The following is a 230686-nucleotide window of genomic DNA, read 5'->3' as shown; positions in this document are numbered from 1 at the left end:
ATCAGGTCGATGACCCAGCGGTGTCCGCCTGGCTGCACTGGGATTCACTTGACCGCGTGCAGTCGCTGGAGGCGGAATACCAATTCTCCAAATCCCTAATCGATCCCGCCCTGCTGCCCAACCTCTACTGGGGGGAACTGATGCGGGACCTGCTGGATCAATATCCCCGTCTGCTTGGCACATACTCCACGATCCAGGGAGATTTGGAGCTGCGCAGTTCTTTGGCAAGCCATCTGACGACGAGGGAACGTTTTTATCTCTCGGCCGATGAAGTTCTCATCACTTCTGGTGCGCAGCAGGCCATTGATGTAATCTCCCGGAGTCTCGTCAGACCTGGAGACCGTGTGCTTATGGAAAGGCCAACATACGGTCCTGCGATGGAGATTTTCCGTAAACAGGGGGCCAGGTTGATTTTTACCGACATTCACCCGGAGGGTTATGATCTGGAACAGATCGAGCATCTGATGAAGACAGAGAAACCGCGTGTTTTCTACATGACACCCACATTCCAGAATCCAACCGGAATCAACATACCGACAGAACAACGCAAACAGTTGCCCGAACTGGCAGAACAGTACGGATGTTTCCTGGTAGAAGACGACAGCACCTATGATATCTATTTCAAAGAAAAACCTCCCGCGCCGATCTTTACGTACGACACTACAGGGCACACACTCTACATTCGCAGCTATAGCAAATATGTGGTGCCGGGTCTGCGGATTGCTGCCATCATGTGCCGCCCCCGGTTCATGCCGGGATTACAGGCCGTAAAGGCTCTGACAGATAACGGGTCACCTCTGTTGAATCAGAAGCTCTTCCTCCTTTATTTCCAGTCTCCACGCATGCTCCAGCACCTGTCCAAGCTGCGGACCGCCATTCAACTACGGATGGAAGTCATGGAACAATGTCTGCTGGAAACAGACTGGACGTGGACCCGGCCCGAGGGTGGACTTAACTTTTGGGCGGAGCTTCCGGAGGGCGTGGATACGGGAAGACTGCTTCACCGATGCATGGAGCAATCCGTTGCATTTGTCCCCGGAACGGTATTCGACCCTTCCGATGCAGGCGCCAGCCGCAAGCTGCGCCTCTCCTTCTCCTATGCTCACGAGCAGCAAATCCGGGAAGGTATGAGCAGGCTGATTGCGCTGGCGAAACATTGATAATGTTCCTTTTTCAAAATCCGCATTTGCAAATTAACGACTAGCCTATCTGGCCGGTTGCGAAGATGTTACATCTTCCTTAATACACAAAGAGTCGCCACATGGCAACTCTTTGTACTGCTACTATCTCGATTGAAAGACTAACCAGACAGCTGATGTTTTTTATTTTTTATTGAAATCCTTATTCATACATCCTATAAATCCTTCCTTGCAAACAGGCGAACCGTTACAAGATAGGAGACAATGAACAACAGTAAAATACAAACGGAAACCAAGACATAAACCGACTCACTACCCATTCCGTTCTCTCCTGCCATACTCATGAGCGAGGCAACAGGTTGCGCCAGAATAATGAGAACGACCATAAATACGGTATTAATAATTCCCGCTCCCTTTTTACTAAGTGCGTAAAAAAGAGGCATATAGATCGAAATTAAAACCAGCATCATTCCAACTGAAATCAGGATGTCCCTTACCAAAAAGTCGGGCTTGTTCAGTTCGGGGAAATTTAAGCTAACCAGCCCGTGAGCTCCGAATGAAGCGAAGACTCCAAAAAGCGTATAGAGAATGGCAGACAGGTACTTGGCCTGCACTATAGTTTTGCGGGTAACTGGGAGCGTAACGAGAAATTTATGGTTATTGTTTTTAATATCGTTCATGGTTGCAAGCATAATCGAACCAAAAGCGGTATAGATTCCTACAAAATACATCGACATTTCCACTGTGGGGATAAAAGCGACACTGAATACAAAAAAATAAAAAAGAATCACCCATAGCGAGCTTTTTAAAGCGATATAATCTTTGCGTAGCAAGTTAAGCATGATGCCGTTCCCCCTTGGCCGTAAAATAAATAAGGTCTTCGAGGGAGGGTCTATGTAAAAGAGCATCATTACCAAATAATCGTTCTGTCTCCTCCCTGTGATCTGCCAAGCCTTCAAAACCAACCGCTGTCTCACGGATTCCGATGAATTGCCTACGGGTGTCCGCATCAAGCAGCTTCATGTCCCCCTTTACAATCGTATACCTTTCAAGCACATCATCCTTTGCTTCATTAAACACAATCCTTCCTTTATTGATAAACGTAATATAGTCTGCGATACGCTCCAAATCAGTGGTGATATGAGTGGAGAAAATAATAGATTTGGTTTCGTCCTGTATCATATCTGCAAGCAGGTCAAGCAGTTCTCTCCGAAACACAGGATCAAGCCCGGATGTCGGCTCATCCATGATAAGTAGCTCAGCTTCGTGAGATAACGCAACAGCCAGTGAGAATTTGATTTTCATCCCTTTGGACAGATCTTGAATCTTCTTTTTGGGGGACAATTCGAATTGCTCCAGGTAGCTGTTAAATTGCTTTTCATCCCATTTCTTGTAAAAGGGAGCGATCATGCTTTTCAATTCACGTATCGTAAGATGCTCATAATAGAAACATTCATCTGAAACAATACCAATGCGCTCCTTAATATTAACTTCCTGAGCAGGCATCGCGTTTCCCAATGTTCTGATGCTCCCGGAGTCAGGACGAATCAATCCGGTAATCAAGCTGATGAGTGTGCTTTTCCCCGCCCCGTTTGGGCCAATAAGCCCGGTAATATAACCTTGTTTTACATCCAAAGATATCTGATCCAGCTTGAATAAGGGATACGTTTTGGATAGGTTGCGCAATTCAATTGCGTTCATCATGTGTGTTCCTCCTCCACTAACAACGTAAAATGCTTGATTACATCCTGAGCACTCATGCCCAGTTCCTTGCTTTCACGAAGTATATCGAGCATTTTCTCTTCGATTTTTTTCAGCCGCTGTTCTCGAATAAAATCCTGATTGGCCCCGGAGACAAAACAGCCTTTGCCTACGACAGAGTCAATCAGTTTCTCTTTCTCCAGCTCTTCATAGACACGTTTGGTTGTAATTACACTGACCTGCAGATCCTTCGCAAGTTGCCGTATGGAGGGAAGACTCTCCCCTGCAACCAGTTCCCCGCTTAAAATGCTCTGTCTAATCTGGGTCAGGATCTGTATGTAGATCGGATCGCTTGATGCATTGGATATTAGAATTCTAATGTTACCTCACCTCATGGTCATATTCTGTGACTTCATGTGCATAGTGTATATATTTAATATATACACTATGCACAACTAAGGTCAATGATTATTTCTCTCGTTTCCAATACCATCACAAACACTGCTCCTAAAAATATCTCGTTCTCCCGGCTCCCCCCATCGTAAATTGACCATAAAAAAAAGGCTAACCAGCAATTACTGGTTAACCTGATCATACGAAAGGATGGATACCATTTTTCATCCAACAAAGGGCCCTTAAAGGGGGTCAAAGGGGCGGCTGTCATGAAGGGGATTTCCCCTCGCTCCAAGCGCTAACGAACCTACCGCATCTTAAGAGGTCGATGATTAAGGAATACCAATTTTAACGAACCTCAGTAACGCTATTCCATCATAAAATGGCGTCAGATCCTGAAAATCGACGAAATAACGTCTCTGTGATTCGTTACACCTCAGAATTGTGCAAATAGGAGCGAATAACGTGTACTATAATAGATTCATTAGAACAATTTCCCTTGTGTCCCCTATGTGCTGGATATCACCTTATCCACCAATCCATACTCCACCGCTTCCGCCGCAGTCAGGAAATAGTCTCGATCCGTATCCTTCTCAATCCGCTCCATCGATTGGCCTGTGTGGTCAGCCAGTAATTGGTTAAGCCGATGACGGTGTTGAATAATCCGGTTGGCGTGAATTAGCATGTCCGATGCTTGCCCCCGTGTTCCGCCGAGCGGTTGGTGAATCATAATCTCGCTGTTTGGCAACGCGAGTCTTTTCCCTTTGGTCCCGCCAACCAGCAGGATCGTTCCGAAGCTGGCCGCCATGCCTGTGCAGATCGTCGAAATGTCCGGCTTCACAAATTGCATGGTGTCATAGATCGAGAATCCCGCGGTCACGGACCCACCAGGACTGTTAATGTACATCTGGATATCCTTCTCCGGGTCCTCTGCGGTCAGAAATAATAACTGGGCCACGATCGCATTGGCCATCTGATCCTCAATTTCCCCGGATACCATAATGATCCGATCTTTCAGCAAACGGGAATAAATATCATAGCTCCGCTCTCCTCGGGCTGTCTGTTCTACTACGTAAGGTACTACGTTCATACGCGTCTCCTCCTCGGTTTACGCAACCATGCTGACCGTGTATCCTCCCCCATACGATATGGAATTCGTACCGGAGCTGGAATAACTGTACATCAGCGGCTGCATTGATGGAGACGACAGAGTCTGCTGCAAAATCGTTCCTGCCACAGCCATCGGATCATCGGTCTGATTCAGGCATAGATCAATTAACCGGGCAGTATCCCCGCTGCGGAACGCCAGTAAATAGCTGCGCAGCTCCTCCCGATGTTGTCCATCCTTACCAGCTTCAATCTCCTCATCAAATTCTGACTCTTCCAGACTTTTCCTCACTTTGGCTATGGCAGTACGGGCACGACTCAGTGCGGCTTTGACCGCTCCTTCCGTCGTCTCCAGCAGTTCAGCAGTCTCTGCCGTCGTGTAACCCATTAAATCACGTAACATATATATCGCTCTCTGCCACGGTGGCAGTTCATGCACAAGGATCTGAACAGCGGCTTCGATCTCCTCGAATCGCTCTTCTTCCTCAAACTCCTGCATCAATGGCTTCATGCTTTCTAATTTGCTTACCCATTTCTCGCGCTTCCGTATGGCATCAATCCAGGTATTGCGTGCAACACGAATCAGATAAGCTTCCCAGTTCATATCCTCTGTCATTCCCGTTCTTCGGGTAGATGAAAAGGATAATGCTTTCACACATGTATCCTGAACCAGATCCTCTGTCTCCCAGACTGAACCCGTCAATGACATGCAGTAGGCGTACAACGAACCAAGCAGGTTCGGCAGCGCAGCTTCAATCGTTTGCTCCAGCTTATATCCAGCATAAACACCGGATTGGATATATGGTTTAACCTGTTTATCATCATGTGGTCTGTTGATTCTGTAATCTACGGACTTCACAAAGGCCATGTTGGGGGCCCCCCTTTGTTGGTTCCTGATTGATCTTGCATCGCTTATTAACTTCTGTAATTGGCTTACACTATGTAAACGAAGAACTTCCTGCAAAGGATACGCTCTTCCATTTTATTTTTCCGCTTGCTCGGCACTCTCCGTTATCGTGTGGATCCTACTTTCATTTTATATGTTCTCAAGCGGTACCTGCATACCAGTAAGGGCAATTGTAATCCCCTGGTCCAGTTCATAATTCTGACGTACATCCACGTCGTGAGACATATGTGTAATATAGGTATGACCCGGCTTCAATTCCCGCAGAAGCTCCTGTGCTTCAAGCATATCATACACCGAACGTGTGGAGAATTCCGCAAGCTCATGGACAAAGCTCGTTCCGAGGATCAACAGATCCAGCCCGTACAGCGGCTCTTTCTCTGCTGCCTTCAGATCAATCGCATCTGAACAGTACGCCCAGCCAAAGCCCTCCCGTTCCAGTCGATACGCATACGAATAGCCATTATGACCGTGGCAAACTTTCCAGGCGTGTACCTTCCATCCACCAATCTCGACATCTGCATCCGTTTCCAGAAAATCCATATGACGCCCCAACCATGGAAATTGGCCCTGAATCGTAGCAATCACTTCACGTGGTGCGTACAAGCGCCCCTTCACACCGAGCCAGCGGCACGCATCCGCCCATTCCGGCAATCCTCCAATATGATCAAAATGCGCATGAGTAACGAGCAGCGTCTGTACCATCCGCAAGCCCAAGTCTTCCATCTGTGATCTCCAGTCTGGTCCGCAGTCAATCATGAACGGTTCGCCCTCACCATCTCCATGGATCAGAACAGAAGAACGTTTACGTCGATTCAATCCGGTAAAGCGGGCCTCTGTGCAGACAGTGCAATCACAATACACACGCGGAACGCCCATCGCGTCTCCGGTTCCCAGAAATGTTAGCTGATTCAATTCACAATCCCCTCTCTGTCTCTGAAGAAATTCATCCCACATTCAAGCATTTCGATCTATATCTTGCTGCTTAAAAAGCGCTCTTTGGATTTATGCAAAATACTCATATAAATTGTAATCCCCCACATCTTTTTTTGAAAAAAAAGAACCTCCCGCCACAGCTAATCACTGTAATACGGGAAAGTCTGTTATCTGACGTTGAAGCGTCAGATTTTATTAGCCTCGATTCGCTTCATAGGAAGAATGCTCTCATGAACATCCGTACCGATCTCCTTATTCCGATCGTTACCTCAGGACGCGCAAGCATTTCAATTCATTTCATTTGTAATTTGCCGTCAATTACACCAGTGCCCGCAGCTTCAGCGTCAGTTCCTGCCCGGCAGGCACGTCCTGCGAGTCCGTAATGACCCAATTCAACGCAAGCCGTTTCACCAACACTTCTGCCTGCTCCGGTTTCAATTTCAATCCGGTTATAACGCCCTCACCGACCGTGAAATCTATCACCGGCTGTACTCCGAAAGCCTTCTCAAGGTAGATCCCCAGACCACCACGAGTGTTAAAGGTAATTCGGTAGCCGTCCTTAACTGCCCCTTCCAGATTCTCGCCATGCTCGTCTGCATAGGAAAAGAACTCATCATATCTGTAGTGTTCTTCAGACACAGCATCAAAAGCAGTAACGTCTTTGGACTGAATAGCCTTCAATATCTCTGTATCAGACATACCCTTGCCACGGGCCTGCTCCAGCCGAATGGCTGTATTTTGGGACAATTTGATTTCTGAATTCATCGACTTCACACCTTCCTCAAAATCCAACTGTACTTCATTCTCAGCTATTTCATTATATCCTGTCCCGATAGCCAGAGACAAAGTGTCCCGGTGACACTTCCATCCACTCCGGTTCTTCTTCCCGTCCACGGATGGCTGGATCGGTATCTCCACTGTAGATCGGCGGCATCTCGTTACGCACACTAGGATCGGGTATGGGGATTGCAGCGAGTAATGCCTGCGTGTACGGATGTACCGGATTGCGGTATAGTTCTTCCGTCGGTGCGACTTCAACCAGTTTGCCGCGATACATTACACCGATCCGATTTGAGATATGACGTACCATCGAGAGATCATGAGCGATGAACAAATAGGTCAGTCCCATCTCTGCCTGCAAATCCTCCAACATGTTGACCACCTGTGCCTGCACAGATACATCCAGTGCGGACAGTGGCTCGTCACACAATATAAACTCCGGATTCACCGATAATGCCCGGGCAATACTGATCCGCTGACGCTGCCCCCCACTGAACTCATGTGGATAACGTTCTGCATGTTCCGGCTTCAACCCCACCCGATTCATCAAATCAAGCGCCCGGCCCTTGATCTCTGCCTTGGACGCATATTGATGGATCTCCATCGGCTCGCTAATGATCTGCAAGACGTTCATGCCTGGATTCAGTGAAGAATAGGGGTCCTGAAAAATGGTCTGCATTCGCTTGCGGAATGGCTTCAGCTGGCGTTCATTCATCTTGGCAACGTCCTGTCCGCCAAACATAATGCTCCCGTCCGTCACATCGTAAAGTCTAACGATGCTGCGCCCCGTGGTTGATTTGCCACAGCCGGACTCACCCACCAGTCCAAACGTCTCTCCCTTATGAATATGGAAACTGACATTATCCACGGCCTTTAGTACCTCTTTGCCTTTACCAGCTCCGCGCACCGGAAAATACTTTTTCAATCCCCGCACATCGAGCAATACTTCACGCTGATCTGTTCCAGTACTCATTTCTCCACCCCCTCTGACGATGCTCCTGGTTGTACTTGATACTGTTCGCGAGCTTTGTCATCCAACAACCAGCATAGCGCCCTATGACCTGGTGCAGTCTCGGTATACGCAGGCATCTGTTTGCATACCTCCATGGCATGGGGGCAACGCTCCATAAACGGGCAACCGGATGGAGGATGAAGCAGATTTGGCGGCGTGCCTTCAATCGTAGCCAGTCGCTGGCGTCCACCTTCTTCACCTGGTTTCGGAATGGAACGGAGCAGTCCTTGTGTATAGGGATGCTGTGGATGAGCGAAAATGCGTTCAACTGGCCCCTCTTCCATAATCAAACCACCATACATCACGATGACACGAGTGCAGACCTGCGCAACGACACCCAGGTCATGCGTAATCATCAAAATGGATGTCTGTGTAGACTCCTTCAGCTCCTGCATCAACTGCAAAATCTGTGCCTGGATGGTCACATCCAGCGCTGTTGTCGGTTCATCGGCGATTAGAAGCTCTGGCTTGCAAGACAGAGCTATCGCGATCATCACCCGTTGTCTCATTCCTCCACTGAACTCATGTGGATATTGATCAATCCGCTCTTCCGGCGAAGGAATGCCCACTTGGCGCAGCAACTCAATCGCTTCCTTACGCGCAGCTGTCTTGTCCATTTTCCGGTGACGGCGAATCACTTCTGTCATCTGTTTGCCTACCCGCACTACCGGATTGAGGGATGTCATCGGGTCCTGAAAAATCATGGAGATCCGGTTCCCCCGGATTTTGCGCAGCTCTTTATCTGACTTGGTCAGCAGGTCTTCGCCGCGAAACAAAATCTGTCCATCCGTAATCTGTCCCGGCGGCTGGATCAGTCGGATCAGCGAACGGGCCGTTACACTTTTGCCGCTGCCAGATTCTCCGACCAGTCCAACTACTTCACCTTCATTTAAAGTAAAACTCACACCCCGGACGGACTGTACCTCACCTTCCCGGGTTGCAAAGGACGTTTTCAGTTGTTTGACCGATAATAAATCTGTCATTGTTGTATTCACCCCGCTGTTTACATGATATGGGTTGTCGACTATATAAGTTAAAAGATTAATTTTACACTGGATCACTACGCGATCAGAACACCCTTCCAATCGCTGTTATCCCCAGATTTTTTTGATCCCCCTATTGAGGGGGAAATCCGGTGATAAAGGCGAAGCGTATGCTTCCGATGTAGCTTTCTTTCAGAAAGCTTTAGCTTCACTTCTTCAGGTTATTTCTGCTCTTCTCCGTTCTTGTGTAACAAGTTTAGTTGAACTTATATTTAGTCAAAAATTATTTATCGCTTATTCGCTTTTGGTTCGAAGGCTACGCGGAAGACATCTCCCAAGAAGTTAAACGACAGTACTGTCAGCAAAATAAACAATCCCGGGAAGATCGCCATATACGGCGCTTCACTGATAAAGCCCTGTGCATCATTCAACATGCTGCCCCAGGAGGAGTTCGGCTGTTTCACACCCAGTCCGAGGAAGCTTAGCGACGATTCCATCAGAATCGCACTTGCAATATTGATCGTAGCCGCCACAATAATGGTCGGCATAATGTTGGGAATGATGTGTTTCATAATGATCCGACTCGGTTTCTGTCCTGACACACGAGCATACAGAACATATTCCCGCTGCTTGACCGACATCGCCTCCGCCCTGACAATCCGGGCAATATTCATCCAGCTCAGCACCCCGATGATCACGATAATCGTGCCGATTCCGGGCTTGAGATACGCGTTCAGGATCAGCATCAGGAAGAAGGATGGAATCGACATCAGGACGTCAACAATACGCATCAACGTATTATCCACCCAGCCACCAAAATATCCACTAACTGTTCCGACAAGTGTTCCGACAATTACCGCAATCGCCATCGACAGAAAACCTACAGCGAGAGATACCCGCCCTCCATACAAAGCCCGAGCCAGATAATCCCGTCCGTAGTCGTCCGTACCAAACCAGTGATCTGCACTGGGCTGCTGAAGCCGCTCCATCACCACAATTTGGTTCGGATCATGCGGGGACAGAAACGCAAACAGGGATGCAAGCACAAAGATGCCCAATATGATAACAGCCGCAAGGCCCAGTTTCTGCTGCCGGAACTGTGTCCGTAAATTACGCCAGCGCATTGAATTCATTTTTGTCTCACCCCGTTGTCTTGATTCGTGGATCTACCACGCCATATAAGATATCAGCTACCAGGTTGCCGACAACCAGCAGCACCGAGGACATCATCGTTATGCCCATAATAATCGGGTAATCCAGGCCATGAACGGCCGAAATCCCGAGCGAGCCCATTCCAGGCCATGAGAAAACGGACTCTGTAATAAATGCTCCCGCAATCAGCTCTGGCAATGACATGCCGAGAATCGTGATGACAGGCAGCAGTACATTTTTGAGCACATGGCGAAGCAATACCGTTCCTTTCGTTGCGCCGTAGGCATATTGAATTTGAACATAGTCCTCTTCCAGCTGACTGATGGTATTCGATCGAATATACCGCATGTACACGGACACGTTCATAAAGGTCAATACCGTACATGGCAGAATACCGTGTTTAATAATATCCCACGCCGAGTCCATACCTACGGTCCTCATGCCCATGCTGGGCAGCCAATGCAGCTCTACGGCAAAGAAATAGATCAGCATCATGCCGAACCAGAAGCTCGGAATCGAAATGCCGATGTAGGTGATCAGGCTAAGTCCCCGGTCAAATAGGCTGTTCTGGCGCGAACCTGCAAACATACTGAGCGGAATGGAAATTAGCAAAGATAATAATAGCGATGCGCCCATTAATCCAAACGTCGCAGGCAGACGTTCAACAATCATCTGTGCGACCGGACGATGGTTCACCAAAGAGTAGCCCAAGTCACCTGATAATACGTTTTTGAGCCAAACGAAATATTGCACATACATCGGCTGATCGAGTCCAAGGCTTTGCCGAATGCGTTCTACATCCTCTGCCCCCATATTCGGGGTTACAAAAGAAAGCACCGGATCACCCGGCGCCAGCTTGATCAAGGTGAACGACACGATGGAGATTACAAACAGAAGAGGGATCGCTTGTGCGATCCTCCGGATAATATAGTTGTTCACACGGGCACCTCCGAATCAACGCCGGCCTCGCGGCCGGCGTTATTGGCTTATTATATAGAATAAACACATATGGATTGAACCAGCAATTCACAGTGCCACTCCGATGGCAGAACCATCTTCCGATCGCTGTTATCCCCGGATTTCTTGATTTCCTATTCTAATAGGAAGAAATCCTTTGATAGCGTATGCTTCCGAAGTGGCTTTCTTTCAGAAAGGTTTTAGCGAACACTACGTTTTTCCAGATGGTTTCTGCCCTCTGCGTTCCTTGTGTATTTCAGTGAGTTCAAACAATATGTTTATTCTATATGATTATTTTTTGAAAAGTTTGGACAGGTCTTCCAGCATTACAACTGGTTTCGGATTTGCATCCTCAACACCGCCGTATGTGTTATCCACAGCTACTACTGCTTTCGTGTAGGCAATTGGATATACCGTCATTTCGTTTGCTACCGTTTGTTGGATTTGTTTGTACAAATCGCCACGTTTGGTTTCGTCAATTTGAACGGCTGCTTCATTCCACAGCTTGTCAAAATCAGCATTTTTGTAATGAGAGTAGTTGTATGCCGCATCACTCAGGAAGAGGGATTTGTAGGCATCCGGCTCGTAACCCATAATGTATCCACCAAAGGACAGTTCGAAGTCTGTATTGTTCATATCCAATGTACGGTTACCATAAGCTGTTCCATCCATCGGCAGCAATTCAACTTCAATACCAACATCTTTCAGCTTTTGCTGAATGTACAGTGCTTGGCTGGTTTGTGGTTTGTTCGTGTTCGTGTAAGCCAGACGCAATTTCAGGTTACTTACCCCTGCATCAGCCAGCAATTGCTTGGCTTTCTCCAGGTTGTAGTCGTATTTCTCGACATCATCGGATTGGTACAACGTATCCGGTGTCAGGATCGACGGAGCCGGTTCAGCAAAATCGGCCGAGGAATACGAAGCGGTAATCAGTTCATTTTTATCCAAAGCATATGCGATGGCTTGACGAACTTCTTTCTTTTGCATCGAAGGCACGTTCAGGTTGAACACCATGTATTGCAGGCGACCTTCCGGGTAAGTGAGCATGTTGAATTTGCCTGTGTCGTTCAATTTATTGTAGTCTTGCGTGTCGACCATACGCATTTGAATTTCACCATTTTGCAGAGCCAGGTTCGCTGCATTTGGATCTTTCGCTACACGATACGTCACGCTATCCAGATGTGCTTTGCCTGCAAAGTAATCATCAAAACGCTCCAGGGTTACATATTCGCCTGGGCGATATTCTTTGAACTTGAACGGACCAGAACCGATCGGGCTGTTGTTTTTGTCGCTTTTCTCAATATCGGCTTCACCTTCGAAAATGTGTTTTGGAATTGGATAGAAGGAAACGAGCGCGCCTTCAAAGGCAGCCGATACTTCCGGCAATTCAAATTTCACCGTCAGGTCATCAACCTTGGTCACTTTCACCGGTTTGCCATTAAACAGATACTGACTGCGGAAGGAGCTATGCTGCTTCTCATCCAGGATGCTATTCATCGTGAACACGATATCATCTGCTGTCAGAGGTTGTCCGTCATGCCATTTCAGGCCGTCTTTCAACTTCAGTGTATACGTCAGGTGATCATCAGAGAAGCTGTCGCTATCTGCGAGCACATATGTTTTTTTGCCATCGTTCACATTAAACAGTGGAGCATATAAGGATTGATCAATCGTCAACGTTACACGGTCCCCCGCATAAATCGGATTCATCACTTTAGGATCATCCTGAACGGCAATAATGATGCTACCGCCATCTTTTGGCTGACCATTATCTGTAGAAGCTGTATTTCCTCCTGTATTAGACGAAGAATTTGCTCCCTCACCGCTGCTGCCACATGCACTCATGATGGCAACAACCAGAACCAGCATCAATGACAGCCACATTTTTTTAGATTTCATTATGATATTTCCCCTCACTATAATTTAACGTTCTGTTAGCTAGTATAGCAAGGATTCGACAAAAAGCAACGCTTTTTTCCAACTTAACCTATCGGCTTTAAATGAAATCGCATTATTGTCCAGTTATGAAAAAAACCTCCAACTTCACTCGGTTTCAGTGAACTGAAGGTTTTCCATATTGATAAACGAATGAATTTAACGTTCGAGTGCTGCTCGTTGTGCCGTCTATAATCCTGCCAATACCTGATACCACACACCGCGTTTGGAATACAGCGTGCTCCGCACCTCGTCCCATCCACCCAGATAGTTGATATCGAACAGCCCTGCTGGCGTTGGGAATGTAGACTTGGTCTCGGCAAAAACATCAGGATCTACTGCACGGAATCCATGTTTAGCAAAAATGCGCTGTGCTTCTGGTGTGCGCAGATAAGCTACAAAGGCTTCAGCCAATCCTCGATTCCCATGTTTATCAGCGTATTTATCCACTACCACCGCAGGATTCTCAATCAGAATCGTATTTTTGGGAACGACGATGTCATACTTTACACCTTTGGCGATCCGGGCGAGCAATTCATTCTCATACGTGACGATCACATCACCAACACCATATTCGAATGCCGCCATCGAAGATCGACCGCTTTTGTCCAGCGACTCAACGTTGTGATGCACCTTTTCCAGAAAAGCTTTGGCTGCAGCAGGATCTTTCTTGCCCTGCTCTTCCGACAACTTAAGCCCTGCACCGTAGATGGCATTAATATCCCACTGTGCACCGCCAGATGTCTTCGGATTAGGATAAAGCACCTTCACTCCCGGTTTGGTCAAATCTTCAAAATCGCGAATACCAAGCGGATTGCCCGCTCTTGTGCCAAGAACGACAATCGAACGGGTAATCATGCCATCATTCGGAGTCTGCTTCCAATCGGAGGTCACCAGGTCAGCCTTCACCAGCTTATCGATGTCACTCTCCATCGCAAGCAGTGCGACATCAGCCTCGAATCCACCAACAATGGCTCTTGCTTGTGTACCGGAAGCTTCATAGGATTCCTGAAAGTTAACCGTCTGTCCGGTCTTCGCTTTCCACTCCTCCTGGAACTTGGGTAACAGCTCGCCTACAGCATCTTTGGCTACACTATAAGCACCAATGACCAGCGTATTGGATGCATCTGCTGAGGCTCCATTCTGTTCGCCTGCCGCTTCCTGCTTACTACATCCGACGGTCATGCAGACGAGCAGAAGCATGAGGACAACGTATAAAGGTATGATTTTCTTCTTCCTCGTCTGCATGAGCAGCACCTCTCTCCAAAAGTCTACATCGATGCTTTAACAGGACATGTTCTGATTTAAATCATTACTGGCATTGGATCTTCCTTCAACCGATTCTCAACCACCCAACTGTTGAAATCGTTGAACAGATATGCACGGTGTACAAGGACTCTAATCTGTTGACCGATCTCCAATGTCGTTTTCTCCAGCGAACGATACGTGATTAACTTGTGACCTTGCACTTCTACCTCGACCATCCACTCACTTCCGCGGAAATGTAGATGCCTTACTGTACCCTTTTCTGTAGCCGATAGCATGGTGAACTCGTTTTTCAAGCCAATCTCGATATATTCCGGCCTGATCAGGGCCCGTGTATGTTCACCCTCGACTGCATGTTCGAAACCTTTCAGCTGTGAGGCATCCTCGACAACCGTCGACTCTCCGATAAATGTGGCGACAAAAGGCGTCTGTGGGTTTTTGTAAATATCCCATGGCGTCCCCTTCTGTTCCAGACGACCTTGACTGATAATCATGATTTCGTCTGCCACTTCAATCGCTTCATCCTGGTCATGTGTCACAAAAATCGAAGTGATGCCGACTCGCTCAATTAGCTCTCTCAGCCATGAACGCAGCTCCTGGCGGATCTTGGCATCAATGGCCGCGAAGGGTTCATCCAGCAGCAACAGTTGCGGCTCTGGGGCCAATGCTCTGGCAAAAGCAACACGCTGTCGCTGTCCACCCGATAATTGATGCGGATACCGCTGTTCGAATCCTTTCAGCCCCGTCAGTTCAACCAGTTCCATCACCCGATCCCGGATCTGGGCTTTAGGTGTCTTTTTGACCTTGAGTCCAAAGGAGATATTCTCAAATACCGTCATGTGTTTGAACAATGCATAGTTCTGAAATACAAATCCGATGCCCCGCTCCTGCGGAGGCAGATGGTTTACGACCTGACCGTGAAAGCGAATCTCTCCGGAACCCGGATTCTCAAGACCGGCAAGCATCCGCAGAATGGACGTTTTCCCGCCTCCGCTGGGTCCCAGCAGACCGATCAGATGGCCTTTGGCAATATCGAACGAGACATCTTTTACCGCATGAAAATCACCGAAATGTTTGTTCAGATCACGAACTTCAACATGCATATCAATGCACTTCCTTTCGCTTCTTGGCCCATTCCATCATAAGCAGCAGCAGGGCGGAGAAGGTGACCAGCACCAATGCCACACCATTTGCTGCAGCAACGTTAAAATTCTCAACATCCTGATATACCAATGTTGTTGCCGTCTGCGTTTTGTTCATAATGTTGCCCGATACAACCAGTACCGCACCGAATTCCCCAAGTGAGCGCGCAACCGTCAGCACAAGACCGTATACGACCGCCCAGCGGATCGAAGGCCAGGTGACACTCCAGAACGTTCTCCAGCCGTAGGCACCAAGTGTAGATGCTGCTTCCTCTTGCTGTGAACCGAGTTCCTGCAGTACAGGCATGACCTCTCTCACCATCAGTGGAAATGTAACAAATAACGTTGCGATCACCATTCCTGGAAAAGCATAGACCACATTGAATCCGATGCCTTCAAAGAAAGCACCCATAATGCTGTTGGGACCGAGCAGCAATACAATCATTAAGCCGCCAATAACAGGCGATACGGCATAGGGAAGATCCACAATGCTGTTAAGCAGCCCTTTTATCCGATTACTGAGCCACCCGGCACGAACCAGATACAGGGCCATCATGATGCCAAACAATGTATTTAACAAGGTGACTACCAGGACAACCAGTCCGGTCATCATCAAGGCGTGTAACGCCTCAGGACGCATCAGTCCCTTCAGGAATCCGCCAGCCCCGTCTTCAAATGCTCCAATAAAAATACGTCCGAGCGGGATGATCAGCAGTACAATAAATACCGCAAACGTCAGTCCGATTAACAGCCGTCTCATCGTCTTCTCCCCCGCATCTGCACCAGATTAATCAGCCAGAGGATCAGAAAGGAGAGCGTCAGGAGCATCACGGATACTGCAGCAGCTCCCGTTGGATTATCACTTTCAATCTCCCCGTAGATAAATACGGAAGCGGTCAGTGTTCTTCCCGGAATGTTGCCAGCCACCAGTACGACGGCCCCGAATTCAGCCAATCCTCTGGAGAATGCCAGCATACCTCCACTGATCATGCCAGGAGCCATGGATGGCAGAATAACCTGCATGAACGTGCGGGCCTTGGATGCCCCCATCGTGTACGATGCCTCTTCCTCGGAAGGATCAATTTCTTCGAGCAAAGGCTGCACCGCACGGATAACAAATGGGAACGTAACAAAGGTCATCGCTATCACAATCGCGGGCTGGTGAAATACAATCTCGAAGCCCATGGATTCCGCCAATCTCCCAATGGCACTGCCCGGACCCAAAAGCAGCATGATCATCAAGCCACCCACCGCTGTGGGCAGTGCAAACGGGAGATCAACCAGACTGTTGAGCAACGATCTGCCGACAAAGCGGTATCGTGTCAGCACCCAAGCAACCATCGTGCCCACAATTACGTTGATCACCGTGGCAATCACGGCCAGTCGAATCGTCAACAGTACGGCTTTCCACGCAATCGGGTCCATGATGCTCTGCGCAAAGTTGCTCCATCCTTCGGAGAAGGAATTGACGTACACACCGATGATTGGAAGTACAATGAGTACGATAAAATATAACAATACTGTACTGCGAAATCCCCAAGTCCATCCCTTATGACGAAGAACGGTATTCATTGCTGCGTTCCCTCCCAGCCTCCGGCTCTAGTTCCGGTCGGCAGTCTCCCTGCTTTGGTACGACATTTTTCCTAAGTTGGATTATATTACTTTAATATTATTCCCATTAGTCTACTTGGTATTTACTTATCTGATACTTTACCAGTTTGCAGTGCTAATCGTCAATGCTTTTATTGAATATTATTGGAGCACATATGAGATGGATTAATAAAAATTACACTGCCCACTACGCGGCCAGAACAACCTTCCGATCGCTGTTATCCCCAGATTTCTTTGATCCCCATTTTTTAAGGGGAAATCCGGGAATAAAGGCGAAGCGTATGCTTCCGAAGCAGCTTTCTTACAGAAAGCTTTTAACTTTCGCTTCTTCAGGTTATTTCTGTCCTCTTCGTTATCGTGTAATTCACATATTCATCTTCATATGTGGTTTGTTTGGATGGTAGTGGTTAAGGTACAATTTAGGGGACACAATTTACAGCAAAAGGAGTGATGTACTATGTTGCTTACGAAAAGTTTATCGACATCCAGACGGGATGAAGTGAAGGATATTACGCGGGAAGTGGAACAGGCTGTCCGGAGTAGTGGTGTGCAGAACGGAACCGTATTGATATACTGCCCACATACGACCGCAGGTATTGCCATTAACGAAAATGCAGACCCGGATGTCAAACATGACGTTTTGCTGCGTCTGGATGAAGTATACCCCTGGGAGCATCCTGAGTATCGACATGCGGAAGGCAATACCGCCTCTCACCTCAAGTCGATTACAACCGGACCATCCCAAACAGTCATTATTCATGAAGGCAGATTACTGCTTGGCCGATGGCAGGGGATCTATTTTTGCGAATTCGATGGTCCTCGCCAAAGAGAATACTTTCTCAAAATTATGGAAGGTTAGTTTCGGCCTAATAAGCTTGCCGTCCATTCATTTGTGCAAACACAAACAGGCGGTCCACCCTATATCCGGGTACGGAGCCGCCTGGCTTGGTCTTCCTCGCGCAAAAACTTTCGCGAGACAACGTTATAAAGAATTAAAGTTATGACAAATCACCGCCCTGAAGTGTAAGTGCAACAAAAGCGTCATTATTGGACGCCAGGCTGCTGCCCCAGATTGCGACACAACACTTTGACATGCGAGAGCGCAGCCGATTCAATCTCCACAAACGTTACACGATCCTGAATGTAATAAGAAATGAATCCGTGCATAGCCAAAAATAGCGTACGCGGTACACTCTGAGTATCCTCTTCCGTACAACCTTCTTCATTCATGTACTGCCGAATAATTGAAGCAAACAATTCGAAGCAGCGTCCCTGTTCGGTACGACAATAAGACAATAACTCTTCGTCCCGAATCATGAACATGATTTCATACTGATACGGATTTTCCAAACCAAATCGAATAAACTCCATCATGATATGTTCCACCTTGCTCACGCCATCACGAACTGGCCTGACCATGGCTTGCAGCAGCAGATGCCCCAGATGATTGAAATCTTGAACCACGATAGCGTAGAACAGCTCTGCCTTTTCCTTGAAATGATAATACAGCGACCCATGACTATAGCCCAGATGCTGGCCGATGCTTCGCATCGAAATGGCGCGGTATCCTTTGGTAATAAAAAGATGCCTCGCCGCCTCCAGTATCCGCTCCCTCGACAACTCCTGTTCGACTGCTCTTCTAGCCATATATTTTATTCCCCTTCAATAAAATAAAGCCGCTGTCCCTCCGTGATCCGGGATTGCCCTTGCGTCAAATCCGTGATCCAGGCTACGAATGCCTCGGTTTCACTATCCGGCGGAAGACAAGTCAACGTAACCTTATCGGTGAATCCAGTTTCACCAGTACGGACTTCCCGGCTCCTTAATTCATTTTCCACTTTGCCAAGCCATGTGTAATCCAGTTCAACAAATACTTCACGATGTAGCACTTTGGTGATGACTTCTCCTGCTTCACTGGCCGCTACAGCTCCGTCGGTATAAGCACGAATTAACCCACCAGCTCCAAGCATAATCCCCCCGAAATAACGTGTAACTACAATCGCAACATTTTTCAATTGCTGATTTCGAATGACCTCCAGAATCGGTTTCCCGGCAGTTCCGCTCGGTTCCCCATCATCGGATTGCTTCTGGATCTCATCCCGCTCGCCAATCATGTATGCAGAGCAGTTATGAGTCGCATTCCAATGTTTTTTCTTGATTTCATCGATAAAAGCAACCGCTTCCTCTTCCGTCGTGACTGGCATAATATGACCGATAAATCGCGACTTCTTGATTACAATTTCCAGATTGCCCGGTCCTCGAACCGTGCGATAACGTTCAATCATTCCTATCCAACTTTCCATTTTGATCCATTTTACAAGAAAGCAGTTCCCCGCGCGGACGCGGACGAACTGCCTTTGGTTAACATTTGAGAAGCTTTGCATCATTACTAACACCATGATTCCCCAATGAAATTACAATACCTTATTTAACTATATGAGCAGAGCGATGAATTATTCGGAAAGTCTCGCTTCAAGCGCTGCTTTCTCTTCTTCAAAGCCTGGTTTGCCCAACAATGCGAACATATTTTTCTTGTAAGCTTCCACGCCTGGTTGGTCAAAAGGATTGACGCCCAGCAGGTAGCCGCTAATGCCACAAGCTTTTTCAAAGAAGTATACCAGATATCCGAAAGAATATGGAGACATATCTGGAATGTTCACAATCAGGTTTGGTACTTGACCATCTGTATGTGCAAGCAATGTTCCCTGGAACGCTTTTTTGTTAACAAAGTCCATTGTTTTGCCTTCAAGGAAGTTCAATCCATCCAGATCATCCGGATCGGATTTAATCGAGATATGCTCCGCAACTTCAGTAACCTGAATGACTGTTTCGAAGATGTTTCGGCTACCTTCCTGGATGAACTGACCCATGGAGTGCAAGTCTGTAGAGAAATCAACGGATGCAGGATAGATCCCTTTATAGTCTTTACCTTCACTCTCTCCGAATAGCTGTTTCCACCACTCGGACACGAAGTGCAAGGAAGGTTCATAGTTCACAAGAATTTCAGTGCCTTTGCCTTTGCGATACAAAGCGTTACGAACAGCCGCATATTGATAAGCCTCATTCTCAGCTACGTTCGGGTTGCTGTATTCCTTGGATGCGTCAGCCGCACCTTCCATCATTTCTTCGATACTGATACCGGCTGCTGCGATTGGCAGCAAACCTACAGCCGTCAGAACAGAGTAACGTCCACCTACATCATCCGGGATAATGAAGGATTCATAGCCTTCTGCATTGGCCAGTTCTTTCAGTGCACCGCGCGCTTTGTCTGTTGTAGCATAGATGCGTTTGCGGGCCTCTTCCTTACCGTATTTCTCCTCCAGTGCTGCACGGAAAATGCGGAATGCAATTGCCGGCTCGGTTGTTGTACCCGATTTGGAAATTACGTTGACGGAGAAGTCTTTGCCTTCAACCAGATCCAGCAAATGAGTGACATATGTGGAACTGATATTGTTTCCTGCAAAATAGATTTCAGGCGTTTTGCGTTTGTCTTTTGGCAGGTTGTTATAGAAAGAGTGTGTCAGCATTTCAATCGCTGCACGTGCACCCAGGTAAGATCCACCAATACCGATAACGATCAGTACTTCGGAGTCGCTTTGGATTTTGGCAGCTGCTTTTTGAATGCGGGAGAACTCTTCTTTGTCATATGCGGTCGGCAGGTCAATCCAGCCCAGATAATCGGAGCCTGTTCCTGTTCCGTTGTGGAGCTGCTCGTGAGCCAGACGAATCGGTTCAGCGAAATAGTCCACTTCGTGCTGATTTACAAATTGCAATGCCGTGCTATAGTCAAATGTCACTTTTTTTGCCATGATCTCAAAAACCTCCTGATTTCGGTTATATTGCGTGTTCAAAAAGATCGGTTTTCAGTACCGAGAAGATGGGATGAAGCTAGAAATGGAGTAGCGGAGCGTAGGAAAACTACGTGAGCAACGGACATTTCGGCTGAATTCCATATTCGATGCTGATGATGCCACCAGGCATCCTTTGTAATCAAAAGCGGACTTTTTGAACAACCTCTTATATTATTTCCGTATTCCATTCTAAACAACTTAGCCTAAGGATACTTCAAATCCACGGGGCTGACAAGCTTGAAGCTCGAACTTTGTCGTTAGAATTGAAGAAGCAAAAAGGGTAAACCGAATCCGCACGTCGCGGTTCTGCTTACCCTTCTTATGTTATTCCGCCGGGTACGAGCAGACGTAGTCGGTAACGCTGCGTATCTCCAGTTTGAATTTGGATTCGGCAGGCACGTGAAACGTAGCTTGACCTTGAATCTCTTGCCACTCTTCTTCTCCGGGAAGTAATACTTTCAGATCTCCGGACAGAATCTCCATGATTTCACGGGAATCCGTACCGAACTCATAACTGCCTGGAAGCATGATGCCCAAAGTCACTTTGCTGCCATCCCCCAAAATAACCGTTCTGCTGGTTACCTGACCATCATAATAAATGTTGGCCTCTTTCACTACACTGACTTGATCGAATTGTGACATGCGTACCCGCTCCCCTGAAGTTAGTGAAAACAAAAGGCAAAACAGATCAGGGTGATAACACCCATACTCTGCGGAAATAACTTACTGCTATGGTTCAGGACAGCGTGGAGCTCTCCCGACCATAGCATCACTTATGAAGCTATTACAGCAATGCTTTCACGCGGCTAACCACGTTGTCCACTGTAAAGCCATACTCTTGGATGACACGGTCGCCAGGCGCGGATGCACCAAATGTGCTGATTCCGAGAATGTCACCTTGATCGCCAACATATTTCTCCCAGCCCATTGGATAAGCCATTTCAATCGCAAGACGAGCTTTAACATCCGGAAGAAGAACGGACTCTTTGTAAGCTTTGTCTTGTTTCTCGAACAGATCCCAGCTTGGCATGCTGATTACGCGAACCTGGATGCCTTGTTCAGCCAGTGCTGCTTGAGCTTTAACAGCCAATTGCACTTCGGAACCTGTTGCGATGATTTGTGCTACCGCTTTGCCGTCTTTTGCATCAGAGACAACATAAGCACCACGTTTCACGTTCTCACGTGAACCTTCAACCGTACCTTCCAGGATCGGCAGGTTTTGACGCGTGAGTACGAGTGCAACCGGGTTGCTCTTGTTCTCAAGCGCGTAAGCCCAAGCAGCCGAAGTTTCATTACCGTCAGCCGGACGAATGACCGTCAGGTTCGGAATGATACGCAGGGATGCCAGTTGCTCGATTGGTTCGTGCGTAGGACCGTCTTCACCAACAGCGATACTGTCGTGAGTCAGGACATACGTTACAGGCAATCCCATCAGGGCAGCCAGACGAACAGCCGGACGCAGGTAATCGGTGAATACAAAGAACGTACCTCCGAATACTTTCACACCACTGTGCAGCGCCATACCGTTCATTGCTCCAGCCATACCGAATTCACGGATACCGAAGTAGATGTTACGGCCGGAGTAATCTTCAGGTGTGAAGTTCTCCAGGTTGTTCAGGTGAGTCATTGTGGAGCTTTCCAAGTCAGCAGATCCGCCTGTCAGTTGTGGCACGTTGTGCGCCAGACCGTTCAGAGCGTTACCGGATGCTACACGAGTGGAAAGAGCTTTGTCTGTTGCTGCATATTTAGGAAGATCACGGTCCCATCCTTCTGGAAGGTCGCCGTTAATCGCTGTTTCGAATTGAGCTGCCAGCTCAGGGAATGCTTTTTTGTACTCGGCAAATTTCTCGTCCCAAGCTTTGTTAGCAGAGATACCACGATCTTTTACTTGTGCAAAGTGATCGCGAACTTCAGCGGGTACGTGGAAGTTTTCTTCATAAACCCATTTGTAATACTCTTTAGTCAATTTGGCTTCGTCTGCACCCAGTGGAGATCCGTGAGTACCGCCGTGGCCGCCTTTACCTTGTTTGTTCGGGCTACCATAACCAATAACCGTTTTAACTTCGATCAGTGTAGGACGCAGTGTATCTGCTTGACCTTCCTGAATTGCTTTTTCGATTGCAGGCAGATCGTTACCATCTTCAACACGCAGCACCTGCCAGCCATAAGCTTCAAAACGCTTTGCAATGCTTTCGGAAGAAGACAGATCCAATTTACCATCCAATGTGATGTCATTGGAGTCGAACAACATGATCAGTTTGCCCAGGTGCAAACGTCCAGCCAGGGAAGCTGATTCATGAGATACGCCTTCCATCAAGTCACCATCACCACAGATTGCGTAAGTGTAGTGGTCAACTACGTTGAATTTGTCTTTATTGTATGTTGCGCCCAATTGAGCTTCAGCCATCGCCATACCTACAGCCATTGCAATACCTTGACCCAGAGGGCCGGTTGTTGCATCAACACCTGCAGTATGTCCGAATTCCGGGTGACCCGGTGTTTTGCTTCCCCATTGACGGAACTGTTTCAGTTCTTCCATCGGAAGATCATATCCGCTCAGGTGCAACAAGCTGTACAGCAACATGGAGCCGTGTCCTGCAGACAGGACAAAACGGTCCCGGTTAACCCAAGTTGGGTGGTCCGGGTTATGAGTCATCGTTTTTGCAAAAAGTTGGTACCCCATTGGAGCGGAGCCCATAGGCATACCCGGGTGTCCGGAATTTGCCTTCTCAATTGCATCAATCGCCAAAGTACGTACGGTAGTAATCGACAGGTTGTCGATCGTGTTGTTCTCGTCCTTTTGAATCGCTTCGTTCTTGTCAGTCATGGTTTGTCCTCCTCATGTCTTTAGATAAGTCGGGTGCGCAAGCGAATCCCTCTCATCATACAAGCAAACCGAATTTCACAATAAGTGAATCCGCTTGAGTGTTTCATTTTGACTTATTCACTTTTGTATTGTATCACTTGGCGTGAAGCTTTTCCATAACCTTCTTTTAGAAGTTCGTGAAAAATCAGCTGTTGGTGATGAGTATTCGCTTGCCTATGAAGCAAAAATCGCACTATACAAGGCACTTGAGCATATGGGCATAGTTAACGAGCCTTGCAAATCCATCGCATGAAGTATAACCTTTAACACAAAAACCATGCACTTTTTAGAATTAAAGCTCATTCTACACAGTATATCCTGAATATGGATTCGAAAGCCGGGCTGTAGTTTACTTTTCAAAGTAAGTGCGTCAATCATAGGAGGTCGCAATCATGTCAGACCCTGTTGTACACCCATCCAGATCGTCAAACACATCATTACCCTGGATATCGGGCATTTTAACGGGTATTCTCTCCGGAATTGTCCTAGGATTTTTCCTCAAAATGATTCAGGAATACAGCGGTGAAAAAGTATATACCCTGCTTCTAAATATCGATTTTGTGCCTGGGCTCCCGCCAACCTTACCCGAATTCATTGAGTTTACTTTGCATCTACTCGTGTCCGTTGTCATCGGCATCTTCTATATGTGGTGGGTCCGGCATTCAGGCCGCCCCATGTTCAAAGGAGTCTTGCTCGGTGCCGTCTCATCCCTGCTCTACATCCCACTTTCTCAATTGTCTTCACGTGTGCCAGACTTGTACGATGTGACAGCCATTCTCTACTGGGTAGTCGGACATCTTATATTCGGTATTGTTCTTGGCTTGTGCGGTAAGTATATGAACGCAAAAAAAGCGACTCCCGTTTCGTAAACGAATGGGGTCGCCTTTTTTTGTTGATCTATTATGTGGTTCCGAATCAACCTTGCACAGTATTAAAGCATAAGCTTAAAATACAACCGTTTTATTTTCATGAACAAGAACACGGTCTTCAACATGCCATTTCACGGCACGTGCGAGCACAACACGCTCAATGGTACGTCCAATCCGTTTCAGCTCGGTTACGTCATCCCCATGGCTTACACGCTGCACATCCTGTTCAATAATCGGTCCGCCATCCAGTTCTTCTGTAACATAGTGCGCTGTCGCGCCAATAATTTTGACACCACGGTTGTACGCTTGAGCATACGGTTTGCCGCCTACGAAGGCTGGCAGGAACGAGTGATGGATGTTGATGATCCGATTGCGATAATGTTCAATGAACATCGGAGAGATGATCTGCATATAACGCGCAAGGATAATAACGTCAATATCATCGCCTATCACGTCCAGCTGACGTTGTTCCGCTTCTTTCTTTGTATCTGCTGTAACCGGAATATGATGATATGGAATACCAAATGATTCTACATAATCCTTCATATCCAGGTGGTTGCTGACTACAAGAGAAATTTCAGCATCCAGGTCACCAGCCTGCCATTGCCACAACAATTCAACCAGACAGTGATCCTCTTTGGATACAAAGATGGCCAGTTTCTTCTTGCGGCTGACCGCAGAAAGCGTCCATTCCATTTGGAAACGACTTGCCACTTCTGCAAAATCGGCTTCAAGTTTCGGCAGATTGATCAACAACTGTGGAAGATCGAACTCAATTCGCATAAAGAACATGCCGCCAGCAGGGTCCATCGTGTACTGGTCGGACTGCACAATGTTTGCACCATGCTGGTGCAGGAAATGAGATACGGCAGCAACAATTCCTGGACCATCCGGACAGGAAATGAGCATGCGCGCCCGATCGGCGCGGTTTTTAGAATCAGGGCGTACTTGTTTAGCGTGGATCTCCATCGGGTTATTCTTCCTCCTTCAATTAGGCCATGACCTGCGGGGGTTAACCCGCAAGCCAGGCAATCAAGCGATGATTCAGTTGTTCTTCATTCAAATGTGGGAACAGTGCGGCTTCAGCCACCATGTCATACAGACGCTCCAATGGTTCGCGCGGATCTGCCTTTTTGGCTTTGGCATCATTTTTGAGCAACGTCCACACATCCAGAACATACGAACGGGACTCAATCTCTTTACCTTTGAAAAAGTGATGCAGCTGTTCCACTTCCGTCAGGAATTCCGGACCGAATCGACCGGCAACATCCCCACGAAGCAATGCAATCTCCACCTCATACATTGGACGCTGTGTCTTGGCCTCTTTGCCAATCCAAGGTGTCTCCAGGATGAATGGACGTCCTTGAAGCTTCTCATGGTTCACAATGCGGTTAATCGCCTCAAATCCGATCCAGCCAGAGCCAATCGGTGTATGACGGTCCTTGTGCGCTCCCACGGCATTCTTACTATCATTAATATGCATGACGGCAATGCGGTCAAGTCCTACCGTCCGGTCGAATTGTTCCAGTACACCGTCCAAATCATTAACGATATCGTAGCCGGCATCATGAATATGGCATGTATCCATGCATACGGTGAGGCGTTCGTTATACGTCACTTTCTCGATAATCTGGGCGATTTCTTCGAAACTGCGCCCCATCTCCGTTCCTTTACCAGCCATGGTTTCCAGAGCGATGTTAACATCCGTCTCTTTCACACCCTCCAGCACTTCATTCAACCCTTCTGCGATCCGTCCGATCCCATAGTGGGCATCCTTGTCTGTAAAAGCACCGGGATGCAATACAATGTTTTTGACACCAATGGCATGTGTACGGCGAATCTCTTCCTGAAGGAAATCTACAGCCAGTCTGTACGTGTTATCTTTGTAAGAGCCAAGATTAATAATATATGGTGCATGGACAACGATATCTTCCATACCATTCTCTTGCATGGCAAGCTTGCCTTCCTCAATATACATGGACTCAATTGGCTTGCGACGCGTATTCTGTGGTGCACCCGTATATATCATAAACGAACTGGAACCGTACGAGGACGCTTCCTTCGTTGCACTCAATAATCCCTTGTCCGAAAAGGACACGTGGGAGCCGATTTTCAGCATCATTGATCCCCCTTTTTCTGAATTATCCCTTATTCTAACGCGATTATCGAAATAAATCTAGAAATGCGCTATAATTCGGGTTAGAGGCTATTTTTGACAGTTAAAATGTGGAACATGGGTGGGCGGAATCCGTCTTTCCGTGAAAATCAATGAACCGAGGTGACTCCGCAATGATTTTCGACTCCTACGCTAGGATACTGACCAGCAGTTCCCCAAGCAATTGGTTTATGAATACGATTGCATTCTGGACTTTTTTATTGCTGGGCAGCATGTGTATCGGTGGATTTTTTATGATGCGCAAGTTTTTGAAAGTGCTACCCAAAGCAGACGGAAAGTCCAAACTCGATTGGCAAAATTATTGGGTTGAAGCCAGCCGTCACTTATGGACAGATGAAGCCAAAGCTTTTTTGGATCAACTTGTGGAGCCTGTACCTGGGCCGTTTCGTGACATCGCCAAACATTCCATTGCTGCAGAGATCGGTAAAATTGCAGTCGAAGACAACGCAACGGAAGTATCGAGAGATCATTGCATCAAAGGATACATTATAGCCACACCGAAGCGGGATAATAAGTTTTTGGTGAAATTTCTGGAGAAAAACAAAATCGATTATTCCCCTTATCAACACTTGATTAAATAAAATAAAAAGATGAGTTAAGCCGTATATGGATTTGGTTAATTAGATACATCAGCATTTCGATTTTGCATCATTCGCTTCAGACTTGTTGATTGAAAGACGCTCTTTGGATTTATGCGCAAATTGCTCACATATATGCTCCGTCAGGTAAGTCGTTCCCAACAGGCACTGCTTACCGTCCGGGGCTGTTTGTTGATTCGCGGATATATGTCAGCGCAGTGAAAATTACAGAGAGGATGTTTGATATGAAAATTGTCATTTGTGGAGGTACCGGGTTTGTGGGAGGAGCACTTGTGGATTACTGGCTGCAAGCCGGACACCATGTGAAAGTCATTACACGCAAACTGCCTGACTTGCATAATCCAAGTAAGAATCTTACATATATATCGTGGGAACAAGTTGAAGAGCAACCTCACTTGCTAGAAGGCGTGGATGCTCTCGTTAACCTTGCCGGAGAAACGTTGAATCAACGATGGACAACCAAAGCGAAGCTGAAGATTGTTGAATCCAGAGTAATGACTGTCGCCCGGGTAGCGCGATTGGTGGAATCACTGGAGCACAAACCCGAAGTTGTCGTTCAGGCTTCTGCCATGGCAATCTATGGCACCTCCCCTACCGAAACCTTCGATGAGAGCAGTCCGCAAAAATCCATAAATTTCCCCTCACGCGTCTCTGAGCAATGGGAAGTTGCTGCAGATGCGATCCAGAATGTGAGACTTGTGAAAATCCGGGTTAGCTTGGTACTCGGCCATAAAAAAGGTGCCTTTCCATTGATGAAACTTCCTTATATGCTAGGTGTCGGCGGCAAAATTGGGAGTGGAAAACAGTGGACCAGCTGGATTCACATCATGGATATCGTTCGACTAATTGATTTCACGATTCAAAATAAAGAAATTTTCGGTCCGGTGAATGCCTCCTCTCCCAACCCGGTTACCAACGATGAATTCGGGCGCACGGTAGGTAAAGTATATCATCGTCCACACTGGTTTCCCGTACCCGGTATTCTGATCAAAACACTGGTCGGAGAGCTCTCCGTAGTGCTGCTTCAAGGACAGCGAGTTATCCCGCAGAAATCGTTGGATCACGGCTTCCAGTTCACCTTTCCTACATTAACCCAGGCCCTTGAAGATCTGAAGCACCGCGGTCTATCCGACTGATCGATACGTGTAGACAGACTCCGCAAGAGAGAATGTATATCCATCTTCCAGCGGATATTCCTTGTACGGAGCAAGAACATTACCTTGAAGAATAGTTCCGTTGACGGAACCCAAATCCTTAATCACATAGCCCGATTTGTTCCGGCTCAATTCCACATGAGCACGGGACACACCGGTAGCTGTATCCACCCACTGAACCATGTCTGCCGATCTGCCAATCACAAATGATGCCCCGCGTACATCCATTCGCTCATGTGTGTCACTGGTTGCCGATCTTCGTTCCAGATAAAATGACGGTACCACCGGGCCCACTCCTGTTACGCCGCCTCCAGCAAGGCCTTGCAAGTTTACTGTCGCATCTGCAGCCACATCAGGACGGGCTAACTCCGATGTTACAGCCCCAGCTTCAGCTGAATGCTGGACAAACGGTGCTTCAGATACTTCGGATGGTATATGTAGATTTTGAAAGCGAGAACTTTCCTCTCCAGCTGATCTGGATTCAAAAGAATGCCTCATCTCTGATTGAGCACTTTGCATATCAGCAGAGCTCTGCTGACTGGTGTAACCCTGCGCATAAGAGTCACTTTCTGCCGACATTTCAGACGCATTCCAACGCCAGCTCTCCTGAAACATCTCTTCCTTATTCTCCTTCTGTTTGTCTCTACTTTTGCCCAATCCCAAAAAACCTTTATTCGCCCCATCTATACCTTGCGAATTAAACTTCGAATGACTCAGTTTACCTTTGCTTACCCATACCCAAACAGCTACCCCAAGCAATGCAAGACTCAAAACGGAAGAGAGGATCATCTGTGTCTGACCCGGTTGTTTCATATATATGAATCTCCATACTAATGCCATTGCCACCATACATCCCAGAATAATATAAGTCACTTTGGAAGATCCCGGTTTCTCCTCTACTTCCATAACATCACTCTGAAATGAATCCAACGTTTGAGGATGTCCCGGAACAGAACGATCTCGGGGCTGTAATGAGGACTCTCTCTGTGAGCCTTTGCCTGAAAAGCCTGATAAAGATTTGTTCATTGCTTCCTCTTGCTTGGCAGGGGGTATCTTCAGTTGGTGATCTGACTTCAACTGCTGCTGAGCACCATTCTGATTCGACTCACTGTAGTGGTATTGTCCCGATCTAATAAAAGGCTGCGCACTGGTATGATCTGCGGAATGTGGAGTAGTACCCAACATACCGTCAGTTGATTCAAACGTTCGTGAAGACAGAAATGCTGCACTCCCTGAGCCACTCTGCTCGTCAGCGTATAACCCTAGCAAGAGTTCACGAAGTTGTCTGGTATCCCAATACTCACTATCACATAACTGCAGGACACGCTGAATCCCTTCTCCCTGAAGTTCCTGTGCATGGGCCATGAGCCTGATAACCAGTTCGCGGAATTGCTGAGGAGTTGGATCAACCTCTACCGAATCGATAATCGGTACATATACCATTCCGAGTTCTCCCTGTTCTAGTGAACCATGGATAAATATGTACTCTTCCTGAATCATTAACTTCCGTGGGTCCAACATATATTGTCGGCATTCCGTGAAAGTATCTGCCAGCTGAAACAACAGGCCGTATAATACACGCAACTGGATTTTCCCAGATTTCAACAACTGGGATAACATTTTGTACCCTGAAATGTCATACTGCAAAGTTACATTCCGATCCAATTCCCGAATATGGACTGGTAGAAGTCGAGGAATTTCATTAGAAGACAACATCCCCATCTGTACACGACTCAGTTCGTCCATCCGTAATCCTTCCGGTTTCTCCAAAACCATAAACGCTCCACCGTTTCGAATAAAATCTCTCGTTAATCCATACATGCCAATCCTCTCTTTCCGTTAATAACTGATATTTTGTATTAACTCATGTAGATATAGGCGCTGATGAACCCGGGCAATACGGCTAGCATAAATGGAAACTTTAGTGTCTTTTCCTTGCTGACCAGTTTGAGCGAGCCCAGCATAAAGAACCCCGCAAGATTTCCTGCCATGCCGCGAATTCGATTAGCTGAGTCCTTACGGAACAACAGAATAACCAGTCCAATTGCCCCGGCATACAAAACAGAGTAGATCATAACGTGAATACCAAAGGCTAACCCCGTCCAAGCCCCAATGCCACCAAACAATTTAACATCTCCCGCACCTACCGCCCCGATTACATACATTAGGAACAATACACTGAAACAAGCTGCAAACCCGGCTGCCGAGAACAAGAACCCCTCCCAACCTCTCCAGATGATATGGGCCAGTATTCCCGAGACGGTCACTGGTAAAGTCAGCCGATTTGGAATTTTCATCGAACGAACATCTGTGATAAAAGCTGCAATGACGTACATGCTACATGCAATGTAAAACCACTCCATTTCCATCACCTCCTTCATTATGTTCTGGAAGCCACATTAAACTCGGTTTCCGTTTTGACACCATCTGCTGTCTCCACTACAAACGTCCATGTGCCCTCCGTTGTGCGTGTACCGACAAACCAGTTCCACTCAATCACACCATTCTCATCCGCGGTGGCCCAGCCGATGTGCTTGGCCGAGCTTTCGCCTGACTTGTAAAAAATCGTTAAATTAGCCGTAGCTCCAGGCTCTACCTTAACCTTAATTGTTGCATGGTTGCCTATGTATGCTGGTTCTGGCTTGGACAACACAATTGCTGCACCTGCAGAATCGGCGTCTCCACCACTACTACTTGAGCCCTCTCCTGTATCACCGATCCACACTCTTTCTGCTGCTGCAGCTTGAATACGTAAAGGTTTGCTGAGAAAGGGTACTTTAATCGGCAATTCATAACTCAATTCAAGCCTGAAATAAGGATTCGTTTTATTTTTGAGATCAGGTACAGAAATACCATTAACATGTACACGCTCAACATCCAGCAGAGTCGTCTCTATGAAAGGTTTAAGCAAGGGTTTTACTGCGGGATCAAGCACGGTTTCAATGACGGATGTCTTAATCTCCTGTAACGGTTGCTCACCTCTGGCCGCTGCTGTACGAACCCAATCACTTAATGGCTCGGGTAGTGAAGAGGCATACTCTTCGGCCCATTCCGTTAGGGATAACTCCGGTATTTTCCATCCACCTTCTGAGCCTCCACCGCCAGCTGAATCCGATGGCGTGAATACAAGAGAAACAGGATATATTTGAGTGGATAACTGCTTAACTGCCTCTCCTGCCGTGCTCTGCAACGCTGTTGAGACCAGAGTCATCTGCACAATGTAGATGAGAAACATGACGAAAAACAGAAAGACAGGCAGAACCAGTGAGGCTTCCAAAACGATGCTGCCCTGTTCTTTTTTTGAAAAAAGCACCTTTTGGGGAGAACGAATCTGCTCAGTTAAAGATTTCATTCTTTCCAGTCTGCGTACTCGTTTTAGCAGATTCAATACACGTGCCCATATTTTTCCCTGCTGATGTTGCTTATTCATAGTCCCTCCACCGAAACCGCTCGACTTATTCAATAGGAATAATCAGTCTTCCGATCAATGAAAAATCGTCCTTCTTCTACCTGGTCCGCACTACCCATAACAGCACCTATAGTTCTTGTGACTCCTGGCAAAAACCAAAGCTTGATACTGCTGCGCATATTTCCCGAAGCATATGTCTGTTTCTCATCCGGATTCACGCCGGTATTCAATCGGATCAGAGCCAACATTCTGGACATTTTTCGTTCATTGTTGCTATGCATCAATAGGAACAATCGGAGATGGTCCCTGTACGTAAGTTTGACTTTGATATACTTGGACAACTCGACACTGCCCTCTTTTGCCAATTTCACCATATCGGCTATCGCGTTTGTGATTCCATATAAGATCGCCGCAGATAATACCAGAAGAGGATTACCCAATTTGCTGTTCTCAATTAACCCCTCTGAGGTTCTAATAGCCAAGCGCATACCGAAGATTTCTGCATAGGCAGCGGCTATGTTGCCAGAAGGATTATGGAAACCATATACGATGTACTCCAGTTCCTGGTTCTCCAGTTTGAAGACTTCACTTGCATCTCCGCCACCTTCAGTCCAACTCAGCAATTGTCCAAAATCCATCGAATTAAAATAAGCAAGAGCATACTCATTTTGGAATAATTCATCACCAAGGCTATCCAGCAGACCAGACATTCCGCCAAACAAACTGTCCATTCCGTTCATGGCATCACCACTCGAGTCATACGGATCACCAGCAATTTCTGCTTTTTTGGCTTCCTCACGACTCGCCTCGTTAAAGGCTATATTAGCGTTGTAATACTCCTCCAGTTGCTTGAAAGCTGCCTTTGATCCAGAGCTTCCTTTTTCAATCTGCGATAATATGCGTTTGACATCCTTCAATTTCCCTTTGGACTCTTTGTCATTCGCTTTGCGCTGGGCGTCTGATCCGCGACCACTCTCCAACTGTTGTTTACTCTGAAGAATGACATTGGAAGGACCGTTTCGCACGTAAGTATCCATGTATCGTTCCGTGACCTGACTGGCCTTTCTAACTGCTGGCTTAATCGGAACACCACTCATGCCTGTAACATTGCGAAGCTGCGTGTTCAAATCCATACTGTCGTTTCTGACATTGGTGAAATCTGAAGTCTGTGAACGAACTCGTTCATTCAACTGGTCATACAATGTGTCCGCTCTTACCAGTTCCGAGGCAAGGGAGCGTGTACTTTTGGCCTCACTGCCCGATCCTGAAGCCAGAGGACTCGTTCCAGGCAGCGTTGAGTTACCTACTTTTTCATAGCTCGCATTCTGTGAACGATTCTCCCCCTCAGCGATCACACGCTTCATTTCCTCATTGATCTTGCGTGCTTCTTCGATCTTGGCCTGTGCTTCCTCCAATTTCGTCTGGTGAGCTTGTAAGGCAGGTTGCATGAGCATACTTATGCCTGTTGTCACATTTCCAACGCCTGTCCGATAACGAGCCAACTCCAATATATATTGTTGCTGGGTAAATGGCAGGCCCTCATCCGCTTGTTTTTTGCTCAGATAATCGGTATAACGCGCCGCTACCTCAGCTGCCGTCTCTGGCGTCTCTTCGAGCATCTCATCATAAATGGCAGTTGAAGGCGGGTCCATAATGAGAGCGGGCAGATCCTTCAGCTTTTTCGCTGATTCTGTCTGATTGTCAAGCGCTTCATCTAGCAATTCCTCACGTTTGTCATAAAGCTTTTGTAATTTTTTGAGCAAATCCACAGTATGCGCGGCTTCTTTCATGTCCTCCGACATCGGTTTAAAGCGATTGACCACTTCAAGGGTAAAATCGACCGGTGCCCGATATTTCATATCCTCCTGAATCTGACGATTAAACATATCGTATCTGCCCAGTTCCCGTTCCATACTCAATGAAGTGGTATCCCACTGGATATCCAAAATCGGAAATCCATCTTTGACCGCTGAGGGCTTTACACTATCATTCAGGACCTTGGCCATAATGGCCTCTCCGCTGCTGTCCCCATAGCCGAACAGACCGTACTCCCGCAGTGCTGGGTCGTATGCCGACATTACGGATCTCATCGCAGCATGTGTCATTCTTTCCGCCTGTACCTTGAATGCTGCTATGCGTGCATAATCAATAAATATGGCCACAAACATATAGACCCCAGCCAGAATTAATATAAAAAAGAGGGTTACGGCCCCCGATTCACCGTCTTTTTTTCTAAACAGCTCCGCCCTCCTCCTTCTCTCACTTTTTGCTTTTGCCAAAATGCTGCACAACCTGTCCCGCTTCCGCAGCGCTACTGGCGGCTGCTCCGCCTTTGCCTTTAAACTTGGCGGCATAATAACGGACCAAATCCACCGTTCGAATGAATTCTACCGGTTCAACAACTGCAGACGAACCTTGCGTCAGAACACGGTTACCCGAATCAAATAAAAAAGATGGCAGCGGTAAAGAAATAACCTGTTCCAGCTTGGTCGTTACTTTTCGTTGAATCAGCGAGTTCTGATATTCAATCGTTCCTTTCATTGCTGAGGGCATATGTTGAACCGCTTGCGATAATTTCTTTTCGGAGAGACTTCCTCCTTCACCACCAGGTATAGAGACGATTACCTGCTTGTCCGCTCCCGCCCAACCAAACAGTGTCCCGAGCAAACGATCGTCCGTGAGCCTCCAATACAGATTGTCATATTGCCCAGCTACAACTTCACCGGTCATCGCCTGCTTTTGGCTATTGTCCCAGCTGTAGGCGGCGCGTTCAGAAGCAGCGTACGCATGCTGGTTCAAAAACGTCTTTTGATACATGTACATCGAGAAAAAAAGTAGCAGCACGAGAATAAACAACACAATAGGGAAGACCAGGGAAGCTTCAATGGTGAAGCTCCCTTCTTCCTTCTTCAGCCTGTTAACCCGGGAAAAATTCATTACTTTTGGTGTCCACTTTACCAAGAAGACTCGTAATTAATTTCGTTATTTGATCCTTGAATATCAATGCAATAATGATAATAACGCCGATAATCAGAATCAGCTCCAACGTACCGAGCCCGTCTTCTTCCTTGCAAAAAGCGTTTACCTTGTTTTTCAACACTTCCATCATCCCAATTCCTCCTACATATTCATCATCATAAAAGCAGGTGCCCCGATCATTACCACGATCGTAAAAAAGATCAGTACCATCGGAAACACCAGTTTGGAAGAAGCCTGTTCTCCCTTAGCCCGACTGACAGCCTTGCGTTTCTCCCACAACACATGCGACAGATCCCGCAGCGCCAATACAAAGTCACCTCCCCCACGCCGGAAATTCAGCAGCACCGTTGTTGTAAAAATGGTCACTTCCTGCACCCCACAACGTCGGCTGAACTGTTCAAACGATTGTTGAAACGAATACCCGTTATTCCAATCCCCCACCGTTTTTCTCAGCTCGTTGTATAGTGGGTGATCCCGTTCTCCCTGACTTGCTACACAGTGAACGATAGCGCGTTGCACGGTCTCCCCTGCACCCACCAACAAGACAATTCGGTTCAATAGCTCGGGAAGCTCCATAAGAATATCCTGATCTCTTCGCTGCACCTTGGTATTGAGATCTTTGTACAGCGCAAAAGGTAACGCTATCCCCAATGCGATTCCACCCACCATACCTCCAAGTCCCATATCCCCAACAAGTGACAATAGACATCCTACGAGTAACATCAGCCACGCATAGGTTAACATCTCAGCACTATAGAGCATGGTTTTCTCTCCACTGTGCTGTATGCCATACATTTTCTGAATGGCGTGCTGCATCCTGAACATCAGTACAGGCAATCTGCGGCCCACCTCGAACTTGTCCAGCAAGAACAGAAAAGGGCCATGCAGTTTGTTCAGACGTAATCCTTCCATATCCAGTTTGCGCAAATGCCGGTAAGCCTGCCCACGGGTCCGATCCAGCACCAGCCACCCCGCTCCGAGCATCCCTCCGAATATAACGGGAAGCAGCATCGTGTCAGCTCCTTATACTTTGATATCCATAATGCGTGTAATCCACAGATAACAGCAGGCAAGCAAGGCCAGTGCCCCGCTGGAGATCAGATAACCCACCCCGCTGTATAATGGCTCCATAAAATCCTTGGCCGTAAAGTTGAGAAATATCAGAAAAATAAACGGAGCGGCAAACATCACCTTGGACTCAAACTTTTTTTGTGATACAGAGACCATAATGTCCTGTTGTATGTCCAGCTTCTCTCCAATGACCGCAGAGGTACGCCGCACAACCTCAACCAGATCCCCACCGGTTCGCTTACAAGTGATAAATACGTCGGCAAAATTCGTGATATCCTCGATATCTGCCCGATCCGAGAAATCTTGCAGCGCCTCCTCAATCGGCTGTCCATACTCCATCCGTGTCCGCAGTATCGTGAACTCACGAATCAGGTCGGTATCCGATTCTGGATTCAACATCCGCAAATCTTCCACAGATTCCTTGAACCCATTTTCCACCGATTTACCCGCCGCCAGTGCGGAAGACAATGCATATAACGCCTGTTTAAAATGCAAACTGAGCGTCATCCTTCTACGTTCAAGCAACACCTTGGTCCAGTGTTTGGGTACCCATATACACCCCACAGCCAGAATCACGCCAGCCAACCAGTGATGATAAAACAAAATACCGATGCCGAAAAACAGCAGACCACTGAACAGCATACAGACCATCCGTTGCCTCCGGGATAGCGTATATACGGTATAATCCGTCAACGCCTGTCTTGCTTCGCCCAATATCAATCACCTCACCCTCCAAAGAATTTAATACGGATTGTTATCCGATGACTTCAATTATCGTTGTTATCCGATGTATCTAATTCAATGTTATTTCGTTCTATGTACTCATTCAGCCATTCTCCCAGCCCGGCCATCTGAATTTTGTCCACTTGGCTCAGCGTCCCTACTTGCACTAACCCGCCAATGATCTTACCGTCCCGTTCTTCCCGTTCCTGAAAACGAAACAATGGATTTAGTTGAACTTCCCCGTTCTGCATACCAATCACTTCGCTAATCTCTGTCACCCGTCGTGAACGATCCCGCAGCCTGGAGAGATGCACAAAGATATCAATTGCCGAGCTGATCTGCTGCCTGACCACCGCAATGGGAAGATCCGCACCGCTAAGCACCATCGTTTCCAATCTGCTGATCATGTCCGAGATCGTATTCGCATGCCCCGTGGATAAGCTTCCATCATGTCCAGTGTTCATGGCCTGTAACATATCCAGTGCTTCCGCACCTCGCACCTCACCAATCACAATTCGGTTCGGACGCATCCGTAAGGATGATTTGATCAGATCCCGAATCGATATCTGCCCCTTACCCTCGGTATTGGCATTCCGTGTCTCCAGCGATACCAGGTTCGGTACAGTGACAATCTGCAATTCAGCAGAGTCCTCAATCGTGATAATCCGTTCATCGGCGGGGATAAATTGAGATAGCGCATTGAGAAAAGTTGTTTTTCCCGACCCGGTCCCACCTCCGATAAAAATATTGTATTTGCTCCGCACCAATTGCTGCAGCAGCTCTGCTGCTTCCTCATGCAGCGCCCCCTTGTCAATCAGATCGGACATCTTCATCGGTTCACTCGGAAATTTACGAATCGTCATGGTGGGACCTTTCAATGCAATCGGTGGCAACACGATATTGACCCGTGAACCGTCTTTCAACCGCGCATCTACAATCGGAGAAGACTCATTCACGATCCGGTTCACCCCGGACACAATCATCTGGATTATATCTTCAAGCCGTTCTCTGGACTCAAACTCAAGCGTGATCTGGCTGACTTCACCCTCTTGCTCTACAAAGATCTCCCGGTGGCTATTGATCATAATCTCTGTGATATCGGGATGATCTACCAGCGGCTGCAGGATATCCAACCCCCGAAAGGAGTCAAATAACCGTTGCACCAACGTATGCCGCTCCCCGGAGGTCAGATCATCCAGGTTTGGATCAGAAAGCACCTTGCGTTCAATTCCCTGCCATAGTTCATCGTCCCCGGCAGAGGACGTTAAATCCAGACCAGCCCTGACTTCCCTGCGCATGAACTGGAATTGTTCTTCACGTTCCATCGCCACTTTGGATGAATCAATCATAACGCCCACCTATCATCCTGCTGGATTCGTCCTGTCTGCTTCAACTCTTCTTCCCCGTCCTGTACAAGCATGGCGCAGATTCTCTTCACTTCACGCTGAAAGATCGGTGAACTGAGCATCACTTCCTCCTGACTAAGCTGCTTCCAGGAAGGGATATATGGCAAAACGGCATCCAGATGAAGCTCGGGGCGTGGCAGGGCATTAACAATACTATCCCGATATTTATTGACGACAAAGCAGGCCCGGTTCAACACACTTTCATACAGTTCCGGCCTTGTACGCTCGGTATGCTGCATCCATTGACCCAACCTGTGCATGGCAGAAATATCATCTTCCACCAGCCAGACCAATGTATCCGCCGCATTCAGAACCCCTTCACTCCGTCCATCCCAAGCTGAATCTCCATCAAGGATGATCACATCATACTGCCCACAATCGATCAAATATTGGAGCAGACCGGACGTATCCTCACGAGACATTTGCAGCAATTCCTTGCGATTCGATAACGGCCAGAACACATCCGATTTCAATGCTTCCTGACGAAGTACATATCCGTCAACACCCTTGGACGAAGACTGAACTTGCCCTTGCTTGCTTGATTCCTTCCTACCCACCTTCAAGTCATAAAGCAGACGTGACAGTCCCGTTTCCGCATCCGGAATGCGCTGTGCACTTCGAGACAATCCCTTCTCCAGAAAAGGCAGCGTACTATCCAGCGTCTCCAGATTGAGATAAAGAACAGCATAACCTGCAAGCCCCAACTGCTTCGCCATATGCATCGCCACAGCGGTCTTGCCACTTCCACCCGAAGCGGATACGACACCAATGGAAAGGGTCCCCTGTCCTGGACGATGGGCCTTCTTCCGTCGAGGTTGCTGACAAGCATTTAGAACAGCATCCAACAATGAAGGTAAGGGTTGATACTTCATTAGCTGTTTATCCTCTTGTACCTCATCCATTCCTTCACTAAGCATCAGCCACGGGATACCCGATTCCTCACCACCGTTACTGAGCCAATGGTTTAGAAACTCCTGTTCCGCAATGACCAGATCAGGCAGTTCCTTCCCTTCCTGTTCGTTCATATGATCCCTGAATGGTTCCCATTGTGAAAAGGCGGCGAAACGTATACTGGTCCCGAGCGAATTCCCCTGTACAAAATCAAGCCAAGCACTGATGTACTCTCTGTCTTTTGAAGCGAGCACTGCCTTCAGAACACTCAATTCCTCTTCCCTCCCCTGCAAAAAAAGCACAAAAAAGCACCGTCCAATAACCGCAAAATATGCAGTATATGGACGGTGCTTCCGTCACGTGCTATGAATGTATGGATAATATAGCATACAATTTTTGGGGTAGCAAGGGATTTTTTCAAACGAGGATTTGCCAACAATCCCGAAAACGCCTTTTATGAAAGCACTTGGAGCACTCAAGAATGATAAGGCGCATCAAACTCAATAATATTGCGATCCGGATCAAGCACAAAAATCTGTGAAAACCCGGCAACGCTATCTGGCCTTGCTTCATACTCGATTCCCTGTTGCTCCAGCCAGGCTATGGTTTCTTTATAACTGGTCACCCAAATCGCAAAATGTCCATCCGTTGTATCGATCCCTGCCTCGCGCAGTGTGTGACCCTGCGGATGCTGCAGCAGATGAAGCTGCTGACTGCCAATCGCATACCATATACCTGTAGAACGGAAAGGAGGACGCTCGATCTCCTGCATACGCAGCAAACCGGAATAAAACGCCTTCGCTACTTCCAGATCACGCACAGCCAGACTCACATGATGTATATGAGCATACTTAATCATCTCTTCAACCCCCTTTCAGAAAGAACTTCCAGCTAACAAGTGTACAATGAATCGCTTACCCGACTATACTACAACAGCCTAAACCCTAACCATACTCGAAGCAAAAAAAGAGAAAAGCACCCCTGATTAAAATCCGGTAAGCCTGCCGGCTCACACAAATTTTAGTTCAAGGGTGCCCATGCAACAGTATTTAAAAGTTGCAATGATTCCACGTTAGATTGTGCTCATTATGAAATTTGGCATAGCCACTTCATTATTTTGCGCTGTCCAAGGCTTCTTGTGGAACCTTGATCTCGGCCACTTTGTCATGGTTGGAGAAGGTGCTGGTCATTTTCATGTCCATCGTAATTTTCTGTCCCTCCTGTTCCATATCCATGACCATGTTTACATCCGTACCTGCAGGCAGATAGGTTTCCTTGTTAATCATATATTTCATCTTCATGCTTGTAATGTTCATTTGTTCAAGCATCGCTTGGGTCTGGGCATTCGATCCGTTTTGCTCCATCACGGCTTTGGCCAGTTCCTTCACGTTGTCACCGGATACGTTAGCGTTAATGACATAATTGTCGCCATCTTCTGTAACTTCGGTGTCTTCCTCAATCTTTTTGAACTGATCCAATTCACCTTCTGGATTCATGCTTGCTTTCATCTGCTCCACCAATTCTTTGGTTTGAGCTTCAGGAATTTTAACCCATTGGTCTCCCACTTGTGAATAGATCGTATCTGAAGTGATGTATTGCTTCACATTCTGTGCTTCCTGCCCAGACATTTCCATTTTCATCTCTTGGTAGATCATCATCGGATCTTTGATGATATCCATCTTGAGCGATGTTTTAACCTGTTGATCCTGTGACTGTTCACCAGCCTCCATTTTCAAGTTCTGGTCAATCTTCGCTTCGGTAGTGAAACTTTTCATTTCTTTAGTAGCTGCATTTGTTTTGGTTATCAACTCATCCAGGGTAGGGATCTTTGTCTCCTGCTTCGCAGGTGTAGTGCCCTCGTTAGACGTTTCGTTACCAGCTGGCGGCGTAGCCGTGTTGTCTGTGTCGTTTCCGCATGCTGCCAAGCTTACTGCTAATAATGCCCCGATAATTAATGTAGTCCACTTCTTCAAGTTGTTTTCCTCCCAAAATAGATATGATCTGTAGTCATTACCCAATTATTTCCGTTATTAAACATCCATTTTTTGATACAATATGTTGCACGAGGCTTTTTCACAAAAAACGATCCTTAATCTCAGGTGTAGGAAGCATGCATGCTTCATCCTTGCCAAACCAGCGATAACGGTTGCGTGCCACCATGTTATAGAACGCATTACGAATGAATTTCGGTACAATAATGAATATATATAATAATGGAAAAGGAAACTTTAGTCCTTTGGCCAATCGCAACGCTGCGGTTGAGCGAGTATAATATTTGCCATCTTCAATCAATACGAAGGTATCCATGCGATCTGTTGAAAGATTGCCCTTCTCCAATAACGCCTTGGCTACATCCGATTGCAGCGAAGCAAAATGGTATATCCCTTCCGGGTCACGCTTAATAATCCACTTGGTTAGACCTTGGCAGAAGTGGCAGACTCCGTCCACAAGTACGATCGGGTGTCCCTGATGCACGTCCTTTTGATTTACCGTCATGTGGAGACCTCCTTAGTTGCTATTAGAGTAACTTACCCATTTAGAGCGATCTCGTTCGTTATTTCCCGATTTATTGGTATGGTAAAAGAGAATAGAAAAAGAGCGCAGGCTCTGTGCCTACGCTCGTATCTGCCTGGCAATTACTTTGCAATTGCCTTTTCCATCCACTGGTCATCGATCATTTGTTGATGCAGGTCACTTGCCCACCGATCCATACATTTGCAAATGAAATCTTTGCGACATACGGGACAAGGCGTTTTCTGCAAACGGCTGATATGGGTCATTTTCCATTCTGGAGAATGGGTGTAGAATACACGGCACTGTGTACCGTCTACCAATTTCATTTTAAACTCATACAATTCGTCTTTCTCGTTACCACTGGCTAATTCTACATTTGCAATACGCGGTTTATAAGACATGGATATCACCTGTTAATTCAAATTTGGTTCATGCAATGACACTTCTCAGTACTAAGTCATATTAAAGAAATTTTAGTTCGATGTCAACTCGGGCGCATCTACCCACCAAACAGAATATCCAGAATGGTACCCACCTGCCCCTGTTTTTTCCCCTTCAGCACATCCGGATCGAACACCTCAACATATCCACAAGAAGAACAGGCCACAAAAAGATAATGATTATGCTGAATATCAAACATCTTGCTAAGACCCGCCCCTGACATGGACACTTCCTTGATATTGCAATCCGTGCCTCTGCACTTGGTGCATACAAATCGTCGCTCGATCATCTCTTCAATACTCATTATTGTTCCCCCTTTTATCGAATCTATGACATCAAGCAAGAGTAATTATGTAAAATAGTACGCTGTCTGTTATGCTATCTCCTGCATCGCATCTGTATTACACAAAAATAACAAAACCCTGCCGATTGCCAGCAGGGCCTTGTACTTGAACGTCAGGTATTGAGAATACCCTGTTCTATATGTTCCCCGTTATTCCTTTGGGAGTCGAATCATTACACAACGTTTAATACCACATCAATATTACCACGTGTCGCTTTGGAGTATGGACAGAAATCATGTGCTTTGCGAGCAAGGTCTTCCGCTTGACTATGATCCACACCAGGCATACTAACATCCAGACGTACGGACAGTTGGAAACCATCATCCGCAGGATCTTTACCGATAGATACATTGCTTGTTACGACCACATTTTCCAATTTCACACCCGCTTTGCGCGCTACATTGGCAAGAGCACTTTCATAACATGCGCCATATCCTGCTGCAAAAAGCTGCTCAGGGTTGGTTCCTTCACCACCGGAGCCTCCCAGTTCCTTCGGCATTTTCAGATCATGCTTGAGCACACCATCTGAAGAAGCCACCGAACCTGTACGTCCACCTTTAACTGTCGCTGTTGCTGTATATAAAGCTTCCATTAAGAATCTCTCCTTCACCTTCAAGTTTTTTGCTGCCTACAATTCAATTTAAACTTCTGGCTCATTTTGAAACGTATTTTGATTCTTTATTCAGCTTTTACATCTTTATCGTTTTCATGCATGTGGAATGAATATCGGTAATTTATGCAAGGTTGGGTAATATACGAAGACACGAATCCCTCTTTGAACTAATCTTGTCCTTCTACACAAAAGTTGCACTAGACAAAAATAATTGAGGGAGTACAATGTAAGTATCGACATAAACATTTAGACATGAGCATTTTGCATAAATCCAAATAGCGTGGTTAAAAAATTTCAATTTCACTTTCCAGATTTAATTCAAGGAGCGACACCGTTCCTCTTCCTACAGAATATCAAATCTTCAAAGACAGGTGATTATATAATGAGTAAAAAGAATCCCTTCAGCGCGCCTTCAAATGAACCAGTGGCGGCTACAGGGTTGACCCCTTCTCTGGGAGAAGCCCATAGCTCCATGAAAGTGCCACAGAACGCCGCCTGGTGGAAAAAATTCCTTGCCTTTGTTGGTCCAGGGTACCTCGTTGCCGTTGGTTATATGGACCCAGGGAACTGGGCAACCGACATTGCGGGTGGTTCTCAGTTCGGTTATACCTTATTGTCCGTTATTCTAATCTCGAACCTGATGGCTGTTGTATTACAGTCACTCGCTGGAAAGCTCGGGATCGTTACAGGACGGGATCTGGCTCAAGCCTGCCGCGAACGGTTCAGTATGCCTGTAGTCATCATGTTATGGATTTTGTGTGAGCTTGCGATTGCAGCCACCGACCTTGCCGAGGTGATTGGTTCCGCCATCGCACTGAAGCTGCTATTTAACATCCCCATGTTATACGGCGTCATTATTACCGCAGTCGATGTACTGATCATCCTGTTGTTACAAAATAAAGGCTTCCGCGCACTGGAATCACTAGTCATTGTGCTGATGGCTACCATCGCCCTCTGCTTCGGGATTGACCTATTTCTTGCCAAACCGGATATGGGTGGGGTACTCCATGGTTTTGTACCGAATGTCGAGATTTTACAAAATCCAGCCATGCTCTACATCGCCATAGGGATTATCGGAGCTACGGTTATGCCACATAATCTTTATCTGCATTCTTCCATTGTGCAGACACGTCAGATTGAACAAACACCTAAAGGTAAAAAAGAAGCGATTCTGTATTCCACCATGGATTCAACTATCGCATTAACGCTGGCCCTGTTCATCAATGCAGCCATCCTGATTGTGTCCGCCGCTGTATTTCATAGCGCAGGCATGACCCAGGTTGCTGAGATCACAGATGCTTATCATTTGCTGACACCCCTGCTGGGCACAACCATTGCAAGCATCCTGTTCGGTGTTGCTCTGCTCGCTTCAGGTCAGAACTCAACTCTCACCGGTACGCTATCCGGGCAGATTGTAATGGAAGGCTTCCTGAACATTCGCATTCCGGCATGGCTGCGTCGTCTCGTGACACGTCTAATTGCCATCATTCCGGCAGTTATTGTAACAGCCATTGCTGGAGAACACGGCACAGAGGAACTGCTGATTCTGAGCCAAGTCGTGCTATCACTGCAATTACCTTTTGCCGTCATTCCACTGGTGATGTTTACGAGTGACAAAAAAAGCATGGGTGCATTTGCCAACAAATTGTGGCTCAAAATCATCTCCTGGATCATCGCTGGAGTTATTGTTGTTCTAAATGTATACCTGATTATCCAAACCATCCTCTTGTTCTAATAACATTCTAATAGCAGCAACCCGAGCACAAAGCAAATAACTCAAAAAGGCTGATCGTCTCAAGTCACGTATCTCTTGAGACGATCAGCCTTTTATACTGCTGTGCAGCAACTTTACCATGATAGAATAATTGCTACTATATATTTTCAGTTTCCTAATCCCGATCTATGACCAACAGAGGCAGAAGCTGCTCCAGTGATTCAATCGTCCAGTCTGGACGCTCCTCATCATCACGCTCTGGCTGGAATCTGCCATACCCCTGTAAAATCCGTATCGTGTGCATCCCCAGCTTCTTCGCAGGCATGATGTCATTATCAATCCGGTCGCCGATCATTACCGCTTCCTCGGGTTTACATCCTGCCTGTTTCAGCGCTACAGCATACAGCTCAGGATCAGGCTTGGACACTCCTTCTTCAGCCGAACAGGCGAGCACATCCACATATCTGCGCAACCCGTAGCTCTCCAGCCGATCTTCTGTCCCCGGACTCTGATTGGCAATGATGCCAATCTTATAATGCTCCGACAAGGTCTGGAGAACAACGTCGGCAGACGCAAAGGGACGTTCAAGTTCCTTGCGAAACTTCAATCTTTCCTGAATCCGCTCCCGATGTTCGGCATCACTGATCCATGTGCGAATGGCTACTTTCATCGGCCACTGCTCATAATTTCGGTAACACAAAGCAAACAGCTCTCGTACCGTCTCTATTTTCACCGAATATCCTAACGCACAAGCCTCGCGAACAAACTGCCCGATAATATCATCCACTGGCTCCCATTCATCCACCAGCGTATCCCCTACATCAAAGAACAACCACTTTAACCCATGTACATCCGGCACGCCTATTCCTCCTTGTGAGCCACAGGAAAACGATCTCTTCCATTGCCTGAATCATAAAAAAGAAGACTCACCATCATGCATGAGTCTCCTCAGAATTCCGTTTATTTATAATTACAATTATAACAGGCAGCTGACACCGGATCAATCACAAGCGAGCGCATTAACCATTAAGCAAGAACCCAACCTCACCATTTAAAGAATAAACAATTCGGTCTGCTCCCATACCTCGGTAGATTCCTTTAGGATGGCTTTGCTCTGTAATAACACATAGAGACTTGGAAGTCCATGAGCGACAGATCTGTAAATACCGACAGGTCAGGTTTAGACTGTTCTCAAAAATAAAAACGTTGCCGACGCTGCCCTGCGGCAGAAACCATTTCTGAGCTGCAGCCGTATTCATGCGAATGACATGCTCCACTCCAATTCTCCGAAGCCTCCGTTCTTCCCCTGCACTGTTGGTCAGAACGGCAAACGGCATTTTTTTGTACATCAGCAGCTTGATAAATTTACGGCCTGCCTCATTTGGAGCAGTCACTAAGATCATCTCTTTATCCATCATTCGTTCCTCCCTTAGCGTGAAAAGACAACAAAAAAGAAGCGTGGGGGACCAAGGCCTCCCGGACGCTTCTTAAATAATTCATAGCGAAAAACGCCATGAACCAGCGTACGGCTTGTTGCCTCTCCCTTTAACGCTTACGAGGTTAGCTGACGGATTCGGGCGCGAGAGTCGCCCTATTTCCGGCTGTCACCGGAAAATTCACCCCATGGATGCCTACTGTCGTGAACAGCGCATCCTGTTGGTTCCCCCGTTTCCCACCCATGAAATGAATGGAAACTCAGCGATTAAAACATCGTTCCTTATTATGATTAATCAGAGCGATATTATCGTTTGTTTCGTTTTTCATGTAAAAAATTTAATTTAAATTGAAATTACGATATGAATCATACACCCGCGCCCAATCGGTGTAAAGTCTTCACAGATCACCGAATCGGCGGATTTTCACCATTCCATGCCAATAATAACGCTTACATCGTATTTATACTACATGCAAGTCTTCAAATCTCTCTAATTCTCTTTTTTTCAAAAATCATGAGGAATATCATTCACAGTTTATACAATACATGCCCTAAATGAGCATAAAAGACGATATTAATTTTGCATTATTTAATTGCAATCAATATAATAGGTAATAGAAGAACACATAATAGGAGGCGATTCTCATGTCAGTCTATGAATACAAAGTAAACACCCTTCGCGGTCAGGAAGTTGAAATGTCTGAATATCGTGACAAAGTACTGCTTATCGTGAATACAGCAAGCCAATGCGGCCTCACACCCCAATTCAAAGGTCTGCAAGAGCTGCAAGACAAGTTTAAGGACTCCCCTTTTGAAGTTCTCGGTTTTCCAAGCAATCAGTTTGCACAGGAAAAAGGCTCTTCCGACGATATTGCTGAGTTCTGCCAGATGAACTATGGTGTTAGCTTCCCGATGTTTGAGAAAATCGATGTGAATGGTTCGAGCGCGCACCCTCTCTTCCAGCATCTCAGCAAAGAGGCTCCTGGTGTGCTCGGCTCCAAAGCAATTAAGTGGAATTTCACCAAATTCCTTGTCGATCAGAACGGACGTGTTCTGAAACGTTATGCACCCAAAACAACACCTGACAAGATTGAGGCGGACATTAAGGATTTGCTTAAATAAGCCATTGGCATAAATGCAATAAATAACATAATAAGGTCATCCGAACCCGTGGAGAACAACAATTCAACCTGGGCAAACGGATGACCTTTTTCGTTTGCGGATCTGCCTATCCGTACAATAAAAAAAAGAAGCCACCCAATATGGGAAGCTTCTTCTTATCATTCATTATGATGCGGGCGAGAGGACTCGAACCTCCACGGGCATACGCCCACTACCCCCTCAAGGTAGCGTGTCTGCCATTCCACCACGACCGCATGTCGTAAATAATCGGCAACAGAATTGATTATACCCGGTTCATATTTAAAAGTAAAGTATTTTTTCAAATGTCATTTTAACGTTCGTTTTTTCTTCATAAAACGGATATTCTCGTCATTTTATCCTATCAAATGCATATCATTACATTGGATCTCATTTCACCTTTAAAAACTACTCATCAAGTCATATATAATAACACAAAAACTATTTTACTTTAAATACCAGAGAACTATTGACAAAAATCAGATATTTGTGTGATTATATATAACATATAATTCGGATTTACACACATAAAACAAACTAAACAGGAGTACAAATGTTATTTAACATAACATTTAACGAATGTAGGAGGCGAAAGATTGTGAACCGTGGGAATAAGCTGCTCGATTATGTCAAACTGCTTGATTCCTCTATCCAGGTCGGAGGGTTTACTCATTCCTTCGGTATGGATGCCCATATCGCTGAAGGTACCATTCGTAATGCTGAAGATCTGGAATCGTTCATGCGTTGTCAGTTGCACCCCAGTATCGTTCGTCTTGAAGGTATGGCGATTAAAGGTATTTACACAGCTACAGATCATAATGATACATGGCGTACAGCCCTGATCGACAAGCTTGTTCACGTCCAGCGAACTCCTGTGGATCTCAGAGAACATGCCTCCACTATGGGTAAACGACTGATCAAGCTCGCCCGCGCACTCCATCCCTGGATTGATTTTAGCCAACTCGAACAGATCCTGGCCAAGTATGAATCCGTCGGCTGCCTCTCCACTGTTCATGCCTGGATTAACCACCACCTCGATATCCCTGTCGAGGATGCGGTCCTTGGTTATCTGCACTCAGCCATGAGTGCCTGCATAGCCGAAGCCTCCAAAGTCATTCCTCTTAACACAGATACAACTCAGGAACTGTTGGTTCGCCTGGCCGCAGACCTGGAGCATGAATGGCATACCGTCAGCGCCTCTGCTGCGGATGGGCTGGCACAGCCAGCCTCAGTGTCCATAAAATCGTTGTTCCCCAGCTTCCATATGCTCGGAGCCGGTCTTCACGCCTATAAGGCGTGACCCCCTCTCCTCCACACTACCTGCCTCCCCATACAGTAGGATATAAAAAACACGCCGCAAACTCCTTGCTGGTGTGTTTTTTTATGTCATTTTCTCTGTCTATTTAACGCATTTACGCCATTTTAAAACCAAAAATACACTTTTTTCCGTCTTTTTTAATTGTTAGATAACGTAATTACGTATATAATTGAATTTACAGCTCGCATCTCTATATATTTTACACAAAGAAAGGCCAGCTGAATACTACATTCCAACTGAGGGGTGAACCCTTTTGAACAAAAAGAAACCTGTCACTTCGTTCGGATGGGCCATTAAACGACGGCTTACCGAACTCCAGGTCGACCAGAAAACATTTTGTGAACAGCACGGCATTCCGCCTTACCGTCTATCTAATCTTATTCACGGCACACGCAAAGCAACCCGGTTCAGGAACCTGGTCGCAGACATTCTGGATATTCCAGATGATTTAAGATAAGATTTCTGCCAAGGAGGACCTCATCCCATGAGCTACTTAACCCCCGATTTGGAGAGACTGTCGTTCCATTCCATGCATCACCAGCTTATCATCGTTGATCACAACTGGACGATCCGCAGCTGCAACACAGCATGGCAAGAAGGACTCGGGCAACAGCTTCCCAACCGGAATGAAACGGGTAACTACAGATCTACGTCTGAACCATCTCAGTATCTTCATCTTATCGAGACATGCACATCACGCGAGGAGAAAGCAAAGAACACGAAAATGCTTCAAGAGCTGAAAAATATCAGCATGCCTTTTTCCGACAGTTATACATACGACATTTTCATCCAAACTGTCCATAGGGAGCCACGGTGGTTTCGCGCAGAACTCACCCCGTTACCCCAAGCTGATCCACACCTGCGCACCGATCTTGCCCTGATTGCACACACCGATATTACCGAACAGAAAGAAACCGAACATCAATTGAAGAAGGCTCTGTCTGAAGTGCGCACCCTACGCGGGCTACTTCCCATTTGCGCAGTCTGTAAACAGATCAAGGATGAGCAAGACAGCTGGAACTCTGTAGAGAGTTATCTGGAGAAACATACCCATGCTGAATTCACACATGATATCTGCCCAGAGTGTATCCGGCGGCTATATCCGAAGTATTCCAATATTCTGGATAAGCGCTTCTGAATCTGCCCAAGTCCATCCACTTCAACTATACAGACAGATGATGCTCAAACTGCGACATATCCAGTTCTCCTGGCGCTCCATGCAGAGCGATTACACCTTTGTCCATAACATAGATATAGTCTGCGGCACCACGGACAAAATCAATGCTCTGCTCCACCAATAATACCGAAATATCGCCCTTCGCCTTAATTTGCAGAATGACTTGCCGGATATCCTCCACAATGGAAGGCTGAATGCCTTCCGTTGGCTCATCCAGGAGTAACAATCCGGGCCGGGAAGCCAACGCCCGAGCGAACGCCAACTGCTGCTGCTGTCCACCACTGAGATCCCCGCCTTGCCGTCCATACATCGTGGCAAGCACCGGGAACATGCCCAGTACGTCTTCCGGGAACATCTTCACACCTGGAGCACTTGTCTCCAGGCCCAGCAACAGATTTTCTTTAACCGTAAGCTGAGGGAATATTTCCCGACCTTGCGGCACATATCCGATCCCCGCCCTGGCCCGCTTGGCCGGGTCATAGGCGGATAGTTCCTGCCCCCTCCATTGGATGTTGCCCTTCCTCGTCTGGAGCAGACCCATTAATGTCTTCATCAGGGTTGTTTTACCCACACCGTTACGCCCCATCAGACATACCACCTGACCCGGCTGGATGTCCAGATTCACTCCGCGCAGCACATTGCTTTCCCCATAGCCGGATTCAATTCGTTGCAGCGACAGCATGGTCATCTCTCCTTTTGCCCAGATACACTTCAGCCACCCTTGGGTCTTCCTGCACTTCAGCCATCGAACCTTCCTTCAGCAACTTCCCTTCATGCATCACAGTCACTTTAGCCGCAAACTCTCGAACAAACTCCATATCATGCTCCACCACCACAACCGAGCGTTCACTCGCAATCTCCTGCAGAAGCCGGCCTGTCTTATGTGTTTCCTCATCCGTCATACCAGCCGCCGGTTCGTCCAGCAACAACACACGCGGCTCCTGTAGAAGCAACATGCCGATCTCAAGCCACTGCTTCTCCCCATGCGATAACGCTCCCGCTCGCGCATCTATACGGTCCTGCAGACCAATCTGGAGCGTTATTCGCTCCATTGCCGCGCTCATTTTCCCATATCGGCGAATCCCAAGAGCCTGAAATGGAGAACGATGAGTCTCCGCGGCCAGCATCAGATTCTCCTGCACCGTCAGACCACCGAAGATCGATGGAGCCTGAAATTTACGCCCCACACCTTTGCGGACAATCTGGTGCTCCCTCAGTCGCGTCAAGTCCGTGCCATCTGCCATCTTCACCGAGCCGGACAATGGTTTTGTTTTGCCGCAAATCACATCCAGCATCGTCGTTTTCCCCGCACCATTGGGACCAATCAGAAAATGCAGGTCATGTTCATGCAGCTCCAGATTCATACCTTTGACAGCAACAAACCCACCGAAGGCCACAGTCACATCCTCAGCTACCAACACAGCTGTAGGCTCAATAGACTTTAGGTTTTTCCGGACTGACTGGAACATGTATACCCTCTCCTCTCCGTTTCAGCAAGCGAACGACATGACGATACACACCAACCAGCCCGTTCGGCATGAACAAGACCACCGTTACAAACAGTCCTCCCATCACAAATAACCAACCTTCTGGATATGCCTCGCTTATGCCCGTTTTGGCTGCATTCAGCACCACTGCCCCGATGACCGCTCCGATAAGTGTTCCGCGTCCACCCAGAGCAACCCATAACACCATTTCAATGGAGGGCACAATTCCCATCATGGATGGCGAGATAATACCAACCTGAAGAACAAACAACATGCCTGCGATGCCTGCAAGCGCACCGGAAAAAGCAAAAGCCAGCGTTTTATATCCTGCCGGATCATATCCGAGAAAGCGAACCCGATTTTCCCCGTCACGCGAAGCTTCAAGCACCTGACCGAACCGGCTGTTTACCATTCGACGACAGAGAACATAAGCGATTACCAGAACAGCAAGGGTTATATAGTAGAGAGCAATCGTTGTCCCGGCAGAATGAAGAGTAAAACCAAAGATCGAATTATACCCGGTAATGCCGTTCGTGCCTCCAGTCCATTCCTGTTTACCAACAAATAACGTCACCGTAATGAGAACCAATGCTTGGGTTAGGATGGTAAAATAAACGCCGGTAATCCGGTTACGGAACGTGAACCACCCCAGAGCAAAGGCCAGCAATGCCGGCAAGGCGATGCCCAGAAACAGCGCCATAGGGAAAGAGCGGAAGGGTTCCCAGAACCACGGCAGACCACTCAGACCACTCCACCCCATGAAGTCAGGAAGGGTTGCCCCACTGGCCTGGAGCTTCAGATACATCGCCATCGCGTAACCACCCAGTCCAAAGAACACGCCATGTCCCAGACTCAGTACGCCTCCATACCCCCAGATTAGATCGAGACCAATCGCCAGGATAGCGAGCGCCAGAAATTTGGCTAACAGACTAAGCCGAAATTCTGTAGAAATGAGTGGAGCAAGACACATCATGATCAGTACAACCGCCCAGATGATTCTCATTTTCAGACTGCCTGTCTTCAGAAGTGCCGACATGAGCTAACCCCCTTCTTCGTGTTAATCAAGACTCCGCGTCCGCATGGCAACCAGCCCGCGCGGCTTCCATTGCAGAAAAGCTACGATACAGACAAATACCAGCACCTTGCCGATCGAGGCAGAGGTATATGTTTCGAATAATGTATTGAACATGCCAATACCGAGTGCACCACACACCGTTCCCACCAGTTTACCCACACCACCCAGCACAACCACCATGAACGCATCCACGATATAATACGTACCCAGCGAGGGGCCAATCGGGCCAATGAGCGTCAACGCATATCCCGCAATTCCGGCGATTCCCGAACCAATGGCAAAGGTCATGCCATCCACTCGTCTGGTGGAAATCCCAAGACAGCCTGCCATACTCCGATTCTGCATTACGGCTCTCATGCGTCTGCCCGAAGACGTTCGATAGATATACAGATACATGCACAACAGCACAACCGCGACCAATGCAATAATGAAAATCCGTTTATACGGAAAAATAATCCCTTCTGAGATGACCAGACCCCCATTAAGCCAGGCTGGACTGGACACCCCCACATTCGGCGCTCCGAATATCGTACGGGCCAATTGTTGCAGCATCATACCCACGCCCCATGTAGCCAATAGGCTATCGAGAGGCCTTCCATATAGATGCCTTATCAGCACTACTTCGAGCAACCATCCTATAAGAGCGGCTACACCGAACGCTACAGGCAGAGCTACAATAAAGTAAATTTCGAACCATGCTGGCGGAGCATATGAAATGAACAGATTTTGCGTCACATACGTGGCATAGGCACCAATCATGATCAGTTCACCATGAGCCATGTTAATGACATTCATCAGTCCAAATGTAACCGCCAGCCCCAATGCAATCAGCAGGAGGATTGAACTGATGCTCAAACCATTGAACATTTGCAGGACAAACATATCCATCGTTATTTCCCTCCTTCATACGGGACTCTCGATATGGCATATGACATCAATTAGCGTGATTCCCACACTTCTCATCACAGTAACGCTTTACCGCAATAATGTTGGAGGATGTGTTGTCACACCCTCGTCTATGATTCGGCTGCTTTGAAGCGAGTTACCTGTGTTATTTGCGAGGTTCCTATGTTATTTGGTACTGAGAGAAGCTCCCCATTCATACGTTTTCAGATACGGGTCCGGCTTGACAGGCTCACCAGAGTTCCACAATTCCTTGAACTGTCCATCTGCCTGCACTTCTCCAATACGTACCGTTTTGTAAATATGCTGGTTTTCTCCATCCACCGTCACTTTTCCTTCGGGGGCGTCAAACTCCAGGCCTTTGGCAGCCGCTTTCACTTTTTCCACATCCGTAGATCCAGCTTTTTCGACCGCCGCTTTCCATAGATAGACTGCCACATATCCCGCTTCAATCGGATCGGCCGTCACCCGGTCAGCACCGTATTTTTCTTTATACTTTTCAACAAATGTTTTATTTTCAGGTGTGTCTGTTGTCTGATAATAGTTCCACGAAGCCAGATGCCCTTTCAGTACATCCGCACCAATTCCCCGGATTTCCTCCTCTGCCACACTTACCGACAGGGTTGTCATCTGATCCGAAGTAATTCCGGCATCCTTCAATTGTTTGAAAAAGGCGACATTACTGTCTCCGTTGAGTGTGTTGTATACGATATCCGGCTTGGCAGCCTTGATTTTGCTAATAATTGTACTGTAATCCGTGTGCCCTAGCGGTGTATATTCCTCACCCACCACTTCACCGCCTTCAGCTGCGAGCTGAGCCTTGATGACCTGATTGGCCGTTTTTGGGAAAACATAGTCTGAACCAAGGAGATAAAACTTCTTGCCCCTGTTCTCCAGCAACCAGGTTACGGATGGAACGATCTGCTGATTGGTTGTTGCTCCTGTATAAAAAATGTTAGGTGATGATTCCAGTCCTTCATACTGCACCGGATAAAATAAAAGGCCCTTGTTCTGTTCAAACACCGGAAGCATGGCCTTGCGACTCGCAGAGGTCCAACCGCCGAATACAGCCGCCACCTTATCCTGTTGCAGCAATTTTCCAGCCTTCTCCGCAAAAGTCGGCCAATCTGAAGCGCCATCCTCAACAACAGGCTCGATCTGTTTGCCCAATACACCACCTGCTGCGTTGATCTCTTCAATAGCGAGCATCTCGGCATCCTTAACCGACACCTCACTGATCGCCATCGTTCCACTTAGGGAGTGAAGAATACCTACTTTGATTGTTTCTCCAGATGCAGGAGCCTCTCCCGTTTCACCAGAACTCGATGTTTCAGGTGGTGTCCCACCCTCTACACAACCCGTCAATGCAATGACTGCACCGAGCAAAATACTCCATAACATGACCGACCTCTTCTTCAATAGCCTACACTCCCTTTTTTTAGTCTATTGACGAACATTAAGGTCATAACTATCCGAAATGTTCGTTGATCCAAATTATGGAGGGTTGCATTCCTCATGTCAATATAGCTCACATAATTTTATTTTATGCCTACTCATTTCATGCATATTGCTAATAATATTTGAAGGTTATTGACACAAGGCTCACCCTGTGTGATTATATTTGACATACAATATAATCCAAAAGATATAGACTACATAAGGGAAAGGTCGGATTACTTTGCACTGGACTGAGCAGGAAAAAGAAAAGCTCCTGATTACCGTAGCCGCTAATCTCGCCCGTGAACGCAGAGGACGGGGACTCAAGCTAAATGTCCCGGAAGCCATCGCTTGGTTAACCTCTGAACTCATGGAACGCGCACGCGATGGAATGAGTGTAGCGGAGTTGATGAGATACGGGGGCACCATCCTGACACGTGAAGACTGTATGAGCGGTGTCGCCGATATGATCCCAGAAGTTCAAGTGGAAGCAACCTTCCCTGATGGAACAAAGCTGGTTACCGTACATGAACCTATACGCTGAGAAAGGCAGGAGAACGCCATGATTCCTGGTGAATATCGCTTAAAGCAGGACGACGATATTGTATGTCATCCTGATCGCCTAACGTTGCGCCTGATCGTACTGAACCGTGGCGACCGTCCCGTTCAGGTCGGTTCTCACGTTCACTTCTATGAGGTCAACGCTGCGCTGGATTTCGATCGTCCGTCGGCCTTCGGGCACCGGCTGCATATTCCAGCAGGCACCGCAGTACGCTTCGAACCCGGGGAAGAAAAGCCGGTCGAGCTCACTACCTTTGGAGGCAAACGCCAGATCCATGGATTTAACGGATTAACTGAGGGATCTGCGGATCAACCACCCGATCCGCAGAAATTGGCAGCATTCCTGAAGACATTTGCGCCTCACGCGCAGGATGGTGGTGAGCCTTCATGAAACGAATGAGTCGCGAACAATACGCGTCGATGTTTGGACCCACGACCGGGGATGCCGTGAGATTGGCGGATACGGAACTATGGGCAGAGATTGAACACGATTATGCCGTTTATGGAGATGAAAGCAAATTCGGCGGCGGCAAGGTCATTCGTGACGGGATGGGGCAGTCCACATCTGCCCTTCGCAGCGAAGGCACGCCTGACACCGTCATCACCAATGCTATCATCATTGATCATTGGGGCATTGTAAAAGCAGATATCGGCATACGCGATGGCCTCATCTGCGCAATCGGCAAATCTGGCAACCCGGATACGATGGATGGCGTTGATCCCGCGCTGGTTATCGGCGCTTCCACCGAAATCATTGCCGGCGAAGGCATGATCACAACTGCTGGCGGCATCGATTCCCATATTCATTTTATCTGTCCACAACAGATTCAAACGGCAATATCTTCAGGAGTGACCACCATGATTGGCGGCGGCACAGGACCTGCAACAGGCACAAAAGCCACCACCTGTACACCAGGAGCTTGGCACATCCACCGCATGCTGGAGTCCGCAGAAGCATTTCCCATGAATATCGGTTTTTTAGGCAAAGGCAACAGTTCCAGTACCGCACCGTTAATTGAACAGATTGAAGCCGGTGTGATCGGACTGAAGCTGCATGAGGATTGGGGCACTACCCCAAGCGCGATCGATGCCTGTCTGACCGCCGCCGGAGAACATGATATTCAGGTGGCTATTCACACCGATACGCTAAACGAGACTGGATTTCTGGAAAATACACTGGCAGCTATCAACGGTCGTACCATTCATACCTATCATACGGAAGGTGCTGGCGGTGGACATGCGCCGGACATTATCCGTGCCGCAGGGGAGTCCTACGTCATCCCCTCTTCAACCAACCCCACACGTCCTTACACACGCAACACGGTGGAAGAGCATCTGGATATGTTGATGGTTTGTCATCATTTGGACCCATCCATCCCTGAAGATGTCGCCTTTGCCGATTCACGGATTCGTCCCGAGACCATAGCAGCCGAAGATATTTTGCATGATCTCGGTGTATTCAGCATCATCAGTTCCGACTCCCAGGCGATGGGTCGGGTTGGCGAGGTCGTTATTCGTACCTGGCAAACAGCTGACAAAATGAAAAAACAACGGGGCAAACTTGAATTAACATCTGGTTCCCCATCCGATAATGATCGAATCAAAAGGTATGTCGCCAAATACACAATTAACCCGGCTATCGCTCACGGGATCGGTCACCTTGTCGGTTCAGTAGAAGTTGGAAAGCTCGCAGATTTGATTGTCTGGAATCCAGCCTATTTTGGCGTCAAACCCGAGATGGTTATCAAGGGCGGCATAATAACTTTTGCCCAGATGGGTGATCCCAACGCTTCCATCCCGACACCGCAGCCTGTGTTTGGCAGACCCATGTTCGGCGCCTATGGCGGCGCGATTGCCAAAGGATCGATCACCTTTGTCTCCCAAGCCGCAGCGGATGCGGGAATCAAAGAAACATTGGGGCTGAACAAACAGGTTGAACCCGTTAAAGGCTGCCGCTCGGTAAGCAAAAAAGACATGATTCATAACGACGTGACCCCCATCATTGAAGTCGATCCCGAAACCTACGAAGTACGCGCTGATGGCGAGCTTCTCACCTGTGAGCCTGCGGACGAATTGCCGATGGCACAACGCTATTTCATGTTTTGACAAAGGGGGAAACGCATGATTCACAGCGGCACAAAGTTGCTTCGTTATGTTCAACTGCTGGATTCAGCGCTGCCCATTGGCGGGTTCTCCCACTCGTTCGGTCTGGAGGCTTACACGCATGATGGCACGGTGCGAAACACCGCCCAGTTGGAACAGTTTATTCGCAGCCAACTCCATTCCAGCCTCGTGCGGTTAGATGGGCTTGCCATTAAAGGGGTCTATCAGGCGACAAAACAACAAGATGCCTCTTTACTCGCCCTATATGATAAACGTGTCCATGTCCAGCGTACCCCCCGGGAACTTAGGGAGAGTGGGCACAAGATGGGAAAACGGCTACTCAAGCTCGCCCGTTCACTCTACCCATGGATGGACTTTTCTCTAATCGATGAAGCGGTGCGGGAACACGGCGCCTTTTGTGGCATCACTACCATTCACGGCTTTATCAACTATCAGTTGGAGATTGGATTGGACGAAGCCGTCACCGGACATCTGTACACCTCTGTTAACGCCTATGTAAACAGTGCTCTGCGTCTTCTGCCCATCGGGCAAACCGAGGCACAGATGCTTATTCAGAAACTATTAAATGATATTGAATCCGAATGGGATCGAATCCGGGAGAATAACCCGGATGACATGCACAGCTTTGGTATTGCTCAAGAAATCTATGCCATGCGCCATGAGAGCCTGCCCGCCCGTCTGTTCATGTCCTAATTATATTAATTAAATTCAAGGAGGAATTAGTTATGTGTGGAGGAGCTAATCATACGCATCATGCAGGATGGGAACGTAAGGCATTTGATCGCAGTCGTCCGATGCGAATCGGAATCGGAGGACCGGTAGGTTCAGGAAAAACAGCCCTCGTGGAAAAGCTATCCAAGGCACTGCGTACACGCTACAGTCTGGCCGTTATTACCAATGATATTTACACGAAGGAAGATGCCGAGATTTTGCTGCGTCAGAACGCCCTTGCACCGGAACGCATTATCGGAGTAGAAACAGGCGGTTGCCCACATACCGCGATTCGCGAGGATGCTTCCATGAATTTTGAAGCTGTCGATGAGTTAGTTGAGCGCTTCCCCGATCTACAGCTGATCTTTATCGAGAGCGGAGGTGACAACCTCTCTGCTGCTTTTAGTCCAGAGCTGGCAGATGTATTCATCTACATCATCGACGTTGCCCAAGGAGAAAAGCTTCCTCGCAAAGGAGGCCCAGGCATTACACGTTCAGACCTGTTGCTGATTAACAAAACTGACTTGGCTCCTTACGTCGGAGCAAGTCTGCAAGTCATGAAGGATGATACGGAGCGGGTACGCGAAGGACGCCCTTATGTGATGTCTAATCTAATGAGCGGTGAAGGGGTATCCGAGATCGTACACTGGCTTGAACATCAATATATGGATGACGATGCTTCCGCTGGGCATCTGCACACGCATAGCCATGAGCACGGCACGACCCATACCCATTAATCCAACTTCCACTTTAAACGGAGCGGAGACTGAAACGATTGGACGTATCGGAGATACAGTGACACGCCACAGCGAGCTTCGAGCCACCTTTGTCCTCCAGGGTGAGCGCACCGTTATGACAGATCGTTATTATAGTGCTCCTCTCCGGTTCAGCCGCTCCTTTCGACCTCCGGGCGGCGGTGGAAATGAATTATGTGTGTACACTTCAGACGTTTCTCCCGGTGTGCTGAACGGGGATCATTATTGTTCCGAATGGCATTTGGGTCAGGGCACCCATGTAATGTTGAGCAGTACGTCAGCCACCAGGCTACACCCTACACCTTCTGTTCCATCATCCGTGAACCATCACTTTCGGCTGGAACAAGGAGCGATACTAGAATACTTTCCCGAATGCGTCATTCCATTCAAAGGCAGCTCTTCTTCACTCACCACCACCTTTGAACTGGGAGAACAAGCCATCCTTGCCTATGCGGATATCTGGTCGGCAGGACGAATTCACCGTGGAGAAGCCTTTCAATTCAAGCGTTACCGCAGTCTGACGGAAATATGGCAAGGTGAGCAACTGGCGGTTTGGGATCGTTTCGGAATCGAGCCAGAATACGATGACCCGAAACAACTTGCTGCGCTCTTGGGCTACACACATAACGCAGCTTTGTGGATGATCGGCCCGGGACTCGGTGCTGCGGAGCTGGAACATGTCAGGTCTGCGCTTCCCCCAGATGGCCGCATGCTCGCAGGTGCCAGCCTGCTTGCCACGGGAGGCATCGGGGTTCGGATACTTGGAATGGCAGCTTGGGAACTTCAGGAGCAGTGCCTTCAGATCTGGAATACACTTCGTCCTGCACTTTTGGGCAAAGCAAGCCTTGCATTTCGCAAATAAGGTTGGTGTGTTCTTCCAGTGAACGAATGGATTATTTGTATGCATAACATAAGACAAATCAAAAAACCTCTAAACAGTGCTCCGATAACATTCGGATCTGTTCAGAGGTTTTTCGCACGCCCAGCTATATAAGTTGAACAAATGATTTTACACTGGACCACTGCGGGTCAGAACAATCTTCTGATCGCTGTTATCCCCAAATTTTTCGAATCCGCTACTACTCCCACTTTACAATGTTTCGTCTTCCCCGGGCTTGTCTTCTCCCTTGTAACGAAATTCGCCTGGAGCTTTGCTTTCCTTGGATTTGCGGTAACGGGTAAATTCGATGTATTCACTGATAAAAGACTGCTCCACAGGCGATAATTCACTTTCTTGGCAATTCAATTGCCGCAAAACGCCAAAAAAATAATCCTCCCGTTTTTCCCGCACCATCGCCTCCTTGGATGGACGTCCAATCATGAGCCAGTCCAGGCTCACATCAAAAAACGAAGCAATCTCAATTAGTTTATTCGTACTCGGAATAGACTTGCCGCGTTTCCAGTCACCCAGATTACCCGTGCTGATCTTCAGCTGTTGGCAGAAAGCCTTCTTGGTCATTCCTCGTTCGGCAATGAGGTGTTCAATTCGCTCATAGATCGACTGCATACAGAACCGCCTTCCAACCGTAATAATCAAACCCATTACTTGTCCCCAATGCATCCCCGGAAGACAACAATATACATAATTATACCACAATCTACCTCAATGCTCAGCGTTTTCATCACCAAGTCCCCACGTTCACCATACAGGACTCCACTTCCGCATGCATACGAAAATTTCAGATCTTGTTGTTGTCCTACCAGTTGTTTGGTGAAGAACCAGCCACATTCACACTGACTCATCCACTTCCGGTTTATGATGTTCTGTATATCGAAACTCGTCGGATTTTCTGCTTTCCTTAGCCTTGCGATAGCGGGTAAATTCAATGAATTCACTAATAAAAGACTGCTCCGCAGTCGACAACTCACTTTGTTGGCAATTCAATTGCCGCAACACGTCAAAAAAATAATCCTCTCGTTTTTCCCGTACCATCGCTTCCTTCGATGGCCGTCCAATCGCGAGCCAATCCAGGCTCACATCAAAAAACGAAGCGATTTCAATCAGTTTATTCGTACTCGGAATAGACTTGCCACGTTTCCAGTCACCCAGATTACCCGTGCTAATCTTCAACTGCTGACAGAACGCTTTCTTGGTCATTTCCCGTTCACCAATCAGATGCTCAATTCGCTCATAGATCGACTCCATACAGGACCGCCTCCCAACCGTAATCATCATTATAAATTATTGCTATATCTTGTTGTTCAACCTCTTCCTAGAAACACCATATCCATAATTATACCATAACCTGTCTAGATGCTCAGCCTTTTAACCCCAGCAATGCATCCAATCTATCTCTTGACAAAAAGAAATACTCCCATGGATAACCATGGGAGTCAATCTACTAACGATGTTACTGTGATGCGGGCGAGAGGACTCGAACCTCCACGGGCGTACGCCCACTACCCCCTCAAGGTAGCGTGTCTGCCATTCCACCACGACCGCATATTAAATTGTAAAATGGTGAGCCATGAAGGGCTCGAACCTTCGACACCCTGATTAAAAGTCAGGTGCTCTACCAACTGAGCTAATGGCTCTTGCTGTAACTTTACCTGATGTGCCACGCTTATCTCTTATGTGTAAGAGCAATGACTATTGAGGAAACCTTAGCAGGAATAAATATCCCTGAGGTGGTGAAGATATGACCCGTAGGGGATTCGAACCCCTGTTACCTCCGTGAAAGGGAGGTGTCTTAACCCCTTGACCAACGGGCCTTATGAAAAAGTTGTCTTCTTGGCGACAAGAATGAGTATACCATAACGAATCTAATCAGTGCAACATTTTTTTATAAACTTTTTTCGCCCCTACTTTCATCCCCTTTCTGTAAGATTTTCGGTGTACATGATGTGGCTTTGATCTCTTTCATATAATTGTCACCGTGGTCATGGAGAATTGTAAAATAAACATTAAAAAACTTACATTCACTTAAATTTACTTATAATATTGCAAATCACATTACAAATACTTATAATTAAAGTATCAGTTATAAACACGGTCATACACGCACAAGGGGGCGGCATGTTTGTTTCAAGAAGAACGGATGCAGCTGATTATTCAACATCTACACAAACACAATCGCATTTCTGCTGATGAGATCGTAACCCTGTTTGATGTCTCACGGGACACCGCACGCAGGGATCTGATTAAGCTTGAGGATCAGGATGCTATCATTCGAACACGCGGTGGTGCAATCCTCCCTCCACCTCCTCAAGAGTCCAAGTCCTACAAAGACCGTCTGCTCTATGTTTCTGAGGAAAAAAGAGCGATCGGCAAACTCGCTGCTGCCATTGTCCGCCAAGGCGAGAACATCATTCTTGATTCTTCCACTACAGTGCAGGCCTGTGCCGAGAACCTTAACGGTAAATCCTGTACCGTCATTACCAATTCCATTCATTCCGCTGACCTTCTCTCCAATCACACTGCTGTCCAGATTCGTTTGCTCGGCGGTAAAGTGGATAAGGAGCAACGCTATGTTTACGGCGCTCCCGTTCTTGAAACTCTTTCCCACTATTATGTAGATAAAGCCTTTATCGGGATTGGCGGTATGACGATGGATGGCTTCAGTGCCTCTGAAGAAGAGGGGAAAATTAAACACAAGATGATGCAGGCAGCCAAACAAGTTATTGTGCTTGCTGACCATTCCAAGTTTGATAAACGTTATGGTTATCGTTTTGCCGACTGGTCCCTGGTTGATGTGTTGATTACAGATCAATGGCCATCCAAGGAATGGCTTGCTTTTCTGACCGAACTACAAGTTGAGATTCTCATTCCTGAACCTACAGAAGATAAGGAGTTGTAAGTATATGAAATTATTTGCTACGGATTTAGATGGAACTTTATTGAACTTAGACAGTCAGATCAGCCCGGAAAATGCAGCCGCAATCGCTCGGGCGCAACAAGAAGGGTTAAAGGTTACGATTGCTACAGGACGGGTCTATTCCGACGTTGTCGCTATAAGCCGCGAAGGGGGGATTAGTACACCGGTTATCGGTTCCAACGGTGCTACCATCCATGATGCCAATGGTGAACGTCTATTCCACCTCCCGCTTGATCGCGAAACGGCTGCCTCCGTGATGCAGTGGCTGGAAGATCATCATTGCTACTACGAAGCCTCGACCCAGCAGGGCATATATGCTCCGATTAGCAGCCATGAGACCATGCTGGCCGAGATGGATCGCATTCTGGGAACAAGTCCAGGTGAGGACGTTGAGCGCCTGATTCGGGCTGTTAAGAAGCATTATGACAAAAAAGACTACCACCGCGTTATTTCCCATCAGGATATTCCTGCCGAAGCTTACATTTACAATATTATGGCTTTCTCAATGAATCCCGAGCAGCTGCGCGAAGGACGCGAATACTTTGGTTCACGCTCCGATGTAGCCATGGTTGTATCCTCCGAACACAACTTCGAAATGCAGCATCCTGAGGTTTCCAAAGGTAACGCCTTAACCAAACTGGCTGCACATATGAACATTGATATGGAAGATACCGTAGCCATTGGGGATAATTTCAATGATGTATCCATGTTGAAAATGGCAGGACTCGGTATTGCTATGGGCAACGCCGTAGCAGAGATTCAGGGGCTTGCAAAGGCTGTGACTTTAACCAACGTTGAACATGGTGTCGCATATGCCATTCAGTGCGTACTGGAAGGCAAGCCTGTGTCCCGTCCGGAAACGGTCAATAAAGGCGGTCAATAAACGCTCGTTCTTCAATGAATCACTGTTCTTTTTCGGTAAGATGCCTCATGTCATCTCATCTCATCTCAACGGATCGAACGTAAGGTACATCCTGTAATAAAATAATCAGTTGCTCGCCTCGGTATGAACCAGGCATCTGCAGCGTGAATTCGAGCACAGTCTCCTTATCGGAGTCTGTGCTTGTTTGCTGTTCTGTCTTAAATCCAACGACCGAAATCTTTTCCTGTCCTAGCAGCGACAGAACAGACTTCACGGCCTCACCTTCCCGCTCCAGACGAATGGTCAAGGTCTCCGTACGTGCTGACACAAGCCAGCGTGTGGGCCTATGCAGCAACATCTGCGCGAGTACAATTAATAGCTCACACCTGCCCCTGTCCAATACAGACCCGAGCCTACAGCCAGTCCCATGCCTGCAGTCGCCCAGATTCCCGCAGCTGTCGTTAATCCCCGAACGGTATGACGCTGTGTGAAGATCATCCCGGCTCCTATGAAGCCGACACCACTGACCACCTGTGCGGCAATCCTGGACGGGTCAAGAGACAGATTAGCCCAGCCTGCCTGCCTGCCTGATCCTGAAATCCATACTTGGATACAATCATCATTAACGCTGCACCCACCGCGACGACAAAGTGCGTTCGTATCCCCGCTTCCTTCATTCGGTTCTTGCGCTCATATCCGATTAACACGCCGCATATTCCGGCTATGAGTACACGCATCAAGTATTCCATTTCCATGCTCATCACCTCTCTTATGTATATGCTTACATGTGTCTTGTTTTACTATTTACCCATTCTCTGACCAATTAAATAATCATTTCTAGCATTCTTGTATCCATTTCAAAAAATACAAAAAAAAAGTGACGACCTGTATGGTCCCCACTTCACCACTATCATTATTCAGCGCGAAAATTCTCGCCTTGTTTCTCCCCCAATCCATAATAATGACGAAAATTATAGATGAGTGGATGCCACTTCGCCGGATCAATTTTGTTTAGTCCGGATATAAGCGCCCTATGCGCATGTACCTTTAGTGCTTTCACCTCAACAATAGCCATAAAGGGCGTATGCTCCGGCGTACGAATATGCTGCACAGAAGCCTCGATCTGAAGCGGGCACTCTGCTATTTTCTTAGGTTGAACCCGAACAGAGACTTGAGCTGTTAATCCAGCTACTTCAAATTTTTCGGAACAAAATTCATAGCCCATCTGTCTTTTCTCTTCAGGAACCGGATATGCACCCGTGTAACGCCCCAAAGATTCCACCTGTCTCCACATGGAAGCGTCCGGTAAATTAATAACACATTCAGGATGTCGATTCAAATTCTCATAAGCCTTACCCTTAGTTCCCACCCCAAGCACAAGACAATCTCCGAGCGCCCACGATGAGGACAATGGAGACAAGTTCGTCGATCCGTCTTCATTTAGCGTGCTAAGCAGCAATACAGGTGTACCGTAATATAAAATACTTGGCTGTATCGTCTCATGTTGAAATCTTTCTGACTCGTTATTCACTTGCTCGTTCAAATGTTTCGTACTCATTGTTTCCCCATCTCCAGTTTCCCATTTATTCGACTGTCCAGCTTCAAACTCTCCCATTCGGAACTGCCTGATTGGATTGTAATACACCAATAGTTCAGGTATCATCGAAGTATGAATGCATATCCGAATATTTCCGTTGTAGCATCGTTAATCGCTGATCCCAGTCGTGCTGTTTTTCTGGAAGCTCTGCTCGATGGACGAGCGCTGCCTGCAGGTGAACTTGCCTTTATGGCTCGTATCAGTCCCCAAACGGCAAGCAGCCATCTTGCCAAATTGGTTGATGGTGGGCTGCTTGTGGTGGAACAACAAGGCAGGCATCGGTACTATCGTTTGGCAGGCAAGGACATTGCCTTTTTGATCGAAACGATGGGCAGTATTGCTCCCCCTATACAGGTTCGATCTCTCAAACAGTCTGAACAGCTTCAACACTTGAGCTTTGCACGGACCTGTTATGGCCATCTGGCTGGAAAATTGGGAATTTCGTTGTGTGATGCCTTCTTGCGGGAGGGATATCTCATAGATCCAGAAGAGGAGCAGACCAAAGACTATCACATTACAGCGAAAGGAGAACAATGGTTCAATTCCTTCGGGCTTGAACTCCAGGTCAAGCCCGGATCTCGCCGGGCCATCGCTCGTAAATGTCTGGACTGGAGCGAACGTCGTCACCATATCTCCGGTATACTCGGAGACGAACTTGGACGCCGATTGTCTGAGCTGGATTGGACCCGTCAGAAATCGGGGAGCCGATCGGTTGAAGTCACGGAAGCGGGCAAGAAGGGTCTATATGAGGTATTGGGCATTTCATTATAGGGCCTTAATCGGGCAATCGTGTACGTGGGGGGCCAAAAGACGGTACATCAAAAAATCCTCATCTTCATGAACCGAATACGGTTGATGAAGATGAGGATTTTTTTGGGTTTGTTCAGAACGGAGAGAGAGGGATTCGAACCCTCGCACCGCTTACGCAGTCTAACCCCTTAGCAGAGGGTCCCCTTATAGCCACTTGGGTATCTCTCCAAGAAATGGCTCCCCGAACAGGGCTCGAACCTGTGACAACTCGATTAACAGTCGAGTGCTCTACCAACTGAGCTATCAGGGAAAATGGATCTTGAATAACCTAAATTTATCATGATTAATAATCCAAGTCAACAGACCTGTCAAGATTTCCTAATTGTATTGCTTTCTTCCTCTCAGAAGGAAGAGGTCATCGCCAGTTGGGTATTATTTTTGATCATGTCCCTGTCTGCTCGTGGAAGGCAAACACTCACTTTGAATACGTCTCCATCCACTTGAATTCCCATAGAACCTTCATGCAATTCAACAATGCTTCTGGCGATGGACAAGCCTAGACCTGAACCTTCAGTTGAACGGGAACGGTCCCCCCGCTTAAAACGTTCAAAAATCTCATCCGATGAGAACTCCATCTCGTATGCGGATACATTTTTGATCGTAAACTCCAGTTGATTTTCTTGTTCGATCAGTTCAATATAAACCCTAGATTGGGACAGACCATATTTCAAAACGTTTCCCAACATATTCTCCATTACGCGCCACATCCGGCTGCCGTCCACCATTGCGTATACAGGCTCAGACTCCTCTCGCATTCTTACATGTAACTTTGCCTGCTCGAACGAGTCACTATATTCTGCCACAGCCTGCCGTAGTAACTCCCCCATGTCTATCTGCTTTAAATTAAGCTCCACATCTCCGCTCGCCATTTTCGCTGCTTCAAATAAGTCCTCCACCAACAAACACAGACGCTGCGTTTTTCGTTCCAGAACTTGAATGTATCCAGCCTTCTCCTCCTCTGTGCCCTCCTCTCGCTTAAGCAGATCGATATAACTGACCAAAGAGGTTACAGGTGTTTTCAGATCATGAGAAACGTTAGTTATCAACTCGGATTTCATCCGTTGGCTCGTAACCTGTTCTTTCATTGCATTCTGGAGCCCTTGTCTCATTCCGCTCATCTGTGTTACCAATGGTTGCATTACGCCTGTTACATGCTCTGGGAACTGTACATCGAACCGGCCTTCCCCCATTTCCTTAGCCGCTTGCGTAAGTTGCTGCACCACATGAATCAGTTGAAACATGTTATACACCAAGAAAACACTGATCAGAACTGTCAAAAACACAAATGGAGTGACCATTGAAGAATGAGTGGACGCGAGAGAAATAACAGCAAATTGCATAAGACATTGCACAACGCATAATAAGATTAAACGATGGATTCTTTTTTTGTCGGCTGCCTCGCCTTGTTCCACAATCTTTTTCACCAAACTGTACAATTTCCATACCCATATCTCGTTCCGTACTGGCCTATGGCTGGAGATATTCCCGATATACCGGACAGCCCCCCTTACGTGCACACCAACAAACCATACTCCCAGACTAGCGATAAACATGCCTATAAAATAAAAAACGATATCATTTATCCATCGACGAGTGAAAAAGTGGGGCGTTATTCCATAATCTGAAGTCACCCAGTTTAGTAATTTCAACAGCAGAAAGGACCCGATCCAGAAAGCAATAAATTGTGCATCCAAAGACAGTTTTTCACTCCACCAGATTGTGATATCCCGATATTTGCTGTTCTCAGGCAAAGCAATACGATTCGCGGCTACAAGTAACGCCGTACCAATGACTAAGAGTAGGATTAAAGGTATAACACCCGATACATTCCAATCTTCATAAATGAACTTCATCTCATACTTCAATGAAGCAAGCTTCATAAACACCAGTGTACAACAAACCATCGCTGCGATCCGAACTCCGTACGCCAGCATACTATTCTTCCAGTTTGTAACCAATGCCCCACACCACCTTTATATATTTGGGCTCTCTGGGATTGAATTCAATCTTCTCACGGATTCTGCGAATGTGAACAGCGACTGTATTTTCCGGCTGAAAGGCAGGCTCTTTCCATACGCGTTCATAGATTTCATCGATAGCAAAAATTCGACCCTTATTCTCCATAAAAAGCTTAAGAATGTGAAATTCGGTTGCTGTCAACCGAACATCTTCTCCTTCCAGGGTCATTGTTTTCTTCTGTTTGTTATATACCAGTCCGCGAACCTGAATCACCTGTTCTGCGTCCTCGGAACTTTGATGTATCTGCGCACCCAGGCCGGTGAAGCGTCGTAACTGGGACCTCACCCTTGCCATAAGTTCCAATGGGTTGAACGGCTTGGCTATGTAATCATCCGCACCGATGTTTAACCCTACAATTTTGTCATAATCCTCTGTTCTAGCAGACAACATAATAATGGGTACATTCCAGGTTTCACGTATTTCCATTGTTGTCTGTAGTCCATCCAATCCAGGCATCATAATATCCATAATAATAAGCTGAACAGAATGGGCTTGGAGCATTTGCAATGCCTCTTCCCCATTCGCCGCCTTGTAGACCCCGATTCCTTCACTACGCAAAAAAATTTCGATCGCATTGCTGATATCGGGATCATCATCAACAACCAATACACTGTGGGCCTTCAAAGGGTCTCTCCTCCTTTTCGTTCAAACTGGATTATGTGGACTGATGACTAGTTTACATCAGATAAATGACAGGAAACCCAACAAAAGATTTACAAATTTCTTAAGATCCAGCCGCTCTATACTCCAAAACAAAAAACTATATGTCGTGCAGCCCCAGCTTGCCTGCACAACGACCGCAGCGATATCGTTTTGGGTCTATTTTGCGTTTGCGTAAATATTCCGTACCACAACTCTTGCACACCAGCTTATAGCGGTATGGCAACGGCTTTCTGCCCTTTCCATCTGGAAGGGACTGGCAAAACCGTGACCCGCCTACCTTTTGCAGAAGAGCCTTAAATTCCGGGTCCCGATGGCGATAACCCCGACCGCGAATATGCAGATGATAGTGACACAGTTCATGCTTAATAATCTTCTCGACCTCGTCCCGCCCATACACTTCAAGCTGATGAGGATTAATCTCAATCCGGTGGCTCTTGAGCATGTAGCGTCCACCTGTAGTCGTCAGACGACGGTTAAACAACGCCTCGTGGGTGAATGGAACCCCGAAGTGATCCAGAGATATTTGTTCAATCCATTGCTGCAATTCATCATTTTCCAACGGTATTCCCTCCTTTCACTCCCCTTGGACCATTGGTTTTTCCGACATAACTACTTGAATTTTAACCGTTTCGTGGGCTACACTGTCAAGTAGAATGTATGAGGGGAGATACTACTCGTTATGCCTACAATGCGCTACGTCATCCTGCAACAGGAACAACAATTGCAGTTTGTGGAAATGCCTGCGGACTACGCTTATCAACTCAGTGCGCTCAATCTGCGCCTGCACAAGGAGATTGACAAACTGACCGCAGCAGATGTACCTGTTCTGCCCTGGGCGATTGCCGAATGTGACAATCTCGATCTCCTGAACGAGAAGCTTACCATCATCGGGGGACTCGATTATATTAATGCTCTTGAGCAAAGCTTCGCAGAGATTCGTGAAAGCAGTTACCCCCTGATCTCCCTGCTCACCGAGATCCGGGCCCTCCAAGCCCAACTGGAGCAATGGTACGAAGAGGAAATGGAATCACTCTGATCCAGCCTTCAGATCTTGTCCCGTTCAGCGGGAGTATAAAGCGCATTGCCCATTCCGGGTATTGCGCTTTTTGCTTATATGGATGAATTGAATCCGCACAGTCCAGGCCATTGCCACATATGCTAACGTACAGATGAATTATGCAAGAGGAGGAGATACCTTTGCCTCAATGGCTCTGCAATCAACTAATGCGTGCATTTCACAAAAAGGACAGCAGACAGATCAAGCTGCTGAACGAATGCTGGTTCTTTTACCGGAACAAACCGGCAAGTAGCGCCCCGCGCAGCGCGGACAGTGAACTTTAACAATCTGGTTCCGCTCCCTCCGTCCATTTGAAGATCTCTCTTCTTTCATAAAACTCCTTCAAAGAATACAGAACGGGCAGAAGCACTACTACAGTCGACAACAAACAGCCTCCCCGATTACTGGGAAGGCTGTTTCCAATCATGTGCATTGGATTAGGAAGACTGCTGAGAAGAAGCAGGCTTCTTCATCGTAAGGCCAACACGGCCTTTTTTGGTATCCACATTCATGACCCAGACCGTTACATTATCACCGACAGATACGACATCCATCGGATGTTTAACATAACCATTGCTTAGTTGTGAAATATGGACAAGCCCATCACTCTTGATACCGATGTCAACAAAGGCACCAAAGTCAATCACGTTACGCACGGTTCCTTGTAGTTCCATTCCCTCTACAAGATCCTCAATCTTGAGGACATCCGTACGGAAGATTGGCAATGGCATCTCCTCACGCGGATCACGCCCCGGACGCTGCAAGCTGTCCAGAATGTCACGCAATGTAGGTACGCCCACTTCCAGCTTCACAGCCAGTTGTTCTGGTTGTTGCTCAGACAGAAGCACAGAGAGTTCCTTGCTACCGAGCTTGTCCAGCGCAACTTGAAGTTCTTTGAATAGCTGATCCACAACCTTGTAGGACTCGGGGTGAATCGGTGTACGATCCAATGGATTCTCACCCTCACCAATACGCATAAAGCCTACGCACTGCTCATAGGTTTTGGCACCCAGACGTGGCACCTTTTGCAGCTGGCGGCGGTTCGTGAACCGGCCATTCTCTTCGCGGTATTTCACGATATTTTTGGCAATTGTGGCGTTTACCCCGGCAACATAAGACAGCAATGAAGGCGAAGCCGTGTTCACATCCACGCCCACATGGTTAACCGCAGATTCCACAACAGCCTTCAGGCTTTCTTCCAATATTTTCTGTGATACGTCATGCTGGTATTGACCTACACCAATGGCTTTAGGATCAATCTTGACCAGCTCGGCCAGTGGATCTTGTACCCGGCGGGCGATGGAAGCGGCACTACGCTCCGCAACGTCCAGATCCGGGAATTCTTCCTGAGCCAGCTTGGATGCAGAATACACACTCGCTCCAGCTTCATTGACGATCAGGTACACGAGACTTTCGTCGCCGTTCTCCTGAATGATCTCGGCCACAAACTGTTCCGTTTCACGCGACCCGGTACCATTACCAATGACGATCAGTCCGATATCATACTGCTTAATCATCCGGTGGAATACTTCAGCAGCCTCACGCTTCTTGTTGTGTGGTGGCGTTGGGTAAGTCACAGCCACTTCCAGCAGCTTGCCCGTATCGTCTACCACAGCCAGCTTACAGCCGGTACGATAGGCCGGATCAACACCCAGCACACGTTTGCCATGAATCGGCGGCTGAAGCAACAAGTTACGCAGATTAGCCGAGAATACCGATATGGCCTGATTTTCACCTTTTTCAGTTAATTCTGCGCGAACCTCACGCTCAATCGAGGGTGCAATAAGCCGCTTGTAGGCATCTTCAATCACAGCACGCAAGATGTCCTGCACGGCAGAAGCACCACGGATGATCTGTCCTTCCATATGACGATGGGCTGGTTCAGACTGCACTTCCAGGCCGACTTTCAGAATACTTTCGCGCTCACCACGGTTAATCGCAAGAATACGGTGTGGAGGCATTTTTTTGGCTAATTCACGATAATCATAGTAGTTTTCATACACAGACTCCTGCTCTGCATCTTTCGCTTCCGAAGTTAGCATCCCATGATCCAAGGTGTAGCGACGAATCCATGCACGAATGGCAGCATCATCTGCAATGTTCTCAGCGAGAATGTCTTTGGCTCCTTGAAGCGCAGCCTCTGCATCGTCTACCCCAAGTTCAGCATTGATATAACGCGCAGCCTCTTCCAGCGCATCTCCCTGTTTCGGTTGACCCCAGATCCAACCAGCGAGTGGCTCAAGCCCTTTTTCCTTCGCTACGCTGGCACGCGTTTTCCGCTTCTGGCGATATGGTCGATACAGATCTTCCACTTCCTGCAGCTTCACTGCCTTGGTAATGGACTGCTTCAGTTCTCCGGTTAGCTTGCCCTGTTCCTCTATAATACGGATGACTTCCACTTTGCGATCCTCAAGATTCCGCAGATATACGATGCGTTCTTCGATAAGTCGCAGCTGGTTCTCATCCAGCTCTCCAGTCATTTCTTTACGGTAACGGGCGATAAATGGAATCGTATTGCCTTCGTCCAGAAGCTCCGATGTTGTGCGGACTTGCTTCAAGGACAGTGACAGTTCCTTGGCTACCTGTTTGATGATTCGTTCATGGCGTTCTGCCTTTATTGTTTCTTCATTGGGTTCCAGAACCGTTTCCTGTTCAGACAAAATAAATCCCTCTTTCCTTCCTGAATCGTTCTTTACAATCATTTCAGGGCAGCTTTGCTGCTGTAATTACATTTTGGTTGAACCAATTGGATTCAACCACTCTACCCTATATTATCACAAAATCGCGTTCAGATTTCCATCATTCCACTGGCATACAAGTTCTGACAATATCACATCATCCTCCAGCCTTCCCCATTACGTCAAAAAAAGACCGAAAAACGTCAACGCGACGCTGTTCGGTCTTTCTGTTTAAAACTTTATATGCAATTGCAATCTATACGCGTTCGAAACGGAACATTTCACTCAGATAGTCTCCCGATGCACTGCCTACCGAAATACCGCCATACATCAGGGCATCCCCGGTAAAGGTCTGAGAGCCGGCTTTCAGACGATAATCCGCATCCGGGTCCAATCCTTTCAGCTTCAGTCGCTGTAGTGAAGCATTCGGTTCGGAGAGCACACGGAAGTAGAATACAACGGCTTCGCTTCCATCCGGTGCAATAAACATCCACGCCGTCTCATTTCCTTCAAACGGACTGAGCAAGCGACGGAATGTCCCATATTGGACAGTGCCACGGATCTCCTTGTACAGTTCAACCTGCGCTTTCACAATTTCGTTCTCTTCCTCTGTGAATCGGGTCAGATCCAATTCGTATCCAAAGTTGCCCGACATGGCAACATGGCCTCGAATCTCCAAGGAAGTCACCCGGTTGACCTGGTGATTCGGTACCGCTGAAATATGCGATCCCATCGAACTCACCGGATACACGAGACTGGTACCGTATTGAATCCGCAGGCGGGATATGGCATCCGTGTTATCACTTGTCCACGTCTGAGGCATGTAATACAGCATACCTGGATCGAAGCGGCCACCACCACCGGAACAGCTCTCGAACAGAATGTTCGGGAAGGCCGAAGTGATTCGTCCCATGACGTCATACAACCCAAGCATGTACCGATGCGCGGTCTCACGCTGTCTGTCTGCCGGTAGTAATGCAGACCCCACTTCCGTCATGTTCCGGTTCATGTCCCATTTCACATAAGTGATTGGCGCAGAACCAAGCACGTCTGTTAACATGCGTACAATCTCATCACGCACATCCTGACGGGAGAAGTCGAGTACCAGTTGCTGGCGTCCTTCGGTCCGGCGACGATCAGGCACATGCAGACACCAGTCTGGATGAGCACGATATAACTCACTGTCTGGTGAAATCATTTCAGGCTCAAACCACAATCCGAACTGCATGTCCAGACCTGTTACACGGTTTGCAAGATCATCCAGGCCCTGTGGCAATTTGTTCTTATCTACAATCCAGTCTCCCAGCGAGGAATTATCACTGTCCCGGTGTCCAAACCAGCCATCATCCAGGACAAACAGCTCAATACCCAGCTTTTGTCCGGCGCGAGCGATCTGTTCGATCTTGTCCGCATCAAAACCAAAGTATGTTGCTTCCCAGTTGTTGACCAGAACAGGACGTTCAGCATTGCGGAATTGCCCCCGTGCAAGTCGCTCCCGGTACAGTTCATGATAAGACTGAGACATGCCATCCAGCCCTGCATCCGAATACACCATAACCGTCTCCGGTGTCTGGAACGCTTCCTGTGGCTCCAGCTTCCAGCTGAATTCGAACGGGTTGATCCCGAGCGATACACGGGTCGTGTGGAACTGATCCACTTCAGCCTGTGCCGTGAAGCTACCGCTATAGACGAGACTGAATCCATAGACTTCACCCTGATCTTCATCCGTGCCCGGTGACATCAGCGCAATAAATGGATTCTGCTGGTGACTACTTGAACCTCGACGGCTCTCGATGCCCTGCAAGCCTGAAGCAAGCGGTCTACGAACGATATCACGTTCCCGTGTCCATGCCCCTGACAATTGCAGCAATTCATAATCCGCATGCGGGAAATCAACGGAAGAACTGAGCGCACGCAACACATTCACTGAGGTAGCGCTCTCATTAACAACACGCATCGAACGTGTAATCGCATTAAATGCCGTAAAGGCTGTATAGGAAAGCTCGATCTTGATTCCAGCAACAGAGTCTTCCATCTCAATAACCAGCGTCTCTGCTTCGTTCTCAGATTCCACATATGTAGCCGGGAGTCCAGGAAGCGGAGCTTTACCTTTTTCCAGTCGATGCCCCGTGTACGTAAACTCCGAGATCGTCGAGCCATTCTCCAATTGCAGTTGAATCGCCGGATTACGGAAATCACTTGTGCCATACACGGGCAGTTCCACTGGCAAGGTGTCAAACGAGATCGTACGATCCTCTGGTACCGGGTTAGGGCTGAAGGACGCTCGTTCTGTCCTTACATGCAACCAACTCAGATCGGTGTCGCGTAATTTTTTGCCATAATATAAATGCACCAAATATCCGGAAGGTAGCACTTGAAATACATAACTTGCCTTTGCAGTCTGTAGATGAAATTGAAGCTTCTCCTGGTCGATATAAATACTCATATGTCTTCTCCACCTCTGTATATTTCGATTGGCGTAAACGGTTTCTCAGGTATCATTATAACGAAAAGCTTGCCAATGTACTACGCTTTCATCAAGCTTTAATCAAAAGAGCGTACGACGGCCCTCGGGCTGTTGTACGCTCTTTTGATTGCTGTCTGAAATTGTGTGTTCCTAAGACAGGAACATCCATTGTCCACGGATAGCAAGGCAGAGAAATAATCACTGCCTAACGCCTTAGAAATCGATTAAACCCAGGCTGATCTGTAAGGCTTCGTTGACCAGTTTCATGGTCTCCTCGTCCAGATGGGTAATCTTGTCGGTCAGCCTTTGCTTATCAATCGTCCGTATTTGTTCGAGCAAAATAACCGAGTCCCGGTCAAAGCCGTGTGCCACCGCATCAATCTCTACATGCGTTGGCAGCTTTGCCTTTTGGATCTGGGCGGTAATCGCCGCCACAATACAAGTCGGACTGAACCGGTTGCCGATGTCATTCTGGATGACCAGAACCGGCCTGACTCCACCTTGCTCGGAACCGACAACGGGAGAAAGATCCGCAAAAAAAACGTCACCACGTTTTACGATCAATGTCTACACCCCGCTAACTAAGCGGTCCAGAGTGCTGTCCGCATCTTCCTCCGCGTGAAAGGCCTCGGATGCCATGGTGAGATTAATTTTTGCCATCTCCATGTATCCTCGCTGCATTGATTCACGGATGTAACGTTTCTTACGCTCCGTTAAATACAGCTTCATGGCTTGCCTAATCAATTCGCTGCGGTTGGAATTCTCCAGCGCTACGATGCCATCCACTTCCTGCAAAAGATAATCAGGCAAACTGATCATGATCCGCTTGGTGTTCTGCAAGTTGGCCACCTTTCTTCCACCCCCACAAACCTTTCGCCATTGTGAACCAGTATTACGTTTTTCCAGAACTTTTATACAAAGGAATATATATGCCCCGAGTATATCAAGTATGCTGTACTCCATTATAAACACGGGGAACAATATTCGTACAGAGTAAACATCTCTTTTCAGGATTTTTCATCCCAGTCGTCATACATAATTCGAGATGCTCCGACAGTTTTCCTTCTGTTCTGAAAAAAAGTTTAATGGTAATAGCGTCCAGTTGACCTGTCAGGATGTCAAAAGAGGATTGATTCTGGCGACTTCTACTCCCTTACGGGTATAGACCCGGGGAATTCGATGCGCCATCATGCAGATCACTTCGTAATGTATCGTACCTAGCTGGTCTGCCACCTCGCCTGCGGTTATAATGCCACCAGACTGATGACCGATGAGGACAACCTCCTCGCCGACTTGAATTTCTTCCGCTTCTTCTGCGAAAGATTGTAGCGACACCATACACTGATCCATGCAGATCGTACCCACGACAGGAACGCGGCGGCCGCGTACAAGCACTTGTGCTTTACCTGTTAACATTCGTGAAAATCCATCTGCATAACCGATAGGCAGGGTCGCTATTCGTTCATTCCCTTGTGTTACATAACGGGTTCCGTAACTGATACCCCAATGGGGTGGCAGCGTTTTGACCAGAACCGCTTGTGTCTTCAGTGTCAATACCGGGGATAGCTTCACCACCTGATGATTCACCTGTGCCGAAGGATACAATCCGTACAGGCTGATTCCCACACGCACCATATCATAGGATAATTCCGGTGTATCAATGGCAGCGGCGCTGTTCGCCGTATGTATAATCGGGATGACAAACCCCTGATCCCTAAGCGCATCAACCACGCTTTGGAACCGTCGATACTGCTCCAGTGTATAGGTTTTGTCTTCTTCATCCGCCTTGGCAAAATGGGTAAACATGCCTTCCAGCATGACCTGCTCCAGCGCGGCTACTTCCCTTATAAAAGCAAGTGCCTCATCACCAGGCAACAGGCCAAGTCGGCCCATGCCGCTGTCGATTTTAATATGAACCCTCAGCTTGTTAGCGAATGTGCCTGCATCCAGATGTCGAATGGCGTCAAGCACTTCCCTGCTGAACAGCGTGACGGTCACATCATGTTTCCATGCAACAGCGATACCTTCAGGCGGCGTATAACCCAATACCAGAATTGGAATCGTAATCCCATGTTGTCGCAATTCGAGAGCTTCGTCAAGAAAAGCCACACTTAAGTAATCCACACCCACTCGTTCCAGTTCTCTAGCCGTCTCCACCGCTCCGTGGCCATAGGCATTGGCCTTCACACAGGCGAGGAATTTCATGCCCTGAGGCAATGCTTCGCGGAAAGCTTCTACGTTAGTACACAAATGATCCAAATTGATTTCCGCTTGGGTCGGCCGATATTGTCCTTGCACGTTAAGTCACCTTCTCTAATCATCTTAATCCGGCTCACGTCAGACTCCATCGTAATGCTCCAGCATGTGACTGTCAAATGAACGGAAGTTCCGTAACCCAAAACACATACCAGAGCAGTACTTCGAGAACGGGAGCAAGCCCAGAATAAGACCCATAAGCCAGACAAATGCAGAGATTTTGACCTCTCCATAACCCATGACATCTGCTTATATCGTATTATTTACCCGGTTCCTCCCGCATAGAAGCGTGTTTTGCATTATTGAGTACACATAGCCTAAGGAAAACCCATTTTACGCATGTTTATTGCATGTTGCTACAGGTTTTTTTCAATTGTAATCCAGATGATGCAACATACAATGGATGGACAGTAAGGGGGCTGTATATGCAGCAAAGCACCGGAGAACAAATCTCCGATGCTCTTAGCATTCCTTATGTTAACGCTACTATACTTTCCAAATCATTTCCCGGACTCTTCCTGCATTGACGTTGCGATTTGGATCATTTCGTTTTCTGGCAAATCTGCGCTTGTAATCCGGTACTCCACCCCATCCGTCATCCAGGTAAGCGTCTGCAAAGCATCTCCGCTCATCATTCCCAGAGTGAATCCAAGATCCACAACACGGGATGGTGCAAGCGATGCGGCTCTGTCCTGCGGCCGCGCCTCAAAAATCGTGTAATTATAGGTTCCTTCGTAGCGAAGCATCACTGAATAGTCTCCAGATCCTTCCACGATCTGATCATCTTTCAGTTTGACGCCTTCCGGTGCATAGGTCGGCTGAATAACACCGAAGCTGTCTGCACCCTCCGGCTCAGCCGATGTCGGTTCTTCCGTCCCCTGACCGCTGGCTGGATCCTCTGAACCTTGCTGGTCAGTGTTATCACTCACACCGGTCTGTCCATCATTAACTGTTCCACTTGGATTCGCTTCTGAGCCCTGTTCAGGTGCAGTTTGTGGGTTGGCAGGCTCCGTAGTGCCTCCTTCCCCTGTCTGTTCAGCAGGTGCGGCTCCTGAATCGGTTCCGGCCTTGCCACCTTCTTCCGTAACAGCTGTCATATTACGCTGCATGTCAAAAGCGTCTTTCTGAAATTCGGTACCAAATTTGAAGGTATCGAACTTCACATCCACAACGACATTGGCATTGGAATCGGAAACCTCTACCTGTTTCGGTGCATAATCGCTTTTGTTCAGCCATATTTTCTGTCTCACTAATGCATGCGTATTGTAATTGGCAGCTACATCAAATACATAGCTTTCCTTCTCATCTGCGAACTGTCGGGTCGAATCACCCGTTATGCTGCGAATCAACGTCTCGTATAGATAGACCTGACCCTGGTTATCCGGCCAATTGCTCTGGAAACGGAAGCTTTTGTTCTGGCTAGGCGTCAGGACAAAAACACCCTCATCATTGCGAAGTACAATCTGCGTTACATCCTTTTTGGCATTCGTTAAAGCAATACGATAATACGAAGGCTTCTGATGCCACACCTCTACCTTGTACTGTTGTGGCGTATCCCCGGTATGCAGCGTCATGATGCCTGCCCCCTGGTAACTTTCCATCTCTCCAACGACTTCGTTCAGATCTTTGACCACTGCTGCCGCATCCTTCTTCCCGCAGGCGGCAAGTAAGGTCGATAAGACCAATACCATGGCAAGCATCCATGATATTCGGCGCATGACATCATCCCCTTTAGCACATGTTTTCACTTCAGGATTGTGCGTACAGCAGAACCCCTACTTGATTAGTACATGTCTATGAGGGACTTGTTCGATTTATGCGGACTAGTTTGACAAGCCATGATGAGTCACAACACGAATGTTGTTTTACTATAGAATCAACAACCCAGGAAGCCACACAGGCTTCCCTTTTCCATGTAACTTTTCAGCGTATCGAAAGTAAATAATCTTTAACATTTTGTATATTATAGTTTACATTTAGTAAATGATCATGTACATTAGACTCATGGAGGTGAGTATGTGGAAGAATTGCACAACCATGTTCGGGAGTTACGAGCGAGGGATCGCTTGTCCCAAGCGGAGCTGGCCAAATTAATTGGTGCTTCCCGTCAAACGATTGCCCTGATCGAACGCGGAGATTATTCTCCATCCGTTGTCCTCGCTCTGAAAATAGCGAAAGTATTTCATGAACCTGTAGAAAAAATCTTTGAACTAAAAGGTGGAGATTAGTATGAGTAGACCTAGATCAACTTCAACATCGAAACTCAAAAAAATACGCCTTCCATTGTATGCTGCTGCGGGTGCTCTGGTCGGTTTTTTCGGAGCTAATGTGATCGGGAATATCCCTTCCAATCTGAACTGGACGCTGTCCGTGTATTATGATTACGATCTTTTATTTGGATTGCTGGCTGTCCTGTTGCTCATTATGATGTCGTGGAATACCATCAACCTGACCCGCACGCCATCCGTCCCCCCTATGGAAAATGATGTTCAGGGTGATTCTGATTCACTGACCTCTCCTGCTGAACGTTCTTTGGGAAGTGCGATCATGATAAGCGGATTTAGTGTCATTGTGGCCTTTACTTGGGCTGCACTTGCCTTATCACTCTATGCTTCAAACAGAGATCTCCCGGCTTATCCCGAAACGTATAATCTCATTAACCTGATAGCTTCATGTTTCTCCATTATCATTGTGATTCTGCTCCAGAATCTGACGCTCAAGCGATACAATCGATATTTTCCTGAACGCACAATGGATTTGAATTCACGCAATATGAAGCAAGATCATTTTGAAAAGTTGGATGAAGGCGAGAAATGGATTGTGTACCGTGCAGCGTATCGTTCTTTCAATATGGTCAACCTTCTTCTTGGCACTGGTATGGTTGCTATGGTGATTTATTCGGTCCTGTTCAGCTTCGCTCCGTTCCCGATTGTAGTCCTCTCTGCCATCTGGATTGCACACATTGGAATCTACTATCGTGAAACCTATCGTGCTAGTAAACAGTAATACACGGTGAAGTAACTATTTTGTTAAAATTTTCTTAAAGGAGTGTTTGCATGTATTTATTCAATCGAAGGACCCGCTTCAAGTTTACTTCCCTAACAGGAGCTTTTATGGCTATTGTCCTGTCTCTCAGTCTGTGGGTACCCGCGGTTCAGGCGGAGAACGCAACTCCAGTAGCTGCTGAAAAGGGAAAACCGACAGCGCTGACAACCGAATCAGCTACAGCATTTCTCGATACATTCTTCGATTCCCCTGAAGCCAAAGCCCAATATGTTGGAGCATCCGTTGTTGTTGTCAAAGACGGAAAAGTCGTGGCCGAGAAAGGCTATGGTTATTCTGATCTGGAGAGTAAAACACCCGTTGATCCCAAAAGCACCGCCTTCCGCGTAGCCTCTGTCTCCAAAACATTTACGGCAGCGGCCGTGATGCAGCTTGTGGAGCAAGGCAAGGTTGATCTGCAAGCTGACTTTCAGACCTATGTTAAAGGGCTGGAATTCGATAACCCTTTTGACAAACCCGTCACTGTCGAACACCTGCTCACACACACCACCGGATTTGAGATCCGCGACCCACAGCAGGAAGATATCCATGACGATTTCGACAAAACCGTAGCGATGATGGATTATGCTCAGCAGCATATGCCACCTGTCGTTAGAGAACCTGGCAGCGCCTATATGTACGACAACTTCTCCTTTCTGCTACTCGGCCTGATTGTAGAGAATGTCAGTGGTGAGCCATTCGAAACGTATATGCAGCAACATATCTTCAAACCTTTGGGCATGGATAACAGCAGTTTCATGCTGAACGACAAGTTCAAGAAACAGCTGGCAACAGGCTATGATGCGACACATCAACCACTTGATCTGTACACGATCTCTCCAACGCCTTTTCCCCAAGGTGGTATGTTGTCTACCGCAGAGGATATTGGGAATTTCATGATTGCTTTCCTGAACGATGGTGTGAAGGATAACAAACGTGTTTTCAAGGAAACAACTGTGAAAAGCATGGAACAGTATCGTTCCTCCATTCATCCCCTGTTACCAGACACCACGTATGGATTTGAAGCCGCTTTCCAGCTTCCGGGTGCAGGTAGCAGTCCCAAAATTATTACTAAAGCAGGAGATCTGATGGGGTTCAGCTCTTATCTTTTCCTAATTCCAGAGCAAAACACAGGCGTCTTCCTGACGTACAATCAGGCTGGGGCACTTCGTAATCTGTTCTACCCGGCATTCATCCAGACGTTCTTCCCGCAATATGCGGAGCCCGTTAAGTTCAAGGAATACGCGCCGCAATCAGCAGATGAATTGCAACGGTTCACCGGACTTTATGCGGATCTACGGATTAGCACGATTATCAGCTCCCTGAAAGAGGGCGGCAAAGAGCCCGGACAAATGAGCATCTCGGATGTATTCCTGGGCACACGTAACCTGATCCAGGTTGAAGACAATCTCTTCAAGGATGAATTAACAGGCCAGTTCACGGCGTTCAAGGAAAATACAGATGGAACCGTTTATATGAAGGAGCCATATCTCAACCCACTCGGTTATGAGAAAAAAGGTCAGACACCAAAAGGCTTCAAGGATGTTCGTAATAACAGTCCTTATGCTGAAGCCATCTATGGATTGCAATCGCTTGGACATTATGCCAATGATGCAGGTGCAGCTTTCCAACCCAAAAATGCGGTTACTCGAGCTGAATTCATTGAAGATGTGCTGAAATTGAGCGGGCTGAAAGCCAGCAAAACAACACCACCTGCGGATACGGATTGGGCGACACACCCTACCGCCGGTTACATTCAGCTTGGTTATGAATCCGGCATGATTATGGGTGCAGATTCGAAACAGTTTAAACCGGATCAGGCCATTACTCGCCAGGAAGCCATGGTAATGATCTGGAGAACATTCCAGCTGCAATACCCGAATGAACTGTTCGAGGATGTGAAGCTGGCCGGAAAAACAGATGCGTGGGCAGTGCCTGCCATCCAAATGATGGTCAAGTTAGGCATCCACGGCCCGGAAGTGAAGGTGCTGGAGGATGGATCGGTTGATTTCCTCTCCCGCAAACCACTGATCCGTCAGGAAGAGGCAGCAATGATGTACCAACTGCTTACACAGCCTACCGACAAGATCGTAGCTGACCTGAAGGCAAAACAGCCGAAAGTGGAAGCTTCCGAGAGTGGGGAATCCGCTGAAGACGGAAAACCCGCTGAAGATGCTCCCGCTCCGCCTGTAACCATGGCTGAATAACCTGAACACCAGATTGAATAACAGCATCGTACTCATAACATAAAAAAAGATAAACAGGCTTGTTCAAAGGAGGATCATCCTCCCTTTTGAACAAGCCTGTTTTGAATAGTGATGCTGACCGTTTGGAGCCTATGGAATGATGAGAGAGGGCAATATAACGAATCGAGCACACGCTGTCAGATAGAATTTAACAGTCTCCAAGTTGTAACGAATCGTAGCAGCTTTATTCCCTCATTTCGGTTGTTCTGCTCGACCATTTCATCGGATTAAGATGCCTGAAGTTCGTTACACTTTCAATCCTGCTTAATACTGGCTAATAAGGTGTGGTGAGTTCGTTAGCGCATTGGTAAGTTATTCTATCCTTCTAACTTTTTGTCTTCCGTATTCTCCTATACCTCGCTCAGCATTGAAGAGACATGTCGATTGCCATTACGTTGATCGTACTTCTCAGCAGATGCTTTGGCATAATCCGCAAAATAATCGGCCAATTTACGCAAGTCTCCCGGTTCTCCTTCATACGGGAATGAGGCAGGAAGCCGCAAGCGGTATCCAGGAGATTCGTCCGCCCAGCGGCGTAACAATTGTGCAGCTCTGGCGTAGAACATCATTTTGGCAAACGGATCTTCATGATCCATCGCGAGCACCAAGCTTTCTTCCAGCACGTCAATGCCTTTCGCCGGGTTGGTGCGTGCAAGGTAATCCATCTGCTCCGCAAAGCTTCTCACAAAATCATTATGACCTTTGATCATGCGGTAACCTTTGGCCTGATGTTTGTCCGCTTCATCGATCTTTCCGAGTCGGTACAACGGCATCAATATCTCCGATAAGGTCAGGTGCGGAATCTCGGCACAACTCATCCGCCCTTTCAGAATAGGCTTCGCCGCTTCAAGTACCTTCTCGTCCTCTCCCGTAAGGATGAAGTAACGCATGATCTCATCCTGTTCACAGGCTTCACAATCACTCATAAAATCACGGTCCATGGTTCTGAACCTGGCATAGCTGCTTCCTGCCTCATCCAGATCACCAAGATCCATGGATATACGGAAACGATAATACCAGTATGAACGCTCGCTGTATCCAAATGACTTGAAGCGACGTCCGAAGTCCTCCAACAGTTCCATCATTTTATCGCGCGACACTTCCGGGAAGCTGGATAGTTTACCTAATATCCATTTGTATGACCACATTAACGTTTCTTCATCATATTCTTCGGGCTGTTGGTCAAACTTGCCCAGCTGCCAGGAAAAAGCAATCAGTGCTTTCATCGGGTAACCACAGAACGTCGCTGTCTCCACGATCTCTGACCTCGCTTCGTATGCCTCTTCCTCCATGCCATCCACATCGGCAACTCTTGCTGCTTCCTCCAGCATACCGAGCTTCGCTGGACCATTAGGCAGGCCATACGCCTCATCCATCAATTCCTCAAAATCCATCTCTGTCTTCATCAGGCATCCCCCTTACGATCCGTATTCGCACGTAAACCCCAATCAATAAAACGAACGATACCCTGATTCAGCACCTCAAGCTCCTGCCGATTCATTGCATAATGCCCCATCATCAGTGCATTGACGTACAGCATTTCGATGGCAATTGGCGTCATCTGGCCATCCGGTGACGTCAGCACCCGCTGAATAATCGGATTGCTCACATTCAGGTACAGGGTCGAATATCCCGCCGAACTGATTCCAGAGGATAATGAACCAAGTACGGAAGAGAACAATTCTGTACTTTCTTCACTCGCTTTTTCCAGTGCACGGAGTGTGGAAGACTCCTGTGAGAGCGTGAACAGCACGGGCAAATCCGACGGTTTGAACCCTTTAACCTCCGCCCGACAGCGGAAACGCTGCAATGCAGAATCAGCGAGTCGCAAGGCATCATAATATTGATTCCGTTCAGCGGGCGGAACATCCGTGAAGCTCATGGAAACCTGATCCGGCTGTAGCCGTTCCGTGTGTACATTGTGCACAGCCATCGGCAGTGTCGCCATCAGTTCGCTGTCATAGATGTAGCCGCCGTTAATCACCAGCATCGATTGTGCTGAAGCAACATGATGAATCTGACGGTACTCATCGACAGAGGTCGTGAAATACAACGTCTCTCCTTCATCCATCAGCTCGCCCAGTTCCCGGTGGCCCCTCGTGCTCTCAAATGGCAGCCACCGATGAATCATCGTGTAGAATTCCTGATCCTGCACGGCGAGCGCCTTCATCGACAGCGCATGCAGGCGAATCAGCTTCTGCAATCGCTCCGTCTGGTTCTCAGCCATGTCAGCCAGTCCTTGACGAAGGGCATCGCCGAGTTCAGAGCGTACCTCTTCCAGCTTTTCATTTTCATAAAAATGTTCCCGTGAAGCGGTCGGTTGTAGCTCATCTGTCCAGATCAGGCATTTTACAAAGAAAGCCCACTCTGGCAAAATATTCTCCGCCTTCTCGGATATCAGCATTCGCTTCAGATACACCCGGTGAGAACGCTTGGCATTCAGATTAACTGCGTGTGGCAGCACAAAAGCAATGCCTCCCGTTCGGCCCGAAGTTGTCGTCAGTGGAATAAAATCCTGAAACTTCTCCCCAAGCAAGCGTTCACCAAAAGCCAATACCTCCGCTCTGCGTCCACGTGCGAGCCCAGGCTCCATCAGCCAGATTGGCGACTCGTTATTGACGATATGTTGCACTCCTTCGCTATACATCGTGACCGGATAGGGCAATAACGCTCCATAATAGAACAAGGCTTCTTTCACATAATCTGGTTCGAAATAATGAGCTGCGTCCGGCGTGCAGCGCAGGTATACCTTTGTCCCTGGAGATAACTGGGTGTCCAACTGTCGAATGGTATACGTGCCATCCGGTTTACCCCGCCACTCCATCGAAGGTCCACCCTTCGCGGATTGTGTCAGCATGACGATTTCATGGCTCACCATGAAGCAGGATAATAGACCAATCCCAAAGCGTCCGATAAATGAAGTCTCTCCATCCAGCAGTGCCTGCTGTCCCCGCTTCGAGGATTGTCCAATCATAGCCAGGAATTCATGAATGTCAGCTTCGGTCAAGCCGATGCCGTTGTCCTCCACCATCATTGTGAGCTGCTCACCTGTTCCTGTCAGCTCCACGCGTACTTCTCCCTGATATCCAGGCTCCGCCTCTGTTCGTGCGGTAATAGCATCGGTCGCATTCTGCATCAGCTCGCGCAAGAACACTTTGGGACTGCTGTATAGATGGTTCGATAAAATCTGGATCATACCGCTCAGGTTCACCTGAAAGCGGTACTCATTAGATGCTGTCATTATTTGCTCCCCTTCCTCTGGGTCCAAACACAACATGGCTTCAATACAATATGTACATAATGATGTGTTAGACAAATTAGATATGTAATCGTAAATAGGACGTTTCCACGACACGTAGGCCGAGTAATCACGTCAAGCCGGCCCTGATTAACCAAGACCGGCGTTAGATGAATATTTCAGGCATTCAATTCATGAGAAATAAGAGGCCTTATGTTTCATTACCACGTTATGAATGGCAATGAAACGGATATTGCATCCTTTAAACAAGGATACATGGTACAAGCCACAGTGAAAACAAACCTTAGACCCGATTTGAAGCAGAATTGAGGGCAAATGCGTATCTTAAATCCAGGACTATTGACGGAAGGATATCATTTTAAGGCAATCCATTGAACGATATGACCCAGCTGCGCGTATAATCTCCAAACTTAGATCGGACGGTGATTAGACATGATTGAAGTTCGTAACATATCCAAACAATTCAACGTGCATCAAGCCCTGAATGATGTCAGCTTCACCGTTGAAGAAGGTAGCGTCACAGGCCTGATTGGACCCAACGGTTCGGGCAAAACCACCCTGATCCGCATCATGAACGGCGTTCTGGGGGCCTCCGATGGAATTGTAACGATTAACGGACTGGACGCCTCCCGTGAGACTGAGAAGGTGCTGGCGATGTGCGGCACACTTACCGAGCAAAGCGGACTATATGAAAATATGAGTGGGCGCGACAACCTGATTTTTTTCGCGGATGCGTTCAGTATGCAACAGTCCCGAGCCCGGATCGATGAACTCGTGGATCTGTTCGAATTGCAGGATTATCAGCATCGGAAAGTCGGCACGTACAGCACAGGCATGAAGAAACGATTAGGTCTTGCACGGGTGCTGCTGCATCGTCCTTCCATCCTGTTTCTGGATGAACCCACCAATGGGCTTGACCCGGATGGAATCCAGATGGTGCTCCGCATCATTCGTCGACTAAACCAAGAAGAACATATGACGATTCTGGTCTCATCTCACGTGCTGTCCCAGCTCTCGGCAGTCTGTGATCGATATATTTTCATGGAAAAAGGCCGCAAAGTGGAAGAAGGTACCGAGCAGGAAATCGTGAGCCGATATCTGACCACACCACGGATTGAAGTGGAAGCCACCATGCCGAACGGCTGGTTGAGCATGACAGACTTTATACCGGAGACAGTCTCTACACATAAAGCGACATTCCAGCTCCAATCCCGTGAAGACATTCCTTTGCTGCTGCGGCAATTAACGGAGCAGGGACAAGTATATCAGGCCCGCATCACAGGCAGTGATCTGGAGAGTATTTATTTTGCCATAAGGGAGGCACACCATCATGAATAACCGCCAAGCCATACGCGCACTGGTACGCAAAGATATCCGGGCCATCACAGCCAGCATCCAGCTCTGGTTGCCCATGTTGATTGTTCCACTGATTATCGGGATCCTCATACCTGCAGTACTCCTATGGACGAGTTCAAGGGTAGAACTTCGTTCCATAGGCAACATCAGCTTCCTGCTTGAGACACTGGATACCTTGACCCTTGCCGGGCAGATTCCCGAGCTCGCTTCCATGCCGACGGATAACCATCGTATTGTCTATTATCTTGCTTTGTATATGTTCGCACCTTTGTTTCTCATCATTCCGGTAATGGCCTCCAGTATTCTGACCGCCAATAGCTTCGCTGGTGAGAAGGAACGCAAGACACTGGAAGGTCTTCTATTTACACCGATGAGCATGGATACGCTGTTTAAAGGCAAGGTGCTGGCTGCCCTTATTCCTTCCCTTTTATTATCTTGGATTACATTTCTCATCTACGGGATCATTGCGAATGTCCTGATGTACCCGATGTTCGAAAAATGGATGTTTCCCAATCTGAACTGGATCATTCTGGTCCTATGGGTCGTTCCGGCTTGCAGTCTCGTGGTCATTCTACTCAATGTACTGATGTCAGCCAAGGTTCGTGGATTCCAGGAAGCCTATCAACTCGGAGGATTAGTGGTGATTCCACTGCTTGCGCTGATTGCCGGTCAAGCGAGCGGCATGCTGCTCATTAGTCCATGGATCTTATTCCTAATTGGCGCAGTGCTTCTGCTTATCAGTGTGGCTCTGCTTCGTCTGGTTACCCTATGGAATAGTCGTCAGCAACTGGCTGAAAGCCAGATCTAAGCGCAGAACAGGAACCGTTTACGTTTACCCCTCATCCGATATAACATCTTTTCCAGCCTTTACCGATATAACTTAAGGTGTTAACTACATATAGTGCGTGTTCAAAAAGACCGGTTTTCAGTACCGAGAAGATGGGATGAAGCTAGAAATGGAGTAGCGGAGCGTAGGGAAACTACGTGAGCAACGGACATTTCGGCTGAATTCCATATTCGATGCTGATGATGCCACTAGGCATCCTTCGTAATCAAATGCGGACTTTTTGAACAACCTCATATATAGAGAAGAAGGGTGACGATGAATTGATGAACAAATGGTCTTTGCACATGCAGCGCACGATCTGCACTTTGCTGTTGTTCGCACTGATTGCGGCAGCAACACTGGGCGGCGGAACCGGAGCGCAAGCTGCTTCCCTCAGCCAATCCATCGTGTATTATGAATCCGATGGAATATTGTACAAGGTATCCGGTGATGGCAGCGGCACGACAGAAGTACTGCTGGATTTTGAAGGATATCATCTGCAAGCGGCAGGTTCTTATCTCTACTACACCAATTCTGCCTATTCCACTACCCTGCTTCGCGTGCCGAATGACGGGTCCAAAGATATGGCCGACACATTCGCTACCGATGTTCAGAGCTATTTGACGGATAACGGCTTCATCTATTATCTGGATTCCAAAGGTAATATCTATCGCACAACAGGAGACGGTGCACCTTCTTCTGTGAAAAAAATCGCAGATAAAGCAGACACCAATGCTCCACTTTTAACTGTGATTAAAGGCCGGGTATATTATAATGCACTCAAAAACGGGAAAACATGGGTTGCCTCCAAAGCAACCAACGGCAGCGGTTCCGTCCAATGGATCGCGGCAGGCGTGGTGGAAGACTCCTATTACATGAAGGCATCCAAAAATGCGCTGCATCTCATGGTGAATACCAACCCATCGGAGCGTTTTTACTCCACTAATGCTGTTGTGATGTACACGGTTAACTACAGCACGGGCAAAGCCAAAGCGGTCAATGCCAAAAATCCTCTGGACGTTAATGCCGTATATTCAGGTGGATGGGGCAGCAATGTTTATATCTATAACAAAGGCATTAAATTGGACAGCAATAAGGAATATAACTATGCCGCAGGGAAAGCCTTTGCGCTTAAGACCTCTGGCAAAACTCTTCAGCTTCACACCAAAAGTGTCATGGAAGCAGGTGCACTGGGGACAGACAAAGTTGTCATCATTGATGCAGACCAAAAGGCATATGCCAAAACCATTGCTGACAGTAAAGTAACGAAGTCCCTTCATTTGAATCTGAGCAACGTGACTTACGTTGCGAATCAACTCACAAATGGCACCCCGACTTCTGTATATATCCTTGGGAAAAATGGGATGTATTCTGTGAATACTGCACTCAAAGTGACCAAACTGGCTGGTGAGAAATGGGGACCCTTTGACTTCAGTAACGATATTTCAGGGCTCTTCTATACGAACACGGATGACCTTTATCGCTTGTATCATATGGAGGCAAACGGTACAGGTAAAAAAGCATTAAGTGATATTTACATCGACGATGTACTGTTGGTAACGCCAAACTAACTCCTGAACGACTGAACAGGGCTTATAGCGCCTCATAAGTCATTTCCAATACAAAGAGGATTACCCTGATGCCATAGCGGCTCTAGGTATCCTCTTTTTGTCATATTCAAAACTATTTTTCAAAAACATCTTCCATATGAGAATGATAATTGTTATCATTAAGAAAATGAGACAAAAGGATGGGTCCGTATGACTGAACAGTTTCCCTTTATTTCCGAAACTTCACCTCTACCGCTCCTCTCGTCCGTGTGCCGCGTGCGCCGTGGGGAGAACTTCCGTGTGCAAGGCAAGACGGTTTCACGGCCCATGCTCTGTCTTATTTTGCAAGGAGACGGAGTTCTGGTTCTGAATAATACGGTCTATACGGCTCAAGCTAATCACCTGTTCGTTCTGGCGCCAGGAACAACAATTGAGGCAGCGACACGATCAGACGTTACAGAGTTTCTATTGCTAAGTATGGATACGGTTCGTTTGCAGCAAATACGCGGCGAATGGAAAATGACACCAACCCCTGGCTTCCCACTGGATTGGCAGACAGGCCGAATGCTGGTTCGTCATGAACAGCAGGTCGTCTCCCGATTTGAACAATTGTATGAAACCTATCGCGGTGTTCAGCCCGATCACTTTATCAGCATACATAGCCGACTGCACGAACTGCTACAATATCTCTCGGAGAACCGACTTGAAGAAAACTATGAGAAGGTCGACCCCGCGCTCGAACGAAGCATTATGTACATGCGACGATTCATGAGTGAAGGAATCAGCATGGATCAACTCGCCAAAATCGCCGGACTTACGGCCAGTTCATATTCTCGGAGTTTCAAAAAAGCCAAAGGCATGTCACCTACCGATTACCTGAATGGCTTACGAATTGCTGAAGCCAAAAAACAGCTGAGACAGGAACATTGTGTACTTAAAAACGTCGCCGAGTCTATCGGTTATGGCAATGAATACTATTTTAGCCGCAAATTCAAACAAGCCTTGGGGATTGCCCCCAGTGTATATATGAAAAGAGACCAATTGCGAGTGGCTACGGCATCCATTATGGGACTACATGAGAACCTGACCTCTCTTGGACTGCGCCCGGTCGCTGTGCTGGAAGGAGGCCCTGACCGGGAGACGGATGATTATGAACAAGAACGCCGATTAACCAGACAACTAGATCAACTTCGGCAAGCGAAGCCGGACCTGATCATCGGTGACTTTTACCACAAGCCCTATTACGATCAGCTGAAAAATATCGCACCCACCATCATATTGGAATCCAAGGATGACTGGAAAGAAAACCATATGCGTATAGCTGAACTGGTCGGACGCGAGAAGCAGGCTTTGCTGAATTTCAAGGAACTTGAGTATCGCAAGCTTGAAGCTGGTCTGAGCCTACAATCCTATTTCGGGCAGGAACGTATTGCTCTGATGGAAATTACGAATCAGTTCATCCGACTGCAGGGAACCGGAGAACATCCATTAAATCACTTGTTGTATTGTGAATTGGGAATCCAGCCTGCCCAGCTTTTATCTCCAGGCATCTCCAGGGATGAGTATGCGCCAGATAGTATTCCCGTGCTGGACACGGATCACCTGTTTATTCATCGTGCAACACTTCAGCCTGCCAGTGAAAAGGTGTTCCGCCGCATGAAGCAAACGGCATCATGGAATCGATCCCCCGCCGTTCTGCACGGTACCATTCACGATATCTGTAATTGGCATCAGTTATGCTGGACCCCGGCCGGACGTCTGCAGATTGTGAACGAACTGGAACAGATTGCTCAGCAGTCTGCCGTCTTTCCTCAAGCAGGTCTAATTGGACATTAGAGACGTGAACATCAGTTGGAGCGATGTGAAGTTCTATGCCTTCCATCGTGTTCCTTCATTATAATTATCAAGATATTTAACATGCCAAAGGGCCCTCTCCTGTGACGGGAAGGGCCCTTTGCATGCAATCATGCAATTATGAATGTTCCTTGATCTCTTCTTTCGGAACCAGCTTGTATATTTCTTCATCTTCCATGGTATCAATCAATCGATCCAACCATTTGTAATATGCTTCCGCTTGCAAAACCTTATGTTTGTCTTCCATAAGGATGTGAAGAAGTTCGGCATCTGCTTGCTCATCCAGATCTTCAACTAACCGATTGAGTTCGTCAATGGATTTGCGCAGAATCTGAAGGTTACTCTCTACCGCTTTTCTCCACTTAATAACGAAATAATCCGTAAACGTCTGATACCAGTCATATTCCACTTCATATAGGTCTTTCCTGGAGCCTTTATTCCACACTTTATTTACCATTTTCAGATCCAGCAGTGTACGTACACCTGTACTCATACTCGTTTTGCTCATTTCCATTTCACGGCCCATATCGTCAAGGGTCATTGGTTTGTCTGCAAAAAATAGCAACCCATATAAGTGTCCTGTGGATAACGTAACGCCGTAAAGATCCATATTACGTCCAATGGCTTCGATGACGCGTTTACGAATCCTCAGCACGGTTGCCTGCTGATCCTCTTGTAAATGGTCCAAGCCCATGCTTGCAACCTCCATTCTGAACATTCACAGTCTTGGCAAAATAATTGCAACACTTCAAAGTCCTGCTTACATGGGAAAGCATCCGGCCGGACATCCTATATGCCAGAGGGCTTTCTTTCACCCAATGTATGAAAATGGGAACTTTACCAGGCTACATTTGCCTACGACTATCTTTAACCAAAAAAAATAGCTTCAATTCAGCTCATTTTCTATTGTAGGAAAAGCGATATCAAATGTAAAGGAGCCTTCTTAGCCAGAATAAGGCGATAGACGGAGCATATGGAAGGAAAACTTTGTACAGTTTTTACTGTACAAACATTATGTACTGTTTATTCGGTTGATATACTGGTTAAGTATTGTTAAAATAAAAAACGTTACCCAGGAAGACGGGAAGCGAAGCAACAATTACCGGATTTCGTGGCTGGGCGCACAAGTGTATGGGCTTGTGGATGCTGTAAGCCGTTCGAAGTGCACAACACATCAGAAGGGGTGAAAACATGACCATACTTGAAGTGAAGAACGTAAGTAAACTGTTTGGCCCCCAAACCGAGCAGGGTCTGCAATTACTTGAGCAAGGTTGGGGTAAAGAAAAGTTGGCCAAAGAAAAACAGATAACGGTTGGTGTCAACCGGGTCAGCATGGAAATTCAGGAAGGTGAAATTTTCGTTATTATGGGACTGTCCGGGAGTGGTAAATCCACACTGGTTCGGATGTTCAATCGTCTGATTGAACCAACATCCGGAGAAATTCTGGTCCATGGTAAGGATCTGCGGAAGATGAACAAAGAACAATTGCGCGAAGTGCGCCGGAAAACGATCAGCATGGTATTCCAGAAGTTTGCGTTATTCCCGCACCGTACCGTTCTTGATAATGTGGAGTATGGATTGGAAATACAGAAAGTAGACAAGGAAGTACGCCGCGAGAAGGCGACAACCTCACTTGAGCTGGTCGGCCTTAAAGGCTGGGAAGACAAGATGCCAGATGAACTCAGTGGCGGGATGCAGCAGCGTGTTGGCTTGGCCCGTGCCCTTGCCAATGATCCGGAAATACTGCTAATGGATGAAGCCTTCAGTGCACTTGACCCATTGATTCGTCGTGATATGCAGGATGAGTTGATTGAGCTTCAGGATAAAATGAAAAAGACCATTATTTTCATTACCCATGACTTGGACGAAGCGCTGCGCATCGGCGATCGTATTGCCCTCATGAAAGACGGCGCAGTTGTGCAGATTGGTACACCGGAAGAAATCATGATTCAACCTGCCAACTCTTACGTGGCCCGCTTCGTCGAAGACGTGGACTTGTCCAAGGTCCTCACTGCCGCTCACGTCATGCGTCGCCCTGAAACAATCACGCTTGACCGTGGACCTCGGGTTGCCCTCGAATTAATGCGCGAAAGTGGCGTTTCCAACCTGTTTGTCATTGATCGTTCGAAGAAGCTGCTTGGTGTCATTACAGCAGAAGACGCTTCCCGTGCGATGCGTGAAAACAAAGTATTAAAAGATATTCTGATCACGGACGGGCCGACTGTGTCGCCTGAGACCCTGATTCATGAATTGTTCGAAATTGTAAGTTCCGCTCACGTGCCTCTCGCGGTTGTTGGTGAGAACGGCCGTCTGCAAGGTGTTATCGTCCGTGGTGCCCTGCTGGGAGCACTTAGCGGTGAAGTTGCAGTAAAGGAGGAACTTGTGAATGATTCCCAAAATACCACTAGCGTCGTGGATTGAATCCATCGTTGACTGGATGAGCTCCTCGCTCTCCGGATTGTTTAATGTAATTTCCACCGTTATTCAAGAGGTTGTCGGATTTTTCTCTGGGCTGTTTATGTTGCCCCATCCGCTCCTATTCATTGCGATATTGGGTGTTCTTGCGTTTCTCGTAGGTCGACTCCCACTTACCCTATTCACGGTTATCGGGTTCTTGCTCGTCGATAACCTCGGATACTGGTCCCAATCGATGGACACACTCGGCCTGGTTATCACTTCAGGATTGGTCTCGATCCTGCTTGGTGTACCTGTCGGAATCTGGCTCGCATACAGTAAAACTGCGGCGCGTATCATTACACCGCTGCTTGACTTCATGCAGACGATGCCTGCATTTGTCTACTTGCTGCCTGCTGTTACGTTCTTTAGCCTTGGTGTTGTTCCAGGTGTTATCGCATCCGTCATTTTTGCGATTCCACCAACGATTCGTCTGACTCACCTCGGTATCAAGCAGGTGTCTGGTGAATTGGTCGAAGCAGCTGATGCCTTCGGCTCGACGTCTATGCAAAAGTTGTTCAAAGTACAACTTCCACTCGCTCTGCCTACCGTGATGTCCGGTATTAACCAGACCATCATGCTCTCACTGTCCATGGTTGTTATTGCATCCATGATCGGTGCACAAGGTATTGGTGCGGAAGTATATCGTGCGGTAACACAGCTTCAGATTGGTAAAGGTTTCGAAGCGGGTCTCGCTGTCGTTGTACTCGCGATTGTGCTTGACCGTTTTACACAAAATCTGTTTATGCCAGGTCGCAAAAGAACCTCACGGATCACGACAAAGCAAAAAGCATGGATTACTGCTGCGGCAACGTTGCTTGTACTCATAGCTGGTTTCTCTCAGTATTTCGTTGGGGGAAACACTTCTGCCGGTGGCAACAATGCACCAGCCAATGCTGTAGGTGAAGAGGTTAACTATCAGATTATTGGTATCGATGCAGGGGCTGGTATCATGAAGTCCGCAGCCAAAACGATCGAGGATTATAATCTGTCCGACTGGACCCTCATTGAAGGTTCAGGCGCAGCCATGACTGCCACACTGGACAAAGCGATCAAAGCTGAGGAACCGATCATTATTACGGGTTGGACTCCGCACTGGATGTTCAACAAGTATGATCTGAAATATCTGGAAGATCCCAAGAAATCCTTCGGTGATGCGGAAGAAATTCATACCATCGTTCGTAAAGGGTTAAAAGAAGATCATCCTGTTGCTTATGAATTCCTGTCTCGTTTCCAATGGACTTCCGATGAAATGGGTGAAATGATGACTGCCATTCAGGAGGGCACATCTCCGGAAGAAGCAGCCAAAGCTTATGCCGAGAACCATGCAGATCAGATTGATGAGTGGACGAAAGATCTGACTCCGGTGAACGGAGACGACTTTAAACTTAGCTATGTGGCTTGGGATTCCGAAATCGCAAGTACCAATTTGCTGAAATATGTACTGGAAAACAAACTGGGTTATAAAGTTAATGCTCTCCAAGTCGAAGCCGGACCGATGTGGACGGGTGTTGCCTCAGGCGACGTAGATGCCTCTCCAGCGGCTTGGTTGCCACTGACACACGCTGACTATTGGGATAAGTACAAGGACCAGATCGATGATCTGGGGGCCAACATGACGGGTGTACGTACAGGTCTCGTGGTTCCTAGTTACATGACTGAAGTGAATTCGATTGAAGATCTGGAGACAGGTGCCGCTTCTTCCGCTCCAGCGGCAAGTGCCAATGTGGGAGATGAAGTAAACCATCAGATTATCGGTATCGATCCGGGTGCCGGAATTATGAAATCTACAGCTAGCGCTATTGAGAAATACGGTTTGTCTGACTGGAAATTAGTTGAAGGTTCAGGAGCTGCAATGACCGCTACACTGGATAAAGCTGTTAAAAATGAAGAACCCATCATCATCACGGGTTGGACACCACACTGGATGTTCAATAAATATGATCTGAAGTATCTGGATGATCCCGACAAGGTTTACGGTGATGCTGAAGAAATTCACACCATCGCACGTAAAGGATTGAAAAAAGATCATCCTGTCGCTTATGAATTCCTGTCCCGATTCCAGTGGACATCGGATGATATGGGTGAAATGATGATCGCCATTCAAGGTGGCACTTCACCGGAACAGGCCGCTAAAGATTATGCAGAGAAACATGCAGATCAAATCGATGAATGGACGAAAGATTTGACCCCTGTGAACGGTGATACATTCCGTTTGGGTTATGTTGCTTGGGATTCTGAAATCGCCAGTACGAACCTGCTGAAATATGTGATGGAAACAAACCTGGGTTACAAGGTCACTGCGTTACAAGTTGAAGCCGGACCGATGTGGACGGGTGTCGCAACAGGTGATGTGGATGCTTCTCCCGCAGCCTGGTTGCCTCTCACACACGCGGATTACTGGGATAAATACAAAGATCAGCTCGATGATCTCGGTGCCAATATGACCGGTGTTAAAACTGGACTCGTTGTACCAACATACATGGATGTCAAATCCATTGCAGATTTAAAAGATAATTAAACCAGATCGAGTTGAATAAACCTGAATTTAGTAAAAGAAGAAGCTGTCTGTAAGAGTTCTTAGGAATAACTTTAAAAGGGAAGCCTCACGTCATGTTCTGACTTGTGGGGCATCCCTTTTTTTCACAGAAACTTATACTTGCTTCGATATTCGATTGGATAAAGCCATTATTGTTTTGAGATGCTGCGAAATGGAACTATGTACTCAGAAACCGGTGGAACTTGTATTAATTAGTAACAAAAAAGGCTTGCAGATTGGGGTCTGCAAGCCTTTTTTGTTTGAGTTTCGGCGTAGCCTTTCAGATTAAGATTGATTTTAGCCTGCTCCGGTGGAAGATGCCCTGATCATTACGGTTGCAACTGTAACTCACTTGCTGAAATCAGCATCGTCACTACTTCAGCACGAGTAGCTTCAGCCAGCGGATTAAACATATTATTGCCTGTACCCTTCACCAGTCCCGCTTCATAGGCAGCTGCAATATAAGGGATTGCCCATGCAGGGACTTTATTTGCATCTTCGAAATTCAATACAGGGTTGGACTCCACTGGAAGTCCAAGTGCTCTTACAAGCATAACAGTCATCTCTACACGTGATACTTTGCCGGATGCACGGAATGTTTCATCCGTATAACCACTGATAATGCCTTGTTCTACAGCTTGAGCTATAAACGATTGTGCCCATGCAGGGATTCCAGCAGCATCCTTGAAGGTTAGTGCCTTGTTGCTGGCAGGTAGTTCGAATGCTCTTGCCAGCATAACAATGAACTCGGCACGCGTTGCCGGTGCATTCGGACGGAAATTACCGTCCTGGTATCCATTCACAATTCCCCGGGAAATGGCCTGTTCGATGGCAACAGCTGCCCAGTGATTGCCGATATCTCTTAAGACAACGCCAGGATTCGTTGGTGTCGTAACGCCGCCGTTCCCATTTCCAGGGACGGATGGAGTGGTTGGATTTGTTGGTGTTACAGGTGTGGTTGGTGTCGTTGTACCTCCACCACTATTACCACTGCCCGGATGACTTCCATTGTCTCCACCGCCATTACCAGGATTGCTTCCATTTCCATCACCCGGAATTGGAGATCCTTTCAGATTGGTACTGCGTCCTTCCGTCTCTTGGTTCACTGTCCCTACACGGTCCAGATGTTCATGGAAAATTTCATAATCGACCAGATTCAGCTCATAGAATCGGTTATCGTCCTTTACCGCTCTCATGGCCCGGTAGAAATCCCCGCCATTAGCCATAAACGAGTTGGTCGCTACGATATAGTATCCATTTGGATCAATATCCGTGTACGTGCCATTAGCATTCTTGATCTGTACTTTGACCACGCGTTGACCGACTTGGGTCACGGTGTTGGTCGTGGAATCAATCTTCTCGCCTGGCTTCGTAGAATCGTAGTAGAAGCGCATGCCTGAAACTTGCGGGAAGCGTCCTTCCCCCGTTTCCACACCGCTCACGCCATTTTCCAGCGCGGCTGTAATTTCCTTGCCGGTCATCTTCAACGCAGACAGGTTGTTACCAAATGGCATCACGGTCAGCAGGTCGCCCAGGGTAATATCTCCCTGCTTGAAAGATGCCCGAATGCCTCCACCATTTTGAATTCCAACGTATCCTTTGACATCGTTTTCCTTCACAATGGATTTTACTTTCTCCAGCATGCCGTCCGTCATCAGATTACCCAGATTGGTTTCCATTTTCCGCACATTGCCACGTTCTCCATCCAGGAAAACATTCGTTTTACCTATGACTTTCTTCTTAAAATCGGCCAACTGAGGAGCATATTCGGCAAGCTTCGCTTTCGCTGCTGGATCATCTGCATAAACATATTTGCCGTTAGAATCTTTTGCATCCAAGCTCAGCAATTTGCCGTTCCACTTTTTCAATACACCTGCATCATCAAATGTAACGTCCAGTTGACCCAGAGAAACATCATACTCACCTGTTTGCACAACTAATGTTGGGTCCGCATGGGTATCCACCACAACCGGTTTGTTCAGTATCGTGTGTGAATGGCCTCCGACCACAATGTCGATACCTTCTACTGCTTCTGCGAGTTTCAGGTCTTCCGAGTAACCCAAGTGGGTTAATGCGATGATTTTGTTGATACCTTCATTTTGCAGCATCTGTACTGTTGCTTGAGCACTCGCCTTGTAATCCTCAAACTTCAGGTCATCTCCTGGCGAGGAAAGGGATACGGTATCCGGTGTCGTCAAGCCAAAGATTCCGACCTTCTCGCCGTTTACTTCAGTAATGATTGCCGGATAAATCTCGGCTTTCTCACCCGGCTGGCCAATGCTATCATTGTACAGGCCACTCAAATTCGCGTCCTTTGAATAGTCAATGTTGGCACTCACGAATGGGAATTCTGCCTTTTTAATAAATGCCTTGAGCACGCTTGGCCCTTTATCGAACTCATGGTTTCCGAAGGTCATGGCATCGTATCCGATCATATTCATGAACTCCAGATCAGCCATACCATTAAAGAGATTGAAGTATAAGGTGCCAGAGAATACGTCCCCTGCATCAAGCACGAGGGTATTATCATTCCGTGCTTCTTTAATTGCCGTTACTCGGCGCGGAATGTTATCCAAATGTGCGTGTGTATCATTCGTGTGTAGAACACGCAGGTTGAAGCCACCATCCTCCACAATGTCTCCGATACTTAATTGTGCCAGTAGTGGATCATGGTCACTGACCCGTCCGTCTGCAGTTTCAAAGTCAGCATTCACATGCACCACTTCAATGGCTACCGAGTCTGCTACATTTTTACTAACCAAAATGTGATCCAGTGTCTGTGAATTCCCATCATAGATGTAGGAATATCTTTTCTCCTCTGGCAACTGGTCTACCAGATTCGTCAGCTCTTGTCCTGCCACGATGTCCAATGTTTTTGAGAACTGGAAGTCATTAAAGTCACCCAATACCGCTACATTGACATCAGGATCTTTATTCAGCAACTCTTTCACAAAACTGTTTACCAACGCCGCCTGTTTGGCACGCTGTATTTCACTGCTTCGGGTCGCTGGCTGTATGCTTCCAAAAGGCTTCAGATCTCCACCTTTGGAATTAAAATGGTTCGCAATAACAACGACACGTTCCCCGTTGAATTCGAATTCAGCCGCAACCGGTTTACGAGAACTGGCAAATGCCTCGTCGCCTGGTGCAATGCGTCCTGGATTCACGGAAAGACTTCCGTCTGGTTTAACAGCTATGGCTGTCGCCGCGTCTCCTTTGCCAACTCCACTAGACAACGATACACGATCAGGCTGATACAGGAAACCTACCCGAATGTTGGCACCTGGTGCTCCGCCGTCCTTGTTATTTTCAGGGGAAATCTCAGTATATTGATAACTTGGCCCTTGATTCGCTTTAATCGCATCAATCAGTGTTTGGAAGCTTTCGTTGGCTTCTGTTGTGCCGCTGTCGGTATCCCCATCATTATCCTGAACTTCCATGATACCAATGATATCTGGACTTTCCAGATTATTCACGACGATCCTCCCGATTTTACTGGCACGTGCTGCATCTTTTTTACTGAAATTCTCCACATTGAAAGTGGCTATTGTCAGTTTATCTTCAGCCTTTTCAATGGCCGTCACTGCTTGCTTAAGATCTCCTGAAATCACCGCTGGCAACGAATCTGGACTAACCTTAAAGTTACCGCTAGAGTACGTCATCACTCCCGTTACATTCCCATCCAGTTTATCGCCTGTTTTCACAACTTTAGCCGGCCTTTTACTAATGAAAAGGCGTTGCGGGTTGAGGGCACTCTCAAATTCACCTTGTCCATCATCTGTCAGAATAACACCACCCGCAGGAGTTCGAAGTGGATTGTTATTGCCGTTGTCCACAACCACGGCGAGTCCCGGTTGACTGGAGTATGGACCTATAATTTCTGGCTTCACCAGTTCAACCCGCATACCTTCCAGACTTTCGTAAAAGTCTATGGCATCTACATCAGGGTTGAACGCTCCAAATGAATCGGAGTCAATGGCTGTTGGAATAATGCGTCCTCCTGTTCCTAATTTCACAGGTGCCGGAAGGGTAACATTGTCTTCCTCCTTCACAATGGTAGTTGCTGTGATTTGTGTAGAGGTCAACTCATTGGCCGCTCCATACTCGGTCACTTTGCCTGATACCTTCACTCTGCTTCCTACGGCAACGCCATGATTTGATTTATAGACTTGAATGCCTTCCGATGTACGTTCATCCTTGTCTTCATAGTTGGGAAGCTCTTGCATGTAAAAGCTGCTTCCACTCACTAAAGTGACAATACCTTCAATATTTTGGACATCATATCCGTTATAAAGAGAGGTATGGCGCGTCCCCTGAATATGATGAATACGCAGACCCACAGCTTGCGGTTGAACTGTATACATAAAGCTGTACACTGCGCTTGTTTGTCCATTCACGGTGGCAATCGCCTGAATAGTCATATCCTGATTCACCACAATAGGTTCACTGTATACAGAGGAAGAAGAAGTCGGTTGTGTTCCATTTGTCGTATAATAGATAATTGCTTCTTTCATTGGAGAGGTTAGCGTAACGGGAGCGTCTTGGGGAACACCACCCGAAGGAACACTAGCCATAACAGACAGGCCGGTTTCAACAATATCCGACGCATTTCTAGGTATAATCTGTAATCCGTAAGTACTGCTGAATGTGAGCACACCTTGCACATATTCATATGTTTTGCCGACATTTAACGCTGTGGGAGCGTTCTTGGCATAAATCGTAATTTCTTTTCCCTGAGCATCTGTCGCATAAAAGGTAGAAGTGCTCGTCGAATGGACACGTGTCACTGTAATCTGCCCCACTTCGACATACATGCCCTCATATTTTTCACCGGGTCCCTTGCTGCTTTTATCCTCAGGACGGACAAAATCGGTTGAATGCATAACGATTGGATCCGGGATTGCTACATCATGCTCCTCAACATGGAGATATCCGTCTGTAAATCCGGTTTTGTCCTTCTCAATCTGAACTAGACCGTTGTAGTGGGTAATCGGGCCGTATACCTCAATCCTGTCCCCTACTTCAAGTTTGTCCACGGCGCGAACCACGATCCCCGCGCTTGCGTCCTGAACATAGTAATTGTAGAACGCACCGCTAATCTCACCGTACGTAACGGTTCCCGTCACAGCAACATTGGTATCCACTGGTTGAGCACGCGCTTCTCCAATAGATACCACATCTGTTGGGACAGCTTGTCCTCCCAGATTAGCAGCTTGCTCCGGTTGCTCACTTTCAACTGTTTCTGTCTCAGCATCCTCGCTAACTTGTTGTTCAGGTTCTTCTATATCTGACGGGTTCTCTGAACCTGGTATTGACGCTTCCTGATTACCTGTTATCGGCTGTTCTGCAACTACATCTTCCTCTGCCGCAAAAGCCGTACCACTTACACCCCCTAGTGGTGCCGCACCTGTAAAGACAAGAACGATAACCAGCAACCATTGTGTCCAACGCTTTACTTGCATATTGTACATTCGTTTACCCCCATTAAGATAAGTTGGAAATCATTTGTTCATACAGCTTGTACATTAGTTCAAGTATAAGATAACGGAGCCACAAGTTCATGTAAACAATATTTTTACGAAATGAAAGAAAATAGTACATACACTTTACAAAATAGAACTATTTCCTAGGATTCAACTGTAAACAGGACCAATTCCAGTGCATAATTATGTCTTTTCGATCTTTTTAATTCATATTTATATGCATTTTATACTATTCGTGTCATGTTAGCTTACATAAAATACTCATCTCCATTAAATTTCCGACATTTTAATACAATCACTTCCGCCTTATATTCAATAAGAATTAGGACTTAAGCCATATATTTTCACACGACAAAACGATACGATAATCAAATCGGATCACCATATTACTCCATTTTAAAGTTAAAGTATTAAAAACAGAGTCGATCCTAATCAATGGAATGTAAAAAAACCACAAGTCCATCTCCAGTTTCAGAGACTTCCTTGTGGAATATCACTTCCAGATTATTTGATTAATCCTTTTTGCTTCACGTACTCGTCAACGTATCGATCCGCATTCAATGAGGCTGAGCCAATCCAGTCTGAATACGTTTTTCCAAACATTTTATATAGTATCTCACTCGTATATTCATTACTCAATCTCCCAAAAACAACATATAACTGTTTTACAGTATTCGTGTGTTTTTTACCATTCAGATCGGTCCACGTTACTTTTTTATTAAGATCTACCTTACTTATATCCGTCGTATATATTTTTACAATCGATCCATCCACTTGGAAGTAAACACGGATACTTTTCTCGTAAGGATGACCCTTGAGAATGCTCCATCCTTTCATATCCCCCGAAGCTGGCACAGCATAAAGTTTTCCTTTCGTTGGGGTAGTTGCGGCTGTTACATTGTTTGGTTTGGCAGGTTGTTCGATATTAACAGCCATTGTTCCTTTACCCATGGATATTTGCATCTGCTTCGTTTTGGCGTTATACGCCAATGCTCCATCCAGAGCATCTGAGAGAACAGAGGCAGGGAACAAGGTTACGCCATTTTGTATAAGCAGTGGTGACTTGAGCGTTAATGGCTCTCCATTTAAAGCTGCCTTTGTTCCGGTTTTGGGGAGGGTTAGTTTGGTAGAACCAACTTTAATCTCATAGTTGCCCTGTTGAGCTATGTATGTAACACTTCCCCCCAGCGCCTTGAATACCTCTGTCATCGGAACAAGAGTCACACCATTTTTGATATATCCCCCATCAATGGCCTCGTCCAAGCTGCCTGATATGATAACCGATTTCTCGATATTTTCGACCTTAACGGTAATTTTTGAAGAACCCACGCCAGTAACTTTTAACATCCCATTTCCCAAGAGATTGAGTAAATGTGGATTGCTTATCGTAAAATCTGTTTTTGAGAGTCCGATATGATTACCTAAAAAAGGATAATCTACACTGGTCATCATATTCTTCTCATCATAAATTAAAGCTACATCAAAATCGATTTTATCACCAACTATTGCTTCGACTTTACTAGGCATAAGCTGAATATCTTTAATTTTGCGATCCTCCGCATAAACACTTGAAACAAATAACAACATAAAGACCATGATTAGAACGGATACTCTTTTCATTCTCTTATTCTCCTTTTTAATCTTAATAGGCTAATTTAATCGGTAGTCAATTTAACTCCGGGCAGACCTGCCCAATAACACTACATCTTTTCGTTCATATGTATTGAAATACCTACTTTAAACCCCCTATTCTATTTTCGGAATGATCAATACATATTGTTAGATTATTCCTCTTATTAACACAAAAAATTGGATGCAGCTTGATCGCTGCATCCAATCCTTGAGAATAATGATCTTACTTCTTCACCGTACTGTTATACTGAGCAATCTTATCCGTAATTTGTTTCGCTGCTGCATCCAATGCTTCCTGTGGCGTACCTTGTCCATTTAGAACGGTCTCAATCGCTGTTTCGACAAGTTGTCGAGCTTCAGGGAAAACACCCATAACGGCCCCGGATGTTGCTGTCGAATTAGCGGAAGCGTGCAATTGGTCAACTGCTGTCTGGAATTGCGGGTACTTCGTCATATTATCCTTTAATACTTGCTGATCGTAGGCTGCTGTCGTAATAGGGAAGTATCCTGTCGCAACGCTCCAGTTGGCTTGTACCTCAGGTGTAGCCAGGTACTTGATGAATTCCCAAGCCGCTTGCTGTTGTGCTTCCGATTTGTTGTTCATGATGTACAAGCTCGCTCCACCAACCACGACGCCACCTTCTTTGGCATCAGCTGGACGAGGCAGGAAGCCTGTTCCCAGTTCAAACTTTCCGCCTGAACCTTCTACGATTTTGCGCAGGCCAGCCGTGGAATCGAGGGTCATGCCGATTTGCTGTGCGGTAAACGCTGCTGTTGTATCATCTGTGCTACGTCCCAGATTAGAGACGGTTTTTTCGTCCATCATCTTTTTCCACCACGTCAACGTCTTCACACCTGCTTCAGAGTTCAGCAGGGATTCAGTGGCTGCGCCATCTCGTCCGTTACCATTGTTTACATAATCTGCATTCTGGTTCGCAAAGAACTGTTCCATAAACCAGCCGTAGATCGCCATGGATGCGCCCGGTTTACCGTCTTTCGCCAATGCTTTGGCTGCTTGCTCAAACTCTTCATACGTCTTCGGCGGGTTCTCCGGGTCCAAACCTGCAGCTTTGAACATATCCTTGTTATAGTACAGAATCGGGTTCGATGTGTTAAACGGCATGGCGTTCAATTTGCCATCAATCGTGTAATAGCGGGTGATGTTTGGCTCCAATTGGGACAAGTCGAACTTATCTTTGTCGATGAACTGCTGGACAGGCGTAATCATGCCCGAATCGATCATGAACTTGCTGCCGATCTCATACACCTGGATAATGTCCGGACCACTATCTGAGCCCATGGATGCTTTGAGTTTGTTCAGACTTTCATCGTATTTCCCTTGGTAGATCGCCTTCACCTGAATGTCCGGGTGACTGGAATTGAAATCGGAAGCGAGCTGATTAATGGCTTTCTCCCCTGCACCGGACATGGAATGCCACCAGGTCAATTGTGTTGGTTCAGCTGCGGCCGCTTCTGCAGGAGTTCCACTTGCCGGGCTACTTGTTTCTGCTTTGGTACCGCAAGCGGAAATGACCAACATCAGGGCAGCCAGCATTAATGCAAATGTTCCTCTTTTTTTCAAACGAAATCCGATCATAATCGCTCTCCTTTTATATGGCTCGCTTCAACATAAAATCTTGGAGATGACACGGAGTAGCCGTTACAGTTACGAATCGTTCTTTCGATCGCTGTTATCCCTGGATTTTTTTCTATTCCCCTTCAAAGGGGAAAATCCCGGGATAAAGGCGAACGCTTCGCTTCTTCAGAATCGATTTCGTCCCCTCCACTACTACCGTCGTTCATTTCAACATCTTATTTGAAGCACGAGCCTCATTTTATTCGCTCCTGGTATCTAAAACCGTAGACCTTGTACGAAGATACAAGGTTTAATTCAAAACCTCTAAATCAAAATCTTTAGATCAAAACCTTCAGAACTTCCATTTCAATTAAATAGTATTAATACTTACTCTACTTACCCCTTCAGCGCGCCTGCGGCCATTCCGCGGACAAGCTGTTTCAACCCGAAAATCAGTAGCAGTAAGGATGGCAGAATAACCATTGCTGTTCCGGCAAACACCAGATTCCACGCCGTGGATTCCTGAAACTCCAGCATCGAGATCCCGATCTGTGCAGTTCTCATCTCTGGTGTGTTCGTCACCAGCAACGGCCAGAGATACGAATTATACATGCTTAAGAATGAATAGATTGCCAGTGTTCCAAGTGCCGGACGGGACAAAGGCAAGACATGCGATATGAAATAACGGATATGACCGCAGCCGTCGATCTTCGCCGCCTCGAACAACTCCTTCGGCAGCTGCATGAAGAACTGTCTTAACAGGAATGTACCAAACGCTGTGGCCAGAAACGGCACCGTGAGTCCCTTGTAGCTATCCAGCCAGCCCCAACTGCGTACTGTCAGATAGTTGGGAATCATCGTGACTTCCCACGGAATCATCATCGTAGCTACAAACATGCTGAAGATGACGTTTTTGCCTCTGAACTGCATTTTGGCAAAAGCATAGGCAGCCATACTCGCTGTAATTAATTGTCCAAGCGTTGTCAGTCCTGCGACAAGAAAGGTATTGCCGATAAATCGACCGATCGGAACAATATTGAATACTTCGCTAAAGTTGGACATGTCAATCGAACGCGGAATGATATGCGGCGGATAGGCGCTCGCATCCTCTGGAGTCATCACGGCCATGAAAAAGGTGTACATCACCGGATACAACACAAGCGCTGCACAGATCGTTAGCAACATATACAACAGGGTTTTGGTCCATGTCGCACTCATTGGTAATGCACTTTCCTCTCTACCCATTTGAACTGGATCAGCGTCAGCAGCATAATCACCGCGAACAGGATCAATGCCTGCGCACTGCCCGTTCCAAAACGGAAATTAACGAACGCTTCCTGGTAGATCGAATAGACGAATACGTTCGTACTGTCCATCGGGCCACCTCGGGTTAGAATGTTGATCTGACCGAACGATTGAAAAGCACCAATGATCGAGACTACTGTGACAAAGAACAGGGTTGGCGACAACAGCGGCATTGATATTTTGCGAAAAGTAAGCAAGGGACCCGCGCCGTCGATCTTGGCACTTTCATAAATCTCATCCGGTATGCCCTGCAATCCGCTGGATAGAATAATGTAATTAAATCCGAGATTCATCCAAATCGTCATGATGGAGATCGAAATTAATGCCCAATCCGGGCTCGTCAGCCAGGGAATCGGATCGATCCCGACTTTTCCTAATAAATAATTCAGCATACCCAGGGTCGGATGGAACAGAAACTTCCAGATGACCGCTGATGAACCGACAGATAATACCACAGGCAGGGAGAATACAAACTGGAACACACGCATTCCCTTGAAACGATTGTGGGTCAGTGCAGCTAGAATCAGAGCAGCCAGCATGCCGGTTGGCACGGTAAACAGAACAAACAACAAGGTTACTTTCATGCCCTGCATAAATAGTCCTGACTGGAACACCGCCTTGAAGTTGTCCAGTCCAACATAAGCTGCAATCTGTCCCGTCGGATCTGTGGAATGCAGACTGAGATACACGGACTTAAACATCGGGTAAAACAGAAACACTGCAAACAAAAGCAGCGATGGTGCCAGGAAACCATAGGCCAGCATATTCTCCCGCATTCGCTGCACACGCAGCGAAGCTGTCCGGCGCTCACTCGTACCGGATACGCGCCGTTTGGCGGCGGGCAAGCTGATCCGGTTATCAAGCTCACTCATCGGATTTTCTTCCCCCTTGATCTACGCATTCGGTGTGGGAACTTCCTTATGAACTTCACCACCACGTTATCTAGTGTAAAAGCCAACTGTCACAGCAGAATTCGTTCTGAATCAACGCAGCGTTAATCGTGGACAAGTGACTTTACCAAACCAGAGAGGTTAAAGAGAATTCAAACCGGGGTCAGTGAACAGCAAAAAACCGCAAGAACTCCCTGCATTTGGGAATGTTCTTGCGGCTTTGGTGTGTAAAGGGACGATGAACAACGAGTAGATGTAAACTCTATAAATTTAACAAAAAACTGGATATTAAACGTTTACGCAAATGTTCGGTTGAGCCTGTCTACAATCATGCCTGGGGTCAGCTTTGCAATTAAGCATGTTAGAAACCGGTTTCGAGCCAGTGTAACTGAAGCCTTTTAACGATTGAGATGATAGGGAACAGTCGTGACAATCACGTCTTTGTAATTGATCAGGTAGGCGCGGATCATGAAGCTGGTCTGGTTGTGCAGTGCATTTTGCCACCAATGCTTGGTAATGAATTGCGGAATCAGAATGGTAATATGGTCCGTCTCGGCCGTCTTCCACTCTACGGTATCAATGAATTTCTTGAGTGGCCCCATAATGCTCCGGTATCTTGATTTAATCACAACCAGGCGAACACCAGGATTCCATTCTTCCCATTTCTGCTCCATCTTGCGGATCGCCTCATCATCAAAACCAATATACAAGGCGACCACATGGTCTGACATCGTCTGCGCGTAACTAATTGTATTCATCACGACCCGAGTAATGCCAGCCACCGGAATGATGATGGTATTGCCCTTTCTCGCCGGTTTCTCCAGATTGATGTCAATCCGTAATTCATCCGCAATGTTACAGTAATGACGGTGAATACGCATGAAGATATAGACGACAAATGGCAGGAAAATAAAGATGACCCACGTTTGCGTGAACTTGGTGAATATAAAAATCAGTGTAATCGACAGAGTAGTGACCATACCAATCGTATTAACGAGCAACTTCACACCCCAACCGGATGGTTTGACTTTGATCCAGCGAATCATCATGCCCAGCTGAGACAGAGTGAAGGGAATGAACACACCTACCGCATAGAGCGGAATCAGGCTTTCCGTATTTCCTTTGAACCCGACCACCAGCAGTGCGGACATGACACTGAGAAAAATAATACCGTTCGAGAAGCCCAGACGGTCTCCTCTGACCATAAATGCATGCGGCATGTATTTGTCCTTCGCCATCATGAAGGATAACAGCGGGAAAGCTGAATATGCTGTATTGGCTGCCAGAAACAGGATCAGTGCCGTTACACCCTGGATAATAAAATACATCGTGCCCCTGCCAAACGTGGCTTCAGCAATCTGGGAAATGACCGTTGCTTTGGGATCAGGCTTCACTCCGTACCCATAAGCCAGCAAGGTGATGCCGATGAACATGGCACCCAGAATACAACCCATGAGCATCAAGGTTCCGGCTGCATTTTTCTCGGCTGGCTGCTTAAAGTTCGGAATGGCATTACTAACCGCCTCAACCCCGGTCAGAGCCGAACAGCCTGAACTGAATGCCTTCAGCAGCAGAAACATACTCACATGTGAAAGACTCGTTCCGAATTCCGGTGCAGCAGCTTCCATGCCTCCCGCCAGAAATTTGATTCCCCCGGATATAATCAGAATCGCAATCGAAAAGATAAACAGATATATGGGGATCGCCAGCACGGAAGCTGATTCCGTCACTCCCCGCAAATTCATTATTGTCAGAAATACAATCATAATGAGTGCAATGACTATTCTGTAATCATGGAGCATCGGAAATGCCGACGTAATCGCATCCGTCCCTGCAGACGAACTCACGGCAACGGTCAGAATATAATCGACCAACAAAGACCCTCCAGCAATCAGGCTCGATGTTGTGCCCAGGTTATCCTTGGCTACGATATACGCGCCGCCTCCGGTTGGATAAGCAAATATCGTCTGACGGTAGGAAAAAATTAATATGACGAGTAATCCCAGCACGGCGATGGAGATGGGAACAGAGTACCATAAGGCGGCGAATCCGGCCGCAACGAGCACCAGTAAAATCTGTTCCGTACCGTAGGCAACGGACGATAGGGCATCAGAGGACAGGATGGCGAGCGCCTTCCATTTTCCCAATTTTTCTGCATCCAGTTGCGCCGATTTCATAGGCTTGCCTATTAAGATTCTCTTCATTTTGCCAAGCATGATCATAACTTCCTTCCATCCATCATCTGTGAAGCATTGTTATTATGCAAAATCACGGGGCCAATGACAATACGTCATTTCACCCGAATTTCGCCAGCGTGTGATAATGCATTCTACGATTCAATAATCGATAACAAAGCCATTCTTGTTCAGTATTTTGAACTATTTTGAACCAAAACGACGTTTGATAGCCAGAAAACAGGAAATGGCCTTCGGTTCATTGAACCAAAGACCACTTCCTGTATACATTGAATCACTAATTTCACACAGAATCACTGCGCAGCAGAACAAGCTTTTTTAATTGTTGTTAGCTCCAGATTAATTCGTTACACCTTCATGCCCAGTATGCCAGGACGCGGAGTAACCCCGAACACTTGAGCCAATGTTGTCAGCTGCTCATCGGTAATTCTCTGTCTAATCTCATGACCTGCAACCAGCATGTACACTTGAGCTGCTTTCTCAATGGTCTCAATCAGTCCAAAGGCTTCATCAATCGTAGTCCCTGTTCCGAAAATTCCGTGCTGCGGCCAGATGACGGCATGGTATTCTTTCATCTTTTCAGCCGTTTCACGACCGATCTCATTCGACCCTGGCACCATCCACGGAATAATACCAACCCCGTCCGGAAATACAACCACACACTCCGTGCACATCTGCCATAGGGTTTTTGTGAACTTTGCCTCATCCAGCTCGTGGATGAACGTCATCGCCAGCACATGTGTCGCATGATTGTGCATGACAACGCGGTGGTTCGGGTCCATTTTCAGTCGTTCGATATGGCTCATAAAATGCGTAGGTAATTCACTGGTCGGATTCGCCCCCGATTTGAAACCCCATAACACTTCCAGCTCCTGTCCATCCTTCGAAACACGCAGCAATCCCAGATTGCTCTCTGGATCAGCGAGTACATTTTTGAAATATTTGCCCGAAGCGGTCACGATAAAATACTTGCCTGCCAGCTCATGCATCGAAAATGCAGGCTTCATCCTGCGTATCACGTGATTGATATCGATATATTGAGCAACTTCCTCTTCCTCAAGCAGGTAGCTGACATTACCGCCATTGCGTTCGTCCCAACCATTTTTCCACATATGCTGTGTAATCTCTGCCATCTCACGGACAAATGGGATATTCCAGCCAGCAACTTGTGTTGTTTCGCTATTAAGGGTCACGTTCATGATCATTCTCTCCTTATTTTGAACATAGTATGGCTTGCCACGTACGTATTAAGTTCCTTTTTTCACATTCATTATACCTTTGTTTATCTTTATAAGTCAAATAAATAAGCCTATATACCCTTTATTTAATTTTGTTTTTATTTGTTTTTCTTTTTTTCTAAAATAAAGCAAAAAAATACCCCGCCGGCGCCCGGCAGGGTCAGTCACACATCTATTTAACACGAGAAGGGGTTTACAAGAGTTATCATACCTCCGCTACCTTAATAGAAGCTGAAATTGGCATAAAAAAATGCTGAAAACATATGACACCTTTAGACAGAAGATTCAGTTCCTTCTTTTCCCTCTGCAACCACGACTCACTGTCCAAACCCTTTTATGTTATCTAGCATATGCTATTCTAGCTTCTCTCAGGAAAAGACATCATTAAAAAAGGGGGATGAATCAATGGCAGTCTATTCCACTGGCCCGATCGAGAACAACCTCTCGGGTGGCAGCAGGCCTACGCAACAAGTCACAATCAAGATGGTTAACACCGATTCCGTAAATACGTCCAATGTACTTATTGAAGGCTATGTCCTGAACGGAACCCGAACCTTATACGTGCTTCAATCCGTTGATCTGAATCCCGGGCAAGTCTTCTCTCAAACTTACTATGCCAATTTGGATGGGTACGAATATGTATTCACAACGAGTGGAGACGCAGCCGCATTGACTGAAATTTCGGTGTGGGGCAAAAACAGTGCCGGACAAATCGTCACTGCGCATCGCATGGTATCCAATGAAATTCGACAATAAGGAGTGGATACAATGGCAACGATCTCATCTGGTCCCATTGAGAACAATCTGGTAGCCGGGTCAAGACTTACCCAATCGGTTACCGTCAAAATTGATAATAACGATCCCGTCAACGCCTCGAATATTCTGATCGAAGGATATGTACTGAACGGAACACGAACCTTGTATGTACTGGAAACCGTTATGCTTGCTCCCAATCAAGTTTTCACCAAGAGCTATTTCGCCAACCTGAATGGCTTCGAATTTATTTTTACGACCAGTGGCCCGGCAGAGAGCTTAACTGAAGTTTCGATGTGGGGCAAAAATGCAACAGAGCAATTAGTCGCTGCCCATCGACTGGTCTCCGCAGAATTGCTGGGCGCAGAAGGTGGAACTCCGGACTTTGAATGGGGACAGACGATCTATTGGGCTGATTCCAGCGCCCCAGGACCAGGCACCGGATCACCATTCGATCCGTTCAACTCCCTTCAGGCTGCCATTGACGCAGCTACGAACAGCCCGCTCGCTGTTACTTTTGGCATGAGAGCCCGTTTGATTATTCTGATCGCCGGCAATTCATCGTTCGATGAAGATATTGTCATTCCACCTGCAAGACATGTACAGATTCTCGGCCTCGGCCCATGGCAACTGGGTAACTCCGATCTGGCTAACTTCGCTTCTTCCATCCCACGCAATGTCACCATCCAGACGAGCCAGGCCGCAGAAGACGTCTATCTGGTACAAGGACCTGCCTTTGACGCCCGTCCCGTTACGGTGATTGGTACACTCAATAATGGTACATCCGTCAGTACACACACCAACTACACGGACGGCGCCATTATAAGCGGTGACGTCACTTTTCAGAACGTTGCTGTAGGTGACCCATTCACTACAATTGAATTCCAGTTACTCAATGCAAGAGTGGTTGGAAATATCGTGCAATCCGGCCACATGGGTAATCTGAACACGTACCTGTATCACAGCCGGATCAACACGATGGTGCATAACGGGTTGAATATTCAACGGATGGTGGATAGTGCTTCGGATAGCACGATTAACGTAAGGGGTTACTCCCACATTACCAACTCCACAATTAATGGTAGCGTAACTGTTACGCTCGCCTTGAGTGATGTCCCGCCCACTGGTATATTCAGTAGCCAGTTCGCCACCATAACCTGGACAGGGCCTTTGACGCTGGACGCCGCCTCCAATTATTATTTTGTAAACAGTGGATCAACACTTATCGGAACCAAAACGGTATTGTTCAGTTTGGCTTAATACCCGAATCCCTTCCCTTCATTGGGCGGGGATTATCTTATTTTCTCAGCATATAGGACGGGTGCATTAGCCCTGTCGGTTCATAACGTTCATCGCGTACATATTGGATTTGGAATCCCAGCTTGGAGAGCATGTGACGTGACACATCATTGTCTGGATGATGTCCGGCAAACAGCGCTTTGACTTTCAGTTCTCCGAATGCATAATCAATTACCGCCCGTGCTGCTTCCATCGCATAGCCTTTGCCCCAATGATCCCGGGTCAGATGAAAGCCCAGTTCATATATCTCTTCTTCTGGAGAATATGGACGCAAGCCGCAGCAACCGACAAACACCTCCGAATCTTTATGAAAAAGAGGCCAATACTGCACTCCCGCCTCGTCTTGCCTCTTTATTTCCTGAGCCAACCTGGCTTCCACTTCATCCTCGCTCAGAAATCCCTTGCTGCTAATCCACTTCGTCACCTCATGATCTCCCCATAGCGCAAACGCAAAAGCGCGATCCTCCTTCGTTCCATGTTGAAAATTCTAGTCGCTCGGTTTCAAATACGATTGTTCTGTTCATCATCTACTAACCTCCTGTATGCCAACACAAGTCTGCGTGCCGCTTATACATTAAATTAATCGAATGACCGTCAGGGTAAACATCATTTATAATCTGTACATGTTCATTCCTTCTAATGACACTTATAATTGCTTAGCCAATTTCTCAAATTGATTGATGTGAGGCTTGATCTCTTTCTCTACACTTTTAATAAAAGAAATAAACTGCTTGGGATTATACTCATCTCCAACACCAACACTTTTATACACTTTTCCCTTTTGATATGTAAATGAGAATATATAACCATTCTTTAAATCATTCCAAATGTCTCCGGCATACCCCAAGATTTCAAGACTCAATTTCGAATCTTTGTAAGCAAAATAATATGGCGGGTCATATTCTCCATTTCGTACATCATAGCCTGCAATCCACTGGTCTCTCGCAAATGTCCCCGTTTGGATTCGTGATTCCAGCATTTCTCCAGACAAAGTTATTTCGGTAACCTGAAGTTCACCTTTACCTTCTTTTCTATCATTCTTCCAGTTTCCATCATACTTGGACTTTGTAATTCTGTCCTCTCCGCGTGTTATAACTTTATAAACGCCATGTCCTGAACGTTTCCCCTGTGCCCAGCTCCCTTTGTAGCTTTTGGTTTTCCCCCAGGTCATGGTTCCGTTCCCGTGAGGTTTTCCATTTTTGCTCTCCCCATAATATGTAGCCCCATTCCCATACTCCAGGGTAGTCATATCAGTCGCCGCCTGAGCAACATGTGGTGACAGGATTACAGATAATCCTAGAGTTACCCCCAAAACGTAGATAAACATCTTTCTCAACATCAACTCTTCCTTTCCCGCTGTAAAAGAATATCATTCTTATAACAACTATTTAATTTTATTAAGACTTTAGTATAATATCACTTCTAATTCAGATACAGCCATAAAAAAAGAAAAACCCCTATCGGAAACATGTCCGACAGAGGCTCAACAAGTGAATTACATCCTTAGAAATCAGATGTTGCAATTTGAATCGTACCGGTAGATGCACCAGCTGCACTAGTCAATAAGGCAGCTACGAGCAGCAAGTCCACAGACAGTGTAAGGCTGTTGCCGGCAGGAATTAAATACGTGATGACAGGTGCATTCACGCGAGTAACAACCAAATCGACTGCAAACGGACCAAAGTTGTTAACCGTGATGCTGGCATTGGTGCCCCCAGCCAAATTCTCGTAGTAGGATTTGCCCACGCTTGCAGCCAAATTGTAAAATTGTTGTGGTAAAAGGATGGCCATTGAAATCACCTCCTTTTGCTTTGATACGGTATTCTATGTTTGAAATCTATTAAAGTAACGGTGAATATCCAGCGTCATAACGTCCAATTCTAATAGACTTCATAGATTCATAGACAACTGTACGCAAAAAGCCCCGCCGGACCATCCGGTGGAGCCAATTCACATTCTACATTTGGGTATTCGAGATTTGCTTAGGCATACAGCATATAAAAGTTTAGCTCATGGCCCTGTTGCTTGAGATAGTTATACAGCTGGGAGCGGTGGTGGAACACATGTGTTACCGTTTCAATCTGCCATTTTACCTGGACATGTCCATGTTCCATATAGAAAGCTTTCGTTGAACGATTCAGCAAATCCTCTTCGCTCAAAGAAACGATATAGGCTTTGTAGGCTTCCAGATTACTCCACAACGTTGCTTCCAGCTTATCGATATCCTCGATCCCCGAGAGACTATTCTCCACTAAGCCTACCTCTGCTTCACCTTTTTCCTGCATGATGACAAGGTCCGATGCCGTGATCTGGATAAAATGATGCACCAGCTCCACCAGTGAACGCATATTATCCTGCGGGCGATAAGCCCAGTCCTCCGGACGGATCATTCGGATTAAACTAGCCCCTGTACGTACTCCCGTCTCCAATTCATTCAATAGATGATCCCGAATTTGCAATGTTCCATTCATATATGATGTCTCCCTTATCTTTTATTCTCACAATTTCAGTATAACCGAAGGTGCGGCAGATCTATTGTATAAATCGGACAACATCCGGCCATGCTCTTTGGCTGCAGTCAACGGTGTTTCTCCATAAAACTTGCGAAAATGACGAATCAGATGCGCCTGGTCATAAAATCCATAATTCTGGGCAAGCATTGCCCAATCTGCCGTTTGCCCCTGATGGATGCTGGCCAGGACACGGTGAAAACGAACCACCTCACTGAAACGCTTTGGACTGATTCCAACCCATTCCGAAAATTTGCGATGAAGCTGCCGTTCGCTAATAACCTCGCGGATCGCCAGCTCCTGGACACTCATACGTCCCCCATCGACAAAGATGCGGTGCAGCACGCTTTTCATCAAATCGTTATCATATGTACTTGCCTGCACAGACAAAGGGCTCAGATACGCATTCATGACCGTTACCCGTTCTGCAAAATGATTCGTCTCGGCCATCCGCTCCTGAAGCTCGTTCAGCTTCTCTGGCCAACATTCCTGAAGTGGGATTCGCTTATCCGTAAACCATTCCAAAGGCATGCCATGGAAGTTATATGCTCCACCCGGGAAGAACCGGACTCCAAAGGTGTACTCTCCAGCAGCAGGACCATCGTCGGATGGCTCAGGTATAGCGAAAGGTTGTGTATAATTGCCACAGTAAGCATAAGAATGCACTGAACTGACCGAGTCGTATGTAATCAGCATGTCCGTGCAGCCATCCGGTAATACACGGGCAGGTACAGTCATCACCGATTGATCTCGACCTTCTTTCATAGCAACATCCTCATGCGTATACGGAAGAGAGCCGGATTCCCAATAACAGGCTACATAAGCCATCAAGCCGGCAGCAGGTATTTGCTCAACATAATAACTGTTAAGATACGTCCCATTGATCTGAATGGGCTTAAACAGCGGGTGCAGGCTGGGATCCACAATTCTTCCCTCCGATCACTAGTGTTTGTTGCACATGATGTATTCAACTATCATACCACCAACCGATCAAATGAAGAAAAAAAAGTGCCCCGCCGGACGATCCGACGGGGCCAGTCACACATCTATTTAACACGAGAAGGGGTTTACAAGACTTATCTTACTCTTGTTACCTTAATGAAAACTGAAATTGAGATGAAAAGAACATCAATTTTTAAAATGGTGTTAATGAGTATTGACGCGATCAACACGGAACCAAGTGGAAAGCTTAAATTGTTACTCCATCAATTCAATCCATGCAATCTACGGAAGTTCTCTGGACTCATGCCCGTGTGTCTTTTGAACATAGCGCAAAAATAGCTGGCATTCTCGTAACCAACCCGATCCGCAACTTCGTAGATTCGAAGTTCTCTCTTGCTGAACATCAGCTGCTTGCTCCGATTAATGCGTTCCTGATTCACATAGAACAAAGGTCTCGTATGAAGTGCCTTCTGAAACAGCCTGCACAAATATTGCGGAGATACCATAGCCACATCGGCCAGCTCCTTCAGGGATAGCGACTGATCCAAATGCTCTGCAATATAGCGCAGCACAGGCTTTAAGCGCTCCAGCTCATCATTATGATTCGCAGGTACGATAAGCAATGGCTTCAGATCCAGTAACAGAGCGTACAGCTGCTTGGAGCATTCAATGTCGTAATCGGTGTAATCCTCATCTCCACGGTTCTCCCCTCTCACCAAGAGCTGCTCTAGTCCACGCAACAGCTTGCTTGTTCTCAGCTTGCATACGCGTGAACTGGATATCCCCGCATACGATAAAAGCTGACTAGCCTCTCTCCCCTGAAACGATACCCACGCCAGCTCCCAGCGGTCACTAATTGGCATATAACGATGCGGAATATCGGGATACAGAAAAAAAACGTCACCGGGTCCAATCACATATTCCTCTTCCTCTTGCAAGATCAGTCTCCCCTGACCATGAATGACCTGGTGGAGCTGATAATCCGGGAATCCTTCCGGACGCTCGGTTTCATATTGGTGTTCCCAGTAACCAACCGTAGTCATATAGATCGGCAGGCGGGCAGCTTCTTCTGTTTTACCAAAAAAGATCCGGGTATCCATCCAGCACACCACTTTCTCCGTAACCGGTTTCATATTGTGATATATGTGGGCAATATCCTTTATTCTCTAAGTCCCCATTCAATTCTATAATGTTAATATTATAACATTACAGAAGGAGCTGCTGTTATGCGAAACAAACTGATTTACACCCCACCGGCTAATGGTTATCCGGAATGGAACAACAATCCCGAGATTTTTCAACTCGGACGTTTACAAGCACACGCCTCGATGATAGCGTTTCCATCTATATCAGAAGCGCTATCCAGTGAATCCAGCTCTTCCCCATGGGTCCAATCCCTGAATGGGGTGTGGAAGTTTGCTTTTGCAGAGACACCAGACGAACGGATTCAAACCTTTTTCCAGACCGATTATGACCATAGCAACTGGGACGAGATCGCCGTTCCTTCCAACTGGCAATTACAAGGCTACGATTATCCGCAATATACCAATCTGACTTATCCGTGGGTAGAGCGCGAGCCAGAACTGAAAGCTCCATTTGCCCCAACAAGCTATAACCCTGTGGGTTCGTACATCCGTACCTTTACCGTTCCCGCAGATTGGAAAGATCGTCCCGTTCTTCTCCATTTTGAGGGCGTTGAATCGGCTTTTTATGTATGGGTCAACGGGGAACTGGTCGGTTATAGCGAGGACACGTTCACACCGGCAGAATTTGATATCACTCCGTATCTAACTGAAGGTGAGAACAAGCTGGCTGTGGAGGTATATCGCTGGTGTGATGCAAGCTGGCTTGAGAATCAGGATTTCTGGCGGCTAAGCGGCATATTCCGCGGTGTATACCTGCATTCGCCTTCACCAGTCCAGATCGCCGATTTCTTTGTTCGTACCGAACTGGATGACGCGTATCAGGATGCGGAGCTATTGCTGGATTTGAAGCTGTTTAATCATAATACTGCGCAGACCCCTGCTGGATTGACCGTTCAGGCACAGCTCTACGATGCAAAGGAACAGACTGTACTGGAGCATCCGCTCTCTGCGGCGGTTTCCTTCCAAGGTGGGGATGAACTTACATTCAAGTTCACAGCCGAGGTTGAGAGCCCGCTCAAATGGAGTGCCGAATCCCCCCATCTGTACACGCTTGTTCTATCCATTCAGGATGAAAAAGGCGATACCCTTGAAGCCGTTCGTTGCCGAATCGGATTTCGCAAGTTTGAACTGAAGGATGGCTTGATGAAAATCAATGGCAAACGGATTGTATTCAAAGGTGTGAATCGGCATGAATTTTCTCCAGATACAGGGCGTGCCATCGGACGGGAAGACATGATCCATGACATTGAGCTGATGAAGGCTTTTAATATCAACGCAGTACGCACATCCCACTACCCGAATCAATCCCTCTGGTATGAGCTGTGCGACGAATATGGCCTCTATGTCATTGACGAGACGAATCTGGAAACACATGGCACTTGGTACTACGGGCAAAAAGAAATGAATGAGAACAATATTCCAGCGAGCAAGCCGGAATGGCGTAACAATGTGCTGGATCGCTGTAACTCCATGTTCCAGCGGGACAAAAACCATCCGTCCGTCATCATCTGGTCCCTTGGCAATGAATCCTTCGGCGGCGATAACTTCATTGCCATGTATGATTATCTGAAGCAGGTCGATCCAACACGACTCGTTCATTATGAAGGTACCTACCACTATCGCCCTTCCGATTCGGCAAGCGATATTGAATCAACGATGTATATCAGCCCACAAGATGTGGAGCAATACGCGCGCATGAAGGGACCTAAGAAGCCTTATATCATCTGCGAATACAGCCATGCGATGGGTAACTCCTGTGGAGGCCTTCATCTGTATTGGGAATTGTTCGATAAATATGATGTATTGCAGGGGGCATTCATCTGGGACTGGGTCGATCAATCGATTCTTACGACCACAGCGGACGGCGTAGAATATCTCGCCTATGGCGGCGATTTCGGTGAGTCCCCTCATGATGGAAATTTCTGCGGAAACGGACTGATTCTTGGCGATAAGACGGTTACACCGAAACTGGAAGAAGTGAAAAAATGTTACCAGAACGTTCGTATGGAAGCTGTTAACTTGCAGGACGGTCTGCTTCGCATAAGAAACCAATTCCTGTTTACGGACTTGAATGAATACACACTCGTATGGACGATAACACACGATGGCGTATCCGTAGAGAACGGCAAATTGGACATCGCGGTGCCTCCTGGCGAATCAGCTGAAGTCCGTATCCCTTACACACCATCGTCCGATTTGTTCCAGGAAGCGGTAATGACTGTATCCCTGGTCACCAAAGTTGCTACCAAATGGGCAGGAATAGGTCATGAAATCGCTTGGGATCAGTTCGTGTTATCTCCACGATTGCTTCCAATCAAACCGGTACACCAAGGACAAGGCAATCCATTAAATGTTCAGAATCTACAAGATGAACTAAGAGTGGAATCTGCGAATGTCTCGTTAAGTTATAATCGAACTACAGGTGAATTAACGTCCTATAAGATCAACAACCAGGAACAATTGCTGGCACCTGCACGGCCAAATTTCTGGCGAGCAGTTACAGACAATGATCTGGGGAATGGATTGCCTGAGCGCTCTGCCTTCTGGAAAGATGCTCACACCACGAACAGATTGGTTCGCTTCGAACACCACACGGACGAACAGGGCTGTCTCGTGACGACCGATTATACGTGGGATACGCATCCGGGTTGTACGTTATCAATCACGTACCGAATTCATCCTGACAGTGTGATGGAAATCAGCCAAACACTTATTCCTGGAGTAGGTTTGCCAGAGATTCCTGAATTCGGCATGCTGCTTCAACTGGACAGTGGCCTGGATACCATCTCATGGTACGGCAGAGGACCACACGACAACTATGCAGACCGTCTAACCAGTGCACGGCTCGGATATTACACAGGTGCGGTTCGTGATCAATTCGTCCCTTACCTGAAACCGCAGGAATGTGGCAACAAAACCGATGTGCGTTATGCTGAAATCACTTCAGCAGATGGCCGAAGCGGTCTGCATGTCGAAGCCACGGCGCCGTTCGAAATCAACGCACTGCCATGGACACCTGAGGAACTGGAAACACATGATCATGTGTACAAACTGCCTCAGAGCACACAAACCGTTGCCCGCATCAATTACAAACAAATGGGTGTCGGCGGCGATGACAGCTGGGGTGCACGCACCCATCCTGAATTCACTTTGCCAGCCAATCGTCCGTATCAATTCACTTTTACGGTAAGGCCTGTATAAATGAGAGAAGCACTGCTGGCAGGATGCCGGCAGTGCTTTTTTTGGTGATGAGTAGTACAGGTTTAAAGTTTCCCGAAGGAATATTATAATAAGTGTGGGACAAACTCGATGATGTGGATTAATAATCTATTACGAGGTGAGAATTTGCAATATCTGTTTACAATACTATTCATTCTTGGCTTTATGGCTTTCTTCGTATTTCTTGTTTTGATGATCTTATCCATAAGAAAACATAACCGAATAACGATAAGACATATTATTCTATCGGCGCTATGTTTTGTAATTGCTTCAGTAGGGCTGTATGGCATGCTGACTTCATCTTCCCATCCTACACAACCTGGAATAGACCTGACGAAGGAGCACGAATCTGGAGCCACTACAGCTGAAGAGAAGCATGATCACCCAAACCAGACTGACCTCTCTGAATTCCAAATGACAACGGACGAATTCAAAAACAAGTTCAATTCAATCGTAGGCAAATATCGATTAAACGGCTTGAGTATAACTGTCTTGAACATGAAGGAGTCTCCAGAACATGGCACTAAAACTTTCGAGTATGCCTTCAATGACGATTTACGTATGGTTGGTGTGTTGAATTCAGATCAGAGGGTTCAGGAAGTCAGGTTATTCGGGACTGGTGATGTCGGTGAGCCAACGGGTGGAATCCTTTTGACTGCTATCGCCACACTCATTCTGACTACTAATAGCGATTACACCTATAACGATGCACAAGACGTCGTCCAGGATATTGGCTTATTGGATCGCGATGTAAAACGAAACGATTTTGATGGAGCGACTGTTCGAAATGGATGTGAATATCGCCTCAGCATCCAAGACGATATTTCTATTTTTGGAATAAAAGCAGCTCATTGAGTTACACATGTGCAAAATAGCCGCTCCATTTGGAACGACTCAACGTGGATATGTATGTATGGGTGGAATTAATTGAGGAATCCAAAAATCAATGTAACTACTATACAAATAAGAAATATTGGGTAAAATACCCATTTGTTGACCTTATTTTTGAAAGTGATGATCAAGCAACTCATGCATATCCACGCGATTAATAGTTGCCACATATCCAACGAATGAACACCTCCTATGAACCAATTCCGCATATAGTGCGAATTCCCTTCAACATCGGTTAGAATTTACAAACTTTTCAGTTGATTAGCATCGGTACCCAGATGTACATCCAATTTGCCAGACATCCCTTGTGCAGAAGAGGTACTCACATAATACCAACCAGTCGACAACGCTTTGTCACTATAATATGTATGCTCTTTTCCATCTGCTGGGACACTGTCAAAGGTTATTTCAGTTCCAGTAATAGATCCTTCGTTGATTGTGAACGTAAATGGTTTCGAACCCTTGTTTATAAAACTCACTTTCACATAACCAAATCCCGCCGGAATATTAAACTGATGCGTATTTGTAGTACCTGCGAAATCCTCATTATTGATTACTGTGAATGTCGTTAATGGAGTAATACTAGGTTTATTAGCTATTACTGGCCCTGAAGCAGAAGTGGAAGTGAATGAGTATAGTAGGATAATTAAACCAGTAGCAACCAAAACTACCACTACCATTCTTGTGATATGTTTCATAATGATGACCTCCAAATGTTATGTCTATAATTCAATAGATAGAAAATATAACTTATAAAACTCCTAATGTAAACCATATTTATACTTTTACGTCATATAAGATATAATTGTCCGTATGCAAATTTCACCAACACAAAAACCACTCCTTAATAAGATATTAAGAAGTGGTCATTGGTTCATTTATAATTTGTAACAGTGACTGCTTTACAAATCCTCGTCACATTGTAACGAAAATTCACTCTGCTAGACACATGATGCTTTAAAGGTTTTTACACCTTTATTACATCATGCCGCCCATTCCACCCATACCGCCCATGTCAGGCATTCCACCACCAGCACCTGGAGGTTCTGGTTTGTCAGCGATAACCGCTTCGGTCGTCAGGAACATAGCTGCTACAGAAGCAGCATTTTGCAATGCATAACGTGTTACTTTTGCAGGGTCAACGATACCTGCATCGATCATGTTAACCCACTCGCCAGTCGCAGCGTTGAAACCTACGCCAGTTTGTTCTTTTTTCAGACGTTCCACGATTACGGAACCTTCTTCGCCAGCGTTAGCTGCGATCGTACGAATTGGAGCTTCCAAAGCGCGCAGGACGATGTTTACGCCTGTTTGCTCGTCGCCGGACAGGGCTACAGCTGCAACCGCGCTATATACGTTCATGAGCGCTGTACCACCACCGGATACGATACCTTCTTCAACCGCAGCGCGAGTTGCGTTCAGGGCATCCTCGATGCGTAGTTTGCGTTCTTTCAGTTCTGTTTCAGTAGCCGCACCGACTTTGATTACTGCTACGCCGCCGGACAATTTAGCCAGACGCTCTTGCAGTTTCTCTTTGTCGAACTCGGAAGTGGTTTCTTCCAGTTGTGTACGGATTTGGCTAACACGTGCATCGATATCGGATTTGTTACCAGCACCGTCAACGATGATTGTGTTTTCTTTCGTTACACGGATTTGACGAGCTGTACCCAGTTGTTCCACAACAGCGGATTTCAGGTCCAGACCCAATTCTTCCGTGATCAATTGGCCACCAGTGAGGGCAGCGATATCTTGCAGCATTGCTTTACGACGGTCACCAAAGCCTGGAGCTTTAACAGCTACAGCGTTGAATGTACCACGCAATTTGTTCACTACCAGCATAGCCAGCGCTTCGCCTTCAATATCTTCAGCGATCAATACCAGCGGTTTGCCTTGTTGAACGATTTTCTCAAGCAATGGCAGGATGTCCTGTGTGCTGGAGATTTTTTTGTCTGTGATCAGGATATACGGATTGTCCAAAACAGCTTCCATTTTGTCCGTATCTGTGATCATGTAAGGAGAGATGTATCCACGGTCGAATTGCATACCTTCAACCACTTCAAGCTCTGTAGCGAAGCCACGGGATTCTTCTACCGTAATTACGCCGTCTTTACCCACTTTTTCCATAGCTTCAGCGATCAGCTCGCCTACTTCATCATCTGCTGCAGAGATTGCTGCAACTTGTGCGATGGATTGTTTGGAATCAATTGGTTTGGAGATGGCTTGCAATTCAGCAACCGCAGCTTTAACCGCTTTGTCGATACCTTTGCGGATACCAATTGGGCTAGCGCCTGCAGTTACGTTTTTCAGACCTTCTGTAATCAGCGCTTGAGCCAATACAGTTGCTGTTGTTGTACCGTCACCGGCAACATCGTTTGTTTTGGTTGCTACTTCTTTAACCAGTTGTGCACCCATGTTCTCGAATGCATCTTCCAGTTCGATTTCTTTAGCAATCGTTACACCGTCATTTGTGATGAGCGGGCTTCCGAATTTTTTCTCCAGAACCACGTTACGGCCTTTAGGTCCGAGTGTTACTTTTACTGCATTAGCCAATGCGTCCACACCACGAAGCATGGAACGACGAGCGTCTTCACTGAATTTAATCTCTTTAGCCATGGTAAGAAAACCTCCCTAGTATATTGTGTAAAATGGTGTTGCTATATGGTTCGGTTAACCGATTAAATTTGAAATTAGTCGAGAATCGCGTGAATATCGCTCTCTTTCATAATCAAATATTCTGTACCTTCGAATTTGATTTCTGTACCGGCATATTTGGAGAAAATAACGCGATCTCCCTCTTTCACTTCCAGAGCTACACGTACTCCGTCTTTCAATACTCCAGCGCCAACAGCAATAATTCTGCCCTCTTGCGGTTTTTCTTTAGCGGAGTCCGGAAGTACGATCCCGAAAGAAGTTGTTTGCTCTTGCTCCAGTGGTTCTACCAATACGCGTTCACCTAAAGGTCTGATCATGAAAAATAGCCTCCTTTTGAAATTATATAACGTTACATTGTGGGTTGTAGCCATATGTATTAGCACTCGACAGTGTTCAGTGCTAACAACCAACTTTATGATACTCAACTTGAAGCATGATTTCAAGTCCTTTTCATGAATTCTTGCGAGATTTTACGTTGAATTTACATCAACACAACCAAATAACACCCGGTTTACCTGCATAAATGTTGCAACATCTCTTAATTTCTTTTTTTCACGAAAACCGTTAGTTCTCCAGCCATGTTCCGAGGCAGTCCTTTTCCATTGTATCCATTGTTGAACATAATATGCCTGCTTGTCCCTAACGAGTGTGGAGGGCGAATCACCAGAAGTTACCCGGATAGGAACAGTCGTCTTTGCCGGGCACATGCAGATGATCAAGCTACGCAAGCACAGAACATCCATTAATCGGTTATCCTGCACTCTGTTCATCCTTGGTACGCACGTAGCGGGATTCAGCCTCTTCATCAGCCGCAAGCTGCTTGCGATACACAATGGCGGACAGAAATACACTCATTTCATATAACAGCAGCAAGGGAATCATCACCAGAAAATCCGATATAAAGTCCGGCGGTGTCACAATCACTGCAATGAAGATCAGCACAAAATAAGCGACTCTTCTCATCTTCCGAAGCCGAATTGGATTCAGAATCCGCAGCCCTGTCAAAAACATAATCAGTAAAGGAAGTTCAAATAACAGGGACACGGGTAACACGATGCCAAACAGGAAGCTGAAATACTGCTTCATCCCATAGGTCTCCACAAGCCCCATTTTCTCCGTAATCATGGTCGTAAAGGCAAGCGCCATCGGAAACACGACATAATATGCAAAAGCCATCCCGATCAGAAATAACATAAATACATAGGGCACATACTTCAGTGATGCCTTTCGTTCCTGAGGTCGCAGCCCCGGACTAACAAACTTCCAGATCTGATACACCGTAAATGGCAATGTAATAATAAGTGAAAACAGACCGGCAATCTTCATGTAGATACCAATCCCGTCCCAGAACGAGAAGGCATGCAGCACAAAACCTTGTGCCGATTCCGCCTTGGTCAGATAGCGATACACCGGATCTGCCACAAAAAAACCTGCAACTAGTCCCAGCACAAAAATGCTTAACACGTAGATCAGCCGCTTCCGCAGCTCACTCAAATGTTCCGTCATCGTCATTTCTTCATTTTGCTGCGTCATGCCCGCCCCCCATTCATGCCAGCTTAAAATACAAAACCCTTCCGGCAGGAAGGGATTTCTCTTTCATTGCCGTCAAGATTATTCCGGCAGGCGTTTGTCTGCAGGCTTGTCTGCAGATATACTATCAGATGCCAGCGGCTTCGCCTTCTCCTGCTCTTTGCTTTTAGCTGAATCATCATCGGAGATCATGTCGCGTGCACCTTCCTTAAACTCACGGAAAGTCCGTCCGACTGCACGTCCCAGTTCCGGCAGCTTGTTCGGTCCAAACAACAACAAAGCGACAACAACTAGCAATATGATTCCTGTTGCTCCAATACCCCCAACTCCCATAGTTATCCCTCCTCCTTGTCCACACCTTAAAAACAGCGGATCTTCGCCCACAAGGTTGAATGACGCCTTAACTGAATTTTAGAATTATGCCAATCATACCATAGATGTAACCACTTACATAACCCGCAATATTCACAGAAGAGACATATAAATACAATATTTCATCTACGCTCGTCTCACCTTTAACAATAGACCCACTTGGAACTTATTGCTTGAATTGACCCGTAACCATCAGCAGCGCTTCCGGAAGCTGGTCCATAATTGCCGCCAAATGTTCATGCACACCTTTCGGTGTACCTGGCAAATTGACAATCAATGTACGTCCACGAATGCCACAAACTCCACGGAAAAGCATGGCGGAACGGTTTTTGCCCATCACACTGTATCGCATAGCCTCAGCCATCCCAGGGACTTCCCGTTCAATAACCCGCCGAGTCGCTTCCGGAGTAATATCACGAATTGCGAGCTCCGTACCGCCAGTGGTCAGTACCAAATCTGCGTGAAAATAATCCGTCATCTCAATTAAAGCCGCGATAATCTCATCGGGTTCATCAGGAACGATGCGGTACTCCACGATTTCCCCACCCAGTTCTTCTTCCACAAGCTCCCGGATGACTTGTGCACTCGTATCCTCACGTTCCCCGCGGGCTCCTTTGTCGCTGGCTGTCAGGATTGCTGTTCTCCACACCATAAAGATCACCCTTCTCCTCTATGAAAATAAATGTCCCTTATCGGCTGAAATCGCCGTTTTTGCCACCGCTTTTGGAATTCAGCATGGTTGGACCGATAATCATATCTTTCTGCATAGCTTTACACATGTCATAAATCGTCAGTGCCGCAGCCGAGGCCGCCGTGAGCGCCTCCATCTCCACACCTGTCTTGCCTTCCGTTTTGACCGTTGCTTCAATCAGCAATTCATCTACCCCGTTGTCCTGAAAACGAATATCCACACCCGTCAGTGCCAGCGGATGGCACATCGGAATCCAGTCTGACGTTTTCTTGGCGCCCTGAATCCCGGCAATCTGAGCCACAGCCAGAACGTCACCTTTACCAATGCGTCCCTCCCGGATCGCTTCAAGCGTAGCCGGATTCATCATCACTTTGGATACCGCCACAGCTGTACGCACAGTGATTTCCTTACCTGAAATATCAACCATCCGGGCCCGGCCCTGTTCATTAAAATGGGTCAGTTTTCCACCGGAAGCCTGGCCTTCATTCGCTTCTGAATTCAATCACATCACAACCCTTTATTCGATATGTAATATACCTTCGGTTGTCATCAACAGATCAATCCGCAGATCAAGCGGGTCCATCGGAATTACATCCTGCAGCTGCCCCGGCAATACAAGCGCAGCCATCAAGGGTCTTTGGTCCTTCATAGCACAGTTCGCTGCAAGCGTCTCGGCAAAACGATCATAATAACCGCCGCCGTACCCAATTCGCCCTCCATGCAGGTCATAGCCCAGCCCGGGTACCACGACAAGATCAATATCTGGCCAATGTTCGGGTTGAAGTACCTCGCAGGAATCCCTAGGTTCAGGTATCCCCCATATTCCCGGCTGAATATCCTGCTCTCCTGTAACTCGCCGCAATTCCAAACGAGGCGGATTCGCCAGCACTTTCGGGGCAAGCATCACATCTCCATACTTCCAGCCATCTTTAAACAAAAAGGCAGTAGATGCTTCGCTTCGATAAGACAAGTAGCTGAATATCATGAGTCCCTTGTTCTTCAGCTTCCTTTTGCCCTTTCTGAGGCGCCCCAGCTCCCGCTTCGTCACAACGCTGATCTGAGTCATTGCCTGCTGACGCATACTTTCATCCATCAGATCACGGCTCTGTTTCAGCTTAGAACGAAGCTGGCTTTTCTGTTCCGTATGATCCTGCATGTCCTTGCATAACCTCCTGTTGATCGGGAAGGTAAAAAAAGCTTTCATTTTAAAATCAATTTATATGTTATGCACTTGTTGTCATCTAGTTGGAATGGTCAAAATGATTCATTTTCTGCAAAATAATCATGTTATAACATGCCTTCTTTCAGTTTATCATTGATTGACCAAAAAGACTACACGCCCCGGGCGCTCTCCATCGGTGCATTTGCTGTGTATTTCATGTAAACTGAGATGTAGTTGTTAATTCAAGAACTGGACCTATGGAGGAACTTAATTTTATGCTGCTGCAAGTATCCGGAATTATCAAACGTTTTGGTGTCGATCCAATCCTGGATGGCGTAAACCTACAAATATTAGAACGCGAACGCATTGGCCTTGTTGGTGTCAACGGGGCAGGAAAATCCACTTTGCTCAAAATTGTGGCAGGTGAAATGTCCTATGATGGAGGGCAGATTTTCAAATCCAAAGAAACAACACTCGGTTATCTCGCTCAGAACAGCGGGTTACAATCAGACCGCACCATATGGGAAGAAATGATGAACGTGTTCGATCACCTGATCCAGGCTGAAGCAGATTTGCGTCAGATGGAACGGGATATCGCCGATCCTGCACAGATGGAAGACGAGAAAAAGTATGCCGACTTGCTTGAACGTTATGCGAGACGCTCTGATTGGTTTAAGGATCATGGCGGCTACGAGATGGAGACCCGCATTCGCAGTGTACTGCACGGTATGGGCTTCGGTGAATTCTCGCCAGACACCCCGATTGCCACACTGAGCGGCGGGCAGAAGACGCGCCTTGCGCTTGCTCGTATTTTGCTTCAGGCCCCCGACCTGCTCATGCTGGACGAGCCTACCAACTATCTCGATATCGCGACCCTAACATGGCTCGAAGATTATCTGAGAGGTTATTCAGGCGCATTGCTGGTGGTGTCCCATGACCGGTATTTCCTTGACCGACTTGTAACCACCATTGTAGAGATCGAACGGCATCGCTCCAGAAAATATACAGGCAACTATAGCCGATACATGGAACTCAAGGCTGCCGAATATGAAAATGAAATGAAGCAATACGAGAAACAGCAAGGTGAAATCTCCAAGATGGAAGACTTTGTGCAGAAAAATATCGTACGTGCTTCAACGACCAAGCGGGCCCAGAGCCGCCGCAAGGCACTAGATAAGATGGAGCGACTCGACAAACCAATGGGCGATCTGAAGAAAGCTCACTTCTCCTTCGAAACGGCTGTTATGTCTGGCAAGGAAGTGCTTCGAGTGGATCAGCTGTCCGTCGCTTACGACGAGGCTTCTCCGTTGTTCCGCAACGTATCCTTTGATCTGCGTCGCGGGGAAACGGTTGCCCTGATCGGTCCGAACGGGATCGGGAAATCCACAATGCTGAAATGCCTCACCGGAAGTTTGCGTCCGGTAGATGGTCAAATCCAGTGGGGAACCAAGGTGCAGATTGGCTATTATGATCAGGAGCAGACTGGACTCACGCCTTCCAATACCGTATTGGAAGAGCTATGGGGCGCCTATCCTGGGATGGAAGAAGCACGGATTCGTACCGTACTTGGGAACTTTTTGTTCAGTGGAGATGATGTGCTCAAGAAGATCTCTTCCCTCAGCGGCGGTGAGAAAGCTCGTGTCTCTCTCTCCAAGCTGATGCTGAAGGAAGCCAATATGCTCATTTTGGATGAGCCTACGAACCATCTCGACTTGTTCGCCAAAGAAGTGCTGGAAGCAGCGCTAATGGACTATGAAGGCACGTTGCTATTCATCTCCCATGACCGTTATTTCCTCAACAAAATGGCTGAACGCATCGTTGAACTGCATCCAGGTGGTACGGAGCATTATCTCGGCAATTATGATGATTATGTGGAGAAAAAACAGGAGCTTGAAGACATCGCACGCGAAGCTGCTGAAGCCCGTCTTGCTTCATCCAAAAACGCGGCCAAATCTAATCCAGGCCTATCTCCAACCGAAAAATCCGGAGCTGCCTCATTCGAAGCAGACAAGCAAGCCAAGCGGGAGGAACGTAACCGTCAACGTAAGCAGGAGGCTCTGGAGCAGCAGATTGCGGAGCTGGAAACGAAAATTACAGAACTTGAGTCCCAGATGGCTCTACCTGAGATATATCAGGATTATATGAAGCTGCAGGAACTCCAGGGAGAATCAGAAGAACACAAGCTTCAACTCGCCAAGGCATATGAAGAATGGGAAGAATTAGCTTTGGAATAGGAAGATGATTCATCCGAATCATCTCATAACTAGACAACCATATTAAAAAGCAGTAAAAAGGCCCTTACGTCAAGAGGATGACGGGGGCCTTTTTTAGCGTGATTCAGGTCCAAAAAGTCGTGCCAAAGGTGAGTCCAGAACCAAGTAGGTTGCACTCGAATCAATATTTTTCATTTGTCAAATCCACCCGCATTTCGTAAAATATATTTCCTGGCTAATTCTCTTCATTTATCCACAAGAAAGCAAGTTAACAAGCATTGAATTCCACTTAATTATACGTTGGTAGAATAACCTTTTCAGCTATAATCCATTTTTATCCACCGACTTATCCACATTATCCACAGATTCGCGAATAAAAGCGGTTCATTTTATCCCCTGAATTCGTTTCGTTTCGAAAACATTGCCCATTTGACCTTGAAATAGTTACCCACAAATTATACTGGATATGTGGATAACTATAATCACATCTTGACAGATCATCATATTGCATTCTCATTCCCCTCTTGCGACGCTCACTTCAAGGGTATGGGTAATCCAACATATTCTACGGCTCCAGGAAAGGCACATTATGTCCCCAGCCTGCACTCCCGAATTTTCACTTCACGTTGATTGCCTTCTCCTCTCGGGCCAAATCGCTAACAAACCTACCACGTCTTAAACAGACGAATATGATGGAATCCAAATTTCAACGAACCTCAGCGACGTTATTTCATCACAAACCTGCGGATGAACCTACGAATTGACCAATTTTGATGAAATAACGTGTCTGTGATTCGTTACACTGCAAACCCGGGGAAATTGGAGCGAATAGCGTGCGCTTGGTTCGTTAGACTGAAGTAATGCCAAAAAGGGGCCCCTGTCCGTCATACTCATGACGTATGGGAAATCCCCTTTTTGTTATAATCGCTTCTCGATCAGGTGGCGCGGAATGACCCACACCATATCATGTGCCGTATCCTGCTTATGCCGTAGTTCGCTGCTCGCTCTCCGCAGCCTCAGCCTTCAAACCCGCAGCATTACATGCAGCTACGTAGGCAAGACCTGCGGCCATGACAATATCATTATGAGTCGCAGTTCCCCTGAACTCACGCCCTGCACGCTCCACGGTAACCGCAGCTTCTGCACTCGCAGCCTCGCCTCCGCTCAATGCGTGCATCTCCATATCCACAAACGTAATATCATCCGAAATGCACTGACCAATCGCACGGATCGTTGCATCTACCGGACCACCGCCGACAGCGGAGTAGGATTGCTCTCCTGCACTTGTGCGAATACGGACGGCTGCCATTCGATCGGTCATGCTGCCTGCTGTTACCTGCAATTCAACCAGTTCATAATCCTGAGCAGGAATGTTCATGGTCTGGCTAACCATCTGCAATAACTGGTCATCACTGACCACTTTCTGTTGATCGGCTGTTTCTTTAAATACCTCATACAGTTGTTCCATTTGCTGCTCATCCGGTTCAAAGCCATATTTACGAACCCGATCCTTCAAGGCGTGACGACCGGAATGTTTGCCCAGAATAATCATGCTGCGCGGAATACCCAGCGCTTCCGGGTCCATAATCTCATAAGTGCTACGGTTTTTGAGCAGACCATCCTGATGTATACCGGATTCATGCTGGAAGGCATTGCGTCCTACCACCGGTTTGTTGTAGGCAATCGGGAAATGCATGGCACGGCTAATCTGACGGGATGTCTCATACATCTGGTTCAATTTGATATTCGTCGTTGCACCGAGCACATCTCCACGCGTCTCCAGGGCCATAATCAGCTCTTCCAGTGCACAGTTTCCTGTCCGTTCTCCCACACCATTAATCGTAACTTCAATCTGGGAAGCACCGTTGGCAATCGCGGCCAGACTGTTGGCAACCGCAAGTCCCAAGTCATTATGACAGTGTGCGCTGTACCGAACCTTGTCTCCACCCCTTGCACCCTCACGTACCCGGCGGAACATCTCTCCATATTCATGCGGCAGCGCGTATCCGACCGTATCCGGCAAATTGATCACACTCGCTCCAGCTTCAATGGCCACTTCAACCATCTCGATCAGATCATCCATCTTTGTACGAGCCGCATCCATAGCGGTGAATTCCACAATATCCGTGAACTGACGTGCATAAGATACCATCTCCCGAGCCGTAGCCACGACTTCACTGCGTGGACGGCGCAGCTGATGCTCAATATGAATATCCGAAGAGGAGATAAACAAGTGAATTCGGCGGCGTGCTGCATCAGCTGTTGCTTGAACGGCTGCATCAATATCGCCTTTGACTGCACGAGCGAATCCGCAAATCTCCACGTTCTGCAATTGTCTGGAAATCGCCTGAACCGCCGCGAACTCACCCGGACTTGAGATCGGGAATCCAGGCTCGATGACGTCAATACCCAGAGCAGCCAGTTGGTGAGCCAGTTCGATTTTTTGCTCAGGCTGCAAACTGGCTCCCGGTGCCTGTTCTCCATCGCGCAGCGTCGTATCAAAAATCTCAATCATGCGTTTGTTATTGTTCGTTGTCATATTAATCAACCTCCATATTTTTTGATATGCCCTTTCGTTGGAACCAGACCAGATCCTTGCTGTTCACATGACATGTTTTCGTAAGTTTTTGTTCATAAGTTATGTTTGATCGGATAGCCAGGCTTGCTGCGTTAATCATTCCGTAACTCGCGACATTACTCATAATTGATTCGTGACCTTATTCGCGCCATACAAGAGTGTACGTCGACTTACACTCTCTCATTTCTTCTCATGCATATCATACATGCCCATCGCCCACCCCTGCTGCCGGCAGCAAACACAAATAACCCGCCATCTCATCTAAGAGACGGCGGGTTATTATCCCCTCCGCGGTACCACTCTTGCTTGATAGTTCAGGCTTGCGCCTGACACCATCCACCTCGTCGTCTCCAGCCATAAGCGTTGCCACTGCGTACACGCCGCACGTACAACAAATCGTCCAGCTGGAGAAACACCCTGTAACGGAGGTTAGCCGTTGCTGTGTAACGCATGACCCTTACATCCGTAAGGACATGTGGACGGAACATCGTCCCTCATGCTTCCACAGCTCTGTTCCCGGGCGAGATTCAAATGATATCAGCCACTGCGTTGCACCACCCCGCAGCTCTCTGAGCGCTTTGTCATTTTACTGCTCCCGTTCATTACATTTATCGTATATAACAAGTGATCCTTAACCAATACCATTTTGAGAATCAAAAAAAGCCTGCCACCTCATGCAATAATGCAAGAGACGACAGGCTGTTCACCTTCGCGGTACCACTCTTGTTGACTCCTCCTGTTCACCCGAAATCATCCTCATGCGCTTCTGCACATATCCGAATCACTCGAAGCAGCCTGAAAGCCCCCTCAGTTATTGTTGATTTTCTACCGATATATCATCTGTATTCCATCAACAACGGCCCATTCACGGAGGCAACCCGTAACCATGTACTTTGAGCCATCATCGGCCTTCGGCTTCTCCCAGGGAGTTACCGTGTTCCATCGTTCCGCTTCCAGGCGAGTTTCAGGTTTCCTTCGGCTGCGTTGCACCACCCCGCAGCTCTCTATGACCCGGAATTACCCTACTGTTCCTGTTCATTGCGTTTTAAGTTCAGGAATCTGAATTCCCGTTTGAATTTGTAATTAATATACATTCTTCACATCTGACTGTCAAGTCTTAATGTGTATGAATCATTCTATAGTGATTGAACAGACCATGCCTCAAGCGAAAGCCCGGGATCTGCTTTGGCATCAAACTCCGAGATTTCTCCCCGCTGCCACTTCAAATACGCCGCAGCCCCAATCATTGCTGCATTATCGGTACAATACTCCATCGGCGGGATTAACAATTCGAGCCCTTCCTTCGCGCAACGCTCCTTCAATGCCGAACGCAATCCCCGGTTAGCCGCAACACCACCACATAACAGCAGTTGACGTGAGCCATACTCCCGAACAGCTCTTACTGCTTTCTCCACCAGCACTTCAACCACAGCTTCCTGGAAGCCTCTCGCCACGGCAGACGGCTCCAGTGTTTCTCCGCGCATTTTAGCCTGATTCAACACATTCAATACAGCAGACTTCAGACCACTTAAGCTGAAATCATATGAACCCGGTTCAAGCCATACCCGTGGAAGTGGTACAACATGCTCCGCCTCAAATGCCATCCGGTCAACATGCGGTCCTCCTGGATAGGGACAACCCAGTGCACGCGCCACTTTGTCATAAGCTTCGCCCACAGCATCGTCACGCGTACGACCGATCAAATGGAACTTGCCCTCGGATTCCATATGCACAAGTTCTGTATGTCCACCCGAAACAACCAGTGCCATGGCTGGATATTTTAGCTCATGAGTCAGTCTGTTGGCATAGATATGCCCGGCAATATGATGTGTACCAATGAGTGGTTTACCAAGAGCCATCGCCATGGTTTTGGCCGCAACGATGCCCACCAGCAATGCACCCACCAGCCCTGGACCTTGCGTCACAGCAATCGCACTCAGATCACGCGGACGAATGCCGGACTGTTCAATGGCCTGTTCCAGCATCAGCGTAATGACTTCAACGTGTTTACGCGAAGCCACCTCGGGTACGACTCCGCCAAATGCCTTATGTGTCTCAATCTGACTGGAGATCAGATTAGACAGCACTTCCCGCCCATCCTTCACTACCGCTACAGATGTTTCATCACAGCTTGTTTCCACAGCCAAAATATAAGATGGTGCCGAACTTAGATTTTCATTAAAATCTTTCATGAATCTATTACGCTTCCTTCCTCTTCGCCGCTCCGGCCTGCAGGCAGCAGATTCGCCCACATAATCATCGCATCTTCCCCGTTGTCGGAGTAATATCCTTTGCGAAGACCTGCCGATTCAAACCCTTTTTTCTGATACAAGCTCTGGGCAATTCGGTTCGAAACCCTGACTTCCAGCGTCATTCGCTCCATCCCGAGATACGCCGCCGTTTTCATCAATTCGTCCAGCAGCTTCTCGCCAAGCTTCCGCCCACGGTAAGCTTCCCTAACCGCAATGTTGGTAATATGGGCTTCATCCATAATCGTCCACATTCCGGCGTAACCGATCGCTCTACCATCTAATTCCATCACCATATATTTAGCAAAATGATTATGTGTTAATTCATTGTGAAATGCTTCTTCCGTCCAGGGCAGGGTAAAGGCTTCATGTTCAATATCCATCACATCTGGAATATCATCCAGTGTCATGAGCCTGAACTGAAACGCCGCCTCCTGCTGGTCATTCTCCACGTTCTCCATTGGCTCCCCCCCCTTTTAGTGCGTGTTCAAAAAGACCGGTTTTCAGTACCGAGAAGATGGGATGAAGCTAGAAATGGAGTAGCGGAGCGTAGGGAAAACTACAATGTTTCCGAAGGAAACAACCTTCGCAAGCATCTACTTATTTCGGCTAAATTCCATATTCGATGCTGATGATGCCACTAGGCATCCTTCGTAATCAAAAGCGGACTTTTTGAACAACCTCTTTTAGCCTTTGCGCAGCAGATTGGCTTCCGCTTCAGCCAGCTGGGTGTAGTTAGGCACCAGCGCATGTACGTCATCACGCTGACCTGCAAGCAGCGCTTCGGCGCCGAGGCGCCCAACCCAGCGGCCTTCCAGCTCATAGGGAACGAGCTGGAGCGCCGTGCCTGCGGGGCAGCGAAGCTCCGCCGCTACCGCAGCATGAGGGCCCGTCTCGCCGACGATCCAGACGGCTGCGGGCCGCTCTTCCGGCGCCGCCTCCGCCATGCGGGCGGCGAGGGCTTCCAGCCATCCGTCCACCAGGCGGATGGCATCGGGCGCCAGCCGCCGGGGCGCATCGCTCCCGGCGGAGGCAAACAGCGCGGTATAGGCTTGACCGCGCCGCGCATCCACAAGCGGAACGATCCAGTGGACAGGGGCGGCATCTGTGCCGCCCTGGTCCGCGGATGGCGTTCCGCCAGCCCCTGCTGCGGCATCCTCTGCCGCAGCTTCGGCCTGGGCGGCAAGGCCGCTGTGCCAGCCGCCCCAGGCCAGGGCCTGAAGGCTGGACACCCCGGCAACGGGGATGTCCCACGCCCAGGCCAGCGTCTTCGCCGCGGTCACCGCAATGCGGATGCCCGTGTAAGAGCCCGGGCCAATGCCGACGGCAACGCCGTCCAGCTGTCCCGGTTGCGTGCTGCTTGCTTCCAGTAACTGCTCCATAACAGGCACAACGTGCACCGAATGGTTGCGTTCTGCCCGTTCATTACGCTCTTCCAGGAGCGCACGATCCTCCATCACCGCGGCTGCCATCACCGCAGTCGAGGTATCCAACGCCAAAAACCGCTGACGCGGCTTTTTCTGTAAATCTTCCATCATCATATGACTCCATTCTGTCTGAACTGTCGGCACATGGCGGCATAAATCTCACCATACCCATCCAGTGTAATCGTGCGATCCTCTGGACCCGTCGTTTCAATCTGCACATGCAAATGTTCTTGCGGCAGCAATTCGGGAATGATGCTCGCCCACTCCACCAGACTGACTCCAGCTCCGTAGAAATACTCATCCAGTCCAAGCTCGTCCGCTTCTTGGAGCGAAATGCGATATACATCCATGTGGTATAAAGGCAAACGCCCTTCATATTCCTTGATTAGTGTAAATGTGGGACTGTTGACCACATCACGTACACCCAAATGCCAGGCAAATTTCTGTGAAAATGCCGTTTTGCCCGCGCCCAGATCACCGTCCAGTGCAATCACCATTCCGGCGGTTGCCTGTGCAGCAAGTGCGGACGCGAGTACTTCTGTATCTGCAATGCCATGGGAGTGATACACCCACTGCTCATGCGTCTGATTCAATATATGTCCCACCTTTGGCGGTCCAGCCGCCTGAGTTCACTTTGAACCTTATTATATCGGTCCCTTTCTTCCCCCGCAACATCGAAGGATCGGAACCTGAAGCGGAGCCTTCATTCACTCTAACGACAAAACAACCGGTACCTGACGGCACCGGTCTTCCTTGAACCTCCTGCAGCATGTCATTTGTCTCTCCGCTTGTCGATTCCTTCTCTTTACTCCTCCAAACGATCTACACGTACCGTCTGGGTATTCCCTGGTCTGCTGCCCACCTGCACCGTTGCCATGCCATTGGCTTCATCCACATTTTCGATCCACACCGGATCTCCTTCCAGTGTAACTGCAATCGTATCCTTTGAATCGTAGATTGCCTTCGCGCGTTTCACATCCATCATTATTATTCATAGTCCCCTTCCGGATCATCATGTGGTTCTCGAACCATGTTATCTGTTGTACTTTCACCAATATAACCGTTATCTTCTGTCACCTGTCCACCGCCTAATCCTTCATTCACCATTCGGTCTATGTCCAGCATGAATGACTCCCGGTCAAGTGGCAGCTCTTCCGAAGTAACCGCTTCCCAGTTCACTGCGGTTGCCGGTGTATAGAATTCTTCGGAGCTTTCGGCTTCGGTAAGAGGATATGGAGAAAATGCGTGCTTGTGTGCTTCTTCCTCATCCCGTCTGTTCTTCATATTGCACCTCCCGGCATATTTGCTTCGAGAAATTCCTACCTATCCCATGCCCATCTTCCTGACGGAATTCAAGCATGTTTCTGTTATCATCCCCGAGTCTCGCTGAACCATACGAATTCGTCCAGAAGACGATTATCCCTCGCGCCGGATGCCCATACTATTTAATAAAAAGGAATCCTCGAAAGGAGCCTCCCCATGCATACCGTCTGGAAAGGTGCAATCAGTTTTGGCCTTGTGCATGTCCCTGTCAAAATGTTCTCGGCTACCGAAGACAAAGACATCTCCATGCGCTACATCCATAAAGTCTGCGGCAGCCCGCTCGCTTATGTTCGTCAATGTCCATCCTGTGAAGTGGACGTGAAGTGGGAAGAGATTACCAAAGGGTACGAATATGAAAAAGGAAAATTCGTCTTATTTGAGAAGGATGAACTTGAAGCATTAAACGATTCCGGCAGCAAAACCATTACCATTCTGGATTTCGTGGATTTAACCGAGATTGATCCGATTTATTTTCAAAAAACATATTACCTCTCCCCCGACCAAGCGGGAGGAAACGCCTACCAGTTGTTAATGAATGCGATGCGGGACACTGGCAAGATTGGCATTGCCAAAATCTCCATTCGTTCCAAGAGCAGTCTGGCCGCGATTCGCGTGCTGGATGACTGCCTCTCCATGGAAACGATTTTCTATCCGGACGAGATTCGTCCCGTCTCTCAGGTACCTAATCTGCCTGAGGTACTGAATGTCAACGAGAAGGAATTAACCATGGCGAAGCTGCTTATTGATCAGTTATCCACCCCTTTTGAGCCCAGTAAATATACGGATGATTACCGAACCAAACTGTTGGATCTCATCAATCACAAAGTGGCAGGTGAAGAAATCAAGATCGCCCCGGCCAAGCCGGAGGCCAATGTCATGGATCTGATGGCTGCGCTGCAGGCAAGTATCGAAGCTGTGAAGCCCATTTCTACCGATCCTGGAACCACAACTGCCAAACCCAAGAAGCGTGCTCCGAAAAAAACTTCTGTACAAGCATTTGCTGGAGGAGAAGCAGATGTACAGCCCCCTGTCAAAAGAAAGAAAGCTTCGCCCAAGCCAAAACCATAATGAGCAGCGGCAATGCAAGACGATTCTGCCATATCAACCTCGACTCTAGATCCGGCTTTTGATGCCGGATTTTTGTTTTATTGATCCCTATATCTCAAAATAAATGATCAGCGAAATCGCAAAATTTACGATTGACGAAAGTTGATTTATATTTTATATTAACTTATAAAAAGTAACTTATTTCTGAATATATAGTTTAGCCTCATTTCTACATGAGCCATGACCTTATATAGCTCTATTTCATCGTATATGTAAGAAACCAAACCATCTTATCTAGGAGGAAACTGTTATGACTTCAACGTATCAAATTCCTGCCACAGCCCATCTGGGTGAAGTAAGTCTGAGAATCAGCAATCTGGAGCGATCCATTCAATTCTATACTGAGGTTGTTGGACTCCAATTGCTTGAGCGGAGCGAAAAAGTCGCTACGATGACAGCCGACGGAAAGCAATCCCTTTTGCGCCTTGAGCAGTTAACCGAAGCAGTAACCATGCCTGTTCGCTCGACTTCAGGCCTGTACCACTTTGCCATCCTGTTACCTGACCGCAAATCACTGGGGCTTGCCCTCCGTAATCTGGCTGAATCCGGCATCGAAATCGGTCAAGGAGATCATCTGGTCAGTGAAGCGTTCTATATCTCCGACCCGGATCAAAACGGCATTGAGATCTATGCAGACCGTGCTCGCGATACCTGGAAACGTGATGCGGATAATAATTACATTATGGCAAGCGACCCTGTTGATGTGGAAAGTCTGTTTAGACTAGCCGCTAACGAGACATGGCAAGGACTCCCCGCGGGAACCGTCATCGGTCATGTACACTTTCATGTACGCAGTTTGGAAGAATCCCGCCGCTTCTATACAGACGTGCTCGGTTTCGATATCGTTGGCAACTTCGCCAATATGTCCGCTCTGTTTGTCTCCGCTGGCGGTTATCACCACCACATCGGGCTGAACATTTGGGCAGGAGCAGGAGCACCTCTGAATCCTGATCATGCTACTGGCATCGATTACTTCACCATTATTTTTGCTGAAAACCCGCACTTGCAGCAAGCAATCGAGCAACTGCGTCAATCGGGCGCGTCTCTCGAACAGCAAGATGATAGCTGGTTTACTGTAGATCCGCAGAATATTCGTATTCACCTGACCACAACGAGCTAATACGAAGAATACCGTCTTGAATCTTTCTTTCCATCAAGCACTCGGACTGGCCCGGACAACTTTCTCTCTCCACGTAATAGGAGAACTCAGTTGCCCGGGCTTTTGCATGCCTGTTTATAAAATTGGAGAAATTGGCGCAACCTAACCTAATAGACAGATAAACGTGCGAAACCCCGAATGAATCTGATTCAACATGCACCGCACACACTGGGACCCTGGATCGGGATCTTAATCAGCTGTTTTTATTTATTTTTTTCTGAAAAGAACCTCTGGGCTTCCTCCATTTAAAGGTTTTGTCGCCGTCGAGCAAGTCCCCAGGCAAATTTAAAAGAAAGGAGTCTTTCTCATATGTTATCTCCACTGGTTCCGTTCGAGCCCGTATCCCGAGATGCCATTCCTACCGGGGAAAACTGGATTGCCCAGATCAAATGGGACGGGGTCCGCATGCTTGCCTATGAGGATGGACAGGGAATACAGCTCATTAATCGCAGACTGCATAACCGCACTGCTCAGTATCCTGAGCTCGTTCTGCCACGTAATCTGTGCTCCGTTCCCACTTATATAGTGGATGGAGAGATTATTTCTCTTGACCCGGCCACCGGGAAACCCTCCTTTTATCATGTTCTACGGCGAGATCGCATGAGTAGACCGGATGCCATTGCCCAGGCGGTAGATCAGATTCCGGTAACATATATGGTATTTGATATCCTGTTCTGTAATGGGAAGTGGGTCACGGATCAACCCCTCGCAGATCGACAGCGTCTCCTGCATCGTGTTCTGAATCCTGCTGCTCACGTACAGGAAGTAACCAATATGCCGGATGCCCACGCTCTGCTCACGGTAATGAGGCAGCACCAGATGGAGGGCATTGTATGCAAAGACCTTTCCAGTACCTATGGAATTAACGGCAAGGATCAACGCTGGCAAAAGGTAAAAATTATGCATGATCTGTATGCTATGATCGGCGGGGTTACTTACCGCAGCGGTATTGTGAACGCAATTGCAGTGGGTGTATATGATGGGCCAAACTTTGTCTATATTGGTCATGTTGGCACAGGCAAGCTGAATGCTAACACCTGGCGCGAACTTACTCATGAAGTACAGCCTCTGATTCGCAAGGACAGGCCATTCCATAATGCACCGGAGCGAAGCGCCGAGACAACCTGGGTAGAACCTCGAATCGGTGTAAAAGTGCAGTACATGGAGCTGACCCATCATCGGACACTGCGTCATCCCAGTATCCAGACTTTTGCTTCTGTGACACGTGAGGAATGTCAGATCAGTCAACTCATGATTGAACTGTAGCGACCTGTTTCAACCCGCCACATTTTATTAGCTTACACCCACGATCCATAATCAGGTTTGTTCACACAGGAGGTGATCTCATGGCCTATAAGGTAAAGGGCACTATAACGATTCAGGGAATGGAGCTTACAGTGACCAATCCTGACAAGCTGTTATGGCCAGAAGCAGGTGTAACGAAAGCCATCTATTTGCAGAAATTGGCCGCTCTCGCGCCCTATCTGCTTACGTACACCCATAATCGACTGCTTACCACGATACGGTATCCACATGGCGCAGGCGGCGAATTTTTCTATCAGAAAAATGCCCCTGAGCCTGTTCCGGAGTTTGTAAGAACCGAGGTGCATGAGGGTATACGCTACGTCGTGATGAACGAACTCCCTGAGCTGTTATGGCTGGGTAATCTGGCCGCTCTTGAGTTTCATCCCTCCCTGCATGCTGTGGGCAGTCATCTGCCTTGCGAGTGGATGATTGATCTCGATCCTTCCCAGGAAGAGGAGCCACGCATTATGGAAGCTGCACTGATCGTAGGGGAAACACTGACCTCCCTCGGCTTGAAATCAGTACCCAAGACTTCCGGTGCCACGGGGGTACAGATTATTGTTCCCATTCGTCAGGGTGTGACCTTTGATGAATTGCGGGACATCGGTTATTTTGTAGGAAAATATGTCACTCAGAAACATCCAGATCTATTTACACTGGAGCGGCTAAAGAAAGACCGCGGTAACCGGATTTATTTTGATTACCTCCAGCATTACGGTGGGAAAACGCTGGCGGCTCCCTATACTCCCCGGGCTAAATCAGGCGGTACGGTATCCACTCCACTCACCTGGGGTGAGGTTCGGAACAACGTTTCAGTCAAGGATTATCATCTGATGAACATCGTGGAACGTCTGGCCCAGACGGGGGATCTGATCGCAGCCATTGAATCCCAACCTGTTGAACTGATTATTCAGCACTTAAAACAAAAATAGCCGGCAACCCTTCAAACAAGGGTGCCGGCTATTATGGTTTATATGCAATGAGCTTGGCTAATGGATACCTTTTTTCTTGAAACGTCCGCCCTTCACATCATGAATGTTACCAATGGCCACAAAGGCTTGCGGGTCCCAATCTTCAACGATGGACTTCAACTTCGCTTCTTCCAAACGAGTGATAACAACAAAGATGATTTTCTTCTCATCGCCGCTGAATCCGCCTTCTCCATCCAGGTAAGTAACTCCACGACCGAGACGATCCGTCAAGGCCGAACCAATATCACGATACTTCTCACTGATGATCCATACCGATTTGGATTGATCCAGTCCTTCATTCACAATATCAATCATCTTCATCGCAATGTAATAGGCAATCATGGAATACAGGGCATTCGGCCAGCCGAACACAAATCCTGCACCTGCGAAAATAAAGACGTTAATGAACAGTACAATCTGTCCTACAGACAATAGTGATTTTTCGCTCAGCAGGATAGCCACAATCTCCGTACCATCCAGTGAACCGCCAGACCGAATAACCAGACCAACACCAACCCCCAGAATCAATCCGCCAAATACAGCTCCGAGCAGCGGTTCACCTGGCGTCAATGCAGGAACCTTGTGTAACAATGTTGTTCCAATGGACATCACAACGATCCCAAGCAAGGTAGATAACGCAAACGTTTTACCAATTTGTTTGTAGCCCAGAATCAGGAAGGGCAAGTTGAGCAAGGTAAGGAACATCCCGAGTGGCAGATGTGTAAGCTCCGACACCATAATCGAGATACCTGTGATTCCACCATCAATAACGCCATTGGGCACGAGAAACACTTCGAGTGACACAGCCATCAGCGCAGCACCGACCAGAATCATCACAATACGTTGCAGAAGCTTCAGCGTAAACACCGAGCTCTTTACATTTCGGTCCGGCTTGGATGTTAATTCTTTAACCGTAACATTGGACATGGTATCCCCCCCGTTTGAATCAGTATGTGAATCCATTTCATATATCGTTTAAGTACCGAGAGGAACCCAGCATATAGAAGAACGGCATCGTTCAAATTCTGTACGCACCCTGTAATTAAAGCACCTAAAGGTTATATGAAATGTATTCAAGGTTGTCTTAATTCCGGTTTACACTTTCAAAAGAGAGCAAAAGGGAGTCTGTTTTCCCGCAGACTCCCCTCCTTCGCCAAGACATGATTTATATATCTATTATATCATAAAAGATCAAATTTGAGCAAAATAGTTAGCAAAAAGAAGATAAATTCACAAAAAGTGAACTTATCTTCAGAAATCGGCCCTAAAACGGCTAAAGCAGCGGAGAAAGCATGCGAGAAAGCATTTCGGCCCCTTTTTGCCACCGTGAACGATGCTGAAATACCTTCAAATCAATTCGACTACATACACCTAAATCCCGTTCAAAATCCTCGGTCAGCCGATCCATGGAAGAGGTCTCAAAGAGTACTGCGGTTAACTCGAAATTGCAGAAAAAGCTGCGCATATCCATATTCGCTGTACCTACAGTTGCGAGCAAATCATCCACAATCATGACTTTGGCATGCACAAAGCCTTTGCGATATTGATAAAATTCCACCCCTGCCCGCAACAGCTCCTCCACGTAAGAAAGGGATGCCAGATGCACAAGTCGTGAATCGGATTGATAAGGAATGATAATTTTCACATCCACCCCGCTGACGGCGGCTGTTTTGATGGCCTCATACAGTGCTGGATCGGGAATGAAATAGGGTGTCGTAATGTATATGCGTTCGCAAGCTACAGAAATCGCACCAAAGCACATTTCCTGTATCGCATCCCAATCCTGGTCCGGCCCGCTGCCCAGAATCTGAATTCGCTCTTCTCCACTGCAGATGTGTGGCGGAAATAATTCTGTCAGCTGCGGCTCGGTAATCTGCTCGCCAGAGGCCAGTTTCCAGTCGTTCAGAAATGTATTTTGCAGAAAATATACGGCATCTCCTTCAATCTGCACATGTGTATCCCGCCAAAATCCAACCTCTGGATATTTTCCGAGATAATCATCTCCTACATTAATGCCACCCACAAAGCCAATCCTTCCATCCACAACCACAATCTTACGGTGATTACGGTAGTTAACTCTTCGATCAATCGTTGCAATCATCGGTGGAAGAAAATAATGAAACTCAACCCCAGCATCCTGAAGTTGGCGGATGAAGCTCCAACTCATCTTATGACTTCCGAGTCCATCACAGATGAATCTTACTTTTACACCCTTTTGTGCCTTGCGGATCATGACCTCCTGAAACTTCGTACTTATAACGTCATCACGGAAAATATAAAATTCAACGTGCAGATGATGCTCTGCCTGTTCCATAGCCTTAAGCATGGCTGCAAACGCCTCTTCACCATTGGTTAACACTTCACTGCGGTTACAGCCCGTAATGGGACTCTCCGACAGATAAGACAGCAGATTAAACAAACGTTGTTGATGAATATACCGGCTGCCCGGCATCTGATCGGCATCATCAACAATATGAGCCTGTTCCCAGATCGTTTCCCGGATTTCGCGGAAGATTCGTGACCCGCCCTTGCGAACCTTCTTGCGTTTGTTGTAATCCTGAGCTACAAAATAATAAACTACAAAACCGATCAGGGGTACACAAAATAAAATAAACAGCCATGCCACAGCTTTCGCCGGATTACGGAATTCCAGTAACAGAATGGTGGCTGCCTGAAAAATAAATACGATCAATATAATGACCAGCCAGAACATTCGGGCTTCCCCCTCATCGGCAAGGTTTCGCCTGCCGTTCTCTCTCACTACATCAGCTTTGACGATAAAGCTTATAGCTAATCATAGATACCCAATGTGAGTCCTCTTCGTAACATTTTCTTAGATCAAATTTTACATACCAATTCAGTCACATGCGTCTGCTTTTCAATTCACTTCATCGGTAGTGGTTGTATATTCTGACTGTGTTATCTTCTACATATCATTTCTTTAGATCTGAAGAACAGCAATGCACCGCACTTTTGGGCAATTCACCTTCCAGACTTTTCCTCTTTTCTCACTCGGGAGGTGGTCTTCTTACGTTATATTCGATATAATATTCGTTAAAAACTTATTACTTAAAGGAGAAGACTAGTTAATGGACAGTGAGAGGTATGCGTTAAATTTAGTATTGGTTGCGATTTTGATAGGATTATCGGCGTTTTTTGTTGCAGTGGAATTCGCCTTGGTGAGGGTTCGTCCGAGCCGGATCGACCAAATGATTGCAGAAGGAAACAAGCGTGCCCTGGCTGTCAAACAAGCCGTTGCCAACCTGGACGGATATTTGTCCGCATGTCAGTTGGGGATCACGATTACATCTCTGGGACTGGGCTGGCTGGGTGAACCAACGGTTGAGAAGATTCTCCACCCTGTGTTTGAAAGTCTGAACGTACCTGAGGCGGTTTCTTCATTCTTATCGTTTGTTATTGCATTTGTTGCCATCACGTACTTGCATGTTGTGGTTGGTGAACTTGCACCCAAAACGATTGCAATCCGCAAAGCCGAGACCGTTGCTCTGCTGACGTCTACACCTATCATCTGGTTTAACCGAATTATGTATCCTTTTATCTGGCTGTTAAACGGCTCAGCGAATCAACTGGTCAAGTTATTCGGCATCAAACCGGCATCCGAACATGAAGATGCGCATTCGGAAGAAGAATTACAGATTATTATCAATGAAAGCTTTGAGAGTGGAAAAATCAATCAAGCCGAGTTTGGATATGTAAGCCGGATTTTTGCTTTTGACGAGATGCTGGCCAAAGAAATTATGGTACCCCGGACTGATATGGTCTGCCTTTATGTGAATAGATCGAACGAGGAAAATCTGGATATTATTCGTCAAGAACAATATACCCGTTTTCCAGTTGTTAATGAAAGCAAAGATGATATTATCGGTATCATTAATACCAAACAATTTTTCTTGGAATTATACGGAAACGAAGAACCCGTTGATCTATCCTCCCTGATTCAGCCCGTATCGGCTGTTCACGAAACGACTCCGGTTAAGGACCTGCTGAAGAAGATGCAGAAAGATGGCGTGCATATTGCCGTGCTGGTCGATGAGTATGGAGGTACTTCCGGGATCGTAACGATTGAAGATGTGCTTGAACAGATCGTCGGTGAAATCCGGGATGAGTTCGACGCAGACGAAGTGGAAGATATTCAGGTCATCAATGAGAATTATGTGATTATGGATGGCAAGGTATCCTTGTCCAAGGTAAATGACATGTTTATGTCCCACCTGGATGCAGATGAATGGGACACCATCGGTGGATGGCTCTATAGTCATCGTCCAGAGATGAATGAACAGGAAGAATATGAGTTCGAGAATATGACCTTCGTTTTGCTGGAAAAAGACAAGAATCGCTTCTACAAAGTCGCTGTAGTTCCGAAGGAACCATTGACCATGTCCGACTACACCGATGAAGACGAGACGAATTCATAAGAATAAATATTTACACTGGCACTCCGATGACAGAACAACCTTCCGATCGCTGTTACCCCCAGATTTTTTGATTCCTCCTTCAATAGGGAAAATCCGGGGATAAGCGTATGCTTCCGATGCAGCTTTCTTTCAGAAAGTTTTTAGGCGAACGCTTCGCTTCTTCAGGTTATTTCTGCCCTCTCCGTTATCTTATATATGTTTAGTTAAACATATATAAGATCTCAAAATAATAAAAGGGGAGTCCATCGTCGTGAAGATGATGGACTCCCCTTTTATTATGGTTGATATGTTGGGCATGGTCGCTGTGGGCGATAATTGCTATTCAGTGTAGCTCGCTCTCGCGTCGAATATCTAACGAATCGAGCACGTTCTATTTGCCCTATTTCCGTTGGCCCTACAGTTTAACGAATCGCTGACACTCTATTGCCTGGATCTGCTGATCCTTTCGCACATTTTCAGTGGAATAGCGGGCCTGAAGTTCGTTAGCCTTGACCACTCGTACTAATTCACAGTATATGGTGCCTGAAGTTCATTAGCACCTTAGTTCAATTAATTGGCTGGATCTGCCTTGTCTTCGACAATCCGATTCTGTATCTTCCGAAATATAATTTTGATGATCATATAAAGTGGAATAACGATGATCATTCCGAGGATATTCCCCAGATCTGCACCTACAAGCAGTAATATGACCGTTGTAAGCGGATGAATATCGAGCTGCTTGCCATAGACATATGGAGAGATCAGGTTATCCTGGATTTGCTGGGCAATGACAATAATAACCAATGACCAGATCGCCATTGAAGGAGATTCAATGAAGGCCACGATGACCACCGGAATAGCTGCCAGCAAAGCCCCTACATAAGGAATGAAATTCAAAATGATAGATACAACCGTCAAGAGAAGCGCATATGGCAACCCAAGAAAGAGAAAACCAATATACATCAGGATACCCAAAGCGACATTAACAATCACACGGCCTACAATATAGCTGCTTAACGCTTCATCAATTTCATGAACCGTTTCTTCGCCATCCTTACGATAATGTCTGGGCAGCAATAGGGTAAGGTTGGTTCCGAATTTGCTGCCTTCCTTGAGCATGTAATACAGCATAATCGGGAACGTAGCCAGAATGATGACCAGATTGGACACCACCGAGAACAATCCGGATACATAATCGGTTACCGTTGTAACCCCTTGACTCAGAAATTCGGAGAATCGTGAGAACAGATTGGAATCATCAGGCAGATATTTGGCAAGGAAACCACTCCTTTCGAATTCATTCAACTGATCGCTGAGCGAAGTGACCAATACCGGAGCATTCTCCACAAAATTCAACAGTTGTTCCCGCAATGAAGGCCATACGAGTATGCTGAACCCTGCCATGATTAGTGCAATCACCACATAGATGAGGATGACCGACAATGCACGCTTTATCTTATGCCTTTCCATATAATCAACGAGCGGACGCAGCAGATAATAGAAGAAACCAGCAATCAGCAGCGGAATAATAATGATGTGAATCAGTGAGGTCAGGGGCCTGAAAATAAAGTTCACTTTATCCCCCAAATACACGATGAGCAGCAGCAGAATAATCGCTGTGCATATGCGGTAAAACTTGTTGTTTATCAAGAAACGTGATCCCTCCATGCGCTGCTCTGCCAAAGTGACTGCGGCGGTGATATGTATATCTAGTCATTTATTTATAATAGTAAGTACCCATTAATGACAGTCATGCCACAGCCGATGTTGAATATACGCTCGTTTTCTTCCCGAAACAGAATTGGGGCAAAAAAAAGAAGCAGGCGGTTAGCCTGCCACATCTCTTTTGCTGAATACAACCCACGAAACCACCATGAAAATAATATAATACACAGCCAGTACGGCTACAGAAAAGCCAAGTGTCATCCCAGCATTCCCGCCGCCAAGCATGTCAAAGTCCGTCGCTGGATTCATATATCGTTTGAGATCCATGTTATTGAAGAGAACATACTTAGCCCATTCATAACGGACGGGATTGAAGATCAGCGAGAACAAATTCTGTGTAAACATGATAAACAGAGACAGCCCGATAGCCAGAGCGCCTGAACGAAACACCGAGGATACCATAAAAGCGATTGCGAGTGTAACGAACAGATCAACATACAAATATCCCCATAAAGTAAATGCATGTGCTGCTGAACTGCCACTTCCATCCTGAATTGCCGAATGGGAGAATAGCAAATACGACATGCCTGTTGCCAGAAGAACCACAAGTAATGTACTTACAATACTGAACCCGATTACAGTCAAATATTTGGATGCCAGAATTTTGCTGCGTGACCATGGACGGATCAGCAATAGTTTGATTGTTCCCCAGGTAAATTCTCCGGCCACCGCTTCAGCAGCAATGACAACACAGAAGATCGTATTCAGGAAAAATGCAATCTGTACAGTTGTAATAGCTGCCTGCCAGAAGGGCACATCATCCGATCCCATACCTTCTCTTAGCAATACCGGCATCAACAGCGCGATTAAGGCCAGAATGGATAACATAATCCAGGTACGCGGACGACGGAAAATTTTCATGTTTTCATTCAGAATCAGATTGCCGAAATTATCCAATGCTTCCGCCCCCAGTCACTTGCAAAAATTGTTCTTCCAGCGTATGGGTCACGTTACGGATACCATAAACCTGGATCCCTTCGCTGACCAGCCGGGCATTCATGTCCGGAACCTGCTCCCGGGATAAGCGAATCACAATTGAATTGCCCTGCACTGTAGCTTCACTGATCAGTTCAGCTGCACGTTGTGCATCGTTCACCTCAAAAGCAACTTCAGCAAGTGTATCTGCCCCTGCCTCGGCCCGGAGATTTCTCACATCGATCAGCTTGCCGTTCTGGATAATCGCTACGGTATCACACATCAACTCCATCTCAGACAACAAATGGCTGGATACAAAAACCGTGATCCCTTCTTCCTGGCAGAGCTGACGCAAATAATCCCTGAGTTCCCGTATCCCCTGTGGATCAAGTCCATTGGTGGGTTCATCCAGTATCAACAATTTCGGTTTATGTAATATGGCTTGGGCCACACCCAAACGCTGACGCATACCCAGGGAGTAGGTCTTTACCTTGTCATGAATACGAGCTGTAAGCCCCACACGTTCAATCGTCTCGGCAATACGTTCCTTCGAAACGCCTGGTGACATCCGAGCAAAATGAACAAGATTCTGGTATCCGGTCAGAAATTTGTACATTTCCGGATTCTCGACAATGGCTCCTACCTGAGCCACCGCCTTCTCAAACTCATTTTTGACACTGTGTCCAGAGATGACAATATCCCCTTTACTAATGGACATCAATCCAACCATCATTCGAATCGTTGTTGTTTTCCCCGCCCCATTGGGTCCTAAAAAACCAAAAACCTGCCCCGGAGAAATATCCAGAGTCAGGTCGCTGACCAATGATCGGGAGGAGATGATTTTACTGACGCCCTGAAGACGGACGACCGGCTCCTGTTGCATTCATTTTCCTCCTTCATCAACGGACATTCGTATCATGCCCGCTTTTCATATGAACATAGTGTATCATAATCTTTACTATATTGTTCTACAAATTGGGATTTACCTTCACGTTTCATTTGAACTACACACGCTTCACAGCATCCAAGCGGCATCTCACTCCGATAAAATCCGGTGCGAAACACGTGATTGCCTCCATAGCCCTCTTCCTTTACTTCGACAGAGCTCCAAGCGACCGACACAATCATCCCACAACTGACACAGTAAAAGCGGTCCATTTCGATCAATGATATTCCTTCCCCTCACAAGGAGCATTGAAGTCCCTGTTATTTGTCGTTAGAAGCTGAAATTTGATACATTTTGTATCTACCTCGTAATTTACTTGACACTGGGACTAATGTCAAGGCCTTACACGCATGAAAAGAAACAAACTACAAAAAAAGCTCCATAAATGCGACAAAAGTCTCGCATTTACAGAGCTTTTTGTTGGGTAAATGATACAATACGGTTCATTGTATGGGTGAATATCATTATGACGTAGTCCCAGTAGTTTTCACAACTATACTTGATCATTCACTGTTATTATCATGCGGGATGTTTTCATTCTTGGGATAATACCAGAGCAGCGTCCAGTCCTTCCCCTCCTGTACCATGTAGCAGGTCTGCACGATATTAAATTGTCCAAAGGTCCCCGTATACTTCTGAGTGACACCGATCCGGTATGCCTCCGCAAATGGCTTAACACCTTCGATGACAGTCACGTCGAACTCCCGCTCCGGCTTCTCCATCTCAAGCTCAAAGGTTTCCACCCCAAAGTGCTGCATAAAAATGTGCGCTCTGGATTGGAGATATACGCTTTTGGGAAAACGTTCTTTCATCAGAGGGTGAAACAGCTCCCATGAACTACCGAAGTCACCCGTTTGCTCATATTTATAAAACGATTCGGCAATAGCAGCAGCTTCATCCGGTGCATCCGCACGAAACAGGTATGGAATGGTTCGGCCAATAAGCCATAACAGTAACAATACCACGGCTATGAAGCCGATCTTTTTGAGCAAAGCATGACGGTTTCTTCTTCGCAGCATGTCCTTTCCTCCTTGTCCTACTCCATACTTATGATGGATAGTTGACAAGTAGAAGCTGATTCTGAAGAAGAGCATTTCCTGGGAAATCACTTGGTTTGAGATGAATAGTGCCTAAACGATCTTAATTTTCTATAGATCGCTACACTTGTGATCCATAACAGAACACCACAGAAACCGCCAACCAGATCAAGTCCCACATCTCGAATGGAAGCCGTCCGGTTGGGGCTGAAGTGCTGAATATACTCATCGATTGATGCAATAACGGTAACGGTAGCCAGCGCAATTCCTATGCAGGCCTTGATACCACTTTTTCGATAACGCATCCCACAGTAGACAAGTACAGCCAGGACAGCATAGACAAATACATGCGCACTTTTACGAAATACGAACTCGGTAAAGTCATAAGGCCGTTTATTTAGTGAATAATGATGCTCACCGTAGGTGAACTGGATATCAGGCAAGATTAACATCCACTGGATTTTCTCAGACCATTGATGAAGCCAAGGCTGAATGGTCTGCTGCTGATAGGATTGTGCGGACATGGACCAGATGAACACAATCCACGACACGATCAGAAGCACGGAAATCATGTATCCATATCTTCTCCACTTATGGTTATTTGGCCTGCGCCGAGAGCCCTCCTCTATTAGGATTGTAATCACCACTTTCATATCTCTTTCTATACTTCTTATCGGATCACGTACAGATTATCGAGCCAATGAGCCTGTAAACAAACCACGGCCATTCGTACCTACATAGACCTTCCCGTACGTCTGGCGATCGGCTTCCATCACTTGGGGTTCATTACCGAGACCAATACCGGTCGTAGGTGTGATGTTTTCCCAGGTGAGTCCCATATTATCGGAACGAAAGAAACCTTTTACATGATTGACAGTCCCATAGATAAAGACAGCAGGATTAGACAGGCCTGATTTCCCTTTTCCAAAAGCAAATAAATCGGACGATTGTACATTCTGTATTCGGGTGAATGTAGCACCAGAACTATTGGAAGCATACAAGCCAGCTTCCCCCAGACTCACCCATACTACATTCTCCATTCCCGGCGCTGCCTCTACCTTGATTTTGCTACTATTCGGCAGTGCAGCTGTATTCGCCCTTAACCAATTAGCTCCGCCGTTGGTTGTTCGATACATACGTCCAGAGGAATACAGATAAAACTTATTCCCATTGGTTCGATCAGCCGCCAGCGTCTGATTATACGTGAATATGGAATCTCCTCCACTGTTATTTGACGGAAGTCCATTCATACTTTGCCAGCTTACTCCCTTATTGGTACTCCTCACCGCATTGCCTGTTTGTGGCAAATAAATAATCAAATTCGGATTCGAAGCCGAGTAAGCTATACGCCCCAATTTGAAGCCAGCAGGAACATCTACAGAGGTGGTAGTCAGCCCATTATCGGGTGATACAAATAGTTTGGTGATGGTTCCATACCAATCGTTACTTCCCAAATAAATGATCTGATTGGGATCTGCCTCGTGATAATCGATGCTAACTACTTCCTGCATTCCTGCAAGTGGAAGCTTCTTGATTGGTGTGTTATACACATCCGAATGTCTGAATCCAATCTGATCGGCCATACCGCTAAAAAAAGGAGCGCCTTGAGGTGGAGTCGCACCTGATATGACAACGACTTCCTCATGTCCATCTGTAATCGCATCCCATTGCGTCATCTGCTCTGCAATGTTATCTGTCTTAACTACACCTGACCAATCGGAAGCATATACTCTACCCGGATGATGGGGATCAAACACAACGCTTGATGTCGCGGAAAAGAACATGTTGGATGCCCACCATGGGGGTCTGTCGTTTAACGTTTTGTTCACGTTAGTCCAACTGATACCACTATTTGTGGAGCGGTATAAGGGTAAGTTACTGCCCCCTGTTCGAACAGTAGCCAAAATGTGATTATCATTGGAGGAATCTATACTGATACCATAATAGGATGAATAGGCTAAACTGGGGGTAATATCGGTCCATTGTTTTCCATTATATTTAAGGATTCCTTGGTTATCCGTAGTCACATACAAAATCCCACTTTTGGAAACCGTCATCCGCGCTGTACTCTCTGGGCTATTCCTAATCAATTCCCAGGTCATCTTGTCATTGCTTCGTTTCATTTTGGAGAAGATTCCAACGCCTCTTACGCCTGCATACACAACTTGCTCATGCTTAGCTGCCGGGTTAACTCCATATACAACACTCCGGATCCCCTGCCCCTTAAGCCCATAGGCTACCTCTCGTACATGGCTCCATGTAACTCCACCATTACTGGATGTATATAATCCATCATATCTTGTGCCTACATACAGATAGTTCGAGTTTAACGGATTAACAGCAATACTCTCCCCCATAGCCCTATAAATATTTCCATTCGATACATTACGAAGATTCAATCCCGTTCGAGTCCATGTCACCCCACGGTCTGTCGACTTCAAAACATCACTCGGACTTCCATTCGCATACTTTCCGGCAGTAACATAGACGATATCTGGATTCTGCTGATCCAGTGCGATCCCATCGATGCCGTATAGATTACTTTCGTCAGATTCAATATGATCCAATAAAGGAATCCACCTGTTCTTTAATGGATCGAGCCGATAGACACCCCCAATATCCGTACGAGCATAGACCAGGTTGGGCTCTGTTGGGTGAACAACAACTCCTGTGACGTAACCTCCACCGCCAATGGGTACTTGATTCCATTGATAACTTTCAGCAGACTGAACAACATTCGTGGTTGTCGGAATCATAAGTGTATACATTAAAATGACGATCAATACCAATTTAGGCAGCCTGAACATACGCATGTGGTTCACCCCTTATCCATTTATCCGGAGTGTTCTTTGATCAACTGATGTATCCGATTTTTCTCAGACTGTTCCACCATATAGTAATATACTCCGTCGATTTTCTTACCTGTACCTTTAATTTCAACCGATTCCACATGCTCCAGCACGTTACGATAATTACTGAGCATCTGCTTCATCTCATCAAATGAAACGTCTGTTTTGACATGTTCGCTCACTTCTCCTAGTAGCGACTCTAACTGAAATACAGTAGATATCTGAACGGTGTTTTTCAATACCTGTTTTATAATTTCACGCTGCCGGTCATTCCGTCCAAGATCACCCTTAGGATCATCATAACGCATACGTGAAAATCCCAGTGCACTCGCACCATCCAAGTGAAGGATGCCCTTATCAAATTGATGACCCTCATATTCAAAAGCAAACGGATTATGGACATCTACCCCACCAATCAAATCGATGACCTGGGCAAACCCTTCCATATCCACCTTCAAATAATAGTGCATCGGTACTCCGAGGAATTGTTCAACCGTTTGCACAGCCATGTTCACACCGCCAAAGGCATAGGCATGGTTGATTTTATCCTCGGTTCCATGCCCCACGATACTCGTACGAGTGTCGCGAGGGATATTGAACAAGAGTACAGATTTTGGGGCTGGATTCACACTGAGCACGATCATGGTGTCCGAGCGTCCACGATCATTCGCTCGCTCATCCACACCTAGAATCAGGGCATTGAACGGTTCTTGGTTCTCCATGTCAATCGGGAGCCTGCCTCCTGCCCTGTTGTCCTTAATAGATACCTGTTTAATTGGTTCCCGGGGCTCATAGATGTGGTCTGCAGCGGATTTCATATTGAGATACAGATAGACTGCGTAACCAAGTACAATGGCGATCATAAGGGAGAGAACGGCTAACGAAATCTTGATCCCCAGTTTGAGTTTCATGTTCATGCCTCCGGTCACAGAACTGCAGTTTTTCTTCCATCAATATTCGTTAATCCTGGACGACCAACAGAGTAATATTGAAAAGGCGTATCTTTGATCTGTTCTTCACCAAAGATGTTTCTTCCATCAATCAGGATGGGTTGATTCATATGCGCTGCCAAATCGGTCAGGTCAATCTCCATAAACTCCTTCCATTCAGTCAGGACACAGAGCGCATGAGCATCATGGGCTGCCTCCATCGCACTGGAGGTCCATGTAATAGCTGGTGAATCGACCTCCTTTCGAAAATTCTCTGTAGCAATGGGATCGTATGCTTTAACCGTAGCTCCCTGCTCAAGCAAACGCTGAATGATCTCAATCGCCGGAGCATCACGAACATCATCGGTATCCGGTTTGAAGGCGAGCCCCCAGATTGCGATCTCCTTCCCTTCCAGTGTGCCTAGTGCGTCTTCCAGTTTGCGTATAACGTTGAAGCGTTGATCCTTGTTCACTTCCACCACGGATTTCAGCAATTTGAAGTCGTAATCCACATTACCTGCAATTTGAATCAGCGCTTGTGTATCCTTAGGGAAACATGAACCACCATAACCAATACCTGCCTTGAGAAAAGATGCACCAATTCGTCTGTCATACCCCATGCCTTCGGCAACGCGACTGACATCTGCTCCTACTTTTTCACATATGTTAGAGATTTCGTTGATAAAAGAGATCTTGGTTGCCAGGAACGCGTTGGATGCATATTTAATCATTTCGGCCGAGCGAATATCCGTCACAATAATCTGTTCGGTCAATGGCTGATGCAGTTCCTTAAGCGTGCTCACTGCCCGCTCGCTATGTGTCCCAATGACTATTCGGTCAGGATACAGTGTGTCCTGCACAGCCGTTCCTTCCCGCAGGAACTCAGGTACCGATGCCATGTCGAATGGATGACTCGTCAAACTGCTGATCCATTCCTGAATGCGATCATTGGTTCCGACAGGAACAGTGCTTTTAGTCATTATTATTTTATAACTATCCATATAAGAACCGATTTCTCGCGCAACAAGCTCAATAAAGCTCAGATTCGCTTCGCCATTCGGTAGTGATGGCGTTCCTACAGCGATGATAATGATATCCGAACGACTGATGGCATCCTGTATGTTGGTGGTGAAGGACAACCTGCCTGCCTTCATATTGGAATTCATGATTTCCTTGAGACCCGGTTCATAGATCGGCACATGACCATCCGTCAGCAAATTCACTTTTTCCACATTATTGTCGACACAGATCACGTTATTTCCCAGTTCCGAAAAACACACGCCCGAGACCAGACCCACATACCCTGTGCCAATCACCGTAATATTCATTCCATAATCTCCCCCATGTCCTAATGTGTTGGTTACGCGTGCTTCACATATGTCTGAACGATGTCCTGCCATTCGGTAGACACTCTAACGATATCTTCCTCGATCAGCTGACTGCCGATCTGTACTTCAATGATCTCAAGCTCAGTAACCGCTCTGACGGAATGAAGCATGCTCCGGTCAATGACCACCGTATCTCCCTGGCTGATTGTGCGGCTCCGTCCATCCAGAATCAATTCTCCTGTTCCCGATACAACCGTCCATACTTCATTCCGTAACAGATGATATTGATAACTCAGGTTTTTTCCGGCACTGATACAGATTCGCTTGGTTAGAACCTCTCCACCGGCTTCATTTCTTGTGTAATCCAGCACACGATAACAACCCCAGCGGCGTTCTTCGTACATGGGGCGTTGATCTTCGTTCTTCAGGATTTCTTTGATGCGTGGACTTGCTTCTTTATCACTGACCAGAATGCCATCCGGACTCACGGCCACGACTATATCCGACAAGCCCAATATGGCAACCGGAATGTTCAGTTCATTGACCAGGTGCGTATTCAGGGAATCTCCGGTAATCCACCCTTTTCCTACAACCGAAGTTCCCATCTCTTCGGTGAGGGTATTCCACGTTCCAAGATCCTTCCAAAAGCCATAATACGGAATGGCGATAATCTGTTTGGCTTGTTCGACCACCTGGTAATCAAAACTGATCTTGTGCAGTCTTGCGTATTGCTTCAGCATTTCGTCATACTGTATCGGCAGCTCCATCTCAATGAGCAGATTAATCAAATAACCCAGCTTAAAAGCAAAAACCCCGCAATTCCATAATGCGGCCTGTTCGATCATGACGGCTGCATCGGATTCGCAGGGTTTCTCCTGGAACTTCGCTACGTTAACGTATTCGTTGTTATTTTCACTGGAAGATGAGGACGGTTGCGGAATGATATATCCATACTTCTCTGATGGATAGGTCGGGACCACGCCCATCAGAGCCAGATCCGCACCTGATTTGTCCAGCATCTCAGGCAAGGTGGCTAGGACCTCGAAGAACTCTTTTTCTACAAAAGGATCTACTGGCAAAACTGCAATCGTCTCATCCAGACTGACACTTTCTACGGAATACAGATAGGAGGCTGCAAGCGCAATGGCCGGAAACGTATCTCTGCGCTCAGGCTCCACAACCAGTTTCGCATCTTCTCCCAGCTGAGAAGTCAGAATCTCCACCTGTGGCAAACTGGTTGCAATCAGAGCCTCCGATGCAAGTCCGGCATGATTCAGCTGTCGCCATACCCGCTGCACCATCGATTCCGGGTTGCCCTCGGGTCCATAGAGCACTTTAAGAAATTGCTTGGATCTGGAGTCGTTGGATAACGGCCAGAGCCGCTTGCCAGAACCGCCGGACAACAAGATGCTTCTCATAGGGCTGCACCGTCAGTGAGTACTCCAGCACCCGTTCCCTTGCCAGTCTTGGTTTGCTTGTTATATGTGTTTGTCTGATTGGACTCCAGTCTGCCTACCGGATTGTTGCGTGTCCAGGCTGTATAATAATTCGAATTTTTACCGTAAGAATTGTCCAGCAGGATGTTTGGTTGATCCAGGAGACAGGCCAGAATATGTCCATGCAGACGAGAGGTCGTGACGGTTTTGTATTTATTGAATTCCTTTATGGCCGTATGTACCATCCGATCAGAGTATTTGTACCACAACCAGCGGGCAAATGAGTTGCCTTTCCCTGACTTCAACCGGGATGAAATCATTCGAATGATTTTCCGGTCTACCCGATTGTACAGGGTCTCCCAGTCTTTAAACGTGGCCTTGGGCCCACTGGCTGATTCGTAATGTACTTGATTCTGGGTCTTCTCAATGTCTTTACGAAAGAAATATAACATCTCCGCATTAGGCTGGCTCTTGGACTTAAGAGGCCATAACTGATGTGCCATATCCGGAGAAAGGTACACATTCGTTTGTTGAAACTCTTTGCTGGCTATCTCATACGATAATGTATCCCGGACAAAAAAGTGTACATCCTTATGACAGTTGAATACCTGGGCTGTCTTTTTCAATTCAATGTCACTCTTGTAGAACATCGTCTGAGGCAGGATCACAATCCGATGTTTCGGATGTTGGGCAATCATTCGTTCCCTCAATTTTTGATGAGCAGGGTACAGATCACCGAAGTTACCTCCCCCGTGCAGCACGATGGTGATACCTTCCGGTACCTTGAGGGACAAGGGGCAATCCAGAATGCTGTATCTGGCAAGAACATTAATATTATTGTCTCGGAAGAAGGCTTCCGTACCTTTCATAATCAACAAGTCTCCACCATTGCTATGCACGGGATAATCCAAATAATAAATCTCGGTACCCGGCGGAATGACTTTCAGAATCTGAAGTAAATGTCCCTTCAACTCTTCCATGGGGTGAATATTGTTAGTGCCCAGCATCTCCATCTCCTCCTTGGGTGACTCTTCTTTTTTTAATCAAACGTTCATATAGGAAAGATATATCCTTTTTGTCAAAAAACATGCCACTGAACTTGACTTTAAACGCGATCTTCATCGCTGCAACAGTGACCAGCATACGTACGAGCGATCCGAGGAGCAGGGCAATGGCGATACCATTTAGCCCCCATAGGGGAGTCAATACAAAAAACAGACCAATCGTGACCGACAAAGCAATGAGCTGTCTGATCATAACCAGTCCCGGTCTTCCCAAAGCATTGAATGCAGAAGCGAGAATCCAAGAACCGCCGCCAATAATACATTCAAAAGCCAAAATATAAAATGCCTGACTCGCCTCCAAAAACTCTTTACCGAATAACATGCCCATCAGCCAATTTCCCACAAACATGGTCGGCACAACGATGATAGCCATAATGATCAAGGAGAGTCGGAATGCTCTCCCAACGGTACGAATGACCTGATCCTGTGGTAATCCGGTGACCTTGGGGAACACAACACTGCTTATTGCGTTTTGCACCGCATTATAGATTCGAGATAACGCAAATACGACGGAGTAGAGTCCGAAATCTCTAGGGGTGAGCAGAGCCAATATAATAATCTTGTCGAACTGGGTATAAAGGGTGCCAAGGAGCTCCACACCAAAAACCCTGCTGCCGTAACCAAACAGATTTTTGGCTGCATTCCGATCAATTGCCTTTGTAAACCACTTAAACTTCAGGCTTTCTCTGAGCGTATATGCTGCCCATGCGACAACAATCACCGAACTCGCTATGGACACAAATGAAGCCATTCCAATGCTCATTGCACCAAGCAACCATAAGGAGACCATGACAATCACTTTCAGCACAGGATTATATAACCGTATCCCGTTATATACCTGGAATCTGTCACGACTCTGCGAGAGTGCAGATAACAGATTAATCAGGATTAGTACCGGAATACTGGTAACGGTAAACCAGCGGGCAATTGTAATGACCTCTGGCGGATAATCCGCCATCCAGGAAGGCATGTAGATCCAGGCAATCGCTCCAAGAATAATGCTAATCGGAATTTGGACCATAAAGCTAAGCCGCAAATATTCAGCGCTTTTCTCCGCAGCTTCCCGTTTCAGGTTATAAATAATCGAGGTTGGAAGTCCCCAGCTAACGAGACCAATGAGAAATGTCGGCCAGAACAAGATAGCGGAAAACGCTCCTTTACCTTCAACACCAAACATCCGAGAAGTAATGATCGACGTAATCGTGGTAAAGACCATAATAATGACGTTTGTTCCACTGGTATGCACAATGGTCTGTAGGAGACTATTGCCTTTTAAGAGTTTTGGGAGCGCGAGTTGTGACATGAATTATTCCTCATTCCTTACTGTTATATCTGAGTATCCCGATGATCAGTCCGTTCCGGTAGCAGATCTGAGCGAGTTGCCGGGTGAAACGCTTCGGGCTGTAAATGCATAATAATGCTCGAATAACCCCTTGCCCCAAACGGATAGCATGTTTGATCATTCGAATCGCGCCCTTGTCTTTTTTACGGACAGCATCACTGACACCTTGCCAGAAGACCCGCCGCAAAAACCAGTTCTTGGTCGTTCGTTCTTTGGATACCTTGTGCTGAACGGAGCCGAAGGGCGTGTAAAACACTTTATGCCCCACCCTGATCCGTGAGATCAGCTCACTCTCTTCATTGGATAACAGGTTCTTCCCCACTCTGCCCAGGTCCTCACGAAAAGGCGCAATGTCCTGAAAGAGCTGTGTACGAAACGCCACATTCGCACCGAATGGTATGGCTGGATTAGGCATCTCAACCACATGGTCTGCATAATCCAAAATGGTATAAAGTGATAAGTTCTCGCTAGGAATCCAATCTGGCTTCTGGCTCTCCCAGAGAGGTTCAATCTTGCCCCCCACACATCCGATGGAAGAATCACTTTCGAATACACCAACGATATGTTGAATCCATAGTGAAGATGCGATTGCATCATCATCCAGGAAAAGAATGTACTCCCCGCGTGCTTCACGAATGGCTCGATTCCTCGCGGCCGATAAGCCCGGCTTTTTCTCCAAGATATACTTGACGTTATTTACGCCTTCACTGGCCTGAATCTCCTGAACAAGCTGAGCTGTACGATCGGTCGAATTGTTATCAATCACAATAATTTCATACTCATATTCAACATGTTGCCGAATGGCACTATGAACGGATTCACTCAGATCATAGGCTCTGTTATACGTGCAAATGGCTACAGTGGCTTTCATTCGATCGACTCCGCATCCTCATTGATTTAGATCGTATAGAGCGAAATTGTTCGCTTCGCGATCCCTGACCATTCCAGCTTGTCAAGCATAGATTGGAATCCTTTGCCTTCCCTGAACTCATCATCCTTGGCTCGGATCTTCTTCATCGCTTCTTCCAGCCCTTCCTGATCCGAAGGGTCATATAATACTGCACAGCTTTCGGGTAAATACTCTTCCATTAGCCCCATTCTTGGGGCAACAACAGGTTTACCAAAAGACAGTGCCAAAATTGCACTGCCTGATGTCGCAATATTTTTATACGGCAGGATGATCGAATCAATGGCTTCAAAATAATCCGAGTACTCCCCATCCTGAATAAAATTGAAATACGTGTGAATCCGATCCGAATCGCGTATCGAATCCTCCAGATCATAGTTGGCTTCTTTCTTGCCAGCAATCAACAGATGAGCATCCTTCCAATCCAGATGGTTAAAAGCCTTGATTAGATCGTCCACCCCTTTATATGGTGAAACTTGACCAAAGAAAGCAAAGACATAGTCTTTTGCCGGGATGTTAAAGAGTTCTCTGATGTTCTGCCCTGTTCGTCCATATACCCCCTGATAATGCCCGTGAGGGATAACTTCAATCTTGTTCTCAGGCACGTGAAACGTCTCACTTACGCTGCGAATGAGCGGTTTGCCCATCACAATAAGTTTGGTGCAATTCCGAACCAGAAACGTTCTCATCCAATAATCATGCCACGTTCTGCCGCTGTTATGCGGCCATATGTTATGAACCGTCCAGAACAACTTCGCACCCTTTAGTCGCACATACATAATCATGAGAATGAAAAATATGGACTTGATGAATGTCGAGAACGCGTTGTTTCCCTTGTAATAAAAACTCGGCCAGTGAAAATGAAGTACATCATTTTTACGGACATTTTTTAAGTCTTTTTTGGAAAAATGCTTCACATCCCATCCCTGATCTTCGATGGACTGCGATAATAATTCATTGAATTTGTTCGTCTTGATCATTTTGGGTAACATGTAAACTACAGGTTCACGCATGACTACACCTCTGCTTTAGGCTGTTCCTTTATACTCTTCTTTGCTCAACGTTTCGCTTCGGAGCTGTTTTCTCAAACGATAACCGACCAGAATGGTCCTGATATTGCGCTTGAACAACGTGAAATTTTTCCACCATGGATAAAGAGTCAATGTATTTTTGAGAAAAAAAACATTTCGCTTCGGATTTTTGGACCATTCCATCATGCGATAATGATGAAGCTGACGCCTCTTTTGTTCCTCGCTCATATCCTTGTAATACTTAATCAGTACTTTTCGTTGTCCCTGAAACTTTTTCTTGGATGAGGTAGAGATTCGCGGGCCCTGATGGATGTAAATATGCACAAGGGGTTCCCTGATATTGATTGCATGATGTCCTCTTTGCAGAATACGAAGATAGAAATCATAGTCTTGTGCTGAGGTTAATTGTTCATCAAACATGACGGAGCGTGCCAACTGGGTTTGCACCATAATTTTGGAGGTTTCACCGATCCAGTTGTAGGTCAGCAAATCCTCATAGAAGACGAGTTCCCGAGATTCAACTGACACCTTCCTGCGAGTCACCTTGTGATCCTGATCCACATAGACAAGGACTTTACTGCAAAAGCAAAAGAGTTCTTTATTTTGCTCCAGAGCTTGAGTCTGGGATTGAATTTTATCAGGCAGCCACTGATCATCATCGTCCAGGAACGCAATATATTTTCCATTGGCACGTTGTATCCCTAAATTTCGGGCATGATTGGCACCTTGGGCATAAGGAACCTGGATATATTGTATTCTGTGATCTTGCTTGGTCCATGCCCTGCATACCTCTTCGGTATGATCCTGTGAGCCATCATCCACAATGATAATTTCCAGATAGGGATAGGTCTGCGCCATCACACTTGCCATTGCCTTTGTCAACAATTCAGCGCGATTATGCGTTGTTATAATACAGCTTACCAATGCTTTCATAGAACCACCTTTCCCTTGAAACTAGGACACTTTCATGTGCACCTTGTCATAGATGGACGATAAATTTTGAATCAGACTATCCATATTGAACTTGGATGTGACCAGTTCCTTATTGTTCAATCCCATTCGCATTCTCAGTTCTTTATCCAGAATAAGTCTCTCCAGCACATGAGCCAGAGCGGCTACATCACCAGGTTCAACCAGCAAACCATTCAACTCATCCGTAATCACTTCAGGTATTCCACCCACCCGAGTAGAAACGATCGGCAAGCCTTCATTCATAGCCTCTAGGATCGCCATTGGAAGTCCTTCGTGATAGGAAGGCAGCACCAGCAGATCCGCATGGTGGAGCAAGCGTTCCTTCTCCTCGCCTCTAATCCACCCTGGCACTTCCACGTATTCTGTGATGTCATAACGCTCCACCAGCGCTCGAACTTCATTAACTTCCCCATCTCCGGCAAGTGTGAAGACCGCTTCGATCCCTCTTCGCTTCAATTGTTGAATAGCTAACAGGAGATCATACACGCCTTTTCTCTTGCCAAGCCGACCCATGAACAAGCAGCGCGGAACCTGGCGCTCTTCTCTAATCGGAGGTTCTTTAATAAATACGCCATTATAAAGCACTTCGATTTTGGATTCAGGGACGATCCGGGAAAAAAAGTCCTTCCATGTATACGACAGTACAATTAATTTGTCCACTTGATTCAAGACATACTTGCATAGCTTCTGTTGCAAGGGATGCCGATTATAGAACACATCGAAGCTGGAAGCATGGATATGGACAATGACTGGCACCCTGAATATTTTGCGGCCAACAAGAATGAATAACGCTTTACGATAAAAGCTCCCGTTGTAAGACATATGAATATGGATCATGTCCGGTTTGAATGTAACGAGCTTCACGAGAAATTGAAGAAATCCTTTGATAAAGATGAATAGCCGTGCCAGCACACTACCCGTAATGTAGGTTTCAATCCGCTGTAAATTGTACTGCTCGGCAATCAATGAATTTTCAATATTTAAAATGACACTTACAATTCCGCCCATGTCCTTCGTAGAAGAGCCTATGACCAGCACCTTAGGTTTCATCATTTCACCCCTTTTGAATCGTAACGAACCCATCCCATCAAAGAGAATTAATATAACCCTTAATGGAGGAGAGCAACTGCGAGTTACTTTTCACATAGGGTTGAAAGTCGAGTTTATCAATATTGCTTATTAAGGCGTGGAGTTCATCCTCATTCTGAGCTACCGAAATATAACCTTTATCTTGAAACACCTTCGCGATCTCCAGTTGATGATTATCCACATGCTCCCCATGATCCTTGCGTCTGGGCATGACGATTACCTTTTTGTTCATCTGTAGTGCACTGGTGATGACCCCAACTCCCGCGTGGGACAAAACAAATTCACTTTTTGCAATATGATCATTCATCTCTTCCTGATTAAAAAAAGGCTTTTGTTGATAATGAAGAGGCTTATATTCACTGTAACCGGACTGCACAAGAACGTCCGAAGGCATCTGCCCCTCCTGGATGAGATTGTCGACGGCTTTTAGTAGTCGGTTAAACTGGAATCGCTGTGTTCCAAGCACGACAAAAATCAAAATAATGCCCCCCTATACTTCGCCTTCGGATAAGCCTCTTGGAGCGTCTCCCATTGGATATAAAATTCATCAGCAAACTTGTATATCATTCTCCCCGTCAGGGTCGGCGAATATATTTTGGCGTAGCTCTCTACAAAAATAAGCTTGGCTCCCATCAATTTCCCAAGTAAGCACAAGGGATACACAGCCCCGGCTCCAGTAGTAATCAGAACTTTGGGACGTTCTTTGAGCAGAATGAACAACGAAGTCACTATATTCCGCAGAACAATAAACAGGAACAGGATATTCTTGCGCTCCTGCTGAGATAGGAAATAGGTTCTTGTGGAAAGATTCAGTTTGCTGCTCGCTTCGCTTTTTTCCGTTACCAAAAAGTAATCATGCTCTTCCACCGCAGGAATCAGATTTAACAATTGATTCAGATGACCTCCTGTGGAACTTACCAGACAGACTTTCATTGCATGATCTCCTTTCGAGGGACATACTCCTGGGCGTGATCAGGGACAACATGTTTCTCATCACTGATCTGATATAATGCGTTAAGATAAACACAAAAAGGAGCAATTAAATGAATGGTTGATAGGGTATTATCGACAAATGAGTAGATGGAGAATCCAACAATCATTCCAACAAAATAAGGTTTCACGAGATGATTTAACTTGCTATACACCTTTTTGTATACAAATAATAAGGCTCCAAAAATCAGCAAGGCCCCCACTAGTCCCCCATCATAATAAAAGCGAATGTATTCATTATGGGGAACGGTAAAGCCTGAAAAGATACTGCCATCATTGGCAACCAACGCAGAGCCCAGTCCCTGACCAAAAATGGGGTACTCATTCGCTTTTTTGATAAAGAAGGCCCAGGCAGAGTCTCTACCTGATAATCCCTTGCTCTCTTGCCTCAATTCATAATTATCCCACTGTAAAAAAACCATTACGGAGACGGCTGCCAGAAATAAAACAACAGGAAGAAGAGCACTCGTTCTGCCCTTCACAAATTTCCTTACGTGGTCAAATAAATACATACATACGATGGGAATCAGCGCGAGTAAGGGCCCGCGGGTTCCCGTTTGAATTAAAATAATAAAATGTGTTAGCGTAAGGGCATAATTCAAGACCACCTGATTTTTGTATCGAATCTCCATAAGACAAACACAGATCGAAATAAAACAAAGCATCCCCAAATGTGCCGCAATATTAGCACCCTGTAAACGGCTGACCCCTGAACCTTCCAGATTCGTGATGGACAACATGCCCATTTGCTGAAGGATGAGACCACCAATCAAACTAAACACCGGAAGCCAGGCGAGGACTCTGATGATTCTTTTGCTAACTTCCTTCGGAAAATTCACCATCAGTAACAGGAAAGGAACAACTAATCCCAAAAAAGCTTTGAAGGGATCGAGTGGACTCATCTTGCCTGGCATGACAGATAAAAAATAACTCTGAACAAAGAGATACCCTACAGCCAGAGTCGGATAAATAAATTGTTTTCTCAATCCATACCTCAGAAAAATAGGAAGTATGAAAAACAGGATGAGCAACTTATAAAAGGAAGTCGAGTCAAAACCCATCAATTGCATTTTGAGTATTTTGTCCATAGATAGCGAGAACGTACCGATGACTAACATATAGACCCAGCTTGGATGTTTGAGGTAAATTCCAATCAGAATCAGTAATGCCAAGGCCATGATCGAAATGGCGGGTAAGTAAACTGCCATACTAATAATGATCAATGAGGAAAGAACGATATATAACGCACTCCATCTAGAAGAAGCAAAATAATCTGTTTTTTGCATATCTGTTATGCCACCTCAAAGCCATAATCGTATTTCAAAACGCATCCTTGGAACCAATCAACACCCTGAAAGTCTTCAAAATAATTTTGAGATCAAAGACGATATTGCGTTCACGCGCATAGGTTAGATCGAGTTCAACCATTTCCTTGAAACCAACGCTGTTCCTGCCGCTTACTTGCCATAGCCCTGTGCACCCCGGAATCATCTTGAGCCGCTGCTTGTCATACGGAGTATACTGATCCACCTCTCTAGGCAAAGCGGGTCTTGGTCCAACCAGACTCATTTCTCCCTTAAGCACGTTCCACAACTGTGGAAGCTCATCCAGACTTGTTTTCCGAATAAACTTGCCAATCCGTGTGATGCGGGGATCGTTCTTCATTTTAAACATATTCCCATTCACTTCATTCTGATCTATCAGCTGGTCTAGCAAATCTTCGGCATTCGCTACCATGGATCTGAACTTGTACATATGGAACTCTTTGCCGTTCTGTCCCACCCGTACCTGACGAAAAAAAACAGACCCCTTCGGGGCCTCGATTTTGATCAGTATGCCGATGACCGCAAACAAGGGGCACAAAATGATCAAACCTATGAAAGAACCCAGCAAATCGAGCATTCTTTTCATAAATAGATACACTTTATCTGCATTTTGTCCTGCCATCGTCGCTGCATTGTACCCCAGACTTGGGTCCATAACGATCTCCGCTTCCTTCGTTTGGGGAGATGGACTCATTCAAACTCCCCCCCGGATGCATATTCTACCGACTCTTTTTCAAGAATTTGTTGCAAAGCTTGCAGCATTGGAATTCTAAGTTCCTGTTTTTGCAGAGCGAAGTCAATGGTCGTCAAAATGAATCCCAGTTTCTCGCCTACATCATAACGTACTCCCTCAAAATCGTAAGCATACACTCCTTGTGTCTCATTTAAACGCTGAATCGCATCCGTTAATTGAATCTCTCCTCCTTGACCAATCTCCTGTTGTTCCAGATGCTCAAAAATCTCTGGACTCAGAACGTATCTCCCCATAATCGCCAGGTTGGAAGGGGCTGTGCCTTGGGCAGGTTTCTCTACGAACCTGAGAACCTCTGTCAAACGACCATCCGATTGCAATGGGTCTACAATGCCATATCTGTCTGTTTGTTCAGGAAGTACGGTTTGCACCCCAACAATCGATTGCTGAACTTGATCATATTGATCAATAAGTTGCTTGGTGCACGGAACTTCCGATACGACGATGTCATCTCCGAGCAACACGGCAAAGGGCTCGTCACCGATAAAGTTACGTGCACACCAGACAGCATGACCAAGTCCTTTGGCCTCTTTTTGTCTTATGTAATGAATATCCACGTTAGAGGACTTGCGGACCTCTTCAAGCAGACCCAGTTTCCCCTTTTCCAGCAAATTGTGTTCCAGTTCAAATGCGTTATCGAAATGATCCTCGATTGCCCGTTTCCCTTTACCTGTTACGATGATAATGTCTTCAATTCCAGAGGCAATGGCTTCCTCAACGATATACTGTATAGTTGGTTTGTCCACAATAGGGAGCATTTCTTTGGGCATCGCTTTTGTAGCTGGCAAAAAACGTGTACCCAATCCGGCTGCAGGAATGATCGCTTTTCTCACTTTTTTCATAAATACCACCCTATCCTCTTTTTTTTTAGTATTACAAAACATATAAAACAGGGCATCTAACCCGTCCTCACGTCATGCCATTGACGATTAACGTCTAAGGTCCACCGGGACCCACAGCATGACCGAGTGCCTACAGTGATAAAGGTGCAGTAGACATAACCTATACGCCTTCCGGATGGCTCTACTTTTCTCCGTAATAACTTACCGGATTCTGCGTTGTTTTGTTGTTGTTGAGGATGGCGCCAAGAATTCGTGCATTGACATGTTCAAGATGAGCTTTTGTTTTCTTTACCAGCTCTTTTTTGACCTTGCCCGCATTAACCACCAGTAATACCCCATCACACAGGGAACTTACAATCAACGCATCGGTCACGGCGAGCACTGGCGGTGTATCGAACATAATCACGTCATATTTGTCCTGTAAATCGTTGATCAGATTCTTCATTCGATTGGAACCTATCATTTCCGATGGATTCGGAGGGATAGGACCGGAAGTAAATAACTCCAGATTATCGATATAACTTTCTCTCAGCACCTCATCCACACTGTATTGATTGGACAATACACTGCTGAGACCGATGTGATTGGGTACGGAAAATACCTGATGCAGAGAAGGATTACGCAGATCGGCATCAATCAGCAGAACCTTCTTCCCTTCCTGTGCATAAGTAACTGCCAGATTGCTTATCGTCGTTGTTTTCCCTTCTCCGGATTCGGCAGAAGCCACCATGATGGTTTTGATGTGACTATCTATGGAAGAAAACTGAATATTAGTCCGTAATTTTCGGTACCCCTCTGAGATTTGCGATTTGGAATTAAAATAAGTCACCAAATTGTTAGGTTCATTGGTTAGTCGCGACATAATTCCCATCTCCTACTTTCTGTTGTGATACGTAATTTTTGGTACTCTTCACATCTTCTTTTTTCATTTTGGAGATGACGGTAAGCACAGGGATTCCCAGCTCTTTTTCCAGTTCAGATTCGAATTTGAACGTATCGTCGAGGTAATCCAGTAGAAATACCAGCGCAATCGCGAGTACAAGGCCAGCGAACAGGCTCACGATAATCGTTAATGTGGTTTTCATATTAATCGGAGAGGCATTGGTATTTACATTGGCTTTACTGAGGATGGCAACATTATCAATTTTCATGATCAGGGGGATTTGAGATTGAAAAACGTTGGAGATTGCATTGACCGTTTTCGCGGCTTTTTCGTAGGAAGTCCCCTGCACAGTTATGCTCATCACCTGGGATTCGCTCGCTGTCGAGACTGAGGTACTATTGATTAGTTCAGCAGTCGTTAAGCCCAGATCCGGATAAGTCGTTGCGACTTTTTCCATGATTGCTGATGATTTTATAATTTCTTTATACGAGTTAATGAGTTTGATATTGGTTTGGATCATGCTGAAGTCCATGATCGCCTGCCCTTCGACAGAAGACGTCTGATTGATAATAAGTTTGGAGCTCGCTTCATAGATGGGTTGTGTGAAGAAGATACTTTTGACCCCCGCACCTACTCCGGCAATGAGCGCAATCGCTACAATCAACCACATTTTTTTGTGTAAAATACGCAAATATCCCTTAAGTTCCACTTTCATTCCTCCTATACGTTATGGTCATATGTAACTACCAGATGGACATGAACATACTCAATTTGCGAGGTTTATAGCGCTCAATAACCACGTTTGAATTGGTGAGAATGTGTGATGCATTCTCTTTCAGACGCCTAACCGCATCCTTTCCGAAACGTTTCTCGATGACGGACTTTCCCTCGCACATGGAAAATGTTCTTTTCTGTGTATCATGCGCATCTGATGAAATGAAATGAAACCCGTTTTCTTTGCAAAAATGAAAACACCATTTCTGAACTTTTCGTCCGAAAAGCCCGGTGAAAGACTGTGAAGTGAGCTGACATAGTACACCTTGACTCAAGTAATCCGATAGTAGAATTGGATTTTTCAGGAAGGCATGATTGCGTTCCGGATGAGCAATAATTGGAGTGATACCCGCTATCTTAAGTTCATGAAGTATCCCGGGGAACTGCGAGGGAATATGGCCAAAGGGCAATTCCAGCAACATGTAGCGGCTCCCGGCGAGTGTGCAGCATCTACCTGCGTATAAATCAGTAATCAGGTTATCATGTACCCTGATCTCCTGTCCGGGATGGATCTCCAAGCGAATGTTGCGTTTGCGAAGTTCTGCATGAAGCAGATTCACCGCCTGATTGACCACATCAGGATCATTGTTGTACTGCCCGTTCAGGTGATGCGGAGTAGCAATGATCGAGGTAATTCCTGAAGCTGCCGCTTTTTCAGCCATCGCAATGGACTGCTCCATATGAACAGGGCCATCATCCAGACCGGATAAAATGTGGCAGTGCATTTCAACCATATCCAAACTTCCTCAATGTATGATCCCCCTCGCCCCTTTATTCATTGCGCAAATTCTTTTGGTGTTAAAGAACTAATGCACAACGCTATGAAATATAGTAAAATGGCGTTAAGTACATGCTTGTTCAGAATATGTTTAGAATGTGTTCAACTCATATGGTAAAATCAATGTAATGATATGTTTCCTGTAAGGCAGGTTGTTCTGAGGCTTTCTCATACTGAAATCGGGAAACCGTAGGAAAATGAACTTCGCGAATCATCGCATTTAACTGTCCAGTTATATATAGTGTCTGCTCTGGTTGAATATGCAAGCTTGAATGATACAATGTGAGCTCTCCGAAGGGCTGTTTCCATTGCAGCCTTGCCTGAAGTCTTACACATACATGACTATCTTCTACATCCAAGCCAATCAGCATCTCTGATGATACAGGTAAGTTCAGATCACTCAGGAAGGTGATCGCTTGTGTGTCCATACCAAGTAACAGAATGGGGCGTCTTTTGCGGTCTATCGATTTCCCATGAAACGCCTTAATATACATATGGACATTTAATTTTAGATCAGCCCATTCCTGAATCATTGAATTCATGGTTTCATTCCTTTTAGAACGGATTAGCTTGCAAGAGTTGCCTCTACTCCTTCTCACAGGTATATTGGCTAGGCAACTTGGTCATACTTAAAATATCCCAAATGATACATTTTGTAACTCCATACGTCCAATTTACGATACAATTTGTATCATGTCAAGCAGTATTTGGACATGGTTCTTTTGATTTACGACAATATGAGATGTCCTTAGACAGACCTATATACCTATAGGACTGATACGGCGTTACTATGATTCAGGAAAGCTGCCCTGATCAAAACTTGGCTCAGGATTGTTTCAATATATATTTGATGTCGTTCAGGGGGAAATAGCTTATGAGCTACGGAAATCGCATTGCTGAATTAAGGGAACAGCGGGGACTTACACAAGAAGAACTTGCGAGCTCCATTCATATTACAAGAGCGGCTCTCTCCCACTATGAGAAAAACCGACGTAAACCGGATTTTGAAGTGTTAACGAGACTTGCTGATATCTTTGGCGTCTCCATTGATTATCTTATTGGACGTACGAAGAAAAGCGATGTCTTGGTGGATGAGGATGTACGAGAATTCGTCGACTCTCTTGAATTATCGGATAAAGAAGTGCTGGAACGCTTCGATCTGATGATTGATGGCAAAGCCTTAACAGAGGAAGAGGCACGTCGTTTTATTGCTTTTGTTCGCATGGAACGCAGTATGGATTAAATCCGAAAAGAAGACCCAGTCCTACGAGGTTCACTCTAAGGTTTCTGGGCTTTTTTTGTGTCTTAGTTTCATTCCATCGTTGACCATGTTTTCAAGAGCGCTTGTTGTTTTCTGAGGATACGAAATGGTTCCAACGCTCCGGGTCGATTCCGCATTGCAGTAAAACCTTCATGATGTCCAACTGAGTTGCTTTGACTTGTTTACCTGTCGGCTTACGATCGCCCCTATTTGGATGCTTCATATTCATTCCGCTAACCTCTCTTATCTTTATACTTTCCCTGCACTCCAAAAACTAGCCTTATTATACTTGAGAAAGTACCTCGATGTTGTCGTCTCATGGCGATAACGTTTTTTGAGCGGGTTCTAATTTTGTCGAAACCAAAATAGGAGCTTTACGGCGCCAATTCGGCAGCCATAAAGCTCCTATTCTTCTTAATACAACCTGTTCATGCAACCTTCTTAACCTCCAGCACGAGCAAGTTCACGCATGTTGGCTTCAAAAGCAGCCAGCAAAGCAGCCTCTCCGGTCAAGCCCGTGGCCTGAATCCGCTCGATTTGCTCTGTCATGCGTTTGAAGTCCTTCGGTATAACCCGAACGAACTGATTCAGCGAATCCTGCCAGTTATCCAGAATGCGCTGACCTGTAGCACTGCCTGTATTCGCAACATGGCGTTGAATCATGCCTCGCAGATCTGCACTTTCAGACAGGTCTTCGATACGCTCCAAAAGAACCATTTCCAGATTGCAACGTTTCAGGAATGTGCCTTCTGGATCATAGACATAAGCAATCCCTCCAGACATCCCTGCGGCAAAGTTACGACCTGTATCGCCAAGCACGACGACACGTCCACCAGTCATGTACTCACAGCCATGATCGCCTACACCTTCGACAACCACTTTGGCACCTGAGTTACGTACAGCGAATCGTTCCCCGGCAATCCCCCGAATATAGGCTTCACCGCTGGTTGCTCCGTACAGAGCCGTGTTACCAATGATGATGTTATCTTCGGCCTCGAATGTTGATTTTGGTGAAGGCATCACGATCAGTTTACCTCCAGACAAACCTTTACCCACATAGTCGTTGGAATCTCCTTCAACGGTCAATGTCATGCCTTTAGGTACAAAGGCCCCAAAGCTTTGTCCGGCAGAGCCGATAAACTTAAATTGAACCGTATCTTCAGGTAAGCCTGCAAGCCCATATTTGCGTGTGATTTCACTACCCAAAATGGTACCGACTGCACGGTTGACATTGGTAATTGGAAGTACCGCTTCAACCGGTTGACCGGATTCAATAGCAGGCTGTGCGAGTGGCAGCAACTGTTGCATATCCAGCGTTTCTTCCAACTGGTGATTCTGATGCTGTGTGCGGTAACGAGCAGAGCCTTCCGACATCTCAGGCACATGCAGCAATACCGACAAGTCCACGCCTTTCTTCTTCCAATGATCTACGGCTTCTACCGTCTCGAGGCAATCCGTACGGCCCACCATTTCCTGAATGGTGCGGAAACCAAGATCAGCCATGATTTCGCGAACATCCTCAGCAACAAACCGCATGAAGTTAACCACATGAGCCGGATCACCCATGTAATTTTTGCGCAGCTCCGGATTTTGTGTTGCTACCCCAACTGGACAAGTATCCATCTGACAGACACGCATCATGATACAACCCAATGCCACCAGTGGTGCTGTAGAGAATCCATACTCCTCAGCTCCCAGCAAAGCAGCGATTACCAAGTCACGACCATTCAGCATCTTGCCATCCGTCTCCAGAACGACACGGTCACGCAGATTGTTCAGCATCAACGTTTGATGTGTCTCTGCAAGACCTAGCTCCCAAGGCATACCCGCATGGCGAATCGAACCTTGTGGCGATGCCCCTGTACCACCGTCATAACCGCTGACGAGGATAATGTCGGCACGACCTTTGGCTACACCGGCCGCAATCGTCCCAACGCCGACTTCAGATACCAACTTAACATTGATCTCTGCACGCGGGTTGGCATTTTTCAAGTCATAGATTAACTCAGCCAGATCCTCAATCGAGTAGATATCGTGATGCGGTGGTGGAGAAATCAGACCTACACCTGGTGTTGATCCACGAACCTCAGCAACCCAAGGGTATACTTTACGTCCAGGCAGCTGTCCGCCTTCACCCGGCTTCGCTCCCTGAGCCATCTTGATCTGAATTTCATCGGCATTCACCAGATAGTTAGATGTAACTCCGAATCGTCCGGATGCCACTTGCTTGATCGCACTGCGACGTGAATCACCGTTGCTATCTTTAATGAAGCGTGCCGGGTCTTCCCCGCCTTCACCTGTGTTGGATTTACCACCTACACGGTTCATTGCGATCGCCAAGTCTTCATGTGCTTCTTTACTGATTGAACCGAAGGACATCGCTCCGGTTTTGAAACGACGCATAATAGATTCTACGGATTCTACTTCTTCCAACGGAATCGCTGGTCCAACCGATTTCAGTTTCAGCATGGAGCGAATGGTCAACAACTGATCATTTTCACCTTGCACCAGTTTTGCGTACTTTTGATACAGTTTGTAGTCTCCTGTACGTACGGCGTGTTGCAGGGTATGAATCGTTTGCGGATTGAACAGATGCTCTTCTCCGTCGTTGCGCCACTGATAATCCCCACCAGAGTCAAGCACTTTGTCGTTTCCGTCTTTATCCGTGAATGCACGGTTATGATGTGTCAGAGCCTCAGCAGCCACTTCTTCCAGTCCAATTCCGCCGATGCGGGAAGGTGTCCAGGTAAAGTAACGGTCAACGAAATCCGATTTCAGACCCACGGCTTCGAAAATCTGTGCACCGCGATAGGATTGAATGGTTGAGATCCCCATTTTGGACAATACTTTAATGACACCTTTGGTAGCCGCTTTAATGTAGTTCTTCACTGCTTTTTCATGCGAGATGCCGCGCAGCAAGCCTTGCTGAATCATGTCATCCAGCGTCTCAAACGCCAGATACGGGTTAACCGCACTTACACCGTAGCCCAGCAACAATGCATAGTGGTGAATATCACGCGGTTCTGCAGATTCAAGCATAATGCTGACTTTCGTTCTGGTTCCCTGACGGATCAGATGGTGATGCAAACCTGCTACGGCAAGCAATGCAGGGATGGCCGCATTCTCAGCGTCAACACCGCGGTCAGACAGGATCAGAATGTTATGACCTTTGTCTATAACACGATCTGCAGCTTCGAAGAGCAAATCCATCGCTTTGCGAAGCCCTTCTGCTCCTTCTTTCGCTGTAAAGAAGATTGGAATCGTCATCGAACGGAAGCCCGGACGACGTACGTGGCGAATCTTCGCGAAATCCTCATTGGACAATACCGGTGTATCCAGACGAATCTGGCGACAGCTCTCCGGTTCCGGGTTCAACAGATTGCGCTCGGGTCCAATCGTTGTTGCAGTGGACGTTACAATCTCTTCACGGATCGCATCGATCGGCGGATTAGTTACTTGTGCAAACATCTGTTTGAAGTAGTTATACAGACGCTGTGGACGATCCGACAGAACGGCGAGCGGTGCATCATAACCCATGGAGCCTGTAGCTTCCATACCCGTTGTAGCCATTGGCTCCAATACTTTGCGTAATTCTTCAAATGTATATCCATAGGCCAGCTGAAGCTGGGTCACGTTATCATGTTTTGGATCAGGCAGTTCCGGTGCTTCCGGCAGCTCACTCAGATCCATCAAATGCTCATCAAGCCAATCCTGATACGGATTTTCGGCTGCAATGAGTGCTTTCACTTCCTCATCCGCGATGATGCGGCCTTCTTGTGTATCTACCAGAAGCATACGTCCTGGACGCAAACGGTCTTTGTACAGGATCTCTTCAGGTGCAATATCAAGCACCCCAACTTCAGAGGACAAAATAATACGGTCGTCCTTCGTTACATAGTAACGTGCGGGACGCAAACCATTACGGTCGAGTGTTGCACCGATCTGCAAACCATCGGTAAAGGCCATTGCAGCCGGTCCGTCCCATGGCTCCATCATGGTGCTGTGATATTCGTAGAATGCCTTTTTGGCAGGGTCCATTCCTTCATCTGTGCTCCAAGGCTCAGGAACCATCATCATTGCCACATGTGGCAATGAACGACCGCTCAGATACAAAAACTCCAGCGTGTTATCAAACATCGCCGTGTCCGAACCGTCCGGATTAATGACAGGCTTCACTTTGGAGATGTCGTTACCGAACAGTTCACTCTCGAATAAAGATTGCCGTGCATGCATCCAGTTCACGTTACCACGCATCGTGTTGATCTCACCGTTGTGGATCATGAAGCGATACGGGTGGGCACGTTCCCAGCTTGGGAAGGTGTTGGTACTGAAACGGGAATGCACGAGTGCAATGGCCGATTCAACGAGATCTTCCTGCAGATCCAGATAAAACTCTCCAACCTGTTCCGTTGTCAGCATGCCTTTATATACAATTTTGCGACAAGACAAGCTCGGAAGGTAGAACGAACCGCCTTCTGCTTCATCTGCCGAATAACGAATAGCCAGCTCAGCGCGTCTGCGAATAATGTACAGCTTACGCTCAAATCCCAGCTCATCCTTCACTTCTGCGGATCTTCCAATGAACACCTGACGTACATAAGGTTTCGCTGCAAGTGCAGAGCGGCCAAGCATCTCATCAAAAGTAGGAACATCCCGGAAACCCAGAAACGTCTGGCCTTCTTCTTCAATAATTTTCTTGAGGCTCTCTTCATGCGCACTGCGAATGGCAGAGTCCTGGGAAAGGAACAACATGCCTACGCCATAGAATCCCTGTTCAGGCAATGCAAAACCAAGACGTTCCGCTTCCTGTGCAAAATAGCGATGTGGAATCTGAATCAGGATACCTGCTCCGTCACCGGAATTCGGTTCACTTCCCTGTCCTCCGCGGTGCTCCATGTTACTGAGCATGGTCAGTGCTTGACTCACGATATCATGTGAAGGTACTCCTTTGATGTTGGCAACAAAACCCATTCCGCATGCGTCTTTTTCGAACTGCGGGTCATACAGACCCTGTTTAGGAGGTAATCCGATGTGTCTCATGGAACGCAACCTTTCTATAATGAAGTATTTCGGAAAGATCAAGAACATAGGCAACAGGCAACAATGAAACGGGAGGAGCTGGCCTTTCGCTTGCGATAGAGCCTGCTAGATAGAAGAGGCGACAGCATGAGACTGTCCAAAGTTATAAGCGCTGCTATGGTGGCAGAGGCTATTTCATGAGATGAGCTGATCCGGACGATCCAGCAAACAGCTTGATATAACAACACGCAGCCGCTGGCACGGCCACTGATATGGAGCGACGTATTTTGATATAGTTCTATTATTTTAACACCGAGCTAACATCAGCGCAATTTAAACTTTTTAATACCTCTGATAAGAAACACTTCACAGTAAGCTTTAGTGAAATGACGTTTAAATTCATCTCTTTTTCGAATAATTATACACATTTTATGTCAGAGTACAACTGATTTTAATTACTGACAAAAGAAAATCATTCCATATGCAGCCTGACTTTATCCATATTTCCACCAAATTATAACTCTCTGATCCAGTGAATCTCTGCTTCTCTATGCATTTGTATACAAAAAGAGCCTGCGACCCTTTTTCGGGCCGCAGGCTCTTTGCACTATTTGACTACTATATTGCATAATTTCGATACTTGAGTCCAAAGATTATTTTTCAAATTCCATCCTGCTCTGGCATAAATTAAGCTTATGCCGTCACAACTTGACCGGATTCCGAAGTTTCGACTTCTTTTTTCGGACGTCTGCCATTCCAAAGGAAGAACGCCAGCGTAAGAAGTACGGATACTCCAGCGTATATGCCAAGAATTCCGGCCTGATGCCACATCACATCTAGATTGCCACTCGATACAACGGCCTTAAAGCCCATAATGCTGTGCGTCATTGGCAACCAAGGGCTAAGTGCCTGAAGCCACGATGGAATCAGTTCTACCGGGAACGTACCTGCACTTGCCGCAAGCTGGAAGACCAGCAGCAGAATGACAACATAACGTCCTGGCAGGTCAAGCCAGGTTACAAGTGCCTGAACAATCAGCATGAAAGTCAGCCCCGTAATAATGGTGAACAGATAGAACACCCCTGTGCTGTGCGTCTCCAGTCCAAGACCGTATAACATGAAGCTTGCCACGATTACCGATTGGAAAATACTTACGGAGCCAAATACCAGTGTCCGGCTGACAAAACGATTCCAGCCTGTAACGCCTGGTACGGAGGTTTCCCTCATTTTCAGAACAATAGTTGAGATTAATGATCCCACAAACAGACCGATGGACAGGAAGAACGGCGTCAACCCTGTACCGTAATTGCTCACATCCTCCGCTGTATTCTCAGAGGAATTGACAGGTTCAGCGAACATGTTCACCACATCGTCCGTTTTTTTGACTTCTGACGTTTTTTGAGCTGCATCTTTCAGCTTGGTAGCCAGCTCGCTCGAACCGTCTTTCAGCTCAGTTAGACCGTCAGCCAGTTTGCCTGCGCCATCGCCCAGTTGTTTGGAACCATCCGTAAGTGAACTCACGCCACCACTCAGCTTGCCTACACCCGTTTGCAGGGCAGTGGTACCCGAGCCCAGTTGCTTCGCTCCATCCGCCAGCAACGTACCTCCACTTGCCGCTTCGCCCAGCTTGCCGCTGAACTGCTTCAGGCCATCGGAGAGCTTCGCTCCGCCTTGGTTAAGCTGCCCTGCACCAGCCAGTAATTGCTTCTGGCCTTCCACGAGCTGACCCGCACCAGCCAGAAGCTGCTTCTGGCCTCCGTGCAGCTCGGCAGCACCCGCTGCCAGCTGCTGGTTGCCCTGGTGCAGCTGATCTGCACCCTGCGCCAGCTTCTGCTCGCTCTCGTGCAGCTGTTCGCTGCCATCGGCAACGGCGGCGCTGGCCGCAAGCAGCTTCTGCACATCGGCGCTGGCTGCCAGTTCCGGGTTCGATGCAGCAAGCTGCTTCAACCCGTCAGCAACGCCCTGGGCACCGTCAGCAACCTTACTGCTGCCGTCTACTGCCGAGTGCAGACCAGTGGCCAATGTGTCGCTGCCTTGCACAGCGCTTTGCAGACCGTCGGACAGCTTCGCGCTGCCCTGTTCGGACGATTGCAGGCCCGCTTGAAGCTTGCCTGCTCCATCCATGGAGGACTTCAGTCCGGTCTCCAGCTTGGCACTGCCAGCCTTCAGTTGATCTGCTCCGCTCTGAAGCTGATCTGTGGCTGCTGCTTGAAGCTGCTGCAGACCAGATACCAGATTCGTTGTCCCACTTTCGAGCTTGGTTGCACCCGTATGAAGCGCATTAACACCATCACTTAATGGAGACAAGCCATCCTGAAGCGCCAAAGTTCCTGATGCCAGCTTCGCCAGATTATCCTTAAGCTTTACAGCTCCATCATCCAGCTTGCCTGCACCTGTATTCAGGTCACCTGCTCCGTCGCCTGCTTCAGCCAATCCGTCTGATACTTCGGAGAACTTATCGAGCAGTGTCTCCGCATAGGATTCCGTAACTTTGGCCGAAACCTTTGCTTTTAGATCCTTGATCGCTGTCTTACCGATCTGTGCACCCACAAAGCTGTAATTGCCGTTTGGTTCATAGATCAGATCAGCCGGCTTCGGCTTGTCATCAAGCAACGTTGTTGCCTGGGATGAGAAGTTCTCCGGGATCGTAATTTTCATATAATATTTGTCGTTCTCCATGCCTTCTCTGGCTTGAGCAGCACTGACAAAGTCCCATTTAAAATCTGCATTTTTCTTCAGCTCATCGACAAGGTCGCTACCCACATGCAACGATTTGCCCTCCAGCTCAGCACCTTTATCCAGATTGACAACCGCAACCGGCATCTCATCCACATGACCATATGGGTCCCAGTAGGCTGCCAAGTAAATGCCACTATACAGGATCGGAATAAACATAATTGCAATAACAGGGATCAACACCTTCGGGTTTCTCACGGCCGATCCCACATCCTTGAAAAACACGGATAAAGATTTCATGTCATTTTCTCCCCTTAATCTCTCTGCTCTATGAGCAGGAATAACCATAATGTAATAATATGATTCGTTTCGTAATTTTACTGAAACACGAAGTGACCACTTTCCTCAAACGGTCACTTCAGGACAAAAAAACAAACCTGTCTTCCGACAAGCCTCACTGCTTGAGTGCCATATAATTTACCCATATTATAGTAGAATAATTTCGGGTTACATGGCAGCAGCAATTCCTTCCATTAAGAAAAGGCGAAAGTAGTTCTTGATTTCCTCTTTGCTCAGAGGTTCATGTTGCTTGTTCCAATCCGAGGTAAGCGCAATATACAGACGAATCATCATAAAGGCCACCACTTGTGGATCACAATCGCGAATCTCGCCACTGTCCCTCGCTTTTTCAAGCTCCCGTGCCAGAAAATCGGAGATCACCTTCTCCACTTTCTCCAAACCTTCCTTGGCCTGAAGTGTTCCGAAATCCTTAAGCTCCTGGGACAACTTAACGAGCAAATCATGATCGCGGCGAAACTCCAGCAATGAATCAAGCACCCGAAACAAATTATCAAAAAAAGCACTTTCCTGATGAACTTCACGATGAGCAATGTTCTTCATCTCCTGGATCACTTCCACCAGAATCTGATCAAACAATTGTTCCTTATTGGTGAAGAAGGTATAGATCGTTCCTTTGCCAACATTCGCAATCTTTGCTACCTGATCCATCGTGGTTGCCTTGTATCCAAACATGGCGAACGACTGGGTTGCTGCTTGAATGACCTGCTGTCTCCTGTCAATCGGAGCCATCATATCCCCTCCTTCATTTTGATTGATCGCCCTTCATAAATGACCAAAAATACAATTCGGTCATTCGGTCAAAAACAACATTACCACCTTCATTAAGGGATTGCAACCCTAACATTAAAAAATTGGTTAATTTTTTTTAACCGAAATGCAGTGGAAACTGCTTCAATAGTCGTCTATAGTGTATGATGATTCCATCAACACGCTTGAAGACGAATTCTAGATGTATCAGAACATTAACTATAGTGTAAATATGTAATGAATGAACATGTTTTTCCGCGTCGCTGTATATTCTTGTAGTAATGCAACGTGCGGTATGACAATGAAATTATAAATTTAATTTGATGAATAAAGGTGAACTCATGCGAAAACCAAGAGTGCTCTTGTTATCCGAAGGTTTCGGCACCGGTCACACCCAAGCCGCCCATGCACTGGCAAGTGGCATCAAGAAAGTCAGTCCAGATGTGCATAGTCGGGTTATTGAGCTTGGTAAATTTTTAAATCCAACAATGGCGCCACTTATATTGTCGGCTTACCGGAAGACCCTATCCGTTCAGCCTAAGCTGGTTAGTCTGTTATACCGGACGCAGTATAACAAATCACTGAACGGCTTCACAAAGCTGGCCTTGCACCGACTTTTCTATACACAGACTGCACAGGTTGTATCCCAGTTGAAACCCGATGCTGTGATCTGTACTCATCCCTTTCCGAATGCGGTCATTTCCCGGCTGAAGCGCCAAGGACTTAACATTCCGCTGTACACACTCGTTACGGACTACGATGTACATGCGACATGGATTAATCCTGAGGTGAACAAATATCTGGTCTCAACGCCGCAGGTAAAGACTCTGCTTGAATTGAGAGGGGTCGAATCCTCTCGAATCCAGGTTACCGGTATTCCGGTACATCCAGACTTCTGGGAAGCTGGAGACAAGGTTCGACTACGGCAGGAAATGGAGCTTCAGAACATGCCTACTGCCCTGCTTATGGGCGGAGGATGGGGACTTTCTTTTGATGAAGAACATATGAAGACTCTCACTTCCTGGGCAGATCGTGTCCAACTGTTATTCTGTCTCGGAAGCAATGAAAAAATGATTGCCAAGCTGAAAGAAATGCCATGCTTCCAACATCCCAATATACGTATCCTCGGGTATACCCGCGAGGTCAGCAAACTAATGGACGTATCCGATGTACTGATTACGAAGCCGGGCGGTATGACATGTACGGAAGCATTGGCAAAGGGATTGCCCATGCTGTTCGTTCCCCCGCTTCCGGGTCAGGAAGAAGAAAATTGCGAATATTTTGTACAAGCCGGATATGGTGAGGTTATTCATTCGGCTGAAGTCATCACTAATCGCTTCAGACAATTATGTGAGCAGGGTTATGCACCGCGACAAGCTGAAAGCCAGCTGAACGTCATGCTCAAACCAGGTAACCGATCATCCTATGATCCGACGTGTTGTGCTCAGGCTGTCCATGATTTATTATTCCCGGCTACAGCCGAGGTCACGTCCGCCCCTAAGGAGCGCTTCACAGCCGGAATTGGTGCCACTCCGCTGTCAGGTACCAGAATACCATTCTAACAGCTCTATAACCCCTTGTATTCGTTCTACGAGGGCGTTTCATATCCTAAGGCAATATACAAAGAAGGTTCCCCTCCGATGAATTGGAAGGGAACCTTCTTTATTTTGTCCATATTTTTGTATGATGTACGGAGAAAAAGGGTAATTTAAATAACAACGCACTATTCATAAATAAAATGAAAACAACGAAATAAAACTGCATTTCAGGGCTTTTCAAGATCCATGAAGGAATGACATAGTTGACTACCTTGCCTGTTTGCAGAATTTACAGGTCTATTACTTATAAAAAGTATGATGCCCGATCGTTTTCACTTTTTTCTGGGAACGAGCCACTGTCAGGTCATCCGCAAGCGTCAATGACAAGAAATAATACGTATCATCAGCGACTTCCTTTTTCCCATTCAATGCCGCATTAACTGCCTTGATCGTGTCCTCATTGGGAGTTACACGCTTCAAGCGGCCATTCGCTACAGGACTGAATTGAGATTTCTGATGGATTACTTTGTAGATGGTATCGGGAAAATTGGCTGACCGCAGCCGGTTTAAGACAACATTGGCAACTGCCACTTTGCCTTCGTACGGTTCACCTTCCGCCTCTGCCATGACGATTTTTTGCAGCAGAAACAGCTCTTTATCGGACACACTGTAAGACCAGGTTGCAAGCTTCGAGTCTTCCTGGTTCAGAAGTTTGGTCCGCGTAAAGTAAAGTTTTTGGGGGGGAGTGGTAATTGCAGCTACCGCTTTGGCACGCTCTATTTTCGCCAATTTCAGAGCAGCCTCTTTCTTCGCTTTGGCCACAGCTGCAGCTCGGGCCGCATGTTTGGCCTTGGCCTCTTTCTGTTCCTGCTCTTCCTGAGCAGTCGTCAGCCAGTTCTTGGCTGGAAGCGAATGGGTCCAGTCGGCAGATTGGATAGACGCATCAGCAGATAGACTTGTCCCGTCTTGCAGCATTCGCCTGTCCCCGTTAAAAGAATTTTCGCTATTTTGTACAGAAGCCGTAAGTTCGGTCATCTGTTTACTATCACTGGCCTCATTCCACTTTCCCGTCGCCTGAACGACATTAGCCCCCACTATACATACAAGCAGCACAGATAACATCGGTGCCACCCAACGATTCTTGCTTATAATATCCATTCGTAGATTCCTCCTGTCGAAACAATTCCCTAATCTAAGTAACCACAAAAAAAGAATTTGAATAACGTTGGCTAATATTACATAGGGAATAACGTAATGTCAATGTGATTTTATGTCATAACAATGAGTTTCAGGAAAAAGAAAACGTATCCACAACCTCATACATCGGCGCCTGGCCTGGCTGTGTCACATAAAGTACAAAATCTTCTACCATCCATGAATTAACACCCAAGGAATGTTCCGGAAGCGACCCAAATATTCCTTTATATCCATTAGATGGAACCTGACCCAGAAATTTTCTGGCGATAGTAATATGCGGGGAATACGGTCTTAATTCGGCCTCGTAACCAAGAGAAGAAGTTGCCTCAACGATCTTTTTTTGCAGCAGATTCAGTTGACTTCTTTCTCCTTCAACGCCTTTCCATAACACCTTTGGCGCCTCCTCCAGACCGAATGTACCCCATCCGGATAATTGCAGCTCAAATGGCTGGATTCCGGCACTTGCCGAGCGCAGCGCTTTACGAAGATGTCCTATGTCACTGACAAGTGTATCTCCCAGAAATTGCAAGGTAATGTGATAGTCTCTATAATCCGTCCATTTGCGAAAATCAAGCTTTCCTTGCACTTGTCCGGCAGACATTCGAAGTGAACTTTGAATAGGAGCAGGCAGACGAAGCCCGGTAAATAATCGTTCCCGTCGTGCTGAAAGATCTGTATATGAATTATTCATTAAATACACCTCTTCATAAAGTTCGTTCTATTATTTCATAATCATAACAATTGTTTCAAGCTGGGTAATTATAGAGTGACACAACTGCCAGCATTTGCACATGAGGCTGGATTCCTGCCTTTCTGCACATCGTTTTTATTTCTGCTACACTAAAATAATAATTCATCGAATTCAGGAGGCCACTAACTATGGGTAAAATTGTTTGTTTTCCATCATTATCTGCACATCAGCGGCAACGTATTCAGAACGCTGCGCCTGGCTATTCACTCACCGTTGGCAAAGCCAAAGAGATTGAATTATCCGAGTTAAACGAAGCCGAAATCATCTTAGGTTGGTCTCCTTTGGTAACTGAGCATGCGCTAAAAAAGAATAGTTCACTGAAGTGGGTCCAGGTCTGGTCTGCAGGTGTGGATAACCTTCCATTCTCAGATTTGGAACAAAAAAACATTCTCGTGACCAGTGCTAATGGCGTACACGCTATTCCCATTACGGAAATCATTCTGGGCATGATGTTAACCCACAGTCGTTGGCTCAGACAAGCCATGCTGCACCAGCAGCAGGCGGAGTGGAAATCACCAGGCAAACCGCTACCCGAACTACATGGGAAAACAGCAGTTATTGTTGGCGTTGGAGAGATCGGAACAGAGACTGCACGCGTTCTCAAAGCACTCGGCATGAATGTGATTGGGGTCCGCCGCTCTGGCAAAGACGTTCCCAATGTGGACCAGATGTACGATATGTCCGGATTGCATGAAGCACTTGGTCAAGGCGATTATGTTATCAATATTTTGCCACTTACGGATGAAACCCACCATTTATATGATCAGACTGCATTTGAACATTTCAAATTCGGTTCCTGCTTCGTCAACGTTGGGCGTGGTCCAAGTGTGAAAACGGAAGCTCTTATGGGCGCACTGGACAGTGGACAAGTCGCCTTTGCTGCACTTGATGTATTCGAGGAGGAACCTCTTCCTGCGGATCATCCGCTGTGGAGCAAGGATAACGTCCTGATTACTCCTCACATTGCAGGAAGCACGGAACAATACACGGATCGTGCACTTGATATTTTTGTGGAAAACCTTGAAGCTTATGTGGCTGGAAAAACACTCCCTCTTAATCTGGTCAATTATAGTCATAAATACTAAAATAATCTGCTGTCACTTATGTCGGATTGTACAAATCAATTGGATCTTATCTGACATGAAACATAAAAACCACCATTTCGGAAATTTACTTTTTCCGAGATGGTGGTTTTTTTAAAATATTTAATTCCAGTTTACTCTAGGTGCATAGCCAAATGTGACGTATAAACGTTCCTTTGCTCACCGTCCGGTACTGATTTATGTTCCAACCAGCAGCCTCAATGTGCCCTTGCACCCATTCCGTAGAGACGATAACCGCCCGTCCTGTAAGTCTGCGAAGACTCGTCAACATGACAAGTTGTTCCTCATCCGGAAGAACGGAGCATAGATTGTAAGGCATATCGAGAATGCCAGCATCGTAGGAACCTTTCAATTCATTCATATCTCCGAGTGTAATCCGCTCTGAGTCATAACCATAATGTAGAAGATTAACTCGTGCTCCCTGTACTGCAAACGGGTTCAATTCATTCCCACTCGCCTCGATTCCCATCGATAATGCCTCAATCACGACGGTCCCCATCCCGCAGCAAGGATCGATTAACCGATAGCCCTTTACCTTTGGAATAGCAATATTGACCAGCGCCCTGGCTAATGTAACCCCAAGGCCCGTCGAGTAATTTTGAGGTTTCTGATGATGGTTATGCCACGAGCGATCCGCTTCTGTCCACCGACCCAAGATCCACGATCCATTCGCATGCATTAGTCCAAAAGTCATATCAGGCTGTTTCATCTTTGCCTTGCCGTGTATGCACATTCCCAATTCTTTTTCCAACTGACGGGATTGCGCGTAGTTTGGCATGTTATCTCCTTCTTTCAGGCAGACAACCTTGAACGTCTCGCCTGGAGAGAGAGTAATTTGTGAGGCTGCCGGCTTCAAATCCGCCACTTCATCAGCTTCAGCCATTACCTCCAGTCTCCCCCGAATAAACGGACTTCTTCCTGGCGGAATGCAAACGTTTGAGCGAAGATAGGCGTGGTTACTTGGATGTAAATTTGTGGAATAAAGCAACATAGTTTCCATTTCAAGTTCACATAATTCACGTTCGTTCTCATGACAGGCAAAGGTGTACACGTAACTTCCGCTAACTGAAGCTTCACGATTTGTAGGGCTCAACATCATAGCCGTCCTTCATGTTTCTTCTATACATAAGAAGAAGGTTTATATTTTTAATTTTTCAATGGATGCGAGCAGGTCATCGGACAATTCTTTCAGATTCTGAATGTTTCCGCTAATCGTCTCCATGGAGCTTACCTGCTCTTCGGCCGAAGCTGACACTTCCTCCACACTAGCCGCTGACTGTTCCGATACGGCCGAAATCTGTTGACTGAAATCATTCATGCGTCCGCTTGCTTCCTGCATGCCTTCCAGTCCATCTGTCATTGTACTAATAACCTGAACCATGCCCTCTACCGACTCGTTAATGGTACGGAACAGATTACCGGAATTACGTACTTGCTCCTGTCCCCGCTGCGTTTCCAGTACACCCGTACGCAATTCTTCAACAACCCCCTGGGAATCCTGCTGAATATCCTCCGTGATGACTGTAATCTCTTCCACGGAAGTCTGAACGGCTTCGGACAGCTTCCGAACTTCTGCTGCAACTACAGCAAACCCACGTCCACTCTCTCCCGCACGGGCTGCTTCAATGGAAGCATTCAATGCAAGCAGATTGGTCTGACGTGCTATGTCATGAATGACCTGAACCAACTGTGAGATATCCTCGTTTTTGCGGTCCAATTGTTCCATCTTGTTCATGGAAGCGGAAACTGCACCAGCAATTTGCTGCATCTGGTTCACAGATTGTTCCATCGCCTGGCGCCCGTTAAGCCCTTGCTCCAGAATGAGGTCTGACATCTCACGAAGCTGGTTCCCCTGCGCTGAATGCTGCTGGATATGCTCGTTCAAGCCCTCAACGGTTCGTGCTGATTCAACAGCCGTTTCTGCCTGGCTTTCCGCCGCTTTTGCCGATTCTTCCATCGTTATCGCAATTTGACGACTTCCGATCTTAACCTCTTCAGAGGAAATCGCCAGTTCACTGCTTTGACGATTCACATCTTCAGCGATCCTTCGAACATTAAGCACCATAGAAGTCAGGTTACCTTTCATGTCATTCACGGCCTTGGCAAGTACACCAACTTCGTCTTCATGTTTGGTATGTATATCCTGAACATTCAATTGACCATCCGCTATCAGTTTCACGGCACTGATCACCCGAAGCAATGGTTTAACGACCTGTGAACGAATGATAGGAATGCTGATGGCCGTAATGACAATCATGATCAGAACACCCACAACAATAATCAGCCTGCCGTCTTGTATGGATCGAATGGTCTGCGCAGCAGAGATATCCGACTGACTCTGATTGTACTGCACCAGGTAATCCAGATCGACCTGCATGGTATCAAAGGATTTGGCCCCTTTTTCAGAGACTTCCTTGGCCAATTGAGTCTGACCTTCATCACTCAGTTTGATCGATTGGGTATTAATCTTAAGGTAAGCTTCCCACTTCGCCTTGAATGAATCCCAATGTTCCTTTTCTTCCGGCATCTTTTCCTGCTGATCATATATTTTAATGGCCTGTGTGGTCTCACGAATGTATTTGGTACGCTCTTCAGCCAGGTTCGCTTTGTCACTTGCCTGTGCATCATAATGACGATAGCTCAGTGTCAAAATATGCTCTGTCGTATAATTCAAACGGTTAATTTCCTGAATTGAAGGCATCCAGTTACTAGTGATGTCATTCGTGTTATTTTCCATTGAATTCATTCGTGTAATAATGGTGACACTAAGAAGAATTAAACAGAGGATTAATAGATAGAACGCGATGCTGATACGCAGACCGATACTCTTGATCTTGAATCTGCTGAACATATGATTTCCCCCTTATGCCCTTCTTCGGACCTTCCCGAATTTAGGTGCTTTTGTCGTTGTTTTACCCTTCTTTTGGCATCTTGCAAACTCTTTTCTATATTATAACTATAGGAATACAGACGTAAAGTATTATAACATTCTTTTGTTAAGGACATGCTTAATTTTGTTAAAGATTACGAGATTATAAACAACCATCAAAAAAGAGCCGCATCGTACGGATTTCCCGTTCTGCGGCTCTTTAGATTTGAATGGATTCAGAGAGCTACGTACCCGTGTCCCTTGTCCTTCTTCAATTCACGGAAGCTGCTCAGGCTTCAGCCAGTAACTTATAAGATTCCAGCCTTCGCTCATAGTTCGGGCCAGCCGTAACTACCAGCAGCCGATTCGTATCCAGCCTGTGACCTACGTGTTGCAATTCCTCCCATACCCTTTCGGCTGTCCCGACATAATGCCGCTCGGCTTCATTTTTGTTAACATCTGTACTGACGTTAGCATTGCTATTCTCGGTGTTGGTACTGGTACTGGTACTGGTACTGGTACTGGTACTGGTACTGGTACTGGTACTGGTACTGGTACTGGTACTGGTACTGGACTGGGCCGAAATATCTTTTCCACTGGCTCTGCGTCTCTCCGCCATTTCGCGACTCCAGGACAACGCTTCTTCCTGTGTCTCCGCACACAGAACACTGACTGCAACCATAACCTCCGGCTCTGTTCTATTAGCGCTGGGGATGAATCCCTCCCGGTAACGCCGTACAGCCTCTGTACCATCTGCATCACTCATGAATTGGCCGAATACATATCCCATACCGAAACGGGCAGCAAACTCAGCACTCTTTACATTCGTACCCAACATCCATAAGGATAACGGAAGCTCCGGAATCGGACGAGCCGTTACGGGATGTTCCTCATAGGTATAACGATCTTCGAGCAGCTCAGTCAGTGCTGCAAGTGATTCAGGCAGCTTGGACACATGTTGCAAGTAATTGCCACTGAGTGCCATCGTTGCATGAGGTCCACCACCAGGAGCCCGTCCCAGCCCAAGCTCGACGCGTCCCGGATAGAGCGCAGCCAGCAGGCGGAACGACTCCGCTACCTTGAGCGGGCTGTAATGCGGTAACAGAACTGCACCGGAGCCTAGCTGGATCGTTGTGGTTCTTGCCCCGATATGGGCGAGCAGTACTTCCGGAGATGCCGATGCCAGTTCATCCATATCGTGATGCTCAGACGTCCAGTATCGCGAGTATCCCCAGGCTTCGGCACGTTGCGCAAGGATAACCGATTGCTGAAGAGCCTGTTCCGCTGTCGCATCGTTTAACCTTGGAACAAGGTCAAGTACGCCCAGATCGTACTTTTCGCTTATCTTTGTACCCAAGCGTCTCATCTCCCTTTTAAATATGATAAATTCATACCGTTCTGTTCTGTATATGATTACAGCGATTCTCCGTGCAATTAGGTACACAATGCACCTAGCTCTTTCTTGCATATTCACTGTTATTTAATCGAGATCGTAGATGGAACCAACCTTCAGGCCATACAGTTCATTATATATTTTCTCGGCAAAAGCATCCGTCATTCCGGCAATATAATCGATCACCATGTGTTCCCAAGTCCAGATCGGCTGCGATTTCACCTGGTCTTTCTCATATCGTTGCAGCCAGTCGGATGGAATAATGGATTTGGACGTCTCCGGGTCAAGAAATGCATCCCATAAACGCTTAATCATCCACTCACTGCGCTTCTGAAGCCGCTGCACACGCAGATCACGAATCATGGTTACCCAGGCAAAGCTCTTGAGCACACTCACCGTACGCAGCATGTCGAGGTCTTCAGCCCCTTCACGGACAAACGTTACCTTCTTCCAGTCGCCGTCGTCAATAACACCCAGGCTGCCTACAAAAAAGCTCACCCAGTAGGCTTTCACCTCACGGCGGGTACGCGAGTAATCATGCTCACAGAACGGCATCTTCTCATTCCAGACGCGCAGGAACGAAGCAAGCACTTCTTCTACCTTTTGCCCAATCGCTTCTCTTGTCCATCCGTTCCAGAACAGATCCTCCAGCGTTGTGATTTTATCCACAATCAGTCGATTAATATGCGGGTCTTGCAGAAAATGCTCATGTACCTCAATTTTGCCTGCCTTGATACCATCCTCCAGATCATGCGAGGAGTACGCAATATCGTCGCAAAGGTCCATCAGCTGCGCTTCCAGCGTCTTTTTGCCTGCAGGAATGTCCCACCGGTCGCGGATCTCACGGATATACTGCCATTCATGATGGTACAAGCCCTTTTTGCTCTCGGTGCCGGGATACGGGTATTTGTTGATACCTAGCAGCACCGCATCGGACAGGTTCAGCCCGTCGATATCTTCCCGTTTCTCCAAATACATAATGAGACGGAAGTTATGCGCGTTGCCTTCAAAATGTTCATACTTCCGCTTCAGCTCTGCACGGATCTCAGATTCCTGCTGGGGCGACTTCGCCCCGCGGTTCTTCTTCATGATCTTCTTGACTTCAGTGTTGATCAGATCATCCAGAATGCCGTCCAGCACTTCTTCACCTTTATGTCCAAAGGGTGGGTGACCGAAATCATGTGCAATCGCGGCACACTCCACCACTTCCGAATCAATGATAAGGCCGGCACTTTCTGCCTTGCTCCAGTCCACCTCAGGAAACCGGCGAAGCAGGCTTCTTGCTGCCTCCCGGGCAATCTGTGCGACCTCCAGGGAATGGGTTAATCGGGTACGATAATAATCCCCCGTTCCTGCGCCAAATACCTGCGATTTGCCCTGCAACCGCCGGAAGGTTGGTGAATGGATCAGTCTGGAATAGTCCCGTTCATAGGCTGCACGAGCCCCATCCAGTTTGGTCAATTCAGGGTATTGTCTATGTTCTCTCAGATCATTCCATTGCATGTTGATCACTCCTAGCCGACTGTCTCTATTTTGAGTGATTATACACAACATCAGCGTTTTCGAAAAGTAAAACCTGTCTGTGATTGTCATCTCTTCTCACATCAAGTTGTGATGTACAGTCATCTTCTCTTATTATACCCCGGCAGACTATCATCCGTGCACCTAAATGGTAATGATATAAAATGAAATCACACTATCATGACTTATCATGGGAATAAGCACCTGACATCCTTGGCGCGACCGTTCCGGTTACGGATCATTCTTCCGATCGCTGTTGTCTCCAGGTTTTCTGAATTCCCTTTACCAAGGGAAAAACCCGGAGACAAAGGCGACCGCTCCGCTTCTTCAGAATCGATTCCGTCCCCTTCACTACTTCCGTTGTTTGATTCACACCCAATCTAAATGACATTACCTCTCTTATAAAGAGGTATTTCATTAAAACTTAGAAAGGCTAAACCATTCCCATTATATATGATCATTCATCACTTCAAGGATAGTCTACCTCCCCCATCCCCACCCGGTATGGGGGAGGTAAAAATAAAAAAACCGACAGGACGGAAATGCCCTGTCGGAGTGAACATGGTAGGTGCAATAATGTTATAGCCTCTAGTCAAAATAACCCTGCACTTTGACTCTTGAAGCTGCGTGATAATTTTCAACAATTTTGCATTGTTCAACCAATGTAAAATAGGAATGTTAAACCATAACCTTGCAGATATCGTTGGTGAACTCTACCGGGTCCTGAATTGGCAGTCCCTCGATCAGCAATGCTTGATGATACAGCAAGCTTGTGTAGAGGTTCAATTTCTCTTGATCCTGTGCGAATGCGTCTTTCAATGATTTGAAGACCTCGTGATTCACGTTGATCTCCAGCACTTTATCCGCCTGCACGTCTTCACTGTTCGGCATAGCTTTCAAGATTTTCTCCATCTCAATCGTCAGCTCACCTTCGGTGGACAAACATACCGGATGGCTTCTGAGACGTTTGGAGGCTTTGACCGCTTTGACTTTACCGGCCAACTGTGCCTGCATTGCTTCGAACAACTCTTTGTTGTCGCTGTCCAGCGCTTCGGTTTCTTCTTTGTCTGCGCTGTCTTCGATACCCAGGTCACCACTGGAGATCGATTTGAATTCTTTCTCCTTATAATTGGTGATCATTTTGATCGCAAACTCATCGATGTCATCGGTAAAGTACAGCACTTCGTACCCTTTCTCGAGCACACCTTCGATCTGTGGCAGCTTCTCAATACGGCTAATCGATTCACCGGATGCATAGTAGATATACTTCTGATCTTCCGGCATTCTGGAGACGTACTCGTCCAGACTTACCAGTTTGTTCTCTTTGGAAGAAGTGAACAACAGCAGGTCCTGCAACGTATCCTTATTCACACCATAGTCGCTGTATACACCATACTTCAACTGACGACCAAACGCTTGGTAGAACTTCTCATAGTTCTCACGCTCGTCCTTCAGCAGGCTTTGCAGTTGGCTCTTGATTTTGTTCTTGATGTTCTTCGCGATCAGGCTGAGCTGACGGTCATGCTGCAACATCTCACGGGAGATGTTCAGGGACAGGTCTTCCGAATCTACCATCCCTTTGACAAATCCGAAGTAATCTGGCAGCAAATCACCACATTTGTCCATGATCAATACACCGTTGGAATAGAGCTCAAGGCCTTTTTCATACTCTTTGGTATAGTAATCAAACGGCGTGTTCTCCGGGATAAACAGGATTGCATTGTATACTACAGCGCCATCTGCGCTAATGTGTACATGTTTGAGTGGTTTGTCAAAACCGTAGCGTTTCTCCATATAGAAGTTGGTATAGTCTTCTTCGGTCAATTCGCTTTTATTTTTGCGCCAGATCGGCACCATGCTGTTCACGGTTTGTTCTTCCTTGTACTCCTCAAACTCGTTCTCCGTACCTTCCTTCGGACGTTGGCCCGTCACATCCATCTTGATCGGGTAACGAATAAAGTCGGAGTATTTCTTGACGATTGCTCTCAGGCGATACTCTTCCAAAAATTCGTCGTACGAATCTTCTTCGGTATTTTCTTTGATCGTCAGGACGATTTCCGTACCTACGGAATCTTTCTCGGCTGGAGAGATCGTGTAACCATCCGCGCCTTCGGACTCCCATTTCCAGGCTTCATCGCTGCCCAGCGTTTTACTCGTTACAACCAGCTTGTCCGCCACCATAAATGCGGAGTAGAATCCGACGCCGAATTGTCCGATGATGTTGTGCCCGTCTTTGGCTTCATTCTCTTTCTTGAACGCCAGCGATCCACTCTTCGCGATAACCCCCAGATTGTTCTCCAGCTCTTCCTGGGTCATCCCAATCCCGGTATCCGTCAGGGTAAGCGTGCGATTCTCTTTGTCGATGGTCAACTTTATGTAATAATCCTCTTTGTTGAACACCAACTGATCATCGGTGAGTGCTCTGTAATATATTTTGTCAATGGCATCACTGGAGTTGGAGATCAATTCTCTCAAGAATATTTCCTTTTGGGTGTAAATGGAGTTGATCATCATATCCAGCAAACGTTTGGATTCTGCTTGGAATTCTTTCTTAGCCATGAATGGGTGGTCTCCTTTCAAATTGGATATCGAATGATTCAGTTGAATATAGGAAGCAACCTTTGAATTTCACATGCAAAACGTTACGGTAGCCCGAGAACCTTTCAAACGCTCTTGTCCCACAGAAATTGTGATTCACTCTAATGGCTCATTATAAAAATAAGTGCATGATATTCTGCAATGTAGCCGTTCCGGTTACGAATCGTTCTTACGATCGCTGTTATCCCCGGATTTTTTCGATCCCCTTTTTTAAGGGGAAAATCCGCTGATAAAGGCGAACACTTCGTTTCTTCAGAATCGATTTCGTCCCCTTCGCTACTTTCGCATCTTATCAGGAACTGATTTTTAGGATTGAGACTCTTTATTCAGGTCAAATCTGTTGTTAAGTCGAAGGCTGCGCTTCATCAGGTTTTTCTGTCCTCCAGGCTTCGCATGTCCTATTCAAATTCAATCGCTATAAAAACAGAATCATTCCATATGTGTTCGTTTAATATATGCATCATTTGTTAGCACTCCAATCATCAGAGTGCTAAACCCTTCCTTTTATATAACATATGGGAAAATTGGGTGTCAATACGAAAGTGGTTATTTTAACAAAATGATCGAATAACACTCAACTTTTACGTACATCCATTATTTTAACGTAATATATCAGGCAACACAAAAGCCGTCTCAAACCACTGTTCGAAACGGCATCGGGTATGAGTTAACTTGGAAAGTTGCGTTGGAAAGTGTACCTATTATTGAAGATAGATAATTGGAGCTTGGGGTCCAGTCATTTATGTAGCTCCATTACAATTGACTTTCTGGAGTAGCATACCTTTATTTCTTCGCCATCTTTGGATCAAGGGTATCGCGCAGGCCATCGCCCAGCAAGTTAAAGCCGAGAACGGTCAGCATAATGGATATTCCGGGGAAAATAAGCGTCCACGGCGCTTTTTGCAGAAACTGGCGGGAATCCGACAGCATTTTGCCCCATTCCGGGTCGGGTGGTTGCGCCCCCATGCCGAGGAATCCGAGCGCAGCCGCTTCAATGATCGCTGTTCCGATTCCCAACGTACCTTGTACGATGAGCGGTGTAAGGCTATTGGGCAAGATATGCCGAAACAAAATTCGCATATTGCCCGCACCGAGCGTACGCGCCGACGTAATGAATTCCTCCTGTCTCAAACTAAGTACCCTGGATCGTACCAATCGTCCATAGGTCGGGATGTTCACGATGGCTATGGCGAGCAACGCATTTTGCAAAGATGGACCGAGAATCGCCACAATCGCAATCGCCAGCAGAATTGCCGGAAAGGCGAGCAAGATATCGAACAGACGCGAGATGACCATGTCCACCCATTTTCCATAAAATCCGGCAATCAGGCCGAGTAGTGTACCCGCAATAATCGAACCGATCACCGAGAAGAAACCAACCCACAACGAAATGCGTGCTCCGTACAATACTCTGGAAAATACGTCACGCCCCAAGTCGTCGGTGCCGAACCAATGCTCTACCGAAGGGGCCTGCAATCGATCTGCGAGCACCTGTTCTTTATAATCATATGGGGCGATATAAGGAGCAACGAAGGCCAGCAGGATAAAAAATATGATAATAATTAAGCCCGCGAGCGCGAGCCGATTTTTGCGAAACGTTCTCCAGGCTTCCCGCCATGGTCCTGATGCGGGTATCGATGCGGCGTCAATGGATTGTCCGGTGTTGGTCGATAATTTGGCCATGCGGCGTCTCCCTTCTTGACTATGAATAAAAGATAAGATCAACGTGGTCTATTACACCTCAAGCCCTACGATTGCTGAACCATCTTCCTATTTGTAACTGATACGCGGATCAAACACGGCGTACAGCAAGTCCACAATCAGATTGATCACCACGAAAAAGAACGCCACGATCAGAATACCGCTCTGGATCACCGGGTAATCCCTCGAACTAATGGCTTCATATATATAGCGACCGACGCCGGGCCAGGCAAAGATCGTTTCGGTCAGTACAGCCCCACCCAGCAACGAGCCAGTCTGTATACCGATAACGGTGAGCACGGGAATGAACGCATTTTTTAATGCATGGCCATATATGACAAAAAACGGACCAAGTCCCTTCGCCTTCGCTGTACGGATATAATCCGAGCTCATCACTTCAAGCATGCTTGAACGGGTCATCCGAGCAATCACAGCCATCGGAATTGTACCCAGCGCAATACTTGGCAGCAGCAAATGCTTCGTTACTGTCCACAATTGGTCCCAGCGCCCGGCAATCATCGTATCCAGCACATACAAACCCGTAATGGCTTCAACCGGATCACGCGCATTCATTCGCCCGATGGAAGGCAGCCATTGCAATTTGTTCGCGAATAGCCATTGTTCCATCAGACCAAGCCAGAAAATCGGCATGGATACCCCCACCAGTGCAATGACCATGCAGCAATAGTCAAACCAGGAGTTATGTTTCCATGCACTGATGATTCCGGCATTCACACCAATAATGACAGCAAACAGCATACTCGCCATCGTTAATTCGAGGGTTGCTGTCAGATAAGGTACTACTTCCTGGGCAATCGGAACTTTGGTGCGGATGGATGTACCGAGATCTCCTTTTACCAGATCCCCAAGGTAGGCGAAATACTGTTGAAACCAAGGTTTATCCAGTCCGAGCTGGTCGCGAAGGGCCTGCTTGGATTGTTCGGTTGCCTTTTGCCCGAGTATGGTTTCGGCCGGATCACCTGGAATGGCGTGGATGATGGAAAAGACGATCAGGGTCATGCCCAGTAGCACGGGCAATAACACGAGTACACGTTTGACGATGTAGCTGTTCAATCTTCTTCACCTGCCTTTAACGTATCGTGCAAAATGTTAAAAAGCGCTGGCAGACACGCATGCTGTAGATAGTTACGTCCGGATGTGGGTTCTGCCAAGCAATACGTGTTCGCCAGCGCCTTGAACGAATATACACTTCATAACTCCGATGGGGATAGCTTATGCTTCGAGATGTAGTTTTCTTTCAGAAAGCTTATCGGCGAACACTTCGTTTATACAGAGTGGTTCTGCTCTCTCCGTTATCATTAAAATGCTGAGTTAAGCTTACATATTCGTTATTCAAAATAGGCATTGGCATAGGATTCAGTGCCTAGTGGGGATGGTACAAACCCTTTCAGGTTTGCTTTTCCCGCCAGAATGGGTGTTGTGTGCACAAGTGGAATCCACGGAGCGTCTTCTTTAATAATCACCTGCGCTTGCTTGTACAGTTCCGCACGTTTGTCCTGATCCGTTTCTGTCTGTGCACCCGTCAGCAATGTGTGTAATTCTTCGTTTACATAGAAGCTGCGGTTGTTTCCCGGAATAGCGTCTTTATCCAGCAATGTGTACAGAAAATTATCCGGGTCACCGTTGTCACCGGTCCAGCCGAGCATGTAAATGTCATCTTTCTCCCCGGCTTTGGCATCTTCCAGGTATGTCGCCCACTCAGGTGATTCGATAGTAACCTTAACGCCGATTTTCTCAAAATCGGCCTGGATTGCTTCCGCTACCTTCTTACCGTCAGGCATATACGGCCGGGATACCGGCATGGCATAGAACGTTACCGGGTCAGGCAATCCATCGGGATAGCCAGCATCGGCAAGCAATGCTTTTGCTTTTTCCAAGTCATACGTGTAGTCCTCGATACTGTCGTTATATCCCCAAAGCGTTGGTGGCATCGGGTTCACAGCAGGCTGAGCTTGTCCGGCAAAGAAGGCATCGATAATGCCCTGTTTATTCACCGCATGGTTGAGGGCTTGTCTGACTTTGACGTTATCGAATGGTTTCTTCTTGAAGTTAAAGCCGATATACGCCACGTTAAATGGTGGACGCTCAATCTTTTGCAGCTCACTATTTCCCTCAAGGATGGACAGATCATCCGGGTTCAGGTCTTCCATCACATCAATCTCGTTGTTTTGCAATGCATTGAAGCGAGCCGTGTTATCTGGAATGGAACGCACGATTACTTTATTCAGCTTCGGCAGTCCTTCTTTCCAATAATTTGGATTCTTCTCCAGGGTAATGGAGTCATTCCGTTTCCACTCTTTAAATACAAAAGGTCCTGTGCCTACCGGCTCACTTTTGAAATTCTCCTTTTTCTCCTGAATCGCGGTTGGACTGGCAATACCAAATGGTGTCATCGCAATATTTTGCAGGAAAGGTGCTTGTGGCTGGTTCAAGGTAAACTCTACCGTAGTCTCGTCAATCGCCTTCACTTCCTTGATCACACGTCCATCCTCTGGACCAAACATGGAATCGTAATAATCAAAGGAGTCTCCCTCAAATTTATATTCACTGGCCGGATCGCTCCAACGATTGAAGTTGAACACAACAGCCTCAGCGTTGAAGTCAGTTCCATCATGGAATTTCACACCAAACTTTAGCTTGAAAATATACTTGAGCCCATCCGCCGAAATCTCCCAGCTCTCCGCCAGTGCTGGCACGACCTCCGTTTCGCCTTCCTTGTAGTCCAGCAACGAGTCAAACACCTGATGTCCAATCTTGAGTGACTCCCCATCTGTCACAATCGCCGGGTCGAGTGCTACGGAATCCCCGCCACGTCCCATAATCATCGTATCCTGAGCTACCACTTCTGCCGGGGGCTCGCTGCCTTCCGCCGGAGCAGGGGAATTGCCCGTCCCCTCCTTACTGCCCCCGGAGCAGCCCGACAGAATCAGCACTGTGCTCATAGCCATTACCATGACACCGGATAACCATTTTTTTCTCATTCGCATACGTACAACACCCTTCCCTGACTCATAATGTGTGTGATGCTGGCGTGAACAAACTTCAATGTTAGCAATCGGTTTGGTGCTCTGTATCATATGAAAGGCTTTAAATGCCTTTAATACCTGAATTAAAGTTCTGGGAAAAGTAAGACATTCATATGAAATGTAAAACGGCATGAGTATTGGACCACCGCATACATTCGATTCGTTAAAAGTTATGGTGAATACACGATGGAATAGAGTCCTGTGGTTGATGAATCATTATTGAACTTAGGTCAATAAGTAACAGAGATTAGATACTGGCTTGGCAGGGGTCAATTTGGATTAATAATTGGAATAGTAAATAGAGAAGATAGCAATGGTTCCTGCTATGAGGTCTGTTCTTGGAGTTGGATCGACGCGGCTTAAGATTGAATGGGCATATGGGCAATATCCATTGACGAATCATTGATATACAACATATACACATGCAGAATAGTTCATATCAGTGGGTTCTCATGCAGGTTGGGTGTGTCAAAACGGTTGAGTGGTTCTACAGATGTTGAATTGTACAACAGGGAGACATTACAATAACTTGTTATGTTATAGTTTTGTCATGATGAGGAGGGTTGTGTAAATAAACAGTGGTGAAAAACGATTTCGTGTAACTAACTTTACATCACATTAATCAATTAGACAAGACATTACGGACATAAGTCTTCGACTTTATTATATACGTCAATATTATTTACAACAAACGCAAAAAAGGAACACTGTTCGACATAAAGCGTCCCGTGTCCCTTCTCCAGTCACTCCGTCATCAGATGTGCTCAATCTATTTTTCCGTATGAATCAACTCATTTTTTGAACAAACCTCTGCGGTGCATGACCGTGATAAAACGGTAAAAATCATAACTCGCCCCGTTATCGATGCTGAACAATGGATTTTTGGTGTCGTATGCCAGTGCTGCTTCCACGGCCGCTTTGGCCCAGACGGGAACTTCCATCTGTTGACGCGCCTGCAGCTTATCTACTTGGGATTTGAGCGCATCAAACGCTGCTTTCTCTTCGGCTGTCATCGGTTCTCCCCCCTTCGGTGGTTCAGTCGGTTTCGTAGGATTGGTCGGTTCGGATGGCTCTGGCGGTTTCGGTGTTACCGCTACATATCTTGCTCTCAACTCTGCGGCCGTTCCCTCAAATTCATTCATGTCCACGTTGCCACCGATCCCGTTCACCTTACCCGAGTCCGTATACTGCCAGAAGACCCAACGTTTCCAAGCTGACTGATCATCGGGCACACGGGTGTTACTGTATCGTGCGATCCACAAATCGTATGAGCTGAGTGATGTGTCAAAATTACTGGCAAATGAATTGCCTGTGTATATGATCGGTTTCACACCTGTGAGACGCTGCAATTCCGTTAAAAATGCCTTGGCGACCGTGTTAATCTGCGCTTTGCTCAGCTTGCCGGGGTTGTTCTCGTAGTCCATGACAGGAGGCAGTTGCACCGCCTTCGCGCCTCCTACTTTTTGCAATGTCTTGGAATAATGCGCAGCTTCAGCCTTAGCCCCATCGGTAGATGTCGCGCGGAAGAAATGATACGTTCCCACCAGCATGCCCGCCGCCAGTGCACCGGTTACATTTTTCTGAAAATTCGGATCGGTATACGTCTGCCCTTCGGTGGCCTTGATGAACACAAATGTCATACCGCTTGTCTTTACTTTGGCCCAGTCAATATGGCCCTGGTAACGGGAGACGTCAATGCCCTGCGTGTTGCCCGAGCTTCTGGTTTGCATGTTTCTCACACCCTTTATGCGGCAAATTGCCGTTTGTATATCTGCATTTTGCATCCATCGCTTTAAGCACTCCTCGTATGCAAAGATAGGTTGAAGAAAGTAGTATTCTCGCCTATACCTTGCGAATAGGAAGCCCACTGGATGGATGCAAATTTCTCTTATAGTTAATGCTTGGGGATCAGGGGTTGCTTGTGTGCGTGTCCTGATCGATCACAAAAGCGAAGCAGATTGCTGTAGATTATGTTGGTGCTATATGACTTCTATTGATAGTCTATTGGGTATCCATTAACTCACTTTGGAAAAAATACCGAGTCGGTACGTGACCGTTCCAGATACGGATCGTTCTTCCGATCGCTGTTGTCTCCAAATTTTCTTGATTCAGTTTCTTAAAGGTTAAAAATTCGGAGACAAAGGCGACCGCTACCGCTTCTTCAGAATCGAATCCGTCTCCTTCACTACTTGTAGCTAATGGATCGGGCTTCCGATTCGAATAGTGCTCTATCTCTTGCTACAAGACGGACACATTTGAATGAATGCTGAGTCCTTACTTCGTTTCATCTCTGGTCTGTTGTTCAGCATCGGGAATCCCCCCATCTCCTCCCTTACCCTTGAGTACTTCAATAGCCTGTCGGATCACAGGCGGGATCGGTGCTCCCAACCTGCCTCCATTTTCAATAATGGATAACAGCTCATTTGCGATATAAAAAAAGGCGACCGCATCCCTGAACAAATGTCCGTCTCCCAGAACACCGTCCACCAGATGAGCCACCGATACCATTGCAAATATAAACACCTTTCGTGCGATGCCGAACATGCCGACATTACTTTCCAGCTTGCCACTCATCCCTGCCGCCGCGATACCGGTTAGGTAGTCGAGGATGACGAACACGAGTAGTATGCCGAGCACGCCTGACCATCCTCCGAAGAAGTAGGTTGCTGAGCTGCTCATGAGTGCTATCCCCCATTTCCATAGGATGTCCAATCGTTCCATCGTTTCACCTCCATATCTTTTGTTCCATCATATGATTAAAAAATCTTTGTTCCTTCCAGAAATCAGTGAAGTGATCTCTTGGCATTGCTACGTATGTTTATTCGCCAAGTTCATTTAGGATTCTGTGGCCTGTAACATCTCTTTCACTTTATCACGGCTTTCTGGCGGTACTTCCTCCAGCTTAATGATATCTTTTTGGATCAACATTACATAGATCGCTAACATCCCCTCACCTCCCACGAGAACTCTTACCCTAGTCATAGGATGTACTTTGCCAATCGTTACTTGGCCAGTACTTTAAGCAACATTTGGTGCAATTCCATAAGAGCTACTTGATTAAGTGTGCTTTCCGCAGCCAACTGCGAGTTTTTAGCCTCCGCCTCAACCAAGCGTTGTTGCAACGAATCAAGTTCGGACGGTTCTTGAGGTGTACGCTCGATTAGTTTGTCAATTTCATCTTGGCCTAACCCCTCCACCCATAATTCAGGAAAACCTGCCTGGGAATCAGTCTCAAGAGCAGTCTGGTATGCCTCCCAGGCTGTTAGATCAAAACGTGGCCTGAATAGGCCCGTTGGAGTCGGCAAGCCCACAAGATACCCGGCAATTTCCGGCACAGCCTTTTCCTCCGGTGCTGCCGGCTGCTCAGTAGCTTCAGAATCGAAAACAACCGGCTCCGGCTCGGCATAAAAAGGGACGACACCCACAAAGGCATCGTCCACCAACTCGTCCTCAAGATAGAGGCCGTCTGTATTTACTTTAGGTACGGCTTTCATATGATCCCTCCTTATTGTTCGGCTATGAACGATATATTTTCTAAATTCAGCCAGGTGTTACCACCTGCGAATCCAAGGTATACAACACCATCGGGTGATATCTCAACCGTAGCAGCTACCAGCGCAGTGCTGTTTGATGTTAATGTATTAAATAAGATTGCCTTTTTAGGGCGGTATCCTACTGGTAGCCTAAATATACTTGCCCCATTTGTGTTTGCCCCGCCACGGATTAACCCACGTAAGTGGGTTAATCCGTGGCTATCCTTATAGTACCCAATAGGTTGGTATAAATCGGAGTAGTTCGTCCATCCGTTTACCAATGTCGGGGTAATCCATACAGGAGCGTCCTTCTCTGCCTTTTTCGATTCTAGCACCGAAATGCGTGTTGTGTTTTCTTGGAGCGACTTGACCGCATCCAGCAGCAGAGACTTTTCATTATCAGCATAGGTTCCGTCAAGGCTGACTACCGGATATTTGTCCAGCATCAGGTATGTGACTGTATAGGATGGGGTTGGATTGAAATATTTAGAATCTTTGTATAAGCGTTGCGCTCCCCAGCTATCAGCATTGGTAGATGTTGACCAATCATAAACTTGTCGGCTATTGGCGTATACATGAATGAATTTACCTACTTTGTTCACTAGTTTAGTCGCAGCTGCCTGACTATTGATATAGTAATTGTTGTCAGGAGGGTATAGAGCAGGTTTGAGGCCTTCACGTAACACAATTCCCGTACCTACCTCAACCTGATTGTCTCCCTTGAACAAAGTCAATTGCCCCTCAGAAGTGATCGGCTCTACGACTGGAGTAGCAAGCTGGTATAGGAGTTGATATGACGCAACTGTTGAAACCTTCGTTGTCGGAAGTACGTTTACACCGCTAGAAGATTGATCGACTGGAACAAACCATTTCCCTACCCCATCAGTTCTGTTAAAAACACCGCTGCCATCAGGATTGGTATTTACATCATACATCTTCCATCCCATGAAATACGCCTTAATCTCATCTGTTGTCGGTGTGTATGAGTCTCCCCATCCGCTGTCTGTGTTGGGAATCGAAATGTAGAAATCACCTGATCCTGAAACCGCGTTTGTATCAGCAACACTGCCCGTACTACCTTGTGGCACTATCTTACCTTCGTATTTGGTAGCTACACCTGATCCTGCCACGCCTCCGGTCACCAAGCCGACGACTTTAACCTGTTTTAGCCCTGTGGAAACTGCGTCACCAAAACCCCAAGCTAATGCCCCATCCAAAACCAGTCGTCGCCACTTCTTCGCTTTAAAATATTGCCCCCCCTGCTCAAACACCGTATCAGGATTAGCTCCCGTGTCTGGATTGGCGTGTAGCTCTGTTTGCAACACAAGCATGGCGTCTTCACGTGATTTGAAAGGTTCCACTGTTTTTCCGAGTGTAAGCATCCAGTTTTTGCATGATACTGTTTTTGATGAGTCGAAACTTCGAATTACAATTGCGATCGTAGATCGGTTACCTACATTGAAAGTTTTAACTTTTTCGTATGAATATCCCGTTATTCCACTGCTGTAGCTTGTATCGACCGCTGCCCAGCCTGCTCCTTCAAATGTCACACTTGAGTATCCCTCATGCTCATATGAAAATGTATAATCAGAATTAGGAATAACCTGAATATGAAACGCGATAAAGTCCATATCACCGCCCACCCCAAACTTAACACCATACCTCCCGTCAGCTACTACCTTTGATGCGGCTGTTACCCTATTCGCCTCATAAAGTGGCGGTAACAAATTCTCACCATACCTAATCGCATACGGATTTCGCACAGGTTGAACGCTATCAACGTAAGGATACTTAGTGGCTACTTGTTCCGGCGTCATGCTGTTCAGTGCAACGTATTCGGCTGAGCTGACTTCGTAGAGGCGCACATTGTCCGCATTGAATACTTGCCCAGATGCCCCGCCACCTACAACTGCAATCAAATGGGTTGAGGCTGTTGCCGTGAACCTAGCGAATGAGGTTCCAAACGTAGATCCCGTTACTATATTCCCGTTAACTACAGTGGATATCGATACGAATGTGCTGCTAGTCGATACGTTTTTGACGTCCGCTATCAGTACATATGTCTTACCGACTGACGTAGACACTTCCTTGCTTATGTTGCTGTTAGTGGAGGCCAGGGTTACTTTTAATGAACTCATACTACCTTGGGCAGATACCGTAGTGTCTAAAGTTGCTGACGCGGCGCCTATATCCCAGTTACTATATCCCTCAAAGCCTCCATCACGCCCCAATAAATTCACCAGCGTCCGGCCCTTCAATCCTTCCAGCTTAAATGCCGAGGCACGCTCAGCATTAATAATCTGTAATCCAGGCTCCAACGTCACCGATCTTCGCTGCTCGGTATCCAGCCGCTCCTGAATACTGCTTACCTGCGCTGCTGTCTCCCCAACCTTTTCCTCCACCTGCTCCGCAAAACCATCAATCTTCTCCCAGTTCTGATCCAAATACTTATCCAGATCAAAATAGGTTGTCGATGGCGAGGAACGGTCAATCTTATTCAATCCCAAATTCGGTGTTTTTGGTTCATTCATCTATGCTCCACCTCCTAAAAATTTATCCTGCCGGGTCTGTTCAATCTCAGCCAGCGTCATGCTTTCCACTTCCGCAATCGTTAAATACCGCAGACGATACTCCACGGTCATATGTGCCGGTTTGATATCCTCAATTGCTGCCTTCAGATCGTCCAGATTGGGTGGCAATCCCAAAGTATCAGTGAAACGGATCATGATCCTATATTCGCCTGAATCAACCGAAACTTCGATCCCGCCACTCTCATACGCCTGTGCCACATTTTTCAGCATCGAACCGGAGACTTTGCCGCTTCCGCGCATTTTGGAGATGATTACGGATCTCCGCTGGTCATCTGGCTTGGCTTGATTCGTCGGAATTTGTAAATCCCGCTCATACCGCTCCAGTGCCCAGGTCGCCAACTCTGGGTAGAACTGTTCCAGCACACCTTCCAACCCCAACGCAAGCTTGTCCAGTTCAGTACCTTCGGTCTCCGTAAGAAGCTGCATCTCCAGCACATTTTCATACAACGGTGGCAAAAGAGACATTAATACCTCCGCTTTGCTCATGTCACCTTCACCGTCCCGAGAACGGCGACTGCACCGGGTGCAATCTCTAAATTGGACATGCCGCCATTCACCAGCAGATCGCTATAATCGATCACGGGCGGAATATCCAATATCACATTGGCAACTCGTGTCCAACGAACCAATGGATCGGCAAACGCCAGCTCTTTCAGATAAGTGGTAACTCCCTTTTCAATCAGCGTTTTCACGCCCTCGTACGTTGAGCCTGATGCAAGCGTGACCTGCACTTCGACATGAATGGGCACTTCCTCCGCCCCCACCACCGTGACCACGGGTCCGATTGGAGCAGCGCCTTCACCCATACCATCCTGGGTTGGATCGATATAATTCTGCACTGCTTCAATCACCGCCTTGGCAGGTGCGTGCATTTCATTGTTCAGCAGCGCCACTTTTACCGTCCCTGGACCTTTCCACAATGGAAAAGCCTTCGCTTTCCCTACCCCGGAGTTTTCTCGCGCCCACAGTTCATATTGATATTTGTTGGCACTCGTTATCGGACGGGATACTTTGTCCTGATATCGGTCATATAACGCCTGATCTGTCTCTTCGTCTTCCCCAGGAACCAACAACTGAGTCAGTTCGGCTGTCGTCAGTCCGGCTATATAATCGATGGGCAGCAGCGCCCCTGTATATTCATTGCCTTCTGCTCCGGCAACCTCACATTCCAGCACATATTGTCCTGCCGCGGTACGCTCCACTACAACATACACCCGATCCCCTGTGGAAAAACGACTCTCCAAAGGAACCTCCACGGCTTTACCTGCGTTATCTTTGAAGCTGCCAGCCCAACGTGCCTGAGTTGCTGCTTTACGAGTGATGCCCGACCAAGCCACTGCCCGGTCAAGATACTCCCCGGAAGCTGTATCCGCAAATTTCAGATTGGCGTTCACATCCAGCTCGATATACATCTGAGCCATCTCCACAGCGGCTGGCGCAAGCGCATCATAGATAATGCTGCCTTCCCGTTTATCCACACCATCCGGTACCTTGTCCAGCATCCGGTTCAAAATAACTTCAAACGTCTGTTGCTCATACATTCATGTTCACCTCCGTCTCTTGCCTAAAGCTCCCAAAGTCCGTTTCCACGGTAAAAGAAACCTTTACACTGTCCGCCTCATGAACGAAATCGAACTCCGTTACTTCCGAAATACGATCATCTGGAAGCAACGCTTCCCGAATCCAGCGCTCCAGTTCGGATTCCACCATGGATCGTCCAGCTATCCCTTCCCAGGACCATTCCATACCGTAATCCGAAGAATAGATTAGATGCTCGTAACGGCGTGTGGACAATGCTTTATACACGGCCTGTTTTACCGCATCTTTTTCATCCAGTTGCAGTCTTCCAATTCGCTGTCCCGAAGCTTGAAACACATACGTCAGACTTGGCAGCACAGCAACCTCTTCCAGATCTTCGGCACTCATTTGTGTACCCTGTGGAATCATGGATTCACCAGCCGATCCAGCACAACGAAGCTGTCCCCGCCTTGCACACGTAACAACAGGACATGGTCACCGACTGTCCAAGCTTTGCTTGCTACAGATTCTGGCAGTACCAGAAAAGGCTCTTCCAAAGCCAACCGCTGTTCAACAGTAATCTCAAGGGGCTGTGTGTTCGTTACACTTCCGTACATGATCTGAACGGGAGACTTGGCATCTACAGCGGCTACCGCCGCCTTTTTAATCACATCCAACATCATATATCGTTACACCACCTTCAAATCCAGCGACATCGTGTGTACGCCCCCCTGCACCTTGTGCGTACATTCGTCGACCAGAAAATATTGATTGATCTTCAATTCCTCTATCTGAATGTTGACATAACTACCCGCCCTCACCTTGAAATCGCCGAGCGCATCCACTTTCAGTGTCTGTGTCTCGCGGTTACGCAGCGTCATCAGAGTCTTCAGCATGTCATCAATCTGGCCTTTGTTCAGGCCATCGTCCGCTTTTTGGTACAAAAAAAGCAGCCCCCATTGACGGATGCTGCTTGAGTTCTGATGCACGTACGTTTCCCTTTTTCCCGTATCCTTGTTGTCCCGATACAGCTTGATTTTGTTATACGTCTGGTCGTCAATTGACCTCGTATAGCTATAATTCGTAAGCAGACTGTTGTCCCCAATGACAAAACCATACGGCATCTCTTCGATATCCCGAAGCACCAGCTTGCCAAAGTCATCGTAGAAGATATAGTTTTTGCCGCCATAGATCAGCGTCCGGTCCAACGCCTCACAGATCATGTCGATCAGCTTTTTATTATCAAATACCATGCGTGGAATGGCATATTTCGGCTGGATCAGATCACCTGTTTTCAACAGAAAGTCTTTTGCAATTCGTTTGATTACATCCGCAGCGGTTGCATTAACGAACTTGTACGTCTGATTTGCAGTTAGATAACGTGTCTGGTCGTAGGCCTTGATTTTGACACTTTCATCCTTGCCGCTATCCACCGAAAAGATGTATCCGTAAAACACTTCCACTTCATTACTGATATACTTCACGACATATCCATTCTCGTACGAAAATTTCGTATTCTGATATAAGCTGCCCTTGATCAACGTGAATTCCAGAGAGGAAGGCTTGCCGATACGGGAGGTTTTATACGTAATGTCACCGGCAATTTCGCTAATATCCCAGATGTTGCCCTGCTTATCATCCAGCCATAGATGCTCTTTCAGGTTTGTCTGCTTGTCATCCAACATAATCTGTTGCTGCATGTTTCCTCTCCTTTCACGGAAGCTTGATCACAAGTCCAATAGGCAGCTTCTTCAGTTGGGCATCCTTGATGCCATTCAGCTTCTGCAATTCTTTCCAGCGAGATCCATCTCCCAGGTTAGCTTTAGCAACCGACCACAAGGAATCTCCGGCTTTGAGCTTGACCGTCTTGGCCTGGATTTTTTCATTGGGCCGAGAGGCTTTGGTTTTCGTTTTCGCTGCAGCAGAATTCTTACTGTCCTTGAGAGGCACTACTTTTTTGGCAGAATAAAAAATGAATTGCTTCAGCTTGATATCATACTGGATATCGCCCACCGTACCCGCTGTCTCCTTCCAATCAAAGCTCTCAATGGAAACAGCCATGTTAATTGTGTATCTGGCGCTTGAAAAGAACAGCCTGACGGGTCTGCCTGTCTGCATCCAGCGGATAATTTTTTTCACATATTCATAAGGGTCACGGTAATATTCCTTCTGTATCGCCGGATGACTTGCATCATAATTCAAGTGATACGGACTGTAGTCCGCCGGAAAAATCCCGCTGAAACTGACTTCACGCAGCTTGGGTGACTTGATCACATTAATCTCACCCAATGCGCTAACGTTAAACGTACTGCCATCCCCCGCATCCGAAAACTCAATACTCTCTGGTGTCACCGGGAAAAACATGTATTCCGAGCGGTTATTGAAGCTTAGTTGAATGTAATATTCCACTTATCCATACACCCCCTGGGCACTGGAGACGATCTGGCTGCTCAGTCCATCGGTGATTTTGCTGATGATGCTGTCCACATCATGCCCGCTGTTGATATCCCCTGTAGTAAGCTGAACGGTTGGTGTCAGACTGACGAATCGCTGAATCGCCTGCATCTCTGCAAGCTCACGCATCAGCTTCAGATCCTCACTGGTCACATCAATCGTTCCCTCAACGCCGCCAATTTGATCTACTTTCCCCACATTATTGATTTGGTTGATGTTGCTCATATTGTTGGGAACGACCGTGGGAGCAGGTGCAGTTGGCATCGGTGGCATGGGAGGTGTTTTTGGCATTTCGGGTATGAGATTCTTATCATTTCCGAACAATCCCTTAAGACCCTTTTCCTTAGAATCCTCCTTGGAATCATCCTTTGAAAGCTTAGAAACCCATTCCTTAGTCGATCTCTGACCATCCCCATAGACGTCGGGATTGAATTGTGCATCCATTCTCATCGACTCAAATACATTCTTGTCACTTTTCGGTTCCATTGATTTCAGAGTGTCCATCCATTTCTTAATGTTCTTGCTGCCAATGTTAATATCCGATTCGGACATCACACTCAGGTTTGTACCAAAGGTATCATTAATAAAGGAAGCAACATCGCTTATGGCCCCTACAGCTCTTTTAAGGAAATCCTCAATACCAACCATCACATTATAGAGAGTTTGCAAAACAAACATGCCGAGATCGTAGAACAACTTTTGGATTGCATAGACAGGATCAATGAAAAGGTTAATCAAGAAATCTGCCAATGAAGCAAATACGTTCCACACGGTAGCAATTACCACTCTGATGATCTCGCCAAGCATCATAAACGTCCCAATAATAGCCCCGAGAATATCGGTTCCGGTTGCGCCGAACATTTGGAAAACCATAATCAATGCAGCAATGACTGCGATGATCAGCAATATAGGCCAGTTTACAGCCAGCCATGCCGCAGCGAGCATAAACACTTGAAAAATCACAACGCCAAGCGAAACAATCATGTTGTATAGAAGCACCATAGCAATAGCAGTCAAGATAGGTGCAATGATATCCCAGTTTTCTTGCACGACTGTAGCAAAATTGATGAACCCGTCTACAATAAATGCCACCACCTGAGCGATGATTGCAAACGCCCCACCAATCCATTCAATAAAAGCACTGAACTGGCCTGAGCTTATCGCTTCGTTTAATCGGTCAAGCACTGGAGAAAGCACTTCCAACGCTTTAGTACCGATTTCAGACAATATACCGTTGAACTGGTTCACAAGAGCTGTCCATTTTTGCAATGGAGAATCAAGCATCGTATCAAAGGCCTCTTGCGTGTAGCCCTGCATTTCAAGAACTGTCTGCAGTCCTTGTATGAAACCGTCCAGGTCTTTAGTCTGAATAAATTCATCCAATCCGGCTCCAGCTAGTGCACTTTCAGGAATGTTAAATTGACTCGCCAAATCAGTATTTTTCCCATTCATGGCACTAACAATGGCACCAGACGCATCGGACAGACTTTTTCCATCCGGTGACAGCATACTCAAACGTTGAGTTAGTTGATTCAACTGATCTACCTGCCCTGTATTCTGTGCCAAAGGCACGAAGCCTAGAGAAGATTTGAGCGAATCGTTGACATTCTGGCCACTCTTGGACGCTTGGTCCCGATACTTATTATAGAGGCCTTCTCCGAGCACCGGATCTTCAGCAGCAACCATATAACGATACTTGAAGTCTTCTTCTTCAGCAGCCGCTTTTAACACGACACTTCCAGCCGACTTTAGCATTTGCATCCACTTGGAGAGCTTGTTCAGATTATCCCCTAACGAATCACTTGTATCATCAGCCGTATCCTCCAGCTTTTCCATCAGATTAATCGTTACATTCATCTGTTGGTTTATTTGATTAAAGTGGTTGGATATGTTCGTCTGGTTAAATTGATTCAAATTAATCTGGTTCATCTGGTTGAAATTGTTCAAAATTTCGGTTGTTTTTACCTGGATCAGATTCAAGTTGTTAATCAGATTATTTACGGATGGAGGATTGATTACTTCGATTGTATCGGACATTCATGTCTCCCTCCTTTCCCCTTTATTTTTTCCGGGCGCGGCTCTTGGACCGCTCTTTCTTCTCTTCCTCCACCCGGATGGAGATCATGGCGTAGATGGCTGCTCGTTCACGTATGGAGAATGCCATTAATTCATGCGGGAGAATATTCAATTCATGGAGAGCGTAATAAGCCAGATTGGCTTCGGAATCGCCCTCTTTAATTAGTTTTTTACGTCATCCACCAGTTCGTTCATATCCTGATTGAAGCCGTTCAGCTTCTGGACCTGTTCCCCAAGTGAGGCAAATTCGCCGGGCAGCAGCATTTTCCGCAAAAGTGATTCCGCCCCCATCACACCATATGAGCGCTGAAGCTCTGCGTTTTTCAGATCAGGGTACACCACGCTGGCGCTCATCAGGCGAGCCATATATTCATTGGCATCAATGTCAGGTGTGTATACACCGTTCTTGCCTTTGATTTTGCGAGTAGCCGCCTTACGGCATTCTTGGTTCTCGTCCTCGGTCATGCTGCGCAGTTTCCAGGCAACCGGCTCACCCTTCTCATTCTTGAAACGGGAAGATACGATGAATTCCTCCGTTGTATCCGCCGCTGCATTTTGTGCAAAAAACATACTTAATCCACTCATGTATAATTCCTCCTCGAAAGTTAAGCCCTGCGCCGCAGGAAGCGGCGAAGAGCATGTATAGTGTGCTTAAATGTTTAGATGATGCTATATGTGAAACTAATGTAATGCTCGTGTCGTGTGTAGCTACGGGCAATTATGTGCAGCTTCTCCTCAAACAAAGAGAGATTGCAAATGAATTTGGAAACGCCAAATAGCCCGTAACACAGGCAAGTTGAACAGGTTTATTTTTCAAAAAAATGCTGCTACAGTCAGACTCGTTGTATATCTATGGTTCATATTTCCGTAACTTTTATATTACTTTGGCGATTTGAACGATACAGGCATATCCACATCTTCAAAAGTAAAGCTCACTTCTTCCTCCAACGCCTCGGATTCGGTATCCAGAGATGCCATGATCACACTGTCGAGGTTGACACCTTTGAGGGTCACGGTCTGTTTGCCAATGGTGGACGAAGGATCTTCGTTGGTTACTTCAATGTCAAAGTATGTGTCCACGCCATTCTGCATGTACTGGAGCATCAACTCACGGAAACGGGATGTGGTATAAAAGATCGTCATGGAACCAGAACCGGACCAACCGGTTGCTTTGTGCTGCACGCCGCGGCGGCCGAGGGTTTTGACCTCTGCTTTTTGCTTTTCCACAGTGGCTTCCAGCGTTTTCACATAGAACATTTCTTCCGTCTGTCCGTTAATCGTTGCATATGCGCGGCCTTCCTGGCCGGAGATCGTATCGCTTGCTTTCAAAAATGCCATCTTAAACCACCTTCACTTTCATATATACTTTTTCAACGGAATCTACAGGCTGGACTTGAATCTCGATCAGAATGCTGTCGGTTTCATTTCCCGGAGTGACTGTGATATCTGTTTTGGAATCAAAATTTTGAATCGCCCCAATATCCTGAAGCTGCTTCAGGTAGGTGACACATTGGGAACGGAACAGGCTGCGCCCATCTTCGTTATTGTTCACTTTACCGATGTAATAGGACTCGAAAATCCGTTTCATATCGTTGGCAATACCATCGAGTACACGGACAACACGGTTTTTGGCAAAATGACGTGCTTTATCCGGTGTAATGGAACGGAACGTGTTCACGTCCTGCTCTACCACCGCGCGGTTGCTACTCGCCGTAAAGACAAATTCACCATTCCGCAGTGCCGCTTCTGTCTCGGTATGCGTCAATCGTCCGTTCACATCCACGGCATCGTCATAGGCGCGGAATGTCAGGGATTCATTCAGATTAGCCCCCGCTGTGGCTCCGGCTGTCCACGCTACCGTTTGTTTCGGAGTCAGAACAGTACCGTCTGCGAGTACAACACCATTTTTGACACTAATCACGCCTTCATGATCCGCAGTCGGATAATCTGCCAGCACCAGTTGCACCTTCTTGCCCTCGGTGTCGCGCAAACGCTTGATGTACGCAGTGTATACCGATTTCAATGTGGCATCGTCCGAGATCAGACCGACTGTATTAAAATCCAGCACTTCCAGTTTGGTCAGGAAATCGGCATGTTCCTGGTTGGTTGCTGTACCATCCAGTCCATCGGTTAATGGAAGTGCAGCTGTAGTTGTGAGGGCACCTGTACCTGTGAATGTAACGTATGCGTTAGCTTCCAGCTCCTCGATGGTAGACGCGGTTTGTTTGTCCACTTCTTTACCCGCAAGCAAAGTGGAGACATCGAATTTGTCCGCGTCATTGATATTAGCGGAGATTACAAGTGCCAGATCATTACCGCGCACGCCGCCATGTTGAGCAGTTACCGTCAGTTTATCCAGTGTTGCCTTGGCTTTTGTACCTGCATTCAAACGATACAGAAGCACAGTTTGCGCCCGTTTCAATGCCTCACGAATAAGCAGCAGTTGAGGTGCTGTCCAATCATAGCCCAATTTGGCTTGTACATCTTCACCTGCTTGTACAGTCAGGATCGTGCCCGCTTGCCCCCATGACAATGGAAGTGCCAAAGCTACCGTTCCACGCTCCCCTACCGTACCCGGCAAAGCGCCCTCTGATGCAAAATTCATATATACGCCGGGGCGTACCTTGTTTTGTGTTGTCCATGTTCCTCCAGCCATTATTGTGCCTCCTCATTCATAAATTGTTGGATATGTTGCTGCGCTTCTTCTATTGTGTACGTCTGTTGTTCCAGTAGTACCGCTGCCAAAATATCTTTCTCCATCCGGCTCAATTGCCGGGATTCGGCGAACTGTGCTTTGCTATATTTCGAGTTGGTTTTCTGGTTGTTTTTCTGTTTGGTTTCCGGGTTTTTAGGGTCCAGTTCCTTTTTCGTAAACATTGCCAATGCGCCTCCTATTCCTTTCATGTAAATCCCCTTTATTTAGTTAGTTATCCGTTAGCGGGCTTTAAGTGCAGTTGGCAGCTGCTCCAGTTGTTGCATGGTGGCGGGGGACTCCGACACCTTGGTGGTTCGCATCGTGTAATACACCAGCAGCTTGGGTATCTGCCCCCATGTTTTCCATCGCAATTCGGTAGCACGATACGGCGTCCCTTCTACTTCAATGGTCTCCAGCGCTTCGAAGAGCCTGTCCGGTAAGGTGTCTGGAATGTTGCTTGCATCGAGCCAGCGAATTTCGAAGGTATGGAACTGCACGAAGCGATCACTGCGCTCTCGGGTGAGTTTTGCAGACAGCAGGCGATATGTGAGTCCTTGGCCGTCTGGAGCAGGTGTGATGCCCCCATTTGCTGGGTGGACCGGGATGTCAGGGAAATGCTGTGTGAGCGTGTTTGCGATGGTTTTGGTAAGTTGGTTTGTGGTCATGGTTCACCTCCTTTTTAGAACGCTTCGGCTTAATTCGTCTTGTTACTCGACCAGTGGTATAGATCCCCTTATTGGCGTATTCAAATGGTTTGATGGCCCATAATCCAAACAACAATAGTTTAAATAAAGGCATATACTCTGCGGTAAAAATACGGGCAGCACCGCATGGTAGGCATGCTTAAATTTCGTCATTTCTGTAAAAAATCCGTTAGTATTGAACATTAAATCTTGGATGTTAAATTAGCCTGTTATTGCTAGGAATAAACTTTAGCCCCAAAACATATCCCTTGATAATTATTTTAGACAGGTATAGCCAGTATCGTGTACTCCGTTTGCTCTTGAGAAATATATCCATCACCTGAAGATGTAGTTGCGAATTCCACATAACCGTCACCGAAAGCTAAAGTCCTAAATCCTGCACCTGTAAACATACTATAATTTGAAAAAGTAACATTTCCTCTACCATCAAGAAGTTTTGTATTATTCGTTTCTGGGTACCGAAATGCGACTAAAGGGCCGAAAGAATAAATCCAAGCTGTAGTCCGGTTTTGGAATGAGTCGTACCACAGTTGAGAATTACGAGATTCAATCGAGTGAAGTATAAATACCTGCGGTCTATATCCCGGGATGTCAATCCTCCCCCCCGCTGCAGACACTTTTCCTGTCATCAATGACAAGCCTGTCTGTATCGCCTGCACCTTAGCCGACAACTGCGCCCATGTGTCATTTGTGGATGCACTTCCACCCTTGGCGTTAATGGCACCCACTATGCCGTTCTTAGCATCAACGCCAGATTGAAAAACGTCAGCAGTCCACGGCCCCCAAGATAAAACGCCGCCTCCTGCATCCGAACCAGTCCGCATTTGATAGGTGTTTGTAAAAAGGTTAATCGCCTCTTGCTTAACCCACACACCTGCCGCCATTGCGGAAACTCGGATGTACCACCATTCACCAGTCGCAGCTCTAGGAGTATTAGCAATGTTTTCGCCTACATAATCACCATTTGTTACCAGTAGGTTTGCATTACCGTTACTCGCATTTATAGAAATACCGCTATCTTGAGTAAGCTTGTGCTTCTGCCACGATTTTGCATCAACATAGGATTTGGCTTTTATTGTTGCGTCCGTAGACGCTGCACTGATAGCCGTCACCCTCGCATCACTAACCGCCTTCTCCGTCGCCGCCATCGTCTCAGAAGTCCCATCCGTCTTGCTCGACAACTGCACCTTCCCTTTCTGCGTCAATGACGCATCAGGAATGTCCATCTTACTCACTGCTTCACGAAGCGCATCCAAATCTGCCTGTGTCGCGACACCTGCATCAATCTTTTCAAAAATCCCATTAATACTCTCCCGGTTTACGGTCTCATTCCCCAAAGGAAGAGGTAATTTCAATCGATCCGTTTCTTGTGGCATTACGCCCACACCTCCAGTTCATTCCACGTCAAGGACGCAGCGTCCAGTTCGTCCCAAGTTTTCTGTTTCTTATCTAAATCGTCCCATACCAGATAGCGATACTCATACTCCACAGCCATGTGAGCCGGTTTCAGTTCATCTATTGCACGTTTGAGATCATCAATATTAGGCGGGATGCCCAGCGTATCCACAAAACTCACCGTAAAATTCCACGCTTCCGACTGAAATGTCACATCCACCTTGCCCCCGGCATACGCCTCAGCCACGTTCGCCACCAGCCTACCGGAAAATTTCCCGGCACCGCGCAGCTTCGATTCGACCACCGCACGCCGCTGGTCTACAGGTTTGAGACGATCCGTCTCAATGCCAAGCTCCTGCTCCCAGAAGTCGAGGCCCCATGTCGCCGTACGGACAAAGAACTGATCCAATGTCTCATCCAGCGCCTGATACAGCCAATCCATCTCGGTTCCTTTGGACTGCATATCGGCCTGCATGACGCGAGAAGTCTCATAATAACTCGGCAAATAGGAGAACAACTCCCGCCCTTTCTCACTCATTAGTCCAACATGTACAACAGAAGGAGCACTCATGTCCTGCACCCTCCCTTCCTTTCACTTCGACGCTTGTAGCTTCACCCAGACTTGCTCGGTCTCCGGATTCACGAATTGCATTCTCATCCACCATCTGCCCAATACTACTCATGTACATCCACCGTCCCCAGCACGGCCACCTGACTCGCTGCAATCTCGATATTCTGGTCGCTCACACCGTTCACGGTCAGCTCTGAATAGTCGATAATGGGCGGAATGTCCAGCAGGATCGCGGCAATCCGGGTGTAGCGTACAAGCGGATCTGCATAAGCGAGCTGCTTCAAATACGCGGTCACCCCGCGTTCGATCAATGCCCGTACATCTGCCAGGGTCGCATCACTTGCCAGCGTCAGCTTCACCTGTATGTTCATCGGCACTTCCTCTGCTGGCATCACGGACACCACAGGGCCAGCCGGAGCAACGCCTTCACCCTGTCCATCCTGCGTCGGGTCCACGTACTTCTGCACTGCTGCTACCAAGTCGGTTCCCGCCGCACGCTTGTCCGTATCCAGCAGGTACAATCCCACCGTGCCTGGCCCCTTCCATAACGGTATGACACGTGTTGCCCCAACGCCGGGTACTTCACTGGCCCACTGCACATACTGTGCCTTGTTGCCGCTCGTTCCCTGGTTGCGGACTTTGGCATAAAAGCGTTCCAGCAGCGCCGTATCGGCCTCAATATCTGCACCGCCCTTGATCACCTCAACGTTGGTGACAGAGTTCACGCCACTCACAGGTGTAGACAGCACTGTCACCGTACCCGCTGGCACATTGCTTTCTTTTCCGGCAACGAGCGCTCGCACGCCAACACTACCTAGCCCATCTACATCCAGCTCCACACGGGCCACCGTCTCGTATTCGAGCGAAGCCTCACCGGAGATTTCATCCGCCAAAGTAGCCACAACCGTATCCGCAGGAATCACCTTGCCCGGCGTACCTGCGAATCTAACCGTACCTTGTGCCACCACCGCCGCACGCCGCGTAAGCCCATGCTCACCCGCCCGCAAATCCAGCTCTTCCGAACGGAAATTCGGATCACTGCTCGCCGCCGTACTTGCAAACCCGCGCCGCAGCAACTCCTGCGCCCAAAGCGCCGCCTCAGACAGCATAAACGCAATCGGAGCCTCCGCATCCCACAGAAAAGACCCTTCCGACTTGTCCAGATCCGCGGGCAGACGATCCAGCATACGCTGCATAATCTGTTCCTCCGTCTGGTCCTCCAAATAACGCGGAATCTCAGCCATCCCGTCAGATCACCTCACTTTCCAGAATAAACATCTCTTCCTGCACACTCGCCACCCGGCATGAGAACATGCCCTGCTCCCGATTCCAATCGAACGTAAACTGGTCCACCGAATCCGTCCGCGGATCAGCCAGCAGCGTCTCTGTCACCATCCGGGCAATCTCACTTTCCATCAAACCGCGACTGTCGCCCCGACCTACCAGATCTTCCAGCTCAGATCCATAGTTCCGGGAATAAATCACATATCTGTACCGCGGCGTCTTCACCGCCTTGATGCACCATTGCACCCAGGCTTCATGCGCCCCCGCCGCAGCCACTTTACCACTGGGAGTCAGTACAAAATCCCCTGCATCATAATCGAATCGCCAGCTCCGTCCAAAGCGCACCTCTTCCGAAGCCGCCCCCGACAGGTTCTCCTCATCTCCCCAGATCACACCCGTTTCTGGAAACAAACTAGGCATTTGCACTCACCACCTTACACAGCACCACGATGTCGTTACCGCCATTCACCCGCATCGCCAGTACGCGATCGCCAGCTTTCAATCCTTTTCCCAGAGACAATACCGCTTCTTCCACTTCCCCTTTTGGCAAAAGAAACCGTCCCGCGCCCGTCGTTCCGCCGTTTGCCACGTCAGGTATACCAGAGATCGCGCCAGCAACCTCGCGCTCCGGCAGACCCAGCGTGCCCGGCAGCTCGGCCACGAGATAATCCTGCACTTCGTGCTTGAAATCATCCAGCTTCACGCCGGACGAGGTCATCGTACCCAGCACCGCACCCATGCCGCTCACGGCCTGACGGGTATGAGTACTCATCGCGCCCCGCATGACGTCGGCAAAATGCCCATACGGATCATCTTTATTCAAGGTAATACCTCCTTTTCACCATCTCGGCTGTGCCCAATTCCAGCGTCATTGTTCCAGGCCCGGCAGACAGATCACGGCTAACCGACATGACGATCAGCTTCAGCCCTTTCAGCAGCACTGCATCCCCGGCGCGAATTGTATTCACATCCGGTGCGGATATCGTAAACGTCTCCTGAATGCCTGTCAGACGGCTTTTCGCCAGCTTTTTGGCAGCAGTCGGCGTTTTCACCTGATCGTCCTCGATCAGCTTTTGCAGCGTGCCCAACTCAGCTACACCATCCTGCTCCATCGCCAGCACCTTGGAAGGAACCTCTTTGCCACTTGTGGACTCCGAGGCCGCCATCACTTTAACTTTCGTAACCGCGCCTTCGAGCGTTCGCATCTGTGTTAGGTCGATCAGCCGGTCCAGCGCGTGTACCTTCGTATTACTGCCTACTTTGAAGAGCTGCAACCCGCCGGGTGTCATCCGCGGATGATACATGTCCCCGCCAGACTTCGCCGTTTCCTTCAGATCGGCAAACATCATCGAAAAAATCGTCTGCGAACGATACACCGCTTTACCCAGCTTTGTTTTGGTATCCGGTAGCTCGGCATATGGAATTTTCCATTCCTTGGCGTACGTTTTGAGCCGCTGCGTGGCAGTCTGGTCCTTCGGCAACAGGAACTCGTCCTCCGATTTTTCCAAATAAATCATCCGGTCGTAGACGGTAAGGGACAGCCGCTTGGTGCCGCTGTTCGAGCTTTCCGCCTCCCAGATGACGGCAGGATGCAGCAAGTGAACCATTGATTTCTCGCCAAAAGGAACCCCGCTAATCCGCACCGTCATACCCGGTGATATCGCAGGCAACCCGGACGAAGCAGACACCGCCAGCCGGATGTTGGCCTGATACGCAATCTGGTCCAGCGAGTCCTTCAGCGTAATTGTCTCCACCAGCTTGGTGACGTCATATTTGCCTTCGACAATGACCTTGTAGGTCATGGCATCACCAGCTTTTGCCCCGGCCTGATCCGGTTTGGATCACTGCCGATCGTTTTTGTATTGAGCTTGTAGATTTCGTTCCATTTGGAACTGTTCCCAAGCTCAAGCTTTGCTATTTTGGACAGGGAATCACCAGATTTGACGGTGTAGGTCTTGCTGTTTTTTTTCAGATCGGTACGTGAACCCGACTTGCTTGAAGATTTAGCAGCCCCAACCTTCTCCACTTTGGAATCCCGCCAAGTACGCAGGGTAATGTCAAAATATATGTCCCCACTCTCTCCGCCCCGGAAGGTCGAATTGTGCGAGATCAGATACACCGGCACGTTCACCCCTGTGTTGGTAATGATAAAACGCAGCGGCTTTTTCGATATCAGAAACGTATTCAGCATATTCATCGCTACCCGCGGATCTGGAAAATCTTTTTCGTACATGCAATAGGACGCATCGTATTCTTTGGGAAAAAAAGAAGAGAAGGTGATCTCCTTCACCTTCTCTTCTTGTGCAAAATCAAACTCGCCATGCTCCAGCATATTAATCGTTTCATACCCTTTGGAACGGGAAATCGTAAGCTCTTCTGGCTTCACCGGAAATTGGAACTTCGTTTTCCCATCAATCAGGGTAAATTCCATTTTGATACCTTCGACGTTATCCTCAAATACAGTCATAACAGGCCTCCTTTCTGCTTAGGCCATAATGGTTTTGCGGTTTTCCATCGCACGGCGTACCTCTCCTACAATTCGTTGTCCAACTTGATGTGACAGCCCCTCGTAATCAATCGCATTTTCACGAACAGTCACCTGCACAGCCCCCGGAGGCACGTTGACGGCAATTTGATTAGTTGTCTCGGTTTTGAAATCCTTGAGGTAACCGGACAAACTGCTCATCTGCTCTTCGGAAATTTGTACGGTCATCGTGGACGATTTGCCGTTGGCATTCACAGTGGTTTGCACTCCTTTATCCAGAGCCATCGCTTGGGTCTGCACGACGCTAGTCCCCATGAATGCAGCAGACGTAGGCTGAACGCCCCTACTATTCATAAAAGCTTCTGGACTCGTCATAGTCAGTGCCTGTGGAATATATGGGGGTGGCATCATCGGGCCTGTTGGTACTGGAGACGGTGAAGTAACCGTTGTTGCCTGAGCTACCGGAACTGTGGATACCGATGCGACAGGCGTTTCTTCCTCTTTCTTGGAGCCAAAACCGAAGAAACTGGATATGCCATCGGTGATATTTTTTGTTTTCTCAGAGACATAATCGGCTGCACCCGACAATGCATCACCTACACCCTCGGTAGCGCTAGACATAAAGTTTCCAATATCCTTCGCTTTGTCTCCAATCCAGCCCCCTGCCTCACTGCCAACCCAACCGCCAACTGCACCGCCTACCCATGTTCCGATGCCAGGTAGAAGAACGCTACCGATAGCGCTGCCAATCGCTGTACCTGCTGTGCCGCCAATCATGGAACCAACCGCTCGCCCCCGTTCTTCGGGTGGTGCAGTTGCAACGTTCGCCACATCAGCAAGCATGCTAATCGGTCCGAGCAATCTTTTTGCTCCTTTGGCGAAGCCTCCACTTAAATTATCCATCAATCCGTTACCAGCCAACATGTCGGTTAAAGATCCGAGTACACCAGAGTCTGCAAACCCTAGGCCGCCCGCGCCTCTAATTCTTCTTCCTCCTCCCCTTCTACGGTTGCGATCGGGTGGAGGATTAGGTGGATCAGGTACAGGTGGTCTCGGTAACGGTCTTGGTCCTGGATTCGGTCCGTTGCCTGATCTTCTGCCACTTCGGTAACTTCTTCTTCCACGATCTGGGCCTCTACCACCATCCGCATTGGGTGAACGGACTCTGCGGTTTTTACCCATCTTTCCACCTGTGCAGCAGCAGCATTTGGATGCAGGACTTCTCGTCGGATCTGATGCAGGGCTTTCATCTTTTTTCTTTTTGAATTTATCCAATATTCCCGAAAAATTATTAAATACATCAAACAAGCTGTTAACCTTTTCCGCAGGGTCAAAAATCCATTTATCCCACCAACTTTTGGGGTCTTCTTCCTTCGCCACATTTTTCACCGTATTATTATTGCTCCCTATGTTCACTGCCAACGAAGGCCCGCTCGCCGGATTCATCTTGCCCATCGCCACTTCAACCTTCTGTCGAACCTCTACCGACACCGTACCCGAAGCCTTAACCATCTGGTTCCTGAAGCTGTTCAGTTTCGCCAATGCCCGATCCAATGCCGGACTCAGATTATCGATCAACCCAATCTTCGGCGTGATCCGTAGCCTGCTCAACCGAACAGCCGTGCTATAGATGCTTTCGAGCCTGCGTCCGGTCGTTCTCAGCTCATTGTTCACCTTGATCAAGCTCTGGTAACGAACTCTGCCCAGACGTTCGGTCGAACGCTGGATCTGATCCAAGTAACGAATGGTTGTTTTCATTTCCGCATTGGATTTGGACAAACCTACAATCATTTCTGCCATTTCTTTCACCTCCTGCCCATTCTAATTATCGATTCATTTGCGAGGTGATCGCTGCCATTTCCTCTTCCGAAAAAGCAAGCAACAACGAACGCTCCCCTCGTGGCAAAGACCAGAACTCTCCGGGCCGGAGATGATGCCGGACCCACATGTGATACAGGAACGTGGTCATCCCGCCGGAGTGAATCAGTTTTTTAGGTCTTCAATCTCCACACCGAAGCCGGACAGCTCTAGCACTTTATCGCCTACTGCATCCAGTTCACCCGCCAGCAGCATACGGCGAACCGCCTGTTCGCCACCGGATAGCTTCATGCGGCCGGTAATGCGAGTGTCTCCCCAGCCGGACAGTTCCAGGCTGCGGACTTTCAACTTCACCGTTGCTTCAGAAATCAGCAGCGCGTTAAACGTTTCGGTATCCACCTTTTCCTCGGTGCGGCCTTTGGTCGTTTTTCGAATCGTACAGCGCTCACGAATCTGGTCCACTTTGGAAGACGTTAGTCCACGCAGGGTAAGGAGCAAATCCAGACGCTGAATCCGTACATTCTCTTCCGGCAAACGTTCTGCTGCTTCAAACAACTGATCCAAAATTTGTTCTTCTGACATATTCTCATTCATACTCATGGGGCGTGATCTCCTTTTTATTTCGCAATTGGGTTTAACTATCTCAACAATTAGGGACAACAAATAGACCGAGATGCTCTCAGCCTGCGTGTGTGTCCCTCTCTTGTTAAGTCTGATTTGTACTCACGCTTGATTAAACAAGCTATCTTACGAGGTCATCCCAAAGTCATTTCAACCTTAGTTCGCCACAATCGGATTCAACAGATCGAATCCTTCAAACGTAAAGCCCGTTTCCTCCGGGACTTCCTCACCCGCTGTCCAGTTGGCCAACTGGATTTTGTCCACCATGCAGCCCTTGAGCAGAACGCTCTCATGTCCATATGATTCCGGGTCATCCACTTTCGAGATAATCTCAAATTTGGTGAAGCCGCGCATGATCATGTCAGATGTGACTTTGTAACCTGTCATCGTGCCTGTTCCTTTTTTCGCACCATTTTTGTGCACTTTCCAGTCGTTACCGACCAGATTCAGCTCACGCTTCTCAATTTCAACGCTGGCCTCCAGCTTATTAATATTCGTCTGCCACACACCATCGATATGCAGCTGACCATGGGTACCGAGAATTACTCTTGATGCATCCAACATGACAATTCCTCCTTGAAATTAAAAAATATCGTGTAAACCATCAGTTCAAACTATTGTATTATTCTTTTAAAACCGCTCTTACCTTCCACACGACTTATTGCACGTAAAACGTACCAAACAACTGCTCCATCACATCGGTCAACTTCACATTCCATTGCAGGAATACCTGATCCGCCTCCGGTTTCAGAACCGGTGCAGGACCATAATAAGCTGGGTCGAGAATGACATCATAGCCTTCGGCCTCAATGACATTGCTCTGGGCAAGCTGCTCCAGATAAGCCTTCATCGCACCGATGAGCGCTTGGCGACCTTCTTCGGTGTTATTTACTTTACCGATATACGTGTCTTCCGCGGAACGCTGCAGATCTGTGTTGATCGTATCCATCACACGAATGGAACGGATCTTTTTCCACGCATTGTTCTGTCCAGCAGCAGGTGTTACGAGTGTATTCACACCGCGAAGTGCTTTCACCTGACGTCCATCGTGGAAGAAAATAAACACACCATTCTGTACTGCCTGCTCCTGTTCTGCACGGGTCCAGCGGCGAGTCACGTCATCGAATGGAGTCGGTGCATACGTTGTGGATTCATTCAGACGTTGTCCGGCGATCAGACCTGCGACATACGCAGATGTTTCCGCTGAACTGTAGAATGCATCTCCCAATCGCACACCCGTACCGACATTAATCACGCCCTCGTGGTTCAAGGTCAAAGAACGAGCGGCTGCCTTCTGTGCAGCTGTTGAGGAAGTATCGTCTGCCGTTGAACCGCCAAATACAGCCATGACCGGCTTACCTTCGCTGCGCACACGTTTCACCCAAGCTGCAAAGCTCGCGAGCATAGGTGCATCCGCCGCATGATCCAAAGCCAATACGTCGAATTGCTCCCCTTCCAACGCACCCTGCACAGCAATGTACTCTGCATTCGTCAACTCATCGTTGCCACTTACACCGCCTTTGAATGCAGCCCCTGCAATGGTTGCAACCAGACCTGTACCCTCGCCAATCGCCTGAGCATTTACCCAGATATTGCTTTCATCCGCGTTGATCTCTTTTGCCAGCGACGCTGCCGAAATATCCGCAGTCAACAGGGCATACAACATGCGATTGCCTTCAAACAAGCGTACTTCATGCTTCGTATTATCAATCACACCCAGCTGGATTGTGACATAGAATCCGTTTGCACGGTCACCCGGATACTTAGCATCCAGTTGTAGAACGTTTGCATCACTGCTGTCTTTCAAAAGAAGGCTCGCCACTTTCGCCTTTGCTCCGGCAACCCGGTAAGCAAGCAGCTTCTTCGGCCCTCCCAGCAGAGCGAGCTTCAAGGAAGTATAGGCTGTTCCGCTATCCAAGGCATGTGCCGAGAAAGTACGTTCGATTGCCGCTTCGCTACCGATCTCAACAAAAGTTCCTACCGGACCCCAGTTGGCCTTGATTGGAACGACGACCGTTCCACGATTCCCTGCCTGAATGGCCGACGATGCTGCCGCCTGAAAATTCATATACAAGCCCGGAAGTACCGGACGATTCGTTTGCTCCCATGTTCCACCTGCCATTATCCGTTCACCTTCGCTTTCATAAATTGATTAATTCGTTCCTGCGTTTCTTCAATGGAAAACGTCTGCTGCGCTGCTTCGTACAGCGCACCATACAGCACCTCTGCCTTAACGGCAAAGAGGGCTTCTGCATGATTCATCAGCTCAGCCCGCGTGTATTGCGGGGCAGCCTGTTTGCTTTTTTTAATGGAGCTTGCCATCGCCATCTCACCTCATTGTTTGACTATCGATTTCTTGAAGCTATGATCTTGAACCTATGATTATGAAGCTATCATCTGGAACCCATGCTCAGTTCCTCTCGACTAACGTTTACTCGATCCCCTTGCTATGGTGAATCTCTCGAATCAAGGGTGCATTCGTACCCGGACGGCGAATCCGCTGCTGTAGCGTCAGACGAATCTGTCCGTTCAGATAGGCATCTGCCTGCAAATCTGCTGAAACTTCATCCACTGTGATATATCGCGTGTTACGTGAGTGATCTTCGTTCCCCGCTTTGGTTATCGCAATGCGAGCTTGAATCGCAAGTTGCTCGACTAACCGAGTAACGGTATGACGTGTTAACACCGGATTATCCGTAAGCACATGCCCAACCCACTGCTGTCGAACCTCCAACGCCGAAGTCCCCGCCACAGTTGTGCTGCATCCGGCCAATCGCCATAACACAGACGGCATATCATATCCTCCGGGCCAGACATCCCCATATACCGACCAATCCTGTCCGAGCTGAGATCGTGTCCAGCCTTGAAGCGCAGCCAGCCATGAGTCCTCGGTTTCAGCCGTAACTTCCGCATCGTCCTCGGGAATATACACACCAAACCGCAGGCTGCGTGTAACCATTCCAGACCCGGCATCCACCCGATCGCAGTCCGAGGAACCCAGATAAATGCAGGTAAACGCCCCGCCTTCCTCATCTTCCAGCCGCACCTGATGCAATCCTTCGATCAGCACCGCCGACCAGGCTTCCACTTGCTCTGCGCCTCCATCTTCGGGGCGTGCATATGGTGAAATTTTAATGACCCGTCGATATCCTGCCCAAGCAGACTTTGGAACCTCTTCAGCAAAAGTAACTACCGCGCTTGGCCCGGTTAACACTTCCCCCTGTGCAGGCACATCTCGTACTCGACCGTCCCATGCCGGAACAAGTGCCACAAGTTTTTGCTTCAGCGTTTGTCTGATGACGGTACTCATTTTGCCCGTACTTGCCGTGTTGTTCACCTCACTACTCATAGACACATTCATTTCGCCCCCTTTAGCTGCACGTTTGACTTCTGCCCACATTGTGCAGCAACAATGCAGCAGCAAAGATCTCCCCCTTTAACCCGCAGATCATGGAAAAAGGCATTCATCACAAGTACATCTCAGTACTCGCAGTTCTTCATCGGAACCAAAGCAGGACACCATTCACCGCATCAAAAAGACCGGCCTCTAGGGCCGGTCTATACATTAGCGTATGTGCTTTCGGTGTGTGTCCTTTGCTATTGATCCGATAATACAATCTTATACCCTTTCATCCCTAGCGCGGATGGTGATTCGGACGACTTCGGTGCGATTAAGGAGGGCGTTCGGGTGGAAAAAAGACGAATCCGTGCGCGGCAGCCGCATACCATCACTTCTCATGCCATTAACACCTTAGTTCAGCGTAACCTGCGGATTTAATGTAATCTCAAATGCACGTCCCCAGATGAAATCGGGATTTGTATATTCCAGCATTGCACTACTATACCCCGCATAAAATGCTTCGCCATTACAGATCTGCTTGATCGCTACGTTTCCGTAGGCAAAAGCCGTTTTGTTCGCCAGCGCTGTGGTGTAGGTCTGCATCAGATCCCTGAGTATAGTTTGCAGCTGAGCATAGTCCTCCTCGGAGTTGAAGAGTGTCATGTTTTGATCCGAAAGGGTTGCCACATTGGTATAGAGCGCATGGGCTCTGGAATATGTCCGGATATCTGCAATTGCCACAGCTTTATAGTAGTAATCTTTCAGAAAGCGTTTGAACAGCAATGACCCATGTGCATTCATGGCATCTCGAAGAGCATGAGGATGTGTTTCCGTTGTGACAAAAGCATATCGAGACTGCCCCATACCTACGGATATACCAATTTTGTTGCCCGGTGTATTCCAGGCACTGTACCCCAGAACCCGTCCAGTATACGGACTGTTCAGCAAGGCTTCGGCTACATCGACATTCGCCGGTCCTTTTCCAACAAAATCAATTAACACCGAAGGCAAACCTTGCTCACTATTGCTCGTCAATTGCTCCACGGCAGCCTGCACCTGATCCAGAGCCGTAATGGCAATAATCTCAATATCGAAGTCCGGCTTGTTCCCTGCTTTCCCTGGATGACGGTTCGTCATGCGATTCAGCTCAGACGCCATGTCAAACGAGGCAGCTTCATTTGCAGAAGCAGTGCCAGTGGTTTCACTTTCCACTTCAGCACCCGCACCCGTCGTTGCCTGCGGTTCAGGATAAGCCGAATCCGCTACAACCACGCCACCTACAATATCCACATGACGCACCACATTCTCGTGCAGATTCATATATTCGTAAGCATTGATAATCGTGGAACCATGAGGCCCGAAATATTTAACTGCATAACGTGTCTTCGCTCCGCATCGAAGCAATTGGTTCGCCATCCGTGCTACCAAAGCGTGACCAAGACCGTCGGCATCTGGAAGGATGATCGCCCGTTCGGGATTCTGTCCCTCTGTGCCACCCAACCATTCGTTAATCCGTGCTTCCACATATTTAATTTCATTAATCTGAACGCCTCGTGTATTGGCATCGTCGACACCTACAGCAAGAAAGTCAATATATCCTTGGCGAGCGAGCTGATCCAGAATATAGAGGTTTGATTTGAATTTATGCTGTCTGGTTTTGTAGTACTGTTCTTTATTAAAATAAGTCGTTTCCCCATATTCCGTGGCCTCGGGAGAAAGGTTATACCCGTTCACAATATCCTCGAAGGCCGTAAATGTCTGACGTGGCTGCTGCATCAGTGCACGGGACTCGTTGTATGCATCCAAAGCAAGACCATCTGCAAAGGAAGTGGTAGCAAGCCGCATGACGGTATCCATGACATACACCGGTTTGCGTGGATATTTCTTTTTAATCACTTTAATCACATCGAGCAGACGAGTCGTTTCCTCATCGTACTCCGGATATGTGCCTCCTCCATCTTCACGAAGCTGACGGCTGCCAATCAGACCACCGTAGGCCAGCATATCGGATGAGATGATGAATCCATCAACTTTGGAAGCATGCTTCAGAATAAAAGTGTGAATATTGGACGGTTTGCCATACGTAGGCGTAGACGTTCCAATGAGCGTTGTGCCTTCTACCGTTTTCTCGGAATCGAGACGGTTTTGAATGTCACCCAGGTTCGGTGTAACGATATGGAGTCCGGCTGCTTTTCCTTGTACAACGACGTCATCCAGGTTAGCCGGGCGATCATCCAATGGAACATACAATACTTTTTTCATATCATGTAGCCTCCTGTTCAATATATATGCATTCTTTCTTTAGTACCCGATCAGAGCAGGTGAGCAATCACCGCATTAAAAAACCGGCCCTCTGGCCGGTCTGAACATTAGCGTATGTGCTATCAGGATGTGTCCCTTGCTACTGATCCGATAATACAATCTTACTTCCTTTTCCCGTGTACGCTGACGGTAATCCGTACGGATAAAGTCTATATGCCGACGCCATCACGGTGGTTAAATGTCGGTTTCTTGCAGAAACTTCTGCCGGATAACCCAACGAATCCATTCCTGTTGACGTTTATATGACATAAGCAGCTTTTCAAATCCTATGTACGATAAAGGATGGATATGACCATGAAAAAAAGGCATTTCTTCTATCTGTGGATCGCTGTCACCAGTTATATGGCGGGCCCCGCTATGTATGCGTTGACGATGTACATCTTATATCAGGAAACAGATGCTGTAACTACATCACTCATTGGATGGACCGCGGCTACATTCTTATCCGTTGGTATTCTGTTTATCCTGATCGCCGTTATCCTGCTTCGAGTGTTCAACATCTATTATTTCTGGTTGCAAACCCTGCTCTTTGAGCTGCTTTTCCTTGTGCTCGTCTATATGACCGTAGTTCTTCTTGGAGCTGGCACTAGTGCACTGCCCACGCTGTCCTTTCCTTTGACGCCCGATGGCATTCCCTTATGGATATTCTGGGGGAGTATCGCCCTTATGAGTTCCTGGGGAATATGGACAGCACGTCAGCCCATTCGAAAATCACCATACATGCTGGTATCCAGAGTCATGCTAATCCTGTTTATTCTTGAAATTTGGCCCCGTTAAAAAGATGGAAGCTATCCCGAAATTGGTTTTTCGATTAAGCTCAAAGCGCTATCGAACCAACCACACCTTATAAGACGGATGATAAAACTGTTGATATTGGAGCGAATAGAGTGCCCACGATTCGTTAGGCCGGAATAAAGCTAAAAAGGGTGTCCCCGTCAAACTCATGACTGATCGGACACCCCTTCTTAAATGTAAGTTTTATCTCACGCGATGATATAGCGAAAATTTTCCCAGCTTTCCGGAACTGAGTTTCCGTTTCTGGCATGATGATAGAAGCTGAATGGAAATTTGAACACATGACCTCCGTTCCAGTCACGGGAACGTCTGTCGGTGAGCCAGTATTCCAGCTCATGTGGCAATGCCACAGAACGCTTCGCACGAATCAATGGCAGTTGGTCCACTGGAGACTGAAGCGTTGGCATCTCCTGTTCAATATCCACATCCCGGCTCAGCCGCAGCGCTTTCACCATTGTTAGAAATGGAGGAATGCCTTTATGGAACAATGCCGGATAATCCAGTTCATATAATATGTTAAGCGCGTGTCCGTAGGTCAACATATGGCCGATCAGATCATGATGCGCTTCCGCCTGATAGATCGTACAAAAGGCGCCAAGTTCATCCAGGATCAGTCGTGACAGTTGCTCCGGTCGTTCAATATCCGGGAACCCGTCTGCCTCATTGACCTTTAGGCTGCGAATTTCTTTTACAGTCGTGTTCACCCAGGATCTTCCGGGTATAGTCCGTTCAAAGGAATCGATGAGTTCAACCATTCGTTGCACATCTTGTTCTGTGCCCCATCCATCCAGTTCACGAATCGCTTTCAGACTGAGGGCGCCGTAGATAGCCTGATGTCCTACCCAGTGCAGCTCTCCAATGGTTCGATCCAGTGCTTCCGTAATACGCGCCTCGACCTCTTCCCTTGGTAAAACCTTTTTTTTCAGGGAAGGCGCGTCATCGTTCAATCCGTGCTGGCGAAGCATCGCTTTCGCTTCAGCCGTAACGCTGCCCGCTGCAAGGGCAGTAAGATGATTTTCCCGCACCCAAAAATAAGCTGCAATGGCTCCCGCCCCATAATGGGCGTGCCACAAATCTCCTGTACGTTCTCGACTGGAAACCATGATTTCCAACCCATCTTCCAATAATCGTCGATCCAACATGCCACCACCCTTCATCGATGCAAGCTCTGATACGTGTACCGCCATCGACATATTTATAAATCGCTTACTTCTATAAGATGATTCAAATAGTACACATATGACCGTTTTGTCTTCTTACCCATTTTCAACCAATCCGAAGCCTTCCCACTTCACGGATACACACTTCAAGCGGATATATGTTGGCTTCTTGCTCAGAGAAATACCAGATTCGTTCCTTCTTTACGACAATAAACAAACCGTTCACATCGCCCACAGGAGCAAATGTCTCACTAATCTCGCCCCATCGCTTCAATCCCAAATGCTCAAGTTCATCCACCATAGAAAGTACATCCTCCGAGACAAGCCCAACCTCACACACCTGCAATAGATCTTGGGCGGAAAAAGAATTGTCACTCTCATTATGAACGGTATGATGGGCAATCAACTCAACGATGTTACCTGTCGGGTCTTCGAAATAAATAGAATGGGAGTCCCAGTTCGTAAAGTAAGTTTCATCTTGATCCTCATGCTTACTCAGACGTACTCGTGCTGCTGCCCAAGCTTTTGCCTCCTGAAAACGGTTCGTGGGAATCATCCAGGCGAAGTGATAGAACGGATACTGATCTGCTTCACTTCGCATGAAAATCATCTTGGTCAATCCAATCTGGAACGTAAATGAATGTTCAGACTCATCCGACAGTTCCAATCCCAGAATAGCGATATAAAAGTGTTTGATGTCTTCCAGTCGTGCTGTGTACATTGTTACTTCTTCAAAAACCATGCTGTTTCCTCCTGCTCTGTTCGCTTACAAATCATTCTGAGATCCCTTGTTCAGGAAGGATTCCGTGCAGCTGTTAACGTCTGGGCCAAGCTCAAAAACGAACCAATCACCCGTTGGACACGGTCTTCAATGTCCTGGCTGCCTTCATATTCTTCGTATCCATCAAACGTAGCCTCAAACCGTCTCCGCTGTGCGCCGCCAATGGAAATCCACTCGGATGCATTAATGCCATGCAGATTGCGGACAATGGTTTGCAGCTGTATAAGTGAACTTACACCAACGGCTCCGCCTGACGAACTGATCGATAACACCAGTTTTCCACTGAAATGAGCCTGGCTCAGGTGATCCAATGCGTTTTTGAGCACACCACTGATGCTTCCGTGATACTCTGGCGTAGACAGAATAATAGCATCTGCTGCAAGCATGCGCGTATTCAGGTCTGCCAGATTTGAATCTTCATTCTGTTTCTCATCCGGTGCATAGAATGGGAGCGGAGTCTGATACAAGTCGAACAGGCTGGCTTCATGTCCCTGACCACGAATGAG

The 230686-nt window shown here is 47.1% G+C and carries 206 protein-coding genes, 6 tRNA genes, 1 pseudogene, 1 riboswitch and 1 other annotated feature (2 of these 215 only partly in view); of the genes and pseudogenes, 44 read left to right on the top strand and 169 right to left on the bottom strand.

Annotation, left to right across the window (positions count from 1 at the left end; genetic code table 11):
* A protein-coding gene (locus ACR32F_RS07145) for a PLP-dependent aminotransferase family protein (protein WP_440117481.1) crosses the window boundary here: on the top strand, positions 1 to 1160 show its 3' portion. It extends 259 nt beyond the left edge of the window; 1160 of the gene's 1419 nt are visible here — the last part of the coding sequence; its start codon lies beyond the left edge, outside the window; the stop codon is at positions 1158 to 1160.
* 194 nt (positions 1161 to 1354) lie between these two features.
* Here the strand turns inward: ACR32F_RS07145 and ACR32F_RS07140 are convergent, their stop codons facing one another.
* The 16 genes from ACR32F_RS07140 to cysT form a co-directional block, all read right to left on the bottom strand.
* Positions 1355 to 1981, bottom strand: coding sequence for an ABC-2 transporter permease (locus tag ACR32F_RS07140; RefSeq protein WP_440117479.1), 627 nt, complete (start codon positions 1979 to 1981; stop codon positions 1355 to 1357).
* A complete protein-coding gene (locus ACR32F_RS07135; RefSeq protein WP_440119724.1) occupies positions 1974 to 2840 on the bottom strand; it encodes an ABC transporter ATP-binding protein in 867 nt (288 codons plus the stop codon). The genes ACR32F_RS07140 and ACR32F_RS07135 overlap by 8 nt, the downstream gene beginning before the upstream one ends.
* Positions 2840 to 3220, bottom strand: a complete 381-nt coding sequence (locus ACR32F_RS07130) for a GntR family transcriptional regulator (protein ID WP_440119723.1) — start codon at positions 3218 to 3220, stop codon at positions 2840 to 2842. Before ACR32F_RS07130 ends, ACR32F_RS07135 begins: the two co-directional genes overlap by 1 nt.
* Before the next feature lie 521 nt (positions 3221 to 3741).
* On the bottom strand, positions 3742 to 4323 hold the full coding sequence (gene clpP / locus ACR32F_RS07125) for an ATP-dependent Clp endopeptidase proteolytic subunit ClpP (RefSeq protein ID WP_440117477.1): 582 nt from the start codon (positions 4321 to 4323) through the stop codon (positions 3742 to 3744).
* 18 nt (positions 4324 to 4341) lie between these two features.
* Complete coding sequence (locus ACR32F_RS07120) at positions 4342 to 5208, bottom strand: RNA polymerase sigma factor (RefSeq protein ID WP_440117475.1); 867 nt, start codon at positions 5206 to 5208, stop codon at positions 4342 to 4344.
* Between the two features lie 168 nt (positions 5209 to 5376).
* Positions 5377 to 6159: an MBL fold metallo-hydrolase gene (locus ACR32F_RS07115; RefSeq protein ID WP_440117473.1), complete on the bottom strand. Its 783-nt coding sequence runs from the start codon at positions 6157 to 6159 to the stop codon at positions 5377 to 5379.
* A gap of 339 nt (positions 6160 to 6498) precedes the next feature.
* On the bottom strand, positions 6499 to 6945 hold the full coding sequence (locus tag ACR32F_RS07110) for a hypothetical protein (protein ID WP_440117471.1): 447 nt from the start codon (positions 6943 to 6945) through the stop codon (positions 6499 to 6501).
* Positions 6946 to 6997: 52 nt separating this feature from the next.
* On the bottom strand, positions 6998 to 7933 hold the full coding sequence (locus ACR32F_RS07105) for an ABC transporter ATP-binding protein (protein WP_440117469.1): 936 nt from the start codon (positions 7931 to 7933) through the stop codon (positions 6998 to 7000).
* Complete coding sequence (locus tag ACR32F_RS07100) at positions 7930 to 8955, bottom strand: ABC transporter ATP-binding protein (RefSeq protein WP_440117467.1); 1026 nt, start codon at positions 8953 to 8955, stop codon at positions 7930 to 7932. The genes ACR32F_RS07105 and ACR32F_RS07100 overlap by 4 nt, the downstream gene beginning before the upstream one ends.
* A 287-nt stretch (positions 8956 to 9242) precedes the next feature.
* On the bottom strand, positions 9243 to 10088 hold the full coding sequence (locus ACR32F_RS07095) for an ABC transporter permease (protein WP_440117465.1): 846 nt from the start codon (positions 10086 to 10088) through the stop codon (positions 9243 to 9245).
* A 7-nt stretch (positions 10089 to 10095) separates the two neighbouring features.
* Positions 10096 to 11046 carry an ABC transporter permease gene (locus ACR32F_RS07090; protein WP_440117463.1) on the bottom strand — a complete coding sequence of 317 codons (951 nt, stop codon included), beginning with the start codon at positions 11044 to 11046 and terminating at the stop codon, positions 10096 to 10098.
* Positions 11047 to 11355: 309 nt separating this feature from the next.
* A complete protein-coding gene (locus ACR32F_RS07085; RefSeq protein WP_440117461.1) occupies positions 11356 to 12963 on the bottom strand; it encodes an ABC transporter substrate-binding protein in 1608 nt (535 codons plus the stop codon).
* 225 nt (positions 12964 to 13188) lie between these two features.
* Positions 13189 to 14247, bottom strand: coding sequence for a sulfate ABC transporter substrate-binding protein (locus ACR32F_RS07080; protein WP_440117459.1), 1059 nt, complete (start codon positions 14245 to 14247; stop codon positions 13189 to 13191).
* A 56-nt stretch (positions 14248 to 14303) separates the two neighbouring features.
* Positions 14304 to 15368 carry a sulfate/molybdate ABC transporter ATP-binding protein gene (locus ACR32F_RS07075; protein WP_440117457.1) on the bottom strand — a complete coding sequence of 355 codons (1065 nt, stop codon included), beginning with the start codon at positions 15366 to 15368 and terminating at the stop codon, positions 14304 to 14306.
* A gap of 1 nt (position 15369) precedes the next feature.
* Positions 15370 to 16167: a sulfate ABC transporter permease subunit gene (locus ACR32F_RS07070; RefSeq protein ID WP_440117455.1), complete on the bottom strand. Its 798-nt coding sequence runs from the start codon at positions 16165 to 16167 to the stop codon at positions 15370 to 15372.
* Complete coding sequence (gene cysT, locus ACR32F_RS07065) at positions 16164 to 16979, bottom strand: sulfate ABC transporter permease subunit CysT (protein ID WP_440117453.1); 816 nt, start codon at positions 16977 to 16979, stop codon at positions 16164 to 16166. The genes ACR32F_RS07070 and cysT overlap by 4 nt, the downstream gene beginning before the upstream one ends.
* A gap of 496 nt (positions 16980 to 17475) precedes the next feature.
* Here cysT and ACR32F_RS07060 point away from each other — a divergent pair, with 496 nt between their 5' ends.
* Positions 17476 to 17877, top strand: coding sequence for a secondary thiamine-phosphate synthase enzyme YjbQ (locus ACR32F_RS07060; protein ID WP_440117451.1), 402 nt, complete (start codon positions 17476 to 17478; stop codon positions 17875 to 17877).
* 185 nt (positions 17878 to 18062) lie between these two features.
* Here ACR32F_RS07060 and ACR32F_RS07055 read toward each other — a convergent pair whose 3' ends face one another.
* The 5 genes from ACR32F_RS07055 to tkt form a co-directional block, all read right to left on the bottom strand.
* A complete protein-coding gene (locus ACR32F_RS07055) occupies positions 18063 to 18665 on the bottom strand; it encodes a TetR/AcrR family transcriptional regulator (RefSeq protein WP_440117449.1) in 603 nt (200 codons plus the stop codon).
* A gap of 5 nt (positions 18666 to 18670) precedes the next feature.
* The gene (locus ACR32F_RS07050; protein WP_440117447.1) at positions 18671 to 19303 is read right to left on the bottom strand and encodes a YigZ family protein; all 633 of its coding nucleotides are present in this window, start codon (positions 19301 to 19303) and stop codon (positions 18671 to 18673) included.
* 168 nt (positions 19304 to 19471) lie between these two features.
* A complete protein-coding gene (locus tag ACR32F_RS07045; protein ID WP_440117445.1) occupies positions 19472 to 20827 on the bottom strand; it encodes a glucose-6-phosphate isomerase in 1356 nt (451 codons plus the stop codon).
* 366 nt (positions 20828 to 21193) lie between these two features.
* Positions 21194 to 21511, bottom strand: a complete 318-nt coding sequence (locus ACR32F_RS07040; RefSeq protein WP_017689983.1) for a pyrimidine/purine nucleoside phosphorylase — start codon at positions 21509 to 21511, stop codon at positions 21194 to 21196.
* A gap of 142 nt (positions 21512 to 21653) precedes the next feature.
* On the bottom strand, positions 21654 to 23696 hold the full coding sequence (gene tkt, locus ACR32F_RS07035) for a transketolase (RefSeq protein ID WP_440117442.1): 2043 nt from the start codon (positions 23694 to 23696) through the stop codon (positions 21654 to 21656).
* A gap of 431 nt (positions 23697 to 24127) precedes the next feature.
* Between tkt and ACR32F_RS07030 the strand changes: the two genes are divergently transcribed.
* Positions 24128 to 24604: a hypothetical protein gene (locus ACR32F_RS07030; protein WP_440117440.1), complete on the top strand. Its 477-nt coding sequence runs from the start codon at positions 24128 to 24130 to the stop codon at positions 24602 to 24604.
* Between the two features lie 75 nt (positions 24605 to 24679).
* On the opposite strand, the gene purU is transcribed toward ACR32F_RS07030, so the two are convergent.
* Positions 24680 to 25573: a formyltetrahydrofolate deformylase gene (gene purU / locus ACR32F_RS07025; protein WP_440117438.1), complete on the bottom strand. Its 894-nt coding sequence runs from the start codon at positions 25571 to 25573 to the stop codon at positions 24680 to 24682.
* A 43-nt stretch (positions 25574 to 25616) separates the two neighbouring features.
* Positions 25617 to 26723, bottom strand: coding sequence for a deoxyribonuclease IV (locus ACR32F_RS07020; RefSeq protein ID WP_440119722.1), 1107 nt, complete (start codon positions 26721 to 26723; stop codon positions 25617 to 25619).
* Positions 26724 to 26893: 170 nt separating this feature from the next.
* Here ACR32F_RS07020 and ACR32F_RS07015 point away from each other — a divergent pair, with 170 nt between their 5' ends.
* Positions 26894 to 27361 carry a DUF2621 domain-containing protein gene (locus ACR32F_RS07015; protein WP_440117436.1) on the top strand — a complete coding sequence of 156 codons (468 nt, stop codon included), beginning with the start codon at positions 26894 to 26896 and terminating at the stop codon, positions 27359 to 27361.
* A gap of 242 nt (positions 27362 to 27603) precedes the next feature.
* Positions 27604 to 28515 (top strand): TIGR01777 family oxidoreductase, encoded by a 912-nt coding sequence (locus ACR32F_RS07010; protein ID WP_440117434.1) that lies wholly within the window; start codon positions 27604 to 27606, stop codon positions 28513 to 28515.
* Here ACR32F_RS07010 and ACR32F_RS07005 read toward each other — a convergent pair.
* From ACR32F_RS07005 to ACR32F_RS06930, 16 genes are all read right to left on the bottom strand, one after another.
* Positions 28504 to 30354, bottom strand: coding sequence for a DUF6382 domain-containing protein (locus tag ACR32F_RS07005; protein WP_440117432.1), 1851 nt, complete (start codon positions 30352 to 30354; stop codon positions 28504 to 28506). The two genes, ACR32F_RS07010 and ACR32F_RS07005, sit on opposite strands and share 12 nt — an antisense overlap.
* A 38-nt stretch (positions 30355 to 30392) precedes the next feature.
* A complete protein-coding gene (locus tag ACR32F_RS07000; RefSeq protein ID WP_440117430.1) occupies positions 30393 to 30896 on the bottom strand; it encodes an A24 family peptidase in 504 nt (167 codons plus the stop codon).
* A 17-nt stretch (positions 30897 to 30913) separates the two neighbouring features.
* Positions 30914 to 31963: a TadE/TadG family type IV pilus assembly protein gene (locus ACR32F_RS06995; RefSeq protein WP_440117428.1), complete on the bottom strand. Its 1050-nt coding sequence runs from the start codon at positions 31961 to 31963 to the stop codon at positions 30914 to 30916.
* Positions 31964 to 31992: 29 nt separating this feature from the next.
* Positions 31993 to 34221, bottom strand: coding sequence for a hypothetical protein (locus tag ACR32F_RS06990; protein WP_440117426.1), 2229 nt, complete (start codon positions 34219 to 34221; stop codon positions 31993 to 31995).
* The gene (locus tag ACR32F_RS06985; RefSeq protein WP_440117424.1) at positions 34202 to 34879 is read right to left on the bottom strand and encodes a TadE/TadG family type IV pilus assembly protein; all 678 of its coding nucleotides are present in this window, start codon (positions 34877 to 34879) and stop codon (positions 34202 to 34204) included. The genes ACR32F_RS06990 and ACR32F_RS06985 overlap by 20 nt, the downstream gene beginning before the upstream one ends.
* The gene (locus tag ACR32F_RS06980; protein WP_440117422.1) at positions 34860 to 35051 is read right to left on the bottom strand and encodes a Flp1 family type IVb pilin; all 192 of its coding nucleotides are present in this window, start codon (positions 35049 to 35051) and stop codon (positions 34860 to 34862) included. Before ACR32F_RS06980 ends, ACR32F_RS06985 begins: the two co-directional genes overlap by 20 nt.
* Positions 35052 to 35062: 11 nt before the next feature.
* The gene (locus tag ACR32F_RS06975) at positions 35063 to 35932 is read right to left on the bottom strand and encodes a type II secretion system F family protein (RefSeq protein WP_440117420.1); all 870 of its coding nucleotides are present in this window, start codon (positions 35930 to 35932) and stop codon (positions 35063 to 35065) included.
* Positions 35933 to 35944: 12 nt separating this feature from the next.
* Positions 35945 to 36706, bottom strand: coding sequence for a type II secretion system F family protein (locus tag ACR32F_RS06970; protein WP_440119721.1), 762 nt, complete (start codon positions 36704 to 36706; stop codon positions 35945 to 35947).
* A 53-nt stretch (positions 36707 to 36759) separates the two neighbouring features.
* Positions 36760 to 38040: a CpaF family protein gene (locus ACR32F_RS06965; protein WP_440119719.1), complete on the bottom strand. Its 1281-nt coding sequence runs from the start codon at positions 38038 to 38040 to the stop codon at positions 36760 to 36762.
* 20 nt (positions 38041 to 38060) lie between these two features.
* Positions 38061 to 39284 (bottom strand): nucleotide-binding protein, encoded by a 1224-nt coding sequence (locus ACR32F_RS06960; protein ID WP_440117418.1) that lies wholly within the window; start codon positions 39282 to 39284, stop codon positions 38061 to 38063.
* 203 nt (positions 39285 to 39487) lie between these two features.
* Positions 39488 to 39871 carry a VOC family protein gene (locus tag ACR32F_RS06955; protein ID WP_440117416.1) on the bottom strand — a complete coding sequence of 128 codons (384 nt, stop codon included), beginning with the start codon at positions 39869 to 39871 and terminating at the stop codon, positions 39488 to 39490.
* A 253-nt stretch (positions 39872 to 40124) separates the two neighbouring features.
* A complete protein-coding gene (locus ACR32F_RS06950) occupies positions 40125 to 40985 on the bottom strand; it encodes a DUF6612 family protein (protein ID WP_440117414.1) in 861 nt (286 codons plus the stop codon).
* A gap of 100 nt (positions 40986 to 41085) precedes the next feature.
* On the bottom strand, positions 41086 to 41508 hold the full coding sequence (locus tag ACR32F_RS06945; protein ID WP_440117412.1) for a thiol-disulfide oxidoreductase DCC family protein: 423 nt from the start codon (positions 41506 to 41508) through the stop codon (positions 41086 to 41088).
* Between the two features lie 140 nt (positions 41509 to 41648).
* On the bottom strand, positions 41649 to 41927 hold the full coding sequence (locus ACR32F_RS06940; protein ID WP_440117410.1) for a hypothetical protein: 279 nt from the start codon (positions 41925 to 41927) through the stop codon (positions 41649 to 41651).
* Positions 41928 to 42025: 98 nt separating this feature from the next.
* A complete protein-coding gene (locus ACR32F_RS06935) occupies positions 42026 to 42271 on the bottom strand; it encodes a zinc ribbon domain-containing protein (protein ID WP_024629326.1) in 246 nt (81 codons plus the stop codon).
* Positions 42272 to 42483: 212 nt separating this feature from the next.
* Positions 42484 to 42903: an organic hydroperoxide resistance protein gene (locus ACR32F_RS06930; protein WP_063564421.1), complete on the bottom strand. Its 420-nt coding sequence runs from the start codon at positions 42901 to 42903 to the stop codon at positions 42484 to 42486.
* A gap of 403 nt (positions 42904 to 43306) precedes the next feature.
* Here ACR32F_RS06930 and ACR32F_RS06925 point away from each other — a divergent pair, with 403 nt between their 5' ends.
* A complete protein-coding gene (locus ACR32F_RS06925) occupies positions 43307 to 44659 on the top strand; it encodes an Nramp family divalent metal transporter (RefSeq protein WP_440117407.1) in 1353 nt (450 codons plus the stop codon).
* A gap of 154 nt (positions 44660 to 44813) precedes the next feature.
* On the opposite strand, the gene ACR32F_RS06920 is transcribed toward ACR32F_RS06925, so the two are convergent.
* Positions 44814 to 45497, bottom strand: coding sequence for an HAD family hydrolase (locus ACR32F_RS06920; RefSeq protein WP_440117405.1), 684 nt, complete (start codon positions 45495 to 45497; stop codon positions 44814 to 44816).
* Positions 45498 to 45657: 160 nt separating this feature from the next.
* Positions 45658 to 46056 (bottom strand): hypothetical protein, encoded by a 399-nt coding sequence (locus ACR32F_RS06915; protein ID WP_228469185.1) that lies wholly within the window; start codon positions 46054 to 46056, stop codon positions 45658 to 45660.
* A gap of 116 nt (positions 46057 to 46172) precedes the next feature.
* Positions 46173 to 46349: riboswitch (cyclic di-AMP (ydaO/yuaA leader) on the bottom strand.
* 369 nt (positions 46350 to 46718) lie between these two features.
* Between ACR32F_RS06915 and ACR32F_RS06910 the strand changes: the two genes are divergently transcribed.
* Positions 46719 to 47195, top strand: coding sequence for a glutathione peroxidase (locus tag ACR32F_RS06910; protein WP_440117402.1), 477 nt, complete (start codon positions 46719 to 46721; stop codon positions 47193 to 47195).
* A 171-nt stretch (positions 47196 to 47366) separates the two neighbouring features.
* On the opposite strand, the gene ACR32F_RS06905 is transcribed toward ACR32F_RS06910, so the two are convergent.
* Positions 47367 to 47449 (bottom strand) — tRNA-Leu (locus tag ACR32F_RS06905).
* 362 nt (positions 47450 to 47811) lie between these two features.
* On the opposite strand from ACR32F_RS06905, the gene ACR32F_RS06900 reads away from it, so the two are divergent.
* From ACR32F_RS06900 to ACR32F_RS06890, 3 genes are all read left to right on the top strand, one after another.
* Positions 47812 to 48513 (top strand): urease accessory protein UreF, encoded by a 702-nt coding sequence (locus ACR32F_RS06900; RefSeq protein WP_440117400.1) that lies wholly within the window; start codon positions 47812 to 47814, stop codon positions 48511 to 48513.
* 271 nt (positions 48514 to 48784) lie between these two features.
* Complete coding sequence (locus tag ACR32F_RS06895; RefSeq protein WP_440117398.1) at positions 48785 to 48988, top strand: XRE family transcriptional regulator; 204 nt, start codon at positions 48785 to 48787, stop codon at positions 48986 to 48988.
* Between the two features lie 27 nt (positions 48989 to 49015).
* Positions 49016 to 49669, top strand: a complete 654-nt coding sequence (locus ACR32F_RS06890; RefSeq protein WP_440117396.1) for a hypothetical protein — start codon at positions 49016 to 49018, stop codon at positions 49667 to 49669.
* Between the two features lie 25 nt (positions 49670 to 49694).
* On the opposite strand, the gene urtE is transcribed toward ACR32F_RS06890, so the two are convergent.
* The 5 genes from urtE to urtA all read right to left on the bottom strand — a co-directional run bounded on the left by urtE (position 49695) and on the right by urtA (position 54574).
* Complete coding sequence (gene urtE, locus ACR32F_RS06885; protein ID WP_440117394.1) at positions 49695 to 50390, bottom strand: urea ABC transporter ATP-binding subunit UrtE; 696 nt, start codon at positions 50388 to 50390, stop codon at positions 49695 to 49697.
* The gene (gene urtD / locus ACR32F_RS06880) at positions 50368 to 51177 is read right to left on the bottom strand and encodes an urea ABC transporter ATP-binding protein UrtD (protein WP_440117392.1); all 810 of its coding nucleotides are present in this window, start codon (positions 51175 to 51177) and stop codon (positions 50368 to 50370) included. Before urtD ends, urtE begins: the two co-directional genes overlap by 23 nt.
* Positions 51140 to 52231, bottom strand: coding sequence for an urea ABC transporter permease subunit UrtC (gene urtC, locus ACR32F_RS06875; RefSeq protein ID WP_440117390.1), 1092 nt, complete (start codon positions 52229 to 52231; stop codon positions 51140 to 51142). Before urtC ends, urtD begins: the two co-directional genes overlap by 38 nt.
* Before the next feature lie 21 nt (positions 52232 to 52252).
* On the bottom strand, positions 52253 to 53158 hold the full coding sequence (gene urtB, locus ACR32F_RS06870) for an urea ABC transporter permease subunit UrtB (RefSeq protein ID WP_440117388.1): 906 nt from the start codon (positions 53156 to 53158) through the stop codon (positions 52253 to 52255).
* 183 nt (positions 53159 to 53341) lie between these two features.
* Positions 53342 to 54574: an urea ABC transporter substrate-binding protein gene (urtA, locus tag ACR32F_RS06865; RefSeq protein WP_440119717.1), complete on the bottom strand. Its 1233-nt coding sequence runs from the start codon at positions 54572 to 54574 to the stop codon at positions 53342 to 53344.
* Positions 54575 to 54851: 277 nt separating this feature from the next.
* On the opposite strand from urtA, the gene ACR32F_RS06860 reads away from it, so the two are divergent.
* From ACR32F_RS06860 to ACR32F_RS06835, 6 genes are read left to right on the top strand one after another with little or no spacing between them, the layout of a single operon-like run.
* Positions 54852 to 55154 carry an urease subunit gamma gene (locus ACR32F_RS06860; protein ID WP_440117386.1) on the top strand — a complete coding sequence of 101 codons (303 nt, stop codon included), beginning with the start codon at positions 54852 to 54854 and terminating at the stop codon, positions 55152 to 55154.
* An 18-nt stretch (positions 55155 to 55172) separates the two neighbouring features.
* Positions 55173 to 55562, top strand: coding sequence for an urease subunit beta (locus tag ACR32F_RS06855; RefSeq protein ID WP_440117384.1), 390 nt, complete (start codon positions 55173 to 55175; stop codon positions 55560 to 55562).
* Positions 55559 to 57277 (top strand): urease subunit alpha, encoded by a 1719-nt coding sequence (ureC, locus tag ACR32F_RS06850; protein ID WP_440117382.1) that lies wholly within the window; start codon positions 55559 to 55561, stop codon positions 57275 to 57277. Before ACR32F_RS06855 ends, ureC begins: the two co-directional genes overlap by 4 nt.
* A gap of 15 nt (positions 57278 to 57292) precedes the next feature.
* A complete protein-coding gene (locus tag ACR32F_RS06845; protein WP_440117380.1) occupies positions 57293 to 57988 on the top strand; it encodes an urease accessory protein UreF in 696 nt (231 codons plus the stop codon).
* Between the two features lie 32 nt (positions 57989 to 58020).
* On the top strand, positions 58021 to 58743 hold the full coding sequence (gene ureG, locus ACR32F_RS06840; RefSeq protein ID WP_440117378.1) for an urease accessory protein UreG: 723 nt from the start codon (positions 58021 to 58023) through the stop codon (positions 58741 to 58743).
* Positions 58658 to 59623, top strand: coding sequence for an urease accessory protein UreD (locus ACR32F_RS06835; protein WP_440117376.1), 966 nt, complete (start codon positions 58658 to 58660; stop codon positions 59621 to 59623). The genes ureG and ACR32F_RS06835 overlap by 86 nt, the downstream gene beginning before the upstream one ends.
* Before the next feature lie 228 nt (positions 59624 to 59851).
* Here the strand turns inward: ACR32F_RS06835 and ACR32F_RS06830 are convergent, their stop codons facing one another.
* The 5 genes from ACR32F_RS06830 to ACR32F_RS06810 all read right to left on the bottom strand — a co-directional run bounded on the left by ACR32F_RS06830 (position 59852) and on the right by ACR32F_RS06810 (position 61473).
* Entirely contained in the window at positions 59852 to 60268 is a 417-nt protein-coding gene (locus ACR32F_RS06830; RefSeq protein ID WP_440117374.1) for a helix-turn-helix domain-containing protein, read from the bottom strand.
* A 222-nt stretch (positions 60269 to 60490) separates the two neighbouring features.
* Positions 60491 to 60907 (bottom strand): helix-turn-helix domain-containing protein, encoded by a 417-nt coding sequence (locus tag ACR32F_RS06825; RefSeq protein WP_440117372.1) that lies wholly within the window; start codon positions 60905 to 60907, stop codon positions 60491 to 60493.
* A 214-nt stretch (positions 60908 to 61121) separates the two neighbouring features.
* A tRNA-Leu gene (locus ACR32F_RS06820) sits at positions 61122 to 61204 on the bottom strand.
* Positions 61205 to 61220: 16 nt separating this feature from the next.
* A tRNA-Lys gene (locus tag ACR32F_RS06815) sits at positions 61221 to 61296 on the bottom strand.
* A gap of 105 nt (positions 61297 to 61401) precedes the next feature.
* Positions 61402 to 61473 (bottom strand) — tRNA-Glu (locus tag ACR32F_RS06810).
* A 308-nt stretch (positions 61474 to 61781) separates the two neighbouring features.
* Here ACR32F_RS06810 and ACR32F_RS06805 point away from each other — a divergent pair.
* Together ACR32F_RS06805 and ACR32F_RS06800 are read left to right on the top strand one after the other, a co-directional pair.
* A complete protein-coding gene (locus ACR32F_RS06805; RefSeq protein WP_440117370.1) occupies positions 61782 to 62558 on the top strand; it encodes a DeoR/GlpR family DNA-binding transcription regulator in 777 nt (258 codons plus the stop codon).
* 4 nt (positions 62559 to 62562) lie between these two features.
* Complete coding sequence (locus ACR32F_RS06800; RefSeq protein WP_440117368.1) at positions 62563 to 63459, top strand: Cof-type HAD-IIB family hydrolase; 897 nt, start codon at positions 62563 to 62565, stop codon at positions 63457 to 63459.
* Between the two features lie 55 nt (positions 63460 to 63514).
* Here ACR32F_RS06800 and ACR32F_RS06795 read toward each other — a convergent pair.
* Together ACR32F_RS06795 and ACR32F_RS06790 are read right to left on the bottom strand one after the other, a co-directional pair.
* A pseudogene (locus ACR32F_RS06795) lies at positions 63515 to 64193 on the bottom strand (MgtC/SapB family protein).
* A gap of 158 nt (positions 64194 to 64351) precedes the next feature.
* Complete coding sequence (locus ACR32F_RS06790) at positions 64352 to 64996, bottom strand: flavin reductase family protein (RefSeq protein ID WP_440117366.1); 645 nt, start codon at positions 64994 to 64996, stop codon at positions 64352 to 64354.
* Positions 64997 to 65107: 111 nt separating this feature from the next.
* Here ACR32F_RS06790 and ACR32F_RS06785 point away from each other — a divergent pair, with 111 nt between their 5' ends.
* Positions 65108 to 65806 (top strand): ArsR/SmtB family transcription factor, encoded by a 699-nt coding sequence (locus tag ACR32F_RS06785; RefSeq protein WP_440117364.1) that lies wholly within the window; start codon positions 65108 to 65110, stop codon positions 65804 to 65806.
* 118 nt (positions 65807 to 65924) lie between these two features.
* Here the strand turns inward: ACR32F_RS06785 and ACR32F_RS06780 are convergent.
* The 5 genes from ACR32F_RS06780 to ACR32F_RS06760 form a co-directional block, all read right to left on the bottom strand.
* Positions 65925 to 66013 (bottom strand) — tRNA-Ser (locus ACR32F_RS06780).
* Between the two features lie 6 nt (positions 66014 to 66019).
* Positions 66020 to 66095 (bottom strand) — tRNA-Asn (locus ACR32F_RS06775).
* 91 nt (positions 66096 to 66186) lie between these two features.
* The gene (locus tag ACR32F_RS06770; RefSeq protein ID WP_440117362.1) at positions 66187 to 67803 is read right to left on the bottom strand and encodes a sensor histidine kinase; all 1617 of its coding nucleotides are present in this window, start codon (positions 67801 to 67803) and stop codon (positions 66187 to 66189) included.
* On the bottom strand, positions 67781 to 68488 hold the full coding sequence (locus ACR32F_RS06765; protein ID WP_440117360.1) for a response regulator transcription factor: 708 nt from the start codon (positions 68486 to 68488) through the stop codon (positions 67781 to 67783). Before ACR32F_RS06765 ends, ACR32F_RS06770 begins: the two co-directional genes overlap by 23 nt.
* Positions 68489 to 68624: 136 nt before the next feature.
* Positions 68625 to 69086: a SprT family protein gene (locus tag ACR32F_RS06760; protein ID WP_440117358.1), complete on the bottom strand. Its 462-nt coding sequence runs from the start codon at positions 69084 to 69086 to the stop codon at positions 68625 to 68627.
* A gap of 120 nt (positions 69087 to 69206) precedes the next feature.
* Between ACR32F_RS06760 and ACR32F_RS06755 the strand changes: the two genes are divergently transcribed.
* A complete protein-coding gene (locus ACR32F_RS06755; protein ID WP_440117356.1) occupies positions 69207 to 69563 on the top strand; it encodes a hydrolase/acyltransferase in 357 nt (118 codons plus the stop codon).
* Between the two features lie 161 nt (positions 69564 to 69724).
* Entirely contained in the window at positions 69725 to 69868 is a 144-nt protein-coding gene (gene cmpA, locus ACR32F_RS06750; RefSeq protein WP_440117354.1) for a cortex morphogenetic protein CmpA, read from the top strand.
* A gap of 153 nt (positions 69869 to 70021) precedes the next feature.
* Here cmpA and ACR32F_RS06745 read toward each other — a convergent pair whose 3' ends face one another.
* From ACR32F_RS06745 to ACR32F_RS06720, 6 genes are all read right to left on the bottom strand, one after another.
* Positions 70022 to 72244, bottom strand: coding sequence for a Tex family protein (locus ACR32F_RS06745; RefSeq protein WP_440117352.1), 2223 nt, complete (start codon positions 72242 to 72244; stop codon positions 70022 to 70024).
* A gap of 274 nt (positions 72245 to 72518) precedes the next feature.
* Entirely contained in the window at positions 72519 to 74708 is a 2190-nt protein-coding gene (locus ACR32F_RS06740; RefSeq protein WP_440117350.1) for an alpha-galactosidase, read from the bottom strand.
* A gap of 234 nt (positions 74709 to 74942) precedes the next feature.
* Complete coding sequence (locus tag ACR32F_RS06735) at positions 74943 to 75293, bottom strand: type II toxin-antitoxin system PemK/MazF family toxin (protein ID WP_017690036.1); 351 nt, start codon at positions 75291 to 75293, stop codon at positions 74943 to 74945.
* A 3-nt stretch (positions 75294 to 75296) separates the two neighbouring features.
* Positions 75297 to 75578 (bottom strand): CopG family ribbon-helix-helix protein, encoded by a 282-nt coding sequence (locus ACR32F_RS06730; RefSeq protein ID WP_024630715.1) that lies wholly within the window; start codon positions 75576 to 75578, stop codon positions 75297 to 75299.
* A gap of 261 nt (positions 75579 to 75839) precedes the next feature.
* Entirely contained in the window at positions 75840 to 77027 is a 1188-nt protein-coding gene (gene alr / locus ACR32F_RS06725; protein ID WP_440117347.1) for an alanine racemase, read from the bottom strand.
* 458 nt (positions 77028 to 77485) lie between these two features.
* Positions 77486 to 78703, bottom strand: coding sequence for a DUF4367 domain-containing protein (locus ACR32F_RS06720; protein WP_440117345.1), 1218 nt, complete (start codon positions 78701 to 78703; stop codon positions 77486 to 77488).
* Between the two features lie 300 nt (positions 78704 to 79003).
* On the opposite strand from ACR32F_RS06720, the gene ACR32F_RS06715 reads away from it, so the two are divergent.
* The 3 genes from ACR32F_RS06715 to ACR32F_RS06705 are packed head-to-tail and all read left to right on the top strand — an operon-like array spanning position 79004 to position 82234.
* Positions 79004 to 79213 (top strand): helix-turn-helix transcriptional regulator, encoded by a 210-nt coding sequence (locus tag ACR32F_RS06715; protein ID WP_440117343.1) that lies wholly within the window; start codon positions 79004 to 79006, stop codon positions 79211 to 79213.
* 1 nt (position 79214) lies between these two features.
* Positions 79215 to 79991 (top strand): DUF3169 family protein, encoded by a 777-nt coding sequence (locus ACR32F_RS06710; RefSeq protein ID WP_440117341.1) that lies wholly within the window; start codon positions 79215 to 79217, stop codon positions 79989 to 79991.
* 50 nt (positions 79992 to 80041) lie between these two features.
* A complete protein-coding gene (locus ACR32F_RS06705) occupies positions 80042 to 82234 on the top strand; it encodes a serine hydrolase (protein ID WP_440117339.1) in 2193 nt (730 codons plus the stop codon).
* Between the two features lie 389 nt (positions 82235 to 82623).
* Here the strand turns inward: ACR32F_RS06705 and ACR32F_RS06700 are convergent, their stop codons facing one another.
* Together ACR32F_RS06700 and ACR32F_RS06695 are read right to left on the bottom strand one after the other, a co-directional pair.
* Positions 82624 to 83679 carry a hypothetical protein gene (locus ACR32F_RS06700; RefSeq protein WP_440117337.1) on the bottom strand — a complete coding sequence of 352 codons (1056 nt, stop codon included), beginning with the start codon at positions 83677 to 83679 and terminating at the stop codon, positions 82624 to 82626.
* Positions 83679 to 85514, bottom strand: a complete 1836-nt coding sequence (locus tag ACR32F_RS06695; protein ID WP_440117335.1) for an HSP90 family protein — start codon at positions 85512 to 85514, stop codon at positions 83679 to 83681. The genes ACR32F_RS06700 and ACR32F_RS06695 overlap by 1 nt, the downstream gene beginning before the upstream one ends.
* A gap of 450 nt (positions 85515 to 85964) precedes the next feature.
* Between ACR32F_RS06695 and ACR32F_RS06690 the strand changes: the two genes are divergently transcribed.
* The 4 genes from ACR32F_RS06690 to ACR32F_RS06675 all read left to right on the top strand — a co-directional run bounded on the left by ACR32F_RS06690 (position 85965) and on the right by ACR32F_RS06675 (position 91100).
* Positions 85965 to 86870 carry an ABC transporter ATP-binding protein gene (locus ACR32F_RS06690; RefSeq protein ID WP_440117333.1) on the top strand — a complete coding sequence of 302 codons (906 nt, stop codon included), beginning with the start codon at positions 85965 to 85967 and terminating at the stop codon, positions 86868 to 86870.
* Complete coding sequence (locus tag ACR32F_RS06685) at positions 86863 to 87696, top strand: hypothetical protein (protein ID WP_440117331.1); 834 nt, start codon at positions 86863 to 86865, stop codon at positions 87694 to 87696. The genes ACR32F_RS06690 and ACR32F_RS06685 overlap by 8 nt, the downstream gene beginning before the upstream one ends.
* Positions 87697 to 87998: 302 nt before the next feature.
* On the top strand, positions 87999 to 89285 hold the full coding sequence (locus tag ACR32F_RS06680) for a DUF5050 domain-containing protein (protein ID WP_440117329.1): 1287 nt from the start codon (positions 87999 to 88001) through the stop codon (positions 89283 to 89285).
* Positions 89286 to 89474: 189 nt separating this feature from the next.
* A complete protein-coding gene (locus tag ACR32F_RS06675; protein ID WP_440117327.1) occupies positions 89475 to 91100 on the top strand; it encodes a helix-turn-helix domain-containing protein in 1626 nt (541 codons plus the stop codon).
* A 136-nt stretch (positions 91101 to 91236) separates the two neighbouring features.
* Here the strand turns inward: ACR32F_RS06675 and ACR32F_RS06670 are convergent, their stop codons facing one another.
* The gene (locus ACR32F_RS06670) at positions 91237 to 91812 is read right to left on the bottom strand and encodes a GbsR/MarR family transcriptional regulator (protein ID WP_440117325.1); all 576 of its coding nucleotides are present in this window, start codon (positions 91810 to 91812) and stop codon (positions 91237 to 91239) included.
* A gap of 497 nt (positions 91813 to 92309) precedes the next feature.
* Between ACR32F_RS06670 and ACR32F_RS06665 the strand changes: the two genes are divergently transcribed.
* Entirely contained in the window at positions 92310 to 93539 is a 1230-nt protein-coding gene (locus ACR32F_RS06665; protein WP_215078323.1) for a quaternary amine ABC transporter ATP-binding protein, read from the top strand.
* The gene (locus ACR32F_RS06660; RefSeq protein WP_440117323.1) at positions 93505 to 96093 is read left to right on the top strand and encodes a glycine betaine ABC transporter substrate-binding protein; all 2589 of its coding nucleotides are present in this window, start codon (positions 93505 to 93507) and stop codon (positions 96091 to 96093) included. Before ACR32F_RS06665 ends, ACR32F_RS06660 begins: the two co-directional genes overlap by 35 nt.
* 347 nt (positions 96094 to 96440) lie before the next feature.
* On the opposite strand, the gene ACR32F_RS06655 is transcribed toward ACR32F_RS06660, so the two are convergent.
* From ACR32F_RS06655 to rhaD, 7 genes are all read right to left on the bottom strand, one after another.
* A complete protein-coding gene (locus ACR32F_RS06655) occupies positions 96441 to 101582 on the bottom strand; it encodes an S-layer homology domain-containing protein (RefSeq protein WP_440117321.1) in 5142 nt (1713 codons plus the stop codon).
* 516 nt (positions 101583 to 102098) lie between these two features.
* Positions 102099 to 103214, bottom strand: coding sequence for a copper amine oxidase N-terminal domain-containing protein (locus tag ACR32F_RS06650; RefSeq protein WP_440117320.1), 1116 nt, complete (start codon positions 103212 to 103214; stop codon positions 102099 to 102101).
* 235 nt (positions 103215 to 103449) lie between these two features.
* Entirely contained in the window at positions 103450 to 104823 is a 1374-nt protein-coding gene (locus ACR32F_RS06645; RefSeq protein WP_440117319.1) for an ABC transporter substrate-binding protein, read from the bottom strand.
* A gap of 375 nt (positions 104824 to 105198) precedes the next feature.
* Positions 105199 to 106020 (bottom strand): carbohydrate ABC transporter permease, encoded by an 822-nt coding sequence (locus tag ACR32F_RS06640; protein WP_440117317.1) that lies wholly within the window; start codon positions 106018 to 106020, stop codon positions 105199 to 105201.
* Positions 106017 to 106979, bottom strand: a complete 963-nt coding sequence (locus ACR32F_RS06635) for a carbohydrate ABC transporter permease (protein WP_440117315.1) — start codon at positions 106977 to 106979, stop codon at positions 106017 to 106019. The genes ACR32F_RS06640 and ACR32F_RS06635 overlap by 4 nt, the downstream gene beginning before the upstream one ends.
* Positions 106980 to 107395: 416 nt before the next feature.
* The gene (locus ACR32F_RS06630) at positions 107396 to 109213 is read right to left on the bottom strand and encodes an APC family permease (RefSeq protein ID WP_440117313.1); all 1818 of its coding nucleotides are present in this window, start codon (positions 109211 to 109213) and stop codon (positions 107396 to 107398) included.
* A gap of 326 nt (positions 109214 to 109539) precedes the next feature.
* On the bottom strand, positions 109540 to 110391 hold the full coding sequence (gene rhaD / locus ACR32F_RS06625) for a rhamnulose-1-phosphate aldolase (RefSeq protein ID WP_440117311.1): 852 nt from the start codon (positions 110389 to 110391) through the stop codon (positions 109540 to 109542).
* Positions 110392 to 110835: 444 nt separating this feature from the next.
* Between rhaD and ACR32F_RS06620 the strand changes: the two genes are divergently transcribed.
* Both ACR32F_RS06620 and ACR32F_RS06615 read left to right on the top strand, forming a co-directional pair.
* On the top strand, positions 110836 to 111186 hold the full coding sequence (locus ACR32F_RS06620) for a hypothetical protein (RefSeq protein WP_440117309.1): 351 nt from the start codon (positions 110836 to 110838) through the stop codon (positions 111184 to 111186).
* A 12-nt stretch (positions 111187 to 111198) separates the two neighbouring features.
* Complete coding sequence (locus tag ACR32F_RS06615) at positions 111199 to 112443, top strand: hypothetical protein (protein WP_440117307.1); 1245 nt, start codon at positions 111199 to 111201, stop codon at positions 112441 to 112443.
* A 37-nt stretch (positions 112444 to 112480) separates the two neighbouring features.
* Here ACR32F_RS06615 and ACR32F_RS06610 read toward each other — a convergent pair whose 3' ends face one another.
* From ACR32F_RS06610 to ACR32F_RS06585, 6 genes are all read right to left on the bottom strand, one after another.
* Positions 112481 to 112906 (bottom strand): GNAT family N-acetyltransferase, encoded by a 426-nt coding sequence (locus ACR32F_RS06610; protein WP_440117305.1) that lies wholly within the window; start codon positions 112904 to 112906, stop codon positions 112481 to 112483.
* 222 nt (positions 112907 to 113128) lie between these two features.
* Positions 113129 to 113731, bottom strand: coding sequence for a hypothetical protein (locus ACR32F_RS06605; protein WP_440119715.1), 603 nt, complete (start codon positions 113729 to 113731; stop codon positions 113129 to 113131).
* Positions 113732 to 113985: 254 nt separating this feature from the next.
* Positions 113986 to 114273 carry a hypothetical protein gene (locus tag ACR32F_RS06600; RefSeq protein WP_426253288.1) on the bottom strand — a complete coding sequence of 96 codons (288 nt, stop codon included), beginning with the start codon at positions 114271 to 114273 and terminating at the stop codon, positions 113986 to 113988.
* Positions 114274 to 114464: 191 nt separating this feature from the next.
* Positions 114465 to 114953 (bottom strand): DinB family protein, encoded by a 489-nt coding sequence (locus ACR32F_RS06595; protein WP_440117303.1) that lies wholly within the window; start codon positions 114951 to 114953, stop codon positions 114465 to 114467.
* Between the two features lie 27 nt (positions 114954 to 114980).
* Positions 114981 to 115916 carry a helix-turn-helix domain-containing protein gene (locus ACR32F_RS06590; protein WP_440117301.1) on the bottom strand — a complete coding sequence of 312 codons (936 nt, stop codon included), beginning with the start codon at positions 115914 to 115916 and terminating at the stop codon, positions 114981 to 114983.
* Between the two features lie 281 nt (positions 115917 to 116197).
* Positions 116198 to 117034 carry an AraC family ligand binding domain-containing protein gene (locus ACR32F_RS06585; RefSeq protein ID WP_440117299.1) on the bottom strand — a complete coding sequence of 279 codons (837 nt, stop codon included), beginning with the start codon at positions 117032 to 117034 and terminating at the stop codon, positions 116198 to 116200.
* Between the two features lie 126 nt (positions 117035 to 117160).
* Between ACR32F_RS06585 and ACR32F_RS06580 the strand changes: the two genes are divergently transcribed.
* Positions 117161 to 120280, top strand: coding sequence for a glycoside hydrolase family 2 TIM barrel-domain containing protein (locus tag ACR32F_RS06580; protein WP_440117297.1), 3120 nt, complete (start codon positions 117161 to 117163; stop codon positions 120278 to 120280).
* Positions 120281 to 120388: 108 nt separating this feature from the next.
* The gene (locus ACR32F_RS06575; protein WP_440117295.1) at positions 120389 to 121153 is read left to right on the top strand and encodes a hypothetical protein; all 765 of its coding nucleotides are present in this window, start codon (positions 120389 to 120391) and stop codon (positions 121151 to 121153) included.
* 278 nt (positions 121154 to 121431) lie between these two features.
* Here ACR32F_RS06575 and ACR32F_RS06570 read toward each other — a convergent pair whose 3' ends face one another.
* The 8 genes from ACR32F_RS06570 to ACR32F_RS06535 all read right to left on the bottom strand — a co-directional run bounded on the left by ACR32F_RS06570 (position 121432) and on the right by ACR32F_RS06535 (position 127590).
* On the bottom strand, positions 121432 to 121887 hold the full coding sequence (locus tag ACR32F_RS06570; RefSeq protein ID WP_440117293.1) for a hypothetical protein: 456 nt from the start codon (positions 121885 to 121887) through the stop codon (positions 121432 to 121434).
* Positions 121888 to 122167: 280 nt separating this feature from the next.
* Positions 122168 to 123802 (bottom strand): chaperonin GroEL, encoded by a 1635-nt coding sequence (gene groL, locus ACR32F_RS06565; protein WP_440117291.1) that lies wholly within the window; start codon positions 123800 to 123802, stop codon positions 122168 to 122170.
* Between the two features lie 74 nt (positions 123803 to 123876).
* Complete coding sequence (groES, locus tag ACR32F_RS06560) at positions 123877 to 124158, bottom strand: co-chaperone GroES (protein ID WP_440117289.1); 282 nt, start codon at positions 124156 to 124158, stop codon at positions 123877 to 123879.
* 433 nt (positions 124159 to 124591) lie between these two features.
* Positions 124592 to 125374, bottom strand: a complete 783-nt coding sequence (tatC, locus tag ACR32F_RS06555) for a twin-arginine translocase subunit TatC (RefSeq protein ID WP_440117287.1) — start codon at positions 125372 to 125374, stop codon at positions 124592 to 124594.
* 78 nt (positions 125375 to 125452) lie between these two features.
* Entirely contained in the window at positions 125453 to 125704 is a 252-nt protein-coding gene (locus ACR32F_RS06550) for a twin-arginine translocase TatA/TatE family subunit (protein ID WP_440117285.1), read from the bottom strand.
* Positions 125705 to 125909: 205 nt separating this feature from the next.
* Entirely contained in the window at positions 125910 to 126395 is a 486-nt protein-coding gene (locus tag ACR32F_RS06545) for a MogA/MoaB family molybdenum cofactor biosynthesis protein (protein ID WP_024630749.1), read from the bottom strand.
* Between the two features lie 37 nt (positions 126396 to 126432).
* Complete coding sequence (gene moaC / locus ACR32F_RS06540; RefSeq protein ID WP_440117283.1) at positions 126433 to 126936, bottom strand: cyclic pyranopterin monophosphate synthase MoaC; 504 nt, start codon at positions 126934 to 126936, stop codon at positions 126433 to 126435.
* A 15-nt stretch (positions 126937 to 126951) separates the two neighbouring features.
* Positions 126952 to 127590, bottom strand: a complete 639-nt coding sequence (locus ACR32F_RS06535; RefSeq protein ID WP_440117281.1) for a 5-formyltetrahydrofolate cyclo-ligase — start codon at positions 127588 to 127590, stop codon at positions 126952 to 126954.
* Positions 127591 to 127871: 281 nt separating this feature from the next.
* On the opposite strand from ACR32F_RS06535, the gene ACR32F_RS06530 reads away from it, so the two are divergent.
* Positions 127872 to 129830, top strand: coding sequence for an ABC-F family ATP-binding cassette domain-containing protein (locus ACR32F_RS06530; RefSeq protein ID WP_440117279.1), 1959 nt, complete (start codon positions 127872 to 127874; stop codon positions 129828 to 129830).
* A 961-nt stretch (positions 129831 to 130791) separates the two neighbouring features.
* On the opposite strand, the gene ACR32F_RS06525 is transcribed toward ACR32F_RS06530, so the two are convergent.
* From ACR32F_RS06525 to ACR32F_RS06490, 8 genes are all read right to left on the bottom strand, one after another.
* Entirely contained in the window at positions 130792 to 132348 is a 1557-nt protein-coding gene (locus ACR32F_RS06525) for a 2-isopropylmalate synthase (protein WP_440117277.1), read from the bottom strand.
* A 300-nt stretch (positions 132349 to 132648) separates the two neighbouring features.
* Positions 132649 to 132999, bottom strand: a binding site (T-box leader).
* A gap of 524 nt (positions 133000 to 133523) precedes the next feature.
* Positions 133524 to 134579 carry a tRNA (adenosine(37)-N6)-threonylcarbamoyltransferase complex transferase subunit TsaD gene (gene tsaD, locus ACR32F_RS06520; protein WP_440117275.1) on the bottom strand — a complete coding sequence of 352 codons (1056 nt, stop codon included), beginning with the start codon at positions 134577 to 134579 and terminating at the stop codon, positions 133524 to 133526.
* Positions 134576 to 135097 (bottom strand): ribosomal protein S18-alanine N-acetyltransferase, encoded by a 522-nt coding sequence (rimI, locus tag ACR32F_RS06515; RefSeq protein WP_440117273.1) that lies wholly within the window; start codon positions 135095 to 135097, stop codon positions 134576 to 134578. Before rimI ends, tsaD begins: the two co-directional genes overlap by 4 nt.
* Before the next feature lie 225 nt (positions 135098 to 135322).
* A complete protein-coding gene (gene tsaB, locus ACR32F_RS06510) occupies positions 135323 to 136171 on the bottom strand; it encodes a tRNA (adenosine(37)-N6)-threonylcarbamoyltransferase complex dimerization subunit type 1 TsaB (RefSeq protein WP_440119714.1) in 849 nt (282 codons plus the stop codon).
* A 2-nt stretch (positions 136172 to 136173) separates the two neighbouring features.
* Positions 136174 to 136656 carry a tRNA (adenosine(37)-N6)-threonylcarbamoyltransferase complex ATPase subunit type 1 TsaE gene (tsaE, locus tag ACR32F_RS06505; RefSeq protein WP_440117271.1) on the bottom strand — a complete coding sequence of 161 codons (483 nt, stop codon included), beginning with the start codon at positions 136654 to 136656 and terminating at the stop codon, positions 136174 to 136176.
* Positions 136640 to 136834 carry a hypothetical protein gene (locus tag ACR32F_RS06500; RefSeq protein WP_440117269.1) on the bottom strand — a complete coding sequence of 65 codons (195 nt, stop codon included), beginning with the start codon at positions 136832 to 136834 and terminating at the stop codon, positions 136640 to 136642. The genes tsaE and ACR32F_RS06500 overlap by 17 nt, the downstream gene beginning before the upstream one ends.
* Before the next feature lie 34 nt (positions 136835 to 136868).
* The gene (locus ACR32F_RS06495; protein WP_053783520.1) at positions 136869 to 137045 is read right to left on the bottom strand and encodes an H-type small acid-soluble spore protein; all 177 of its coding nucleotides are present in this window, start codon (positions 137043 to 137045) and stop codon (positions 136869 to 136871) included.
* Between the two features lie 5 nt (positions 137046 to 137050).
* The gene (locus tag ACR32F_RS06490) at positions 137051 to 137347 is read right to left on the bottom strand and encodes a hypothetical protein (RefSeq protein ID WP_440117267.1); all 297 of its coding nucleotides are present in this window, start codon (positions 137345 to 137347) and stop codon (positions 137051 to 137053) included.
* Positions 137348 to 137542: 195 nt separating this feature from the next.
* On the opposite strand from ACR32F_RS06490, the gene ku reads away from it, so the two are divergent.
* The 4 genes from ku (at position 137543) to ligD (ending at position 141889) form a co-directional block, all read left to right on the top strand.
* A complete protein-coding gene (gene ku / locus ACR32F_RS06485) occupies positions 137543 to 138454 on the top strand; it encodes a non-homologous end joining protein Ku (RefSeq protein WP_440117265.1) in 912 nt (303 codons plus the stop codon).
* 289 nt (positions 138455 to 138743) lie between these two features.
* The gene (locus tag ACR32F_RS06480; RefSeq protein ID WP_440117263.1) at positions 138744 to 139613 is read left to right on the top strand and encodes a VOC family protein; all 870 of its coding nucleotides are present in this window, start codon (positions 138744 to 138746) and stop codon (positions 139611 to 139613) included.
* Between the two features lie 348 nt (positions 139614 to 139961).
* Positions 139962 to 140918 (top strand): ATP-dependent DNA ligase, encoded by a 957-nt coding sequence (locus tag ACR32F_RS06475; protein ID WP_440117261.1) that lies wholly within the window; start codon positions 139962 to 139964, stop codon positions 140916 to 140918.
* Positions 140919 to 140998: 80 nt separating this feature from the next.
* Complete coding sequence (ligD, locus tag ACR32F_RS06470) at positions 140999 to 141889, top strand: non-homologous end-joining DNA ligase (protein WP_440117259.1); 891 nt, start codon at positions 140999 to 141001, stop codon at positions 141887 to 141889.
* A 57-nt stretch (positions 141890 to 141946) separates the two neighbouring features.
* Here the strand turns inward: ligD and ACR32F_RS06465 are convergent, their stop codons facing one another.
* Both ACR32F_RS06465 and cls read right to left on the bottom strand, forming a co-directional pair.
* Entirely contained in the window at positions 141947 to 142855 is a 909-nt protein-coding gene (locus tag ACR32F_RS06465; RefSeq protein WP_440117257.1) for a YitT family protein, read from the bottom strand.
* Between the two features lie 346 nt (positions 142856 to 143201).
* Positions 143202 to 144641: a cardiolipin synthase gene (gene cls / locus ACR32F_RS06460; protein ID WP_440117255.1), complete on the bottom strand. Its 1440-nt coding sequence runs from the start codon at positions 144639 to 144641 to the stop codon at positions 143202 to 143204.
* A 376-nt stretch (positions 144642 to 145017) separates the two neighbouring features.
* On the opposite strand from cls, the gene ACR32F_RS06455 reads away from it, so the two are divergent.
* On the top strand, positions 145018 to 146364 hold the full coding sequence (locus tag ACR32F_RS06455; protein ID WP_440117253.1) for a hemolysin family protein: 1347 nt from the start codon (positions 145018 to 145020) through the stop codon (positions 146362 to 146364).
* 549 nt (positions 146365 to 146913) lie between these two features.
* Here ACR32F_RS06455 and ACR32F_RS06450 read toward each other — a convergent pair.
* From ACR32F_RS06450 to ACR32F_RS06335, 24 genes are all read right to left on the bottom strand, one after another.
* Entirely contained in the window at positions 146914 to 147993 is a 1080-nt protein-coding gene (locus tag ACR32F_RS06450; RefSeq protein WP_440117251.1) for an AI-2E family transporter, read from the bottom strand.
* 177 nt (positions 147994 to 148170) lie between these two features.
* Positions 148171 to 148965 (bottom strand): ABC transporter permease, encoded by a 795-nt coding sequence (locus ACR32F_RS06445; protein WP_440117249.1) that lies wholly within the window; start codon positions 148963 to 148965, stop codon positions 148171 to 148173.
* On the bottom strand, positions 148958 to 149866 hold the full coding sequence (locus tag ACR32F_RS06440) for an ABC transporter ATP-binding protein (RefSeq protein WP_440117247.1): 909 nt from the start codon (positions 149864 to 149866) through the stop codon (positions 148958 to 148960). The genes ACR32F_RS06445 and ACR32F_RS06440 overlap by 8 nt, the downstream gene beginning before the upstream one ends.
* Positions 149867 to 150432: 566 nt before the next feature.
* Positions 150433 to 150948, bottom strand: coding sequence for a hypothetical protein (locus ACR32F_RS06435; protein WP_440117245.1), 516 nt, complete (start codon positions 150946 to 150948; stop codon positions 150433 to 150435).
* 86 nt (positions 150949 to 151034) lie between these two features.
* Positions 151035 to 151538 carry a VanZ family protein gene (locus ACR32F_RS06430; RefSeq protein WP_440117243.1) on the bottom strand — a complete coding sequence of 168 codons (504 nt, stop codon included), beginning with the start codon at positions 151536 to 151538 and terminating at the stop codon, positions 151035 to 151037.
* Between the two features lie 117 nt (positions 151539 to 151655).
* Positions 151656 to 153779, bottom strand: coding sequence for a WD40/YVTN/BNR-like repeat-containing protein (locus ACR32F_RS06425; protein ID WP_440117241.1), 2124 nt, complete (start codon positions 153777 to 153779; stop codon positions 151656 to 151658).
* Between the two features lie 20 nt (positions 153780 to 153799).
* On the bottom strand, positions 153800 to 154726 hold the full coding sequence (locus ACR32F_RS06420; protein WP_440117239.1) for an LCP family glycopolymer transferase: 927 nt from the start codon (positions 154724 to 154726) through the stop codon (positions 153800 to 153802).
* A 14-nt stretch (positions 154727 to 154740) separates the two neighbouring features.
* Positions 154741 to 156072 carry a UDP-glucose dehydrogenase family protein gene (locus tag ACR32F_RS06415; protein ID WP_440117237.1) on the bottom strand — a complete coding sequence of 444 codons (1332 nt, stop codon included), beginning with the start codon at positions 156070 to 156072 and terminating at the stop codon, positions 154741 to 154743.
* Between the two features lie 32 nt (positions 156073 to 156104).
* Entirely contained in the window at positions 156105 to 157490 is a 1386-nt protein-coding gene (locus ACR32F_RS06410; protein WP_440117235.1) for a sugar phosphate nucleotidyltransferase, read from the bottom strand.
* The gene (locus ACR32F_RS06405; RefSeq protein WP_440117233.1) at positions 157487 to 158515 is read right to left on the bottom strand and encodes a polysaccharide pyruvyl transferase family protein; all 1029 of its coding nucleotides are present in this window, start codon (positions 158513 to 158515) and stop codon (positions 157487 to 157489) included. The genes ACR32F_RS06410 and ACR32F_RS06405 overlap by 4 nt, the downstream gene beginning before the upstream one ends.
* Entirely contained in the window at positions 158502 to 159875 is a 1374-nt protein-coding gene (locus ACR32F_RS06400) for a lipopolysaccharide biosynthesis protein (RefSeq protein WP_440117231.1), read from the bottom strand. The genes ACR32F_RS06405 and ACR32F_RS06400 overlap by 14 nt, the downstream gene beginning before the upstream one ends.
* Before the next feature lie 10 nt (positions 159876 to 159885).
* Entirely contained in the window at positions 159886 to 160785 is a 900-nt protein-coding gene (locus ACR32F_RS06395; RefSeq protein ID WP_440117229.1) for a glycosyltransferase, read from the bottom strand.
* Positions 160786 to 160811: 26 nt separating this feature from the next.
* Complete coding sequence (locus ACR32F_RS06390; protein ID WP_440117227.1) at positions 160812 to 161834, bottom strand: glycosyltransferase; 1023 nt, start codon at positions 161832 to 161834, stop codon at positions 160812 to 160814.
* A 15-nt stretch (positions 161835 to 161849) separates the two neighbouring features.
* Entirely contained in the window at positions 161850 to 162785 is a 936-nt protein-coding gene (locus tag ACR32F_RS06385) for a glycosyltransferase family 2 protein (protein WP_440117225.1), read from the bottom strand.
* A 21-nt stretch (positions 162786 to 162806) separates the two neighbouring features.
* The gene (locus ACR32F_RS06380) at positions 162807 to 163877 is read right to left on the bottom strand and encodes a glycosyltransferase family 4 protein (RefSeq protein ID WP_440117223.1); all 1071 of its coding nucleotides are present in this window, start codon (positions 163875 to 163877) and stop codon (positions 162807 to 162809) included.
* A gap of 34 nt (positions 163878 to 163911) precedes the next feature.
* Positions 163912 to 164391, bottom strand: coding sequence for a PssE/Cps14G family polysaccharide biosynthesis glycosyltransferase (gene pssE / locus ACR32F_RS06375; protein WP_440117221.1), 480 nt, complete (start codon positions 164389 to 164391; stop codon positions 163912 to 163914).
* Complete coding sequence (gene pssD, locus ACR32F_RS06370; RefSeq protein WP_440117219.1) at positions 164388 to 164846, bottom strand: PssD/Cps14F family polysaccharide biosynthesis glycosyltransferase; 459 nt, start codon at positions 164844 to 164846, stop codon at positions 164388 to 164390. The genes pssE and pssD overlap by 4 nt, the downstream gene beginning before the upstream one ends.
* Positions 164843 to 166189: an O-antigen ligase family protein gene (locus tag ACR32F_RS06365; protein ID WP_440117217.1), complete on the bottom strand. Its 1347-nt coding sequence runs from the start codon at positions 166187 to 166189 to the stop codon at positions 164843 to 164845. Before ACR32F_RS06365 ends, pssD begins: the two co-directional genes overlap by 4 nt.
* A 34-nt stretch (positions 166190 to 166223) precedes the next feature.
* Positions 166224 to 166883, bottom strand: coding sequence for a sugar transferase (locus ACR32F_RS06360; protein WP_440119712.1), 660 nt, complete (start codon positions 166881 to 166883; stop codon positions 166224 to 166226).
* A gap of 35 nt (positions 166884 to 166918) precedes the next feature.
* A complete protein-coding gene (galU, locus tag ACR32F_RS06355) occupies positions 166919 to 167821 on the bottom strand; it encodes a UTP--glucose-1-phosphate uridylyltransferase GalU (RefSeq protein WP_440117215.1) in 903 nt (300 codons plus the stop codon).
* A gap of 181 nt (positions 167822 to 168002) precedes the next feature.
* Positions 168003 to 168683, bottom strand: a complete 681-nt coding sequence (locus ACR32F_RS06350) for a CpsD/CapB family tyrosine-protein kinase (protein WP_440117213.1) — start codon at positions 168681 to 168683, stop codon at positions 168003 to 168005.
* Positions 168664 to 169419 (bottom strand): YveK family protein, encoded by a 756-nt coding sequence (locus ACR32F_RS06345; RefSeq protein WP_440117211.1) that lies wholly within the window; start codon positions 169417 to 169419, stop codon positions 168664 to 168666. The genes ACR32F_RS06350 and ACR32F_RS06345 overlap by 20 nt, the downstream gene beginning before the upstream one ends.
* Before the next feature lie 28 nt (positions 169420 to 169447).
* On the bottom strand, positions 169448 to 170212 hold the full coding sequence (locus tag ACR32F_RS06340; protein ID WP_440117209.1) for a tyrosine-protein phosphatase: 765 nt from the start codon (positions 170210 to 170212) through the stop codon (positions 169448 to 169450).
* A 151-nt stretch (positions 170213 to 170363) separates the two neighbouring features.
* Positions 170364 to 170798, bottom strand: coding sequence for a hypothetical protein (locus ACR32F_RS06335; protein WP_440117207.1), 435 nt, complete (start codon positions 170796 to 170798; stop codon positions 170364 to 170366).
* Positions 170799 to 171130: 332 nt separating this feature from the next.
* Between ACR32F_RS06335 and ACR32F_RS06330 the strand changes: the two genes are divergently transcribed.
* Complete coding sequence (locus ACR32F_RS06330) at positions 171131 to 171499, top strand: helix-turn-helix domain-containing protein (RefSeq protein WP_440117205.1); 369 nt, start codon at positions 171131 to 171133, stop codon at positions 171497 to 171499.
* A 459-nt stretch (positions 171500 to 171958) separates the two neighbouring features.
* On the opposite strand, the gene gltB is transcribed toward ACR32F_RS06330, so the two are convergent.
* The 3 genes from gltB to ACR32F_RS06315 all read right to left on the bottom strand — a co-directional run bounded on the left by gltB (position 171959) and on the right by ACR32F_RS06315 (position 180301).
* Positions 171959 to 176557, bottom strand: a complete 4599-nt coding sequence (gltB, locus tag ACR32F_RS06325; protein ID WP_440117203.1) for a glutamate synthase large subunit — start codon at positions 176555 to 176557, stop codon at positions 171959 to 171961.
* A 672-nt stretch (positions 176558 to 177229) separates the two neighbouring features.
* Complete coding sequence (locus ACR32F_RS06320) at positions 177230 to 179512, bottom strand: YhgE/Pip family protein (RefSeq protein WP_440117201.1); 2283 nt, start codon at positions 179510 to 179512, stop codon at positions 177230 to 177232.
* 207 nt (positions 179513 to 179719) lie between these two features.
* A complete protein-coding gene (locus ACR32F_RS06315; protein WP_440119710.1) occupies positions 179720 to 180301 on the bottom strand; it encodes a TetR/AcrR family transcriptional regulator in 582 nt (193 codons plus the stop codon).
* Between the two features lie 359 nt (positions 180302 to 180660).
* Between ACR32F_RS06315 and ACR32F_RS06310 the strand changes: the two genes are divergently transcribed.
* Positions 180661 to 181881 carry an MGDG synthase family glycosyltransferase gene (locus tag ACR32F_RS06310; RefSeq protein ID WP_440117199.1) on the top strand — a complete coding sequence of 407 codons (1221 nt, stop codon included), beginning with the start codon at positions 180661 to 180663 and terminating at the stop codon, positions 181879 to 181881.
* A 276-nt stretch (positions 181882 to 182157) separates the two neighbouring features.
* Here the strand turns inward: ACR32F_RS06310 and ACR32F_RS06305 are convergent, their stop codons facing one another.
* Both ACR32F_RS06305 and thpR read right to left on the bottom strand, forming a co-directional pair.
* Positions 182158 to 183015 (bottom strand): cell wall hydrolase, encoded by an 858-nt coding sequence (locus ACR32F_RS06305; protein WP_440117197.1) that lies wholly within the window; start codon positions 183013 to 183015, stop codon positions 182158 to 182160.
* Between the two features lie 130 nt (positions 183016 to 183145).
* The gene (thpR, locus tag ACR32F_RS06300) at positions 183146 to 183745 is read right to left on the bottom strand and encodes an RNA 2',3'-cyclic phosphodiesterase (RefSeq protein ID WP_440117195.1); all 600 of its coding nucleotides are present in this window, start codon (positions 183743 to 183745) and stop codon (positions 183146 to 183148) included.
* Between the two features lie 188 nt (positions 183746 to 183933).
* Here thpR and ACR32F_RS06295 point away from each other — a divergent pair, with 188 nt between their 5' ends.
* Positions 183934 to 184890, top strand: a complete 957-nt coding sequence (locus tag ACR32F_RS06295) for a D-2-hydroxyacid dehydrogenase (protein ID WP_440117193.1) — start codon at positions 183934 to 183936, stop codon at positions 184888 to 184890.
* A gap of 136 nt (positions 184891 to 185026) precedes the next feature.
* Here ACR32F_RS06295 and ACR32F_RS06290 read toward each other — a convergent pair whose 3' ends face one another.
* The 38 genes from ACR32F_RS06290 to ACR32F_RS06105 all read right to left on the bottom strand — a co-directional run bounded on the left by ACR32F_RS06290 (position 185027) and on the right by ACR32F_RS06105 (position 227384).
* Positions 185027 to 185791, bottom strand: coding sequence for a TRM11 family SAM-dependent methyltransferase (locus tag ACR32F_RS06290; RefSeq protein WP_440117191.1), 765 nt, complete (start codon positions 185789 to 185791; stop codon positions 185027 to 185029).
* A 255-nt stretch (positions 185792 to 186046) separates the two neighbouring features.
* A complete protein-coding gene (locus tag ACR32F_RS06285) occupies positions 186047 to 187759 on the bottom strand; it encodes a methyl-accepting chemotaxis protein (RefSeq protein ID WP_440117189.1) in 1713 nt (570 codons plus the stop codon).
* A gap of 307 nt (positions 187760 to 188066) precedes the next feature.
* Positions 188067 to 189143 carry an MsnO8 family LLM class oxidoreductase gene (locus ACR32F_RS06280; protein ID WP_440117187.1) on the bottom strand — a complete coding sequence of 359 codons (1077 nt, stop codon included), beginning with the start codon at positions 189141 to 189143 and terminating at the stop codon, positions 188067 to 188069.
* A 114-nt stretch (positions 189144 to 189257) separates the two neighbouring features.
* Positions 189258 to 190673 carry a deoxyguanosinetriphosphate triphosphohydrolase family protein gene (locus ACR32F_RS06275; RefSeq protein WP_440117185.1) on the bottom strand — a complete coding sequence of 472 codons (1416 nt, stop codon included), beginning with the start codon at positions 190671 to 190673 and terminating at the stop codon, positions 189258 to 189260.
* A gap of 696 nt (positions 190674 to 191369) precedes the next feature.
* Positions 191370 to 193250, bottom strand: coding sequence for a molecular chaperone HtpG (htpG, locus tag ACR32F_RS06270; RefSeq protein ID WP_440117183.1), 1881 nt, complete (start codon positions 193248 to 193250; stop codon positions 191370 to 191372).
* A gap of 822 nt (positions 193251 to 194072) precedes the next feature.
* Positions 194073 to 194972, bottom strand: a complete 900-nt coding sequence (gene nikC, locus ACR32F_RS06265; protein WP_440117181.1) for a nickel transporter permease — start codon at positions 194970 to 194972, stop codon at positions 194073 to 194075.
* Between the two features lie 87 nt (positions 194973 to 195059).
* Positions 195060 to 196064, bottom strand: a complete 1005-nt coding sequence (locus tag ACR32F_RS06260) for an ABC transporter permease (RefSeq protein ID WP_440117179.1) — start codon at positions 196062 to 196064, stop codon at positions 195060 to 195062.
* A 275-nt stretch (positions 196065 to 196339) separates the two neighbouring features.
* The gene (locus ACR32F_RS06255; RefSeq protein WP_440119709.1) at positions 196340 to 197992 is read right to left on the bottom strand and encodes an ABC transporter substrate-binding protein; all 1653 of its coding nucleotides are present in this window, start codon (positions 197990 to 197992) and stop codon (positions 196340 to 196342) included.
* Between the two features lie 836 nt (positions 197993 to 198828).
* On the bottom strand, positions 198829 to 199767 hold the full coding sequence (locus ACR32F_RS06250; RefSeq protein WP_440117177.1) for a glycoside hydrolase family 25 protein: 939 nt from the start codon (positions 199765 to 199767) through the stop codon (positions 198829 to 198831).
* 544 nt (positions 199768 to 200311) lie between these two features.
* Positions 200312 to 200758, bottom strand: a complete 447-nt coding sequence (locus ACR32F_RS06245) for a phage holin family protein (protein WP_440117174.1) — start codon at positions 200756 to 200758, stop codon at positions 200312 to 200314.
* Positions 200759 to 201039: 281 nt separating this feature from the next.
* Entirely contained in the window at positions 201040 to 201531 is a 492-nt protein-coding gene (locus ACR32F_RS06240; protein ID WP_440117172.1) for a hypothetical protein, read from the bottom strand.
* 11 nt (positions 201532 to 201542) lie between these two features.
* Positions 201543 to 204101 carry a hypothetical protein gene (locus tag ACR32F_RS06235; RefSeq protein WP_440117170.1) on the bottom strand — a complete coding sequence of 853 codons (2559 nt, stop codon included), beginning with the start codon at positions 204099 to 204101 and terminating at the stop codon, positions 201543 to 201545.
* A complete protein-coding gene (locus ACR32F_RS06230) occupies positions 204102 to 204647 on the bottom strand; it encodes a putative phage tail protein (RefSeq protein WP_440117168.1) in 546 nt (181 codons plus the stop codon). It lies immediately after the preceding gene.
* Positions 204644 to 205702, bottom strand: coding sequence for a baseplate J/gp47 family protein (locus ACR32F_RS06225; protein ID WP_440117166.1), 1059 nt, complete (start codon positions 205700 to 205702; stop codon positions 204644 to 204646). Before ACR32F_RS06225 ends, ACR32F_RS06230 begins: the two co-directional genes overlap by 4 nt.
* Positions 205695 to 206108, bottom strand: coding sequence for a DUF2634 domain-containing protein (locus ACR32F_RS06220; protein ID WP_440117164.1), 414 nt, complete (start codon positions 206106 to 206108; stop codon positions 205695 to 205697). Before ACR32F_RS06220 ends, ACR32F_RS06225 begins: the two co-directional genes overlap by 8 nt.
* Positions 206105 to 206362 (bottom strand): DUF2577 family protein, encoded by a 258-nt coding sequence (locus ACR32F_RS06215; RefSeq protein WP_440117162.1) that lies wholly within the window; start codon positions 206360 to 206362, stop codon positions 206105 to 206107. The genes ACR32F_RS06220 and ACR32F_RS06215 overlap by 4 nt, the downstream gene beginning before the upstream one ends.
* A gap of 6 nt (positions 206363 to 206368) precedes the next feature.
* Entirely contained in the window at positions 206369 to 207379 is a 1011-nt protein-coding gene (locus tag ACR32F_RS06210) for an XkdQ/YqbQ family protein (RefSeq protein WP_440117160.1), read from the bottom strand.
* 13 nt (positions 207380 to 207392) lie between these two features.
* Positions 207393 to 208088, bottom strand: coding sequence for a LysM peptidoglycan-binding domain-containing protein (locus ACR32F_RS06205; RefSeq protein ID WP_440117158.1), 696 nt, complete (start codon positions 208086 to 208088; stop codon positions 207393 to 207395).
* Entirely contained in the window at positions 208089 to 210170 is a 2082-nt protein-coding gene (locus ACR32F_RS06200) for a hypothetical protein (protein ID WP_440117156.1), read from the bottom strand.
* Between the two features lie 201 nt (positions 210171 to 210371).
* Positions 210372 to 210794, bottom strand: a complete 423-nt coding sequence (locus ACR32F_RS06195; protein WP_440117154.1) for a phage tail assembly chaperone — start codon at positions 210792 to 210794, stop codon at positions 210372 to 210374.
* A 294-nt stretch (positions 210795 to 211088) separates the two neighbouring features.
* Positions 211089 to 211547, bottom strand: coding sequence for a phage tail tube protein (locus ACR32F_RS06190; RefSeq protein WP_440117152.1), 459 nt, complete (start codon positions 211545 to 211547; stop codon positions 211089 to 211091).
* Position 211548: 1 nt separating this feature from the next.
* Entirely contained in the window at positions 211549 to 212865 is a 1317-nt protein-coding gene (locus ACR32F_RS06185; protein WP_440117150.1) for a phage tail sheath family protein, read from the bottom strand.
* Positions 212865 to 213086: a hypothetical protein gene (locus ACR32F_RS06180; protein ID WP_440117148.1), complete on the bottom strand. Its 222-nt coding sequence runs from the start codon at positions 213084 to 213086 to the stop codon at positions 212865 to 212867. The genes ACR32F_RS06185 and ACR32F_RS06180 overlap by 1 nt, the downstream gene beginning before the upstream one ends.
* Before the next feature lie 57 nt (positions 213087 to 213143).
* Complete coding sequence (locus tag ACR32F_RS06175; RefSeq protein ID WP_440117146.1) at positions 213144 to 213569, bottom strand: phage tail terminator family protein; 426 nt, start codon at positions 213567 to 213569, stop codon at positions 213144 to 213146.
* Positions 213570 to 213868: 299 nt separating this feature from the next.
* Positions 213869 to 214984: a tail fiber protein gene (locus ACR32F_RS06170; RefSeq protein ID WP_440117144.1), complete on the bottom strand. Its 1116-nt coding sequence runs from the start codon at positions 214982 to 214984 to the stop codon at positions 213869 to 213871.
* Positions 214984 to 215574 (bottom strand): YmfQ family protein, encoded by a 591-nt coding sequence (locus ACR32F_RS06165; protein WP_440117142.1) that lies wholly within the window; start codon positions 215572 to 215574, stop codon positions 214984 to 214986. Before ACR32F_RS06165 ends, ACR32F_RS06170 begins: the two co-directional genes overlap by 1 nt.
* A gap of 104 nt (positions 215575 to 215678) precedes the next feature.
* Positions 215679 to 216818 (bottom strand): baseplate J/gp47 family protein, encoded by a 1140-nt coding sequence (locus ACR32F_RS06160; RefSeq protein WP_440117140.1) that lies wholly within the window; start codon positions 216816 to 216818, stop codon positions 215679 to 215681.
* 4 nt (positions 216819 to 216822) lie between these two features.
* On the bottom strand, positions 216823 to 217278 hold the full coding sequence (locus ACR32F_RS06155; protein ID WP_440117139.1) for a DUF2634 domain-containing protein: 456 nt from the start codon (positions 217276 to 217278) through the stop codon (positions 216823 to 216825).
* On the bottom strand, positions 217271 to 217681 hold the full coding sequence (locus ACR32F_RS06150; protein WP_440117137.1) for a hypothetical protein: 411 nt from the start codon (positions 217679 to 217681) through the stop codon (positions 217271 to 217273). The genes ACR32F_RS06155 and ACR32F_RS06150 overlap by 8 nt, the downstream gene beginning before the upstream one ends.
* Complete coding sequence (locus ACR32F_RS06145) at positions 217674 to 218660, bottom strand: XkdQ/YqbQ family protein (protein ID WP_440117136.1); 987 nt, start codon at positions 218658 to 218660, stop codon at positions 217674 to 217676. The genes ACR32F_RS06150 and ACR32F_RS06145 overlap by 8 nt, the downstream gene beginning before the upstream one ends.
* Positions 218657 to 219289 carry a LysM peptidoglycan-binding domain-containing protein gene (locus ACR32F_RS06140; protein WP_440119708.1) on the bottom strand — a complete coding sequence of 211 codons (633 nt, stop codon included), beginning with the start codon at positions 219287 to 219289 and terminating at the stop codon, positions 218657 to 218659. Before ACR32F_RS06140 ends, ACR32F_RS06145 begins: the two co-directional genes overlap by 4 nt.
* Before the next feature lie 54 nt (positions 219290 to 219343).
* Positions 219344 to 221143: a hypothetical protein gene (locus tag ACR32F_RS06135; RefSeq protein WP_440117135.1), complete on the bottom strand. Its 1800-nt coding sequence runs from the start codon at positions 221141 to 221143 to the stop codon at positions 219344 to 219346.
* A 183-nt stretch (positions 221144 to 221326) separates the two neighbouring features.
* Entirely contained in the window at positions 221327 to 221761 is a 435-nt protein-coding gene (locus ACR32F_RS06130) for a phage tail assembly chaperone (protein ID WP_440117133.1), read from the bottom strand.
* Between the two features lie 177 nt (positions 221762 to 221938).
* Positions 221939 to 222346, bottom strand: a complete 408-nt coding sequence (locus tag ACR32F_RS06125; protein ID WP_440117131.1) for a phage tail tube protein — start codon at positions 222344 to 222346, stop codon at positions 221939 to 221941.
* A gap of 94 nt (positions 222347 to 222440) precedes the next feature.
* Positions 222441 to 223904, bottom strand: a complete 1464-nt coding sequence (locus ACR32F_RS06120; RefSeq protein ID WP_440117129.1) for a phage tail sheath family protein — start codon at positions 223902 to 223904, stop codon at positions 222441 to 222443.
* Positions 223904 to 224104, bottom strand: a complete 201-nt coding sequence (locus ACR32F_RS06115) for a hypothetical protein (RefSeq protein WP_440117127.1) — start codon at positions 224102 to 224104, stop codon at positions 223904 to 223906. The genes ACR32F_RS06120 and ACR32F_RS06115 overlap by 1 nt, the downstream gene beginning before the upstream one ends.
* 109 nt (positions 224105 to 224213) lie before the next feature.
* Complete coding sequence (locus ACR32F_RS06110) at positions 224214 to 225137, bottom strand: hypothetical protein (protein ID WP_440117125.1); 924 nt, start codon at positions 225135 to 225137, stop codon at positions 224214 to 224216.
* 396 nt (positions 225138 to 225533) lie between these two features.
* Positions 225534 to 227384: a DUF4127 family protein gene (locus ACR32F_RS06105; RefSeq protein WP_440117123.1), complete on the bottom strand. Its 1851-nt coding sequence runs from the start codon at positions 227382 to 227384 to the stop codon at positions 225534 to 225536.
* A 354-nt stretch (positions 227385 to 227738) separates the two neighbouring features.
* Between ACR32F_RS06105 and ACR32F_RS06100 the strand changes: the two genes are divergently transcribed.
* Positions 227739 to 228221, top strand: coding sequence for a hypothetical protein (locus tag ACR32F_RS06100; RefSeq protein ID WP_440117121.1), 483 nt, complete (start codon positions 227739 to 227741; stop codon positions 228219 to 228221).
* 206 nt (positions 228222 to 228427) lie between these two features.
* Here ACR32F_RS06100 and ACR32F_RS06095 read toward each other — a convergent pair whose 3' ends face one another.
* The 3 genes from ACR32F_RS06095 to ACR32F_RS06085 all read right to left on the bottom strand — a co-directional run.
* A complete protein-coding gene (locus ACR32F_RS06095; protein WP_440117119.1) occupies positions 228428 to 229432 on the bottom strand; it encodes a hypothetical protein in 1005 nt (334 codons plus the stop codon).
* A 73-nt stretch (positions 229433 to 229505) separates the two neighbouring features.
* Positions 229506 to 230141: a VOC family protein gene (locus tag ACR32F_RS06090; RefSeq protein ID WP_440117117.1), complete on the bottom strand. Its 636-nt coding sequence runs from the start codon at positions 230139 to 230141 to the stop codon at positions 229506 to 229508.
* Between the two features lie 50 nt (positions 230142 to 230191).
* On the bottom strand, positions 230192 to 230686 hold the 3' portion of the coding sequence (locus tag ACR32F_RS06085; protein ID WP_440117115.1) for an NADPH-dependent FMN reductase. The gene runs 75 nt beyond the window's last position; the window shows 495 of its 570 coding nt (coding positions 76-570); its start codon lies off the right edge, out of view; it ends in the stop codon at positions 230192 to 230194.

Origin of the sequence: Paenibacillus hebaui (assembly GCF_051934385.1) — a bacterium.
GTDB lineage: Bacteria > Bacillota > Bacilli > Paenibacillales > Paenibacillaceae > Paenibacillus.
Note: the sequence above shows the minus strand (reverse complement) of the source record. Positions and strands in the feature narration are given on the sequence as shown.

Excerpts from the sequence above, each read along its gene's own strand:
- ACR32F_RS07140 (WP_440117479.1), bottom strand. The coding sequence starts at position 1,981 with ATGCTTAACTTGCTACGCAAAGATTATATCGCTTTAAAAAGCTCGCTA.
- ACR32F_RS07135 (WP_440119724.1), bottom strand. The coding sequence starts at position 2,840 with ATGAACGCAATTGAATTGCGCAACCTATCCAAAACGTATCCCTTATTC.
- clpP (WP_440117477.1), bottom strand. The coding sequence starts at position 4,323 with ATGAACGTAGTACCTTACGTAGTAGAACAGACAGCCCGAGGAGAGCGG.
- ACR32F_RS07120 (WP_440117475.1), bottom strand. The coding sequence starts at position 5,208 with ATGGCCTTTGTGAAGTCCGTAGATTACAGAATCAACAGACCACATGAT.
- ACR32F_RS07110 (WP_440117471.1), bottom strand. The coding sequence starts at position 6,945 with ATGAATTCAGAAATCAAATTGTCCCAAAATACAGCCATTCGGCTGGAG.
- ACR32F_RS07105 (WP_440117469.1), bottom strand. The coding sequence starts at position 7,933 with ATGAGTACTGGAACAGATCAGCGTGAAGTATTGCTCGATGTGCGGGGA.
- ACR32F_RS07100 (WP_440117467.1), bottom strand. The coding sequence starts at position 8,955 with ATGACAGATTTATTATCGGTCAAACAACTGAAAACGTCCTTTGCAACC.
- ACR32F_RS07095 (WP_440117465.1), bottom strand. The coding sequence starts at position 10,088 with ATGAATTCAATGCGCTGGCGTAATTTACGGACACAGTTCCGGCAGCAG.
- ACR32F_RS07085 (WP_440117461.1), bottom strand. The coding sequence starts at position 12,963 with ATGAAATCTAAAAAAATGTGGCTGTCATTGATGCTGGTTCTGGTTGTT.
- ACR32F_RS07080 (WP_440117459.1), bottom strand. The coding sequence starts at position 14,247 with ATGCAGACGAGGAAGAAGAAAATCATACCTTTATACGTTGTCCTCATG.
- ACR32F_RS07075 (WP_440117457.1), bottom strand. The coding sequence starts at position 15,368 with ATGCATGTTGAAGTTCGTGATCTGAACAAACATTTCGGTGATTTTCAT.
- ACR32F_RS07070 (WP_440117455.1), bottom strand. The coding sequence starts at position 16,167 with ATGAGACGGCTGTTAATCGGACTGACGTTTGCGGTATTTATTGTACTG.
- cysT (WP_440117453.1), bottom strand. The coding sequence starts at position 16,979 with ATGAATACCGTTCTTCGTCATAAGGGATGGACTTGGGGATTTCGCAGT.
- ACR32F_RS07060 (WP_440117451.1), top strand. The coding sequence starts at position 17,476 with ATGTTGCTTACGAAAAGTTTATCGACATCCAGACGGGATGAAGTGAAG.
- ACR32F_RS07055 (WP_440117449.1), bottom strand. The coding sequence starts at position 18,665 with ATGGCTAGAAGAGCAGTCGAACAGGAGTTGTCGAGGGAGCGGATACTG.
- ACR32F_RS07050 (WP_440117447.1), bottom strand. The coding sequence starts at position 19,303 with ATGATTGAACGTTATCGCACGGTTCGAGGACCGGGCAATCTGGAAATT.
- ACR32F_RS07045 (WP_440117445.1), bottom strand. The coding sequence starts at position 20,827 with ATGGCAAAAAAAGTGACATTTGACTATAGCACGGCATTGCAATTTGTA.
- ACR32F_RS07040 (WP_017689983.1), bottom strand. The coding sequence starts at position 21,511 with ATGTCACAATTCGATCAAGTCAGTGTAGTGAAAGAGGCCAACATTTAT.
- tkt (WP_440117442.1), bottom strand. The coding sequence starts at position 23,696 with ATGACTGACAAGAACGAAGCGATTCAAAAGGACGAGAACAACACGATC.
- ACR32F_RS07030 (WP_440117440.1), top strand. The coding sequence starts at position 24,128 with ATGTCAGACCCTGTTGTACACCCATCCAGATCGTCAAACACATCATTA.
- purU (WP_440117438.1), bottom strand. The coding sequence starts at position 25,573 with ATGGAGATCCACGCTAAACAAGTACGCCCTGATTCTAAAAACCGCGCC.
- ACR32F_RS07020 (WP_440119722.1), bottom strand. The coding sequence starts at position 26,723 with ATGCTGAAAATCGGCTCCCACGTGTCCTTTTCGGACAAGGGATTATTG.
- ACR32F_RS07015 (WP_440117436.1), top strand. The coding sequence starts at position 26,894 with ATGATTTTCGACTCCTACGCTAGGATACTGACCAGCAGTTCCCCAAGC.
- ACR32F_RS07010 (WP_440117434.1), top strand. The coding sequence starts at position 27,604 with ATGAAAATTGTCATTTGTGGAGGTACCGGGTTTGTGGGAGGAGCACTT.
- ACR32F_RS07005 (WP_440117432.1), bottom strand. The coding sequence starts at position 30,354 with ATGTATGGATTAACGAGAGATTTTATTCGAAACGGTGGAGCGTTTATG.
- ACR32F_RS07000 (WP_440117430.1), bottom strand. The coding sequence starts at position 30,896 with ATGGAGTGGTTTTACATTGCATGTAGCATGTACGTCATTGCAGCTTTT.
- ACR32F_RS06995 (WP_440117428.1), bottom strand. The coding sequence starts at position 31,963 with ATGAATAAGCAACATCAGCAGGGAAAAATATGGGCACGTGTATTGAAT.
- ACR32F_RS06985 (WP_440117424.1), bottom strand. The coding sequence starts at position 34,879 with ATGAATTTTTCCCGGGTTAACAGGCTGAAGAAGGAAGAAGGGAGCTTC.
- ACR32F_RS06980 (WP_440117422.1), bottom strand. The coding sequence starts at position 35,051 with ATGATGGAAGTGTTGAAAAACAAGGTAAACGCTTTTTGCAAGGAAGAA.
- ACR32F_RS06975 (WP_440117420.1), bottom strand. The coding sequence starts at position 35,932 with ATGCTGCTTCCCGTTATATTCGGAGGGATGCTCGGAGCGGGGTGGCTG.
- ACR32F_RS06965 (WP_440119719.1), bottom strand. The coding sequence starts at position 38,040 with ATGGAACGTGAAGAACAATTCCAGTTCATGCGCAGGGAAGTCAGGGCT.
- ACR32F_RS06955 (WP_440117416.1), bottom strand. The coding sequence starts at position 39,871 with ATGATTAAGTATGCTCATATACATCATGTGAGTCTGGCTGTGCGTGAT.
- ACR32F_RS06945 (WP_440117412.1), bottom strand. The coding sequence starts at position 41,508 with ATGACGGTAAATCAAAAGGACGTGCATCAGGGACACCCGATCGTACTT.
- ACR32F_RS06940 (WP_440117410.1), bottom strand. The coding sequence starts at position 41,927 with ATGTCTTATAAACCGCGTATTGCAAATGTAGAATTAGCCAGTGGTAAC.
- ACR32F_RS06935 (WP_024629326.1), bottom strand. The coding sequence starts at position 42,271 with ATGAGTATTGAAGAGATGATCGAGCGACGATTTGTATGCACCAAGTGC.
- ACR32F_RS06930 (WP_063564421.1), bottom strand. The coding sequence starts at position 42,903 with ATGGAAGCTTTATATACAGCAACAGCGACAGTTAAAGGTGGACGTACA.
- ACR32F_RS06925 (WP_440117407.1), top strand. The coding sequence starts at position 43,307 with ATGAGTAAAAAGAATCCCTTCAGCGCGCCTTCAAATGAACCAGTGGCG.
- ACR32F_RS06915 (WP_228469185.1), bottom strand. The coding sequence starts at position 46,056 with ATGATGGATAAAGAGATGATCTTAGTGACTGCTCCAAATGAGGCAGGC.
- ACR32F_RS06910 (WP_440117402.1), top strand. The coding sequence starts at position 46,719 with ATGTCAGTCTATGAATACAAAGTAAACACCCTTCGCGGTCAGGAAGTT.
- ACR32F_RS06890 (WP_440117396.1), top strand. The coding sequence starts at position 49,016 with ATGAGCTACTTAACCCCCGATTTGGAGAGACTGTCGTTCCATTCCATG.
- urtE (WP_440117394.1), bottom strand. The coding sequence starts at position 50,390 with ATGCTGTCGCTGCAACGAATTGAATCCGGCTATGGGGAAAGCAATGTG.
- urtD (WP_440117392.1), bottom strand. The coding sequence starts at position 51,177 with ATGTTCCAGTCAGTCCGGAAAAACCTAAAGTCTATTGAGCCTACAGCT.
- urtC (WP_440117390.1), bottom strand. The coding sequence starts at position 52,231 with ATGTCGGCACTTCTGAAGACAGGCAGTCTGAAAATGAGAATCATCTGG.
- urtB (WP_440117388.1), bottom strand. The coding sequence starts at position 53,158 with ATGGATATGTTTGTCCTGCAAATGTTCAATGGTTTGAGCATCAGTTCA.
- urtA (WP_440119717.1), bottom strand. The coding sequence starts at position 54,574 with ATGTTATGGAGTATTTTGCTCGGTGCAGTCATTGCATTGACGGGTTGT.
- ACR32F_RS06855 (WP_440117384.1), top strand. The coding sequence starts at position 55,173 with ATGATTCCTGGTGAATATCGCTTAAAGCAGGACGACGATATTGTATGT.
- ureC (WP_440117382.1), top strand. The coding sequence starts at position 55,559 with ATGAAACGAATGAGTCGCGAACAATACGCGTCGATGTTTGGACCCACG.
- ACR32F_RS06845 (WP_440117380.1), top strand. The coding sequence starts at position 57,293 with ATGATTCACAGCGGCACAAAGTTGCTTCGTTATGTTCAACTGCTGGAT.
- ureG (WP_440117378.1), top strand. The coding sequence starts at position 58,021 with ATGTGTGGAGGAGCTAATCATACGCATCATGCAGGATGGGAACGTAAG.
- ACR32F_RS06830 (WP_440117374.1), bottom strand. The coding sequence starts at position 60,268 with ATGCAGTCGATCTATGAGCGAATTGAACACCTCATTGCCGAACGAGGA.
- ACR32F_RS06825 (WP_440117372.1), bottom strand. The coding sequence starts at position 60,907 with ATGGAGTCGATCTATGAGCGAATTGAGCATCTGATTGGTGAACGGGAA.
- ACR32F_RS06800 (WP_440117368.1), top strand. The coding sequence starts at position 62,563 with ATGAAATTATTTGCTACGGATTTAGATGGAACTTTATTGAACTTAGAC.
- ACR32F_RS06790 (WP_440117366.1), bottom strand. The coding sequence starts at position 64,996 with ATGAGTACGAAACATTTGAACGAGCAAGTGAATAACGAGTCAGAAAGA.
- ACR32F_RS06785 (WP_440117364.1), top strand. The coding sequence starts at position 65,108 with ATGAATGCATATCCGAATATTTCCGTTGTAGCATCGTTAATCGCTGAT.
- ACR32F_RS06755 (WP_440117356.1), top strand. The coding sequence starts at position 69,207 with ATGCCTACAATGCGCTACGTCATCCTGCAACAGGAACAACAATTGCAG.
- ACR32F_RS06740 (WP_440117350.1), bottom strand. The coding sequence starts at position 74,708 with ATGAGTATTTATATCGACCAGGAGAAGCTTCAATTTCATCTACAGACT.
- ACR32F_RS06720 (WP_440117345.1), bottom strand. The coding sequence starts at position 78,703 with ATGCGCCGAATATCATGGATGCTTGCCATGGTATTGGTCTTATCGACC.
- ACR32F_RS06710 (WP_440117341.1), top strand. The coding sequence starts at position 79,215 with ATGAGTAGACCTAGATCAACTTCAACATCGAAACTCAAAAAAATACGC.
- ACR32F_RS06705 (WP_440117339.1), top strand. The coding sequence starts at position 80,042 with ATGTATTTATTCAATCGAAGGACCCGCTTCAAGTTTACTTCCCTAACA.
- ACR32F_RS06700 (WP_440117337.1), bottom strand. The coding sequence starts at position 83,679 with ATGAAGACAGAGATGGATTTTGAGGAATTGATGGATGAGGCGTATGGC.
- ACR32F_RS06695 (WP_440117335.1), bottom strand. The coding sequence starts at position 85,514 with ATGACAGCATCTAATGAGTACCGCTTTCAGGTGAACCTGAGCGGTATG.
- ACR32F_RS06690 (WP_440117333.1), top strand. The coding sequence starts at position 85,965 with ATGATTGAAGTTCGTAACATATCCAAACAATTCAACGTGCATCAAGCC.
- ACR32F_RS06685 (WP_440117331.1), top strand. The coding sequence starts at position 86,863 with ATGAATAACCGCCAAGCCATACGCGCACTGGTACGCAAAGATATCCGG.
- ACR32F_RS06680 (WP_440117329.1), top strand. The coding sequence starts at position 87,999 with ATGAACAAATGGTCTTTGCACATGCAGCGCACGATCTGCACTTTGCTG.
- ACR32F_RS06675 (WP_440117327.1), top strand. The coding sequence starts at position 89,475 with ATGACTGAACAGTTTCCCTTTATTTCCGAAACTTCACCTCTACCGCTC.
- ACR32F_RS06670 (WP_440117325.1), bottom strand. The coding sequence starts at position 91,812 with ATGGGCTTGGACCATTTACAAGAGGATCAGCAGGCAACCGTGCTGAGG.
- ACR32F_RS06665 (WP_215078323.1), top strand. The coding sequence starts at position 92,310 with ATGACCATACTTGAAGTGAAGAACGTAAGTAAACTGTTTGGCCCCCAA.
- ACR32F_RS06660 (WP_440117323.1), top strand. The coding sequence starts at position 93,505 with ATGATTCCCAAAATACCACTAGCGTCGTGGATTGAATCCATCGTTGAC.
- ACR32F_RS06655 (WP_440117321.1), bottom strand. The coding sequence starts at position 101,582 with ATGTACAATATGCAAGTAAAGCGTTGGACACAATGGTTGCTGGTTATC.
- ACR32F_RS06650 (WP_440117320.1), bottom strand. The coding sequence starts at position 103,214 with ATGAAAAGAGTATCCGTTCTAATCATGGTCTTTATGTTGTTATTTGTT.
- ACR32F_RS06645 (WP_440117319.1), bottom strand. The coding sequence starts at position 104,823 with ATGATCGGATTTCGTTTGAAAAAAAGAGGAACATTTGCATTAATGCTG.
- ACR32F_RS06640 (WP_440117317.1), bottom strand. The coding sequence starts at position 106,020 with ATGAGTGCGACATGGACCAAAACCCTGTTGTATATGTTGCTAACGATC.
- ACR32F_RS06635 (WP_440117315.1), bottom strand. The coding sequence starts at position 106,979 with ATGAGTGAGCTTGATAACCGGATCAGCTTGCCCGCCGCCAAACGGCGC.
- ACR32F_RS06630 (WP_440117313.1), bottom strand. The coding sequence starts at position 109,213 with ATGCTTGGCAAAATGAAGAGAATCTTAATAGGCAAGCCTATGAAATCG.
- rhaD (WP_440117311.1), bottom strand. The coding sequence starts at position 110,391 with ATGAACGTGACCCTTAATAGCGAAACAACACAAGTTGCTGGCTGGAAT.
- ACR32F_RS06620 (WP_440117309.1), top strand. The coding sequence starts at position 110,836 with ATGGCAGTCTATTCCACTGGCCCGATCGAGAACAACCTCTCGGGTGGC.
- ACR32F_RS06615 (WP_440117307.1), top strand. The coding sequence starts at position 111,199 with ATGGCAACGATCTCATCTGGTCCCATTGAGAACAATCTGGTAGCCGGG.
- ACR32F_RS06605 (WP_440119715.1), bottom strand. The coding sequence starts at position 113,731 with ATGACTACCCTGGAGTATGGGAATGGGGCTACATATTATGGGGAGAGC.
- ACR32F_RS06600 (WP_426253288.1), bottom strand. The coding sequence starts at position 114,273 with ATGGCCATCCTTTTACCACAACAATTTTACAATTTGGCTGCAAGCGTG.
- ACR32F_RS06595 (WP_440117303.1), bottom strand. The coding sequence starts at position 114,953 with ATGAATGGAACATTGCAAATTCGGGATCATCTATTGAATGAATTGGAG.
- ACR32F_RS06585 (WP_440117299.1), bottom strand. The coding sequence starts at position 117,034 with ATGGATACCCGGATCTTTTTTGGTAAAACAGAAGAAGCTGCCCGCCTG.
- ACR32F_RS06580 (WP_440117297.1), top strand. The coding sequence starts at position 117,161 with ATGCGAAACAAACTGATTTACACCCCACCGGCTAATGGTTATCCGGAA.
- ACR32F_RS06575 (WP_440117295.1), top strand. The coding sequence starts at position 120,389 with ATGATGTGGATTAATAATCTATTACGAGGTGAGAATTTGCAATATCTG.
- ACR32F_RS06570 (WP_440117293.1), bottom strand. The coding sequence starts at position 121,887 with ATGAAACATATCACAAGAATGGTAGTGGTAGTTTTGGTTGCTACTGGT.
- groL (WP_440117291.1), bottom strand. The coding sequence starts at position 123,802 with ATGGCTAAAGAGATTAAATTCAGTGAAGACGCTCGTCGTTCCATGCTT.
- groES (WP_440117289.1), bottom strand. The coding sequence starts at position 124,158 with ATGATCAGACCTTTAGGTGAACGCGTATTGGTAGAACCACTGGAGCAA.
- tatC (WP_440117287.1), bottom strand. The coding sequence starts at position 125,374 with ATGACGCAGCAAAATGAAGAAATGACGATGACGGAACATTTGAGTGAG.
- ACR32F_RS06550 (WP_440117285.1), bottom strand. The coding sequence starts at position 125,704 with ATGGGAGTTGGGGGTATTGGAGCAACAGGAATCATATTGCTAGTTGTT.
- ACR32F_RS06545 (WP_024630749.1), bottom strand. The coding sequence starts at position 126,395 with ATGGTGTGGAGAACAGCAATCCTGACAGCCAGCGACAAAGGAGCCCGC.
- ACR32F_RS06535 (WP_440117281.1), bottom strand. The coding sequence starts at position 127,590 with ATGCAGGATCATACGGAACAGAAAAGCCAGCTTCGTTCTAAGCTGAAA.
- ACR32F_RS06530 (WP_440117279.1), top strand. The coding sequence starts at position 127,872 with ATGCTGCTGCAAGTATCCGGAATTATCAAACGTTTTGGTGTCGATCCA.
- ACR32F_RS06525 (WP_440117277.1), bottom strand. The coding sequence starts at position 132,348 with ATGACAACGAACAATAACAAACGCATGATTGAGATTTTTGATACGACG.
- tsaD (WP_440117275.1), bottom strand. The coding sequence starts at position 134,579 with ATGAAAGATTTTAATGAAAATCTAAGTTCGGCACCATCTTATATTTTG.
- rimI (WP_440117273.1), bottom strand. The coding sequence starts at position 135,097 with ATGGAGAACGTGGAGAATGACCAGCAGGAGGCGGCGTTTCAGTTCAGG.
- tsaB (WP_440119714.1), bottom strand. The coding sequence starts at position 136,171 with ATGGAAGATTTACAGAAAAAGCCGCGTCAGCGGTTTTTGGCGTTGGAT.
- ACR32F_RS06500 (WP_440117269.1), bottom strand. The coding sequence starts at position 136,834 with ATGCTGCAGGAGGTTCAAGGAAGACCGGTGCCGTCAGGTACCGGTTGT.
- ACR32F_RS06495 (WP_053783520.1), bottom strand. The coding sequence starts at position 137,045 with ATGGATGTGAAACGCGCGAAGGCAATCTACGATTCAAAGGATACGATT.
- ACR32F_RS06490 (WP_440117267.1), bottom strand. The coding sequence starts at position 137,347 with ATGAAGAACAGACGGGATGAGGAAGAAGCACACAAGCACGCATTTTCT.
- ku (WP_440117265.1), top strand. The coding sequence starts at position 137,543 with ATGCATACCGTCTGGAAAGGTGCAATCAGTTTTGGCCTTGTGCATGTC.
- ACR32F_RS06480 (WP_440117263.1), top strand. The coding sequence starts at position 138,744 with ATGACTTCAACGTATCAAATTCCTGCCACAGCCCATCTGGGTGAAGTA.
- ACR32F_RS06475 (WP_440117261.1), top strand. The coding sequence starts at position 139,962 with ATGTTATCTCCACTGGTTCCGTTCGAGCCCGTATCCCGAGATGCCATT.
- ligD (WP_440117259.1), top strand. The coding sequence starts at position 140,999 with ATGGCCTATAAGGTAAAGGGCACTATAACGATTCAGGGAATGGAGCTT.
- ACR32F_RS06465 (WP_440117257.1), bottom strand. The coding sequence starts at position 142,855 with ATGTCCAATGTTACGGTTAAAGAATTAACATCCAAGCCGGACCGAAAT.
- cls (WP_440117255.1), bottom strand. The coding sequence starts at position 144,641 with ATGTTCTGGCTGGTCATTATATTGATCGTATTTATTTTTCAGGCAGCC.
- ACR32F_RS06455 (WP_440117253.1), top strand. The coding sequence starts at position 145,018 with ATGGACAGTGAGAGGTATGCGTTAAATTTAGTATTGGTTGCGATTTTG.
- ACR32F_RS06440 (WP_440117247.1), bottom strand. The coding sequence starts at position 149,866 with ATGCAACAGGAGCCGGTCGTCCGTCTTCAGGGCGTCAGTAAAATCATC.
- ACR32F_RS06435 (WP_440117245.1), bottom strand. The coding sequence starts at position 150,948 with ATGCTGCGAAGAAGAAACCGTCATGCTTTGCTCAAAAAGATCGGCTTC.
- ACR32F_RS06430 (WP_440117243.1), bottom strand. The coding sequence starts at position 151,538 with ATGATTTCCGTGCTTCTGATCGTGTCGTGGATTGTGTTCATCTGGTCC.
- ACR32F_RS06425 (WP_440117241.1), bottom strand. The coding sequence starts at position 153,779 with ATGCGTATGTTCAGGCTGCCTAAATTGGTATTGATCGTCATTTTAATG.
- ACR32F_RS06420 (WP_440117239.1), bottom strand. The coding sequence starts at position 154,726 with ATGAAACTCAAACTGGGGATCAAGATTTCGTTAGCCGTTCTCTCCCTT.
- ACR32F_RS06415 (WP_440117237.1), bottom strand. The coding sequence starts at position 156,072 with ATGAATATTACGGTGATTGGCACAGGGTATGTGGGTCTGGTCTCGGGC.
- ACR32F_RS06410 (WP_440117235.1), bottom strand. The coding sequence starts at position 157,490 with ATGAGAAGCATCTTGTTGTCCGGCGGTTCTGGCAAGCGGCTCTGGCCG.
- ACR32F_RS06405 (WP_440117233.1), bottom strand. The coding sequence starts at position 158,515 with ATGCTGGGCACTAACAATATTCACCCCATGGAAGAGTTGAAGGGACAT.
- ACR32F_RS06400 (WP_440117231.1), bottom strand. The coding sequence starts at position 159,875 with ATGTCACAACTCGCGCTCCCAAAACTCTTAAAAGGCAATAGTCTCCTA.
- ACR32F_RS06395 (WP_440117229.1), bottom strand. The coding sequence starts at position 160,785 with ATGAAAGCCACTGTAGCCATTTGCACGTATAACAGAGCCTATGATCTG.
- ACR32F_RS06390 (WP_440117227.1), bottom strand. The coding sequence starts at position 161,834 with ATGCGTGAACCTGTAGTTTACATGTTACCCAAAATGATCAAGACGAAC.
- ACR32F_RS06385 (WP_440117225.1), bottom strand. The coding sequence starts at position 162,785 with ATGAAAGCATTGGTAAGCTGTATTATAACAACGCATAATCGCGCTGAA.
- ACR32F_RS06380 (WP_440117223.1), bottom strand. The coding sequence starts at position 163,877 with ATGATGAAACCTAAGGTGCTGGTCATAGGCTCTTCTACGAAGGACATG.
- pssD (WP_440117219.1), bottom strand. The coding sequence starts at position 164,846 with ATGAAAGTCTGTCTGGTAAGTTCCACAGGAGGTCATCTGAATCAATTG.
- ACR32F_RS06365 (WP_440117217.1), bottom strand. The coding sequence starts at position 166,189 with ATGCAAAAAACAGATTATTTTGCTTCTTCTAGATGGAGTGCGTTATAT.
- ACR32F_RS06360 (WP_440119712.1), bottom strand. The coding sequence starts at position 166,883 with ATGGACCCAAGTCTGGGGTACAATGCAGCGACGATGGCAGGACAAAAT.
- galU (WP_440117215.1), bottom strand. The coding sequence starts at position 167,821 with ATGAAAAAAGTGAGAAAAGCGATCATTCCTGCAGCCGGATTGGGTACA.
- ACR32F_RS06350 (WP_440117213.1), bottom strand. The coding sequence starts at position 168,683 with ATGTCGCGACTAACCAATGAACCTAACAATTTGGTGACTTATTTTAAT.
- ACR32F_RS06345 (WP_440117211.1), bottom strand. The coding sequence starts at position 169,419 with ATGAAAGTGGAACTTAAGGGATATTTGCGTATTTTACACAAAAAAATG.
- ACR32F_RS06340 (WP_440117209.1), bottom strand. The coding sequence starts at position 170,212 with ATGGTTGAAATGCACTGCCACATTTTATCCGGTCTGGATGATGGCCCT.
- ACR32F_RS06335 (WP_440117207.1), bottom strand. The coding sequence starts at position 170,798 with ATGAATTCAATGATTCAGGAATGGGCTGATCTAAAATTAAATGTCCAT.
- ACR32F_RS06330 (WP_440117205.1), top strand. The coding sequence starts at position 171,131 with ATGAGCTACGGAAATCGCATTGCTGAATTAAGGGAACAGCGGGGACTT.
- gltB (WP_440117203.1), bottom strand. The coding sequence starts at position 176,557 with ATGAGACACATCGGATTACCTCCTAAACAGGGTCTGTATGACCCGCAG.
- ACR32F_RS06320 (WP_440117201.1), bottom strand. The coding sequence starts at position 179,512 with ATGAAATCTTTATCCGTGTTTTTCAAGGATGTGGGATCGGCCGTGAGA.
- ACR32F_RS06315 (WP_440119710.1), bottom strand. The coding sequence starts at position 180,301 with ATGGCTCCGATTGACAGGAGACAGCAGGTCATTCAAGCAGCAACCCAG.
- ACR32F_RS06310 (WP_440117199.1), top strand. The coding sequence starts at position 180,661 with ATGCGAAAACCAAGAGTGCTCTTGTTATCCGAAGGTTTCGGCACCGGT.
- ACR32F_RS06305 (WP_440117197.1), bottom strand. The coding sequence starts at position 183,015 with ATGGATATTATAAGCAAGAATCGTTGGGTGGCACCGATGTTATCTGTG.
- thpR (WP_440117195.1), bottom strand. The coding sequence starts at position 183,745 with ATGAATAATTCATATACAGATCTTTCAGCACGACGGGAACGATTATTT.
- ACR32F_RS06295 (WP_440117193.1), top strand. The coding sequence starts at position 183,934 with ATGGGTAAAATTGTTTGTTTTCCATCATTATCTGCACATCAGCGGCAA.
- ACR32F_RS06290 (WP_440117191.1), bottom strand. The coding sequence starts at position 185,791 with ATGGCTGAAGCTGATGAAGTGGCGGATTTGAAGCCGGCAGCCTCACAA.
- ACR32F_RS06285 (WP_440117189.1), bottom strand. The coding sequence starts at position 187,759 with ATGTTCAGCAGATTCAAGATCAAGAGTATCGGTCTGCGTATCAGCATC.
- ACR32F_RS06280 (WP_440117187.1), bottom strand. The coding sequence starts at position 189,143 with ATGAGACGCTTGGGTACAAAGATAAGCGAAAAGTACGATCTGGGCGTA.
- ACR32F_RS06275 (WP_440117185.1), bottom strand. The coding sequence starts at position 190,673 with ATGCAATGGAATGATCTGAGAGAACATAGACAATACCCTGAATTGACC.
- htpG (WP_440117183.1), bottom strand. The coding sequence starts at position 193,250 with ATGGCTAAGAAAGAATTCCAAGCAGAATCCAAACGTTTGCTGGATATG.
- nikC (WP_440117181.1), bottom strand. The coding sequence starts at position 194,972 with ATGGCCAAATTATCGACCAACACCGGACAATCCATTGACGCCGCATCG.
- ACR32F_RS06255 (WP_440119709.1), bottom strand. The coding sequence starts at position 197,992 with ATGAGAAAAAAATGGTTATCCGGTGTCATGGTAATGGCTATGAGCACA.
- ACR32F_RS06250 (WP_440117177.1), bottom strand. The coding sequence starts at position 199,767 with ATGCAAACCAGAAGCTCGGGCAACACGCAGGGCATTGACGTCTCCCGT.
- ACR32F_RS06245 (WP_440117174.1), bottom strand. The coding sequence starts at position 200,758 with ATGGAACGATTGGACATCCTATGGAAATGGGGGATAGCACTCATGAGC.
- ACR32F_RS06240 (WP_440117172.1), bottom strand. The coding sequence starts at position 201,531 with ATGAAAGCCGTACCTAAAGTAAATACAGACGGCCTCTATCTTGAGGAC.
- ACR32F_RS06235 (WP_440117170.1), bottom strand. The coding sequence starts at position 204,101 with ATGAATGAACCAAAAACACCGAATTTGGGATTGAATAAGATTGACCGT.
- ACR32F_RS06230 (WP_440117168.1), bottom strand. The coding sequence starts at position 204,647 with ATGAGCAAAGCGGAGGTATTAATGTCTCTTTTGCCACCGTTGTATGAA.
- ACR32F_RS06225 (WP_440117166.1), bottom strand. The coding sequence starts at position 205,702 with ATGTATGAGCAACAGACGTTTGAAGTTATTTTGAACCGGATGCTGGAC.
- ACR32F_RS06220 (WP_440117164.1), bottom strand. The coding sequence starts at position 206,108 with ATGATTCCACAGGGTACACAAATGAGTGCCGAAGATCTGGAAGAGGTT.
- ACR32F_RS06215 (WP_440117162.1), bottom strand. The coding sequence starts at position 206,362 with ATGATGTTGGATGTGATTAAAAAGGCGGCGGTAGCCGCTGTAGATGCC.
- ACR32F_RS06210 (WP_440117160.1), bottom strand. The coding sequence starts at position 207,379 with ATGCAGCAACAGATTATGTTGGATGACAAGCAGACAAACCTGAAAGAG.
- ACR32F_RS06200 (WP_440117156.1), bottom strand. The coding sequence starts at position 210,170 with ATGTCCGATACAATCGAAGTAATCAATCCTCCATCCGTAAATAATCTG.
- ACR32F_RS06195 (WP_440117154.1), bottom strand. The coding sequence starts at position 210,794 with ATGAGTGGATTAAGTATGTTTTTTGCACAAAATGCAGCGGCGGATACA.
- ACR32F_RS06190 (WP_440117152.1), bottom strand. The coding sequence starts at position 211,547 with ATGGCATTTTTGAAAGCAAGCGATACGATCTCCGGCCAGGAAGGCCGC.
- ACR32F_RS06185 (WP_440117150.1), bottom strand. The coding sequence starts at position 212,865 with ATGGCTGGAGGAACATGGACAACACAAAACAAGGTACGCCCCGGCGTA.
- ACR32F_RS06180 (WP_440117148.1), bottom strand. The coding sequence starts at position 213,086 with ATGTTTACGAAAAAGGAACTGGACCCTAAAAACCCGGAAACCAAACAG.
- ACR32F_RS06175 (WP_440117146.1), bottom strand. The coding sequence starts at position 213,569 with ATGACCACAAACCAACTTACCAAAACCATCGCAAACACGCTCACACAG.
- ACR32F_RS06170 (WP_440117144.1), bottom strand. The coding sequence starts at position 214,984 with ATGCCACAAGAAACGGATCGATTGAAATTACCTCTTCCTTTGGGGAAT.
- ACR32F_RS06165 (WP_440117142.1), bottom strand. The coding sequence starts at position 215,574 with ATGAGTGCTCCTTCTGTTGTACATGTTGGACTAATGAGTGAGAAAGGG.
- ACR32F_RS06160 (WP_440117140.1), bottom strand. The coding sequence starts at position 216,818 with ATGGCTGAGATTCCGCGTTATTTGGAGGACCAGACGGAGGAACAGATT.
- ACR32F_RS06155 (WP_440117139.1), bottom strand. The coding sequence starts at position 217,278 with ATGCCTAGTTTGTTTCCAGAAACGGGTGTGATCTGGGGAGATGAGGAG.
- ACR32F_RS06145 (WP_440117136.1), bottom strand. The coding sequence starts at position 218,660 with ATGACCTACAAGGTCATTGTCGAAGGCAAATATGACGTCACCAAGCTG.
- ACR32F_RS06140 (WP_440119708.1), bottom strand. The coding sequence starts at position 219,289 with ATGGAATTTACCCTGATTGATGGGAAAACGAAGTTCCAATTTCCGGTG.
- ACR32F_RS06135 (WP_440117135.1), bottom strand. The coding sequence starts at position 221,143 with ATGGCAGAAATGATTGTAGGTTTGTCCAAATCCAATGCGGAAATGAAA.
- ACR32F_RS06130 (WP_440117133.1), bottom strand. The coding sequence starts at position 221,761 with ATGAGTATGAATGAGAATATGTCAGAAGAACAAATTTTGGATCAGTTG.
- ACR32F_RS06125 (WP_440117131.1), bottom strand. The coding sequence starts at position 222,346 with ATGTTGGATGCATCAAGAGTAATTCTCGGTACCCATGGTCAGCTGCAT.
- ACR32F_RS06120 (WP_440117129.1), bottom strand. The coding sequence starts at position 223,904 with ATGGCAGGTGGAACATGGGAGCAAACGAATCGTCCGGTACTTCCGGGC.
- ACR32F_RS06115 (WP_440117127.1), bottom strand. The coding sequence starts at position 224,104 with ATGGCAAGCTCCATTAAAAAAAGCAAACAGGCTGCCCCGCAATACACG.
- ACR32F_RS06105 (WP_440117123.1), bottom strand. The coding sequence starts at position 227,384 with ATGAAAAAAGTATTGTATGTTCCATTGGATGATCGCCCGGCTAACCTG.
- ACR32F_RS06100 (WP_440117121.1), top strand. The coding sequence starts at position 227,739 with ATGAAAAAAAGGCATTTCTTCTATCTGTGGATCGCTGTCACCAGTTAT.
- ACR32F_RS06095 (WP_440117119.1), bottom strand. The coding sequence starts at position 229,432 with ATGTCGATGGCGGTACACGTATCAGAGCTTGCATCGATGAAGGGTGGT.
- ACR32F_RS06090 (WP_440117117.1), bottom strand. The coding sequence starts at position 230,141 with ATGGTTTTTGAAGAAGTAACAATGTACACAGCACGACTGGAAGACATC.